At 68.2% G+C, this 230,686-nt stretch carries 211 protein-coding genes, 2 tRNA genes, 2 pseudogenes and 1 riboswitch (1 of these 216 only partly in view); of the genes and pseudogenes, 115 read left to right on the top strand and 100 right to left on the bottom strand.

Annotation, left to right across the window (positions count from 1 at the left end; all coding sequences use genetic code 11):
* The 9 genes from I1A62_RS15060 to I1A62_RS15020 form a co-directional block, all read left to right on the top strand.
* Window positions 1-2,330, top strand: the 3' portion of a protein-coding gene (locus I1A62_RS15060; protein ID WP_219459027.1) for a vWA domain-containing protein. The gene continues 382 nt to the left of window position 1, outside the view; only the last 2,330 of its 2,712 coding nucleotides appear in the window; its start codon lies off the left edge, out of view; the stop codon is at window positions 2,328-2,330.
* Between the two features lie 48 nt (window positions 2,331-2,378).
* The gene (locus I1A62_RS15055; protein ID WP_219459026.1) at window positions 2,379-5,954 is read left to right on the top strand and encodes a tubulin-like doman-containing protein; all 3,576 of its coding nucleotides are present in this window, start codon (window positions 2,379-2,381) and stop codon (window positions 5,952-5,954) included.
* Window position 5,955: 1 nt separating this feature from the next.
* Window positions 5,956-8,658 (top strand): magnesium transporter, encoded by a 2,703-nt coding sequence (locus tag I1A62_RS15050; protein WP_219459025.1) that lies wholly within the window; start codon window positions 5,956-5,958, stop codon window positions 8,656-8,658.
* 38 nt (window positions 8,659-8,696) lie between these two features.
* Entirely contained in the window at window positions 8,697-10,679 is a 1,983-nt protein-coding gene (locus I1A62_RS15045) for a hypothetical protein (protein WP_219459024.1), read from the top strand.
* A complete protein-coding gene (locus I1A62_RS15040) occupies window positions 10,676-13,420 on the top strand; it encodes a hypothetical protein (protein WP_219459023.1) in 2,745 nt (914 codons plus the stop codon). Before I1A62_RS15045 ends, I1A62_RS15040 begins: the two co-directional genes overlap by 4 nt.
* A 28-nt stretch (window positions 13,421-13,448) precedes the next feature.
* Window positions 13,449-14,459: a hypothetical protein gene (locus I1A62_RS15035; RefSeq protein ID WP_219459022.1), complete on the top strand. Its 1,011-nt coding sequence runs from the start codon at window positions 13,449-13,451 to the stop codon at window positions 14,457-14,459.
* Window positions 14,456-15,625 (top strand): hypothetical protein, encoded by a 1,170-nt coding sequence (locus I1A62_RS15030; RefSeq protein WP_219459021.1) that lies wholly within the window; start codon window positions 14,456-14,458, stop codon window positions 15,623-15,625. The genes I1A62_RS15035 and I1A62_RS15030 overlap by 4 nt, the downstream gene beginning before the upstream one ends.
* Before the next feature lie 142 nt (window positions 15,626-15,767).
* Window positions 15,768-16,715 (top strand): HNH endonuclease, encoded by a 948-nt coding sequence (locus tag I1A62_RS15025; RefSeq protein WP_225857889.1) that lies wholly within the window; start codon window positions 15,768-15,770, stop codon window positions 16,713-16,715.
* Entirely contained in the window at window positions 16,712-16,954 is a 243-nt protein-coding gene (locus I1A62_RS15020) for a hypothetical protein (protein WP_124389640.1), read from the top strand. Before I1A62_RS15025 ends, I1A62_RS15020 begins: the two co-directional genes overlap by 4 nt.
* Before the next feature lie 11 nt (window positions 16,955-16,965).
* On the opposite strand, the gene I1A62_RS15015 is transcribed toward I1A62_RS15020, so the two are convergent.
* From I1A62_RS15015 to I1A62_RS15000, 4 genes are all read right to left on the bottom strand, one after another.
* Window positions 16,966-17,766: an HNH endonuclease gene (locus I1A62_RS15015; protein WP_219459020.1), complete on the bottom strand. Its 801-nt coding sequence runs from the start codon at window positions 17,764-17,766 to the stop codon at window positions 16,966-16,968.
* 154 nt (window positions 17,767-17,920) lie between these two features.
* Window positions 17,921-19,798, bottom strand: coding sequence for a DUF2075 domain-containing protein (locus tag I1A62_RS15010; protein WP_029539427.1), 1,878 nt, complete (start codon window positions 19,796-19,798; stop codon window positions 17,921-17,923).
* Window positions 19,799-20,281: 483 nt separating this feature from the next.
* Window positions 20,282-20,641, bottom strand: a complete 360-nt coding sequence (locus I1A62_RS15005) for a nucleotide pyrophosphohydrolase (protein WP_124389638.1) — start codon at window positions 20,639-20,641, stop codon at window positions 20,282-20,284.
* 543 nt (window positions 20,642-21,184) lie between these two features.
* Window positions 21,185-22,225, bottom strand: a complete 1,041-nt coding sequence (locus tag I1A62_RS15000; RefSeq protein WP_219459019.1) for an HNH endonuclease — start codon at window positions 22,223-22,225, stop codon at window positions 21,185-21,187.
* Window positions 22,226-22,471: 246 nt separating this feature from the next.
* On the opposite strand from I1A62_RS15000, the gene I1A62_RS14995 reads away from it, so the two are divergent.
* Window positions 22,472-22,858, top strand: coding sequence for a TM2 domain-containing protein (locus I1A62_RS14995; protein ID WP_206010388.1), 387 nt, complete (start codon window positions 22,472-22,474; stop codon window positions 22,856-22,858).
* A gap of 6 nt (window positions 22,859-22,864) precedes the next feature.
* Here I1A62_RS14995 and ribB read toward each other — a convergent pair whose 3' ends face one another.
* The 3 genes from ribB to I1A62_RS14980 form a co-directional block, all read right to left on the bottom strand.
* On the bottom strand, window positions 22,865-24,085 hold the full coding sequence (gene ribB / locus I1A62_RS14990) for a 3,4-dihydroxy-2-butanone-4-phosphate synthase (protein ID WP_124389635.1): 1,221 nt from the start codon (window positions 24,083-24,085) through the stop codon (window positions 22,865-22,867).
* Window positions 24,082-24,612 (bottom strand): flavin reductase family protein, encoded by a 531-nt coding sequence (locus tag I1A62_RS14985; RefSeq protein ID WP_124389634.1) that lies wholly within the window; start codon window positions 24,610-24,612, stop codon window positions 24,082-24,084. The genes ribB and I1A62_RS14985 overlap by 4 nt, the downstream gene beginning before the upstream one ends.
* An 83-nt stretch (window positions 24,613-24,695) precedes the next feature.
* Window positions 24,696-25,091 carry a nuclear transport factor 2 family protein gene (locus I1A62_RS14980; RefSeq protein WP_124389633.1) on the bottom strand — a complete coding sequence of 132 codons (396 nt, stop codon included), beginning with the start codon at window positions 25,089-25,091 and terminating at the stop codon, window positions 24,696-24,698.
* A gap of 324 nt (window positions 25,092-25,415) precedes the next feature.
* Here I1A62_RS14980 and I1A62_RS14975 point away from each other — a divergent pair, with 324 nt between their 5' ends.
* Window positions 25,416-28,085, top strand: a complete 2,670-nt coding sequence (locus I1A62_RS14975; protein WP_124389632.1) for a LuxR C-terminal-related transcriptional regulator — start codon at window positions 25,416-25,418, stop codon at window positions 28,083-28,085.
* Window positions 28,086-28,119: 34 nt separating this feature from the next.
* On the opposite strand, the gene I1A62_RS14970 is transcribed toward I1A62_RS14975, so the two are convergent.
* Together I1A62_RS14970 and I1A62_RS14965 are read right to left on the bottom strand one after the other, a co-directional pair.
* Window positions 28,120-28,956, bottom strand: a complete 837-nt coding sequence (locus I1A62_RS14970; protein ID WP_124389631.1) for a mycofactocin-coupled SDR family oxidoreductase — start codon at window positions 28,954-28,956, stop codon at window positions 28,120-28,122.
* A 34-nt stretch (window positions 28,957-28,990) separates the two neighbouring features.
* A complete protein-coding gene (locus I1A62_RS14965) occupies window positions 28,991-30,187 on the bottom strand; it encodes an acyl-CoA dehydrogenase family protein (RefSeq protein WP_124389630.1) in 1,197 nt (398 codons plus the stop codon).
* Window positions 30,188-30,723: 536 nt separating this feature from the next.
* Between I1A62_RS14965 and I1A62_RS14960 the strand changes: the two genes are divergently transcribed.
* From I1A62_RS14960 to I1A62_RS14950, 3 genes are all read left to right on the top strand, one after another.
* Entirely contained in the window at window positions 30,724-31,350 is a 627-nt protein-coding gene (locus tag I1A62_RS14960; RefSeq protein WP_124389629.1) for a GIY-YIG nuclease family protein, read from the top strand.
* Window positions 31,351-31,494: 144 nt separating this feature from the next.
* Entirely contained in the window at window positions 31,495-32,040 is a 546-nt protein-coding gene (locus I1A62_RS14955; protein WP_124389628.1) for a hypothetical protein, read from the top strand.
* Window positions 32,037-32,459, top strand: coding sequence for a hypothetical protein (locus tag I1A62_RS14950; RefSeq protein ID WP_124389627.1), 423 nt, complete (start codon window positions 32,037-32,039; stop codon window positions 32,457-32,459). The genes I1A62_RS14955 and I1A62_RS14950 overlap by 4 nt, the downstream gene beginning before the upstream one ends.
* Before the next feature lie 269 nt (window positions 32,460-32,728).
* Here the strand turns inward: I1A62_RS14950 and I1A62_RS14945 are convergent, their stop codons facing one another.
* Window positions 32,729-33,769: an HNH endonuclease gene (locus I1A62_RS14945; protein ID WP_124389626.1), complete on the bottom strand. Its 1,041-nt coding sequence runs from the start codon at window positions 33,767-33,769 to the stop codon at window positions 32,729-32,731.
* 248 nt (window positions 33,770-34,017) lie between these two features.
* On the opposite strand from I1A62_RS14945, the gene I1A62_RS14940 reads away from it, so the two are divergent.
* A complete protein-coding gene (locus I1A62_RS14940) occupies window positions 34,018-34,485 on the top strand; it encodes a TM2 domain-containing protein (protein ID WP_257890804.1) in 468 nt (155 codons plus the stop codon).
* 78 nt (window positions 34,486-34,563) lie between these two features.
* Here I1A62_RS14940 and I1A62_RS14935 read toward each other — a convergent pair whose 3' ends face one another.
* Window positions 34,564-35,373 (bottom strand): HugZ family protein, encoded by an 810-nt coding sequence (locus tag I1A62_RS14935; RefSeq protein WP_124396321.1) that lies wholly within the window; start codon window positions 35,371-35,373, stop codon window positions 34,564-34,566.
* 139 nt (window positions 35,374-35,512) lie between these two features.
* On the opposite strand from I1A62_RS14935, the gene I1A62_RS14930 reads away from it, so the two are divergent.
* The 3 genes from I1A62_RS14930 (at window position 35,513) to I1A62_RS14920 (ending at window position 37,914) form a co-directional block, all read left to right on the top strand.
* The gene (locus tag I1A62_RS14930) at window positions 35,513-35,980 is read left to right on the top strand and encodes an NfeD family protein (RefSeq protein ID WP_124396322.1); all 468 of its coding nucleotides are present in this window, start codon (window positions 35,513-35,515) and stop codon (window positions 35,978-35,980) included.
* Complete coding sequence (locus tag I1A62_RS14925; protein ID WP_124396323.1) at window positions 35,977-36,849, top strand: slipin family protein; 873 nt, start codon at window positions 35,977-35,979, stop codon at window positions 36,847-36,849. Before I1A62_RS14930 ends, I1A62_RS14925 begins: the two co-directional genes overlap by 4 nt.
* Before the next feature lie 135 nt (window positions 36,850-36,984).
* Window positions 36,985-37,914 carry a phosphodiesterase gene (locus I1A62_RS14920; RefSeq protein WP_219459018.1) on the top strand — a complete coding sequence of 310 codons (930 nt, stop codon included), beginning with the start codon at window positions 36,985-36,987 and terminating at the stop codon, window positions 37,912-37,914.
* Here the strand turns inward: I1A62_RS14920 and I1A62_RS14915 are convergent, their stop codons facing one another.
* Entirely contained in the window at window positions 37,915-38,268 is a 354-nt protein-coding gene (locus tag I1A62_RS14915) for a helix-turn-helix domain-containing protein (protein ID WP_124396325.1), read from the bottom strand.
* Window positions 38,269-38,325: 57 nt separating this feature from the next.
* Here I1A62_RS14915 and ppk2 point away from each other — a divergent pair, with 57 nt between their 5' ends.
* Window positions 38,326-39,270 carry a polyphosphate kinase 2 gene (gene ppk2, locus I1A62_RS14910; protein WP_124396326.1) on the top strand — a complete coding sequence of 315 codons (945 nt, stop codon included), beginning with the start codon at window positions 38,326-38,328 and terminating at the stop codon, window positions 39,268-39,270.
* Here the strand turns inward: ppk2 and I1A62_RS14905 are convergent, their stop codons facing one another.
* The 11 genes from I1A62_RS14905 to I1A62_RS14855 form a co-directional block, all read right to left on the bottom strand.
* Window positions 39,271-40,767 carry a stealth family protein gene (locus I1A62_RS14905; RefSeq protein ID WP_374710837.1) on the bottom strand — a complete coding sequence of 499 codons (1,497 nt, stop codon included), beginning with the start codon at window positions 40,765-40,767 and terminating at the stop codon, window positions 39,271-39,273.
* A gap of 164 nt (window positions 40,768-40,931) precedes the next feature.
* Window positions 40,932-41,357 carry a hypothetical protein gene (locus I1A62_RS14900; protein ID WP_124396327.1) on the bottom strand — a complete coding sequence of 142 codons (426 nt, stop codon included), beginning with the start codon at window positions 41,355-41,357 and terminating at the stop codon, window positions 40,932-40,934.
* Window positions 41,358-41,419: 62 nt separating this feature from the next.
* Window positions 41,420-41,584, bottom strand: coding sequence for a hypothetical protein (locus tag I1A62_RS14895; protein WP_192582161.1), 165 nt, complete (start codon window positions 41,582-41,584; stop codon window positions 41,420-41,422).
* Between the two features lie 42 nt (window positions 41,585-41,626).
* Window positions 41,627-42,049 carry a hypothetical protein gene (locus tag I1A62_RS14890; RefSeq protein WP_124396328.1) on the bottom strand — a complete coding sequence of 141 codons (423 nt, stop codon included), beginning with the start codon at window positions 42,047-42,049 and terminating at the stop codon, window positions 41,627-41,629.
* A gap of 10 nt (window positions 42,050-42,059) precedes the next feature.
* A complete protein-coding gene (locus I1A62_RS14885; RefSeq protein ID WP_124396329.1) occupies window positions 42,060-43,253 on the bottom strand; it encodes a DUF3322 domain-containing protein in 1,194 nt (397 codons plus the stop codon).
* On the bottom strand, window positions 43,250-46,537 hold the full coding sequence (locus I1A62_RS14880) for an ATP-binding protein (protein WP_219459017.1): 3,288 nt from the start codon (window positions 46,535-46,537) through the stop codon (window positions 43,250-43,252). Before I1A62_RS14880 ends, I1A62_RS14885 begins: the two co-directional genes overlap by 4 nt.
* Window positions 46,534-47,139 carry a DUF4194 domain-containing protein gene (locus tag I1A62_RS14875; RefSeq protein WP_219459016.1) on the bottom strand — a complete coding sequence of 202 codons (606 nt, stop codon included), beginning with the start codon at window positions 47,137-47,139 and terminating at the stop codon, window positions 46,534-46,536. The genes I1A62_RS14880 and I1A62_RS14875 overlap by 4 nt, the downstream gene beginning before the upstream one ends.
* On the bottom strand, window positions 47,136-48,632 hold the full coding sequence (locus I1A62_RS14870; protein ID WP_219459015.1) for a DUF3375 domain-containing protein: 1,497 nt from the start codon (window positions 48,630-48,632) through the stop codon (window positions 47,136-47,138). The genes I1A62_RS14875 and I1A62_RS14870 overlap by 4 nt, the downstream gene beginning before the upstream one ends.
* A gap of 15 nt (window positions 48,633-48,647) precedes the next feature.
* The gene (locus I1A62_RS14865; RefSeq protein ID WP_219459014.1) at window positions 48,648-49,970 is read right to left on the bottom strand and encodes a DUF2786 domain-containing protein; all 1,323 of its coding nucleotides are present in this window, start codon (window positions 49,968-49,970) and stop codon (window positions 48,648-48,650) included.
* Between the two features lie 33 nt (window positions 49,971-50,003).
* Window positions 50,004-50,870, bottom strand: a complete 867-nt coding sequence (locus I1A62_RS14860; protein ID WP_219459013.1) for a hypothetical protein — start codon at window positions 50,868-50,870, stop codon at window positions 50,004-50,006.
* A gap of 34 nt (window positions 50,871-50,904) precedes the next feature.
* A complete protein-coding gene (locus I1A62_RS14855; RefSeq protein WP_219459012.1) occupies window positions 50,905-54,117 on the bottom strand; it encodes an SNF2-related protein in 3,213 nt (1,070 codons plus the stop codon).
* A gap of 134 nt (window positions 54,118-54,251) precedes the next feature.
* Here I1A62_RS14855 and mddA point away from each other — a divergent pair, with 134 nt between their 5' ends.
* Window positions 54,252-55,034 (top strand): methanethiol S-methyltransferase, encoded by a 783-nt coding sequence (gene mddA / locus I1A62_RS14850; protein ID WP_124396335.1) that lies wholly within the window; start codon window positions 54,252-54,254, stop codon window positions 55,032-55,034.
* On the opposite strand, the gene I1A62_RS14845 is transcribed toward mddA, so the two are convergent.
* From I1A62_RS14845 to I1A62_RS14835, 3 genes are all read right to left on the bottom strand, one after another.
* Window positions 55,035-55,763, bottom strand: a complete 729-nt coding sequence (locus I1A62_RS14845; RefSeq protein WP_219459011.1) for an SDR family NAD(P)-dependent oxidoreductase — start codon at window positions 55,761-55,763, stop codon at window positions 55,035-55,037.
* 27 nt (window positions 55,764-55,790) lie between these two features.
* On the bottom strand, window positions 55,791-56,279 hold the full coding sequence (locus I1A62_RS14840) for a hypothetical protein (protein WP_219459010.1): 489 nt from the start codon (window positions 56,277-56,279) through the stop codon (window positions 55,791-55,793).
* A 79-nt stretch (window positions 56,280-56,358) separates the two neighbouring features.
* Window positions 56,359-57,870 carry an ATP-dependent DNA ligase gene (locus I1A62_RS14835; RefSeq protein WP_219459009.1) on the bottom strand — a complete coding sequence of 504 codons (1,512 nt, stop codon included), beginning with the start codon at window positions 57,868-57,870 and terminating at the stop codon, window positions 56,359-56,361.
* Window positions 57,871-57,962: 92 nt separating this feature from the next.
* On the opposite strand from I1A62_RS14835, the gene I1A62_RS14830 reads away from it, so the two are divergent.
* Entirely contained in the window at window positions 57,963-59,258 is a 1,296-nt protein-coding gene (locus I1A62_RS14830) for an NtaA/DmoA family FMN-dependent monooxygenase (protein WP_219459008.1), read from the top strand.
* Here the strand turns inward: I1A62_RS14830 and I1A62_RS14825 are convergent.
* Both I1A62_RS14825 and I1A62_RS14820 read right to left on the bottom strand, forming a co-directional pair.
* Window positions 59,255-60,037 carry a DUF427 domain-containing protein gene (locus I1A62_RS14825; protein ID WP_219459007.1) on the bottom strand — a complete coding sequence of 261 codons (783 nt, stop codon included), beginning with the start codon at window positions 60,035-60,037 and terminating at the stop codon, window positions 59,255-59,257. The genes I1A62_RS14830 and I1A62_RS14825 overlap by 4 nt on opposite strands.
* Before the next feature lie 36 nt (window positions 60,038-60,073).
* Entirely contained in the window at window positions 60,074-60,739 is a 666-nt protein-coding gene (locus tag I1A62_RS14820) for a DUF998 domain-containing protein (RefSeq protein WP_219459006.1), read from the bottom strand.
* A 121-nt stretch (window positions 60,740-60,860) separates the two neighbouring features.
* Between I1A62_RS14820 and I1A62_RS14815 the strand changes: the two genes are divergently transcribed.
* The 5 genes from I1A62_RS14815 to I1A62_RS14795 all read left to right on the top strand — a co-directional run bounded on the left by I1A62_RS14815 (window position 60,861) and on the right by I1A62_RS14795 (window position 67,745).
* Complete coding sequence (locus I1A62_RS14815) at window positions 60,861-63,770, top strand: FAD-binding and (Fe-S)-binding domain-containing protein (RefSeq protein WP_219459005.1); 2,910 nt, start codon at window positions 60,861-60,863, stop codon at window positions 63,768-63,770.
* A 1-nt stretch (window position 63,771) separates the two neighbouring features.
* On the top strand, window positions 63,772-64,200 hold the full coding sequence (locus tag I1A62_RS14810) for a pyridoxamine 5'-phosphate oxidase family protein (RefSeq protein WP_219459004.1): 429 nt from the start codon (window positions 63,772-63,774) through the stop codon (window positions 64,198-64,200).
* 156 nt (window positions 64,201-64,356) lie between these two features.
* Window positions 64,357-65,952, top strand: a complete 1,596-nt coding sequence (locus I1A62_RS14805) for an FAD-dependent oxidoreductase (RefSeq protein ID WP_219459003.1) — start codon at window positions 64,357-64,359, stop codon at window positions 65,950-65,952.
* Window positions 65,949-66,287, top strand: coding sequence for a ferredoxin family protein (locus tag I1A62_RS14800; protein ID WP_124393564.1), 339 nt, complete (start codon window positions 65,949-65,951; stop codon window positions 66,285-66,287). Before I1A62_RS14805 ends, I1A62_RS14800 begins: the two co-directional genes overlap by 4 nt.
* A gap of 90 nt (window positions 66,288-66,377) precedes the next feature.
* Window positions 66,378-67,745, top strand: a complete 1,368-nt coding sequence (locus I1A62_RS14795) for a bifunctional lysylphosphatidylglycerol flippase/synthetase MprF (protein WP_219459002.1) — start codon at window positions 66,378-66,380, stop codon at window positions 67,743-67,745.
* A 9-nt stretch (window positions 67,746-67,754) separates the two neighbouring features.
* Here the strand turns inward: I1A62_RS14795 and I1A62_RS14790 are convergent, their stop codons facing one another.
* From I1A62_RS14790 to I1A62_RS14780, 3 genes are all read right to left on the bottom strand, one after another.
* Window positions 67,755-67,907, bottom strand: a complete 153-nt coding sequence (locus I1A62_RS14790; protein ID WP_192581947.1) for a hypothetical protein — start codon at window positions 67,905-67,907, stop codon at window positions 67,755-67,757.
* A 127-nt stretch (window positions 67,908-68,034) separates the two neighbouring features.
* On the bottom strand, window positions 68,035-68,439 hold the full coding sequence (locus I1A62_RS14785) for a nuclear transport factor 2 family protein (protein WP_219459001.1): 405 nt from the start codon (window positions 68,437-68,439) through the stop codon (window positions 68,035-68,037).
* Window positions 68,432-69,883: a cytosine permease gene (locus tag I1A62_RS14780; RefSeq protein ID WP_124393561.1), complete on the bottom strand. Its 1,452-nt coding sequence runs from the start codon at window positions 69,881-69,883 to the stop codon at window positions 68,432-68,434. Before I1A62_RS14780 ends, I1A62_RS14785 begins: the two co-directional genes overlap by 8 nt.
* Window positions 69,884-70,004: 121 nt before the next feature.
* Between I1A62_RS14780 and I1A62_RS14775 the strand changes: the two genes are divergently transcribed.
* Window positions 70,005-71,516, top strand: coding sequence for a PucR family transcriptional regulator (locus I1A62_RS14775; RefSeq protein WP_124393560.1), 1,512 nt, complete (start codon window positions 70,005-70,007; stop codon window positions 71,514-71,516).
* A 3-nt stretch (window positions 71,517-71,519) separates the two neighbouring features.
* On the opposite strand, the gene I1A62_RS14770 is transcribed toward I1A62_RS14775, so the two are convergent.
* A complete protein-coding gene (locus I1A62_RS14770) occupies window positions 71,520-72,575 on the bottom strand; it encodes a 2,3-butanediol dehydrogenase (protein ID WP_219459000.1) in 1,056 nt (351 codons plus the stop codon).
* A gap of 190 nt (window positions 72,576-72,765) precedes the next feature.
* On the opposite strand from I1A62_RS14770, the gene I1A62_RS14765 reads away from it, so the two are divergent.
* The gene (locus tag I1A62_RS14765) at window positions 72,766-73,407 is read left to right on the top strand and encodes a restriction endonuclease (protein WP_219458999.1); all 642 of its coding nucleotides are present in this window, start codon (window positions 72,766-72,768) and stop codon (window positions 73,405-73,407) included.
* A gap of 78 nt (window positions 73,408-73,485) precedes the next feature.
* Here I1A62_RS14765 and I1A62_RS14760 read toward each other — a convergent pair whose 3' ends face one another.
* Window positions 73,486-73,947 (bottom strand): 6,7-dimethyl-8-ribityllumazine synthase, encoded by a 462-nt coding sequence (locus I1A62_RS14760; protein ID WP_087557879.1) that lies wholly within the window; start codon window positions 73,945-73,947, stop codon window positions 73,486-73,488.
* Between the two features lie 23 nt (window positions 73,948-73,970).
* Window positions 73,971-74,483 (bottom strand): Lrp/AsnC family transcriptional regulator, encoded by a 513-nt coding sequence (locus tag I1A62_RS14755; RefSeq protein WP_072945874.1) that lies wholly within the window; start codon window positions 74,481-74,483, stop codon window positions 73,971-73,973.
* 137 nt (window positions 74,484-74,620) lie between these two features.
* Between I1A62_RS14755 and I1A62_RS14750 the strand changes: the two genes are divergently transcribed.
* The gene (locus I1A62_RS14750; RefSeq protein WP_219458998.1) at window positions 74,621-78,133 is read left to right on the top strand and encodes an indolepyruvate ferredoxin oxidoreductase family protein; all 3,513 of its coding nucleotides are present in this window, start codon (window positions 74,621-74,623) and stop codon (window positions 78,131-78,133) included.
* Between the two features lie 6 nt (window positions 78,134-78,139).
* Complete coding sequence (locus I1A62_RS14745) at window positions 78,140-79,234, top strand: Glu/Leu/Phe/Val dehydrogenase (protein WP_219458997.1); 1,095 nt, start codon at window positions 78,140-78,142, stop codon at window positions 79,232-79,234.
* Between the two features lie 68 nt (window positions 79,235-79,302).
* Here the strand turns inward: I1A62_RS14745 and I1A62_RS14740 are convergent, their stop codons facing one another.
* From I1A62_RS14740 to I1A62_RS14715, 6 genes are all read right to left on the bottom strand, one after another.
* Window positions 79,303-79,716: an ester cyclase gene (locus tag I1A62_RS14740; RefSeq protein ID WP_219458996.1), complete on the bottom strand. Its 414-nt coding sequence runs from the start codon at window positions 79,714-79,716 to the stop codon at window positions 79,303-79,305.
* 91 nt (window positions 79,717-79,807) lie between these two features.
* Window positions 79,808-80,272, bottom strand: a complete 465-nt coding sequence (locus tag I1A62_RS14735) for a helix-turn-helix domain-containing protein (RefSeq protein WP_124393554.1) — start codon at window positions 80,270-80,272, stop codon at window positions 79,808-79,810.
* A gap of 110 nt (window positions 80,273-80,382) precedes the next feature.
* Window positions 80,383-80,958, bottom strand: coding sequence for a TetR/AcrR family transcriptional regulator (locus tag I1A62_RS14730; RefSeq protein WP_206010438.1), 576 nt, complete (start codon window positions 80,956-80,958; stop codon window positions 80,383-80,385).
* 54 nt (window positions 80,959-81,012) lie between these two features.
* Window positions 81,013-82,239 carry an acetyl-CoA C-acyltransferase gene (locus I1A62_RS14725; RefSeq protein ID WP_219458995.1) on the bottom strand — a complete coding sequence of 409 codons (1,227 nt, stop codon included), beginning with the start codon at window positions 82,237-82,239 and terminating at the stop codon, window positions 81,013-81,015.
* Between the two features lie 70 nt (window positions 82,240-82,309).
* Window positions 82,310-83,497, bottom strand: a complete 1,188-nt coding sequence (locus I1A62_RS14720; protein WP_124393551.1) for an acyl-CoA dehydrogenase family protein — start codon at window positions 83,495-83,497, stop codon at window positions 82,310-82,312.
* Between the two features lie 43 nt (window positions 83,498-83,540).
* Window positions 83,541-84,284: an SDR family NAD(P)-dependent oxidoreductase gene (locus tag I1A62_RS14715; RefSeq protein WP_219458994.1), complete on the bottom strand. Its 744-nt coding sequence runs from the start codon at window positions 84,282-84,284 to the stop codon at window positions 83,541-83,543.
* Window positions 84,285-84,585: 301 nt separating this feature from the next.
* On the opposite strand from I1A62_RS14715, the gene I1A62_RS14710 reads away from it, so the two are divergent.
* The 3 genes from I1A62_RS14710 (at window position 84,586) to I1A62_RS14700 (ending at window position 88,703) form a co-directional block, all read left to right on the top strand.
* Window positions 84,586-85,875 carry an MFS transporter gene (locus tag I1A62_RS14710; RefSeq protein ID WP_124393549.1) on the top strand — a complete coding sequence of 430 codons (1,290 nt, stop codon included), beginning with the start codon at window positions 84,586-84,588 and terminating at the stop codon, window positions 85,873-85,875.
* Window positions 85,875-87,500 (top strand): AMP-binding protein, encoded by a 1,626-nt coding sequence (locus tag I1A62_RS14705; RefSeq protein ID WP_124393548.1) that lies wholly within the window; start codon window positions 85,875-85,877, stop codon window positions 87,498-87,500. The genes I1A62_RS14710 and I1A62_RS14705 overlap by 1 nt, the downstream gene beginning before the upstream one ends.
* An 81-nt stretch (window positions 87,501-87,581) precedes the next feature.
* A complete protein-coding gene (locus I1A62_RS14700) occupies window positions 87,582-88,703 on the top strand; it encodes a class I SAM-dependent methyltransferase (protein ID WP_219458993.1) in 1,122 nt (373 codons plus the stop codon).
* A 190-nt stretch (window positions 88,704-88,893) separates the two neighbouring features.
* Here the strand turns inward: I1A62_RS14700 and I1A62_RS14695 are convergent, their stop codons facing one another.
* The 6 genes from I1A62_RS14695 to I1A62_RS14675 all read right to left on the bottom strand — a co-directional run bounded on the left by I1A62_RS14695 (window position 88,894) and on the right by I1A62_RS14675 (window position 93,865).
* Window positions 88,894-89,184, bottom strand: coding sequence for a hypothetical protein (locus tag I1A62_RS14695; protein ID WP_219458992.1), 291 nt, complete (start codon window positions 89,182-89,184; stop codon window positions 88,894-88,896).
* A gap of 306 nt (window positions 89,185-89,490) precedes the next feature.
* Window positions 89,491-90,585 (bottom strand): IS630 family transposase, encoded by a 1,095-nt coding sequence (locus tag I1A62_RS14690; protein WP_219454317.1) that lies wholly within the window; start codon window positions 90,583-90,585, stop codon window positions 89,491-89,493.
* Between the two features lie 44 nt (window positions 90,586-90,629).
* On the bottom strand, window positions 90,630-90,764 hold the full coding sequence (locus I1A62_RS46350; protein WP_255315001.1) for a hypothetical protein: 135 nt from the start codon (window positions 90,762-90,764) through the stop codon (window positions 90,630-90,632).
* Between the two features lie 95 nt (window positions 90,765-90,859).
* Entirely contained in the window at window positions 90,860-92,218 is a 1,359-nt protein-coding gene (locus I1A62_RS14685) for a hypothetical protein (RefSeq protein WP_219458991.1), read from the bottom strand.
* A 70-nt stretch (window positions 92,219-92,288) separates the two neighbouring features.
* Window positions 92,289-92,951, bottom strand: a complete 663-nt coding sequence (locus I1A62_RS14680) for an ESX secretion-associated protein EspG (protein WP_124393543.1) — start codon at window positions 92,949-92,951, stop codon at window positions 92,289-92,291.
* Between the two features lie 14 nt (window positions 92,952-92,965).
* A complete protein-coding gene (locus tag I1A62_RS14675) occupies window positions 92,966-93,865 on the bottom strand; it encodes a WXG100 family type VII secretion target (RefSeq protein ID WP_219458990.1) in 900 nt (299 codons plus the stop codon).
* A gap of 123 nt (window positions 93,866-93,988) precedes the next feature.
* On the opposite strand from I1A62_RS14675, the gene I1A62_RS14670 reads away from it, so the two are divergent.
* A complete protein-coding gene (locus I1A62_RS14670) occupies window positions 93,989-95,200 on the top strand; it encodes an MFS transporter (protein WP_219458989.1) in 1,212 nt (403 codons plus the stop codon).
* A 3-nt stretch (window positions 95,201-95,203) separates the two neighbouring features.
* On the opposite strand, the gene I1A62_RS14665 is transcribed toward I1A62_RS14670, so the two are convergent.
* Window positions 95,204-95,755: a hypothetical protein gene (locus I1A62_RS14665; RefSeq protein ID WP_206010451.1), complete on the bottom strand. Its 552-nt coding sequence runs from the start codon at window positions 95,753-95,755 to the stop codon at window positions 95,204-95,206.
* A 303-nt stretch (window positions 95,756-96,058) separates the two neighbouring features.
* Here I1A62_RS14665 and I1A62_RS14660 point away from each other — a divergent pair, with 303 nt between their 5' ends.
* The 4 genes and pseudogenes from I1A62_RS14660 to I1A62_RS14645 all read left to right on the top strand — a co-directional run bounded on the left by I1A62_RS14660 (window position 96,059) and on the right by I1A62_RS14645 (window position 98,866).
* Window positions 96,059-96,190, top strand: a complete 132-nt coding sequence (locus tag I1A62_RS14660; RefSeq protein WP_374710775.1) for an FAD-dependent oxidoreductase — start codon at window positions 96,059-96,061, stop codon at window positions 96,188-96,190.
* Between the two features lie 225 nt (window positions 96,191-96,415).
* Complete coding sequence (locus I1A62_RS14655; protein ID WP_219458988.1) at window positions 96,416-97,558, top strand: RNA-guided endonuclease TnpB family protein; 1,143 nt, start codon at window positions 96,416-96,418, stop codon at window positions 97,556-97,558.
* A 91-nt stretch (window positions 97,559-97,649) separates the two neighbouring features.
* Window positions 97,650-98,525 (top strand): annotated as a pseudogene (locus I1A62_RS14650) (FAD-binding protein); the annotation flags it as partial.
* Entirely contained in the window at window positions 98,522-98,866 is a 345-nt protein-coding gene (locus I1A62_RS14645; protein ID WP_095865769.1) for a ferredoxin family protein, read from the top strand. The pseudogene I1A62_RS14650 and the gene I1A62_RS14645, both read left to right, overlap by 4 nt.
* A 10-nt stretch (window positions 98,867-98,876) precedes the next feature.
* Here I1A62_RS14645 and I1A62_RS14640 read toward each other — a convergent pair whose 3' ends face one another.
* On the bottom strand, window positions 98,877-99,866 hold the full coding sequence (locus I1A62_RS14640; RefSeq protein ID WP_124393537.1) for an alpha/beta hydrolase: 990 nt from the start codon (window positions 99,864-99,866) through the stop codon (window positions 98,877-98,879).
* Window positions 99,867-100,044: 178 nt separating this feature from the next.
* Between I1A62_RS14640 and I1A62_RS14635 the strand changes: the two genes are divergently transcribed.
* Window positions 100,045-101,403, top strand: a complete 1,359-nt coding sequence (locus I1A62_RS14635; RefSeq protein WP_219458987.1) for a wax ester/triacylglycerol synthase family O-acyltransferase — start codon at window positions 100,045-100,047, stop codon at window positions 101,401-101,403.
* A gap of 29 nt (window positions 101,404-101,432) precedes the next feature.
* On the opposite strand, the gene I1A62_RS14630 is transcribed toward I1A62_RS14635, so the two are convergent.
* The 5 genes from I1A62_RS14630 to I1A62_RS14610 all read right to left on the bottom strand — a co-directional run bounded on the left by I1A62_RS14630 (window position 101,433) and on the right by I1A62_RS14610 (window position 105,609).
* Window positions 101,433-102,245: an ABC transporter ATP-binding protein gene (locus I1A62_RS14630; RefSeq protein ID WP_124393535.1), complete on the bottom strand. Its 813-nt coding sequence runs from the start codon at window positions 102,243-102,245 to the stop codon at window positions 101,433-101,435.
* Complete coding sequence (locus I1A62_RS14625) at window positions 102,238-103,059, bottom strand: ABC transporter permease (RefSeq protein ID WP_219458986.1); 822 nt, start codon at window positions 103,057-103,059, stop codon at window positions 102,238-102,240. Before I1A62_RS14625 ends, I1A62_RS14630 begins: the two co-directional genes overlap by 8 nt.
* Window positions 103,037-104,077 (bottom strand): ABC transporter substrate-binding protein, encoded by a 1,041-nt coding sequence (locus I1A62_RS14620; protein ID WP_219458985.1) that lies wholly within the window; start codon window positions 104,075-104,077, stop codon window positions 103,037-103,039. The genes I1A62_RS14625 and I1A62_RS14620 overlap by 23 nt, the downstream gene beginning before the upstream one ends.
* Window positions 104,062-104,784 (bottom strand): TenA family protein, encoded by a 723-nt coding sequence (locus I1A62_RS14615; protein WP_219458984.1) that lies wholly within the window; start codon window positions 104,782-104,784, stop codon window positions 104,062-104,064. The genes I1A62_RS14620 and I1A62_RS14615 overlap by 16 nt, the downstream gene beginning before the upstream one ends.
* Window positions 104,778-104,873, bottom strand: a riboswitch (TPP riboswitch). It overlaps the preceding gene by 7 nt.
* A gap of 58 nt (window positions 104,874-104,931) precedes the next feature.
* A complete protein-coding gene (locus tag I1A62_RS14610) occupies window positions 104,932-105,609 on the bottom strand; it encodes an NUDIX hydrolase (RefSeq protein WP_219458983.1) in 678 nt (225 codons plus the stop codon).
* Between the two features lie 112 nt (window positions 105,610-105,721).
* Between I1A62_RS14610 and I1A62_RS14605 the strand changes: the two genes are divergently transcribed.
* A complete protein-coding gene (locus tag I1A62_RS14605) occupies window positions 105,722-107,275 on the top strand; it encodes a carboxylesterase/lipase family protein (RefSeq protein WP_219458982.1) in 1,554 nt (517 codons plus the stop codon).
* Here the strand turns inward: I1A62_RS14605 and I1A62_RS14600 are convergent.
* The 6 genes from I1A62_RS14600 to I1A62_RS14575 all read right to left on the bottom strand — a co-directional run bounded on the left by I1A62_RS14600 (window position 107,268) and on the right by I1A62_RS14575 (window position 112,642).
* Window positions 107,268-108,509, bottom strand: a complete 1,242-nt coding sequence (locus I1A62_RS14600) for an MFS transporter (RefSeq protein ID WP_124393529.1) — start codon at window positions 108,507-108,509, stop codon at window positions 107,268-107,270. The genes I1A62_RS14605 and I1A62_RS14600 overlap by 8 nt on opposite strands.
* 83 nt (window positions 108,510-108,592) lie before the next feature.
* Window positions 108,593-109,120 carry a DUF3558 domain-containing protein gene (locus tag I1A62_RS14595; protein WP_124393528.1) on the bottom strand — a complete coding sequence of 176 codons (528 nt, stop codon included), beginning with the start codon at window positions 109,118-109,120 and terminating at the stop codon, window positions 108,593-108,595.
* Window positions 109,117-109,644 (bottom strand): DUF3558 domain-containing protein, encoded by a 528-nt coding sequence (locus I1A62_RS14590; RefSeq protein WP_219458981.1) that lies wholly within the window; start codon window positions 109,642-109,644, stop codon window positions 109,117-109,119. The genes I1A62_RS14595 and I1A62_RS14590 overlap by 4 nt, the downstream gene beginning before the upstream one ends.
* Window positions 109,628-109,903, bottom strand: a complete 276-nt coding sequence (locus I1A62_RS14585; RefSeq protein WP_219458980.1) for a GNAT family N-acetyltransferase — start codon at window positions 109,901-109,903, stop codon at window positions 109,628-109,630. The genes I1A62_RS14590 and I1A62_RS14585 overlap by 17 nt, the downstream gene beginning before the upstream one ends.
* Window positions 109,904-109,967: 64 nt before the next feature.
* Entirely contained in the window at window positions 109,968-111,086 is a 1,119-nt protein-coding gene (locus tag I1A62_RS14580) for a DUF4185 domain-containing protein (RefSeq protein WP_225858225.1), read from the bottom strand.
* A 182-nt stretch (window positions 111,087-111,268) separates the two neighbouring features.
* A complete protein-coding gene (locus I1A62_RS14575) occupies window positions 111,269-112,642 on the bottom strand; it encodes an FAD-binding oxidoreductase (protein WP_219461203.1) in 1,374 nt (457 codons plus the stop codon).
* Between the two features lie 513 nt (window positions 112,643-113,155).
* On the opposite strand from I1A62_RS14575, the gene I1A62_RS14570 reads away from it, so the two are divergent.
* Window positions 113,156-113,485, top strand: coding sequence for a hypothetical protein (locus I1A62_RS14570; RefSeq protein WP_011594545.1), 330 nt, complete (start codon window positions 113,156-113,158; stop codon window positions 113,483-113,485).
* A 29-nt stretch (window positions 113,486-113,514) separates the two neighbouring features.
* Here the strand turns inward: I1A62_RS14570 and I1A62_RS14565 are convergent, their stop codons facing one another.
* Entirely contained in the window at window positions 113,515-114,198 is a 684-nt protein-coding gene (locus I1A62_RS14565; protein ID WP_219458979.1) for a Type 1 glutamine amidotransferase-like domain-containing protein, read from the bottom strand.
* 5 nt (window positions 114,199-114,203) lie between these two features.
* Window positions 114,204-115,022 carry a maleylpyruvate isomerase family mycothiol-dependent enzyme gene (locus tag I1A62_RS14560; RefSeq protein WP_206010463.1) on the bottom strand — a complete coding sequence of 273 codons (819 nt, stop codon included), beginning with the start codon at window positions 115,020-115,022 and terminating at the stop codon, window positions 114,204-114,206.
* A 167-nt stretch (window positions 115,023-115,189) separates the two neighbouring features.
* Here I1A62_RS14560 and I1A62_RS14555 point away from each other — a divergent pair, with 167 nt between their 5' ends.
* Window positions 115,190-116,731, top strand: a complete 1,542-nt coding sequence (locus I1A62_RS14555; protein ID WP_124393523.1) for an AMP-binding protein — start codon at window positions 115,190-115,192, stop codon at window positions 116,729-116,731.
* 11 nt (window positions 116,732-116,742) lie between these two features.
* On the opposite strand, the gene I1A62_RS14550 is transcribed toward I1A62_RS14555, so the two are convergent.
* Window positions 116,743-116,907, bottom strand: a complete 165-nt coding sequence (locus I1A62_RS14550) for a hypothetical protein (RefSeq protein ID WP_192581946.1) — start codon at window positions 116,905-116,907, stop codon at window positions 116,743-116,745.
* Window positions 116,904-117,305, bottom strand: coding sequence for a DUF488 domain-containing protein (locus I1A62_RS14545; RefSeq protein WP_072945947.1), 402 nt, complete (start codon window positions 117,303-117,305; stop codon window positions 116,904-116,906). The genes I1A62_RS14550 and I1A62_RS14545 overlap by 4 nt, the downstream gene beginning before the upstream one ends.
* A gap of 270 nt (window positions 117,306-117,575) precedes the next feature.
* Between I1A62_RS14545 and I1A62_RS14540 the strand changes: the two genes are divergently transcribed.
* The 3 genes from I1A62_RS14540 to I1A62_RS14530 are packed head-to-tail and all read left to right on the top strand — an operon-like array spanning window position 117,576 to window position 120,460.
* On the top strand, window positions 117,576-118,688 hold the full coding sequence (locus tag I1A62_RS14540; RefSeq protein ID WP_219458978.1) for a Re/Si-specific NAD(P)(+) transhydrogenase subunit alpha: 1,113 nt from the start codon (window positions 117,576-117,578) through the stop codon (window positions 118,686-118,688).
* Entirely contained in the window at window positions 118,689-119,036 is a 348-nt protein-coding gene (locus tag I1A62_RS14535) for an NAD(P) transhydrogenase subunit alpha (protein ID WP_219458977.1), read from the top strand.
* Window positions 119,036-120,460 carry an NAD(P)(+) transhydrogenase (Re/Si-specific) subunit beta gene (locus I1A62_RS14530; RefSeq protein WP_219458976.1) on the top strand — a complete coding sequence of 475 codons (1,425 nt, stop codon included), beginning with the start codon at window positions 119,036-119,038 and terminating at the stop codon, window positions 120,458-120,460. The genes I1A62_RS14535 and I1A62_RS14530 overlap by 1 nt, the downstream gene beginning before the upstream one ends.
* A gap of 68 nt (window positions 120,461-120,528) precedes the next feature.
* Here the strand turns inward: I1A62_RS14530 and I1A62_RS14525 are convergent, their stop codons facing one another.
* Window positions 120,529-121,146, bottom strand: a complete 618-nt coding sequence (locus tag I1A62_RS14525; RefSeq protein ID WP_124393519.1) for a hypothetical protein — start codon at window positions 121,144-121,146, stop codon at window positions 120,529-120,531.
* A gap of 183 nt (window positions 121,147-121,329) precedes the next feature.
* Between I1A62_RS14525 and I1A62_RS14520 the strand changes: the two genes are divergently transcribed.
* Complete coding sequence (locus I1A62_RS14520) at window positions 121,330-123,105, top strand: multicopper oxidase family protein (protein ID WP_219458975.1); 1,776 nt, start codon at window positions 121,330-121,332, stop codon at window positions 123,103-123,105.
* A 3-nt stretch (window positions 123,106-123,108) separates the two neighbouring features.
* On the opposite strand, the gene I1A62_RS14515 is transcribed toward I1A62_RS14520, so the two are convergent.
* The 5 genes from I1A62_RS14515 to I1A62_RS14495 form a co-directional block, all read right to left on the bottom strand.
* Complete coding sequence (locus tag I1A62_RS14515) at window positions 123,109-124,257, bottom strand: MFS transporter (protein ID WP_219461201.1); 1,149 nt, start codon at window positions 124,255-124,257, stop codon at window positions 123,109-123,111.
* 61 nt (window positions 124,258-124,318) lie between these two features.
* Window positions 124,319-125,563 carry a dihydrolipoamide acetyltransferase family protein gene (locus I1A62_RS14510; protein ID WP_219458974.1) on the bottom strand — a complete coding sequence of 415 codons (1,245 nt, stop codon included), beginning with the start codon at window positions 125,561-125,563 and terminating at the stop codon, window positions 124,319-124,321.
* 29 nt (window positions 125,564-125,592) lie between these two features.
* Window positions 125,593-126,576, bottom strand: coding sequence for an alpha-ketoacid dehydrogenase subunit beta (locus tag I1A62_RS14505; RefSeq protein ID WP_124393517.1), 984 nt, complete (start codon window positions 126,574-126,576; stop codon window positions 125,593-125,595).
* Window positions 126,573-127,670: a pyruvate dehydrogenase (acetyl-transferring) E1 component subunit alpha gene (gene pdhA / locus I1A62_RS14500; RefSeq protein ID WP_124393516.1), complete on the bottom strand. Its 1,098-nt coding sequence runs from the start codon at window positions 127,668-127,670 to the stop codon at window positions 126,573-126,575. Before pdhA ends, I1A62_RS14505 begins: the two co-directional genes overlap by 4 nt.
* Before the next feature lie 240 nt (window positions 127,671-127,910).
* On the bottom strand, window positions 127,911-128,279 hold the full coding sequence (locus I1A62_RS14495; protein ID WP_219458973.1) for a DoxX family protein: 369 nt from the start codon (window positions 128,277-128,279) through the stop codon (window positions 127,911-127,913).
* A gap of 115 nt (window positions 128,280-128,394) precedes the next feature.
* Between I1A62_RS14495 and I1A62_RS14490 the strand changes: the two genes are divergently transcribed.
* On the top strand, window positions 128,395-129,423 hold the full coding sequence (locus tag I1A62_RS14490) for a phosphotransferase family protein (protein WP_124393514.1): 1,029 nt from the start codon (window positions 128,395-128,397) through the stop codon (window positions 129,421-129,423).
* A 22-nt stretch (window positions 129,424-129,445) separates the two neighbouring features.
* Here the strand turns inward: I1A62_RS14490 and I1A62_RS14485 are convergent, their stop codons facing one another.
* Entirely contained in the window at window positions 129,446-129,883 is a 438-nt protein-coding gene (locus I1A62_RS14485; protein WP_219461198.1) for a thioesterase family protein, read from the bottom strand.
* A gap of 82 nt (window positions 129,884-129,965) precedes the next feature.
* Here I1A62_RS14485 and I1A62_RS14480 point away from each other — a divergent pair, with 82 nt between their 5' ends.
* Window positions 129,966-131,156 carry a benzoate/H(+) symporter BenE family transporter gene (locus I1A62_RS14480; protein ID WP_219458972.1) on the top strand — a complete coding sequence of 397 codons (1,191 nt, stop codon included), beginning with the start codon at window positions 129,966-129,968 and terminating at the stop codon, window positions 131,154-131,156.
* A 7-nt stretch (window positions 131,157-131,163) separates the two neighbouring features.
* Window positions 131,164-131,673: an O-acetyl-ADP-ribose deacetylase gene (locus I1A62_RS14475; RefSeq protein ID WP_124393512.1), complete on the top strand. Its 510-nt coding sequence runs from the start codon at window positions 131,164-131,166 to the stop codon at window positions 131,671-131,673.
* A 48-nt stretch (window positions 131,674-131,721) separates the two neighbouring features.
* On the opposite strand, the pseudogene I1A62_RS14470 reads toward I1A62_RS14475, so the two are convergent.
* From I1A62_RS14470 to I1A62_RS14440, 7 genes and pseudogenes are all read right to left on the bottom strand, one after another.
* A pseudogene (locus I1A62_RS14470) lies at window positions 131,722-132,000 on the bottom strand (LysR family transcriptional regulator); the annotation flags it as partial.
* Window positions 131,993-133,477, bottom strand: coding sequence for a nucleobase:cation symporter-2 family protein (locus I1A62_RS14465; RefSeq protein WP_257890800.1), 1,485 nt, complete (start codon window positions 133,475-133,477; stop codon window positions 131,993-131,995). The pseudogene I1A62_RS14470 and the gene I1A62_RS14465, both read right to left, overlap by 8 nt.
* Window positions 133,478-133,487: 10 nt before the next feature.
* Entirely contained in the window at window positions 133,488-134,381 is an 894-nt protein-coding gene (gene pucL, locus I1A62_RS14460; RefSeq protein WP_124393510.1) for a factor-independent urate hydroxylase, read from the bottom strand.
* A 2-nt stretch (window positions 134,382-134,383) separates the two neighbouring features.
* On the bottom strand, window positions 134,384-134,728 hold the full coding sequence (gene uraH, locus I1A62_RS14455; RefSeq protein ID WP_219458970.1) for a hydroxyisourate hydrolase: 345 nt from the start codon (window positions 134,726-134,728) through the stop codon (window positions 134,384-134,386).
* Entirely contained in the window at window positions 134,725-135,234 is a 510-nt protein-coding gene (gene uraD, locus I1A62_RS14450) for a 2-oxo-4-hydroxy-4-carboxy-5-ureidoimidazoline decarboxylase (protein ID WP_219458969.1), read from the bottom strand. The genes uraH and uraD overlap by 4 nt, the downstream gene beginning before the upstream one ends.
* A gap of 220 nt (window positions 135,235-135,454) precedes the next feature.
* Complete coding sequence (locus tag I1A62_RS14445) at window positions 135,455-135,922, bottom strand: DUF6328 family protein (RefSeq protein WP_124393507.1); 468 nt, start codon at window positions 135,920-135,922, stop codon at window positions 135,455-135,457.
* A 1-nt stretch (window position 135,923) separates the two neighbouring features.
* Complete coding sequence (locus I1A62_RS14440) at window positions 135,924-136,739, bottom strand: shikimate 5-dehydrogenase (protein WP_219458968.1); 816 nt, start codon at window positions 136,737-136,739, stop codon at window positions 135,924-135,926.
* 85 nt (window positions 136,740-136,824) lie between these two features.
* Here I1A62_RS14440 and I1A62_RS14435 point away from each other — a divergent pair, with 85 nt between their 5' ends.
* Window positions 136,825-138,399, top strand: a complete 1,575-nt coding sequence (locus I1A62_RS14435; protein ID WP_219458967.1) for a molybdopterin-dependent oxidoreductase — start codon at window positions 136,825-136,827, stop codon at window positions 138,397-138,399.
* An 11-nt stretch (window positions 138,400-138,410) separates the two neighbouring features.
* Here I1A62_RS14435 and I1A62_RS14430 read toward each other — a convergent pair whose 3' ends face one another.
* The 3 genes from I1A62_RS14430 to I1A62_RS14420 form a co-directional block, all read right to left on the bottom strand.
* The gene (locus tag I1A62_RS14430) at window positions 138,411-139,112 is read right to left on the bottom strand and encodes an HNH endonuclease family protein (RefSeq protein WP_219458966.1); all 702 of its coding nucleotides are present in this window, start codon (window positions 139,110-139,112) and stop codon (window positions 138,411-138,413) included.
* A 65-nt stretch (window positions 139,113-139,177) separates the two neighbouring features.
* Window positions 139,178-139,495, bottom strand: a complete 318-nt coding sequence (locus tag I1A62_RS14425) for a hypothetical protein (protein WP_087558530.1) — start codon at window positions 139,493-139,495, stop codon at window positions 139,178-139,180.
* A gap of 73 nt (window positions 139,496-139,568) precedes the next feature.
* The gene (locus I1A62_RS14420) at window positions 139,569-140,471 is read right to left on the bottom strand and encodes an NADP-dependent oxidoreductase (protein WP_124393574.1); all 903 of its coding nucleotides are present in this window, start codon (window positions 140,469-140,471) and stop codon (window positions 139,569-139,571) included.
* 373 nt (window positions 140,472-140,844) lie between these two features.
* Between I1A62_RS14420 and I1A62_RS14415 the strand changes: the two genes are divergently transcribed.
* From I1A62_RS14415 to I1A62_RS14390, 6 genes are all read left to right on the top strand, one after another.
* On the top strand, window positions 140,845-143,676 hold the full coding sequence (locus tag I1A62_RS14415; RefSeq protein WP_219458965.1) for a DEAD/DEAH box helicase: 2,832 nt from the start codon (window positions 140,845-140,847) through the stop codon (window positions 143,674-143,676).
* On the top strand, window positions 143,673-144,446 hold the full coding sequence (locus I1A62_RS14410) for an SWIM zinc finger family protein (RefSeq protein ID WP_124393502.1): 774 nt from the start codon (window positions 143,673-143,675) through the stop codon (window positions 144,444-144,446). Before I1A62_RS14415 ends, I1A62_RS14410 begins: the two co-directional genes overlap by 4 nt.
* Window positions 144,447-144,505: 59 nt before the next feature.
* Window positions 144,506-147,517: an AAA family ATPase gene (locus I1A62_RS14405; protein ID WP_219458964.1), complete on the top strand. Its 3,012-nt coding sequence runs from the start codon at window positions 144,506-144,508 to the stop codon at window positions 147,515-147,517.
* Between the two features lie 48 nt (window positions 147,518-147,565).
* Window positions 147,566-148,990: an FAD-binding oxidoreductase gene (locus tag I1A62_RS14400; protein WP_219458963.1), complete on the top strand. Its 1,425-nt coding sequence runs from the start codon at window positions 147,566-147,568 to the stop codon at window positions 148,988-148,990.
* 80 nt (window positions 148,991-149,070) lie between these two features.
* Window positions 149,071-149,550, top strand: coding sequence for a DUF1990 family protein (locus I1A62_RS14395; RefSeq protein ID WP_257890799.1), 480 nt, complete (start codon window positions 149,071-149,073; stop codon window positions 149,548-149,550).
* A 114-nt stretch (window positions 149,551-149,664) separates the two neighbouring features.
* Window positions 149,665-150,408, top strand: coding sequence for a GntR family transcriptional regulator (locus I1A62_RS14390; RefSeq protein ID WP_206010490.1), 744 nt, complete (start codon window positions 149,665-149,667; stop codon window positions 150,406-150,408).
* A 32-nt stretch (window positions 150,409-150,440) separates the two neighbouring features.
* On the opposite strand, the gene I1A62_RS14385 is transcribed toward I1A62_RS14390, so the two are convergent.
* Both I1A62_RS14385 and I1A62_RS14380 read right to left on the bottom strand, forming a co-directional pair.
* A complete protein-coding gene (locus I1A62_RS14385) occupies window positions 150,441-150,905 on the bottom strand; it encodes a PTS glucose transporter subunit IIA (protein ID WP_219458962.1) in 465 nt (154 codons plus the stop codon).
* Window positions 150,902-151,213 (bottom strand): PTS glucose/sucrose transporter subunit IIB, encoded by a 312-nt coding sequence (locus I1A62_RS14380; protein ID WP_275957313.1) that lies wholly within the window; start codon window positions 151,211-151,213, stop codon window positions 150,902-150,904. The genes I1A62_RS14385 and I1A62_RS14380 overlap by 4 nt, the downstream gene beginning before the upstream one ends.
* A 166-nt stretch (window positions 151,214-151,379) precedes the next feature.
* Here I1A62_RS14380 and I1A62_RS14375 point away from each other — a divergent pair, with 166 nt between their 5' ends.
* The 13 genes from I1A62_RS14375 (at window position 151,380) to I1A62_RS14315 (ending at window position 164,733) form a co-directional block, all read left to right on the top strand.
* Complete coding sequence (locus I1A62_RS14375; protein WP_124393497.1) at window positions 151,380-152,627, top strand: PTS transporter subunit EIIC; 1,248 nt, start codon at window positions 151,380-151,382, stop codon at window positions 152,625-152,627.
* Between the two features lie 2 nt (window positions 152,628-152,629).
* The gene (locus tag I1A62_RS14370) at window positions 152,630-152,899 is read left to right on the top strand and encodes an HPr family phosphocarrier protein (protein ID WP_219458961.1); all 270 of its coding nucleotides are present in this window, start codon (window positions 152,630-152,632) and stop codon (window positions 152,897-152,899) included.
* Complete coding sequence (gene ptsP, locus I1A62_RS14365) at window positions 152,899-154,578, top strand: phosphoenolpyruvate--protein phosphotransferase (RefSeq protein WP_219458960.1); 1,680 nt, start codon at window positions 152,899-152,901, stop codon at window positions 154,576-154,578. The genes I1A62_RS14370 and ptsP overlap by 1 nt, the downstream gene beginning before the upstream one ends.
* On the top strand, window positions 154,575-155,759 hold the full coding sequence (locus I1A62_RS14360) for an N-acetylglucosamine-6-phosphate deacetylase (protein ID WP_219458959.1): 1,185 nt from the start codon (window positions 154,575-154,577) through the stop codon (window positions 155,757-155,759). Before ptsP ends, I1A62_RS14360 begins: the two co-directional genes overlap by 4 nt.
* The gene (gene nagB, locus I1A62_RS14355; protein WP_219458958.1) at window positions 155,747-156,526 is read left to right on the top strand and encodes a glucosamine-6-phosphate deaminase; all 780 of its coding nucleotides are present in this window, start codon (window positions 155,747-155,749) and stop codon (window positions 156,524-156,526) included. Before I1A62_RS14360 ends, nagB begins: the two co-directional genes overlap by 13 nt.
* Window positions 156,527-157,240: a copper homeostasis protein CutC gene (locus tag I1A62_RS14350; RefSeq protein WP_124393492.1), complete on the top strand. Its 714-nt coding sequence runs from the start codon at window positions 156,527-156,529 to the stop codon at window positions 157,238-157,240.
* A 131-nt stretch (window positions 157,241-157,371) separates the two neighbouring features.
* Entirely contained in the window at window positions 157,372-158,583 is a 1,212-nt protein-coding gene (locus I1A62_RS14345; protein ID WP_219458957.1) for an HNH endonuclease signature motif containing protein, read from the top strand.
* A 36-nt stretch (window positions 158,584-158,619) separates the two neighbouring features.
* Entirely contained in the window at window positions 158,620-159,111 is a 492-nt protein-coding gene (locus I1A62_RS14340) for a pyridoxamine 5'-phosphate oxidase family protein (protein ID WP_124396007.1), read from the top strand.
* 173 nt (window positions 159,112-159,284) lie between these two features.
* The gene (locus I1A62_RS14335) at window positions 159,285-160,787 is read left to right on the top strand and encodes a CoA-acylating methylmalonate-semialdehyde dehydrogenase (protein ID WP_124396008.1); all 1,503 of its coding nucleotides are present in this window, start codon (window positions 159,285-159,287) and stop codon (window positions 160,785-160,787) included.
* A gap of 10 nt (window positions 160,788-160,797) precedes the next feature.
* Window positions 160,798-161,961, top strand: coding sequence for an isobutyryl-CoA dehydrogenase (locus I1A62_RS14330; protein WP_219458956.1), 1,164 nt, complete (start codon window positions 160,798-160,800; stop codon window positions 161,959-161,961).
* Window positions 161,958-163,028 (top strand): enoyl-CoA hydratase/isomerase family protein, encoded by a 1,071-nt coding sequence (locus I1A62_RS14325; RefSeq protein WP_219458955.1) that lies wholly within the window; start codon window positions 161,958-161,960, stop codon window positions 163,026-163,028. The genes I1A62_RS14330 and I1A62_RS14325 overlap by 4 nt, the downstream gene beginning before the upstream one ends.
* A 32-nt stretch (window positions 163,029-163,060) precedes the next feature.
* Window positions 163,061-163,960 (top strand): 3-hydroxyisobutyrate dehydrogenase, encoded by a 900-nt coding sequence (gene mmsB / locus I1A62_RS14320; RefSeq protein WP_087558285.1) that lies wholly within the window; start codon window positions 163,061-163,063, stop codon window positions 163,958-163,960.
* On the top strand, window positions 163,957-164,733 hold the full coding sequence (locus I1A62_RS14315; RefSeq protein WP_124395775.1) for an enoyl-CoA hydratase: 777 nt from the start codon (window positions 163,957-163,959) through the stop codon (window positions 164,731-164,733). The genes mmsB and I1A62_RS14315 overlap by 4 nt, the downstream gene beginning before the upstream one ends.
* Before the next feature lie 57 nt (window positions 164,734-164,790).
* On the opposite strand, the gene I1A62_RS14310 is transcribed toward I1A62_RS14315, so the two are convergent.
* Window positions 164,791-165,324 carry a MarR family winged helix-turn-helix transcriptional regulator gene (locus I1A62_RS14310; protein ID WP_012688462.1) on the bottom strand — a complete coding sequence of 178 codons (534 nt, stop codon included), beginning with the start codon at window positions 165,322-165,324 and terminating at the stop codon, window positions 164,791-164,793.
* Window positions 165,325-165,378: 54 nt separating this feature from the next.
* Entirely contained in the window at window positions 165,379-166,629 is a 1,251-nt protein-coding gene (locus I1A62_RS14305; RefSeq protein WP_124395776.1) for a multidrug effflux MFS transporter, read from the bottom strand.
* Between the two features lie 92 nt (window positions 166,630-166,721).
* On the opposite strand from I1A62_RS14305, the gene I1A62_RS14300 reads away from it, so the two are divergent.
* Window positions 166,722-166,793 (top strand) — tRNA-Cys (locus tag I1A62_RS14300).
* Between the two features lie 56 nt (window positions 166,794-166,849).
* On the opposite strand, the gene I1A62_RS14295 is transcribed toward I1A62_RS14300, so the two are convergent.
* Window positions 166,850-168,829 carry a glycosyltransferase family 39 protein gene (locus I1A62_RS14295; RefSeq protein WP_219458954.1) on the bottom strand — a complete coding sequence of 660 codons (1,980 nt, stop codon included), beginning with the start codon at window positions 168,827-168,829 and terminating at the stop codon, window positions 166,850-166,852.
* Window positions 168,830-168,934: 105 nt separating this feature from the next.
* On the bottom strand, window positions 168,935-169,543 hold the full coding sequence (locus I1A62_RS14290; protein ID WP_219458953.1) for a TetR/AcrR family transcriptional regulator: 609 nt from the start codon (window positions 169,541-169,543) through the stop codon (window positions 168,935-168,937).
* 99 nt (window positions 169,544-169,642) lie between these two features.
* Here I1A62_RS14290 and I1A62_RS14285 point away from each other — a divergent pair, with 99 nt between their 5' ends.
* Both I1A62_RS14285 and I1A62_RS14280 read left to right on the top strand, forming a co-directional pair.
* The gene (locus I1A62_RS14285) at window positions 169,643-171,430 is read left to right on the top strand and encodes an amidohydrolase family protein (RefSeq protein WP_219458952.1); all 1,788 of its coding nucleotides are present in this window, start codon (window positions 169,643-169,645) and stop codon (window positions 171,428-171,430) included.
* Window positions 171,427-172,275: an alpha/beta fold hydrolase gene (locus I1A62_RS14280; RefSeq protein ID WP_219458951.1), complete on the top strand. Its 849-nt coding sequence runs from the start codon at window positions 171,427-171,429 to the stop codon at window positions 172,273-172,275. The genes I1A62_RS14285 and I1A62_RS14280 overlap by 4 nt, the downstream gene beginning before the upstream one ends.
* On the opposite strand, the gene I1A62_RS14275 is transcribed toward I1A62_RS14280, so the two are convergent.
* Window positions 172,243-172,806 carry a TetR/AcrR family transcriptional regulator gene (locus I1A62_RS14275; RefSeq protein ID WP_219458950.1) on the bottom strand — a complete coding sequence of 188 codons (564 nt, stop codon included), beginning with the start codon at window positions 172,804-172,806 and terminating at the stop codon, window positions 172,243-172,245. The genes I1A62_RS14280 and I1A62_RS14275 overlap by 33 nt on opposite strands.
* A 40-nt stretch (window positions 172,807-172,846) precedes the next feature.
* On the opposite strand from I1A62_RS14275, the gene I1A62_RS14270 reads away from it, so the two are divergent.
* Both I1A62_RS14270 and I1A62_RS14265 read left to right on the top strand, forming a co-directional pair.
* Complete coding sequence (locus I1A62_RS14270; protein WP_219458949.1) at window positions 172,847-174,100, top strand: KasA/KasB family beta-ketoacyl-ACP synthase; 1,254 nt, start codon at window positions 172,847-172,849, stop codon at window positions 174,098-174,100.
* Between the two features lie 64 nt (window positions 174,101-174,164).
* Window positions 174,165-174,512, top strand: coding sequence for a helix-turn-helix domain-containing protein (locus I1A62_RS14265; protein WP_219458948.1), 348 nt, complete (start codon window positions 174,165-174,167; stop codon window positions 174,510-174,512).
* A 3-nt stretch (window positions 174,513-174,515) separates the two neighbouring features.
* Here the strand turns inward: I1A62_RS14265 and I1A62_RS14260 are convergent, their stop codons facing one another.
* Window positions 174,516-175,100 carry an ATP-dependent Clp protease proteolytic subunit gene (locus I1A62_RS14260; protein WP_124395783.1) on the bottom strand — a complete coding sequence of 195 codons (585 nt, stop codon included), beginning with the start codon at window positions 175,098-175,100 and terminating at the stop codon, window positions 174,516-174,518.
* A 4-nt stretch (window positions 175,101-175,104) separates the two neighbouring features.
* A complete protein-coding gene (locus tag I1A62_RS14255; protein ID WP_005568279.1) occupies window positions 175,105-175,713 on the bottom strand; it encodes a ClpP family protease in 609 nt (202 codons plus the stop codon).
* Window positions 175,714-175,921: 208 nt separating this feature from the next.
* Between I1A62_RS14255 and I1A62_RS14250 the strand changes: the two genes are divergently transcribed.
* Window positions 175,922-176,620 (top strand): low molecular weight phosphatase family protein, encoded by a 699-nt coding sequence (locus I1A62_RS14250; RefSeq protein ID WP_219458947.1) that lies wholly within the window; start codon window positions 175,922-175,924, stop codon window positions 176,618-176,620.
* Here I1A62_RS14250 and I1A62_RS14245 read toward each other — a convergent pair.
* From I1A62_RS14245 to I1A62_RS14235, 3 genes are read right to left on the bottom strand one after another with little or no spacing between them, the layout of a single operon-like run.
* Complete coding sequence (locus tag I1A62_RS14245) at window positions 176,610-177,767, bottom strand: sulfotransferase (RefSeq protein ID WP_219458946.1); 1,158 nt, start codon at window positions 177,765-177,767, stop codon at window positions 176,610-176,612. The genes I1A62_RS14250 and I1A62_RS14245 overlap by 11 nt on opposite strands.
* Before the next feature lie 19 nt (window positions 177,768-177,786).
* The gene (locus I1A62_RS14240; protein WP_124395786.1) at window positions 177,787-178,584 is read right to left on the bottom strand and encodes an SDR family oxidoreductase; all 798 of its coding nucleotides are present in this window, start codon (window positions 178,582-178,584) and stop codon (window positions 177,787-177,789) included.
* Window positions 178,581-179,747, bottom strand: a complete 1,167-nt coding sequence (locus tag I1A62_RS14235) for a hypothetical protein (RefSeq protein ID WP_219458945.1) — start codon at window positions 179,745-179,747, stop codon at window positions 178,581-178,583. The genes I1A62_RS14240 and I1A62_RS14235 overlap by 4 nt, the downstream gene beginning before the upstream one ends.
* A gap of 92 nt (window positions 179,748-179,839) precedes the next feature.
* On the opposite strand from I1A62_RS14235, the gene I1A62_RS14230 reads away from it, so the two are divergent.
* The 7 genes from I1A62_RS14230 (at window position 179,840) to I1A62_RS14200 (ending at window position 186,899) form a co-directional block, all read left to right on the top strand.
* Window positions 179,840-180,763, top strand: coding sequence for a helix-turn-helix domain-containing protein (locus tag I1A62_RS14230; protein ID WP_219458944.1), 924 nt, complete (start codon window positions 179,840-179,842; stop codon window positions 180,761-180,763).
* Window positions 180,764-180,888: 125 nt separating this feature from the next.
* Complete coding sequence (gene cysD / locus I1A62_RS14225) at window positions 180,889-181,806, top strand: sulfate adenylyltransferase subunit CysD (RefSeq protein WP_219458943.1); 918 nt, start codon at window positions 180,889-180,891, stop codon at window positions 181,804-181,806.
* Window positions 181,806-183,656 carry an adenylyl-sulfate kinase gene (gene cysC / locus I1A62_RS14220; RefSeq protein WP_124395790.1) on the top strand — a complete coding sequence of 617 codons (1,851 nt, stop codon included), beginning with the start codon at window positions 181,806-181,808 and terminating at the stop codon, window positions 183,654-183,656. Before cysD ends, cysC begins: the two co-directional genes overlap by 1 nt.
* Entirely contained in the window at window positions 183,646-184,776 is a 1,131-nt protein-coding gene (locus tag I1A62_RS14215; RefSeq protein WP_219458942.1) for a 3'(2'),5'-bisphosphate nucleotidase CysQ, read from the top strand. The genes cysC and I1A62_RS14215 overlap by 11 nt, the downstream gene beginning before the upstream one ends.
* On the top strand, window positions 184,773-185,174 hold the full coding sequence (locus tag I1A62_RS14210) for a limonene-1,2-epoxide hydrolase family protein (protein ID WP_206010522.1): 402 nt from the start codon (window positions 184,773-184,775) through the stop codon (window positions 185,172-185,174). The genes I1A62_RS14215 and I1A62_RS14210 overlap by 4 nt, the downstream gene beginning before the upstream one ends.
* Before the next feature lie 92 nt (window positions 185,175-185,266).
* Window positions 185,267-186,259 (top strand): phosphotriesterase, encoded by a 993-nt coding sequence (locus I1A62_RS14205; protein ID WP_219458941.1) that lies wholly within the window; start codon window positions 185,267-185,269, stop codon window positions 186,257-186,259.
* A gap of 1 nt (window position 186,260) precedes the next feature.
* Complete coding sequence (locus tag I1A62_RS14200; protein WP_219458940.1) at window positions 186,261-186,899, top strand: TetR/AcrR family transcriptional regulator; 639 nt, start codon at window positions 186,261-186,263, stop codon at window positions 186,897-186,899.
* A 75-nt stretch (window positions 186,900-186,974) separates the two neighbouring features.
* On the opposite strand, the gene I1A62_RS14195 is transcribed toward I1A62_RS14200, so the two are convergent.
* The 3 genes from I1A62_RS14195 to I1A62_RS14185 form a co-directional block, all read right to left on the bottom strand.
* The gene (locus tag I1A62_RS14195) at window positions 186,975-187,982 is read right to left on the bottom strand and encodes an NADP-dependent oxidoreductase (RefSeq protein ID WP_124395795.1); all 1,008 of its coding nucleotides are present in this window, start codon (window positions 187,980-187,982) and stop codon (window positions 186,975-186,977) included.
* A 5-nt stretch (window positions 187,983-187,987) separates the two neighbouring features.
* The gene (locus I1A62_RS14190; protein WP_225858478.1) at window positions 187,988-189,487 is read right to left on the bottom strand and encodes an AMP-binding protein; all 1,500 of its coding nucleotides are present in this window, start codon (window positions 189,485-189,487) and stop codon (window positions 187,988-187,990) included.
* A gap of 65 nt (window positions 189,488-189,552) precedes the next feature.
* Window positions 189,553-190,032 carry a MaoC family dehydratase gene (locus I1A62_RS14185; RefSeq protein ID WP_087558304.1) on the bottom strand — a complete coding sequence of 160 codons (480 nt, stop codon included), beginning with the start codon at window positions 190,030-190,032 and terminating at the stop codon, window positions 189,553-189,555.
* A 160-nt stretch (window positions 190,033-190,192) separates the two neighbouring features.
* On the opposite strand from I1A62_RS14185, the gene I1A62_RS14180 reads away from it, so the two are divergent.
* Genes I1A62_RS14180 through I1A62_RS14135 form a run of 10 tightly spaced genes read left to right on the top strand, consistent with a single transcriptional unit; the run spans window position 190,193 to window position 200,723 of the window.
* The gene (locus I1A62_RS14180) at window positions 190,193-191,011 is read left to right on the top strand and encodes an SDR family oxidoreductase (protein WP_124395797.1); all 819 of its coding nucleotides are present in this window, start codon (window positions 190,193-190,195) and stop codon (window positions 191,009-191,011) included.
* Window positions 191,008-191,820 (top strand): enoyl-CoA hydratase-related protein, encoded by an 813-nt coding sequence (locus I1A62_RS14175; protein ID WP_124395798.1) that lies wholly within the window; start codon window positions 191,008-191,010, stop codon window positions 191,818-191,820. Before I1A62_RS14180 ends, I1A62_RS14175 begins: the two co-directional genes overlap by 4 nt.
* The gene (locus I1A62_RS14170; RefSeq protein ID WP_219458939.1) at window positions 191,807-193,060 is read left to right on the top strand and encodes an acyl-CoA dehydrogenase family protein; all 1,254 of its coding nucleotides are present in this window, start codon (window positions 191,807-191,809) and stop codon (window positions 193,058-193,060) included. The genes I1A62_RS14175 and I1A62_RS14170 overlap by 14 nt, the downstream gene beginning before the upstream one ends.
* Window position 193,061: 1 nt before the next feature.
* Window positions 193,062-193,844 (top strand): SDR family oxidoreductase, encoded by a 783-nt coding sequence (locus tag I1A62_RS14165; protein WP_124395800.1) that lies wholly within the window; start codon window positions 193,062-193,064, stop codon window positions 193,842-193,844.
* On the top strand, window positions 193,837-194,871 hold the full coding sequence (locus I1A62_RS14160) for a phosphotransferase family protein (RefSeq protein WP_219458938.1): 1,035 nt from the start codon (window positions 193,837-193,839) through the stop codon (window positions 194,869-194,871). The genes I1A62_RS14165 and I1A62_RS14160 overlap by 8 nt, the downstream gene beginning before the upstream one ends.
* Window positions 194,872-194,888: 17 nt before the next feature.
* On the top strand, window positions 194,889-196,079 hold the full coding sequence (locus tag I1A62_RS14155) for an acyl-CoA dehydrogenase family protein (RefSeq protein ID WP_219458937.1): 1,191 nt from the start codon (window positions 194,889-194,891) through the stop codon (window positions 196,077-196,079).
* Window positions 196,076-197,176 (top strand): acyl-CoA dehydrogenase family protein, encoded by a 1,101-nt coding sequence (locus tag I1A62_RS14150; protein ID WP_219458936.1) that lies wholly within the window; start codon window positions 196,076-196,078, stop codon window positions 197,174-197,176. The genes I1A62_RS14155 and I1A62_RS14150 overlap by 4 nt, the downstream gene beginning before the upstream one ends.
* 35 nt (window positions 197,177-197,211) lie before the next feature.
* Window positions 197,212-198,195 (top strand): NADPH:quinone oxidoreductase family protein, encoded by a 984-nt coding sequence (locus I1A62_RS14145; protein WP_219458935.1) that lies wholly within the window; start codon window positions 197,212-197,214, stop codon window positions 198,193-198,195.
* A 26-nt stretch (window positions 198,196-198,221) separates the two neighbouring features.
* Window positions 198,222-199,010 (top strand): SDR family oxidoreductase, encoded by a 789-nt coding sequence (locus I1A62_RS14140; protein WP_219458934.1) that lies wholly within the window; start codon window positions 198,222-198,224, stop codon window positions 199,008-199,010.
* 54 nt (window positions 199,011-199,064) lie between these two features.
* On the top strand, window positions 199,065-200,723 hold the full coding sequence (locus I1A62_RS14135) for an AMP-binding protein (RefSeq protein WP_219458933.1): 1,659 nt from the start codon (window positions 199,065-199,067) through the stop codon (window positions 200,721-200,723).
* Between the two features lie 10 nt (window positions 200,724-200,733).
* Here the strand turns inward: I1A62_RS14135 and I1A62_RS14130 are convergent, their stop codons facing one another.
* Together I1A62_RS14130 and I1A62_RS14125 are read right to left on the bottom strand one after the other, a co-directional pair.
* A complete protein-coding gene (locus I1A62_RS14130; protein ID WP_124395807.1) occupies window positions 200,734-201,894 on the bottom strand; it encodes a N(5)-(carboxyethyl)ornithine synthase in 1,161 nt (386 codons plus the stop codon).
* A gap of 210 nt (window positions 201,895-202,104) precedes the next feature.
* Window positions 202,105-202,180: transfer RNA gene (locus tag I1A62_RS14125), tRNA-Arg, on the bottom strand.
* Window positions 202,181-202,345: 165 nt separating this feature from the next.
* Between I1A62_RS14125 and I1A62_RS14120 the strand changes: the two genes are divergently transcribed.
* Window positions 202,346-204,748 carry a phosphoketolase gene (locus tag I1A62_RS14120; RefSeq protein ID WP_219458932.1) on the top strand — a complete coding sequence of 801 codons (2,403 nt, stop codon included), beginning with the start codon at window positions 202,346-202,348 and terminating at the stop codon, window positions 204,746-204,748.
* Between the two features lie 9 nt (window positions 204,749-204,757).
* Here the strand turns inward: I1A62_RS14120 and I1A62_RS14115 are convergent, their stop codons facing one another.
* Window positions 204,758-205,492 carry a DUF305 domain-containing protein gene (locus tag I1A62_RS14115; protein WP_219458931.1) on the bottom strand — a complete coding sequence of 245 codons (735 nt, stop codon included), beginning with the start codon at window positions 205,490-205,492 and terminating at the stop codon, window positions 204,758-204,760.
* Window positions 205,485-206,405, bottom strand: coding sequence for a DUF3105 domain-containing protein (locus tag I1A62_RS14110; protein WP_124395810.1), 921 nt, complete (start codon window positions 206,403-206,405; stop codon window positions 205,485-205,487). The genes I1A62_RS14115 and I1A62_RS14110 overlap by 8 nt, the downstream gene beginning before the upstream one ends.
* Before the next feature lie 207 nt (window positions 206,406-206,612).
* Between I1A62_RS14110 and argS the strand changes: the two genes are divergently transcribed.
* The 21 genes from argS (at window position 206,613) to I1A62_RS14005 (ending at window position 228,293) form a co-directional block, all read left to right on the top strand.
* Window positions 206,613-208,265: an arginine--tRNA ligase gene (argS, locus tag I1A62_RS14105; protein WP_219458930.1), complete on the top strand. Its 1,653-nt coding sequence runs from the start codon at window positions 206,613-206,615 to the stop codon at window positions 208,263-208,265.
* The gene (lysA, locus tag I1A62_RS14100; protein ID WP_124395812.1) at window positions 208,262-209,683 is read left to right on the top strand and encodes a diaminopimelate decarboxylase; all 1,422 of its coding nucleotides are present in this window, start codon (window positions 208,262-208,264) and stop codon (window positions 209,681-209,683) included. The genes argS and lysA overlap by 4 nt, the downstream gene beginning before the upstream one ends.
* Entirely contained in the window at window positions 209,680-210,993 is a 1,314-nt protein-coding gene (locus I1A62_RS14095; RefSeq protein ID WP_219458929.1) for a homoserine dehydrogenase, read from the top strand. The genes lysA and I1A62_RS14095 overlap by 4 nt, the downstream gene beginning before the upstream one ends.
* The gene (thrC, locus tag I1A62_RS14090) at window positions 210,990-212,072 is read left to right on the top strand and encodes a threonine synthase (RefSeq protein ID WP_072946109.1); all 1,083 of its coding nucleotides are present in this window, start codon (window positions 210,990-210,992) and stop codon (window positions 212,070-212,072) included. Before I1A62_RS14095 ends, thrC begins: the two co-directional genes overlap by 4 nt.
* Window positions 212,073-212,116: 44 nt before the next feature.
* Entirely contained in the window at window positions 212,117-213,061 is a 945-nt protein-coding gene (gene thrB, locus I1A62_RS14085) for a homoserine kinase (protein WP_124395814.1), read from the top strand.
* A 328-nt stretch (window positions 213,062-213,389) separates the two neighbouring features.
* Complete coding sequence (gene rho / locus I1A62_RS14080; protein WP_219458928.1) at window positions 213,390-215,444, top strand: transcription termination factor Rho; 2,055 nt, start codon at window positions 213,390-213,392, stop codon at window positions 215,442-215,444.
* A 229-nt stretch (window positions 215,445-215,673) separates the two neighbouring features.
* The gene (rpmE, locus tag I1A62_RS14075; RefSeq protein ID WP_005252948.1) at window positions 215,674-215,916 is read left to right on the top strand and encodes a 50S ribosomal protein L31; all 243 of its coding nucleotides are present in this window, start codon (window positions 215,674-215,676) and stop codon (window positions 215,914-215,916) included.
* Between the two features lie 92 nt (window positions 215,917-216,008).
* Window positions 216,009-217,088 (top strand): peptide chain release factor 1, encoded by a 1,080-nt coding sequence (gene prfA / locus I1A62_RS14070; protein WP_124395816.1) that lies wholly within the window; start codon window positions 216,009-216,011, stop codon window positions 217,086-217,088.
* 54 nt (window positions 217,089-217,142) lie between these two features.
* Window positions 217,143-218,072 (top strand): peptide chain release factor N(5)-glutamine methyltransferase, encoded by a 930-nt coding sequence (prmC, locus tag I1A62_RS14065; protein WP_072946115.1) that lies wholly within the window; start codon window positions 217,143-217,145, stop codon window positions 218,070-218,072.
* Entirely contained in the window at window positions 218,069-218,725 is a 657-nt protein-coding gene (locus I1A62_RS14060; RefSeq protein WP_219458927.1) for an L-threonylcarbamoyladenylate synthase, read from the top strand. Before prmC ends, I1A62_RS14060 begins: the two co-directional genes overlap by 4 nt.
* Window positions 218,722-219,903 carry a glycosyltransferase family 4 protein gene (locus tag I1A62_RS14055; RefSeq protein ID WP_124395818.1) on the top strand — a complete coding sequence of 394 codons (1,182 nt, stop codon included), beginning with the start codon at window positions 218,722-218,724 and terminating at the stop codon, window positions 219,901-219,903. The genes I1A62_RS14060 and I1A62_RS14055 overlap by 4 nt, the downstream gene beginning before the upstream one ends.
* A gap of 38 nt (window positions 219,904-219,941) precedes the next feature.
* Entirely contained in the window at window positions 219,942-220,415 is a 474-nt protein-coding gene (locus I1A62_RS14050; protein WP_087558327.1) for a hypothetical protein, read from the top strand.
* A 321-nt stretch (window positions 220,416-220,736) separates the two neighbouring features.
* Window positions 220,737-221,522, top strand: a complete 786-nt coding sequence (atpB, locus tag I1A62_RS14045; protein ID WP_371851572.1) for a F0F1 ATP synthase subunit A — start codon at window positions 220,737-220,739, stop codon at window positions 221,520-221,522.
* 85 nt (window positions 221,523-221,607) lie between these two features.
* Window positions 221,608-221,856, top strand: a complete 249-nt coding sequence (locus I1A62_RS14040; RefSeq protein WP_012688412.1) for an ATP synthase F0 subunit C — start codon at window positions 221,608-221,610, stop codon at window positions 221,854-221,856.
* A 7-nt stretch (window positions 221,857-221,863) separates the two neighbouring features.
* A complete protein-coding gene (locus tag I1A62_RS14035; RefSeq protein ID WP_087558328.1) occupies window positions 221,864-222,424 on the top strand; it encodes a F0F1 ATP synthase subunit B in 561 nt (186 codons plus the stop codon).
* A gap of 5 nt (window positions 222,425-222,429) precedes the next feature.
* Window positions 222,430-223,257 carry a F0F1 ATP synthase subunit delta gene (locus I1A62_RS14030; protein WP_179220241.1) on the top strand — a complete coding sequence of 276 codons (828 nt, stop codon included), beginning with the start codon at window positions 222,430-222,432 and terminating at the stop codon, window positions 223,255-223,257.
* A 62-nt stretch (window positions 223,258-223,319) separates the two neighbouring features.
* Window positions 223,320-224,963, top strand: a complete 1,644-nt coding sequence (atpA, locus tag I1A62_RS14025; RefSeq protein WP_012688409.1) for a F0F1 ATP synthase subunit alpha — start codon at window positions 223,320-223,322, stop codon at window positions 224,961-224,963.
* A gap of 48 nt (window positions 224,964-225,011) precedes the next feature.
* Window positions 225,012-225,992, top strand: coding sequence for a F0F1 ATP synthase subunit gamma (locus I1A62_RS14020; RefSeq protein WP_087558330.1), 981 nt, complete (start codon window positions 225,012-225,014; stop codon window positions 225,990-225,992).
* A gap of 3 nt (window positions 225,993-225,995) precedes the next feature.
* Window positions 225,996-227,447, top strand: coding sequence for a F0F1 ATP synthase subunit beta (gene atpD, locus I1A62_RS14015; RefSeq protein WP_005252960.1), 1,452 nt, complete (start codon window positions 225,996-225,998; stop codon window positions 227,445-227,447).
* Between the two features lie 6 nt (window positions 227,448-227,453).
* Complete coding sequence (locus I1A62_RS14010) at window positions 227,454-227,822, top strand: F0F1 ATP synthase subunit epsilon (RefSeq protein ID WP_007300053.1); 369 nt, start codon at window positions 227,454-227,456, stop codon at window positions 227,820-227,822.
* Window positions 227,823-227,870: 48 nt separating this feature from the next.
* The gene (locus I1A62_RS14005) at window positions 227,871-228,293 is read left to right on the top strand and encodes a DUF2550 domain-containing protein (RefSeq protein WP_124395819.1); all 423 of its coding nucleotides are present in this window, start codon (window positions 227,871-227,873) and stop codon (window positions 228,291-228,293) included.
* Here the strand turns inward: I1A62_RS14005 and I1A62_RS14000 are convergent, their stop codons facing one another.
* Entirely contained in the window at window positions 228,294-228,869 is a 576-nt protein-coding gene (locus I1A62_RS14000) for a cob(I)yrinic acid a,c-diamide adenosyltransferase (RefSeq protein ID WP_124395820.1), read from the bottom strand.
* A gap of 54 nt (window positions 228,870-228,923) precedes the next feature.
* Between I1A62_RS14000 and murA the strand changes: the two genes are divergently transcribed.
* Window positions 228,924-230,198: a UDP-N-acetylglucosamine 1-carboxyvinyltransferase gene (gene murA, locus I1A62_RS13995; RefSeq protein ID WP_124395821.1), complete on the top strand. Its 1,275-nt coding sequence runs from the start codon at window positions 228,924-228,926 to the stop codon at window positions 230,196-230,198.
* Window positions 230,199-230,686: the final 488 nt, after the last annotated feature.

Here is a 230,686-nt window from a genome sequence, read left to right as displayed (position 1 = left end):
GCATCGACACCGACTACTGGAACGCGCTCGACGGTGCCCGCCGCACGCTCGCGGAACGCGACGGCCAATCGGAGGCCAACCGCTGCCAGGCGGTGGCGTGGTTCTCCGACGGAAAACTCGACTTCACCGTCCGTGATGCCGAGAAGCCCTACTCGCCGGGAGTTTCCCTCGGCAGCGATCAGGGCGTTCAACAGGTGGTCGCGGCCGCCCGGGAATCGATCTGTCGCCCCGCCGGCATCGCCGATCAGCTGCGCTCGTCGGGAATCGTCACGTTCGCGGTGGGGCTCGCCGCGGGCACCGCACAGCCCAGCGACTTCGACCTGATGCGGTCGATCGCCACCGGCGGCGACGGGGCGTGCGGAAAGGCCACGTCATCGTCGCCCGGCGACTTCTACCTTGCCCAGAACATCGACGACCTGTTGTTCGCGTTCGACGCGTTCAGCACACCCGGTCAGGCGCCGATCGAGGGCGAGACCGGTGTCTGTGTCGTGAGTGTGTGCGACGAGGCGCAGCACCGCTTCGTGCTCGACGACTCGATCAGCTCGGTCACCGTGCTCGGCTCGGCCGACGCGGAGGGACTGATCCCGACCCTGGTCGCTCCGAGCGGGGCGCAACTCCCACTCGACCGTGGCGGTGCCCCCACCACCGCAACACTGGACGGCGCCCAGGTGGCGTACCGGTGGATGTCGCCCCGATCGGTCAGCTTCACGATGACCAAGTCCGACGATTCCGCCCAGTGGCAGGGCATGTGGGCCCTCGTGTTCGTCGACCCGGACGGCTCCAGCCCGCTGGCCCGCTCGAAGACGAACATCCACATTTCGGGCAACCTGTTCCCGGCCTGGCTCGGCATGGACACGTCGGCCGTCCACAGCGGCGAGAAGACGTCCGCCATCCGTCTGGGCATCGTCGACTCCGACCGGAACGAGATCGACCCCTCCGACCTGTTGGGTAGTGCTGCCCTGTCGGTGTCGCTGACCGACGCGGGGAACGTCGATCATCCGTTGGTCGAGCGGATTGCCAAGGAGCACATCGGCGATCCCGTCGAACTCGATTTCACCCAGGTTCCGCCGGGAGCGGCGACGCTGCGGCTCACGCTCGATGTGACGACGGCGGACGCCCGGTCCGCGTCCGGTGACGTCATCGCCCCGGGCACGGCGTTGACGCCGCAGTTCGTCGATGTCCCGCTCACGGTGTCGCCGCCGATCGGCTACCCCGTCGTCTCGTCGACGGTCGATTTCGGCACCGTCGAGGGCGCGGGGCAGTTCGCTGCGAGCATCCCGATCACCGGTCCCGGTTGCGTGTGGTTCGACGGGGCCGCACCGATCGCGCTCGATTCCGTGCCCGACGGCGTCGGTGACGTCGGTGTCTCCGCCGGGTCGGCGCCGTCCGCCACGAACTGCCTCGAGATCGGTGAGGGCCAGCAGGCGAGTCTTCCCGTCGACCTGTCCGTTCCGGCCGCGGGCAACGGCTCCCTCAACGGGTCGATTCCGCTGATGATGTCCCCTCCTGGTGAGCCCGACCGCGCGCTGCCGATCAACGTCGCGTTCTCCGCCGAGCTGCAGAAGCCGCTCAACAGCGGGCGGTTCTGGCTCGTGTTCGTCCTGGTGCTCCTGTTCAGCGTTGCTGTGCCGCCGCTCCTGCTCTACGGGGTCAAGTGGTGGACCGCCCGCATCCCGGCGAAGACCCTCAAGGCGATGCGCGTCGGTGTCACGATCGAGGGCGGGCAGGTTCTGCGGGACGGTGCCGAGTTCGGCATCCGGGAGAGCGACCTGAGTCAGCTCGTGCGCGGCCTGAACAAACCCGCGCGCAGCCTGGACGTCGAGGGTGTGGAGTTGCGTACGCGGATCGGTCTGTCGCCGTTCGGGCCCGGGTACGTCGTCGCACAGCAACCCGGCCTCGTCGCGGCGTCCGGAGCCGAATCGTCGGTCGACCGGCGCACGGGTGGTGCGCGACTTCCGCTGGCCATCCACAACAACTGGGTGGTGCTGCACGATCCGGACGGGCCGGCGAACCTGGCGACCGTGCTGCTGCTCGTCGGCGCCGACGCGACGGACGACAGCAACCGCCGACTGGTCGCCGACCTGGTGCGCAAGGTGCCGGGCCGGGTGGCCGACCTGAGGGCCGCGCACCCCGGCGCGACCCCGTCCGCGACGCCACCGAGTGCACCACCGTCGTCGGACCCCTTCGGTGCTCCCGCCCCGACGTTCGGTGCGGCACCCTCCTGGGACGCGGCCCCGACGTTCGGCGGTACGGGACAGAGCGGCGCGGGTGCCCCGGCCCGCTCGTCCGCCGGCGACCCGTTCGATCCGTTCCGGCCACCCGGCTCCTGACCCGGATCGTTCTCGACTTCAAGCTCTCTCTTCTGTGAAAGGACCGTAATGAGGCGGTTTCTCGTAGTCGGTTGCGGTGGTTCCGGCGCTGTCACCCTCGCGTACATGATGGATCAGTTGCGCTCGGATCTCGCTGCCGTGGGCGTCGACCGGATCCCCGGCGGGTGGCAGTTCGTCAGCATCGACGTGCCGACGGCTCCCGAGGCGGGGCCGGACGGCCTCGACAACGTTCGCGATCAGGGCGGTTTCTACTTCGGCAGCGGCCCGCAGGGTGACTCGTACGCGGTGCTGGACAACGCGCTGACCAACCAGCTCACCGCGAAGCAGAGCCTCGACGAGATCGCCACGTGGGCGCCGCGCGACCCGTCGTCGGTGACGGTGCCGATCGGATCGGGTGCGGGCCAGTACCGCTCACTCGGCCGCATGATCACGCTGAGCAAGGCCGGCGGCATCCGCGACACCCTGCAGCGTGCGTGGGATCAGCTGTCGACGGTGGAGACGGCCAGCCAGATGTCTTCGCTCAACGTGCCCGGCGGCGGGTCCTTCGAGCAGGGGGAGTCGCCGATCGTGCTCGTGGTGTCGTCGATGGCCGGCGGCGCCGGTGCGTCCATGGCCCTCGACGTGTGCCGCCTGCTCACGCTCATCCCGGGACTCGACCCGCGGCTGATGGGCGTGTTCATGGTGGCGCCCGACATCTTCGACGGACTCGGCAAGAGCGCGACCACCGGTGTCCGCGCCAACGCGCTGGCGATGCTCGGTGAGATCGTCGCCAGCCAGCTCGGGTCGGCGCGCGAACACGACGTGGAGATCCTGCGGGCACTCGGCCAGCAGCACGGCGCGGGCGAGAAGGTTCCGTTCGCGCGGGTGTTCCCGGTGGGCCGCAAGGTCGGTGTGGAGGGTGCACCGTTCGGCGACGGATCCCAGAAGGCGATCTACCGCGGACTGGCTCGCGGCCTCGCCGGGATGATGATGAGCGGCGCGGCCACCCGTCAGTTCGTGCAGTACGACCTCACCAACGGTGCGGGATTGCCGGGCCAGCGGGAGAACATCGGGTGGGGCGGTCAGTGGGACAACCTGCCGTGGGGAACCTACGGCTTCTCGAGCCTGAGCATGGGCCGCGACCGTTACGCCGAGTACTCGGCGCAGCGGCTGGCTCGCAGTGCCGTCGACCGGCTCCTCGACGGCCACCGTTCGCCGGGCAGCCCGGTGTCGGACGAGGATCAGGTCAACTCGATTCTCGACGGTCAGTGGAACAGCCTGCTCGCGGCGATGGGACTCCCGATCGCGCACGCCGACGCGCGGGGCGCGCAGATGGGGGTGGGCGCCTGGCTCACGTCCGTGGTGCTGCCGTCCGCCGACGCCACCCGGATGGCCGGGCAGACGGTGGAACTCGAACTGCGCGGGCATCTTCCGTCGGGTTCCGGTCTGGTGGCGGGGCAGTGGGTTCCGGAGATCCGGCAGGCGCTGGGACGACGCAGGCAGGCGCTGACGAGTTCGGCCGAGCAGCACGCGGTCGCGCACGCGTACATGTGGCACAAGGGCCTGGTGGACCGGATCGAGGGGACGGTCGGCAGGTCGATCGCCCAGCTCGGTCTCCCGTACGCCACCGCACTGGTCAGCCGTCTGCTCACGTATTGCAAGGATTCCGTGCGGACGGGTGCCGAGGACCTGTCGCGGCGCGGACCGGAAGACATCACGGCGCAGACCGCGGATGCGACGCAGGTGCTGACCAACCTCAAGGGCAGCATCGAGAGTGACGCGGAGATCCTCGATCGGATCGTCGCCGACTGCCGTGACAACGTGTACCGCCAGCTCTATGCGTCGCTGTCCGGCAAGGTCGCCGAGGTGATCGCCGCGCTGGTGCCGGAGGTCCTGCAGCCGCTGCTCGACGCGTTGAACGAGGAGCAGACCGCGCTGCGCCGTGCCCGTAACAAGCCCGCCAGCGATGTCGGGCTCGCCCGGCTGGCGACGGACCAGTACGGCGCCTGGCCCGCCGACAAGGCCGATCGGGTGCCGAAGCGGTTCGCGGAAGCCAACAACGAGGTAATGCTCACTCCGTCGGCGGACTTCATGGATCAGTACCGCGGCGACCTTCCGCTCGCGGTGACGGCCTCCGAGACCGGGACGCCGCCGTTCGCCGCGGCGGTCGAGCAGGCCGTTGCGAGCGTCGTGACCGGACTGTGGACCACGGTCGACGGCACCCGGACGCCGGGGGAGGACCACTCCCTCGTCGAACGCACCGCGGCCTGGCGGTCGCGGGCGTTCCCGATCGACCCGAACACCCGTGAGGCCCTGGTGCCGTCCTCGGCGCGCTACGACGTGCACGTCCGTCCCGTTGAATTGCTCGATCGGGCGCGGAAGTTCGTCGGCCGCACCGGAGAATCGTTCGACCGGTTCTGCCGGGTGTCGCTCCGCGAGTACATCGAGGACCACACCGTGCCCGCGTATGCGATCGAGGAGCGGCGGGACCGCCTGCAGCGCAAGTTCACCGAGGCGCTCTCGCTCGCGCGGCCGCTGGCCAGCGTCAACCAGCAGGCGCTCGAGGCGCTGCACCCGGGACAGCAGGTGGAGTACCGCTACAAGTTCACGTCGGTGCCGTTCCTCAACCTGCCGGTCGCGGACACGCTCTCGCAGGTACTGCAGAAGGACCCGATGATCGATCACGAGACGGAGGGCGAGTTCGCGCGGCTGCTGTCCGACGAGGACCGGCTCACCCGCATCGACATCTTCGGCTCGTACCCCAACTACTCCCCGCTGGCGTACGACTCCGTGCTCGGGCCCGCTGCCAAGCAGTGGGCGGATTCGACGCCGGCGCAGCAGGAGTCGTTCTGGAGGTGGCGCCGGTCGCGTCCGCTGGCCGCCTCGCTGCCGATGCACCGCGACGAACGCCGCGCGATGACCGCCGGGTGGTTCCTCGGGCTGGCGATCGGGCAGGTGCGGTTGCCCGCTGCCCCCTACGACGAACCGGTCCGGGTGTGGGACGCCGGCATCGGCGACTGGGTGGACTTCCCGAACCCGCTGCTCACGCCGCCGTCCCGGTTCACGGTGAGCAACGACTGGCTTCCCGCGGTGCTCGAATCGGTGTTGCTCGCGATGGCGCAGTCGCACGAGCCGCCGGTCATGCATTCGATGCTGCCCTACCGGGCGCTGCGCGCGGTCTACGACTCGTCCGCGGAAGACCCGGTCAGCGGCATCCACGAGGTGTCGGCGAAGGCGCGGCTCACCGACTGGCTGCGCACGGGTGTGCCGGTCACCGGCTGGCAGTCGCAGGTGGACAACACCGGACCGGAATTCTCCGTCGCCGAGCGGGCCGGCAATGCCGTCGCGTGGCTGTCCAGGATCCGTGACCTCATCGGCGAGCACTACATGGAGCCCGGGCAGGACGGGGCGCCCGGCGGTGGCGCACTGTCGGTGGTCGGGTTGCGGGAGCATGCCTCGCAGACACCGATCTTCCGGGACATCGCACCGGACGTGTACTGGGCGACGGGCGAACTGATCGGCCTCGTCGAGGAGTGCAAGGTCCGTGCCGAGCGACCGGAGCAGCCGAACCACGCTCCGGTACTCGCCGCCGCACCGACCGCGATGGCGCACGCCCTCGTCCTCCCCGACGCCGGTCAGTTCTGACATGAGCGTGTTGACGGTGTTCCTGGCGGCGGACGGTCCGGCGCAGGGTGTGCGGGACGTGCTCCGAGACCTGTCCGCGGCCGGGCTGGTGTCGCCGTTCCTGTGGATCGACGACACCGCGGTGCTCGCCGACAGCACCCGCCTGCGCGCGGTGGAAACCACGGCGGGTACCGACACGGCGGTGGTGCTGCAGGACGTGCTGGCGTCGCGGCGCATCGACCGGGTGCGGATCTGCGTGCTGGTCGCCGGCACCGCGCAGGTCGATCCGGAGTCGGTGCGGTTCGTCTCCGAGCTGCTCACGTCCAATTCCGGCGGAGCGCGGTCCAGCCGGCTGCGACTGCTGGTGCGCCGCCCCGGGGCCGACGACGGGGGCGTCACCACGCTCGCCGGCTGGCACAACCTGCTCATCGCCCCCGAGGACTCGCGCGGCCCGGGAATGGGACACGAATCGCTGGCGCCGACGGCCGATCCCCTCGCCGTCGGACGGCACGCCGCCCCGGTGATCGCCGGTGTGACCGGGCTGTGGAACGACGCGCAGCACGCCCCGTTCGACGACGAACCCGTGCTCCCCGGCAACGCGCTGCGCGTGGTCCGGTCCTACTACCGGCGCCTGGACACCGCGCGCGCCGAGCACGACCTCCGCTCGGAGCTTCTCGACTTCGGCGGGCTGATGCCGTTACCGCACGACGCGGGCACCAACGTGCTGTATGCCGACGACGTCGCGGCGGCGACGTCGACGATGGCTCGCGCGTTGTGGCGCAAGCACAGTGCCCTGCTCAGCGGTGAACGCGCGGAGGCACCGGGTGCGGTCGAGCCGCGCACCATCCGGTTCGTGCAGGCCCTGCGGATGTTCTTCTCCTTCCTGTTCGCGGTGCTGCGGAACGCGCCGGCCCAGTGGGTCGCGCGGGTGGCCAACCGGGCGTCGGCGTCGGTGGCGTCGGCAACCCAGACCACCTTGTTCGGATCCACCCGGGGTGCCTACCGCGTCGTCGTCGGCGGTGTCGACGCGGACGGGCACAAGGTCGCGTGGACCGACTACGAGGCGGCGTCCAAGCAGATCGGCGCGATGCTCGACGCGGCCGGCGCCACCCCGCAACCGGTGACCCCGGACCTGTCGGCGCTGTGGCGCGACTACGCCCGCGCCGCCCTCACCCTGTCGGACGCCAGTGAGCGTTCCGCCGGTCTGCCGCCGGTGCAGGTGGGCGCTCACCGGGCGATCCTGCGGACGGCGTCGGACGTGGTTCCCGGCCCGGGCGACCGGTTCACGGACATTCCCGGAATGGTGTCGGCCACGCTGAGCCTGCACGCCGTGGAACCGGCGGACATTCTGGGGGTCACCGAAACCCGGGATCGTCTGCGGGAATTGGAGCAGGACCCGACCATCGGACTCGACGCCCGGCGGACGAGTTCCGCCCTCGGTGTGTGGTGGAGCCGGAAGCAGCGCAGTTTCGCGGTGTCGTTCGGGTCGATCCTGACGAGCCGCCTCGACGCGACCGTCAACGAGTCCCGGGTGCTGCTCGAGCGCCTCGACAACGCGGAGCAGCGCCAGAACCTCGCGGAGGCCTGCGCGGAGCAGCAGGCACACATGTTCCGTCGCGTGCGCATCGCGACCGTCGTCTTCCTCCTGCTCGCCGTCGCCGCCGGAGTGTTCGCGTGGCGCGAGATCATCTCCTGGTGGTGGGGCGGCCCGGCGATCGCCGTGTGCGTGCTGGCGTGGGCCGCGGTGGTGGCGATCGTGTGCCAGCGCACCCAGCAATTTCTCGAACGGCTGCTGGTCGAGCGTGACGCTGCCGCGCGGGCCGATGCCGCGGATCGGGCCAATCTGCGTGTCGCACTGCGGGAGATCGAGCACCTCACCGGGGCCTACCGGCAGTTCCTGTCGTGGAGCCGCGCGCTCGGTGCGTTCCTCGCCGAGCCGCTCGGTGCCAGTGAGCAGACTCGGACGACGTCCCGGACCGTGGGGTGGGGGTTGCCCCGGCACACCGCGATCGCGTCCGGGACGCCCAGCACCGGGCAGGTGGAGCGGGTGGCCGAGGCGTTGCGCCGTGACCTGTTCACGGTCGGCTGGCTGACCGACCCCTGGGACACGGTGCTCGGTTCGGCAGGTGCCGCGCTCGGCTCGGCGGGCCACGACATCGACCGGGACCCGGGGCTGCTGGCCGCGAAGCCCGGTGCCGGTTCCGGTTCGGCGCTGGACGAGTGGTCGCTTCGCTTCGATCAGGGCAAGATCCGCGCGACCGGTGCCGCCGTGCTGTGGCAGCGGGCACTCGCCGAATTGACGGGAACTCGAGAAGAACTCGCCCACGGCCTGCTCGAGACGGTCGAGTACTTCGACGAGGGAGCGCCAAGGCGGGTCGGGGTCGACGAGTTCGTCGCCGGCATCGGCACGAGCTCGGACGGGATCGGGTTCTTCGACCGGTCGATCTTCAGTGACACGGCGTCGACCAAGGGGCTCTCCGCGGTGTCGGGTGAGACGGTGACCCGCGTGCGCGTCGGCTGCGGGCTCGTGGCCGTCACGACCCAGTACACCGACGGACTGTCCGACGAAGATCTGCGTGCGACCCATGGGCGCCGCGCCGATCCGGTGGAGATGCAGCAGATCCCCGAGTTCGAATTGCGTCCGGCCAGGCAGACGTCGACCGCCCACGACAGTGCCGTGAGAACCGCATTCGTCGTCCCGGTCGTCGACGGCCTCAACTTCTGAAAGCGAGTGGAACCGTGACCGAGGTTGCCTCCCCAGCAGTGCCCGATGGTGCCCTCGCGGCATTGCAGCAGTGGCGACAGCAGCAGATCGTGGACGGCAGGCTGCGCCCCGGCGTCGTCAAGGACACGCATCTGCAGCAGATCCTCCGATCGAACCGGCGCACCGCCGAGGAGATCGAACCGATGCTGCCCCGGCAGGCGAAGCCGTTCGTCGACGACGTCGTCGCCGTGCTGACGTCGGCACCGGCCCCGGCGACCACCCGCGCATCCGAACCGGCCGCGCCCGCCGCACCGACGCCGGTCACCGAACCCGCACCGGGCAGCGAGCACGTGGTGTCGCTCCGCACCGAGGACTTCTGCGAATTCCTGCACGCCGACTCGGATCACCCCGTCGGGGCGGTGACGATCAGCACCGAACCCACCGGCGGGCACCTGCTCGAGTGGGAGCCGATGCAGGCGCAGGCGGGACAGACCGTGCTCTACCGGGTCGTATCCGGTGAGAACCATCGCGCCTACAAGCCGGAGGCGGGCCGGCTCGTCGGTGTCACCCGGGGCACACTCCTCGTCGACACCGAACCCCCGGCCGCCGCGGTGCGGCACCTGCAGGTCTGGTGCCACGTCGGACGCGACGAGCGGGACGCCGTCCGACGGCAACCCGTCCTGATCGCGGAGGGCCACATCCTCAGTCCGGTCACCGATGTCGTCGTGATGGAGGACGAGGGGACTGTCATCGGGCAGTGGAGTGCGTGGCCCACCGTCAGCACCGTGCGCGTGCTGCGCATCCCACTGGACGGAAGCGTCCGCGTCGACAACGACCAGCGGCACCGCATCCTCGCGGACCAGGCCAATCTCGGCGGGTTCGTCGATCGCGACGCCCGCCGCGGGCAGCGCTACCTCTACCGCGCGATCTGCGAGGTGGAGGTGGACGGGCACACCCGGCTGTCGGCGGTCGCGCAGGCCGAGATCGCGGTGTCGGCGGTGCTCGAAGAGGTCGAGGACCTGCACGTCACCACGCACGGCGACAGCGACAACCTGCGGTTCGATCTGCAGTGGACGCCACCCGGCATCGGCGCCGTGATGCTGTACCGCACGGAGTCGGCGCCGCGGGCCGGTCTCGACGGCGCGGTGCTCGCCGCGGACGCCCTCGAATTGTCGGGTGGACTGCCCGGTTCCGCGCGGCTGGTGCACCCGGCTGTCGCGGACGAGGACGGCACGCACCGGATGACGGATGTGTCGTGGCCGCGGGGCTGGGTGCGCGCGTACTTCACCCCGGTGACGGCGCTCGACGGGCAGGTTCAGGTGGGGCGCACGTTCATCGCGACGCGTCCGCTGCCGCCGCTGCGGGACGTCCGGATCGTCGAACGCTGCTCCGAGCAGGTGCTCACGTTCCCGTGGCCGGAGGGTGCGGCGTCGGTGTCCGTCTACCTCAGTGCGCCGGAGATTTCCGCCGAGCACGCCATCGAGCAGCGGCCGATGGCCGAGATCTCCCGCTCGACGTACGACCGGGACGGCGGACTGCATCTGCCCGAACCGCTGCCCCCGCGGGGATGTTCCGTCCACGTCGTCCCCGTCGCCTACACGGCGGGTGAACGAATCGTCGGGATCCCGGCCACCGTCGAGTACCCGGGACTGCTGCGCATCGAGTACCGGCTGGAGACCAAACGCTCGCCGACCGGGAACGCCGCCACCGCCGTCATCCGGCTCGCATCCGAACTGGAGTTGCCGACGGCACCGCCGTTCGTCGTCGTGTTCAACGCCGGGCGGTTGCCGCTCAGCGCCCGCGACGGCGAGCCGCTCGAGGTCCGCGGTGACGGCCAGACCACGGCCGGGGCCCGCAGTTTCCACCCGCGCGGTCTGCGCAAGGAATTCGGCCAGCCCTGGACGGCCGACGTTTCCGGCAGGGTGGGATTCCTGCGCGTCTTCGCCGATGTGCGGCCGGAGACCAACCGGACTCTCGCGCTGATCGATCCGCCGGTCGACCAGCTGCGCCTGCTCGACGTTCCGCCCGGACCGGTGGAATGAGCGCACCGCAGCAGACACCCGGACCTCCGCGGTTCGGTCAACTCACCTACACGTCGTTCGACGCCCCCGACCGGGGCCGGGCGGGCGGCGGCTGGCAGGTCAAGGACGTCAGCAACGGCGTCAGCGCTGCCGAACAGGAATTCATGCGCGCCGGCGTCGCGACCCGATTCGACTCCCCACAGGCACTCCCGCAGTTCCCGACACCGGCCGACATCGCGGCGCGACCGCGGCGCCTGGTGTACGCGCCGACCGAGACCGGCGGCTGCTACTGGCACACGGCGCCCGCCGGCGCCGACGCGTCGGGGCGGCCCGGCAACGTCTTCGCGCACGTCGTCGTCGACCGCGCCCCGGACACGTCCGTCCGGCCCGTCGAACGGTGGGGTTCACCCGACTGGCTCGCCCCGTACGGCGCGGACGCGGTCGCGGCCGCCGAACTCCCGGGCAGCGCGCCGGCGCCGGCCGGAATGATCGATCGCGCAGCAGTTCTCGACTTCCTGCTCGATCCCGGAACGTGGCGCGTCGGTGTGCTGGGTCTGCTGCTGGACGCGGTGGACCAGGCGATACACGGCGGCCCGCGTGTCGTGCTGGGATGCGCCGACGCGGAGAACGCGGCCCGGTGGATCGGCGCGGTCTCGCATTTCATGTCGCCCGGTGCGGCACAGACCTTCGGCTGGTCCACCTTCGACCGCAGCTCGACCGTCGTCGACACCCTGTCCCGGGGCGTGCATTTGGCCTGTGTGCCGGCGCGTGACGCCGTGGACGCTGTGGACGGCTGCGTCGTCCTCAATGAGACGGATACCCCCGACCTCGGCGAATGGGGCGGGGAACCGCACCGGACGGCGACGGGGCAGCTGGTGCCGGTCACGGCGTGGTCGGTGCTCGCGCAGACCGTGCTCGTCGATCCCGGCAGCGCCCGACGCGCACTCGACCACCAGGACACCCTGGCCGCCGCCGTGGGCGACCGCGACCTCGCCGGTGCCTGGCCGCTCGCGATGGCCGTGCTCACGAATCCCGCACTGCACGACGCCCTACCCGAGGCCACGGCCGTCGTGCTCGCGCAGTCGCCGGACACGCTGTCCGCGTTCCCCGACGAGCTGGCGGTCGTCGCGCACGTGGTGGACGAACACCTGCCCGGAAACATGGCCGAGGCGTGGCGGGTGGTCGCGGACTGGCAGCACGGCGGCCGACCGGCACCGGTGGTGTGGGATGTGGCCGGACGGGTTCTCACGTATCGGGCCCTCGCCGACCGTGATTGGATCCGAGCCTCCGGACCGGCCGAGTTCGCCCTGTTCGAGACGTGGCCTCATACGGAGGATCTCGAGCGGGCAGCCGAGAAGGCGCTGTCGGCGCTCGTGAGCAGCCGGGGGGCCGATCTCGCTGCCGCCGCGCACGATGCCGTGAATACACTCGACCTGCTCCTGCACGCACACCTTCTCGGCGACTCCGGGCACGACCTCGCCACCGACCTGCTCGACCGCGTCGTCGTCCCGGTGCTGTGCGATCACGAGGCGGGCCCCGCGCTGGTCGCCGGGCTCGGCGCCGTCGGAACCGACACCTGCCGTCTGCTGCAGTCGGCCGTGGTCGGTCATCCGGTGTTCGCCGGGCGCCCGCTCGGCACGCGGCTCGCGCCCGACGTTCTGCGCTGGCTCGTCGACGAGGTGCGCGTACCGACCGCCGAGGAACTGACCGCGGCGCCGTCACGCTGCGCCGAACCGCTGTGCGCCGTCGTCGCTGACGCGGTGTTCTCGGTGGTCAAGAGCGGCACCGCGGTGCACAAGAAGGCGTGGGAAGGCTATGCGCCGCTGGCCCTGTGGCGGTCGATCTACGAAGCGAGCGCCGGCGGCTGGGCGCCGAGCGATGTCGATGCGCTCGTCGACGCCTACGCCTGGACGGTCGCGCAGTGGTGCGAACTCGTCGGCGCGTTCCCCGATCACGTCGCACCGCGATTCCTGCTGCCGGTTCTCGTGCTCGAGCCGTGGGGCCGCGAGGTGGAGATGATTGTCAAGCACATCGACGCGAACCGCGGCGGCGCCCAGGCGGTCTGCGGTGCCGCGCACCCCGTCGACGCGTTGGCGGTGTCGTGGGCGCTCATCCGGGCGCAGGATCAGTGGGACCGGATCGACGATCCGAGGCTCCGGCGCGCGCTGGAACGGCACGGCTGGCCGGTACTCAAGGACTACGGCGAGGCCTGTCCGGCGCAGCTTCCGCCGGATCTCCTCGTCCGCCTCGCCGTGGTCGCGGTCGCCGGGTTCCAGTTCTTCCCGCCGCACAACGGCACCTACATGCCGACGATGCCCTCGAGTCACGTCGACGCGTTGGCCCGTGCGGTGGATCAGGACTCGGATTTCGCGGTCACCGCCCTGGTGGATCTGGTGCGCAGCGGTGCCCTCAACGAGCACTGGGTGATCCGGTCGGCGGTGCTCAGCTCGCCGGCGGCCCCGCACATCGAATCGGTGCTGAACCGCGACGACCTGCTCTGCCGACTCCAGGTCGGGCCGGCGCAGGCGCGGCGGTCGCTGCTCGAGCAGGTCGCGTCGATCGTCATGGGTGACGGTGACTACCGCGGTCCCGTCGGCACATTCGAGGTGTCTGCGTCGCTGCGCGCCGAGATGCGGGAACGCCACGACGTCGCCGATCGATTCCGCGCCGGGGACGCGTATGCGCGGTTCGCGTCCAGTTGGCTCGAGGACGTCGAATCAGGGTTCGTGCTGCTCGCTCACGAACGGTCGGGCCGGCGATGAGCGGGACGACAGTACGCATGCGCAACGCATGCAGGGGAAAGGGACTGAACTGATGTCGGGATATGTGCTGAACGGTGCGGGACGCGTCGAACTGCCCAACCGGCCGCTCGCGGTCACCGTGGCCGCGGCCACCACGGCCGTCGCCGTGCGCACCACGCTGCCCGACGGCAGGCCGGCGGAACCGGCGCTGTATCCGCGGGTCGGGCTGCTGATCCTGCCGCGGGTCGACACCGAGATCGTCGTCGTGGCCCGGCCGGACGGCGAGAGCGCCGCGTTCCCGAATGGGACGGTGCTGCAGGTGACGATCGGCGTCGACAGCAGTCGCGACCTCGACTCCGAGCGCGCCGAGCTGACCCCCGTCGACGTGTCGGGGCTGCACCAGGTGGAGTTGGCGACGATCGCCCCCGCGGGGCCGAGGCTCGCGATCACCGCCCGCCGCACCGCCGTGGACGTGTCGCTCACCGACGTGGGTTCCCGGGCCCGGTCGGCCGCGCGCAGCGCCCTCGCGCTCGACCGGCTGCCCGAACCGCGTCGCTTCGACGTGGAGGTCGACGTCGACACCACCATGTCGATGCTCGCGCGCATCGACGACGGCAGCATCCGCACGGTGATCGACGTCCTCTCCGGGGTCGCCGCGGTGGTGGGCGCCCGCGAAGAGCTGGCCGTCCGGCTGATCGGCCATGGGGTGACAACACTGCCCGTCACCGAACTGCGGGACGTCGCGAATCAGGTTCAGGCCGAGCTCGACTCGGCCGCCCTGGGGATGGGCTTCCGTTCGGCAGCGGTCGACCGGGGTGAGCGCGACACCCGCACCCTGGCGTTCACGGTGACCGACGCCGTGCCCGCCGACTGGGACGGTGCGTGCACCGACACCGTGATCCGCCACCTCGTGCTCGTCGGCGATACGGCCGAGGGTGGGCCCGGCGTCACCGCGGTGCCGTCGAGTGCGGCGCCCGAGCTGTCGAGTCTGTCTGTAGTGGTGACCTCGCTTTTGGCCGATGTGTCGGCGAGCTTGTTTGCGGAAGGCGTACGACGATGACGAAGTGCCCGCGGTGTTTCACTGCCCTGACCGGCGACCGGTTTGCGTGGACGGCTGTCGCCCCGACGGAGGTCGAGGTCGACGACGTCGCCACCAGGTACCACGGCAGCCCCGTGCGGTCGGGGAAGGTCTTCGAGCTTCAGCGCCCCGCCGACGCCGCCGACGACTGGGCCCCCGAGGACGACTACGCGACGGGCAAGGCCGGCGGTCCCGCCGTGGAGGTATGCCCGTACTGTCACTACCGGCTGCCCGTCGGCTGGCGTGAAGGGCGGGCTGCCTGCATCGCGATGGCCGGCGCGCGTGCCACCGGAAAGACCGTGTACATCGCGGCTCTGGTGAAGACGCTGCAGTTGCTGGGGGAGCGGCTGAACCGGGTGGTCGAGCCTGCCACCGGTGAGACCGAGGTGAACTTCCGCGAGCACTACGAGCGGCCGCTGTTCGAGGAGCGGGGCATTCTCGAGTCGACACCGGCCTCGCACACCGGCAATCCGTATCAGCGGGAGCCGCTGATCTTCAGCCTCGGCCCGGGCCTGCAGGACGACACCCGGCAGTACCTCGTGATCCGGGATGTGGCGGGGGAGGACCTCGAGAACCCGGGCAACGTGGATGCGACGCATATGCAGTTCTTTGCGCAGGCCGACGGTGTGGTGTTCATGTTCGATCCGCTGAAGGTCGAATCGGTGCGGCAACAGCTGCATGACCTGGTGCCGGCGCAGGAGCGGGTCGGCGGCGACCCGCGGTCGGTGCTGCGGACGGTGTTGTCGATCATCGGCGCAGGAACCCCGAACCTAGCCGTCGTGCTGTCGAAGTTCGATGCGCTGCAAGCACTCGAGCGTGTGGAGGGCAGCGACTGGAGCGAGATCATGTCGCAGCGGGGTGCGGCCTTCCTGCGTGACCCGAGCCTCCAGCGCGCGCCGTATCACGAGGTGGACGGGCAGCTGCTGCACGAAGAGGTGCGCAGCCTCCTCGACAAGCTCGAGGCGCGGTCGATGGTGATGTCGGTGGACCAGCCGGCCACCAGCAACGCCCTGCCGAGCCGGTTCTTCGCCGTCTCCGCGCTGGGCGAATCACCGGTCGGAGATCGACTCCACGACAGCGGGATCTCACCCTTCCGATGCCTCGACCCCGTGCGCTGGATCCTCGCGCAGCGGGGGGTGTGGGTGTAGGGCGGTGCTGCGACGGTTGAGGTCCTTGACGTGAGAGCATCGCGGTTGAGCGAATATCTCGACAGTAAGAACATGCAGTAGAGAGGCAGTTGCTTTGGCGCCGAGTGCTTTGTCGGAGTTCCTCGAGCCGACGGACAGATCGTTGGACGAGCAGTGGAAGGCTGTCCTCGCGCGAGGGGTCGTCCCTGCCGGCACTCGTCAGGTGAAGTTTGTTCCGTGCGAAGTTGTGTTGTCGCTGTGCGCATCGTTGTTGGTCGACCACCGCAAGTACGGCAGTACGAGCGCACACCGGGCCGAGTATCCCGTGCAGCACCTTTCCCGATTGTTCAAGCGACCGCCGTCCAGCTTCATTGCCAAGATGGCGAACTTGGACGGGAGTCGTAGCCACGGTGGTCGTCACGAGATGGAAGTCTCGACGCGTCTTCTGTCGGACAGCACGATGATGCAGGACGTCTACTTCCGCATTCTGCGGGCGGCACGCACGAACGGGATCGATCGGGAGCAGTTGCCGGACTTCCTCGACCTCGAGGACGGCGGCGCTCTGTGGTTGGTAGGTCAGGAAGAGCTGGTCGAGAGCGAGATCGAGAAGTCGCTCGAAAGCATTCTCGAGAAGCGAGCGCGCGAACAGGACGACGTTCCCCTGGAATTGACTCAGCGGCTACTGACCGCGACAGTCCGCATCGGCCAACATCGCTTTGCCCAGGGCGTACTCGCGAATCATCAGCATCGGTGCGTGTTCTGTGGATTGAGCGGCATCATCGCGGGAGAACGGCGTCCGCGGATGCTCACTGCCAGCCACATCAAGCCGTGGCGTGACAGCACAGGCAAGGAACGGCTCGACAACCGCAACGGATTCACCGCCTGCCCCACCCACGACGTCGCGTTCGACACGGGGCTGATCACAGTGGATTCCGATCTCAACGTGAAGTACTCGCCGGGAATCGAGCGTGACATGACGATCGAAGCTCCCCTTCGTGCGGCACTCGGCAAACCGCCATTGGCAGACAAACTGATACTCCCCGATGTGGCCGTGCGCCCTGACGTGGTGTACCTCGACTGGCACCGCACCCAGATATTCGTCGCATCGTGATCGGCAGAGTTTCCGGCTTGACGCCGGCGTGGATCAGGCTCATTGGCACTAAGATTAGGAAGGACGGTTCGGTTACGAACGATGTACCCGAGTCCGAGCAGTCGCTCGTTGACCTCGTTTTGGAGTTGGCGGACGCGGACGACCAGCTGTCGGAAGAAGTCGGCCTCATAGTCTCGGCTGCCTTGGAGTTGGAGGGCTCTCAGAGCGACGCTCTCGATTCCGAGACCGCGGCTGCGTAGTTGTATCCAGGTTACTGGTGATACCACTCGCAGCCTTTTCGATGCCGCCGTAGCGCATCGGAGTCCGGGCGGTAGGCAGGATGTAGGGGGACCGTTAGTGGTTTGTCGTGAAAGTTTCCGTATTCGCTGTCGCGAAGCCATGGTGCGAGCTGGACCGTCAGGTGCGATGACACTGTGATCAATCCGAGGTCGAAGAGTGCGTGAATATCCGATCGGAGAAGGAGTCCGTTTGCGACGCGGTTCGTGTGTGTGCCGAAATAGCGGTCGATGTGGGCGGCCTCGAGCACGGAGATGACCGCTGAATCGGTAACTGCCCACCGGCCACGATACGCGTCGATGAGTGAATTCCGGAAACGTGCCTGGCCGCGGCGGAGAGCGATCTGGCGTTCGGCCCTTTCTCGCATGTCCTCACCGATCTGGTACGCGACTGGGATTGTCGTGAATGTGATATCTGCTTGGTTGCCGAATAGAGATTTTACAAATGCGCTAGTCGCCGGTTCGTTGACAGGGTTTGCAGGCGCCGGGGGTGCATAGTTGCGCCCGGCCGCAACCTGCATCTCGCCCCAAGTTGCTGGTCTCGTGACGTCCTCACTGACCAGCTCGAATTCGAATCGGTGCGAGTACTGGTTGTGATCGTCGGTCCAGTGGGCCGGGCTCGCGCTTGGTCCGATCATGTACAAACTCGAAGTCGCACGCACCCAGGATCTGAAGCCAGTGCCCGAGAGCCAGAAGAAGACATCCTCGCCCGGAGCGATGTCTCGGAAAGGCCCGGGCTCGCGGACATCCCAGAAACCGTCGTCACGCGCGATCACCCAGTGTTGTGGAGTCGTCTTTCCGATCTTGACAATCCAACTCGTCAAAGCCCAATCGCCTATCCGGTATCGCACCGGGTGGAGGCATATCCTGAAGCGGAAGCCTGTCGGGCCGTGCTCGTGTGTTCGGTGTTCTATTCAGTAGTGCTGTGACTCAGTTGGTTTCGCTCACCAAAGCGCGGAGAGCGTCCTGTGTCTCTTCGTCCGTCGAGTAGATGACCGTGCCCACCATCCCGCGAGTGAGGAGCACCTTGTAGACGTTGCGTACGAGTTTGTTGAATCGCACATCATCGACCCTTTTCGTGTTCCGCATGTCGGGGTCGCGATTGGCGGAGCGAACCGTTTTGAACTGGCCGTCGCGCCAGACGAGATCGGGTCCGAGGATGACGCCATTCCAGTCGTACTCGAATCCCTGCGCGGTGTAGACGCAACCGACCTGGTCGAATCCACCATCCGCGGTAGCCCACAACGGTGCTGGTGGCGCGTCTCCGACGCGTCTGTCGCTCTTACTGTTCCAGGGCCGTGACCAATTGCCAATCTGGACATCGGCGGGTAGTGAACCGTCCTTGTTCGCGTCACTCCAAGGCCAGCAATAGCCAGCTGTCATTCGGGCGGTGTAGCCGCGCTCCTGCTGCTGAGAGAGGAGATGTTCCAGTTCTTGCGGTGTATCGGCAACGCGAACCGCGAACTGCGGATCGCCTCTCCACGGGTAGGGTCCGCCCTCGACAAGCCCGAGGAGGCGCTTGACCCAAAGCACGTACTCCTCGCTGCCACCGCAACGGAACTGTTCGCCGAGGTGGACGTGCTGCGTCTCTAGGCCGATCGTCTTGGCGTGACGCTGGATCTGTTCGAGTGAACCCATTTCGCCGGGACGAACCACCTGATGCTCATCCAGGAGAAACACCGGTACGCGTGCGGCGGCGATCAGCTCGTCGATCTGGGGGCGGTCGGTTCGCAGTTCCGCCTTGGTGTACCGGTCAACGGACGTTTCACGGATGCGGTGGGCCTCGTCGAGAACAAGCACGTCGAGCCCATTGCGGTCTGCGGTCATGAACTGGTTGAAGTACTTGAACATCTTCTGCACTCGAGGAGCGCGTGCGCCGGCCACCTTGCGGAGAGTCTGCGTGAATGATCGGGACCCGGTTGCGTGCAGGACCGTTCGCCCACGTCGGGCGAGCTCACCGACGAGTGACAACGCGATCACACTCTTGCCGCTTCCCGGCCCTCCTGTGACCACGATGATCCGTTTTCCGTCGTTGGCCCGCGCCTGCTCGACGGAATGCAAGACCAGGTCGACCGCGAGCTGTTGCTCGCCTAGCAGATGGAACTGTGGTCGGTCGCGAACTTCGGCGGCCGCAACTTTGAGGAGCTGTTGGGAGGGCGCAACCGCGGAGCGGATCAGAGTGTCGCCCGCAGTGTGGCCCGTCGTCGCGGACAAACGCGTCTTGAGAAACGTGAGCATGTCGCCCCGGTCCGCTGCGGTGAAGAGCCGCGCGGTGGTGGTTGCAGGAAAGGCTCTCAAATCCGCAACTGCACCCGGATCTGTGGCGTTGTGGAGGTACGCGATTCCTGCGAGCGCATCAGGCTGGTCGGCGAGGGTTTTTGCGAAGTCGGCGAGGTACTCACAGTAGGCCTTCACTTGCGCAACGGGGTGCAGCTTCGGCCCGCCAGGCATGCCGGGTACTTCGACGAGTTCCGCGCTGTTCTCGTAACGATAGGCTGTAGACCACTGTTTGAGTTCGACTACGACGTATGACGGCGCGCCTGTTTCCGGATGGGTGCCGGCAAGCACGACATCTGCTCGCTGCGATGTCAGCGGAAGGTGGTACTCGACAAGCATCTCCACGCCGCCCAGACCTGCGTCCGCCAGGTCGCGGGCCAAGACCGGAAGACTTCGGCTCCAGGACTTCTGCTCGGCTTCGCTGGCACGGTGGCCGGTCCTGAACAGCATCTGTTCCAGTAGCTGTTCAGCCAGGGACTCGGGATGAGCCATGCCGACAATTCGGTCGGCAGAGGTACGAAGCAAGGTCACAGTGGGGTCCCCCGGGCAGCACGAATCCAGTCGTGCGGGTGGGGGCATGTCCGTAGCTGCGAATCGCAGCGGAAGTCCGTCGGGCCGCAACACTCAGATTAGCCGAGTTGCATCGGCGGCTCGTGCAGCGGTGTGCCATGTCAGCCGAAGGACCCGCGAAGTCCAAGGAGTGGCTGCTTCCACCAATTGGCCGCCAACACGCCACGTTCGGACGAAAGTGTCCATCTCTGTCTCGGACGCGGCTCGCCGTGGACACAGACCCTGTGGTCAGGTGCGTTGGGACCGATACCGCAGGCGATTATCGGACACCGGGTGGGCTGCCTTTTGTGGGTGGCTCGGCGGTGACCAGTTCGACAACGCCATCGCTCGCACCCCCGGACGTTGCTGGTAACTGCCAGGCGGCAGTGGTTGGCGCCGCGGCCCGGACATAGCACCATGTCCGAGATTTCTCGCAGCCAGCAGGGTGCAGCGCGACGAGCGACATCAGCTTTCCCCCAGCTCTGTGTACTTCGTCGCCCTGCCCCGTGACTCCACTTCCGGGTACTTCTTGTCGTTCAGCTCGACCTTTTTCCTCACGACTTCGGCGAGGTCAATGTCCAGGATCTCAGCCAGCCGCAGCAGGTAGATGAAGACATCGGCGACCTCTTCCTCGACATGCGCACGCGTCTTCGCATCCTGACCGACTGCTCCGCTTTGCTCGGGAGTCAGCCACTGAAAGATCTCGGTGAGCTCGCCGACTTCGCCGCTGAGCGCCATCACAAGGTTCTTCGGGGTGTGGAATTGAGACCAGTCTCGGCGCTCGGAGAAGTTCGATACCAGTGACTGGAGATCTTCGATTCCCATGCCGAATTCTTATCACGCTCATCGGTTGAGCTCGACCGGGCACGGAAGCCGGATCTGGGGCATACCTCTTCAGGCGGTCCCCGCGAGCGAGACGTGAACCCGAAATCTGGGAGCTCCGATCGACAAGTGCACGTCGGCGGCGGACACGCGCGGCGGCCCTGCGAGCCAGTTGGTGTAGTGGGCGTTCCGATGGGTTCACCCACAGTCGGTTCGATCTGATTCACCGACGGTCAATGTGTTCCAAGTCACCAAGCGACGCGGAGTTGGCGACAAGGTGCAAGGCCGCCGGGGACACCAAAGGATGAGCGCTCTGCAGGGCCGAGGAGTGACACCGCAGCCACACAACTGACGTGGTCGCAGACCCGGCGCCCGTGTGGGTCGTCGACCAGCAGTTGCGACCGGATCGACAGCGCCGACGGGCGGACCTTTCGCCCGGGTGGTGATCGTCCCGTTGGTCTTCAGGGCGGTCGTCGACGTGGTGGCCGCTCTATTACGCCGCCGCATCCGCCTCCACGAATGCTGCAGGCGTTCCGCGGGGCCGGCTCAGGCCGTGTGCGGCTCGTAGTCGCGTACCCCGCGCCAGAGAATTGAGCCGACGGGCAAGGAGGCGAACAGTCCGTCGGCCGCGGATGACGTCCGTCGATACAGCAGCGGGAGCCGCGTTGTGCGTGCAATCTCGGTGAGGTGTGGTCGCTCGAGCGCTCGGTCGACATGGGCGCGAACCGGGATGCTCGCGGACTTGTCGAGGTTGCACCGGCTATCGGCCGCGACCAGGTTGGCGACACCGTCGATCGGGATCATCGACCACGCCACTACGTGATCGACATGGACATCGCCGGCCATCCGCCTGTCGCAGTAGAAGCAGAGGTCGTTTTGAAGGTCACGCAAGGGTTCCACCAGGGATCGCAACGCAGTGCGATCCGTGCCGAACAAGAAGCCGTCCAGGTCTTCCGCGTCGAGTTCAGCGCGGTTGAAGGCGACGACGTCGTGAGTCCATGCGGTCCGGATGAAGGCGCGAAGTAGCGCGGAGGTGCGGCGCAAGCCCTCCGGTATTCCGGGCCGCAGGGTGATCGTGCCGATGCGGTCGACCTCGCCCACCGTCATCTTCTTGTGGAAACCCGATGCGTCGAAGAGGAAGTCGTCACGAGTGTCACGATCGCGCACGTGGGGGACCGTTTGAAGATGAGTGAGCGGTTGTTGCGCGACAGTAAGTCGCAGTGACCGGATGAGTCGTACGTAGTCCGGGCGCTCCGCTTCGCGTGCGGCCTCGGCGGTTCTTAAACTTTCGGCGGCCAGCTTGATGCGAACGTCGGCGATCCGGTCTGGTATCGATCGGCCGCTCTTGTTCTGAGACAGTCGGCCATGATCGTTGAAGACGCGAACGTGAGGCCAGTAGTACGCCACGATTCGATGCGTGATCTCGTTGACGGGCACGATGAGACTGCCGTCCGGGGCGGTCGTGTTCTCCACGCAGATATCGACCAGCGCGAGCAACGTCGCCAACTTGTAGGTCGATTCACGACGCCCGGACTCGAGGAGCTGTACTACGCGACCGGCGACGTCGACTGGGTCGAGTGGTGTCACTCGCGCCACGTTACGTCAGCGATCTGAGTTATTGGACGGCGGTTGAATTCCGCACTGCTGATTCATGTGCTTGAGAGATACGGTCAGACAACCGATACCGCGGCCGCGGTATCGGTGTTATTGAATGTGCGGTGAACAATTGCGACGCGTTCGGTCGCAGCCGGGGGAATGTCGGTTCGGTCGGCTAAGCCCGTTCGCTTGCCCCACGTTCGGATCCGCACCCACTTCGTCGAAGGAACGTCTTCCATGACTCAGCCCCAGTACCCGTACGGCGACCAACCGCAGCAGCCGTATGGGCAGCAGCCCTCGGCGCACCCAGGTCAGAACTTCGGACCGGGGTCGGCGATGCAACAGCCGGCGGCGTACGGCTACCACCCCGTGACGGGATTGCCGTACTCGCACAAGACGAAGCTTGCTGCCGGGCTGCTCAGTATCTTCTTCGGGTACTTCGGTGCCGGGCGCTTCTACGCCGGCCACACGGGGCTGGGGTTCGCGATGCTGATCGTGAACATCGTGCTCACGGTCGTCAGCCTGGGAATGTGGCTCTTCGTCGCGTGGATTTGGCCCGTCATCGACGGCATCGTCCTCCTCGCGGGCGAGCCGAAGGACAAGAACGGACTTCCCCTGAGGTAATCCGTTTCACCCGACGATCTCAGGGGTGGCGGTCAGTCTCGTGCGGGCGAGCCTGTGGCCGAGTCGATCTCGCTTGGTCGTGAGGTACAGGCTGTTGTGGTCGTTCGGTGCGATTTCGACGGGTGTCGTGCCGGCGATCGTGATGCCGGCCGCGGTGAGGCCTGCCGCCTTGGCGGGATTGTCGCTGAGCAGGTTGATGCGGTCGATGCGCAGGTCCCGCAGGATTGCGGCCGCATAGTCGCGGACGTCGGCTGGCAACACGAGTTGCAGGTCGGCGTCGACGGTGTCCAGGCCCGGGTGGTCCTGGAGTTGGTAGGCGGCGATTTTCGCGGCCAGCCCGATGCCGCGGCCTTTATGCCCGCGAAAGTAGAGAACGACGCCGGCGCCTGCGTCGGCGATCCTCGCCAGCGCTCCGGACAGTTGGTCGCCGCAGTCGCAGCGCCGTGAGCCGAGGAAGTCGGCGGTGAGGCATTCGCTGTGGAGGTGGGTGAGGGCGGTGGTGCCGGCCGGGTCGCCGAAGACCAGGGCCAGGTGTTCGACTCCGCTGGTGGATCGGTAGGCGATGGCCCTGAAGGCCCCGTGGTCGGTGGGAATTTCGGCGTCGGCGCAGCGTTCGATGGCCGCGGTTCGGCGCCGGTAGTTCACCAGTTCTTCGATGGTGACGACGGGCAGGTTCTCGCGGACCGCGAACGCGCGCACGTCGTCGCCGCGGAGCATGTCGCGTTTGTCTGCGGTGGTGACCGCGCAGATCAGCCCGACGGGGGAGAGACCGGCCAGGGTGCACAGGTCGACGGCTGCTTCGGTGTGGCCGGGACGGACGAGGACTCCGCCGTCGCGGGCGCGCAGCGGGAGGACGTGGCCGGGCCTGGTGAGGTCGGTGTCGACGGTCTCGCGGTCGGCGAGGAGGCGGATGGTGCGGGAACGGTCGGCGGCGCTGATGCCGGTGGAGGTGCCGGTGGCGGCGTCGACGCTGACGGTGAACGCGGTGCCCAGCGGGCTCGTGGGATCCCCGACCATCAGGGGGAGACCGAGAGCGCGCGTTCGTTCGGCGGGCATCGCCACGCCGAAGAAGCCGGACGTGTGCCGGAGGAAGTACGCGGCGTCCTGGGTGGTGACGAACTGCGCGGCCATCACGAGATCGGCCTCGTTCTGACGATTTTTGTCGTCGAGGACGAGGATCGGTCTCCCGGCGCGCAGCTGCTCGAGGCACTGTTCGACGGTGTTCATGCGGGGCTCGCGGGTGTGAGCTGGTGGAAGGTGGAGGTGTAGAACAGCAGCGGGTCGGGGGTGTCGGTGGCGCCGAGTTCGACGACGCGGCCGACGACGAGGTCGTGGTCGCCGACAGCTTGGACGAGGTCGATGTGGCAGTCGACCCAGGCGTGCGCGCCGGTGAGGCGCGGTGATCCGGTGGTGGCGGGGGTCCAGTCGATTCCGTGGAATTTGTCGGTGCCGCTGCGGGCGAAGGCGCGGCCGAGTTCGTGTTGGTCGGCGGCGAGGATGTTGGCGCAGAAGCGGCCGGAGGCGGCGACCTTGGGGAAGGTGGTGGAGCCGCGGCCGACGAAGAACGCGACGAGGGCGGGGTCGAGGGAGACGGAGCTGAAGGAGCCGACGGTCAGTCCGATGGGGTTGCCGGTGTCGTCGAGTGCGGTGACGGCGACGACGCCGGTGCAGAACTTCCCGAGCACGGTGCGGTAGGCGTCCGCGATGTCGTCGGGGGTGGTGGCGGTGATGTGCGGTTCGGTGGTGGTTCGCATCGGTACCTACTTCAGGCGGTCGAAGTGATGGTGTGGGGGAGAGCTGCCAGCCGCCGCGCTGCCGCGGCGGCTGGAACGCAGAGCTACACCGACAGCCCTGTCTTGGCCCAGAACTCCTCGAACGTCGCCGAGCACATGTCGGTGCCGCGGGTGACCTTGCCGTCCTCGAAGCGGTGCGTCATCACGATCGTGGTGTCGAGTTCGAGTTCCCCGAGGCGGCGGTACGCCCGGACGTTGGCGGTCACCAGGTCGTCACCGACGACGTCGACGGAGACGACCTCGTTGCGGGATTCGTCGAGCTTCGCCAGGACGCCGAAGGCCTCGAGGAACTCGGCCTTGGTGTAGAGGCGGAGGGTTCCCTCGAGCGTGAAACCTGCCCACGTCATCTCGTCCGAGTACAGCTCCACGAGCGGAACCGGGTTCCCCTCGTCTGCGGCGGCGAAAGCTGCCTTCAGTGCTTCGGCATTGCTGTTGGTCATGCGGACTCCATCGTCGCTTCGGATATGTCGGCACCACGTGTCGTTCGTGTGGTGTGCATCACCCTGCCCGTGCGGGGAGCGCGGCGGAACCGTCCAGCTACGTGGTTCGCTACGGTCACACTTATCCGAACCCGGTTCTCTGAATCTGTGCAGGTAAATACCACTTTCTCGGCCCGAGTCCGGGTGTGAGTGCGTACGGCGCACGGTTGCGGTGACACATCTTGACCCCCGAAAGTTGACAGGAGGTGCAACCAGCGACCAAGGTGATCCAGATCTCAATTACCGGGAGGTCGACCGACCGGTTACGAGTCCAGAAGGGGTCTTGTGAACGCTGACGAGTGGGATGAGATTCGCCGACTCCACCGGCAAGGATCTCCCATCAAGCACATCGCGGTGCAGCTCGGAATGTCGCGCAACACGGTGCGCCGCGCGCTGACGCTCGACCACCCTCCCACCGATCACCGAAGCCGGCGCGGCTCCGTCGCCGACCCCGTCGATTCGGCCATTCGGGAGCTGATCGCCGACGACCCTGGCATCGCGATCGCGGAGATCGCGCGCAGGATCCAATGGGCCAAGTCGAGGACCACGCTGGCCCGCAGGGTCACGAGCATCCGTGCGGAACGGTCGACCGGCGAACCCCACGACACCCCCGCCGACACGGTGCCCGCGGCTCCGTCGGTTCCGGTCTACGGATCGAGTTTCGTGGGCCGTCGCACCGAACTGCTCGAACTGCGAAAACTGCTCGGTGACCACCGGCTGGTGACGATCACCGGCCCGGGCGGAATGGGCAAGACACGCTTCGCGATCCATGCCGCCGGCGAGTACCGCCGCGCGTTTCCGGACGGTGTGCGCGTGATCGAACTCGCCGCGCTGCGCAGCCCCGACCTCCTGACCCAGACCATCGTGGACGGGCTCGCCCTCGCCAACCGCGACATGCATGCCAGCCCGACGGAGAACACCATCATCGAGTATCTCCGGACTCGGCGGATGCTCCTGATCCTCGACAACTGCGAGCACCTCCTCGACGAATGTGCGCAACTGGTGTCGGTGCTGCTGCGCTCCACGACGGAACTACGCATCATCACCACCAGTCGCGAGATACTTTCGGTTCCAGACGAATTCGTGTTCCCGCTCTCCCCGTTGCCCACGGTCAACGGAACGGAGTCACCCTCGCCGGCCCGCGGGACGGGAAGCGCGGTGGAGCTGTTCGTGAACCGGGCCGCCTCCGTGCTGTCGAAGTTCGAGCTGACCGAGGAGAACCGCGACGCGGTGATGCGCGTCTGCGACCGCCTCGACGGCCTCCCTCTCGCCATCGAACTGGCCTGCGCGCGATTGCCGGTGCTGTCGGTGTATGAACTGGCGGATCGGCTCGATCACCGGCTCAATCTCCTCACCACCGGCAACCGCACCGGGCCGCAGCGGCATCGCAGCCTCCAGGCGACGATGGACTGGAGCTACGAACTCTGCACTCGCGAACAACAACTCCTCTGGTCGCGCGCCTCGGTGTTCGCGGGCGGATTCGACCTCGGCATGGCCGAAGAGGTGTGCAGCGACGACGACGTCCCGGCGGACACCGTGCTCGACGGCATCTCGGCGCTGGTCGGCAAATCGATCCTGCACCGCGAGGAAGGCGGCACCCACGTGCGGTTCCGGATGCTCGAGTCGATCCGCGAATACGGGAACAGCAAGCTGACCGCCTCGGAGATGGACACCCTGACACTGCGGCACCTGCGCTGGTGTACGCGGCTGGTGACCACGACGGCCGACAACTGGTTCAGCGCCGACCAACGCGCCGGAAGCGAGAAGCTGCGCCGCAACCATGCCAATATCCGGTCGGCACTGCACGCGGCACTGCTGGATTCGTCCGACGACGACGACGTGCGGATGGCCGCGGACATGGTCTCGCGCGCCTGGTTCCTCTGGTCGTGCGGGTTCTCGGTGCGCGAACACCGGATGTGGCTGAACCGCATCCTCGAACGGGAGACGGCGCCGACGGCCACCAGGGGGCGGATGCTCGTCAACCTCGGTCTCGTCCAGACCCTGCAGGGTGACCGCGAGTCCGCCGATTCGGCGCTGACCGAGGCCAGCGCCGTCAACCTGACCGCGGATGACGCCATCACCGGCGCGTTCACGGCGGACGTCATGGGACTGAAGGCCTTCTTCGCCGGCGATTTCGACGAGGCGGAGAGCCGGCTCACGGCGGCGCTGGAGATGTATGAACAGATCCCGGACCGTGAGGATCTCGCCCACACGCTGCGCGTCCACCTCGGGATGCTCTACTGCTTCACCGACGAGACGGCTCGTGCCGCAGAACTCTTCGAGACGGTGAACGAGCGTGCCATCGCGGTCGGGGAGTCGTGGCTCCGTTCCTACGCCGTCTACGGGCTCGGGCTGGTGGCATTGATGAACGAGGAATTCGAGGACGCACTCCGACTCGGCTCCGAAAGCCTGCGCCTGCGACGCGACTTCGACGACGTCGTCGGAACCACCCTGGTCACCGACCTTCTCGGGTGGGCCGAAGCCGAGGCGGGTTCGGCGGAACGGTCGGCCGTGCTCCTCGGCGCCGCCTCCTCGATGTGGGAGTCGTTCGGCATGCAGCTGTACGGCTCGAGCCACTGGGTCGAGCAACGCGCACGATTCGAGAAGCAGGCGCGAAAGTCTCTGGGAGACGATCAGTTCGAGAAGTGCCACACCAGCGGGGCCGCGATGTCGGTCTCCGAGATCACCGGATTCGTCCTGGGGGAGTCGGCACCGTCCGGTGATCCGGCTCCCGCGGGCGGCACCCGCCCGGAAGACGCTCTCTCCCCGAGGGAGCAGGAGGTGGCGACGCACGTCGCCGCCGGCATGACCAACAAGGAGATCGCCGCCAAACTGGTTCTGTCGCCGCGCACGGTGGAAGGGCACGTCGAGCACATTCTGGAAAAGCTGGGGATGACCAGGCGTCACGAGATCGCCGCAGCGTTTGCGCACGCGGAGCGGGGCACGCCGGGGTAGTTCCGCGTGCCCCGCACCCGCGGGGATGTGCTGGTCAGACCTTGTTGAGGGCACCCGCGTCGACGGGCATCGCGATGCCGGTGACGTAGCGTGCCGCATCCGACGCCAGCCACACCACGGCGTTGCTGACATCCACCGGCTCGATCCACGGAGTCGGCAGCACGTTCATCGCCGTCTCGCACGCCTCACGGAAATCCTCGTGCGTGGGCGTCTCCAGATCGGGACGGAACAGGCGGTACATGTCCTCGTTGTCGATCATGTCCGTCAGCACTGACGTGGGATGAATGGAGTTGCACCGAATCCGATGGGCGCCCAGCTCATTGGCGGCGGTCCGGGCGAGTCCGGTGACCCCGTGCTTCGCGGCGACATAGTGGGCGAAGTTGGGGAAGCCCTGCAAACCGCCGGTGGAGCTGATGAGGACGATCGACCCGCCCTCACCCTGCTCGATCAGGAAGGGAACGGTCGCCCGCATGGTCTTCCACACGCCCGACAGATTGATGTCGACCATTTCGTCCCACTGCTCCTCGGTGAGCTCGTGCAGCGGAGCGGACGAGAAGATGCCGGCGTTCGCCACCACGGTGTCGAGCCGTCCGAGTTTCGCGACACCCTCCGCGACCACGTCCTGGAGCTGACTCAGCGACCGCACGTCGGCGACCGCGACGTGCGCACGCTGCCCGAACTTCTCGATGTGCCGGGCCGTTTCCTGGAGTTCGTCCTCCGTCGCACCGCGGTACTTCGTCGTTGCCGGCTTGGCGCAGAGGTCGACGATGATGACGTCGGCGCCCTCTTCCGCGAGCCGGATGGCATGCGAGCGTCCCTGCCCGCGTGCAGCTCCCGTAACCAGCGCGACCTTGCCTTCAAGCTGTCCCATCAGGGGTCCTTCCGTTGTGAATGAACTGGGGTCTTCAGACGGCGTATGCGCGCATGATCGGTGTGGCGGCGTCGACGAGGGTGATCTGATCGACCAGCATGTGCTGCGTCGCGACGGCGGCGTCGCGCACACACCGGCCGAGCGCGCTGGGGTTACGGATCGACTGGCTGCCCGCCCAGCGGTGCGCGAAACCGACGATCTCACCCGCGACTTCCTGCGACCAGGTGATGACCTGACGCAACCGGGCGCGCTGCTCCTCGGTGATCTCCACACCGGCGCGCGCACTGGCCTCGGCGTCCTCGTGGGCGGCGTACACGTACAGGCGAGTCGCCTGGTAGAGAGCCTCGTATTTGCTGAATTCGCGGCGGAACAGTTCCGACTCGCCGACGACCGTGGCGTAACCGGGACGCGCCTTGTTCGCGACGATCCGGACGATCTCCTCGAGCGCCCGCTTCGCCAGCCCGAGCGCCACGGGAGCGTGCCCACCGACGCCGATGCCGAGCAGTCCCAGACGGTACACGGGCTCGGGGCGGACGGGGGTGGTCGAGAACGTCTCCATCGTGAACTTGTCGGGGATGAAGCGGTCGTGGACGGCGTAGTCGTAGCTGCCGGTGCCGACCAGGCCCATCACATTCCAGTTGCCGAGGAACTCGACGTCGGCCCGCGGGAGGAAGCCGACGCGGCAGTCGGGGGTACCGGCCTCGTCCACGATGGGGTTCCCGTCCTCGTCGTGGACGACGAATCCCGCACCGATCCATGTGGCGTGCGCGGATCCGCTCGCGAACTGGTAGCGGCCGGTGACGCGGTAGCCTCCCTCGACCCGGACGGCCTTCCCGGTCGGCATTATCATGCCGGCCGTGATTCCCCGGTCCGGCCCGCCGAACATCTCACGAGCGCCCTCGTCGTTCATGAATCCGGCGGCGATGCCGGTGCTGAAGGAGTTGGCCATCAGCGCCCAGCCCGTCGACGCGTCGGCCCGCGAGATCTCCTCGATCACCTCAAGTGCCTGCACGATGCCCAGCCCACCACCGCCGAACTCCGTCGGAACGAGGGTCCAGAACAGCTCCGCCTCGGCGAGGGCCTCGTACACCGGCCTGGTGATCGTCGCGTCACGCTCGATCGCATCCGCCTCCTGCTCGACGATGCGAGCGACCGCCTTCGCCCGGGCGAGGTAGTCGACAGGCTCCCGATCGGCGAGGGCGGACACTGATCGATCAACGGTTTGCGTCATGGAAATGACCTTCCTGGTATGCAACTCGGGTCGTCATCCACCGCACAATTCGGCGGGGACGCGATCGCGGTATGACCTGAATCACAATGGTCGGTTCGCGGGCTGCACACAGGCGGGGGACCACGTGGTCCGCTACGTGGTCACCCGGTCGGGTATTACGGCGAGCGAGAAGCTCGCCGGTCGACTGTCGTGGGTTGCCGCGGTTACACGGCTCGGCTTCGGTGGTGGTTGGCGCGTAGCGCGAACTGATCCGAGCACTCCGGGCGTAGCCCGATTCATCACCGACCCGAGGCTTGGATGTATGTGTGCCGTGCATTGGCAGTACGTGACGACCGGCGCGTCCGGTGCCACAGAGGTGGGTGCGGATTGGGCTACCTTCCCGTTCCGAAGCATGGCTTTGCGGACACTGGGTCAGGGGTTGTCGTTGGGTTGATATGAACTAGCTAGCGGCCATCAGCCGATCACGTGGCTACCGACTGTGGGCATGTGGACGGTTCCGTTGATCGCTGTCGCCCCGCTATGACAACATCCTCCGCATGAGTCCGATTGTCGCCGCGCAGGACGAATCTGCGCTCTACCTCGCTGCTTCACCGCACACCCGTGGGCAGGTGCTCGCCAGGTCGTGCCCCGTGCCGGCTACGGCGGGTGTCTACGGCTGGTGGTTTCGGAAGTTGCCGGCCGCGATCGATACCTCGGGGTGTGCGAAGCGGGACGGTCTCACGCTGCTCTACACCGGCATCAGCCCGAGCAAGCCGCCGAAGAATGGCAAAGCTCCTAGTACGCAGAACATCCGGAAGCGGATCAAGGCCCACTACACCGGTAATGCTGCCGGGTCGACGCTCCGCCTGACGCTCGGTTGCCTGGTCGCGAATGAGATCGGGATTGAGCTGCGTCGCGTCGGATCGGGCGAGCGGTACACCTTCCACGCGGGGGAGACGCTGCTGTCGAAGTGGATGGCCGAGAACGCCCTCGTTTCGTGGATCGCTCGTGAGGAGCCGTGGGAGCTTGAGGATCAGTTGATCGCGAGTCTCGATGTACCGCTCAACCTGGACGGCAACTCGCGCAACTCCTTCTATCTCCAGTTGAAAGCTGCACGTGCCGATGCGAAGCGTCGCGCGAAGGAACTGCCAGTTCTTCCCAATCCCGGCGTAGGCGGGCGATAGACCGTGCGATTCAACTGATCTTAGTCGGTTCCCCGTGCGACCATCGCAGCCATGCAACCGTTACCTCGTGAAGTCGAGCAGTTAGTCGCCCACATCTCGGCGGTAGGGCTATCCCCGAAGGAAGACGAGCGTTCGTGGGATCACATGGGTGCGCTCATTACGGACGCGGCGCTCCAACCGCGGACGAAGTACAGGACGATCGTGCACCCGCGCGCGAAGAAGGTGAGGGATGAGTGGCCTGACGCCAAGGTGCTAAGCGGTTTCGTCGCGCGACTCGATTCCGAGGACCTGGCGTCATTCCTTAGGTGGCGACCATCTTCTCCCAAGCTCACAAAGGTTCGCGATCTAGCGACTGCGTTAGATCAGATCAGCGTCGAGACAGTGCCGGAGTTGGCCGCACGATTCCGAGATGCCCGACTTGAGTCTGAAACTCGCGCTGCATTGGGGCGGGTGAAGCACGTTGGACCCAAGACACTCGACTACATCGCCATCCTCACTGGCTCGAACAATCATGTCGCAGTTGACCAGCACGTTGCCGGCTTTGTTCGCGAGGCCGGTGTCGACAGCATGGACTACGCGGGTGTCGCAGGCCTCGTCACATACACGGCTGGGTTCCTCAAATGCAGCCCCGGAGCGCTGGACGCGGCCATCTGGAACTACATGAGCGATCGTGCGAAGGGGGAGTCGTGAGCGAGAACGGTCAGACGCCGATTCCGCTGCTCAAGAAGGAGCAGCGGTTGTACGTCTGTAAGGGATCGCCATGGAAGGAAGCGGTGAAGACGTACTACTCCGTGCGGCGTCTAGGCAAGGTTTGGTACGTGCCAAGCACCTATCGCGCGGGTGACCTGATGCTAACGATCCTTGAGACCGACCCGCCCGTCGCCTTCTGCTTGGACGTGGCGACTGTCGACGGTGGCCGTGGGAAAGATATTCGGGTAGACGATAGTAAGACCGTTCTATTCGATCACGGGCTCTCGGTAGAACGGATTAAGAAGAAGCTGGGGTTCACTCCTCAGTCCCGCGGCTTCTATGAGGGCGAGAAGGCTAGGAAGATTCTCCAAGCATTGAGGGACGAACGTGCCGAGCAGAAGCCGTGGTTCGCTGTATAGGCGTGTGGCCTGTGGATAACCTCTAAGTATTCCTATTGCATACTTGCGTTGCATACTTGCGCTGTCGGTCACCCGGTGCAATTCGCCGATTGCGGGATGGTTTGGCCCAGAACGATGTTCGACGTCGCAGCCGACTCCAATGCTGCTCGGTGGTGGGAGTCACAACGATGGGCGTTCTGATCGACTCCCTGCAGTTCTCATCGAGCGGCTCTTGAGTGCTTTCTCGCGACGTGTAGTTCAGCCTGGCGGTAATCCCGTAAGACACGGCTTCAAGCGATGTGCGATTCGTAGTCCCGAACGCCTCGCCAGAGAAGTGATCCGGAGGGCAAGGACCCGAACACGCCGTCGGCCGCCGACGACGTTCGACGATGCAACAGCGGAACTCGCGTTGTGCGCGCGACCTCAGAGAGGTCGGATCGTTCGAGTGCGCGGTCGACGTGCACGCGCACGGGGATGCTCGCTGACTTGTCGAGGTTGCAGCGGCTGTCGGCCGCGACCAGGTTGGCGACACCGTCGATCGGAATCACGGACCACGCCATGACGTGATCGATGTGGACGTCGGACGCCATGCGCCTGCCGCAGTAGAAACAGAGATCGTCCTGGAGGTCACGCAACGGTTCCACCAGCGACCGCAGCGCGGTGCGATCCGTGCCGAACAGGAAGCCGTCCAGGTCTTCCGCGTCGAGTTCGGCGCGGTTGAAGGTGACGACGTCCTGGGTCCACGCGCTCCGGATGAAGGCTCGAAGAAGTGCGGATGTACGACGCAGGCCCTCCGGTATGCCGGGCCGCAGAGTGATCGTGCCAATGCGGTCGACCTGGTCCACTGTCATCTTCTTGTGGAAACGCGAAGCGTCGAAGAGGAAGTCGTCGCGCGTGCCACCGTTGCGCACGTGCGGGACCGTTTGCAGATGCGTGAGTGGTTGCTGCGCGACGGTGAGTCGCAAGGAGCGGATGAGTCGTACATAGGCCGGATGTTCGGCTTCCCGTGCGGCTTCAGCGGTCCGGACCCCTGCGGTGGCAAGCTGGATGCGGACTTCGGCGATTCGGTCCGGTACGGATCGGCCGCTCTTGTTCTGGGACAGTCGGCCATGATCGTTGAAGACACGAACCTGAGGCCAGTAGTAGGCGACGATCCGGTGCGTGATCTCGTTGATCGGCACCATCAGACTGCCGTCCGGTGCGGCCCTGTTCTCGACGCAAATGTCGACGAGCGCGAGCAACGTCGCCAGTTTGTACGTCGATTCACGACGCCCGGACTCGAGCAGTTGCACCACGCGACCGGCCACGTCGACTGGGTCGAGACTCGTCACCGGGTGAACACTACGCCCGGGGTCGGAGTGCTTGGGCGCCGGTCAGAATCCTCGAGGTTGATTCTTGTACCCGAAAGATACGGTCAGGCAACCGATACCGCGGCCGTGCGCTCGGTGTTACCAAGTGAGCGGTGAACGAACTGCGAAGTGTTCAGTCGTAGGGGAGGACGTCGATTCGGTCGGCTAAGCCCGTTCGCCTGCCCTTATCTTCGGCTCCGTACCCAAACATCGTCGAAGGACGGATTTTCATGACTCAGTCGCAGCACCCCTACGGCGACCAACCGCAGCAGCCGCACGGGCAGCAGCCCTTTGCGCATCCCGCCCAGAACTTCGGCCAGGGATCGGGACCGCAACAACCCGCGGCGTACGGGTATCACCCGGTGACGGGATTGCCGTACTCGCACAAGACGAAGCTCGCCGCCGGCTTGCTGAGCATCTTCTTCGGGTACTTCGGCGCCGGACGGTTCTATGCCGGCCACACCGGCCTCGGATTCGCGATGCTGATCGTGAACATCGTGCTCACCGTCGTTTCCCTCGGAATGTGGCTCTTCGTCGCGTGGATCTGGCCCGTCATCGACGGCATCGTCCTCCTCGCAGGCGAGCCGAAGGACAAGAACGGACTCCCCTTGAGGCAGCAGCGAAGTCGGCGGATCCCCAGGAAGTGGCTGTGCGACCGGAGGTTGCCTCGAGGCGTACATGGTCGCCCAGTCGGGTAATGCGCGAGAGCGGCGAGCACGAAGCTCGCCGCTCTCAGCCGGGCTGGCCGGTCGGGGAGGGAGTCACCCCAGGCGTTCTCAGCGCCCGGTCAGTGCCCGGGCCTGCTCTGTCAAAGCGACTGTCGCCGAGCGTAACTGGTCGACGGAATCGAGTGGCTCTGCGTATCCGACCCGGGTCACGGCCACGCCGCGGGGGGTGGTGACGCGCAGGTCCAACCCGTAGCGGTCGGCGCCCTCGCAGGTGACCGTCTTCGCGTCGGGGAAGCCGCCGAGCGCCTGGGCCATGGCGCGGAGGGCGTCGGCGTGGTCGGCGTTGAGGTGCTCGATCGCCGGGCCGGCGTGCGGGGTGACGGGGTCTGCTGTGGCGGCGGCGTAGGACTCTTCGGTCGCCGAGTCCATTCGCCCGTAGCCGCCGACCCACCGCACGCGCTGGACGCGCAGCACCCAGAGCGAGAAGTCGCTGAAGTCGATGTAGACGTGCGCCGCCGGGATGGCCGCCAGGTGTGCCTCCCGCGCGGCGGCGAGCTCGTCGCCTTCCGGGCGGTAGACGTACCCGGCGAGGGTGATGCGGGTGCTGGCCAGCGGATCGGCGGGCGGGTTCGGCGCGACGATCGCGATGCTGGCGCGGGGATCGTGCGCGAGGTTGCGGCCGTGCTCGGCCATCTGCGACACGCACAGCACGGGGGAACCGTCGAGCAGACCGTAGGTGACGAACGACGCCCACGGCTCGCCGTCCCTGGTCAGGCTGGCGAGGGTGCCCACGTTCGTCGTGGCCGCGACCGTCCGGGCCTCCTCGGCAGCGGACGGGCGGGCCGGGTTGGCGACCTCCTCCAGCGGCGGCGGCACGGTCGGGGCGTCGCCGGGATCTCCATGATCTGTGTTGGTCATTCGTTGAACGGTACCCCGCCGGAAATTGCCGGTGGCATTGCCGTCGACCTGCGCTTACCGTTGAACTGAGGGCTCGATCGCCGAGTGGCTATGCGAGCGCGACCGGGTCCTCGCGAAGCGTGATCGTGGGTGATGCGAGATGACCGCGTTGGGCGTGCTGGCGCTGGTGCTGGGTGTGCTGTTGATCGTCGTCGAGGCACACGCACCGACCGCGGGTGTCCTCGGCGGGCTCGGTGCACTGTTCGTCGGGGCCGGGGTATGGCTGCTGTTCACCTCCAGCGACACCGCGCAGATGATCGCCATCCCGGCGGCCGCGGGAGTCGCGGTGGTCGGCGTGGGCCTCGCCGTGGTGGGCGGCCGCAAGGCGCTCGCCGCCGGGCACGCGCCCGTGCGCACCGGAATGCAATCCCTCATCGGATCCGACGCCACCGTCCGCAACTGGAAGGGACGGCAGGGTCAGGTCGAGGCCGCCGGAAGCCTGTGGCGGGCGCAAACCCTGTTCGGGGACGACGAGACACCGACCGCGGGCGATTCCGTCGTCGTCGAGCAGATCCGCGGACTCACCCTCACCGTGCGCCGCCGCGAACCCTGGGAGCTGCCGCTATGACCACCATCATCGTCATCCTGTGCGTCGTCATCACCCTCCTCGCCGTCGTGGCGAGCAGCTCGATCCGGGTGCTGCGCGAGTACGAGCGGGCCGTGGTGTTCCGGCTCGGCCGGCTGGTCGACCTGAAGGGCCCGGGGCTCGTGCTGCTGATCCCGGCGATCGACCGGATGGAACGGGTCAGCCTGCGGACCGTGACCCTGAAGATCCCGGTTCAGGAAGTGATCACCCACGACAACGTGCCGGCCAAGGTCACCGCCGTCGCTTACTTCCGGGTGGTCGACGCCGACCGGGCGATCGTCGAGGTCGAAGACTTCCTCGCCGCCACCCTGCAGATCGCCCAGACCACCCTGCGCTCGATTCTCGGCAAGGCCGACCTCGACGCCCTCCTCGGCGAGCGGGAACGCCTCAACGAAGACCTGCAGAAGGTCATCGACCAGCAGACCGAACCGTGGGGAGTGAAGGTCACCACCGTCGAGATCAAGGACGTCGAGATCCCCGCCAACATGCAGCGGGCCATCGCCCGGCAGGCCGAGGCGGAACGCGAGCGCCGCGCCAAGATCATCAACGCCGAGGCCGAATTCCAGGCCTCCGCGAAACTCGTCGAGGCCGCGGATGTCATCAGCCGCAACCCCACCACCCTGCAGTTGCGCTACCTGCAGACCCTGAGCGCGATGGGCGGCGAGAACAATTCCACCGTCGTCTTCCCGATGCCCCTCGACCTGGTCCGCCCGTTCCTCGCCGCCGCCAAGGATGCGGCAGCGACGGACGACGGCGACGAGCGCGCCCGGTTCGCGGCCCAGGCCAACCTCGCCGCGATGATCCCGCCCGCCGGCCCGGAGACGCGCACCCCGCACCACGCACGAAACTGACGTGCCCCACCGTTCACCGTCCGGCCACCGCGCGTACCCCGGGCGGTGACCGCAGTGCGCTTGGCTAGGGTTGGACAACCAGCAGGAGTCCACCCGGGCACCTGCCCGTCGGGGCGAGCGGAAGCGAGAAGACCGATGAGCGGCACCGAGGCAGCCGACATACGGACGGCCGAGTATCCGCGACCGTCGCACTTCGTGCTGCACCTCAGCGACACCCATCTCGTCGACGACGACCTGCTGTACGGGGCCGTCGACAGCGAGGCCACGCTGCGGCAGATCTTCACCGAGATCGAGGCGTCGCACGCCCGACCGGACGCCCTGGTGTTCACCGGCGACCTCACCGACCGCGGCCAGCCCGGCGCCTACGAGAAGCTGCGGGGGATCGTCGAACCGGTGGCCGCGTCGCTCGGTGCGCAGGTGATCTGGGCGATGGGCAACCACGACGACCGCGGCAACTTCCGGACCGAACTGCTCGGGCAGGAACCGTCGTACGAGCCGATCGATGATGTCCACGACGTCGACGGGCTGCGTATCATCACTCTCGACACGACGGTCCCCGGGCGCCACCACGGGGAGATCTCCGAGAGCCAATTGATCTGGCTGGCACAGCAGCTCGCGGTTCCGGCGCCGCACGGGACCATCCTGGCGCTGCACCATCCGCCGGTGCCGTGCGTCCTCGACCTGGCGGTGCTGGTGGAACTGCGAGATCAGCCGCGCCTCGCCGACGTGCTCCGCGGCAGCGACGTCCGGTCGATCCTCGCGGGACACCTGCACTATTCGACGACGGCGACGTTCGCAGGCATCCCGGTTTCCGTCGCGTCGGCCACCTGCTACACCCAGGACCTCAACGTCCCGGCCGGGGCGCTGCGCGGACGCGACGGCGCCCAGGGCTACAACCTCGTGCACGTGTACCCGGAGACGGTCGTGCACTCGGTGGTCCCGATCGGCAGCTACGACACCGTCGGCGAATACGTCACCGCCGAGGAGACCGGGCAGCGGCTCGCGGCCCAGGGCGTGCGGATCCCCGACGCCGGTGAGCAGGCCGTCAAGCCCGTCCGGGTCTGATCAGCTGCTGCGGGGGAACTGCTCCCGGTAGGCCATGACGTCGGACAGGCGGAACCGGCGATGGGTGCCGCGCATCTCGATGGGCAGCGCGCCGGAGTCGGCGAGCCGGCGGACATAGGTGTCGGAGACGCCGAGGATCTCCGCGGCCTGCGACGTGGTGAGCAGGTCGGCCACCGCGCCGAGCGCCACGCTCTGACCGTCGGCGAGGAGAGTGAGCAGTTCGAGGACGGCGTCCCGCGCGGAGTCGGGCAGCACCATCCCGTCGAGGGTGACGACCGGCGACCCGTCGAGGGCGGTCCGAAGTTCGGCCGCGGCAATCGAGCCGAGCGCGGAAACGATGTGGTCGATGCTCATGTGGTCCACGATCTCATGAGACCCGCCGGCGAGCCCTGAGGGCGGTAGCCTTTGAGGATGGACGAGTTGCACCATCCCACTGCCTTCGAACTCGCGCGCGCCGACCAGATCGACGTGACACCGGAGATCGACGAAATCGGTGAATTGCTGCGCAAGTCCGGGCGCAAACACGCGGCCGACGAGGAGGACGAGCCCTGGCGGCACGGCTACCCCTACGACACGAAGATGACGCGGCGGCAGTACGAGAACCGCAAGCGGAAACTGCAGATCGAACTGCTCAAGTTCCAGGCGTGGGTGAAGGAGAACGGCGAGAAGGTCGTCATCATCTTCGAGGGCCGCGACGCCGCAGGCAAGGGCGGCGCGATCAAACGGTTCACCGAACACCTCAACCCTCGTGGCGCGCGGGTGGTGGCGCTGGAGAAGCCCACCGAACGCGAACGCACCCAGTGGTACTTCCAGCGGTACGTGCAGCACCTGCCCGCGGGCGGGGAGATCGTGATGATGGACCGCTCCTGGTACAACCGGGCCGGCGTCGAACGCGTCATGGGCTACTGCACCCCCAACGAGTACCTCGAGTTCACCCGGTCAGCGCCGGAGTTCGAGCGGATGCTGGTGCAGTCGGGCATCCACATCATCAAGTTCTGGTTCTCGGTGGGCAGGGAGGAGCAGCACGCCCGGTTCGTCTCCCGCAGCACCGACCCCGTCAAGCAGTGGAAACTCTCACCCACCGACCTCGCGAGCCTCGACAAGTGGGACGCCTACACCGAGGCGAAAGAGGCCATGCTGTTCTACACCGACACCCCGCACGCGCCGTGGACCGTCGTGAAATCGAACGACAAGAAACGGGCCCGGCTCGAGGCGATCCGCTGGATCCTGCACCGCTTCGATTACACCGGCAAGGACGCACGCCTCGTCGGCAAACCCGACTCGCTCCTCATCGGTTCTCCCGCAACGGTCTACGACGAGGGTGAGCGCCCGGCCGACGCGTTCCCCAACGTCTGATCAGCTCCCGGTCTCCCACGGCGCCGGGATCGGGAAGTAGTTCTCCAGGAACTGCGTCACCTTCCGGGTCCGCAACTCCAGGTCGATCTCGGGTGCGCTGCCGTCGTTGAGGCAGAAGAAGTCCATCGACCGTTTCGCGAGCAGCGAATCCATGTCGCGGAGCCCCGACTTCATGGTGGTGTCGACGTACTTCACCCGCGCCGCGGTCTGTACCACCGCGCGACCGCTCATCAGCGCGTAGTAGTGGTACAGCGAGTTGGTCACCGAAATGTTGGAGCTGGCCCGGAAAGTGCTTGCGGCGGTAGCGGCGAACTCGTCGGGGAACTCCTTCTCCATCTCCTCCATCACGGATTTGCGGAGCGGGGTGGCGGCGTGCTCGAGGTGCCGGGTGGTCATCAGCCCGAACCGGTCCTGCAGTAGCCGGCGGTTGACGCGGGCCGCGTTCTCGAAGCCGCTGCGCTCGTCGTCGTTGTGGCCCAGCCCGATTCGGGTGGTCGCCTCGATGAACATGGTGATGCCGCCGGGGGAGAAGAACATCTGCGGGCCCACCGAGCGGCCGAAGAACATGTCGTCGTTGGAATAGAGGAAATGCTCGGCGAGGCCGGGGATGTGGTGCAACTGGCTCTCGACGGCCTGCGAGTTGTGGGTGGGCAGCACCGACGGGTCGGCGAAGAACTCCTCGCTCGGCATGAACGTCACCCGCGGGTCGTCGGCCAGCCACGCGGGACGGTCGGAGTCGGTGGCCACGAAGATGCGGCGGACCCACGGCGCATACATGTGCACCGAGCGCAGCGCATACTTGAGTTCGTCGATCTGCCGGAACCGGGCGGCGGAATCGTCACCCTCACCGACCACGTAGTTCTGCATCCGCTTCGCGCGCTGCGCCTGGAACTCCGCCGACGAGCCGTCCACCCAGGAGAAGACCAGGTCGACATCGAAGTTGATGTCCGACGCGTGGTCGGCGAACATGTTCTCGATCGTCGGCCACACCCGCCCGAACCGCTCCACGGTGCCGCGGACCGCCTCCTCCGACCGCACCACGCGGCGGGTCAGTGAATTCTCCATCGGCAGCACGATCTCGTCGTCGCTGATCGACCACAGTTCGATCTGCACGCCCGTCGACGCCCCGTAACTCAGGCCGCTCGCCAGGTGCACGCGCGGCCGGAACAACCGGAAGATGCGGGCCTTCGACGTCGCGGACAGCCGGCCGTCGGAGACGAGCAACGCCGGACCCTTGGAGTCGACGGTCTTCGAATAGAACGGGCGGTCCTCACACGCGGCGACGAGAGCCGCGCGCAACGCCTTGCGCTGCGCCCAGTTGATCGCGATCACCGGACGTTCGTCGTTGCCCCGCACCAGCAGGTACTCGATGCCGGCCGCGTCGAGAACGTCGCGGACGAACAACAGGTCCTCGACCATCGCCTCGTGCGGCGTCGTATGCGTGATCGCCAGCGCGAACCGGCCCTTGAACCGCACCACGTCGGGACGGTCCCGCAACCGCGACGACGCGGCGGCGGAGGCATGCGCGACAGCGTCGGCGGTCTCCTGCTCCGGAGGAACCAGGTACACGTCGTGCGGAGCAGAAGAATGAGTAATGTCGGGCCTTCCGGTGACGGTCGCGAGTGCGAACAGTGCCAGTGTAGGCCCAGGTTGCGGGGCGGTCAGTCGAGGACCGTGAAGAACGAGTCGCCGTCCTCCGCCGACCCGTCGATCTGACCGCGGTCGGTGCGCGAGTCCTCCACAATCACACCCTCGACGACGGAGGCGTGCTTCGTGCCGAACACCGGAATGTCGATCTCCTCGTCGTCGATGACCCGGTCGACGTCCTCGGTCAACTCGTCGTCGGGCAGATCCCGCAACGACACCTCCTGCTGCTGCTCCAGCGGGGTATCGGGCTCCTCCTCGGACAATTTCTCGTCGAGCGACTCGCCCTCGCGCTCCTCACGCAGGGTGGTACCGAACCGGTCGGCTTCACTCCAGCCGTCGGGCGGATCGACGACGTCGTCGCCGTCGTTGTTGCGCACGTCGTCGGAGTCCAGGCTCTCGCTGGGGCTCAGCGTGTCACCGGGCCCGTCTTCGATACTCATAACGATCAAATGCCCAGATCAGGCCTGGTTGAAACTTCGATAGTCGAGGGCGCTGCGTGCTGTCACTGCCTGTCAGCGTCGGGGTCGCCGGTCGATTCGGATGCCAGTTCTGCGCGAGTGAAGCCGTACCGCTCGATCGCTGCATCAAGATCTGTGCGCCGACCGGTGTCGGTCGCTTCACGAGTGAGTACCAGTGCGAGGTCACGGAGGTCGCGCGGGCTCGTCATAGGAACACGATACCGATCTCTACGCAGTTCTACAGGCGCCAATCACGGCGTCTGAACAGCCAGTTCGCTCCGCAACGCCTCGAGCGCCGCGATCTGCGCCGGCGACCACGGCGCCGAGTTGACGCGACTCGAATCCAGTTGGACGAGTGTGGCGGTCACCTCGGCGGCCTGCACGCCGTCCTGCTCGATGGTGATCAGCAGGGTCAGCGACGTGGTGCCGATCCGATCCAGCGTGACGACGACGTCCGCGTCGCCGGTGAACAGTTCGCGCCCGAAGTTGCTGACGACGTTGACGACGGCGGTCTGCGTGACCGGGTCGAGCAGGTCGCCGCACGCCTCGACGAGCGCCCGCGTCCACGCCGCGGCCGCTGCCTCGTGCGCGCAGTAGAACGGCACATGGCGGCTCACGGACTCCGGGGCGTCCGGGCGGGGGTTGTTCCGCAGGGGGAGCGTGTAACGAGGCATGGATCGGACATTACTTGCTGCCCGGACGGGCGTCGCAGCCGGAGGACGGCGATGACAGGTCCCGACCGAAGGCGGCGTTCAGTTGCTCGAGCACGTACGGCCAGGGGATCCGCTCCTGCTCCAGTCGGAGATCACCCTCGCGCAAGCACTCCAGGGCGGCGGCTTCGGACCCGGTCAGGTGGGACACGTCGTTGAACGTCGGTGACTGCTCCCGGACCGCGAGTCCCCGCCACCGATCCAGGGTGGCCTGATCCATCAATAGGCTCCGCACGTGCGGAAGGTGCCGGCGCAGGCGGTCGAGGATGGCGAACCCGTGACTGTCGAGGTCGCCCCAGTACCAGACTTCCGAGTCGACCACCCACGGGATCGCGGCCAGTTCGTGGACCGTGTAGCCGCCGCCGTGCACCGCCACGGTGTCTGCCAGTGGCGGGAGCGCATACAGGCCCTCCTTGTTCTCCAGAATCAGGACCCGCGCTGGGTTCAGCGGCAACGTGGTGAGTTCCTCCAGCGAGGTGGCGAAGCGCCGCGGACTGCCGACCAGCAGACCGGGATCGCACAATGCGACGTCGCGCAGATGGGGAAGGCCCCGGATGCCGAGGTCGCGGCTGCCGCGGACGCCCTCGAGCAGTGTTTCCACCACACCGCGGTGACGCGCGAGCCATTTCGTGTCGACCCCCGGAACGGGAAGCTGACGAATGAAATACCCGGAGCTCGGGTGGTCGCTCAACCACCGCGCGATGGTTGTGAGCCTGCCGAAGTCGTCGTCGTCCAGGTCGAGCCACTTCGCCGCGGTCGCGGCAACCGCGGCCGACAACGCGGGGGTGCCGGGGCCGAGCCGGTCGACGAGTGTGTCACGGCGCATCACCAGGGCGCGCCATTCGGATCCGCGGCCACCCGCGGACGCGATCCGGCCGGCCCCGGCCAGCGTCAACCGCACCGGCACCTCCTGGGTGCCGAAGCTCGGCCAACGCCGCGTCGCCCACTCCACCCGGCCGTCGCCGGCGTAGCCGCGCCAGGCGCGTACCCACGCGACGACCGTGTCGGGGTCCTCGGCAATCTGCTGCTCGGACGGCGGATGCAGCGCCACCGTCAGCGAATCCTGATCGGCGAGTGCGGAGTCGGCCAGCCAGCGTCGTCGGCGACTGTTGTAGGCGGCCAGTGCCTTCGCAGCGGCTACGGGCGGCAGAACGCATCGTGTGCTCATGCACTACCCACGTCGTCGAATTCGATGAGGCTGAGTTCGGTGTGCATCCGGTCGCGGATACTCACGGTCACCGCACCGCCGATGTACTCCTCGAGTGTGCCGAGCAACTTGAGCGGCGTCGCCAGCACCATGTGGAAACCGAACTGCGCGAACACGTCCAACGCCCGGCGTGTGTACGCGGAGTCGGCGCGGTCGAACGCCTCGTCCAGGATGACCGTGCCGTAACGGGGAAGGTCGGCGCCGTCGGGTGCGAGCTGATACCGCAATGCCGCTGCCAGACAGAAGAACACGAGTTTCTGTGCCTGACCGCCGGACAGCCCGGAGCTCGAATCGTGGTAGTTGCGAGCCTCCCCGGCGCCGTCGATCTCGACGCCGATGAATCCCACGTGCAGGCGAGTATCCAGGACCTGCCGCTGCCAGCGCTGATCCGCTGGTTCTTTCGAGGCCAGACGCTCCAGCACCGCCGCCATCCGCTCGAATCGCTCCTCGGCCGCGGGGCGCTGCTCGACGTCCCAACCACCGCTCGTGATCCGGGTCAGGTCGTCCAGCAGGTCGGCCGCCGCCGGCGAACGTCGCTCGCGGACGTCGATGCGCAACCACCGGTCGGTGTCGAACGCGGAGCGGCGCAACGAGTCGTTCACCGGGTCGATCCGGGAACGGATCTCCGCCGGCGCCTTACGGATCGTGCGAGCGAGTTCGCCGATGTTGCGGTGTGACTGGTCGTGCAGCAGCTGGAAGAACCGATCTTCGTACCGGGGGAGACCGTCGGAGCGCAGCCGTTGGAGAATCGCCAGGGCGTCGTCGACGTATTCGGCGTCGACCCTCAACTCACCGCCGCGGGACTCCCACCGCGCCAGATACTGGGACAGGATCCGGACGATCGACGCGCCGGCGGCAGACACCGCGTTCTGCGCCTCACTCCTGTCCTTGCCGATGCCCTGGCCGACCTCGAACAGCGCCCTGTCGATATTGTCCGACGTGACCCGGCGCGCGAACTTCTGAAACCGCGCCTTGATCCGCGCGGCCACCGCATCGGGAGCCGTCTCGCCTGCATCGAGTTCGGCCTGCGCGATCCCCGCCTCGAGTTCCGTGAGCGCCGTCCGGTGCACCGTCAACGCTGTGTCCGCCTGACGCCGGGCCGCGTCGGCCTCGTTCTCCGCCTTCTTCGCGAGCTCGAGGGCAGCCGACACCGCGGAATGCTCCGGGTTGTCCTGCTGCCAGGAGTCGAGGCGGCCGTCCACTGCATCGACGGCGGCCTGTGCGGCGCTGACGTCGACATCAGCCCACTGCGCATCGAGGATCGTCTGCGCTGCGCGGTTCTGCCGGGCGATCCGCTGATCCTCACGGTCCAGCGCGTCGAGCCGGCTCGTGACGCCCGCGATCGTGACGTCGAGATCCGCGATTCGACGGCGAATGTCCTCCAGCTTGGTTTCGTTGTCGAATCCGAGAACCCACCTCCGTCGGTCGTCGATGCGGCTGCGGTCATCCTTCTCGTGCCGCTCCACGGAGTGCTTGACCTGCCCGGCGCGTGTCACGGCGCGGGTGTGATCCGCGAAGCCGGCCGCCGAGTCGACGCACGCATAGTCGTAACGGTCGGCGAGATGGTGGTGGATCCACGGGGCGAGCGGACCGTCGGTGACCTCTACTCGGCGCACCAGCGACAGCGCCCCGGTCTTCGGCACGGTCGTCGGCGTGGCGCCGACCCGCACCCGGCGATACACGAGCCGCGCGCCGAGGTGGGTGGCATCGACGGCCGCCGCGACCGCCGGATACACCTCCTCCGGGACCAGGAGGGTGCGCCCGAGGCCGCCGAGGACCCGCTCGATGGGGCCGGTCCACTCGGAGTGCTCGTCCCGGACCGCGATCAGCTCGCCGGCGAACGGCACGGCGTCGTCCGGCACACCCGCGGCGGAGCAGATAGACTCCCGGGCGCGCAGCAGTCCCGGATCGATGTTGGAGCGTCTGCGGGCGATGATCTCCCGATCGGTGATCAGCGCGGCACGCTCCTTCTGCGCGGTGCCGCGCTGTTCGGCGAGGGGATAGCGGTCACCGAACCGCTCCTCGTGGGTGGTGGACGCCTGCCGCAGCTGATCCTCGAGTTGCCCACGTAACCGCGCGAACTCTTCGGCGGTCTCGGGAACGGTTCCCTCCCAAGCCGACGCCGCCTCGGCGATCCGATCCCGCCTGGCACGCACCCGGGCCAACGTCTTCAGTTCTGAGTCGCGCTGCGCGTGGAGGGTGGCCAGCCGGCCGCCCCCGATGCCCTCGAGTTTCACGGTCAGATCGAGGGTCTCCTGGCGGGCGCGTTCGGCCGCCGCCGTGGCCTCCGCCGCGCCCGACTCCAGCAGGGGAGTCAGGGCGCGGCGTTCGGTGCGATCACCGCACAGCAGCGACAGCGTCATCTCGGCGTGAACCGCCCCGAGATGCGCGTTCTCCTCCTCCGTGTCCCGCAGGGCCTGAAGGCCGCGTCGCCGCGTGTCGGCAAGCTCGACGAGCGGTGCGAGCATCTCGACCTGAAGCCGTGCGTCGACGACGACGCGATGAGCCTCCTGCAGATCGTGGAACTGGTTGACCGCGCGCTCGGCCATCGCAAACGTGCTCGGGGTGTCGAGCATGTAGTCGCGGAACAACTGGTCGAGGCTGCCGAGGCTTTTCGCGGACAACGTGCGGTGCAGCAGTCGCTGCGCGCCTTCCGTCGAGATGCCCAGACGGGAGCGGAAACTGCGGGCAAACGGCGCATACGTCGGGTTGACGGCCGCCTCCGGCCACTGCTTACGGATTCCCCTCGTATCGATTCCGCGGGCCATGAACGCGCCGAAATCCGTCAGGTCGAGTTCGTGGTCGAGAATGAGATGGAGGTGGCTGACATCGCCCGCCGCGTTCTGCCCCCGCCCGAGCTGCATGAGCTTGACGAGGGTGATCGGCGGATCGTCGGTGTCCGTGCGGTAGGTGAGAGCGATGCCGCTCCACGTCGCGCCGGTCCGCAGGTACGAGGCGACCAGCCCTTCCGTGTCCGCGCCTGCCTCCCGCCGCCACGCACCCCGGATGTACGTGACGAAGTTGCGTCCCGAGTTCGTGGTCTCCTGCGCTGCCGCGTTGAACCGCAGCTGATTGCCCGGGACCAGCACCGCCGAGATGGCATCGATGAGCGTGGACTTGCCGGAGCCGGAATTGCCGGTGATCAGGAAACCCTTGCGGGCCACCGCGAGGTCGTGGTGGCCGTGCAACGTCCCCCAGTTGACGACCTGCACGCGCGCGAGACGGCGTTGACCGGGATGGATCACGGTGTGCCCTCCTCCAGAATCCGCCGGAACTCCGCCTCGACGAGCGCGACCTGTTCGGCGTCGAACAGCTGCCGCAACACCGGGGAGACCTCCATCCGGTCGTCGGTCGAGGTCTTCGTGAGCAGCGAATACTTGTCGAGTTTCTTCCACGACGCGTTGATGCGCTTCGCGTAGCCGGCGGGGTCGGTGTCGCTCGCCGCGCGATACATCTCGAGCTGTTCGCGCAGTTCGTCGAGATCGACGATCACCCGTTCGCCCGGCTGCGCGCGCAGCAGACGTTGGCGCAACGCCAGCAGCATGACCGTGTCCATGAAGGTCAGACGCTCGGTGCGCAGCACCGTGGGAGTGCTGGCGTCGCCGGTGTCGGCGGGGCGGGTGAACGCCAGCTCGTTCTCGTCGTCGATGACGAGAACGAGAAACACGTCGGCCAGCCGGGACCGGAGGAGGCGCTCGTCCCGGATCACCGCGCGCCACACCTCGGGATGCTTGGCCGCGGTGACGAGCGGGCCCTTGAGCAGCTGCACGAACGCGCGCCGCGTCTCCAAGTCCAGTTCGCCGGTGTCTCCTGGGTAGTGGCCGCGGGTGGTCGGCTCGTCGGTCATGTCGGGCTCCCCGTGGGTTCGACTGCCGGCCGGGCGGTGAACTCGTCGGCGGCCGGATCGAACAGGCGACGTCGGATCGTCGCCCGACGTGCAACGCCGGCTCCCGACACCCACTGAATGTCCTCGGTGCCGTCGATCGCGTGCCCGTGGTGAGTGGCAAGGACCATCAATCCCACCGCGCTCGCGAGTCCCTGAGTGGCGGGGTAGTCGCGCAGGACGTCACCGATCGTGGCGCGACCGTGCACTCGCAGAGTGGCCGCGACGTTGTCGGACAATTCGTCCATATCGATCTCCGATTCTCGGACGAGCCTTCGAAGTTCGTCGAGATCGACGGTGCCGGCGTCGTTGGTGAGCACCGGCTCCGTGACGAGGTTGTCGGCGGGATTGTGCAGGCGAAGGGCTGCGACGGATTCGAGGGTCATGCCCACGCGCACCAGGTCCAGATCGAGCAGGTCGTAGGGCCGACGACGTTTGGCCACGGCGACGGCACTCTGCTGCGCGCTGCGCAGCAACCGCTGCAGCCGGCGGTGTTCCTCGTAGTGACGCGACTGAACGAAATGACGCAACGACCGGGACAGCGAGGTCATCGTCGAATGCACCTCGGAGCCGGCCGTTTCCATCTCCGTCAGCAACGTCCGGAATCGCAATCTCTGATCGGTGGTCAGCATCGCGGCGAACGGCCGCTGCAGCACCGCGTCGATCCACTCGTCGATCTGCGACGACCGGGCCGGGTCGAGAATCATGTCGTAGAACGCGGTGAAGCTGCGGCCGGCATCGGAGTCACCGATCAGGTCGACGCCGCGGAACACATCTCCCAGGGTGTCGCCGCGGTCACCGTCGTCGTCGAGGATGCGCGCCCGCAGATCGCGGTTGAGTTCTTCCAGTTCGGCGCGGACCCGGGCGAAGTCCGCGGGGACCTCCGAGGCCAGCGCGAGAATCTCCGCGGAACGCTCGACGGCACGGTCGCCGTCGAGGACCGGGAAGACCCCCGACTCCACCGCCGCGATCTGCTGATCGATCGCTGCCCGTTCCGTCAGCAGCGCGGTGAGGCGAGTTTCCGTGCGGGGATCGGAATCCCGAGCCAGAGCCTGCAACTGGGTGGAGAGCGTGGTCAGGCGGGATTCGGTGGCCGAACTCGCCTGACTGGTGAAATTCGCGACGAACGCCATCGCGGCGAACGCGCCCTCGGTCGGTTCCAGAGTCTCTTCACGGGTACCGGCCGCCGCCCGGCGGAGCAGATAACCGGACCGCACCCACTCGGTGCAGTACGCCTGACCGGTGCGCGGGAAGTCGAGGCCCTCGTCGCGCATCGTCTGAAGGTCGGAGTCCAAGCGGGCGAACAGTTCCGGAGCCGGGAGGCGTCGGGTCCCGCGATCGAAGTGCCGGCCCAGCAGCGCCAGAATCGCCGGCGCCGTGTCGGCCCGCAGCAACGTCCACGCGGCGTGGTCCTGGCGCAGGCGAAGAAGCCGATGGACGTCGGCGGTGATGGACATCGGACTCCTCTCGGTTCAGCCGGTGATGCGTTCCCGGCCGCCGGTCAGATCGGCCAACTCGCCGGCCACGCGACCCGCCTGCCAGCCATGCGCGTTGGTGACCGAATGCGATGTCGTCACGACCGAAGGGAACTGCTTCTCGAACACCGATCCGACTGCTTCGGTCCGTTCGGCCATGATCGGCACCAGTTCCTTGCCGTACTGACTGGACGCGTCGCGGCCGGCCTGATCCCTGGCGATCGCCAGCCGTTCGCCCACCCGGGCCGCGAAGGCGAGCAGGAACGACCGACGGAAGCTGGGGGTTCGCTTCACCCGGTCGCCACCCGCCTCGCTGAGCGCATGTGACGCCTGAACCAGGAGTGAGGTGAACAGCATCTCGCAGAGATCGAGGTCGATCGGCATCCCGACCGTGCTGACGAGGCCGAATCGCTGATGCCAGATGACGCGGACGCTGTTGGTGTCAGCCACACAGTGCAAGAGCTGAACTTTCGCCTCGGGGTAGGGGTTGTCGACGAGCAGCCGGCGGGTGACGACCTGATCACGCAGTGAGGTGTGCTCGGCGGCGTCGACGACGGCGCTGTCGATGGCATAGCGAGTCATCAGATCCTGCGCCTTCGACGAGAGCGTTTCCGCCTCCTCTGCGTACGGAGTCGCTTCGGCCTTGGCCAGCAGGCCGCGGATGCGGGCCAGAATCTTGGGTTCGGGCCCCCGTGAAACAGACGACGCGGCGGCCATGCCCTCGCTCCAGTTCGCCGGGGTCGCAAGCAGCGGGGTCAGGGGTATCAGGTAACTGCAATAGCCGAGGAACGACAGGATCGCCGTCCACGTGTCGGCGGGGTCGGCGTTCTCCGAGGAACACCACGCGGACAGGTAGCCACGGGCGGGTGCGCTGTCCGGTGCGATACCCAGCTCGTCGAGCTGCTCCCGCCACTGCGCCGGCGCGACCTTGCGCGCCGACGTGCGGCTCGCATGCGCGCCGATCACGGTGACCGTCAGCCGAGCGGTGCGCGCACCGAATTCCCGGCGCACCGCGTGAACGAATTCCGTCGGCTGCCACCCCGTGCCGAACACGTGGTCCATCGACCCGTCGAGGATCCGAGACACCCAGTCGAGAACAGTGTCGGCCGACCGGGAACCGTCGAGATCGGCCAGCTGACGGACCGTCCGCTGCAGCGACTCGGGATCCGCCGAGGGCCCGTACGCGAACTCGATTCCGGCGAACACCAAGGATTCGGCACCCTCGATCTCGGGACGGGGTGGACGCTGCTCCCGGGCATTGCCACGGTGCTGCTTCTTGCGTTTGCGTGCGGCGCGGTTCTGCTGACTGTTTCGGCTCAACTCGCACTCCTCACTCGGGTGAGCTTTCTGACGTTATCGGGCTGCGCGACGGCTGTGTCTCGGGTGGGCTGATTGGCGCAGCTGGTCGGCGCGCTCGAGCAGCGCGACGACGGTACGGGGCTGCTGGTAGATACTTCGACCGGCATCGGCGGTCACGCGGGCGAGCTCGGTCCTCGCCACCGCGTGTTCACCCTCGGCGACGGCGAGCAGGATCTTGTTCTTCGTCGCTTCCGGGAGCTTCGCGATCTGCCTGCGCAATCCCGCGGTGGTCTGGGTCTTCGAGGGGAGGGGCGAACTCGCCTCGCGGGCCGCAGCCAGCAGATGGGTGTCGATCCGAAGGTAGTCGGTGAGTGCCCCCTGCGGCGCGGTGAGGGCATCGAGACCGGCGGGCACCGAGGGTTCGCGTTCGTGCTCCCACTCGTCGTATCCGTCGAGTTGCCGTGTCCCGATCGCTGCCAACCATCCGAGGTACAGCGGTCGCACGTCACCCATCATCATCTCGTCGCGGACCCGGGCGAGGGACGCCATCCATCCCTCGGCTGCGTCCGTGAAATCGGCTGAGTCGTCCTCATGGGTGAAGTCGAAGACGAGGTGCTTGGCGATCGACTCGACCTCGAGGTACGGCTCGACCGTGTAGTCGGCCGCATCTTCCGAGAACGTCTGAGCCGGCACCTTGACCATCAGGCGGCGGGTTCCCCAACTCGTGACATGGATGTGCAGGTCATAGCACTTGTGCACCATCTTGCGTGGATCGCCGCGGAAATCGCCGAAGTGATAGGTGTTCGTGAAGGTGGTCGGCGTGATGACGGCCCTGGTCGAGAGCTTGCGTACCTCCGACTGCATTCGCTTGCTCAGGGGAGTGTCGAGTGCGAGGAACTCGAAGTATTGGTACTCGCTCACGGGGTCTCCTCGGGTGATGATTCGATGGCCGGCACTACTCGAACAGGCTGCGGATGTCGTCGGCGTCGAGGCTGGAGCTGAGCAGGGTATCGGCGTCCATGACGCTCGCGAACAGCGCCGACTTCTTCGCCTTCAGCGCCATCACCTTGTCTTCGATGGTGTCCTTCGCGATCAGCCGGTACACCATCACGTTGCGGGTCTGCCCGATGCGGTGCGCGCGGTCGACGGCCTGGGCCTCGGTGGCCGGGTTCCACCACGGGTCGAGGATGAAGCAGTAATCGGCCTCGGTGAGGTTCAGCCCGAAGCCGCCGGCCTTGAGGCTGATCAGGAAGACCGGGGCGTCGCCCTCCTTGAAATCGCGGAGCACGTCGCCGCGGCGCCGGGTGCCGCCGTCGAGGTAGGCGTGCGCGATGCCCGCGTCGTCGAGACGGTCGCGGACCTTCCCGAGGAACCCGGTGAACTGGCTGAACACCAGCGCCCGGTGACCGCCGGCGACGACGTCCGCGAGCTGTTCGAGCAGCGCGTCCACCTTGGCGGACGGGACGTCCCGGTACTCGTCGTCGACCAGTCCGGCGTCGAGACTCAGCTGCCGGAGCAGGGTCAGCGACTGCAGGATCGTGAAGCGGTTCTTGTCGACGTCGGCGAGCAGGCCGAGGATCTTCTGCCGCTCACGCTGCAGGTGGGTGTCGTAGATCTTGCGGTGCTTCGGGTGCAGGTCGACGTCGAGCACCTGCTCCTGCTTGGCCGGAAGATCCTTCACCACTTGCTCTTTGGTGCGGCGCAACATCAGCGGTTTGACGCGGCGGCGCAGCTGCGCGAGGAGTTCGGCGTCGCCCTGCTTCTCGATCGGCTTGCGGTAGTAGTCGGTGAACCGGGCCGGGTTCGGGAACAGTCCCGGGGCGGTGATGGAAAGTAGTGACCACAACTCCATCAAATTGTTCTCCATCGGCGTGCCGGTGATCGCCAGCTTGAACGGTGCCTCGAGCCGGCGGACGCACTGGTAGATCTTGGACTGATGGTTCTTGGTGAACTGCGCCTCGTCGAGGATCAGTCCCGACCACGTGCACTCCGCGTAGGCCTCGAACTCCAAGCGGAACAGGGTGTACGACGTGACGACGATGTCGGCGCCCTGCACCAGTTCGTCCATCGGAACCTTGCGGCGTTTCAGGGTGTCGGCGATCGCGACAACATTCGCGTCCGGGGCGAAGCGCGCCGACTCGGACTCCCAGTTCGACACCACGCTGGTGGGGGCCACGATGAGGAACGGCGGCGCGGCCGGATTCGACTGCCGCGCATGGCAGATCATCGCCAGCGCCTGCAGGGTCTTGCCGAGCCCCATGTCGTCGGCGAGGATGCCGCCGAGCCCGTGCTCCCAGAGGAACGCCAGCCAGCGGAACCCCTCCACCTGATACGGGCGCAACTGCGCGTCGAGCGTCACCGGGACGTCGACCTCGTGGACGGTGCCCGGGGCCAGGAGGCCGTCCACCTGCTGCCGCCACGCCTTCGCCTGGCGCTCCACGGTGCCGAGGGATGCGAACTCTTCCCACAGGCTCGCCTGGAACCGGCTGATCCGCAGCGACCCGTCGGCGCGGTCGTGGAGGGCGCGGGCCTCGTCGATCAGCTTCCGCAGCGTGTGCAATTCCGGCTTGTCCAGGGAGAAGTAGGCGCCGTCGGGCAGCAGCAGTTCGGACTTTCCGGCGCTGAGCGCGGAGAAGACCTGGTCGAACGGGACGTCCCGGCCCTCGACGGTGAGGGTGACACCGAGGTCGAACCAGTCGGTGCTGTCGCTGGACGCGGCGGTGGACACCCCGATGGCGAGGGAATCGCCGGCCTCGCGGTAGTCGGCGCGGTCGCCGGAGACGTCGATGGACACGTCGGTCTTGCCGTCGAGCAGGGGCAGGACCTCGGTGGTGAAACGCATCGTGTCGAGTCCGCGCAGCGCCGTCGATTCCGGGCCGTCCGACCCCAATCCGTATCTGTTCCAGTCGATGTCGAGTTCGTCGAGCAGGGCACGTTCGCGGGCGTCGTCCCGGAACTCGTCACCGGACGTCCGGGCCGTGAGCGGCACACGGTGCTCGTCGTCCCCGACGGTGTACAACCATTCCCAGTCGACGGTGACGTCGTGGTCGGGCAGATACCTGGCCCGCAACGCCAGGGTGGGTGCGGAGATCGCAGGTGGGACGAACGAGCCGTCCGAGGAGATGACCGTGGCCAGATTGCGCAGCTTCGGCAGGAAGTCCGTCAGGAAACGGGACTGCTCGGCGGCGGGAACCTCGATGGGTGTGCGGCGGCGCACCAGGTCCTGCAGGGGAGCGGGGACGGTCGCGTCGAGCCGGGCGAGATGTATGCGGTCGTCCGCGTCGACGTAGAACAGGCCGTGGGCCCGGACGCCAATGAAGCCGACGGTCGCTGCGTCGACGGGTCGACCGTCGATCCGGACCACCGGCTGCACCACGAGAGAGCCCGTGGCCTCGTCGCGGGTGGCGTCGAGGCAGACCTCGGCCGTGCGGTAGGGGCCGAGCGCGCCCAGACGCGTGGAGGAGTGGATGAGCTCGACACCAACCCGGGCCGCCTCGTCGAGCAGCGACCACAGCTGGCGGCTGGCGAAGACCCCGAGATCGAGATCGGTGTAGTTCTGGCGGCGATAGGTCAGACCCCCGTCGGCCAGCAGGTGGATCTCGTGCAGCACCCGGATCTGCTCGGCGGGATGCTGGAACTGGCTGCCCAGCTTGTTCCACGCCAGCCCGCCGACGATCCAGCCCCTGCTGCCCGGCTGGACGGGCCGTACCAGCAACCGAGGTGCCGCGCCGGCAGCCGACGCCTGCACCCGGAACTGGATGGCGAGCGGCGAGCGTCCGCCGGAGTCGCCGAAAGGATCGGCGGTGAGGAGGGAACCGAGGGAGCGTTCCCACGTGGGCGCGACCGCCGCCTGGGCCTCGGACCTCGCCTGACGCATCGCCGTGATCAGGAGGGCGGCGACGTGCTTGCAGTTCATCCCGACCGGACACGTGCAGATTCCGTACCGGTACACCGTGCGGCCGGGAACGGATGCGACGAACGCCGACGCCGAGTACGGCTCCCTCGCCGTGCCCGCCACCTCACCCCACAGCTCCTTGGCCGCCGGATCCCACGACATCTGGATTACCGCGTGGTCGCGGGCGTACTGCTCGCCGCGGGTGTACGTGGTGGTTCCGAGGACCGCCTTGATCGACGACATGTCGATCTGGCGGAAATCCTCGGGAAGCATGGCCACAGAGTAGTCAACCGATCCGACAGGTCGCGGGGGTGCAGTGACCCTCACCCCAGGGTTACTGGTCGCGCCCGTCGCGCGGCCGGAGACTTCGGTGCGTCGGGGGAAACCCATGGATCGGAGAGAACATCATGGCCGAGATGGTCGAAGCACCGCAGAAGCACCGCCCCGGCGGCGTCGCGAGAACACTGATCACCGTGTACGGAACGGTCGTGTACGTCACGTTCCTGGTCGTGTTCCTCTACGCGATGGGATGGGTCGAGGGCCTCGTCGTGCCCCACACGATCAACGACGGTCCCGCCGCCCCTGTCGTGGTCGCGGTGGTCGTCGACGTGGCGCTACTCATGGTTTTCGCGATGCAGCATTCGGTGATGGCCAGGCCCTGGTTCAAGAAGCGCTGGACGAAGATCGTCCCCGAACCGATGGAGCGCTCGACCTACGTACTGCTCGCCACGGCCGCTTTGGCGCTGATGATGTGGCAATGGCGTCCGCTGCCCGACCAGATCTGGCACGTGGAGACGAGCTGGGTGCGCGTCGCGATCTTCGCCGTGTCGCTCGGCGGATGGGCCCTCGTGCTGGCCGCGACGTTCGCCATCGACCACTTCGATCTGTTCGGGGTGCGCCAAGTGCTGCGAAATCAGAGCGGGAAGTCGGCTCTGCCCAGCAGCTTTCGGACACCCGTGCTGTACCGGGTGATCCGGCACCCGCTGTACGCCGGTTTCATCATCGCGTTCTGGGTGGCGCCGACGATGACGTGGGGACGCCTGCTGTTCGCCGTGGGCACCACCGGCTTCATCCTGGTCGCGGTGCGGTTCGAGGAACACGACCTGATCGACACGTTCGGCGACGACTATCGCAACTACCGCAGGCGGGTGCCGATGCTCGTCCCGAGGTGCGGCGCAAATCCGCAGTAGTCACAGACCGCCGGCAACGGCGATGGTGGTGGCGGTGACGTAGGACGCCTGGTGGGACAGGGCCCACAGCACCGCCTCGGCGATCTCCTCGGGTGTCGCGACCCGGCCGAGGGGGATCCGACCGGCGACCCGTTCGGGTCGCCCCGGGTCGCCCGCGGCCGCGTGGATGTCGGTGTCGGTGGTGCCGGGAGCGACGCCGACGACCCGGATGTTCGCGCTCGCCAGTTCCCGCCCGAGCCCCGTCGTGAGACTGTCGACGGCCGCCTTCGAGGCCGCGTAGCCGATGTATTCGCCGGGTGCCCCGGTTCCGGCCGCAACCGAACTGAGGTTGACGATCACGCCGGGGCGCCCCTCCCGGACCCAGTGCTCGGCCGCCGCGCGGGCGTAATTGATCGTCCCGAAGACGTTGACGTCGAACACGTCCCGCAGCGACGCGTCCGTGGTGGTGAGGAAGGTGCCGAGCGGACCGGTGGTCCCCGCGTTGTTGACCACCGCGGTCAGTTGCCCGCGCTCGTCGGCCGTGCCCACCACGGCGGCGGCCAGCGCGGCGTCGCGCACATCGGCACGCACCGCGGTGGCGCGGATGCCGCACTGGTGCACGAGGTGTCCGGCGGCCTCGTCGTCGTTCTGGTAGGTGAACGTCACCTCATAGCCGCGATGGACGGCCAGACGCACGACAGCGGCGCCGATGCCGCGTGATCCACCGGTGACGAGGATGTGTTCGCTCACCATACGAGCGTATCCGGGTGGGCGCGGTCAGCGCGCGGGCCTGCCGAACGTGATGCTCGGCGCCGTCAACGTGATCGACGCGATGCGGACCGTGAGACCGGGGGCGGGCGGCGGTTCGGCGTCGATGACGGTGGGGTGATAGTCGACCTGCTCGGGCACCGGACGGGCCGGTGAGAAGACGCTCCGGACCACCCCGATCGGCGTGCGGGTGATCGCGTCGGCCGACTGCTGGATCTGCTCGAGAGTCCGGAACATCGTGTCGAAATTGTCGGACTGCCTGCCCGTGCTCACCGCCTCCACCACCGGCCGCATCGTCCGCAGCAGGAACACGACCTCTTCGAGCAGTTCCTCGGTGAGCCGGAGGATGTGGAACGACGTCTTTCCGACCTCGATCGGCACGGTGACCGTGCACACGGCGACGCGGACGGGACCCTCCGCCGCCTCGGCCGCCCTCCGGTACGCGTCCTCGACCACCGCGGCGACACACGACGGCACGAAGCGGGAAACGAATGTCACTGGTCGACCCCCTCGCGGCACGGCGACTTGTTGTGCCGGGGAGGCTACCGCCCCGGCGCGCGCCACGCAGGACGAGCGCTCACCCCGGCAGCAGGGCGCGGACGGCGTCGATGGTGTCGGCGTCGGCGGCCGCCTTGTCGGGGCGGTACCGCAGGACGCGCGCGAACCGCAGGGCGAGGCCGCCGGGGTAGCGGGAGCTGACCTGGACGCCGTCGAGTTCGATCTCCACGACGAGGTCGGGGTGCAGGTACACGGTGTGGTCGTCGCGGCGGCGTTCGTGGCGGGGGAACTCGTCCGTCTGCCACTGCAGCAGCGCGTCGGTGAGGCCCTTGAACGTCTTGCCCACCATGATCGGTGCGCCGCCGTCCGGGTCGCGCGCCCCGAGGTGCAGATTGGACAGGTATCCGGTGCGCCGCCCGTATCCCCACTCCGCGCCGAGCACCACCAGATCGAGGGTGTGCTCCGGTTTCACCTTCTGCCAGGCGCGGCCGCGTCGTCCCGCCGCGTACGGGGCGGCGAGCGACTTGACCATCACACCCTCGTGCCCGGCGGCCAGGGCGTCGTCGAAATGGGTTGCGGCCCGGTCGCTGTCGGGTCGGATCAGGCCGGGGATGCGGTGTTGCGGCGCGACCCGTTCCAGCGCGTCCAACCGCTGCTCGAGCGGAGCATCCAGCAGGTCGACGCCGTCGAGATGCAGGCAGTCGAAGAAGTACGGGTGCAGCAGCAGGTCGCGGGAGGACTCGGCGCCGAAGCGGCTCATCGTCTCCTGGAACGGCCGGGGCCTGCCGCTGTCGGTGAGCGCCAGCGTCTCCCCGTCGAACACCGCCGACGTGCAGGGCAGGTCGGCGACGAGTTCGACCAGTTCCGGCACACTGGCGGTGATCTCACGCAGCGTGCGGGTGAAGATTCGCACCTCGTCCCCGTTGCGGTGCACCTGGATGCGCGCGCCGTCGAGTTTGTATTCGACGCTGACGTCGCCGCCGAGTTCGGTCCACGCGTCGGCGAGGGATTCGGCGGGGGAGGCCAGCATCGGCCGCACCGGACGGCCCACCTCGAGCCGGAACGCGGTGAGCGCGTCGACCCCGCCGCCGAACGCCGCGACCGCGGTCGCGGGCAGCCGTCCCGACAACATGAATGCCCGGCGCACCGGTTCGACGGGAAGATCGGCGGCCGCCGCGATCGCGTCCGTCATCACCCCCTCCAGTGCGCCCTGGCGGAGGTCGCCGGTGACCAGCCGGATCAGGAAATCCCGCTCGTCGGTGGTGGTGCGGGAGAACAGGTCCGCGAGCAGTTCACGCCGGCGTGCCGTCGACCCGGAGCCGGTGACCGCTGCGACGGCGGAGATGGTCCCGTCGACCTCGGACACCGTGACGGACCCGGCGTCGACGGGCGTCGCCGGAATGTCCGCGACTGTCCGCCAGCCGATTCCGATCCGGCCCTGCCGCAGTTCCCCGGACAGCCACGCGACCACCGGTTCCACCTCGGGCGGCTCCAGCCGGGTGAGGACCTCACGGAGCGCCCCGACCTTCACCTTCCGCGACCGGGTGGCACCCACGTCCCGGGACGTCGCGACGATCTGCGAGAACAGCACACCCCGACGGTAGCGGGACGGTGTCGTGGGCGGTCAGAATCCGGCTGATCCGAACGCTGGGCCGACCGGCCCGCCGTTCCTAGGCTGGGCGAATGAGTACTGCGCGACGCCGCCCACTGAAGACGGTGACGGGAGTCAGCGGCGCCGTCAGCACCTATGCGGCGGCGATCGACCCGCAGCAGTCGACCGTTGCCTCCTCGATCGAGATCGCGAAGATCGCGGAGGCGAACAAGTTCGACGCGCTGTTCGCCGCCGACCTGCTGAGCTTCGGGGCGCAGGGCGCGATCGGCGCGCAGGAACCGCTGATCTTCCTGTCGGCGCTGAGCGCCGTGACCTCGCACGTCGGGCTGATCGCGACAGTGACCACCACGTTCCACCACCCATACAACCTCGCACGGCTGTTCGGCACCCTCGACCACGTGAGCAACGGACGCGCGGCCTGGAACGCCGTGACGTCGTCGCTGGGTGAGGAGAACTACAGCGACCGCGACCTCCCCAGCCCCGAGGAACGGTACGCCCGGGCAACGGAATCCCTCGAAGTCGTCAACGCACTGTTCGACAGCTGGCAGCCCGGGGCGCTCACGTCCGACGGTGCCGGAGGTACCAGGCTCGACGCCGGCCGGGTGCGGCCGATCGACCACACGGGCACCTATTTCACAGTCAAGGGTCCGCTCAACATCCCGCCGCTGCCGCAGCGCCGTCCCGTGCAGTTCCAGGCCGGCCAATCCGCGGCCGGCGTGGAACTGGGCGCCCGCTTCGCCGAGGTGGTGTTCACGTCGCTGCCCACCCTCGAGGACGCCGTTACCTACACCAAGAGCATCCGGGCACGCGCCGCCGAACTCGGCCGCGCCCACGGACTGCCCCTGGTCATGAGTTCGTTCCACGCCACCTACGGCGCGTCCGAGGCGGAAGTGCGACGGCTCGTCCGGGAACAGGAGGAGGCCACCGACCTCGAGGCAGGCCGGATCCGGCTGGAGGACATGTTCGGTGGCGACATCCACCTGTCCGGGCTGCCGCTCGACAAGCCGATCCCGGCGGACGTGCTGCCCGACGTCGGGTCGGTGAACCGCCGACGCGGCCGGGTCGAGATCTTCAGCCGGCTCGCCGCGTCCGGGCGGACGCTGCGTGAGCTGATCATCGCGTCCAAGGACACCGGGCACTGGGCGGTCGCCGGCACCCCCGATCAACTCGCCGACGCCGTCCAGGAACGCTACGACGCGGGTGTTCTCGACGTCATCTCCCTCGGCGGGCTCGCCGAGGACCGGACCCGCGACTTCGTCGTCAACGGGTTGCTGCCCGAACTGCGGCGACGCGGAATCGTCGGCGACGACTACGTCGGCGGCACGTTCCGGGACAACCTCGAACTGCCGCCGCTGCCGGCCCGCTAGTTCTCCACCGGGGTGCCGTCGACGACGATCCGCACACGGTCCGGGTAGAACGAGACGTGGTCGTCGATGCCCGACGCCTCCGCGGTGGTGAACGGGTAGAACCAGGCTGCGTCCTCCACCGGATCCGTGCCGTCGGTCCCGGTGAACGACAGATACGACGCCGTCCCCTTGTACGGGCAGGACGTCCGGGTGTCGGAGGCGGTGAAGAACTCGGACCGCACGTCGATGCGAGGAACGTAGTAGCGCACCGGCAGCGACGTCTCGAACAGCAGACGCGGACGGACCGTGTCGGCGACCAGGGTGTCGCCGACGAAGACCTCCACGTGCCGGGACGACGGCAGCACATCCACCCGGACGTACGGGTCGCGAGCATGGACGAAAACCTGCTGATCCTCCTCGTACCAGGCGTCCATCCGGTGCCAGTAGAACGCGACGTACGCGCTGAGGTCGAGGGAATCCGCGAGTTTCTCGTCGTAACCCCACACCGATTGCTCGGCGCGGCGGTCACCGACGACGAGATCCCAGTACCGCGCCTTGCCCTTCCACGGGCAGGTGGTGGACGCGTCGACGGGCGCGAGGAAGTCGAAGTTCACGTCGTCGCGGGGTATGTAATAGACGGGCAGGTGTCCCTTCTCGAACAGGTACACCGAACGGGTGGTGTCTGCGACCGGTTGACCGCCGAAGAACACCCGGATGCGCTTGTGATTGGGTTCGATCGAGATGCGGCCGTTCTCCGCGACCTGCTGGGTAGCGGCGGCATGCGTGAGGGCTGTGGACATCACTCCATGGTGGCACCTTCGGCGCCCCGTGCGTGGTTACGGAGTCTCTGGACTCGTTTCCCACGCACGGGCGCGAAGCGCACTGAACCCGGCGGTCACAACCCACACGATGAACGGGTAAAGCGCCAGGCGTTCGGTGATGCCGAACGGTGCGCCGGGAAGCAGGATCGCCGCCGTTCCGAGAACCCCGACGAGTCCGCAGAGACCGGTCCACAGTGCGAAGGCGCGCCAGCGTTCGTACAGCCCGACCGCGACGACGAGCATGGCGGCGTTGCGTGCGACGAACGTCGGGGTCGCGACGACCTGATGGAGGTGGGCGTCCACGTCGATCGGAACCAAACCGGTCAGGGCAGCGCTGACGGCGGCCACACCGAACAGGGCCAGCGCGACGCGTCGGAGGATGCCGGGCGGGAGGAAGCCGCGCAGACACACCGCGCCCACGAGGATGAGCATCCCGGTGAGCACGAACGCGCCGTTGATCACCGCGTGCAGCGGCGAGCAGAGCCTCGCGGCGGCAGATCCGTCGCAGCCCGTGACACCCAGATTGCTGATCGAATTCGTCCCCACCCGGTACGGCCGCGGCCAGGCGCGTGCGGTCACGACCTCCGCGACGAAATACAGCGCGATCAGCACCCACGCAGCGCCGCCCACCCGCACGGCCAGCTGTCGCCGGGCGGGTGCGGACGTTCGCGCGACGCTCACCCCTCCGTACCGTACCGGCTCACGGAGTGGATTGTTGACAATCTTCGGGGGCGGCTCGACGATGTAGCCATGGCCCCGCTGACGACGATTCCGGTTGCTGACTCCGAGGGCAGGGCTGCGCGTGGCTGAGCTGACGCGCCCCGCCGCCGACCTGCATGCCGAGCTCGCCGAGCTGGGCATCGACCTCGACACCGGAACGCGCCGGCGCGCCGAATACTCCTTCGACGCCTCCAATTACCGGGTGCCGCCGCTGGCCGTGGCGTTTCCGCACACGCCCGCCGACGTGGTGGCGATCGTGCGGGCCTGCACCGACCGCGGCATCCCCGTCACCAGCCGCGGCGGCGGCACCTCGCTCGCCGGCAACGCGATCGGCAGGGGCGTGGTGCTCGACTTCTCCCGGCACATGAACCGGGTGCGGGCCGTCGACGCGTCCGCCCGCACCGCCGTCGTCGAACCCGGCATCGTGCTGACGGACCTGCAGAAGGACGTGCAACTGGCGACGGACGGAGCGTTCACCTTCGCGCCCGACCCGTCCAGCAAGTCCCGCGCGACGGTCGGCGGCGCCATCGGCAACGACGCCTGCGGCAACCACTCCGTCCGCTACGGCCGCACGTCCGATCACGTCGTCGCGCTCGATCTGGTGACCGCGAGCGGGCACCGGCTGACCGCCACCCGCGACGGGCTGCGGGCCACCGATCCGGACGACGTGCCCGCGGTCGACGAGGCCGCGCGGATCGCCACCGGGCTCGACCTGCTGACGCAGGAACATCTCGGCGACTTCCGCCTCGAGCTCGGCCGCATCCCACGTCAGGTTTCCGGATTTCACCTGGCGAACCTGTTGCCCGAGAACGGTTTCGACGTTGCCCGTGCGCTGGTGGGCAGCGAGGGGACGTGCGCGGTGATCGTCGCCGCGACCGTCGCGCTGGTGCCGGTGCCGCCGGCGGCGATGCTGCTGTGCCTCGGATACCACGACCTGGTGGACGCGGCCCGCGACAACGCGATCATCCTCGACTATTCACCCGCCGCCATCGAGGGCATCGACTCGGCGATCGTCGACACCATGCGGCACCTCCGCGGCGCCGACTCCGTCGTCGGGCTGCCCGACGGTCAGGCCTGGCTGTACGTCGACCTGGACGGCGACGACCTCGCGGAGGTCGAACTCCGCGGGGCCGAACTGGTCTCGAAGCTGCGTGCCGCCGGACGCCTCGTCGACTCGCGCGTCGTCGGGGACCCGGCGGAACGCGCGTCGCTGTGGCGGGTGCGCGAGGACGGCGCCGGACTGTCCGCCCGGCTCGTCGAGGGCGGCGAATCCTGGACGGGCTGGGAGGATTCCGCCGTCGCACCCGACCAGCTGGCAGACTACCTCGTCGACATCAAGGCGCTGCTCGCCGAATTCGACCTCACCGGGGTGATGTACGGGCACTTCGGCGCCGGCTGCATGCACATCCGCATCAACTTCGACCAGCGCACCGACGAGGGCCGGGACGTGATGTCGCGGTTCATCCACCGTGCCGCCGAACTCTGTGTGCGGTTCGGCGGATCGATGTCGGGTGAGCACGGCGACGGCCGCGCCCGGTCGGCGCTGCTGCCGATCATGTACACCCCCACCATGATGGCGGCCTTCGCCACGTTCAAACGGCTGTGGGATCCGGCTGCCGTGCTGAACCCCGGCAGCATCGTCGAGCCCGAACCGCTGCTCGGCAACCTCGCGCTCGACGGCGTGAATCCGCGGGCGTGGCAGACCAGTTTCGACCTCACCCCCACCAGCGACGTCCCCGTCGCACCGTTCGTCCACGCCGTCCAGGGGTGCATCGGCGTGGGCCGCTGCCGCGCGTCGACCGGCGGGGTGATGTGCCCCAGCTACCGCGCCACCGGCGACGAGAAGGACTCCACCCGCGGCCGGGCCCGCGCCCTGCAGGAGATGGTGCGCAACTCGCCGACCGTCGCCGACGGCTGGCGGTCCGAGGACGTCAAGGAATCCCTCGACCTGTGCCTGTCCTGCAAGGCCTGCTCCACCGACTGCCCCGTCGGCGTCGACATGGCCACGTACAAGTCCGAGTTCCTCGACCACCACTACCGCGGCCGGGTGCGTCCGCTGTCGCACTACTCCCTCGGCTGGCTGCCGGTGTGGCTGAAGGTCGCGGAACGTTCGGCGCCCGTGGTGAATCGGCTGACCGCCGGCCGGCTCGCGAAGGTCGCGGCCAGGCTGGGTGGCCTCACCCCGCACCGGTCGATGCCGGAGTTCGCGTCCCGCAAGCAGATCCGCCGCGAGGTGGGGGAGACGTCGCGGGACGGCACCGCGGACGTCGTGGTGCTCGCCGACACGTTCACGCGCGGGTTCCGCCCCGAGGTGGTCGGGGCCGCGTCACGGGTGCTCGCCGACGCCGGCCTGAGCTCGCAGTGCCGGAGCGACGTGTGCTGCGGGCTCACCTGGATCTCCACCGGACAGCTGAAGCAGGCCACCAAGACCCTCACCAGGGCCGCCGAACTCCTCGACGACGGCACCGACCGGCCCATCGTCGTCCTCGAACCGAGCTGCGCCGCCGCATTCCGCAAGGACCTACCCGAACTCGTCCACACCGACGCCGCACGACGCGTCGCCGCCCGCATCCGCAGCTTCGCCGGCGCGGTGCTCGAACGCACCGAGGCCGGATGGAGCCCGAGCGTGCCCGTGCCCGAAGACGTCACCGTGCAGACCCACTGCCACGAATACGCGGTGTTCGGCGCGGCGGCCCAGCGGAAGGCACTGCAAGCGGTCGGGGTGCCGCGCGTACGGGAAGCCACCGGATGCTGCGGCGTCGCAGGAAACTTCGGATTCGAGGCCGACCACTACGACCTCAGCATGCAGGTCGCGGAGCAGGCACTCGCCCCCGCCCTGCGCGACAGTCCCGAAGATGCAGTAATACTGACGGACGGATTCAGCTGCCACATGCAGGTGCGGCAACTCGACCCGAACCGATCGTCGAAACACCTCGCCCAACTGCTCGACCCCGCACCACCATCGAAACCCGATCACCAGAGCGGAGACTGAAATGTCGCAGTTGTCGATGACCAGTGACGAACGTCAGAAGTTCCTCGCCGACGTGCACGTGGGGGTGATCGCCGTCAACCGCGACGGACGCGCCCCACTCGCCGTGCCCATCTGGTACGGCTACGAACCCGGCGGCCAACCGTTCGTCTGGACCGGGCGCGGCTCGATCAAGGAGCGGCTGATCCGCGCCGCAGGCCGCTTCAGCCTCGTCGCCCAGCACGAGAAGCCGCCGTACCGGTACGTCAGCGTCGAAGGTCCGGCGGAGTTCGACGAAGCACCCACCGCCGACATCGTCCGCGGACTCGCCGCTCGTTACCTCCCCGCCGACGAGGTCGACCCGTTCGTGGAGCAGGCGTACGACGACAACGCGATCATCATCCGCATGCGGCCGGAGCACTGGCTGAGCGTCGACTACGGTCAGGGCGCATAGCGCCCGTGCGTGGTTGACGAGTGCCTGGACTCGCTAACCACGCACGAGCGGCGGAGCCGCCTACGTTCGGTTCACGCTGATTCTGACGATGGCGGGGACGCCCGAAGTGCGGAAGCGTCGAAGGGCAGTTGTTCCGCCTCGACAGGAGCGCCCTTCATGACCGAACTTCTCGACCTGAGTACCGACGTCCTCGTCATCGGCGGCGGCCCCGCCGGAACGTGGGCGGCGCTGCGCGCACGCCAAGCCGGGGCGGACGTCGTCCTCGTCGACAAGGGGTACTGCGGAACCAGCGGTGCCACCGCGCCATCGGGCACCGGCGTCTGGTACGTCGACCCCGACCCGTCCGCGCGGGCGAAGGCCAAGGCCAGCCGCGAAGCACTCGGCGGCCACCTCGCCGACCACCACTGGATGGACCGCGTCCTTGACCAGACGTACGCGAACATGAACCTGCTCGCCGAGGAGGGCCGGTACCCGTTCCCGGTCGACCCCGGCACCGGCAGGCAGATCCGCACCGGACTCCAAGGGCCCGAATACATGCGACGCATGCGCGCGTGGGTCAAGAAGGCGGGTGTCCGGATTCTCGACCACTCACCGGCTCTGGAACTGCTCGTCGACACCGACGGCCGAGTGCGCGGCGCGGCGGGCTACCAGCGCCACGAAGACCGCGACTACCGGATCAGCGCGGGTGCCGTCGTGATCGCGAGCGGCGGTTGTGCATTCCTGTCCCGCGCACTCGGCACGAACGTCGACACCGGCGACGGCGCGCTGATGGCGGCCGAGGTGGGTGCCACGTTCTCCGGCATGGAATTCTCCAACGCCTACGCGATCGTCCCCGCCAACTCCACCATCACCAAGACCGCCTACTACGGCTATGCCACGTTTTTCCACGCCGACGGCAGCGTGCTCGAGGGGGCCGGCTCCACCAAGGGGCGGTCGGTGATCGCGAAAACGCTGCTGTCCGAACCGGTGTTCGCCCAGCTCGACCGCGCCGACGACGAGGTGCAGCGCCAGATGCGGCTCGGCCAGCCGAACTTCTTCCTGCAGTTCGACCGTCGCGGGATCAACCCGTTCACCGACCGCTTCGAGGTCAGCATGCTCGCCGAGGGCACGGTCCGCGGAACCGGTGGCATCGAGGTGGTCGACGACACCTGCGCCACCTCGGTGCCCGGACTGTTCGCCGCGGGGGACGCCGCCACCCGTGAACGGATCTGCGGCGGCTTCACCGGCGGCGGCAGCCACAACTCGGCGTGGGCGATGTCGTCCGGCAGTTGGGCCGGGACCGGGGCCGCTCGGTGTGCGCGAACCGAACGTCGAGTCGCGGCGGGCGAACTGCGCCCCGCCGGCCGGGCCGGGCTGCGTCCGACGGGGCGGCCGGGGCTGGAGGCGTCCGGCGTCGTCGCGGCCGCGCAGGCCGAACTCATCCCGTACGAGAAGAACTACCTGAGGGACGGGGCGCGCGTGCAGGGTGCGCTCGGCGAACTGGAGTCGCTGTGGACGGCATTGTCCGCCGGCCTCGGCGGCGACTCCGGCGACGACCGGGTCCGTGCCCGGCAGGCCGCCGCGATCACCGCGGTGGGCCGGTGGATGTACCACTCGACGCTGGCACGGACGGAGACCCGCGGAATGAGCAAGCGCGCCGACTATCCCGACCTCGACCCCACCCAGCACCACCACATCCTTACCGGCGGGCTCGACGACGTCTGGACCTCGACCGCCGCGGTGCACGGCGGGCTGTTGCGGGCGGCCTCGTGATCGAGGTGCTGCTGGCCGAGGCGTGCATCGGCTGCGACAAATGCGTCGACGCGTGCCCCACCAACGTGTTCGACCGCACCGATACCGGGATCCCCGTGATCGCGCGGCAATCGGACTGCCAGACGTGCTTCATGTGCGAGGCGTACTGCCCGGTCGACGCGCTGTACGTCGACCCGCAGTCCACCCCGCTCGTCGACGGTCAGCGCATCCCGGAGGACCACATCGGCCGGTACCGCGAGAAACTCGGCTGGGGGAAGGGGCGCGCCGCCGGCACGCTCACCGCGGTCGGGCCGTCCCTGCCGCACGGTGCGCCGCCGCCCAGGCTCCGCCCGTGAGTGCGTAACGAGTCCAGGGACTCCTTCCGCACTCACGGGCGGCGGAGCCGCTAGATTGGAGGTACGGAACAGTCGTTTCCGGGTGCAGGGGTGCGCGTGCAGAATTCGAAATCGACACCGACGACCGTGCCCGGGCTGCGGGTCTACCGGCCCGAATCGCCCGCGGCGCGGATGGCGCTCGTCGGCGCCACGGTCGTGGTCGGGTTCGTGCTCATGTGGATGGCCGGACGGTCGGGTCCCGTCCGCACCTGGATGGTGGCGGCCGGGATCGCCGTCCTGCTCATCGCCCGGGGACTGCACCTGGGACGGCCCGTCACCATGACGCATGCGGTCTCGGCGGTGCTGATCGTGGCCGCCGCGGATGTGGCGTATTCGAGCGCACATTCGACCCCGGGGTTCCTGCTCCTCGTGGCCACCGGACCCGTCCTGATGCTGCCGGTGCGCAGTGTGCCGCAGCCCGAGGACCGGGCCCGCGTCTTCACGCTGATCCAGCAGACCACCGGCGACCCGTTGTCGCCGTTCGCCCTCAATTCGGCGAAGTCGTACTACTTCAACGCGTCCGGCACCGCGGCGATCGCCTACCGGGCCCGCTCCGGGATCGCCGTCGTCTCCGGCGATCCCATCGGACACCCGCTCGAGTTCGGCGCGCTCCTCGACGAATTCGACGAGTTCGCGGCCGAACGCGGGTGGCGCGTCGCGGTGCTCGGCGCGGGGGAGCGGGTCACCCGGCTGTGGGAGATCGGCGGCGACACCCGAAAACCGTTGACGGCGGTCCCGATCGGCCGGGACGTGGTGATCGACGTCGGATCCTTCACCCTGCACGGCAGGAAGTTCCGCAACCTCCGGCAGGCGGTGCAGCGCACCCGCAACGCCGGGCTCACCACCGAGATCGTCCCCGAAGCCGCGCTCGACGAACCGACACGCCGGGAACTCACCGACATCGTCGACGACGCCCGCGCCGGACATCAGCGCCGCGGATTCTCGATGATCCTCGACCACCTGCTGGACGGCACGCTCCCCGGTGTTCTCCTCGTCGTCGCCCGCGACCGCACCGGTCGCGCCGTCGCCTTCCAGCGGTACGGCACCGCCGATTCCGCCCGCGAACTGAGCCTCGACGTTCCGTGGCGCGGTGACGGCGCACCGAACGGCACCGACGAACGCATGACCGTCGACGTCATCCGGTACGCCGAGCGGACCGGTGCACGCTCCGTCTCGCTGTCGTTCGCGGCGTTCCCCGAACTCCTCGACCCCGACGCACCCGGTGCCGGCGCCCGGCTCTTCCGCCGCGTCCTGCACCTGGGCGACGCACTGATCGCGCTGGAGTCGCTGTACCGGTACCTCGGCAAGTTCCATGCGACGGGGAACCGGCGCTACGTGCTCCTGCGTTTCCGCTACCTGCTGCCCGTGGCGTTCGCGTGCCTGACATTCGAATTCGTGCCGCACCGGGAACGGGACTGACGCGCGGGTTCAGAAGTCGAAGTTCTTCTCGTTCGTCGCCGTGAGCGCGTCGACGACGGCCGCGAGATCGGTCTTGGAGACGTCCGCGGTCTCGTCTTTCGGCGTCGATCGCGTCGCCTTGTCCGGTCGGGTCTGGTTCTTGGCGGGCCGTTCGTCCGTCATCTGTGCACCTTCGCGATAGGCCGTGCCGGGCAGGTTACTCACCAGTACACCGTCAGGAGCCTGCCTCCGCAACCCGGCGGGGTCCTGATGTGACGTGGTGCACGTCAAGCCAGCTATCTGTCAGCTATCAGGCTGTGTTCGACTGAGGCGACAAGTGCTCGTGGACGGCGATCCAGCCCGAGCCTTCGCGACGCCGGAACAGGATCGTCTCCCGCTCGTCGAGTTCGACCGTTCCCGTCGAATCCCGCACCGTGGTGCCGACCCGATGCGTCAGCACCGCGACATCCGGGGCCGGGAACGCGACGTTCTGCTCGCTGGAACGGCACGCCAGGACGCGGAACCCGGCCGACTCCCATTCGGTCCACAGGTCGCGGTAGGCGTCGCGACTCGGCAGCGGCACCGGGTGGGTGTAGAAGACGAACGTCGCGTCCGGGCTGAACGAGGAGAAGTAGGCGGTCGTGTCGTGTTCGCCGAACGCCCGGATCAGTGCGTCGATCGTGTGCTGGAGGTCGGCGGTGTTCGTGTCAGCCATGTGCGTGGGTCTCCTCGAGTGCCAGTGCGGCTTCGCTGTCTTCGATAAACCGTTCCTCGGTGCCGAGGTCGAGCGACCGGGACAGGACCCAGTACACGATCCCGGACACGGCGAGGCCGACCGCGAACGCGACGTCGACGTCACCGAGGGCCGCGGCGATCGGCCCGACGTAGAACGGCAGCACCATGAACGGAACGGACGCGACTATGCCGGCGAAGAAGGCGGTCATACCCCGCCACGACCACATGCCGTACAACCCGTCGGGCGTGAACAGGTCGGTGATGGCGTAGTGCCCGCGGCGCACGAAGAAGAAGTCGGTGAGGTTGACGGCGGTCCACGGCACGAGGAGGTACAGCATGATCAGCAGCGTCGTGTTCAGGACGGTCGTCGAATCGGTGAACAGCAGACTCAGCACCAGCCAGGCCGCCGCCAGCGCGAGGACGGTCACCACCCGGATCCGGCGGGAGGGGGTGACTTTCCGGAAGGAGTCGATGCCGGTGATCACGGTGAGCATGCCGCTGTACGCGTTCAGGCCCATGGTGGCCACCAGTACGAGCGTCGCGACGAGGGCGAGCACGCTACCGAGGAAGGGGACTACCGAGTTGCCGGCGTCGTGGATGCCGGCGAGCGCATCGGTGGCTCCGAGCCGGGTGGCCATCCACGCGCCCACCGGGATCAGCCAGACCGGCGACGCCGAGGCGCCGAGGAACACGGCCGACACGATCGCCGACGTCCGGGTGTTGCGCGGCAGGTACCGCGAGTAGTCCGACACGTACGGCGCGTACGTGATGTTGTAGGAGGCCGCGACGCTGAACTGCGCGATGAACGCCAGCAGGGTGAACCCGCCCGTCGCGGCGCCCGCGTCGCCGCCTGCGTGCCCGAACACGACACCCCACGTGAGGACGGCCCACAGCGGCAGCGACAGCCAGAACAGCACACGGAACGACAGGTGCAGCAGATCGTGGCCGAAGATCGCGAGCAGGGTCGCGACCGCGGTGATGACGACGGCGACGACGGCCGCGTTCCACCCGAAGATGCTGTGCAGTCCGGTCTTGATGATGACGACGTCGACGACGTTGAAGCCGACGTACGTGAACAACGTCCCGATCAGGGCGAGGACCACACCGCGGTATCCGAACTGCGCGCGCGACTGCACCATCTGGGGGAGTCCGAGGACGGGCCCCTGCGACGCGTGGAACGCCATGAACAGGGTGCCGAAGAAGATGCCGAGAATGCCCGCGACGACCGTCCAGCCCAGCGACAGGCCGAGGGCCGGGCCGACGAAGCCGATGGCCACCGTGAAGGGCTGGAAGTTTCCGACGAACCAGAAGGGGCCCTGGTCGCGGACCTTCCCGTGGCGTTCGTCCTCGGGGACGTAGTCGATCGAGCGGGTCTCGATGGTGCCACCGAGGGTCGCGGCGGTGTCGCCGGAGTGGTCTGTCACTGAAACTCCTAGGAGGTGCTGTGGCTCTGATCACTACTCTGCGCACTGTGCCCCGCCCGCACCAGAGGCGAGATGTACAGTTCGTCTATTACGGTTGGGCAATTCGTACAAGGGGATGCCGGTGATCACCGTCCAGGACGTGCTGTCCGCTCCGACGCTCCGGCTCACGTCGATGAGCGGCACGGCCGGGGTGAACAACCCCATCACCGCAGCGCACGTGTCCGAACTGACGCGCCCGCGGGACTGGCTGCAGGGCGGGGAGTTGCTGATGACCGTCGGTCTCATGCTTCCCATGACCGAGTCCGGGTGCCGCGACTACGTCCGGGACTGCGTCGCGGGCGGGGTCGCCGCACTGTGTCTGGGGCTGGGGCACGGGCTGCCCTATCAGGCACCACCGGCGCCGCTCGTCGAGGCGGCGCGGGAATTCGGCGTCCCGCTGCTCATCGCCCCCGATTCGGTGCCGTTCATCGCCATCACCAAATGGATCTTCTCCCGGATCGCCGAGGAGGAGAAGCGCGCGCTCGAGGACGCCATCGAACTCAGCTATCAGCTCACCGCGGTCGCGGCCGGACCGTCGCCGCTGAGCGGACTGCTCGGCACGTGGCGTTCCGTCAGCGGCTCACTCTGCGCGGTGCTCGACGCGTCCGGCGGGGTCGTCCAACTTTCCGACGGCGTCGATGCGGCGTTCCTGCAGGACGCTGAGGATCAGGTGGGTCGCTACACCACACGGGCCCGGGGCTGGACGGCGTTCGGCGGCGCCGGTCGGCGGGAACTCGAACTACACCCCGTCCGCATCGAGAACCCGCTCGCGTTCGTCGTGCTCGAGCGGTCGGCGGACAGCGCGCTGCGGCACGCGTCCAATGTTCTCGTCTCGCTCCTGTCGCTCGAACTCGAACGCCGTCACGTGGCCGGCGAACCCGAGCGGCAGCGGCGGGCGGCGGCGCTGGCGCAGTTGCTCCGGCCCGGACTCCGGCGGGAACGCGCGCATCAGATCGCGTCGGGCATCGGGCTGTCCCGCGACCCCCTGCAGATCGCCGTGGTGCGCTCCACTCCCGAGGCGGTGGCCGATCTGACCGTCCGGATCGGTTCGGCCCTCCCGGATGCGGTCCTGCGGCAGCGCAATTCGGACATCGAGATCGCGCACCCCGAGTCCGCCGGGCTCGCGGACCTGCTGTCGGGCGTCGCCGAGGGATGCGCGGTCGGGATCGGCGCGCTGGTTCCCGTGGACGCGCTGGCCGTGTCGGCGATGCAGGCGCGGTCCCTCGTCGCGGTCAGTGCCCGGCTGGGCCGCGCCGTCGATGCCAAGGAAGGGGAGACCGTCCAGTTGCTGCTGCGCCTCGGCTCGGCCGACGTGCTCAGCGGCTTCTCCACCGCCGTCCTCGCACCCCTCGATCAGCTCGAGCCGCGCGAACGCGTCGAACTCCAGAGAACCCTCGAGGAATGGCTGCGCGCCAACGGGGCATGGGACCCCGCGGCGGCCGCCCTCTCCGTGCACCGCAACACCGTCCGGAACCGGATCGACAAGGTCGCGGCGCTCACCGGACGGAACCTCGACCAGGCCGACGACCGCATGGAATTGTGGCTGGCACTCAAGGCCAGGGCGGTGACGCCGTCGACCGACGAACCCGACTGACGGTCACGCTCGGACCAGGATCTTCACCGCCGTGTCGTTGTGCTCGATCAACGTGGTGAGCCCCTCGGAGACCAAATTGTCGAGTTCGATCCGGCCCGTGATGAACGGGGCCAGGTCGATCACCCCGCTGCGAACCATCTCGATTACCGCCTCGTGGTCGCGGACGTAGGCGATGGTGCCGCGCAGGTCGATCTCCTTGAGGACGAGTTTCTGCATGTCGACCGTCGCGGGCTTGCCCCAGATCGACACGTTCACCACCACGGCCGCGGGTCGGACGGCGTCGAGGATGGTGTCGAGGACGGCGTTCACCCCCGCGCATTCGAACCCGAGGTCGGCGCCGACACCGCCGGTCAGCTCGAGCACCCGGGCCTTCACGTCCTCCGACGACGGGTCGACGACGTGATCGGCGACCCCGCTGGACAGCGCCTTCTGCTTCCGGGCGTCGCTGAGTTCGGTGACGATCGTGGTGACACCCAGACCCTTCAGGACCGCGGCAACCAGGAGCCCGATCGGCCCGGCACCGCCGACCAGCGCGACGTCGCCGGCCTCGGCCCCGCTGCGGACGACCGCATGATGCGCGACGCTGAGCGGTTCGATGAGGGCTGCCTCGTCGAGCGGGATGTCGCCGATCTTGTGCACCCACCGGCGGTCGACCACCACCTTCTCGCTGAGTCCGCCTCCGCCACCGGCCAATCCGATGAACCCCATCTTCGTACACAGGTGATAGTTGCCCGCCGTGCAGGACGCGCACTCGTTGCACACGAAGTACGGCTCCACCACCACGTTGTCGCCCACCTCGACATCGGTGACGCCCTCACCGACCTCCTCCACCGTCCCGGAGAACTCGTGGCCCATCGTCACCGGCGCGTTCTCGTGCGACAGCGGATGCGGATGTCCCGGCGGGGAGATGAAGATCGGGCCCTCCAAGTACTCGTGCAGGTCGGTGCCGCAGATGCCGCACCACCCGACCCGGAGTTTCACGGCGCCGGGCCGCAATTCCGGTTCGGGGATGTCGTCGATCCGGATGTCGCGTCGTCCGTGGAAGCGCGCTGCTCTCATGAATCCGCCCTCACCTCGTTGTGAACCTGCTGATGGGTCGAACGGTACGACGCCGGCACGCGACCGGGAAGGGTTGCAGTGCGTTGCAATCCGACGACGACTGTGTGACGTTCACCGGCGGATAGCTGGTTTGGCCGGATCCGCGGGTATCTTCGAAGGGAATGACTGGTTCGATCTGGGGGAGTGAGGCATGGCACGCATACGCACGGCGGCTGAAGCTGAAATCAATGCCGCCGAGCAGATGCAGAAGCTCGGTTACGGCGACGCGACAGCGCTACTCGGCGGCACGGACGGCGGCATCGACGTCTACTCGTCGCGCGCGTACGCGCAGGTGAAGTGGCGCGGGGGCAGCGCAGGCAAATCGGATCTCGAGAACCTCTACGGCACCCGCGGAACCAGCCACGCCCGGAAACTCCTGTACTTCTCCGGCCCCGGATACACCGACGAGGCCGTCGACTACGCGGACGCCGTGGGCATCGCCCTGTTCCGGTGCGAACCCGACGGCGAAACCCCGCCGCTCGGCGCCCACGCCCCGAAACTGGTGACCGCCGCGCGTAACTCGACGGTTGCGGTGGCCCCGTCCCCGCCGCCCCCGCCCGAGCCCGAGTCGCCGGCGCGCATCGTCGCCCGCAACGCGTGGGCGATGGTCGCGGGCTTCTTCGGCGCGCATTGGCAACTCCTCGGCGCCGTCGTCTGCACGATCGTCCTCATGATCGCCCCCTTCGGAGAAGGGAACGTCGGGCTGCGCGTGTTCGCGACGATCCTCGCCGTCGTCGGCGCACCGGTGTTCTGGCTCCTGTTCGTCCAGCACCGGCACACGAGAGCCAGATAATTCGGTGCCGTAAATGCGAGAACACCACCGTCGGTAAATACCGGCGGTGGTGTTCTCGTTGCGGATTCGGGAGGCGAGTCAGTTCGCGGTCGGCAGCGACTTCAGCGACGTGACGGTGGCGACGCAGGCCCGCGCGGCCTCGGCGCCCTTCTTGACGAAGTGCTCGCCGAAGTAGGTGAGGTGCTCGTCGTGCTCGTGGAAGTGGTGCGGGGTCAGCACAACCGAGAACACCGGCACATCGGTGTCGAGTTGCACCCGCATGAGGCCGTCGATGACCGCGGTCGCGACGAACTCGTGCCGGTAGATGCCGCCGTCGACGACGAGCGCGGCCGCTACGACGGCGTCGTAACGCCCCGTGAGGGCGAGGCGTCGTGCGTGCAGCGGGATCTCGAACGCGCCCGGCACCTCGAAGAAGTCCAGATCGTCCTTCGAATAGCCCAGCGTGGTCACCTCGTCGGTGAAGCCGTCGCGGGCGCGGTCGACGATGTTGCGGTGCCACGTGGCCTGGATGAACGCGATTCGTCCCTGACTCTCACTCATGGTCTGAAACTACTGCACCGGTCCTAGCGGTGTGAACGGGGCAGTGCCGTCGACCGGCCCCACCCGGAGTCGTCGGTGAGGTGCTCGAGCAGCGGCTGAATCCGGTACGGCAGCGGGCTCGTCAGCGCGATGGTCGTCGTCGAATGCGTGATGCCGGGCAGGTTTGCGATTTTCTCCAGCAACTTCTGCAGTTCCGCGTGCGTGGACGTGGCCACCCGCACCAGCAGGTCTTCCCGGCCGGTGGTCGCGTGGATCTCGATGACCTCCGGCAGGTCGACGAGACGGTTGCCGACGGCGGTCAGCTTGCCCTGTTCGAGTTCCAGCCCGACGAACGCCTGGATGGGAATGCCGACCTCCGCGAGGTCGAGGTTGGGGCGGAAGCCGGTGAGCAGTCCGCTGGTCTCCATGCGCTTCATCCGGGACTGGACGGTGTTGCGGGCGACGCCCAGCGAGTTGGCGAGTTCGGCCACGCTCATGCGTGAGTCCTGGCCGAGCAGTCCGAGCAACTGCACGTCGAGCTTGTCGATGCTGAGCACTTTGGGTACCTCCGGGAAGTGACCACCGTCACCTGTTGCGTGAACTGATCAGTTGATCCGATTTGCGTTGACCAAATCATAGAGCAGATACAGGATCAAGCTCACGAAATGCTCAACGCGACGGATCGGGAATCGCAATGACTCAGCTAGACGACGCTCGCACCAGTGCAGCATCCTTTGATCTCGCCGACCGATACCGGGCCGACTCGGGTCCGGTGTTGATGACCGGTGTCCAGGCCATCGCCCGCCAGCTGGTGGAGCAGCACGAACGCGACCGCCGCGCGGGCCTCAACGTCGCGACGTTCGTCTCCGGCTACCAGGGCAGCCCCCTCGCCGGCCTCGACCGCACCATCGCCGCCATCCCCACGCTGAGCACCGACCACGACGTGAAGTTCGTGCCCGGCATGAACGAGGAACTCGCCGCGACATCGGTCTGGGGCAGCCAGGTGGACCTCCCGCAGGGCGAGCGCACCCACGACGGCGTCGTCGGCGTCTGGTACGGCAAGGGTCCCGGCCTCGACCGCGCCAGCGACTCCATCCGGCACGCCGCGATGTACGGCGCCAACGCCCGCGGCGGCGTCCTCGTCCTCGTGGGCGACGACCCCAACGCCAAGTCCTCCACCATCCCCTGCGCCAGCGAACGGTCCATGGCCGCGATGGGCATGCCCGTGTTCTTCCCGCGCAACGCCGAAGAGGTCATCACATTCGGCCTCTACGGGGTGGCGCTGTCGCGGATCTCCGGCTGCTGGTCGGGCATGAAGATCGTCGCCGACGTCGCCGACGGACTGTGGACCCTCGACCGCGACTTCACCGGCCTCGACATCGTGCTCCCCGAGATCGAGTGGAACGGCAAGCCGTGGTCGTACCGGCAGCGCGTCCTCGCGTCCCCGCCCGACAGCGTCTACGCCGAGGCCGACCTCTACGGACCGCGCTGGGCGATGGTCGAGGCGTTCAACGCCGCCAACGACATCGACGCGATCGAGGTCAACCCGCGCACCGCGTGGCTGGGCATCGCCGCCGTCGGCACCGCGTACGACTCGCTGCGCCAGGCCCTGCTCGACCTCGGGCTCGGCGACTCCCAGCTCGAGGACGCCGGCATCCGCATCCTCCGGGTCGGCATGCCCTACCCGCTGGGCGCCGACAAGGTTCGCGAACTCGCCGACGGCGTCGAGCAGGTCCTCGTCGTCGAGGAGAAGATGCCGTTCGTCGAGTCCCAGCTCAAGGACATCCTGTACGGCGGCGCCAGTGCGCCCGCCGTGCTGGGTAAGAAGAACGCGCAGGGCAAGAGCCTGATCCCCGTCGACGGCGAACTGACCGCCGCCCGGCTCACCGGACCGCTGCGACGCGTCCTGAAGGACCGGGTCGCGCTGACCCCGGCCCCGCCGCCGCGCCTCGAACTGACCGTCCTCCCGACGTCGCGCACCCCGTACTTCTGCTCCGGGTGCCCGCACAACCGCTCCACCGCGGTGCCCGAGGGATCGATCGCGGGCGGCGGCATCGGCTGCCACACCCTGGTCACGATGTCCGGCCGCACCGACAGTGCCGTCACCATGCTCACCCAGATGGGTGGCGAGGGCGCGCAGTGGATCGGGCAGGCCCCGTTCAGCGACGTCAAGCACATGTTCCAGAACGTCGGCGACGGCACCTACTTCCACTCCGGCCAACTCGCCGTGCAGGCGTGCGTCGCGGCCGGCGTCAACATCACGTACAAGGTGCTCTACAACTCCGCGGTCGCGATGACCGGCGCCCAGGACGCCGAGGCCGGGCTGACCGTGCCGCAGCTGACCCACAAGCTGGCGTCCGAGGGCGTCAAGCAGATCATCGTCTGCGCCGAGGACCCGAAGCGGCACAAGGGCGCCCACTTCGCCGCCAACACGCTGCTGTGGGACCGCACCCGGCTCGACGAGGCGCAGCGCGTCCTGCGTGACATCGAGGGCGTCACCGTCCTCATCTTCGACCAGCAGTGCGCCGCCGAGGCCCGCCGCAAGCGCAAGCGCGGCAAGCTGCCCGCCCGCCGCACCCGCGTCGTCATCAACGAGGCCGTCTGCGAGGGCTGCGGCGACTGCGGCGTCAAGTCGAACTGCCTGTCCGTGCAGCCCGTCGACACCGAGTTCGGCCGCAAGACCAAGATCGACCAGACCAGCTGCAACACCGACTACTCCTGCCTCGAGGGCGACTGCCCGTCGTTCGTGACGGTCGAACTGCCCGAGGAAGGCGCGCCGAAGACGTTGCGCGAGATCCCGGTTCCGCCGGAGGTCGGCGACCCCGATCCCGCTGTGTGGACCGGAACCCACAACCTGTTCATGGCCGGTGTCGGTGGTACCGGCATCGTCACCGTCAACCAGGTGCTGGGCATGGCCGCGCTGCGCGCCGGGCTGCACGTCGAGGGACTCGACCAGACCGGACTCAGCCAGAAGGCCGGACCCGTCACGTCGCACCTGCGGCTCAGTGATCAGAAGACGCGGTCGGGAAGCTCGGCGCCGTCCAACCGGATCAGCCCCGCGACTGCCGACTGCGTCCTGGCGTTCGACCTGCTGACTGCCGCCGACGCCAAGTACGCCGGGTTCGGCAGCTCCGACCGCACCATCACGGTCGCGTCGACGAGCCAGACCCCGACCGGCGACATGGTCTACGACCCCGCCGTCCGCTACCCCGACGAGGACAAGCTGCTCGAGCGTCTCGACGTCTCGGCCCGCGAACTCACCGCGATCGACGGACTCGCCGCCGCCACCGCGCTGTTCGGCAGCACCGCCGCCGCCAACTTCCTGCTGGTCGGCGCCGCCTACCAGGCAGGCGGGCTGCCCGTCCCGGCCCGGTTCATCGAGGAAGCCCTCGAGATCAACGGCGTCGCCGTCGAGTCCAACAAGGCCGCATTCCACTGGGGACGCGTCGCCGTCGCCGACCGGGCCGCGTTCCTCGCCGCCACCAGTTCCGCCGCCGTGCCGCAGCGCAGCGACACCGTCGTCCCGGCCCACCTGTTCGCCGGGTCCACCCTGGGCGGCGCGACCCGCGAGCTCACCGAACGCCGGGCCGCGAATCTCGTCGCCTTCCAGGGTGACCGCGTCGCCGCCCGCTACATCGCCCTGGTGCAGCAGGCGTGGGACGCCGAGCGCGCACTGGGCAGCCGGACCGAGTTCAGCGAGGCCGTCGCCGCCGGGCTGCACAAGCTCACCGCCTACAAGGACGAGTACGAAGTGGCCCGGATGCTCACCGACCAGGCCTTCCTCGACGCCGCCGCCGGCGAGGTCCCCGGCGCCGGAAAGCTCACCTACAAACTGCACCCGCCGGTCCTCAAGGCCATGGGCCGCAAGACCAAGATCGGATTCGGACCCCGCTCCCACATCGCGCTCAAGACCCTCGCCAAGGCGAAGTTCCTGCGCGGCACCGCGCTCGACCCGTTCGGCTACGCCAAGGTCCGTCGCCTCGAGCGTCAGCTGCTCGCGCACTACGAGGCCACGGTCGCCGGCCTGATCGCCGACCTCACCGCCGACACCTACGACACCGCCACGCTGATCGCCGCGACTCCCGACCTCGTCCGGGGCTACGAGGACGTCAAGCTGCGCAACGTCACCGTCTACCTCCAGCGTCTCGCCGAACTCGGCGTCGACACCTCCACCATCACCATCGCCACCCCTTCGGAAAGGTCCTGAGAAGACATGACTCTCACCGCGGAACGTCACGCCACCGCACCGCTCCCGAACACCGGAGTGTTCGAACGGACCGATTTCCCCACCGACACCGCACACGAGCAGGTGACGTTCTTCCAGGACCCGGCCACCGGACTCAAGGCGATCGTCGCGATCCACGACACCACCCTCGGACCGGCGCTCGGCGGCACCCGGTTCTACCCCTACGCCGACGAGGCCGCCGCCCTCAAGGACGTCCTGCGGCTGTCGCGGGGCATGACCTACAAGTCCGCGATCGCCGGAGTCGACCTCGGCGGCGGCAAGGCCGTCATCATCGGCGACCCGGCCACCGCCAAGTCGGAGGCGCTGCTCGAGGCGTACGCCCGCTTCGTGCAGACGCTCGGCGGGCGGTACATCACCGCCGGTGACGTGGGCACCAACTCCGACGACCTCGACGTGATGGGCCGTGCCACCGACTACGTCGTCGGACGCAACACCGCCGCAGGCGGGTCCGGCGACAGCGCCCCGATGACAGCCCTCGGCGTCTTCCAGGGCATGCGCGCCGGCGCACAGGAGAAGTGGGGCACCCCGAGCCTCGCCGGACGCGTCGTCGGGGTCGAGGGCACCGGCAAGGTCGGCTACCAGCTGATCAAGCTGCTGCTCGCCGACGGCGCATCGGTGGTCGCCACCGACGTCAACGCCGCCGCACTCGACCGCGTGGCCACCGACTTCCCCGACGTCAAGATCGCGTCCAGCGTCATCGACCAGGAACTCGACGTCTACGCACCCTGCGCGATGGGCGCCACCCTCACCGACGAGTCCGTCGCCGCGATCACCGCCCAGGTGATCTGCGGGGCCGCGAACAACCAGCTCGCCCACCCGATCGTCGAGCACGATCTCGGTGACCGCGGCATCACGTGGGTCCCCGACTACGTCGCCAACGGCGGCGGACTCATCCAGGTCGCCGGTGAGCGGCTCGGCACGTCCGCCGACGACGTTCGCGCGCAGGTCGAGAAGATCTTCGCCACCGTCGTGCAGATCCTCGACGTCGCGAAGCGGGACGGCATCCTCGCCGGCGCCGCAGCCGACGCCGTCGCCGAGGCCCGGATCGCGGCAGCGAAGTAGGCGGCTCCGCCGCCCGTGAGTGGTTAACGAGTCTCTGCACTCGTTAACCACGCACGGGCGCGAAGCGCCTAGGCCGTCAGCCGCCGGTGCAGCTCCCAGGCATTGCGCTCCACGCGGTTGGATTCGAGCATCCCGTCGGCGCGCACGTTCCACACGGCGGTTCCGATGAGGTGGATAGGCTGCCCATCGGGTTCGGTGCCCATGAATCCGCGATTGCGGCCGGTCATCTCCCACAGCGACGCGACGCGGGAGCCGTCCTCGTTCTGGAACGTTTCGACGGGGATGAACTCCAGATCCTCGACGGTGGACTGGAACTTCAGCACCCATTCCTTGAAGTCGGCCCGGCCGCGGATCGTGTCTCCGCCGCTGACGATGACGAAATCGTCGATGACGAGCTCGTCGATCGCATGGGGGTCCTGGGGTGACTGCCACACCCGGGCCCAGAAATTCTCGACTGCGTGAACTCCGTGTTGATGGGACATGCGTTTTTGCCTCTCTCTGGCTTGGATTTTCCAAGTTAGCATGGGTATGGCGAGGTCGAACCGTTGTTTTCTCACGATGTGGCTGGCTGCGTCAGTCGCCCGCAGGCGCCGGTTCTCCGCGCTGCACGTGCAGAGTCGATGCGGACACGCGTCGACCGTCGTCGGTGACGAAGGACAGGGACACGGCCTCGCCGGTGGTCTCGTCCGAGTATTCGGGGGAGGTGCTCCCCGGACGCGGCAGGTGATCGCGACCGAACTGGCCCAGCGCCCCGATCACGACATGCAACTGCCGTCCCTTCTCGGTCAGCACGTACTCCTGGCGTTCCCGCGAGCCCGCCTGGCGATACGCGCGGCGCTCGAGTATGCCCTCGTCGACGAGCAACGCCAGCCGGGCGGTCAGCACATCGGACGCGACGCCGAGGCTGCGCGTGAACTCCGAGAATCGGCTGTGACCCCAGAACGCGTCACGGACGATGAGCAGCGTCCACCGGTCGCCCAGGACCTCGAGCGCACGCGCGATGGAACAGCGGGCAGGCGTGGCAGAGGACGCACTCATACGACGAGAATAGTCGCGTCAGGCTTGGCAGGTCCAAGTCTGCGGCTGCGCCGCCCGTGCGCGGCGAACGAGTGCAGGGACTCGTTAACCACGCACGGGTGCGGAGCGCGTCACGCCCGCATCCCGATGATGACGGCGTCGAGGAACTCGTCCGCGATCTCCTCGGGAGTCTCCGCGCCCCCGGGGGTGATCCACAGGTAGCTGTAGTTGAACATGCCCAGCAGGCCCTTCACCATCAACCGCGGGAGCACGCGGAAATGCCCGTCGCGAATGCCCTGTTCCACCGCGTTCCGCCAATGGGATTCGTAGCGTTCACGTTCGGCGATGATGCGATCACGACGCTCGTCCGTCAGCGCGTGGTACTCGCGGAAGAAGACCGTCCACTCCGCGCGGTGTTCGGCGATGTTGCGCATCAGCGCCCGGGCGAGGCCGCGCAGTCGTTTCTCCGGATCGGCCTCGGACAGCGCGAGTTCGTCGGCGACCGTGTTCATCTGGGCGAGTTGCCTGCTGCTGATCTCGTAGAGGATGGCCTCCTTGCTGCCGATGTAGTGGTACAGCGCCCCGCGGCCGAGCCCGACCGCCGTGCCCAGGTCGGCGATGCCGGTGCCGTGGTACCCCGACTTCGCGAACAATTCGGCGGCCACCTGCAGGACCCGGTCCCGGTTGGCGTCGTACTTGTCGCTCATCGAAGGGCCCCTTTGTCTCCCGGCGGTCGAAGGTGTGAGTCTAGACGGCCCGGATCACGGGTTCGGTGCGGCCGGGCCGGCGATCCCGGTGCGCGCGACGTGCACGATCAGGGCCTGCCCCTGGCCGCCGCCCCCGCACAGCGCGGCCGCGCCGATGCCGCCGCCGCGGCGTTGCAACTCGAGCGCGAGGTGCAGGACGATCCGCGCCCCGGACACGCCGATCGGGTGACCGAGCGCGATCGCGCCGCCGTTGACGTTCGCCCGGTCCGAGTGGATGCCGAGACGTTCGGACGCGACGAGCGTCACCGCGGCGAACGCCTCGTTGATCTCGACGAGATCGAGGTCGCCGGGCGTGATCCCCTCGCGCCTGCAGGCGGCCAGGATGGCGTTCGACGGTTGCTCGTGCAGACCCGAATCGGGCCCGGCGACCACCGCGCCCGATCTGATCTCGGCCAGCCACGGCAGGCCGAGGCGGACAGCCGTCGACTTCCGCGTGACCACGACGGCACAGGCACCGTCGGAGATCGGGGACGAGTTGCCCGCGGTGAGCGAACCGTCCGCAGCGAAAGCCGGACGCAATTCGGCGAGGTCCGCCGCCGACGTGTCGGCCCGGACGCCCTCGTCGTCGCGCACCTCGCTCGACTCACCCCGCCCGACCGTGACCGGGACGGGAACGATCTCGGCCGCGAAGACGCCGTCCTTGCGTGCCCGCGCGGCCGCCCGGTGCGAGCGTGCGGCCCAGGCGTCCTGAGCCTCCCGGGTGATGCCGTATCCGGGATTGCCGGCCTCGGTCAGCGCCCCCATCGACAACCCGGTGAAGGCATCGCGGAGTCCGTCGAACGCGAGGTGATCGATCAGGACCGCGTCGCCGTACTTGGACCCACGACGACTGTCCCGGAGCAGGTGCGGTGCGTTGCTCATCGATTCTTGACCGCCAGCCACCAGGATGTCCGCGTCGCCGGCCGCGATCATCCGGTGCGCCAGCGTAATCGCGTCGAGTCCCGACAGGCACATCCGGTTGATGTTCAGTGCCGGTGTCGTCAACGGGATTCCGGCATCCGCGGCCGCGACACGCGCCGGCAGCTGGCCGTTGCCTGCCGTGAGTACCTGGCCCATGACGACGTGGTCGACGGCGCGTGCGTCGACGCCGGCGGACCGCAGCGCACCGCGGATAGCGTGACCACCCAATTCCTGGGCGGTGAGACCCGACAGCGATCCCATGAAGCGTCCGAACGGGGTTCGTGCCCCCGCCACGAGGACGGTGGGGTCTGCGTTCGTCATTGTCATCTCCTTCGGGGGCGGGTGCCGACCCGCAGCCGAAGCTCGGCTGCAGGTCGGCGGATGGTGAGCGTCAGGGTCGATGCGAGATCTCGAACGCGTCGGAGAACGCGTACCCGTCGAGCAGTCGTCCCGCCGCCACCAGGTACTGGATCGTCGGCGTGCCCTCCTCGAGCCAGTTGAGGCGGGCGTCCCGGTACAGGCGCTCGATCGGATGCGCCCGCGTGTAGCCGATGCCGCCGTGGACGAGCAGCGCCCGGTCGGTCACCCGGCCGACGGCCTCGAGGCCGAACAGCTTGCACATACTGGCCTCGGCCGGAATCCGTTCGCCCGCATCCCACTTCCTCGCCGCGTCCGCCAGGATGCCGCGCAGGGCGTAGACGTCGGTGGCCATCTCCGCCAGGTAGCGCTGGACGGCCTGCCGCGTGCCGATCGGCTTGCCGAACGTGACGCGGCTCTTCGCGTGCGCGATCGACAGTTCGAGGGCGCGCTCGGACGTGCCGAGCGAACTTGCCGCGATGAAGACCCGGCTGATCTCCAGCGCGCGCTCGAGGTGCTCGTTGCCCTGCCCCTCGGCGCCGACGAGGGCGGCAGCGGGAACCCGGACGGCGTCGAGTGTGACGCGTCCGTGCTCGGTGCCCTTGCAGCCCATCGTCTCGGGCAGTGCCGCGATCGACAGGCCTTCGGTGTCGCGGGGAACGAGGAACGCGGACACCTCCCGGTCGGTGGTCTTCGCGAACACGATGAAATGAGACGCGATGTCCGAGTTGGTGATCAACCACTTCTCGCCGGTGATGACGTAGTCGTCGCCGTCCCGCACCGCGGTCGAACCGAGGTCGGCTCCGGTCCCGAATCCCGGCTCCGTGAGCGCGAACGCGACCGAATTCCGGCCCGTCGCCGCGCCCGGAAGCACAGCCGCCTTCTGCTGCTCGTTCCCGATTTCGGAGAGCGCGTGGGCGAACGAGTTGTGCACGTGCACGATGACCCGCAGGCCGCCCTGCACCTTGGCGAACTCGGCGATGATCGGCAGGTACTGGGCGATCGAGAGTCCGCTGCCGCCGTACTCGCGGGGGACCAGCAGGCCGAGCGCGCCGATCCGGGCGAGGATCGGCATGACGATGTCGTGCGGTACCTGCTCCTCGTCCTCGATCCGCCGTTCCAGCGGATCGAGTTCGGACCAGATCGCCTCGAAGATGCGGTCCCGGAGCGCCAGGTACTCCGACTCCGGAATTCCGACCGAATGCGTGAGTGTCGCGGTCATGGTGTTGCTTCCCTTCGTTGTGGGTCGTCACAGTCGTGGTGTGTCACAGCGCCCAGCCTCCGTCGACGGTGAGAACGGAGCCGGTGCAGAACGTGGCGTCTTCGCTGAGGAAGACTGCGGCCTTGGCGATTTCGTCGACGGTGCCGAATCGGCCCAGGACGGTGTCCTGTTCGATCCGCCTGCGCGCGGATGCGGGCACCGCGTCGGTCATGTCGGTGGCGACGAAGCCGGGGGCCAGGATGTTGACCCGGATGCCGTCACGGGCGACCTCCTTAGCGAGCGACCGTCCGAAACCGACCATCGCCGACTTCGCGCTCGCGTAGGCGGTGTCGCCAGGGTGACCGATCACGCCGACGACCGACGACACCAGAACGATGCTCGGTGACGTGCCGTTCGCGAGGTGGGGTAGCGCGGCCCGGGCGAGGGCGACGGTGCCGCGCAGGTTCGTCTCGATGACGCTCCACCAGGCGTCCGGTTCCGTCGCGGTGAGCCGCCCGCCCGACCACTGACCCGCGTTCAGGATCAGCGAATCGAGTCGTCCCCAGTGGGCGACGACGTGCTCGACCGCCGAGGCCGCCGTGGTGTCGTCGTGCAGGTCGAAGTGGATCGGGAGCACCTGTTCCGGGGCGTCCGCGGTGAGCTTCTCGGCCTCGTCACGGCCGGTTCGGTACGTGCACCCCACCCGGCAGCCGCGCTGGGTCAGGCCGATGGTGACGGCGGCCCCGATGCCGCGGGAGCCGCCGGACACCAGTGCGACGCGGAGATCCTCGTTGTCGTTCTCGTTCATGCTCAAAAATGTACTGATCGATCCAAAAATAGTCCAGAGTTGTCGAGAAAGGCCACATAAATCTGCCTACTACGTGAGTGATAGACGTGAAGTAATCTTGGATCGATCGGTACAAAAATGCTTGCGACCCACGCGGCGGCTGTGCTAAACCTGTGACTGCGGCCACACGGGGCGACGTCGCGGACACGAGGTCCGCTCGGCGCACTCCGGACGAGGCCCGACCGCTCGATCACAACCGCGGTGGCACCGGGCCGACACGGCAACCACACCGCCCCACATCAGCAGCGATGGGAGATTCGATATGAGAGTCATCGACGACCTGGAGGTCACCCGGGTCGAACCCCGGAAGGTCGCGTTCGCGTCCTTCGTCGGAACCGCGATCGAGTGGTACGACTTCTTCATCTTCGGGACCGCGGCCGCCCTGATCTTCGGCAAGGCGTTCTTCCCGTCGCTCAGTCCGCTGTCGGGAACGCTCGCCGCGTTCGCGACGTTCGGTGTCGCGTTCGTGTCCCGTCCCGCCGGCGCCATCGTCTTCGGGCACTTCGGAGACCGGATCGGCCGCAAGAAGATGCTGGTGTTCTCCCTGGTGCTGATGGGGTCGTCGACGGTCGCCATCGGCCTGATCCCCACGTACGGCGCGATCGGTCTCGCGGCGCCCGTGCTCCTCGTCCTCGCGCGCCTTGCCCAGGGCTTCGCGGTCGGCGGAGAATGGGGCGGCGCGGTACTGATGGCGGTCGAACATGCACCGCGCGAGAAACGCGCGTTCTACGGCAGCTGGCCGCAAGCCGGCGTTCCCGCCGGGCTCGTGCTCGCCACGCTCGCGTTTCTCCTGGTCGAGCAGCTTCCGGAGGATCAGGTGCAGGCGTGGGGTTGGCGGCTTCCGTTCCTGGCCAGCGCCGGGCTGGTCGCGGTCGGCATGTACGTGCGGCTGAAGGTCGTCGAATCGCCGGAGTTCGAGAACGTCAAGCGCGACAAGAAGATTGCCGACTTCCCGATCCTCGCGGTGCTGCGGGGCGAGAAGCGCGCACTCGGCGTCGGGATTCTCACCCAGGCCGCCTCGCTCGTGCCCTTCTACCTCGTCACCGTCTTCGTGCTGTCATACGGTCCGAAGGAACTCGGCATCTCCCGGCAGACGATTCTGCTCAGCATCCTCGTCGCCTGCGTCCTCGACATCGTGTCCGTGCCCTGCGCGTCGATGATCGCGGACCGGATCGGGACCCGGAAGATGCTGATCTACGGCTCCCTCTACATGGCCGCGATTGCGTACCCGTTCTTCTGGTTGCTGTCCACCGCCACGGGTGCCGCCGTGCTGCTGGCGATGATTCTGATCATCACCATCGGCCACGCCGTCACTTACTCCGCGGTCGCCGGATATGTCACCGGTCTGTTCCCTGCCGAGGTCCGGTACACGGGCGCGTCCGTCGCCTATCAGTTCGGCGGCGTCGTGTTCAGCGCGCCGGCGCCGTTCATCGCGGTGGCGATCGCGGCCGAGACGGACGGTGCGTGGGCACTGGCCGCGTACATCGCCGCGGCGTGCGCGATCACCGTCCTCGTTCTGACCCTGACGAAAACTGCAAAGGTGAACCACTGATGTCTGTCGACGGACCCGCACTCGCCGCTGCATGGCAGGACATCGAATCCCTGCTGGACCGCGACCCGTTCGGCGGCGACTTCAACACGGCACACGAGATCTGCACCCGCTACGCCGGAGACCCGAATCGGGTGGCGCTGACCGTCCGGCACGAAGACGGGTCGGCAGACCGCTGGACGTACTTCGAACTCGACAGGCTCGCCGCCAAGGCGGCACGGGTGTTCGCCCGAGCGGGCCTGAAGCGGGGAGACCGCGTCGGCGGACTGCTGTCCCGACAGGTCGAGAGTTGGATCACCGCGCTGGCGGTGTGGCGATCCGGGCTGGTGTACGTGCCGCTGTTCGGAGGTTTCGCCCCGGACGCGATCGGACTGCGCCTCGACGCGGCGGGAGTCCGCGCGATCGTCGTCGATCAGCGGTACCGGCCGGCGCTCGCGGAGGCGCAGATGACCCACGGACTCGACCCGGCCGTGTTCGTCGTCGGCGACGGCGCGGTCGGCGGGACCGACAAGTCGTTCTGGACCGAGGTCGATCTGGCGGCCGCCGACGGTCCCCTCGAGAAGACCGCACTGGGCGACACCGCCACCCTGCTGTTCACCAGCGGAACATCCGGAACACCGAAGGCGTGCAAAATGACCCACGCCACGTTCGTCTCGGTCATGCCCTACGTGAAGTCGGTTCTCGGGGCGACCCGCGACAGCGTCGTCTTCTCCACCTCGGACCCGGCGTGGGCGTTCGGGCTGTTCAGCACGGGCGCCGCCGTCATGGCGCTGGGCGTACCGCGGGTCATGTACTCGGGCAAATTCGTCCCCGAGGCCTGGCATCGCGTGATCCGGGAGGAGAAGGCGACGATCCTCACCACCGCGCCCGCCGCACTGCGGCGACTGACGGCGACATTCGCGCAGGAAGGGGTACCGCCGTCGCTCCGCACCGTCGCCGCTGCCGGCGAACCGCTGACCGCAGCGGTCGCCGCAGACTGGGCCCGCACCGGTGCCCCCGCCGTGCGTAACGGATACGGACTGTCCGAGGTCGGCATGCTGCTCGGCGACACCCAGGGCACCGAAACGCGGTCCGGTCCGGGCTGGATGTCCGCCGGGATCCCTGGGTTCGACACCTTCCTCGCCGACCGGGACGGACAGCCGGTGGCCGACGGCCTGCCGGGACTGATCGCGGTACGGCGGCCCCGCCACCAGATGTCCAGCGGGTACGAGAACGCCCCCGAACTGTGGGCCGACCGCTGGCGCGGCGACGTGTTCCTCACCGAGGACCGCGCCGTCACCGACCCGGACGGGCGGTGGCAGATCCTGGGCCGGGACGACGACATGATCATCGCGTCGGGGCACAACATCAGCCCGGTCGAGGTCGAGAACGCGCTGTTGCAGCACCCGGCGGTCGCGGACGCCGCGGCAGTCGCGTACGAAGATCCCGTCCGCGGCGGAGTGGTCCGGGCGGTCGTCGTCCGCGCGGACACCCCGGGTGACGACAGCGACCTCGTCACGCAACTGAAGCAACTCGTCGCGCAGCGCGTCGGGCCCTACGCGGCGCCGAAGGTCGTCGACTTCCGGCCCGACCTCCCACGCACCGAAGTCGGCAAGCTCCGCAGGGCCGCGGTCCGCGCACTCCCGTAAGGCGGCTCCGCCGCCCGTGCGTGGTTAAGGAGTCCCTGCACTCGTTAACCACTCACGGGCCGTAGGCCTAGGCTCTCCCTCATGGAAACCGAGTTCGTCCGCTGGACCGAGGACGGCACCGAGCATTCGGCGGTGTGGAGGTCCACCAGCGGGGCGGCGCCCCCGAAAAAGATCCGGGTGGTCGACGACTCGATGACCGCCGACGAGGCCTACCGCCTGGCGTGCGAGGGGACGGCGCTGCTGTGGCGCGGCGATTTCCACAACGCCCGCCAGCTCGGCACGGCCGTCGCCGCCCGCACCGACCGCAAGGCCCGCAAGACGTCCACGGATCCGGCCACCGCGTTCCATCTGCACCGGCAGACGCAGTCGCGGCGGGCGGGCATCCTCGGGATGCTGCTGGTGCCGTTCGACGCCGACCAGACCGTTCCCTTGCGCCGCGCCCCCGACGTGCGGCAGGCGGTGCTCGCGGCGTACGGACCGACGGACCAGCCGACGGTCACCACGCTGCGGGATCTGCTGGGCGCGATCGGCGCCCACGAGTGGCAGAAGAAGGGCGTCGAGATCCCCGCCCTCGGCGCGCGCATCCACCCCGGCTACGGGGTGTTCTCACCGATTCGCGGCGAATACGTCGACCTCGTCGCCGACACCCCGCTGCCGTCGCTCGCGACAGCGTTCGACATCGGCACCGGCACCGGTGTGCTGGCCGCCGTCCTCGCGCACCGCGGCGTCGAGAAGGTGATCGCGACCGAACTCGACGCGAACGCGCTGGCCTGCGCGCGAGCGAATCTGGACCGGCTCGGCTACGCCGATCGGGTGCAGGTGGTGGAAACGGATCTGTTCCCCGACGGCCGGGCGCCGCTCGTCGTGTGCAACCCGCCTTGGATCCCCGCCCGGCCCACCTCGCCCATCGAGTACGCGATCTACGACCCGGACAGCCGGATGCTCCGCGGATTCCTCGCCGGCCTGGCCGAGCACCTCGAACCCGAGGGAGAGGGCTGGCTCATCCTGTCCGACATCGCCGAGCACCTCGGACTGCGGACCCGCGAGGAATTGCTGACCCTGATCGACGACGCCGGCCTCACCGTTCTCGGGCGGCGGGACGTGGCGCCCCGGCACGGCAAGGTGGCCGACCGCTCGGATGCGCTGCACGCAGCCCGCAAGCGGGAAGTGACGTCGCTGTGGCGGCTCGGCGCTCAGAACTGACGACCGCGACTGCGTGGTGTGCTCGCCCCGACCGATCCGGTTCTGGCCGGTGATCGATTGGCGCGACATGGTATTCGGCGTCGCCCTGCAGATTACCTGTCGGGTGCACCTGTGGCCCTGGGGAACGACGATGGGCGCCTTGCGGATAGGGCGGCCATCGGTTGATGTCTCCAGTTCCCGAAGTGGCTCGTCAACGAACCCATTTCCAGGGCTTGTCCCAGAGTCCGGGCGGCGGCACGAACGGTAGCTGGCCCAACTGTCCCGGCGGTGGGAAGAACGGCAGTTGGCCCAACTGTCCCGGCGGTGGGAAGAATGGCTGCTTCGCCGGTTGTCCGGGCGGTGGACCCAAGTCGGGTACCGAGATGCCGGGTATCGGCGGTGGCAACGGATCAGCATGTGCCGGAACGGCGCCGAGTCCCAGCGTGGTGAAGCCCAGCGCACCGGCGACCAGGGCACGCGCCGCACTTGTTTTCAGATTCATCGTGACTCCTTCTGCGTCTGTCCGACCACTGGCTGTGGTGGGCAGACCACCGGTATGCACGCTTTTAGTGTGCGCCTGCGCGCATTTTTGTGGGTTACGCATGGGATTGTTGCGAAACGGCGGCACCACCGCGATTCAGGGGCCTCAGCCGAGCGCGAAACCGTCGACGGATGCCGCTGCCTAGGTCGGGGGTGCCGGTCACCGTGTCGACGATGTGCACGATGACGGTGAATCCGGCCGCGGCCGGTGGTGTTACCGCTTGTGCGCCTTTGTGGTTGCTGCAGCTACCAGAAAGGCGCACGGGCGCTAGTGTCCCGCGTCAGAAATTCGTGAGATATATTTAGCGAGGGAATCGAGGATCTCCTCGGCGGTCTTGTGCCAGACGAACGGCTTCGGGTCGTCGTTCCAGGTCTTGACCCAGTTGCGAACGTCTTTCTCCAGTGCCGCAACGCTTTTGTGTACACCACGGCGGAGCAGCTGATCGGTCAGGAATGCGAACCATCGCTCGACCTGATTGATCCACGAGGACCCGGTCGGGGTGAAGTGGACGTGAAAACGTGGGTGCTTGGCCAACCAGTCGCCCACCGCCGGCGTCTTGTGGGTGGCCAGGTTGTCGCAGACAAGATGCACGTCCAACTCCTCGGGGACGGCCTTGTCGATCGCGGTGAGAAACTTCTTGAACTCCACGGCCCGGTGACGTCGATGAAGCTCGGAGATCACCGTGCCGTCGGCGATGTTGAACGCCGCGAACAGGCTGGTGACGCCGCTGCGGACGTAGTCATGACTGCGCCGTTCCGGCATGCCGGGCATCATCGGCAGCACCGGCTGGGAACGGTTCAATGCCTGCATCTGACTCTTCTCGTCCACACACAGGACGACGGCACGCTCGGGCGGATTATGGTAGAGACCAACAACATCGACGACCTTGTCCACGAACTGCGGATCCGTGGAAAGCTTGAAACCGTCGGTCAGATGCGGTTTGAGTTCAAACTTGCGCCAGATCCGGCCGATCGTCGACGGTGACAGGCCGGTGCGTTTGGCCATCGAGGTACGCGACCAGTGCGTCGCATTGGCCGGGGAGGTTTCCAGTGTCGCGGTAACCACGTCTTCGACCCGGTCCAGCAAGATCGAGGGCGGACGACCCGGTCGAGGTTCGTCGACCAAGCCGTCGAGGCGTCGGTCGACGAAGCGCCCGCGCCATTTGTTGACCGTGTTGGCGGATATCCCTAGGTCTGCCGCGACTTGCTTGTTTGTCATCCCCGGCTCCGCGCAGGCCAACACGATCCGCGACCTCAGTGCCAACGATTGTGGGGTTTTCGCTCGCCGCGACCATCGAACGAGTTGTTCGCGTTCGTTATCGGTCAACATCAACTCCGCCTTCGGGCGTCCGGTTCGAGGCATGCCTCAGGATATCAAGTTAAAGCACGAATTTATGGCGTACGACACTAGCGCTTCTTGACGTGCGTGACGATTTCCGGATCGCTCTGTCCGTTCGTCTTCATCTTCTTGTCGGCGCGCTTCTCCTTCAGCGACTTGCCGGATTTCTTCGACATGGAATTGCGGGGCGATTTGTCAGCCATGGACCATCCCTGAATGCGGAACCTGGACGGCTCCGATAGAGCCGACAGTACGCCATATCCCGGGAAACCCGGACCGATCATCGAAACGGTCGCTTCTAGGACGACGGATCGTCGAACAGCGTCTGCTCCTCGGGGTTGTTGAACAGTCCCATCTGTTCGGGCCGCGGCTTGGTGTCGGGAGCGTTCTCAGGCGGCGGCAGTACGACGGTCCGGAGGGCGTTGCGCAGGGTGCGGACGACGCGCTCCCAGTGCTCCACCGACGCGTCGTCCGTGTCCCGCAACCGGGACACCCACGCGGTGCCGGTGTCGAGGAGGGCGAGGATCCGGTCGCGGTCGTGACCGCACACGTCGGCGACGACGGCCGGATCGGTGTCGCCACCGCACCCGGGATCGAGATGGAACAGCGTCTGGAGTTCCTTCGGCAGATCGGTCGTCGACGTCCCGTTCCCGGCGTGGGGTGCCGACACCGGTTCGGGTTCCTCGTCGGGGCCGGAGTCCCGGTTGAAGAACAGTTCGCCGCCGAACCGCGCCGCGAAGTCGCTGTCGACGGTGCGCAGGAAATCGGCGAAAGACTTGCAGCTGTCCGTCAGGTGCTGGGGGACGAACGGGTTGCCCGACACCTCCAGGAACGCCGACAAACGGTCGTCGACCAGCACGAACTTGATCCGAGACCAGGTGCGGTTGAGGTCGGCGGTGACCTCGGCCGCCCGGGTGCGGTCGCTGATGTCGTGCACCAGCGGCGCGAACAGTTGCACGTCGACGGTGTCGGCGAGCGGCCCGACGAACAGGATGGTGTTGCCCATCCGGATCGGGACGTCGCCGTCGGGGTCGCGTTCGGGCAGCAGCCCGAGCATCGGCACCAACGAGAGCGTGATCAGCTCGTGCAGGTGCTCGACGTCCCGCGGGACCACGGCGGCCGCGGGGTCGAGTTGCGCGACCAGCGGTGGCTGCACCGCAATCGGGTCGAACGTGGCCTCGGGATCGGTGCTCGACGTCTCGGTACTCAGGAACGCGGGATGCGTGATTCCCCAGACGTCGCGGAACGCTGCCACCGCCATCGCGGCCAGCTGATCCGACCACGACAGCTTCTTGTCCACGTAGAACGCGGGGGAGCCGTCGTCGGGTTCGTCGTCCGGGCCGCGGGTCGGACGGTTCCAGCCCAGCTCGGTGAGGTACGTCTGCTCGGCCTCGGACAGCGCGCGGTCGGGGTGCAGGTAATGGTTCGACGGCACCTCGCAGCGCACCGTGTCGCCGTCCCACACCACGAACTGGATGCACGGCATCAGCCCCCGGGATTCGTCGAGTTCCTCGAATCCCGATTCGAGCACCAGAAGGTCCTCGTCCTGCATCGCCGCCAGATAGTCCGCGAGGCGCCGCTGGAACTCCGCCCAGTCGCGGTTCACGCTCGAATCCAGATCGAAGTCCTGCATGTCTGCTCCGTCCGGGTCGGCCACGAGTCACCTACTTCCGCTGTATACGGTAGCGGCGAGCGCCGACACCGCCGCGCCGGAGGGGGTGCGGAGCTTAGACGGGGTGACCGGCCGCGATCCGTCCCGTCAGCCGGGTGACGGCGTCGAGGAGGTCCCACGACGTGCCCGGTTCCACCGCCACCGCGGTGTCGCCCCACACGAGATATCTGCCGTCGTCCTCGATGTCACGCCACGCCAGACCGCCGACGGGGCGCGGCGAGCGCCGCGCGCCGCGGACGACGGTGACGACGCCCTGACCCGTCGACGGCCGGTCGAGGATCCGGGCGACCGCCGCCTGCCGGTGCGCGGCAGCTGCCCGGTCGACCACGACGCCGCGACGCGTGCCCGCGTCGGTGTCGGGAAGCTGCGCGATCAGCTGCCTGCCGACGTCGTACGGTTCACAGCTGCGGATCACCACCTCGCCGCCCGGATGCTGCACCGCGGCGATCCCGTGCCCGCGCGCGAGCGCCCCGATCACGCGGATCGGGGTATCGCCCTCCGAACCGGAGATCTCGATCCGGAGGTCGGGTTCGGCGAGCACCAGCAGCGCCGACGCGAGCGGGTCGTGTTCGGGTCCGGAGAAGTCGGCGCGGATCCGGCGCTGCTCGGCCTCGTACTCGTCGGCGGTGGTCAGCGTGCTGGTGACCTTGAGCGGGTACGGAATGCGGTCCTGGCCGGTCCGCGCCCACGACGCCGAAAACTGCGGACCGCTCAACACCCAGTGCCCCACGCCTATTCGCCGATCACCGCGGGCGTGACGAGGGGCAGTTTCCCGACGAGTTCGCTTCCCTCGTCGATGCTTTCGAGGTAGGTCGGCGGCTCCTCCTCGTCCTCGTGCGCGGCGGGCTGGGCCGGACTGCCGGGCCGTTCGGGGGTCGGCACCCGGTGCGCAGCCACGACGCCGTGCGCATACTGCGCCACCCCGCCGCCGACGGCCCCGGCCAGCGCCGCACCGGCGATGGAGCCGGGATCGGCCTGTGGGTTCTGGGGCGGGACCTCGTCACTCCGGCGAGGCTCGGAGTCCGCGCCGGGTTCGGGTTCGGCCACCTGCTGATTGCTGGGTATGCCGTGCACGCCGTTCGGTCCGATGTCGAAGCCCACCGGCTGCCCGTGGGCCGTCGCCGCAGCGTGCGTCGCGGCGAGACCGTCAATGGGGAGCTGTTCGTCCGCAACCCGGTACGCCGACGCGTACAGGGTGTCCATGGCCGCCTTCGCATCCTGTTCCGCGGCGTCGGCGTCGGCTTCCGCGGTCCAGTTCCCCGGCAACACCCGGGTCCAGTCGGTCGGATGGTCCCCTGGCGGGCCGACCGCGCCGCGCACCGCTTCGGCCCCGGCGCTCGCGTGCCGTAGTGCGTCTCCCACGTCGGTGAACCGGTCGCCGACCTGCCCGGCCCGGGCGGCGTAGTCGTCGAGTGCCGACACCACCGCGGTCGCCGACTGTCCGCGCCATCCGGTGTCGACCGCGGCCCGGGTCGCGTCGTGGAACGCGGTGACCGACTCCTGAAATTTTCGTCCGAGGTCGTCCCAGGACGAGGCAACCGCTTCGGACTCGGCGGGTCTCAGCGCGTCGACAGCGCTGCTGATCGCGCGGTGATTCCACGCGCCCGAGTGAAAGTTTTCCCCGCCGTTCATCCCCGACCTCCGCTGCTGGACACTCTCGGTCCCGGAGTGGACCCCCCAATCCGGCGGGAAGCCACCTTACCGACTCCCGCCTCCGACTTGTCACCGCTCCTCGACTCCGAAAGGCTCGGGGCCATGCCCTCGTTCTCGCCCACAGCGTCCACGACGCGCACCGGCCGGTCACCCGCCCTCGCCATCGGCGCCACCGCGTTCGCGTTCCTCGTCACGATGATGGGAACGACGCTGCCGACCCCGCTCTACTCGATCTATGCGCAGGAACTGGCGTTCAGTCCGCTCACCGTCACGATCCTGTTCGCCGTGTACGCGGTCGGGGTCGTGGCCGCGCTCGCCGTGTTCGGGCGGCTTTCCGACGACGTCGGCAGGCGCCCGGTGCTCTTCCTCGCCGTCGCCCTCGCCGCGATCAGTGCCGTGCTGTTCCTGCTGCCGTCGACGCTTCCGGTGTTCGTGGTGGCCCGGGTGATCTCCGGTCTGTCCGCCGGCCTCATGACCGGCACGGGCACCGCCGCGGTGATCGACCTGTTCCCACCCGACCGAAAGGCGGCAGGCGGCATGCTCGCGGTCGCGGTAAACACCGGGGGCCTCGGACTGGGCACGCTCAGCGCGGGGGTGATCGCCGACGTCACGTCGAGTCCGCTGACCATTCCCTACGCGGTGAACCTCGCGCTCGCCGCCGTCGCCGCCGCCGGGCTGTGGATCTTCGCGCCTGCGCCGGCCACCCGACCGACGTGGCGCCTCCGGCCCCGCCGCCTGCAGGTCCCGGCGTCGATCCGCGGCGCCTTCGTCACCGCGGTGCTCGCCGCAGGAACGGCGTTCGCGGTGACCGGCGTGCTCACCGCCGTGTCGGCGCTGTTCCTGACGAGATACCTGGGGACGACGAGCCACACGATGGCCGGGCTCGTCGTGTTCCTGACCTTCCTGTTCATGGCCGCCGGCCAACTCCTCGCACGCCGGATGTCGACGGCCACCGCGATGCTCGCCGGGTGCCTCGGATTGGTCCCCGCCGCCGGGTTGCTGGCGCTCGCGCTGGCGAACACGGTCCTCGCGCCGCTGCTCGCGTCCGCGGTGGTGCTCGGCGTCGCCGGAGGCCTGTGCCTCAACGCGTCGCTCGCCACCACCGTCGAACGGGTCGACCCGCAACTCCGCGGCGGCCTGTCCTCGGCATTCTTCGCCGGGATCTACGTGATGCTGGCCGTTCCCGCGGTCGGTGTCGGTGTGCTCGCACGGTTCACCGACCTTCGGGCCGCCGGGATCGTCTTCAGCGCGCTGGTCGCCGCGCTGGGTGCCGGGGTGGCCGTCGCGCAACTGATCGGGCGCAGACGGGCCTGAGCGTCAGCCTCGCGGTCTGGTGGTGACCGGCGGGATCGTGATCACCGGACGCGTCGTCGTCGTGGTGGTGGTGGTCGGCGCCAGCGTCGGCGCCACGGCAGCCTGCGGCGGAACGGTTGCCTCGGTCGTCGTGACGACCGGGGGCCGGGTCACCGGCGTGGTGACCGGGGCGAGGCTGATCGTCGGCGGCGGCGGAGGCGGAGGCGGCGCGATCGTCGTCCGGACCGGCGGCGGGGGAGGCGGTGCGGGGGTCGTCGAGGGCGCGGGCGGCGGCGCGGTGGTCACCGGCGCCGGTTCGGTGGTGAGCGTGACGGCCCGCGGGGTGGTCAGCTCCGCCATCTGCCAGGTGGGGGTCGGCGGGACGAACACCTGGAACGTCGCCGGTTCGGCGCTGTGCGGCCCCGCGGCCTGCAGACCCTCCGACGACAGCGGTGGTGGCGCGACTGCCGGTCCGTGACTGCCGAACGCGCCGCCCGCGGCGCCGATCATCAGCCCGGAGACCGCTGAAACGGTGGCGATCGCAAGCGCCCCGATCGCTACAGTCCTGTCGTCCATGCTTTACCCGTCGTCGGCGTGCAAATGCGTCCACCATAGAGGGCGTTGCCCCCGGCTGGTGCACGTGTCGGCAGACGAGTCGCCCGGGAGGGGTTCGCTCGAAGGTTGCCAGGCGGCTGTCGGGGTTCGGCGCACGCTGACGAGAACCCTTGCCCGGATGAGGTCGCGAGCCGACGATCGAGCGGTGTCCATACCGCTCCGACCGGGGGTAACGATGTCTCTGCTCGACAGATTGTTCGGCCGCCGCCCGCTGTCCGAACGCGCCGGGGCAGCCGTCGCCGCGTCGGCGATGCTGTTCGCTTCGTGAGCGCACTCGAGATCGTCGCCGACGTCCTCGTCCTCGGCGGCGGACCCGCCGCCACCTGGGCGGCACTGTCCGCGGCCCGGGAGGGTGCCCAGGTGGTGCTCGCCGACGAGGGGTGCATCACCAGGTGACTGACCATCGCGGCCACGGCCCAGACATTCTCTAAACTAAACAGGAGTCCACGCCTACCGGCTGGCTCCAAGTTCCCGAACTAGGACACCGCTCGACCAGACACCGAGCCCGCAGGCGACCACTCAAAAAGCCAGGGATCACCCAGTGTCCCGGTCGGACGTTCGGCCCGCCTACGGACTCCCCGCCAAGGCTAAATGTCGGACTGTGTGGCTAGTGTCTGGGTCATGGTGGGGAGGGCGGTGAAGCGGGCGTTCAAGTACCGTTTCTATCCGACTGCGGTGCAGGCGGAACAGCTTGCTCGGACGTTCGGGTGCACCCGGTATGTCTACAACCGGGCGTTGGCCGAGCGCTCGCGGGCCTGGTCGCAGGAGGGGCGCCGAATCACCTACGCGGACACCTCGACGATGCTCACCGGATGGAAACGCGACGCCGAGACCGCGTGGTTGGCGGAGCCGTCGAAGGGGCCGCTGCAGGAATCGCTGCGACAATTGCAGGGCGCGTTCGAGAGGTTCTGGCGCAAACAATCCGGCTACCCGCAGTTCAAGAAGAAGGGGCGGTCGAAGGATTCGGCGACCTACTACTCGAACTGCTTCACCTACCGCGGCGGGCAGCTCCGGTTGGCCAAGCAGTCCGAACCCCTGGACATTCGGTGGTCGAGGCCGCTACCGGAGGGGGCCGTGCCGTCGCAGGTGACGGTCTCGCGTAACGCTCGCGGGCAGTATCACATCTCGATCCTCGTCGAGGACGTGATTCCCGAACTCGAACCGACTGATCGGGTGGTCGGGCTCGACGCCGGGATCACCAGCCTGTACACGCTCTCGACGGGGGAGAAGATCACCAACCCGCGCCACGAGCGCGCGGACCGTGCGCGGCTGGCGAAGGCGCAACGGATGCTGGCCAAGAAGGAGAAAGGGTCCCGGAACCGGGCCAAGGCCCGACTGAAGGTCGCGAAAATCTATGGCCGGATCGCCGATCGGCGTCGCGATTATCTGCACACACTTTCCACTCGTTTGGTGCGCGAAAACCAAGTGATCGCCATCGAGGATCTGAGTGTGCGGAACATGGTGAAGAATCGGTCGTTGTCGCGGGCGATCTCGGATGCGGGGTGGTCGGAGTTCCGGTCGATGCTCGAGTACAAGGCCGACTGGTACGGGCGGCGGGTGGTGGCGGTCGACCGGTTCTTTCCGTCGTCGAAGACCTGCTCGGTGTGCGGGGAGGTCGCCTCGACGATGCCGCTGAACGTGCGGGAGTGGACGTGCCGGTGCGGCGCCGTCCACGATCGGGATGTGAATGCGGCAAGGAATATTTTGGCCGTCGGACTGACGGTGGCAGCCTGCGGAGACGGTGTGAGACCACCCCGCACATAACGTGCGGGGAGGCGACTGTCGGTGAAACAGGAACCTCGGGACGTGAGTCCCGCGGGGAATCTCGGTCGTTCACGGCCGAGAGGAAGTCAAGATGCAGTTCGCCTACTACGACGCGGACGGCGGGCCGCTCGGGGACGGCGGCTTCTCCGCGCGCGGCGCCGCGATGGCGCACCTCGCCACCGGCCGCCCGGTGTATGCGCGGCTGGACCGGGCCCGGCCCGATATCCGCGCGGCCATGCGCACGTCGCAACCGAATTACTTTCTGCCGCTGGACAAGGCGGGCATCGACCCGTTCGCCCAGAAATATCCCGTGCGGGCGGTGCTGGAGGGAACGGTGCGCGGGACCGGAGGCATCCGGATCACCGGCACCGACTGCGCCAGTGACGTTCCCGGCCTGTTCGCAGCCGGCGATGCCGCCACCCGCGAGTTGATCACCGGCGGTCGCAGCGGCGGCGGCAGCCACAACGGGGCCTGGGCGATCTCGTCGGGAACGTGGGCGGGCGCCGGGGCAGCCCGGTTCGCGCGGGGACGTCCCGTCCCCGACGGAGTACGCGGCGCGGGAGCGGCCGGGCTGCGCGGCCCATCCGCCCGGCGGCAGGCGTCGCGCGCCATCGTCGGACTGGTCCAGGAGCACACCCTGCCGCTGCGGCGCAGTTACCGGCGCAGCGCGGCGAGCCTGCAGGACAGCGTGACCGCCCTCGACGAAGCCTGGTCGGGTGCCGCCGATCTGCTCGGCGGCGCCGAACGAGAACTGCTGCAGGCACGCTCGGCCGCCGCGATGCTCGCCGCGGCCCGGTGGGCGACCCACTCCGCGCTGGCGCGGACCGAGACCCGGGGCATGCACGTGCGCACCGACCTGCCCGACACCGATCCGGCGCAGACCCATCGCCTGCTGTCGGGCGGACTGGGCGAAGTGTGGGTGCGGCCGGAACACGGCGCCGCCGAGACCAGGACGGTGGCGTCGTGATCGAGGTAGTCCTCGCCGACCGGTGCGTGCAGTGCGACATCTGCATCAAGGTCTGCCCGACGGACGTCTTCCGCCGCGGCGAGGACGGGGTTCCCGTCGTCGCGCACCAGGAGGACTGTCAGACGTGCTTCATGTGTGAGGCGAACTGTCCCACCGACGCGCTGTACGTCGCGCCGTTCGACACCCCGGTTCCCGAGGACTCGACCCACACTGACGCCGACGCGCTGGCGGAGTCCGGGGCGCTCGGCGCCTACCGCGCCGTGATCGGGTGGGGTGGCGGTCGCACGCCGGGTTCCACGCTCGACCGGAACCATCTGTTCGCACCCGTGAGTACTTCCTAACCGCCGGCGGTTAACAAGTACTCACGGGGGTGGCCCTGCGGATGAACCGGCCGATCTCACGGATGGCACGGGTGCCCTCGGGGAGCAGTCCGGCGGCGGCCTGGAAGACGTGTACCTGCCGCTCCCACACCTGCAGTTCGCACGGCACCCCGGCCTGGGACAGCCGCTCGGACATCAGTTCCGCGTCGACGTACACCATTTCCTGCGAGCCGGTCTGGATCAGTGCCGGCGGCATGGAGGCGAGGGAGCCGTCCACGGGGGACGTGGACGGCTCGTGCCCGCCCCGGGTGTCCAGGCGTTCGATCAGCCTGGACAGGGCACCGACCGCGCGTTTGGGGAAGACGGCGCAGAGGTCGGCGTTGGGATGGGCCAGCTTGTTCACCGGGTCGAGGTCGGTGAGCGGCGACAGTGCGACGTCGGCGGCGGGGCGCGGCAGCCCCTGACGCAGCGCTTCGAGCGTCACCATGAACGTCAGGAATCCGCCCGCCGAGTCGCCGGCGACGACGATGCGGTCCGCGGTGTAGCCGTGCGCGAGCAGCCACCGGTACCCGTCGACGCCGTCCTCGACGGCCGCCCGGATGGGGTTCCGCGGGATCATCCGGTACGCGACGTTCAGCGTCGACGCCTGGGACTCCGCCGAGATCCGGGACACCATCTGGCGGTGCGAGTTGATCCCGCAGCACAGGAACGCCCCGCCGTGGAGGTAGAGGATCGCCCGGTCGCCGAGCTCACCCGGCGGCCGGATCCATTCGGCGCGGCAGTGCGGCAGCCGGACGGGCCGGCGCTGGGTTCCGCGGATGGGGCCGAGCGAGTACCCGAACAGGTCGACGACTCCGGTGGGCCACGGCAGTTCGGGGTAGCGTGCCCACCCGTCGAGGAACGGCCGGACTGTGCGGCGGAGGGTGTGTGCGAGGGCCGCCGACTGCAGGCTGGTTCCGGCGAACTCCCGCCGCGTCACCGGGAGCGGTGACGGGCAGAATTCGTAAGTCGCAGTGCTCATTGTCTGCCTCCGTTCCGGCCTCGGTGCCCTTCGACGTGCTGCCTTCAGGTTTGCCACCTCGTTGCGCCGTACGGTCTACATCGAAGTAGGTCGCACGGACGCTACGCCCGACGTAGCATCCAGGCGGAAGTCGTAATGGGATAGTGACCGAGCGGGGGTGAACGTCCAGGTGGGGATCATGCCGGTTACCGATTCGATATTCCTTCTCGGAGAATCGCGAGAGCATCCGATGCATGTCGGATCGCTCGAATTGTTCACACCGCCGGAGGGTGCCGGACCGGACTACGTGAAGTCGATGCACGAAACAATGCTGAAGCACACGGACGTCGACGCCACGTTCCGCAAGAAGCCGGCGGGCCCGGTCGGGAGTCTCGGGAACCTGTGGTGGGCCGACGAGTCGGACGTCGATCTCGAATACCACGTGCGTCATTCGGCCCTGCCTGCGCCGTACCGGGTCCGGGAATTGCTGACGCTGACGTCCCGGTTGCACGGCACGCTCCTGGACCGTCATCGCCCGCTGTGGGAGATGTATCTGATCGAGGGACTCTCCGACGGCCGGTTCGCGATCTACACCAAGCTGCACCACTCGCTGATGGACGGGGTGTCCGGGCTGCGGCTGCTGATGCGGACGCTGTCGACGGACCCGGACGTGCGCGACGCCCCGCCGCCGTGGAACCTGCCGCGCTCGGCGTCGGCGAACGGAGCCGCCGCCCCCGACCTCTGGTCGGTGGTGAACGGGGTCCGCCGGACAGTCGGCGATGTGGCCGGTCTCGCGCCGGCGTCGTTTCGGATCGCCCGCACCGCGATGGGTCAGCACGACATGAGGTTTCCGTACGAGGCGCCGCGCACCATGCTCAACGTTCCGATCGGTGGCGCGCGCCGGTTCGCCGCGCAATCGTGGCCGCTCGACCGGATCCATGCCGTGCGGAAGGCGGCCGGCGCCAGTGTCAACGACGTCGTGATGGCCATGTGCGCCGGGGGGCTGCGCGGTTACCTCGAGGAACAGAACGCGCTGCCCGACGAACCGCTGATCGCGATGGTTCCGGTGTCGCTGCGCGACGAGCAGAAGGCCGACGCCGGCGGCAACGCGGTGGGGGTGACGCTGTGCAACCTGGCGACGGACGTCGACGACCCGGCCGAGCGTCTGACGGCGATCTCCGCGTCCATGTCGCAGGGGAAGGAATTGTTCGGCAGCCTCACCTCGTTGCAGGCGCTGGCGTGGTCCGCGGTCAACATGTCGCCGATCGCCCTGACGCCGGTGCCGGGGTTCGTCCGCTTCACGCCGCCGCCGTTCAACGTGATCATCTCCAACGTCCCGGGACCGCGGAAGACCATGTACTGGAACGGCTCCCGACTGGACGGTATCTACCCGACGTCGGTGGTGCTGGACGGGCAGGCGCTGAACATCACGCTCACCAACAACGGCGACAACCTCGATTTCGGTGTCATCGGGTGCCGCCGCTCGGTGCCGAGCCTGCAACGCATCCTCCACTACCTGGAGGCCGCGCTCGGCGAACTGGAAGCCGCTCTGCTCTGACGCGGCACTGCTCGGAGACGCCGCGGGTGTCAGCGTCTGCCCGACTCCTGCTCGACGAGGGCCCGCCGCGATTCCTCGTGCAGCACGCCGAGCAGTTCGTGTTCGACGTCCGCGAATTCGGGTGACGTCATCATCGACAGTTCGCGTGGGCGGGGCAGGCCCACCGTCACCTCGCGGCGCACGGTGGCGGGCCGGGCGGACAGCACGACCACCCGGTCCGACAGGTAGACGGCTTCCCGGATGTCGTGGGTGATCATCAGGACGGTCCACCGGTAGCGCTGCCACACGTCCTGCAACCAGGTCTGCATCTCGGTACGGGTCAACGAATCCAGGGCGCCGAACGGCTCGTCGAGCAGCAGCACGGGACGGTCCTGGACGACGGTCCGCAGCATCGCGGCGCGCTGCCGCATCCCGCCGGACAGCTGGCTGGGGCGGGCGTCCTCGAACCCGCCGAGACCGAAGACGGAGAACAGTTCCCGGGCCTTGTCCCGCGCCTGTTTCCGGGGCACGCCCTGCACCTCGAGTCCGAGGGTGGTGTTGTCGAGGACGCTGCGCCACGGGAACAGCAGGTCCTTCTGCGGCATGTATGCGCATTTCGACGGGCCACTGCCCGCGGGGCGCACGGGTTCGCCGCCGATCGTGACGGTGCCGGTGTCCGGTTGGTCGAGTCCGGCGAGCATGGCGAACGCGGTGCTCTTCCCGCATCCGCTGGGACCGATCACCGACACGAATTCGCCCGGTTCGACGGTGAACGAGACGTTGTCGAGGACGGGACGGATGCCGCCGCGGACCGGGAATCCCTTGCTCAGTCCGGACAGTGCGACGCGCGCGGTGTCACTCATGCCGGGCCCTTTCGTTCTTGATCCAGGGGGCGACGACGCGTTCGACTGCGAACGTGAGCAGGTAGAGGCTGACGCTGATCACGGCGGTCACGAGGACGGCCGCCAGCACGAGGTCGGTGCGGAAGGAGTTCTTCTGCGTCGCCATGTAGATGCCGAGACCGGATGTGGCCCCCACGTATTCGGCGAACACGGCACCCACGACGGCGTACGTGATGCCGATGCGCAGGGCGGTGAAGAACCGGGGGATCGCCGAGGGCAGCCGCACGTAACGGAATTCCTGCCACCGGGAGGCGCCCATGCTGCGCAACAGCGCACCCGCCTCCCGGTCGGCAGCGGCGAAACCCTCGATCAGGCCGATCGTCATGGGGAAGAACGTGGCGAGGGCGATCACGAGGACTTTCGGCAGCAGACCGAATCCGAACCAAATGATCATCAGTGGAGCGATCGCGATGATCGGCAGTGTCTGCGACACGACGAACAGCGGAACGAACGCGCGTCGCAGCCACGGCGAGAAGTCCACGAGTACGGCGAGGGCCCACGCGAAGAGCAGGGACACGGAGAACCCGATCAGCGTCACCTGCAGTGTCGCGGTCGCGTGACCGGAGATGGCGTCCCGCGCCTTCCAGCCCTGCTGGACGACCCGAAGCGGCGACGGCAGCACCTGCGGCCGGATACCGCTGACCGTCACGTACACCTGCCACGCGATCACCAGCAGTGCCACGACCACGACCGCGGGCAGCACCCGCCGCAGCAGCGGGGACGTGCCCGGGGCCGGGGTCCGGAGGGTCGGGTCAGGGCTGAGCGAGGTACTCATTGGTGAAATAGGTCGACCAGTCGGGTTCCGTGGTCAGCGGTGCCCCGTCGGGGTCGGTGAGCAGGCCGTGCTGGAACAGGAAACCGGAGTACCCCGCCCACTGCTCGGCAGTCTGAGTTCCGACCTTTCCGGAAGCGTCCTTCATGTACTGGGAGGACAGCATCTGCTGGCTCTCCCGCACGAGGGACTCGTCCGTGAACGCGCCGGGATTGGCGTCGATCAACATCTGCGCGGCCTCGTCCGGCCGATCGGCGGCGAACTGGTAGCCGCGCTGCAGGGCCTGGACGAACTTGCGGGCCTGCTCGGGATGCTCGTCCATCCACTGCTCGTTGCCCTCGATGACGAGTGCGTACGCGTCCGGGAAGCCGTAGTCGGTGTAGTGGAAGTAGCGCATCGGGGTGCCCCGGTGCTCTGCCTCGATGCCCTCCCAGCCGAAGAACGACACGGTGAAGTCGGCGGTGCCGGAGTACACGGCCTCGTAGGCCGACGTGCCGAGCGTGACGGTGGTGAATTCGCCCTTGCCGCCGTCGTTCCGGATGATCTGCTTCAGGGTCTCCTCGCCGTCCGGGTCCGCGAAACCGGCGTAGATCTTGCCGTCGAGATCCCGGGGGCGGGTGATGTCGGGGCGATCCGCCTTGACCGCGATGCCGGTGGCCCAGTGCTGCAGCGGGGCCATGACCGACGTGGTCTGGGCGCCCGCGGCCTTCGAGAACGTCGAGGAACTCTGGAAGCTCACGCCGAACTCGGCGTTACCGGCGTCGACGAGGGTGTCGGGCGAGGTGTCGTTGTACGGCAGCACCTGCACGTCGAGTCCGGCGTCGGCGAACCAGCCCTCCTGCTGGGCGACGAACAGACCGGTGTGGTTGGTGTTCGGCGTCCAGTCGAGTGCGAACCGGATGGTGTCGTCGGACTGCGAGTCGCCGGCGCAGCCGGTGAGCATCGACAGGGCCGAGACGAGGATGACGGCTGCGGTGGCAGCGCGCTTGGTACGGGAGAAAAGTGTCACGACGCCGGCCATTCCTGCTTGTTGAGTGCGGTGTCCCAGAACATGAGTTCGTAGCGGCTGGCGATCGTGAACGCCTCCACCATCGCCTCGCGCTGGGTGTCGGTCGCGGCCTCCGCGGCGGCGTCCACGAGTTCGCGGGCCTTCGCGACGGCGGCGTGGAACTCCTCCGCGTCGTACGTGGTCACCCACTGTGCGTACGGGTGCGACAAGTCGGCGGACAGCACGTCCCGGGCGCTCGCCGCCAGCCGGCGTCCCACGTCCGCGTAGATCCAGAAGCACGGCAGCACCGCGGCGGCGGACACCGCGTACGGCTCGGTGGCGGCGACCGCCGTCAGGTAGGAGATGTACCCGAGGCAGGCCTGCGAATGCTGCGGTTCGACATCCGACGCGGGGAGTCGTCCGCTGGTCAGCAGATTCTGGTGCAACGTCGCCTCGACCGTCGCGGCCTCGGCCGCCGAGCCGGCCCAGAAGCCGGCCTCGACGGGACCCGGCGCGTGCGCGGCGACCAGGGACAGGGCCTTCGCGTACCCGGTCAGGTACAGGAAATCCTGCTCGATGTACGTGCGGAACACGTCCAGCGGCAGTGTTCCGTCGCCGAGGCGGCGCAGAAACTCGAGTTCGTCGATCGCCTCGCGCAGCACCTTGGTCCGGTCCCACAAGTGGTCCGTGAATCGGGCGTGCTGGCCTGCGCCCGCAGCACCTTGGACAGAGCTATTCACAACGTTGACATCCCTTCGTCAGCATTACCTGAGCAGGTTCCCGGGTGTGTTCTCAGCCCCGCCCGTGCGGAGCACCCCGTGTCAGAACAAGCCGACCCTAGCACCGGCCGTGCCACGAACGGAAAGGCCCCGGGTGGGTGGACGGGCTCAGCCGGCGAGGAACGCGGCCGCGCCCGGCGGGAGGGCCGCGGGGCCGCGCGTGTAGATCTCGGCGGGCCTGCCGGTCCCGACGACGGCCATGTCGCCGGTGTGCGCGAGCGCGGGCAGCATGTGCCGGCGGAACGAGTCCTTCGGGAGCGGGCGGCCGAACACCACCTCGTATACCCGGCGCAGTTCGAGCACCGTGAACGTGTCGCCGGCCAGGCCCGACGGGTCGACGGACCGCGCGTACCGCTCGCGCAGGTCGTCGACAGCGAGGGTGACGACGTCCGCGTGGTCGAACGCGAGGTCCTGCGTCACGCGGTCGCCGTCGACGGGGATCAGCAGGGCGTCGCGGGGGAGTGCCATGCGCGGCAGCGCCGCCCCGTGCGTCATCGACAGCACCCACCCGCGGTCGTCGCGGCCGGGGTCGTCGAACATCGCCAGCTGGTGGAACTCGGCACCCGCCAGTCCGGCCTTGATCCGCAGGCACCGCTCGGCGGCGTCCCGCAGCCGCTCGCCTTCGTGGAGGAAGGTGCCGGGAAGCGCGAGCCGGCCCGAACGGTGCGGGACCACAAGCACTTTCAGATCGGCGCCGTCGACGGTGAGGACGGCGACGTCGACCGCCACGGACGGCCGCGGGTAGTCGAGGAGGCTCTTGCCGTCGGGATCGGTCGATGCGGCCACGGAGCACATGTTAGCGCGCGGTTGATCTATATCGCGTTCGAACGGTCCTGCCTGCGCATCGTTGGTAGTTTGGCGGGAGATTCCCGTACGCGCTGCGTGAGGAGATTCGGCCGTGGATGTCGAGAAGTCAGGCGACACACTCGTCGTCCGCGCCCGGGACGGCGACGTGCGCGGCTATCCCGAAGGCGACGTCTACGCGTGGAAGGGCATCCCGTTCGCCGCCGCCCCCGTCGGCGATCTGCGGTTCCGGGCGCCGGCCCCGCCCGCCCCGTGGGACGGCGTGCGCGACTGCGTCGACTTCGGCCCGATGGCCCCGCAGGGTCACGGCACCGCCGTCCCGATCGACGCCGGACTCGAGATGGACGAGGACTGCCTGTCGGTCAACGTGTGGGCGCCCCGGCCCGACGGCACCCCGCGGCCGGTGATGGTGTGGATCCACGGCGGCGCCTACTGCCTGGGAACCGCAGCTCAGGGCATCTACAACGGTCGGATCCTGTCCACTCTCGGCGACGTGGTGCTGGTCTCGTTCAACTACCGGGTGGGGGCGCTCGGCTTCCTCGACCTGTCGTCGTTCTCGACGGCGGCGCGGGTGTTCGAGACCAACTGCGGGCTACGCGACCAGGTCGCCGCCCTCGAATGGGTGCGCGAGAACATCGCGTCGTTCGGCGGCGACCCGGACGAAGTGACGGTGTTCGGGGAGTCGTCGGGAGCCGGGTCGATCACCACGCTGATGACGTGCCCGAGCGCGGACGGGTTGTTCCACCGCGCGATCGCCCAGAGCCCACCCGCCACGTCGGTGTACGGCAGCGAGCGCGCGGCCACCGTCGCGAAGCAGTTCCTCGACATCCTCGACGTGGAACCCGCCAGCATCGACACATTGCTGCGCCTCCCGTATCGCACGGTCATCGAGGCCAGCGACACCCTCGTCAACGAGGTGCCGACGAAGATCCCGGGCACACTCGCCATGGCGCCCGTGGTGGACCGCGACTTCCTGCCCCGTTACCCGGTGGCCGCGTTCCAGAAGGGCTACTCCCACCGGATCCCCCTCATCATCGGTTCCAACAAGGACGAGTCGTCGATCTTCAAGTTCATGAAATCGCCTCTGCTGCCGGTCACTTCGGATTCGGTGCAGGAGATGCTGCGGGCGATCGCGACCGATCACCCGGAATTGCCCGCGGCCCGTCTCGCCGACATCCTGTCGGCGTACCCGGACCGCGGGAAACCGAAGGGCGCGCTCGCGATGTCCCGCGACGCCGCGTTCCGGATGCCCGCCCTGTGGGTGGCCGATGCCCACAGCAGGCACTCGCCGACGTGGATGTACCGGTTCGACCAGGCCACCCCGATGCTCAAGGCCGCGCGCATCGGAGCCGGGCACGCCACCGAACTCCCGTACGTCTTCGGCAATTTCGACACCCTCAACATCGACCCGACGTTCTGGCTCGGCGGCCGGAAGACGGCACTCGAGGTGTCGGGCCGCATCCAGCGCCGGTGGCTCGCGTTCGCGCGGCACGGTGTCCCCGCCGCCCTGGACGCGTCCAAGCACTGGGCCCCCTACGACGAGGAGGACCGCGCCACGTTGCTGATCGACGGCGCGGACACGCTGGTGAAGGACCCGGACCACGAGATGCGGGTCGCCTGGGGCAACGACGTCATGGGGTTCAACTGACCGGCACCTTCTCGTCCAGTTCCTTCAGCACGGGCAGCGCGAAGCACGCCAGCCCGATGATCAGGACCGGGATCGCGAGCACGAAGAACGTCGGCTGGATACCCCACTTGTCGAGGATCGGACCGGCCAGCAGGTAGCCCAGCGGACCCGCCGCATACGCCGTGGACGTCATGACCCCGGTGACCCGGCCGCGCATGTGCTCCGGACTGCGAGTCTGCATGGCGTAGTTGGCGATCGGGCCGACCGGACCGAACACCAGACCCTGCAGGAGAGCCAGCGCCAGGATCGCCCACAGCGGCGGCAGGAACGCCATCGCGACCATCGCCGCGCCCAGCACCGTCACCGCCACCACCATCAGCATCCGGCGCGACACGAACGGCGCGAGCGGTCCGTACGCGAGGGCGCCCACCACGCCGCCGATGCTGAGCGCCATCAGCACCGAACCGAGTTGCGCAGGTTTGTCGAGTTCGGTGAAGTACACCGGGAACACCACCGATTCGACCGGCATGTAGAGCGCGACCACCGCCATGTCCACGAGAGCGATGGTGCGCAGGAGCCGGTTGTGCCACACGAACTTCAATCCCTCGAGCGTGCCGTGCCAGATGGACGTCGGACGCGTCGCAGTGTCCGGTCTGCCGGCGTTCTCGAGACGCAGGAACGCGATCGTCGCCACGGACAGCAGGAATCCGGCGGCGGCGACCCACAACGTGTTCACCGCACCGACGGTCGCGATGAGGACGCCACCGATACCCGGCCCGACGAGATACGCCACGTTGTAATTGGCCTCGTAGAGGCTGTTCATCCGGTCGAGTGACCATCCCGCGGACTTCGTGGCGGCGGGCAGCATCGACTCCCGCGCCGCGATGCCGGCCGGATCGAACGCGGCGCCGATGGCGGCGAGGACGGCGATCACCGTGACGGTGAGGCCCGCCGTGGTCGCGATCACCGGGATGGCCGCCACGGACAGGGCCGACAGGCAGTCGGAGATCAGTGACGTGCGGCGTCGTCCGAACAGGTCGACGAACGTGCCCGCGAACAGGCTCGACAGCAACAACGGGAGGGTGGCCGCGCCCGCGACGATCGCGGCGTCGGACGCGCGACCGGTCTGCTCGAGCACGAGCCACGGCAGCACGACGATCACGATGCCGTTGCCCGTGGAGGAGAACAGCGTCGCGACGTTCAGCAGGATCAGGGGCCCGAACCGTCGAGTCACAGCCGTCTCGGTGGCGGTCACGGCAGGGGTCCTCTGGTCGGCTCGGTCGGTGGTCCTTCGACGCTAACAGCGAGGTCGTGGCCACCGCGAGCGAATTTCGGCCGCTACTGGTTGCGTTGCAGGGTCAACTCGGCGAGCGTGCGCGCGCCGTCGCACGGGTCGCCCGTCCCGGACCGCTGCTGCACCCACCACGTGATGACACCGGAGTAGGCGGCGGTGATCCCGCACGCCGCCGAATCACCCGGCCGCCGGGCGCTGAACGCCGACGTGCCCGCGATCGATGTGGCCTCCACCTGATAGCCCAGCTGGTCGGCCACCGCCCGCTCCCGCTGCAGCGAGTTGTTCTCGAACCAGCCGAACGTGACGTCGATCGATCCGGCGGCGGACGACACCGTCCACATGCACACCGCACCGTAGAAGTACTGGTCGATGCCTGCGCCGTGCAGTGTCTCCGCGATCTTGTCGTCGGGGACGGCGTCGCATTCGCGCAGGAGCTTGTCGAACTGCGGCGAGCCGCCGTCGTCGGAGGACCCGGCGCCCTCGGGCAGGGGAGTGCCCGTGACAGATGTGCCGCATCCGGCCAGCACCATCGCCGACGCCACCGCCGCGGCGAGTCGCCGGGCGCCGCTCATTTGGCCTTCTCCAGCGTCAGCCGGCCGAGCGTAGTCGGGGCCTCGCACGGATCGGCGGGTGCACTGCCGGCGCCGTAGCGGACCAGCCAGTGCACGAAATCGGAACCGGTGCCGAGCGCGACTTCGCAGAACCCGACGTTCTGCGAAGAGAATCCGCGATGCCCGGCGATCTCGAGGTCGTGGACCTCGTGACCGATGCCCTTGGCCACCGCCCGCTCCCGGTCGATGGGGCTGCCGCGGTACCAGGTGAACATCACGTACCGTTCGCCGCCGTCCGCTTCCCACCGGCACTTGATGCCGTTCCGCGACACCGGGGTGAGCCCGGCGATCCCCGCCCGCTCGTACACCTCGGCGTCGGTCAGCGAGCCGCATTCACCCACGAACGGGCCGGGCTGCGCGGCCACCGAGGTGGTCGGCGCGGACGCCGGACCGGTGTCGGAACCGCAGCCGGCCAGCACTACCGTCGCGGCGAGAAGACAACTTGCACGGACGGCGGGCCGGAGCGGATCAGACGAGCTCCGCATAGCTCGGATTCTCGGCGATGTACTTCTCCACGTACGAGCACGACGGGATCACGGAGAGTCCGCTGGACTTCGTGTCGTCGAGGGCGGCCTTCACCACCACCGCCGCCAGGCCCTGCCCGCGAAACTGCGGGTACGTCACGGTGTGGTGGAAGTCGCGGGCGCCGTTCCGCTCGAAGTAGTCGGCGTATCCGGCCAGCTGGCCGTCGAAGTAGATCTCGAACCGGGATTCCGACACGTCGTGTTCCACCGTGGCCGCCACAGATCGCTCCTCTGCTCGTGTGGCGTGCGCGCTGTCCCGCGCACGCTGTCACTCGCAGATTACGTCAGTCCGCGAGGTTGGTGCGCAGCAGCATGACGTTGTAGTCCGACCAGGTGGTGGCCAGGAAATACAGGTCGGATCCCTTCGACCACGGGTGCATGTACGCGCCGTACAGCTCGGGCACGTCCCGGCTGCTCACGAGCACTTCGGGTTCGCTCCAGCCGGATTCGAGGTGGTCGGATCGGCGCATGACCACCGAGTTGCCGGCATCGGTGTACATCGCCACGAACTGACCCAGGTATTCGTTGTACTGCACCGACAACTCGCTGACCGGTCCGGGGATCACCGGTGCGGCGACGGTCGCGTTGGCCTTCACCCACGCCTTGCCGTCCCAGTACTCGTACAGCGAGAGGTTCCGGATGTCCGCCTCCTTCACCCGCGACAACCGGGCGTCGCCGGACCGCCCCGACGGGGTGCCGAACGCGTAGACGAATCCGTCGTGCTTGACGTACGAGCCCATCTGGAAGTTCTCGGCGCCCGTGCCCGGCACGTTGGGCCGCAGCGTCAGGGGATCGGTGACCCAGTTCTCGCCGTTGTCCACGGAGTACGCGATGCCGGACGCGTTGGTGTCCCACTCGCCCGGGGCGCCCCAGCTGCGCACCGACATGTAATTGATGTACTGCGTCGCGGCCGGGCCCGCGCCGACCGAGATGCCGGTGGTGGGGATGACGGTCTGCTCCACACCGGGGATCTTCTGGCTCTGGATGATCTCCTTGGAGTGGTTCGGCAGATCGACCGGGGAATTGTCGATGCCCATCCCGTCGGTGAGGTCCTTGTCGGAGCTGCGCAGCAGGATGTTGCTGCGCCAGTCGCCGACCAGACCGCACAGCGGGTTGTCGCTCAGCCCGACGGTGTCGCCGAACGCGGTGAGGATCTCACCTCCGCCGTTGTCCCACATGATGCCGAGGTCGGTGCCGAGTACCCGGAACCTGCCGATCGTGTCGTTGGGGCTGCGCGGGCCGGTGATGTGTGCGATTGCCTGAGTTTTGCCACGCAGCTCGGGAAGGCGGCCGTCGCTGCCGTTGAGCCAGGGGATGGGGTTGATGCCCTGGCCCGAGCCGCTCGATCCGAGGCTGCCGGTTCCGCCGAGGCACGGCGCCGCCGTCGCAACAGGGGGTGCCATCGTGAAAAACGTGCAGGTGGAAGCGAGTAAGGCGGGCATCGCCAGGGAGGCGACACGGCGGAGTCTGGTCACGAGCGCACCTCTCTGCGACGAGTCGAGTTCGGTCCGGTCACGCTAGCAATACCTCACCTGTCACACCAGTCCCTTGGGTAACCATTGGGTATCGCACCCGCCCTGGGTAGCTACAGGATCGCTCCGGGGTTGAGTATCCCCAGCGGGTCGAGCGCCGTCTTGATCCGCTGCGTCAATTCCATGACGTCCGGGCCCAACTGGTCGGGCAGCCAGGCCTTCTTCAAGCGGCCGACACCGTGCTCGCCGGTGATCGTGCCGCCGAGAGCGATTGCGAGGTCCATGATCTCGCCGAAAGCGAGGTGGGCGCGCTCGGCCATCGCGGCGTCGTCGGGGTCGAACACGATGAGCGGGTGCGTGTTTCCGTCGCCGGCATGGGCGATCACCGCGACCATCACGTCACGCTCGCGGGAGATGGCCGCGATTCCCTCCACCAGCGCAGGCAGTTTCGGCAGCGGGACCCCGACGTCCTCGAGGAGCAGGGTGCCCAGTCTCTCGACCGCGGGGATCGCGAATCGTCTTGCCGCGGCGAACGCTTCGCCCTCGTCGGGGTCGTCGGTGGTGAAGACCTCGGTCGCGCCGCTTGCCGTGCAGGCGTCCGCCATGACGGAAATCTCTTCGGCCGCAATCGAACCGGGGGCGTCCGACCGGGCGATGAGCATCGCCTCCGCCGTCCGGTCCAGGCCCATCTTCAGTGCGTCCTCGACGGCGCCGATCGAGGCGCGGTCCATGAACTCGAGCATCGACGGTCGCAGCGTGCGGGTGATGGCCAGCACGGTGTCGGCGGCCGCCTGCACGGAGGCGAACGACGCGACGAGGGTGCTCGCAGGCGGCTGGGCCGGGATCAGCCGCAGCGTCGCCTCCGTGACGATGCCGAGCGTTCCCTCGCTCCCGACGAACAACTTGGTCAGCGACAGGCCGGCCACGTCCTTCAGGCGCGGGCCGCCGAGGCGCACGTCCGTCCCGTCCGCGAGAACCACCCGCAGCGCGAGGACGTAGTCGGTGGTGACGCCGTACTTGACGCAGCACAGCCCGCCCGCGTTGGTCGCGACGTTGCCGCCGATCGAGCACATCTCGAACGACGACGGATCGGGCGGGTACCAGAGGCCGTGTTCGGCGGCCGCGGCCTTGACCTCGGCGTTGAGCAGCCCCGGTTCGACGACGGCGATCCGCGTCACCGGGTCCACCTCGATCCGGCGCATGCGCTCGGTGCTGACCACCACGCTGCCCGCCACGGCGGTGGCGCCGCCACTGAGCCCGGAGCCGGCGCCGCGCGGGATCACGGGGACGCGGTGCTCGGTCGCCCAGCGCATCACCACCTGAACTTCCTCGGTGGTCGTGGGGCGGGCGACGGCGAGGGGGAGGACGGCGTCGGGATCGCGCGCCCAGTCCTGGCGGTAGGACGCCAGGACGTCCGGATCGGTGACGAGGCAGCCCCGGGGGAGCGCGCTCGTGAGCGCTGCGAGTGCGTCGTCGGTGACCGTCATCGTGACTCCTGGAATGCGGGTGTCGGGGACCCCGACGGTAGCCCGGCGGACGACGAGTGTCCCCGAATTGGTCATGTGTCCAACTGAACCGATTCCGACCGTGTTTCCCGGATATCGCTCCAACCTGGACGTTCGGTGCAGAAGCGACCCCCCAATAGCCCATCTGTTAGTTACTTACGCGTAGGAGTCTCACGATGTGGGATCAGGGGGGTGAATTTTTTCAGGGGGTCCACCGGTGGGGTATGCACCCGTGCCCGGAGGGGAAAATGCTGGTAGGGGCGTCCCGCCAGCCGGGTGGACCCGGACAAATCGGGTGTAACACAGGTCACAATCGTCACTCTGTTACCGGATCGTATCGACCAGGCAATGCAAAAACCCACTTCTACGGGTTAGCGTCTTGCATCGTCAAACACCGGCGAGGCGTTACACCCAAACGGAGATTCTCACGAAATGTGAGCCAGAACACCGTTGGGGCCGGGTTTTGCCGCACCGACCCTGGAAGGACCCGCACCGATGAATGCACTCCACCGAGATCCCAGCAGCTACATCTCCGCGATGTTCTCGTACGAGTTCCTCGATGGTGGAATCGACTACGACTCCATCGAGCAGATCCACCGTGGCGAGTTCGACGAATGGATCTTCGCACTCGCCGGTTCGGGACTGTTCACCAACGAGGAAGTCCGGTCGATGGTCCAGGAATGGCGCCTGAACCCGAAGACCCTCCTGAACACGCTCCTCGCCGACGCGGACGAAGTCACCGCCAAGCGCTGCGAGGTCACCTGGGCCGCACTCGACCGCGTCGCCCCCTTCACCCCGTCCGTGCCGGTCGCCGTCTTCGGCTGAAGGCCTCCCCGCCGCAGGGCTCGCCGTCGTCAGACGAGTTCGGTTCGATCTCCGTTCACGACGATCGCCTGATCGTCCGTCAAGGTGCGGTACTCGATGCCGGCGAGCCTCAGAGCGTCGACCGTGCGCCGAACGGCGGCCGCGTCCTCCAAGGGCACCGCGTTCCCGGCCCCTGGAAGCTCCGCAGGCGGGTAATGCGGCACGATCGCGAAGCCCACCATCCCCAGTCCGTCCCAGCGCGGCTCCACGCCACACGTCGCGACCACCTCCGCCGGGTCATCGGAGGAGTCGAGACCCTGCAGCGTCGGAGTCATCACACACGCCCCCGCGCTGTAGCCGGCGTACACCAGCGAATCGCTCGCCAACATTTCCGGGATCACCCGGTCCGCCCCACTCCGGGCCATCTGCGCGCGCAACACGAACGTGTTCCCGCCGCGCACCCACACCATGCCGAACCCGTCGAGCCGCTGCCTCAGCGCGGCCGCACGCGGCTGCCCGTCGTCGCCGACGTAGTCGCGTAGATCCACCTCCTCCGCGGTGAAGCCCAGGCGCGTCAGCGGCATCACGTCACTCACGACCGCGGACGTCCGCGCCGTCCGCGGCCACGCGTCCGCTGCCGCCGCGATCACCCCGACGCGCCCCGGACGGCCGACGAGCGACAGCAGCGGCGCGGGATCCGCGCCGAACCGGTACGAGGACAGGAACAGGCGCACCGCGGTCAGATCGTGAACGCGAGGTTGTCGACGATCCGCTTGCCCGCGTCGGTGTCGCCGCTCAACGCGATCTCGTCGCGGTGGTCCGCGGCCGTCGTCCTGCCACCCGCCAGCCGGGTGAACAGCCGGGAGTCGAGAGTCACCGTCGTGGTGGCCTCCGACGGCAGTTCGTCGACCACCGCGGCCCGGCCATCGACGGCGATGTGGATGTTCCGCGCCAGCGGTCCCGTCAGCTCGAGCGTGATCCTCGACCCGTCCGGGGCCTTGCCGCGCTTGCCGACGAGGAACGCGACGGCGCCTGCGATCTCCGCGAACGCCGTCTCCCCGCGCAGGCCGCCCTCGTCGCCGGGCATCCCGAGCGCGTCCCGCAGGTCGAGCTCGTGCATCCAGCAGTCGAACACGCGGATGCGCATGAAACGGAGATAGGGTGCCGGCCCGACCGGTGTGGTTGTCTCGGCCGCGAACATCTCGTCGGTCATCTCGCCCAGCTCCGACCGCCTGCGGGCGACGATCATCCGGAAACGTTCGAGCATTTCGGGGCCCGAGCACCCCCGCAGTCCCTCCACCCACTCTTCGTTGAACGCACCGATCTCGTTGCGCACGTGGGCGAGGCCGCGGACGTCGATGGTGGTGTGCGGCGCGGAGATTCCGGCGAGCAGAGACTCTGTGCCGATCAGATGCGCGGTCACGTCGTGTACCGTCCACCCCGGCAGCGCGGTGGGCGTGAACCACGCGTCGCCGGACAACGAGGACAGCACGTCGTCGAGTACGTCCCACTCCTCGAACAACGCGTCGAGGATCGGTTCCTTCTGCAGGGCATTCACGGGTCGTACGCCTCCTTTTGCCTCAACTCTAGGACCTTCCGCCGGACAGTCCGAGTATTTTCGCCGCGGGCGGGCGAATGCGCCGGTGAGAGCGTCGAAGGCCTCCCCGTCCGGGGTTCGGTGTGGTAGACCGATGGTGAGAATCTCCATTAACAAAAGGAGTGCGGATGTTCCCTGGAAACTTCGTGGCGACCACCCCGGACAAGCCCGCCGTCATACGTCCTTCGACGGGGGAGCGGCTGACCTACCGGGAGCTGGACGAGAGGTCCACCCGCCTCGCGCGGCACCTGCGCTCGCTCGGCCTGAAGGTCGGCGACCACCTGGCGCTCGTGTCGAGCAACGACCTCCGGGTCCTCGAGGTGTACTGGGCTGCGCTGCGATCCGGGCTGTACATCACCGTGGTGAACTGGCACCTCACCCCGGAGGAAGCCGGTTACGTCGTCGACGACTGCGGAGCCGAGGTGCTCATCGTGTCCGCCGACGCGGGCGGCGCCGTACCCCGCGACCCGCATCAGCTGCCCCGCGTCCGTCACCGGCTCGTCTACGGCGGTGCGCTCGACGGTTTCGACAGCTACGAGGACGCCGTGGCGGCGCAGTCGGCCGAACCGCTCGATTCGCAGCCCCGCGGACAGGACATGCTGTACTCGTCGGGCACCACCGGCAGGCCCAAGGGGATCAAACCCGCACTCCCCGAAGGCGAAGTGAACACGACGACGGACCCGTACACCGCGGTGTTCGCCCCGATGTACGGATTCGATTCCGACACCGTCTATCTGTGCCCGGCACCCTTGTACCACGCCGCGCCGCTGCGCTTCTGCGGCACCATCACCTCCGTCGGCGGCACCATCGTGCTGATGGACCGTTTCGACGCCGAGGAATCGCTGCGGCTCATCGAGGAGTACCGCGTCACCCACAGTCAGTGGGTTCCGACGATGTTCGTCCGGATGCTCAAGCTGCCGAAGGACGTTCGCGACAAGTTCGACGTGTCGAGCCTGAAGGTGGCGATCCACGCGGCGGCGCCGTGCCCGCCCGACGTGAAGCGGTCGATGATCGACTGGTGGGGTCCTGTCATTCACGAGTACTACGCCTCCACGGAGGGCGCCGGTGCCACGTTCATCGACAGTGCTCAGTCGCTCGCCAAGCCCGGGTCGGTGGGCCACGACGGGGTGATGGGCATCGTTCACATCTGCGACGACACCGGCGCGGACGTCCCCGTCGGCGACGTCGGAACCGTCTACTGGGAACGGGAGGAGCGGCCGTTCGAATACCACAACGACCCCGCGAAGACCGACTCCGCGACGCACCCCGACCACCCGACGTGGACCACGAGCGGCGACATCGGGTACATCGACTCCGACCGCTTCCTCTACCTCACGGACCGTGCCGCGTTCATGATCATCTCGGGCGGAGTGAACATCTACCCGCAGGAGTCGGAGAACGTTCTCACCATGCATCCCAAGGTGTTCGACGTCGCGGTGATCGGCGTGCCCGACGAGGAGATGGGGGAACAGGTCAAAGCCGTCGTGCAACTCGTCGACGGGGTGGAGCCGTCGGACGCCGTCGCCCGCGAGCTACTCGACTACGTGCGGGACCGGGTGAGTCACTACAAGGCGCCGCGCAGCATCGACTTCTCCGACGACCTGCCGCGCACCCCCACCGGCAAACTCGTCAAGCACAAACTCCGCGCGCGGTACCTGAACGCCGGCTGAACCCCCGACCGTCACCTGTCCCGCGCCGCACCACAGCGCGGGCAGGTGCTCGCGGTGCGGTCGGTGAGGAACAACCCGCAGTCGGGGCACACGCGGTCCAGCCAGCAGACCGGGTCGCCGCCGAGGTCGTCGTCCGGCTCGGCGATGGGCACGGCCTCGTCGCCGGGAGACGTCACAACCGATCCAGCATGTATTCGGCGAGCACCTCGGCATGGCTGTGACTGACGTCCTTCGTCGCGGTGAGCAGAACGATCGGCCGCCCCTGCGCCAGTTCCTGCACCCGTGCGACCGCCTTCCGGCCGGTCGGCGAATCGAGCTCGTGGACGTACCGCTCGCGGAACTCACTGAACGCGGCGACGTCGTGCGAGTACCAATGACGCAACTCCGTCGACGGAGCCAGGTCCTTGGCCCAGTCGTCGAAATGGAACGCGTCCTTGCGCAGGCCCCGCGGCCACAGCCGGTCCACGAACAGTCGCAGTCCGTCGCCCTCGGTCGGATGGTCGTAGACCCGCTCGACGATCACCGGCGGATCCGCGGTGACGTCCTCCGCGCTCCGTTCCTTCGGTTTGCTCATGGCCGAACCTCCGCTTCCTTGCGGCTGTCTACCGTCAGACTACGACGAATCGCCCTGTGATCGGGTTCACAAACGAGCAGAAAGATCTCTGAGAACGACTGTTCGGACTCGATTCAGACGCGTACGCACGGCGTTCTCTGTTCCCTACGTCACGCGTTCTCTGGCTACTATCAGCTAACTCAGTCGAATCGGGGGAATTTTTTTCCGCTCATCATCGGTTGATCGCCGCTCGTCGCGGCACACACACCATCTACCGCAGGAAGTCGATACATGGATACATCGCAGAGCGCGTCCACTGCGCGCCCGACGATCGGTGTCGTTCGGGAGTCGAACGACGGTGAGCGTCGGGTGGCGTTGGTGCCGAAGATCGTGGCGTCGTTGATCGCCAAGGGCGTCGACGTGGTGGTCGAGTCGGGTGCCGGGTTGGGCGCGCTGATTCCGGACGAGTTGTACACCGGGGCGGGGGCGAAGATCGCCGACCCGTGGTCGGCGGACGTGATCGTGAAGGTCGCGCCGCCGTCGGACGAGGAAGTGGGCCGGTTGCATGCCGGGCAGACCCTGATCGGGTTCCTCGCCCCCCGCAATCAGGACAACCAGGTCGCCGCGCTGAAGGCGGCCGGGGTGCAGGCGTTCGCCGTCGAGGCGATCCCGCGGATCTCCCGCGCCCAGGTAATGGACGCGCTGTCGTCGCAGGCCAACGTCTCCGGCTACAAGTCGGTGCTGCTCGCGGCGTCGGAGTCGACCCGGTTCTTCCCGATGCTCACCACCGCCGCCGGCACCGTCAAGCCGGCCACGGTGCTGGTCCTCGGGGTCGGTGTCGCCGGCCTGCAGGCCCTCGCCACGGCGAAGCGGCTCGGCGGCCGGGCCACCGGCTACGACGTGCGCCCCGAGGTCGCCGACCAGGTCCGCTCGGTCGGCGCCCAGTGGCTCGATCTCGGGATCGACGCCGCCGGTGAGGGCGGCTACGCCCGCGAGCTCACCGAGGCGGAGCGGGCGCAGCAGCAGCAGGCGCTCGAGGACGCGATCAAGGGCTTCGACGTGGTCATCACCACCGCCCTGGTCCCGGGCCGCCCGGCACCCCGCCTGGTGACCGCCGCCGCGGTGGAGGGCATGAAACCCGGCTCCGTGGTGGTCGACCTGGCCGGCGAGACCGGCGGCAACTGCGAGCTCACCGAACCCGGTCAGACCGTCGTCAAGCACGGGGTGACGATCTGCTCGCCGCTGAACCTGCCCGCCAGCATGCCCGAGCACGCCTCCGAGCTGTACTCGAAGAACATCTCCGCGCTGCTCGAGCTGATGCTCGTCGACGGCGCGCTGGCCCCCGATTTCTCGGACGAGGTCCTCGCCGCGTCCTGCGTCACCCGTGAGGAGGGTGTGTCCTAGATGTATACCGAATTGTTGGCGAACATCGCGATCCTGGTGCTGTCCGGGTTCGTGGGGTTCGCGGTGATCTCCAAGGTCCCGAACACGTTGCACACCCCGCTGATGTCGGGCACGAACGCCATCCACGGCATCGTCGTGCTCGGCGCCCTGGTGGTGCTCGGCAAGGTCGACAACCCGCCGTGGGGGCTGCAGGTGATCCTGTTCGTGGCGCTGGTGTTCGGAACGATCAACGTGGTCGGTGGTTTCGTGGTGACCGACCGGATGCTGGCGATGTTCAAGTCCAAGCCCACCCCCGCTGCCCCCGCGGTTTCTGATGTCACTGCTGCTGAGAAGGGTGGGGACCGGTAATGGAGTACCTCGTCAACGTGCTCTACATCGTGGCGTTCTCGATGTTCATCTACGGTCTGATGGGTCTGACCGGCCCGAAGACCGCGGTCCGCGGTAACCAGATCGCCGCGGTCGGCATGGGTGTGGCCGTGGTGGCCACCCTGATCTCGATCCGGGACACCTCCAACTGGGTGCTGATCGTGTCCGGTCTGGTGATCGGTGTCGTCCTGGGTGTGCCGCCGGCGCTCAAGACGAAGATGACCGCGATGCCGCAGCTGGTGGCGTTGTTCAACGGTGTCGGTGGCGGCACCGTCGCCCTCATCGCCTATGCGGAGTTCCTCGACTCGGACGGGTTCACCGCCTTCTCCCACGGTGAGTCGCCGACGGTGCACATCGTGATCGCGTCGCTGTTCGCGGCGATCATCGGGTCGATCTCCTTCTGGGGTTCGGTGATCGCGTTCCTCAAGCTGCAGGAAACCCTCCCCGGCAGGCCGATCGGCATCGGCAAGCTGCAGCAACCGCTCAATGCGGTGCTGCTGATCGGGGCGGTCGCGTTGGCGGTGGCAATCGGGATCAAGGCGATCGACCCGACCGGTCCGACGTCGCAGTGGTGGATCGTCGGGGTGCTGGTGCTGGCCGCGGTGCTCGGGTTGATGGTGGTGCTGCCGATCGGCGGCGCCGACATGCCCGTCGTGATCTCCCTGCTCAACGCGCTCACCGGTCTGTCCGCCGCCGCGGCGGGTCTGGCCTTGAACAATCAGGCGATGATCGTGGCCGGCATGATCGTCGGTGCGTCGGGTTCGATCCTGACGAATCTGATGGCGAAGGCGATGAACCGGTCCATCCCGGCGATCGTGGCCGGCGGGTTCGGTGGCGGCGGCGCCGCCGCGGCGGTCGGGGACGGCACCGCGAAGACGGCGAAGGCCACCTCGGCGGCGGACGCGGCGATCCAGATGGCGTACGCCAACCAGGTCATCGTGGTCCCCGGGTACGGGTTGGCGGTGGCGCAGGCCCAGCACGCGGTCAAGGACATGGCCAAGCTGCTCGAGTCGAAGGGTGTCGAGGTCAAGTACGCCATTCACCCGGTCGCGGGCCGGATGCCCGGGCACATGAACGTGCTCCTCGCCGAGGCGGACGTCGAGTACGACGCGATGAAGGAAATGGACGACATCAACGACGAGTTCTCGCGGACCGATGTCACCCTGGTGATCGGCGCGAACGATGTCACCAACCCGGCCGCCCGCAATGATCCGTCGTCGCCGATCCACGGGATGCCGATCCTGAACGTGGATCAGTCGAAGTCGGTGATCGTGCTGAAGCGGTCGATGAACTCCGGGTTCGCCGGCATCGACAACCCGCTGTTCTTCGCGGACACCACCTCGATGCTGTTCGGGGACGCGAAGAAGTCGGTCTCCGAGGTCACCGAGGAACTCAAGGCCCTGTAGGCCCTCCGGGCCCGTGCGTGGTTGACGAGTGCAGAGACTCGCTAACCACGCACGGGCGGCGGAGCCGCCTACAGGTGCCGGGAGAAGGCGATGGCCGCGGTGTCGGGCCGCCGCTCTTCGCGCTCGGCCGCGACGGGGGAGTACAGCATCAGGGTGGACGCCAGCGCCCACCAGATCGCGAAGATGATCAGACTGGCCGCGAGGCCGAAGATGCCGGTGGACTCGACGAGCGCAGCAGCGCCCGAGACACCGAGGACGACGGCGAAACCCAGGCCCGCGATGACGGGCCGGAACCGGGGCGCCGACACCAGCAGCGCCGAACCGTACAGGGCGGTGACGGCGACGACGTGCCCGCTCGGCAGCAGCACGGACGGCGCATCCGATTCCCAGGCCCGCACGGCGGCACTGGTGAGATTCGCGCCGATACAGAGCAGCAGTACCGCACCCATGCCGTACGAGAGTTTGCGCATCGCTGCGACGATGGCGAGGACGACGGCCGCTGCGAGGACCGTCGTGACGTCGATCGCCTGGATCACGGGTTCGGCGACGGGTCGGAGTGCCTCCGGGAGGACGAGACCCGACGATTCGGGGCGGATGAGGTACAGCGCGCACAGTGCCACCACACCCGCCGCGGCGAAGGCGAGGCGACGAACACTGTGACGAAGCCTGCTAGTCGATTCGGTCACGACACACAGTGTGCCAACCGACGCTGAGTGATCCATGAGCGGCCGCTGTGAGGTCGGTGAACGGTCGTCGTCGTGCGACGAGCGCGCGTCCGGATCTCGGGTAGGTGCCGCACCCGTCGGAGTAACGTCGTCGTGGACCGATCTCGAATCGTCTTTCCGCGTGACACGCACGAAGTGACCGATATGAGTGGACGGATCTCGCGCCGATCGTTCCTGCGGGCGGTGGCGCTGGGCGGTGGGCTGGGTGCGGTGTCGGCCGGTTCGGCGAGCGCGTTCCCCTTGGACATCGATCCGCTGCGACCGTTGATGTTCTCGTCGCCGCCGATCGAGCCGTATCGTGATCGGCTGCCGATCCTGCCGACGATGTCCGGGACACGCATCGATGTGCAGGCGAGCAGCACGATGCATTCGTTCCACGCCGACCTGGCGCCCTCGCCGGCGCTGGCGTACAGCGGCGCGGACTATCTCGGCGCGACGATCGAGGCGCACGTCGATCAGCCGACGACGATGGCGTTCCGGAACGCCGTCACCGTCCACCCGTTCGCGGTCGACGTCGACACGTCGCTGCACGGGCTGAGCGAACGGGACCGCACCCAGGTGCCCACGGCGACGCATCTGCACGGCGGGGTGAACCCGCCCCAGTTCGACGGGCACCCGGAGCTGGTGTTCCGGCCTGGCGAGGAGTACCTGCACCAACTTCTGAACCGGCAGGACGCGGCCGGACTCTGGTACCACGACCACGCCATGGGGGTGACGAGGCTCAACATCTACGCGGGCCTGGTCGGGCTGTACCTGCTGCGGGACGACTTCGACACCGGACGCGCCGACAACCCGCTGGGTCTGCCTGCGGGGGAGTTCGAGGTGCCGCTCGTGTTGCAGGAGAAGATGTTCACCGCCGACGGCAGGCAGCGGATCCGTTCGACGCCCACCGTGCCGCAGGGGAGTTGGGAAGGGGGCGCGGTCGGCGACGTCGGGGTCGTGAACGGCAAGGTGTGGCCGGAACTCGACGTGGCCCGCGGCCTGTACCGGCTGCGACTCGTCAACGCGGGTTCGCTGAGCGTGTGGAATCTGTATTTCGGCAACCGCATGCGGTTCTGGGTCATCGGCGGCGACAGTGGGTTGCTCGACGCCCCGGTCGCGGTGACGCGGGTGCGGTTGAGCCCGGCCGAGCGGGTCGACCTGCTCGTCGACTTCGGCGCGCTGGAACCGGGGTCGACGGTGGAACTCTGCAACGACGAGCCACCGCCGTTCCAGGCCGCGCTGATCGGCGAGCGCACGATGCCGCGGTTCTGCCGGTTCCGGGTGGGCACCGCCCGCGGCTTCACCGGTGCGCCGCCTTCGACGTTGCGCGGGGGTCCCGGGCAGCCGGACTTGCTGCCGCCGATTCCGCGACCCCAGGTCTTCCGGGACGTCACCCTCAGCCAGCCGAGCGACGTGCGCCTGCCGCCGTCGATCATGTCCCTGAACAATCTCCGCTATTCGACCGAGGACATCGAGTTGCCGCGCCAGGGGACGGTGGAGCAGTGGAACATCATCAACGCGACCAATGATCCGCATCCCGTGCACCTTCATCTCGCGAACTTCCGGGTGCTGGGGCGTCAGGTCATCGAGACGCTTCGGTTCGCGCTCGCCACCCCGCAGCCGCCGCTCGGAATCCGGTGGACGCCGTCGGCCGACGCGTTCACCATCTCGCCGCTCGCGCCCGCGGAACCGTGGGAGCGGGGATTCAAGGACACGGTCCTGGCGAACGCGAACTCCATCACCAGGATCATCGTCCGGTTCCCGACCGCGGAGTCGCTGGGCTTCGATCCCGACGCGGTGTTCGGGCACGGATCACACGACGCCCACGGTCACGGTGCCGGCGGTGGTCCGCGATCACTGCAGGGTTACGTGTGGCACTGTCACATCCTCGACCACGAGGATCACGACATGATGCTGAGGTACCGCACCGTCGCGTGAGGTTCAGGTGCGCCGGACCGCCCCAGCGAACGTGGCGGCCACCAGCACACAGACCAGTGGCACCACCATCGCGACGGTGAGCGGAACCACCTGGGTGATCCAGCCGATGGTGGCCGGTCCGGCGAGAAATCCGACATACCCCAGCCCGACCACGCGGGACATGTTGGTGCCGGCGGAACCCGCGCCGAGGTTGCCCGCGGCAGTGAAGATCTGCGGCACGCAACCCGACAGTCCCAGGCCGAACAGCGCCCAGCCGAGGATCGTGAGCGGGAGCAGTCCCGAGACGAGGACGAGCAGCATGCCGAGCGCCGCGATCAGGGTGCCGTAGCGGACGACGGCGACGGGGCCGAGCGCGGCGCTCACGCGGTCCGCCGTGAACCGGCCCACCGTCATCATCACCGAGAAGGCGCCGAACGCGAGGGCGGCGACGGAATCCGACGTTCCGAGGTGTTCCTTGACCTGCAGGGTGCTCCAGTCGTTCGCGACACCCTCCGACAGCATGAGGACGAAGGCGATGCCGCCGAGCGCGAGCACCCGCGCGGACAGTCGTCCGTGGGCCTTCTCGGCGTGCGCGGGGTCGTGCCGCGAGCGGGGACGGTCCGCCATCAGCCGGCGGGAGCACGCGGCGACGGTGACGACCCCGATGCAGCCGGCGACCAGCAGCGCCGTCAGTGGTGCCCATCCGGCGGCGAGCGTCGCCGCGCCGAGCAGGGACCCCGCTACCCCGCCGACGGAGAACAGGGCATGGAACGCCGACATGATCGGCCGTCGATACCGCTGCTCGACTTCGACGGCCTGGGAGTTCATCGACACGTCCAGTGCGCCGTTGGCGAATCCGAACACGAGCAGGGCGAGACCGAGTTGCCAGGCAGTGGACGCCAGGCCTGGACCCAGGGTGGCGACTGACAGCGCGAGTCCGGCGACGATCACCATCCGCCTGCTGCCGAACCGGTCGGCCAGGGGGCCGCTGACCTGCATGCCGCCGATCGCACCGACCGCCATCAGGAGCAGCAGCGAACCCAGCGTGGAGTGGCTGATGCCGGTCCGGTCCTCGATCGCCGGGATGTGCACGACCCACATGCCCAGCAGGAACCCGTTGATCCCGAAGATCCCGAACGTTCCCGCCCTGGCCCGGCGGAGCGGCTCGGCCACCGGCACACGCTTGTCGACCGGGGACGCTCGGGAAGTGCTCACCGACCAAACGTACCGAGGATCAGAGGTGCGCGAGCAGTGAGGCGGGATCGTGCAGCATGGCAGCGACGGACGACAGGAACCTCGACCCCTGCTCGCCGTCGACCACCCGGTGGTCGAACGACACGCTCAACGTGGTGACCCATCGCACCGCGAGTTCGCCCTCGTGCACCCACGGTCTCTTGCCGACGCTGCCGAGGCACAGGATGGCTGCCTCGCCGGGGTTGAGGATGGGCGTGCCCGCGTCGACACCGAACACCCCGACGTTGGTGATCGACACCGTGCCGCCGGTCAGCTGTGCCGGTTCGGCCTTGCCGCTGCGCGCGGTCGCGGTCAGTTCGGTGATCGCGCGGCACAATTCGACCAGGCTCAGCGACTGCGCCTCCTTGATGTTGGGGACCATCAGACCGCGGGGTGTGGCCGCGGCGATACCGAGATTGACGTAGTGCTTGGTGACGATCTCCTGGTTCTCCTCGTCCCACGAGGCGTTGAGGCTCGGGTTCGCCCGCAGCGCGACGATCATCGTCTTCGCGACCAGGCTCAGTGGGGTCACCGACAGTCCTTCGAATTCGGGGAGGTCCCGCAGACGGTCGAGCAGTTCCACCGAGCGCGTCACGTCGACGGTCACGAATTCGGTGACGTGCGGGGCCGTGAACGCGCTGCGGACCATCGCCGCCGCCGTCTGCTTGCGGACGCCGCGAATCGGGGTGCGGGTCTCGCGCGGCAGCGACTCGGAAGGCTCCGGCGAGACTGCCGGCTCAGTCGATCCCGCATAGGATTCCACGTCGTTCCTGGTGACGGCGCCGGACGGTCCCGTTCCCGTGACGACCGCGAGGTCGATCCCGCGTTCACGGGCCGAGAGCCGGGCGGCCGGCGACGCGTCGGGGCGCCTTCGGTCCGTGCGTGCAGACTCCGCGCGGGCAGTCTCCGGGCCGACGGATCGCCGCCGGGCGCGCTTGCTCTCGGCGGCGGCTTCGGGCCCGTACCCCACCAGGACGGGTGTGCGCGCGGGAGGCTCCGGGGTGGCCGCATCCGTCGCGATCCGGATGATCGGTGTCCCCACCGGCACTGTCGCGCCCGGGTCGACCAGCAGTTCCTCCACGACACCCGGATACGGCGAGGGCAACTCGACGAGCGCCTTCGCCGTCTCGACTTCGCCGATCACCTGATTGAGTTCGATCGTCTGGCCCACCTGGACGGCCCAGGAGACCAGTTCGGCCTCCGTCAGTCCCTCACCGAGATCGGGTAGGCGGAATTCCTGTGCCAACGGACAACTCCTTCCTCCGGTGAGTGCGATCAGGCCGCGAGACTGCGATCGACGGCGTCGAGCAGGCGGTCGGCGTCCGGCAGATGATGCCGTTCCAGCTTCGACGGGGGATACGGGACGTCGAATCCGCCGACCCGCAGGACCGGAGCGTCCAGCTGGTAGAAGCACCGCTCGGAGATGCGGGCCGCGATCTCCGCACCCAGCCCGAGGAACGTCGACGCCTCGTGCGCGATGACGAGTCTCCCGGTCTTGCGAACCGATGCCTCGACGGTGTCGAAGTCGATCGGGGAGAGGGAGCGCAGGTCGATCACCTCGAGGGAGTGCCCCTCGTCGGCGGCGATCGCCGCGGCCGACAGGGCCGTCGGCACGACGGAACCGTACGCGACGATGGTCGCATCCGTGCCCTCCCTGGCCACCCGGGCCCGGTGCAGCGGCAGATCCGGTTCGGCATCCACGTCGAACTCGGCCTTGTCCCAGTACCGCCGCTTCGGTTCGAAGAACACCACCGGATCGTCCGCCGCGACGGACTGCTGAATCATGTGGAACGCGTCCGCCGGGTTGCTGGGGGTGACGACGCGGAGTCCGGCGGTGTGGACGAAGTACGCCTCCGGCGACTCCGAATGGTGTTCGACCGCGCCGATGCCGCCGCCGAACGGGATCCGGATCGTCAGTGGCGCGGTGACCCGGCCCTGTGTGCGGTAGTGAATCTTGGCGACCTGCGACACGATCTGGTCGAACGCGGGGTAGACGAATCCGTCGAACTGGATCTCGCAGACGGGCCGGTAGCCGCGCAGCGCCATCCCGAACGCGGCGCCGACGATTCCCGATTCGGCGAGCGGGGTGTCGATGACCCGGTTGTCGCCGAAGTCCTTCTGCAGGGTGTCGGTGACGCGGAAGACTCCGCCGAGGCGTCCGACGTCCTCGCCCATGATCACGACCTTCCGGTCGTGTTCGAGAGCGCGCCGCAGGCCTGCGTTGAGTGCGCCGCCGAGCGACAGCGTGGTGGTGGTCATGACAGTGCCTCCTCGATGCCGGCGAAGCCTGCGAGGTACGCGGCGTACTGCTCGCGTTCCTCGTCGATGAGCGGGTGGTCGGTGGAATAGACGTGGTCGAACAGATCGAGCGGCGCGGGGTCGGGCGCCTCGACGGTTCCCGAGCGCAGTCGCGCGGCGACGGCGTCGGCGGTGGCCTGCACCCGGGCGAGGAATTCGTCGCCCAGCAGTCCCTCCCTCTCGAGGAGTCGCCTCATCCGGTCGATGGGGTCGCGGGCCTTCCACATCTCCGTCTCGGCCGCCGCCCGGTACCGGGTGGGATCGTCCGACGTGGTGTGGGGACCCATCCGGTATGTGACGGCCTCGATGAACGTCGGTCCGCTGCCTTCGCGGGCCCGCTGGGTGGCCTGGCGGGTGACGGCCAGGACCGCGAGAACGTCGTTGCCGTCCACCCGGAGGGCGGGCATGCCGTAACCGGCGGCGCGCTGTGCGATGGGGACGGGACTCTGCAGGCGGACCGGTTCGCTGATCGCGAACTGGTTGTTCTGGCAGAAGAATACGACCGGCGCGTTGAAACTCATCGAGAAGCCGAGGGCCTCCGCGAGGTCGCCCTGACTGGTGGCGCCGTCGCCGAAGTAGGCGATCGTCGCGATCTCCGCACCGTCGAGGTGGGCGCCCATGGCGTACCCGGTGGCGTGCAGCCCCTGCGAGCCGACGACGATCGCCGGATTCGTCACGTTCACGGAACTCGGATCCCAGGCGGAATGCGCGCATCCCCGCCACATGCGGGTCATCACGCCCGGGTCCACGCCCCGGCAGTAGGCGACGGCATGTTCGCGGTAGCTGATGAACGCGTAATCGTCGGGACGGAGGGCGCGGGCGGAGCCGACCTGGGCGGCTTCCTGACCGAGCAGCGGGGCCCAGAGTCCCAGTTCACCCTGGCGTTGCAGAGCGACCGCCTCGACATCCATCCGACGCGCGACGACGAGGTCCTCGTACAGGTCGCGCAGTTGGTCGGGTCCGATGTCGCGGACGAGGCTCGTGTAGTCGGGTCTGAAGACCCGTCGGCCGTCCGGCTGGATGAGCTGGACCGGATAGGCAATCTTGTCGACCATCGGGGTCACCTCGTGTTGTCGAGTCCGTGAACCTTGTGGGTTCGTCGGAGACGGGTACTGCGGTAGGACGGGTGTGTCCTACTTCACAGCATCCACGGGAACGCGAAGTGCGCAAGTGGCGCCGCCGACGTCGAGCAGAATGCCCAGTTTCGGGGGTGCGATGGGTGTCATGCTGCGTCTAATGACCAATGCAAACGCCACCGACGCTGGTTGTCGCTGCAATTGCCCGAAACGTCCGGATCACCCCGCGAACACGAACCCGATCGAGGCGAGGACGGCGAGCACCGCGAGGTAGACCGGGGGCATCGCGACGGCCCGGGTATCGGGATTGCCGTAATCGCCGTGTCTGGCGTGAAACGCGATAGCGCACAGGAGGAGAATAAGCAGCGCCACCGTCGCGACCACGCCCAGCGGAGTCCAGTAGAGGCCGACGAGAACGCCGATACCGCCGGCGAGTTCCGCCATGCCGATCAGCCGCACCTGCTGCCCGCTCAGGCCCCGGGCCTCCAACCCCGTCCACGCCGTTCCCTTCAGTCTCAGCCTGGGAATGCTCACGGCGACGGCGCTCACGGCGAGGAGCACGCCACACACGATGAGGAAAACTTCCACGTCCGTCCCTCCAGTTCCGGCCGATTCGGCCTCACTGTTGCCACCCTAGGGCCGCGACCTGCGGTGCGGACCGGTTCCCTCCGCATCGGGCTTCCGAGCGGTTAGCATCGAGCGCGTGAATGCTGTGGGGCTGAACGAAGATGCCGTTTCTGCGTGGATTGCCGGACTCGGTGTGGGAGCGATCGCGCCGCTGAGCTTCGAGAGGATCGGGAACGGTCAGTCGAATCTCACGTACGCGGTCAGCGACGCGGGTGGCGGACGGTGGGTGCTGCGGCGACCACCGCTCGGACATCTGCTCGCGTCGGCGCACGACGTGGTCCGCGAACACCGGATTCTGTCCTCTCTGCAGGGATCCGACGTTCCGGTGCCGAAGATCCTCGGGCTCACCGAAGATCCGGAGGTCACGGATGCGCCGCTCGTGCTGATGAGTTACGTCGCGGGGGTGGTGATCGACAGTGTCGGCGTGGCGAAGAAGCTGACACCCGAGCAGCGGGGTGCCGTCGGGCTGGCGATGCCGAAGGCGCTCGCGAAGATCCACGCGGTCGATCTCCGGGACGCCGGGCTGGAGGACCTGGCCAGCCACAAACCTTACGCGGCAAGGCAGTTGAAGCGCTGGACGGATCAGTGGGAGAAGTCCCGCACCCGCGAGGTCCCGGCCATCGAGGATCTGGCCGGGATCCTCGAGCGCAACATGCCGGAACAGGCCGAACTGTCGTTGGTGCACGGTGATTTTCACCTGAGCAACGTCATCACCTCGCCGGAGGAGGGCGAGGTGGTCGCGGTGGTCGATTGGGAACTGTGCACGCTGGGCGACCCCCTCGCCGACGTGGGCGCGCTGCTGGCTTACTGGCCCGAGGCAGGCGACGAGGACGCGGGACCGTTCCCCGCCTCCACTCTCGAGGGTTTCCCCACCCGGGCCGAACTCGTGGAGGCGTATGTCCACCACACCAAACGTGATGTCACGCACGTCGGGTACTGGCACGTGCTGGCGTTGTGGAAACTGGCGATCATCGCCGAAGGCGTGCTGCGCCGCGTGATCGACGACCCCCGGAACAAGGCCGAGACCGGTGCGCCGACGGTCGCGCTGATCGACGGGATCATCGCCCGGGCGGTGGCCACCGCCGAGATCGAGGGCCTGCACTGAACCACCCGGTGGTGCCGGACCCTCAGGGCGTGTCCGGTGCTACCAGAATGGTTACGGCGCTGCGAATTTCGTCGGGAATCGGAACGGGCTTGCGGGTCTTCGCGTCCACGTACACGTGGACGAAGCGGCCGAGAGCGGCGAGGTCGAGTGCGTCGCCGTTCTCGCGGAAGATCGCGAGCGCGTACACGATGCTCCGGGTGCCCAGCTTCTCGACGGACAACCCCACCTGCAGGCGGTCCGGGAACGTCAGCTCGCTGACGTACCTGCAGGACGTCTCCGCGACCACGCCGATGGCGGGCAGATCCCGGATGTCGCTGCCCGTCGTCGCGATCAGCCAGCCGTTGACGGCCGTGTCGAAATACGAGTAGTACGTGACGTTGTTGACGTGCCCGTAGTGGTCGTTGTCCGCCCAGCGGGTCGGCACCGGCCACAGGGCGGGGAAGTCGGCGGCGGTCGGCATCGCGGGGGCGTCGTCGTGTTTCACCGTCCCGACCCTAATGCCACGGATCGTCCGCACCACGCGTCGGGCAGAATCGCGTCCTATGTCTGTGCCCGACAGTGATGTGCGTTCACCGGATTCCGCCGCCCAGCCGATCAGCGCCGGAATCGTCACCGCCCTGGTGGGCTTCACCAGTTCGTTCGCCGTCGTACTCACCGGGCTGACGGCGGTGGGCGCGAACTCCGCCCAGGCCGCATCGGGACTGCTGGCGCTGTGTGTGACGCAGGCCCTGGGGATGCTGTGGATGTCGCGGCACTACCGCATGCCGATCACCCTCGCGTGGTCGACGCCGGGAGCGGCGCTCCTCGCCGGGGCGGGGACGGTGAGCGGCGGGTGGCCGGCCGCGGTCGGCGCGTTCGCGGTCGTGGGGGCGGCGGTGATCCTGACGGGGCTGTGGCCGCGGCTGGGACGGCTGATCGCGGCCATCCCCCCGGCGCTCGCACAGGCGATGCTCGCCGGGGTGCTGCTGCCGCTGTGCCTGGCACCGGTGCTGGCGCTGCGTGATGCACCGCTCGCCGTCGCGCCCGTCGTCCTCGTGTGGCTGGTTCTGCAGCGGTATTCGCCGCGATGGGCGGTCCCGGCCGCATTCGCGGCCGCCGCGGTCGTGATCGCGGTCGGTCTCGTCTCCGGCAGCGACACCCTCGACACGAGCGCGCTCCTGCCGAGGCTCGACGTCACGGCGCCGGCGTGGACGTGGCAGGCGATGATCGGGATCGCGATCCCGCTGTACATCGTGACGATGGCGTCCCAGAACATTCCCGGCACCGCCGTCATGAATTCCTTCGGTTACCGGGTGCCGTGGCGGCCGGCCATGCTGGTGACCGGTGTCGGGACCCTCGTCGGCGCCCCCGCGGGTGGGCACGCCATCAATCTCGCCGCCATCAGTGCCGCCCTCGCGGCCGCGCCGTCCGCGCATCCCGACCCGCGGAAACGCTGGGTCGCGGCGTTCACGGCTGGCTGGGCGTACCTGCTGCTCGCAGCGTGTTCGGCCGCGGTCGCCACCCTCATCGCCGCGGCGCCGGAGGGCGTCGTGGAGGCCGTCGCCGGACTGGCCCTCCTCGGCACCCTCGGCGGGGCGCTGGCCTCCGCCCTCGACGACGTCCGCGAACGGGAAGGCGCCGTCGTCACGTTCCTGATCGCCGCCTCGGGGGTGAGCATCCTCGGCATCGGGTCCGCGTTCTGGGCGCTGGTCGCCGGACTGATCGTGCGGGTCGCGGTGGGCTCGCGACGATAATGGGCACATGACCACCATCGAGGTAGTGCAGGGGGACATCACGACGGTCGAGGTCGACGCGATCGTCAACGCCGCCAACTCCGGACTGCTCGGCGGCGGTGGCGTGGACGGCGCCATCCACCGGGCCGGCGGTCCCGAGATCCTCGCCGAATGCCGGCAACTGCGGGCCACCACGCTGCAGGACGGACTGCCTGCGGGACAGGCGGTCGCGACGACGGCGGGCCGGTTGCCCGCCCGATGGGTGATCCACACGGTCGGCCCCGTCTACTCTGCGTCGGACGATCGGTCGGCCACCCTGCGCAGCGCCTACACCACCAGCCTGGCGGTGGCCGCCGACCTCGGCGCGCAGTCCGTCGCGTTCCCTCTGATCTCGTCCGGGGTGTACGGCTGGCCCCCGGACGACGCCGTCCGGCAGGCGGTCGGCGCCGTCCGCGACTCGGACTCCGGGATTCCGCGGGTGCTGTTCGTGGCGTTCGACGCGCGGATGGCGTCGCTGCTGCGGGCCGAGGTGGGTTGAGGACGCCTGCTCGCGTCCCCACCCTCACCGGGTCCGGACCCGGCGCGACGCCATAGCGGTGGCCGAGGCCACGAACTCCTCGGTGGCGTCGAGGGTGCGCTGGGCGTACGGAAGCAGTCGCCCGCCGGCCGCCGTCAGGATCGTCCGGCGACTGCTCCGCTCGATCAGGGTGACGCCGAGCCCGGTCTCGAGAGCAGCCAGCGCCCGCGAGAGGGTGGGCTGGCTGATCCCGAGATCCGATGCCGCTGTGCCGAAATGCAGGTGGGCGGCGACGGCGGCGAACGCGCGGAGTTGCGTCAGCGTCGGCTGATACGGCTGATCACTCATTGCGCACGGCGGAGGTGCGCGCCGTATCTGCCCGTTGCTCGTTATCCGGCAGCTCGGTGTCCGCCGGTAACCCGGTGTCGGCCGGGTGCTCCGGGTCTTCGGCGCGGTGGACGGCGACGGGAGGCGCCGCCGACACCACCGATGGCGTCGGCCGGTTGCCTGCCTTGATCTCGTTGAACAGGATGTTCAGCAGCACCGCGACGATGCTCGCCGCGCTGATTCCCGAGTCGAAGACGATGTGCACCCACTCCGGGAAGGCCGAGTAGAACTCCGGCACCGCGATCGGGATGACGCCGAATCCGAGGGCCACCGCGACGATCACCAGGTTCAGGTTGCCGTCGTACGACACCTTGGACAGGGTGCGGATTCCGCTCGCGGCCACCGAACCGAAGAGCACGATCCCGGCACCGCCGAGGACGGGCAGCGGCACGGAGGCCACCAGCCGACCCAGAATGGGGAACAGTCCGAGAGCGAACAGGACCGAACCGCCGGCCGCGACGACGTACCGGCTCTTGATCCCGGTGATCGCGACGAGCCCGACGTTCTGGGCGAAGGCGCTGGCCGGGAACGTCCCGAACACCGGCGCCACGGTGGTGGCGAGCATGTCGGCGCGGAGTCCGTCGCCGACCCGGCGAGCGTCCACCTTCGTCTCCACGATCTCGCCGACCGCGAGGATGTCGGCCGTCGTCTCGGTCATGATCACCAGGATCACTACCGTCATCGAGATGATCGCGCCGATCTGGAACAGCGGGGTGCCGAACGCGAACACCTGCGGCAGTTCGAAGATCGCACCCTTCCCGACGGCACTGAAGTCGGCCTTGCCGATCAGGGCGGCGAACAGCGTGCCCACCACGATGCCGATCAGGATGGACAACCGCGACAGGGTGCCCTGGACCAGTCGGCTCACCAGTAACACGACGAACAGGCTGAACCCGGCGAGTCCGATGTTCGACATCGACCCCCAGTCCGGGGCCTTGGCGTTGCCGCCCATCGCCCACCGCACCGCGACCGGCAGGAGGGAGATGCCGATGACCGTGATGATCGACCCGGTGACGACGGGTGGGAAGTAACGCACGATCTTGCAGAAGAAGGGGCTGATCAACAATCCGATCACGCCTGCGACCATGATGGCCCCGAACACGGAGCGCAGCCCGCCCGGACCGGCGGCCACCGCCACCATCGTCGACACCGAGGCGAAGGAAATGCCCTGCACCAGGGGGAGTCTGGCGCCGAAGAAGGGAACGCCGAGGGTCTGCAGCAGGGTGGCGGCGCCGCTGACGAACAGGGCCGCCGACACCAGCAGGCCGATCTCGACGCCGGTCAGTCCGGCGGCGCCGCCGACGATCAGGGGAGGCGCGATCACGCCGCCGTACATGGTCAGGATGTGCTGCAACCCGTAGATGTACGATTTTCCGAGCGGCAATCGCTCGTCTTCGGGTCCGGTCGTTCCGGCGACCCGATGTCCGATCCGCTTCATCGCCGCGCTCCTAGCAGAATCCGGGAACGGAATCCCAGGCGCGGCCGGCGTCGGGCGCGTCCTCACGCTCGACGGTCGCCTCGATCAACCCGTAGGGGCGGTCGGCCGCGAAGAACACCTCGCCGGGGTTGTCGAGTCCGAACGGTTCCAGGTCGACCAGGAAGTGGTGTTTGTTCGGCATCGAGAACTTCACCTCGGCGATCTCGGGGTGCGCCTCGAGGACTGCCGAACCCATCTGGAACAGCGACTGCTGCAGCGCGAGCGAATGGGTGGTGGCAAAGGCCTCCAACATGATTGCGCGCACGTTCTCGAACGTCTTGTCGAAGTCGACGTCGGTGGTGAGGTACCGCCATCGGGCGCTCACCGACGTCGCGAGGATCCGGTCGGACGTCTCCTGCAGGGTGGTGTACTTGTCCTTCGGGTATCCGCGGAACTCCGAACCCGTCGACTTCAACACGACCATGTTGCTGAGACCGGACACGATCCACGTCCGATCGCCGTCGATGGTGACCACGGTGTTCCGCCGTTCGTCACTGGATCGGACGAAGGAATGGTCGTGGCCCTCGCCGTCGACCGGGATCCGCGCCCACGAGTACTGCTCGATCTCCCAGCGGCCGCCCGTGATCCACTCGAACTCGCCGGTGAAGTGGTTCCCGAGACGCATCGCGAACGTCTCGATCGCGCCGACGCCGTCGCGAGCGAACGCGTACACCGTGTTCTTCTGGGTGTCCGTGGCCACGACGTGCCCGTTGTCGCCTTCGGTGTGTACCGCGTCGAGGTCTCCGCGCAGTTGCGAAGTCACGCTGACGTCTTCGATCTCATGTCGCTTGGTGTCCCGGGTGATCTTGACCAACCGGACTTCCGCCTTGCCGTACTGGTTCTGGCCGAGCACGATCTTGCTCATGATTAGCTCCCTCGGTAGGTCGAGTATGCGAATGGGCTGAGGAGGACAGGTACGTGGTAGTGCTGTTCGCTGTCGGTGAGGGCGAACGTGATGGTGACGTCGGGGTAGAACGTCGGACGTCCCTTTGCGGCGAAGTAGGGTCCGGTGTCGAACACGATCCGGTAGGTGCCCGGCTCGAGACGGGCGGGTCCCAAGGTGGTGACGCGCCCGTCGTCGTCGGTGACAGCGTCGGCGACGGTGATCCATTCGGACTCTCGCCGGACCGCCAGCGTGACCGGCACCTCCCGCGCGGGCACGCCTTCGGCTGCGTCCAGCACGTGGGTGGTGACCTGGCTGACGCCGCTCATGCGTCCAGCATCCCGGCGAGCCGGAGGGCGGCGATGTCGCGCAGTTCCTCTGCGACAACGGCCAATTCGCTGTCTTCGTCGTTGGCCAGCCTGCGGTCGAGCGCGGTGAGGACGTCGGACGTGCTGCGCCCGGCGGCGCGGATCAGGAAGACCCGCCCGAACTTGTCCTCGTAGGCACGGTTGCCGTCGGTGAGCCGCTTCTTCGCCGCCGCGTCGGACGAATCGACGTTCGACTGTTCCGAGCGGGCCAGGTGCGCCTCGGCGTCGTCGCCGCCCGGGGGTTCACCGATTCGGGGGTGGCGGGCGAGGGCCAGTTCTATCTCCTCCGCGGAGAGCGGGCCGGCCCCCGTCCTGGCCGCGGTGAGCAACGAGGCGCGATCGGGGTACGGCCGGGCGGAGACGAGTTCGTCTGCCCACCGGGGGATGTCCAGGCAGATTCGTGCCCATTCCGTCGCCTCGGACTGTGACGCCTCGTTGAATCGTCGGAGTCCTGCATCGAAAACCATGCGACCCTTCTTCCACAATGCGAAATAATGATTCCGTATAGAGAATCGTGACAGGGGTCACAATTCGTGTCAAGACCCAAAATTGAATTAATCCAGATTCGGACATGGGGGAGGTTCGCGGCCGGGCGGAGGCGCGACGGGGCCCGGGGTGGGAGCGAGGGAGTGCCCGGTGGGAAAGGCGTTGTCGGGCAACAGCTCACGGACAACGGGACGGCGTGACCTAGTCCTCGCTGTCGGCGTGGTGATTGAAAAGCCGGGGCAGCGCGAACCACAGCGTCGCGAACATCAGCGCGGCCACCACGCCGATGACGATCGCGACCGGACCGCCCACTGCCACTTCGGCAATCAGGATCACGGTGCCGGTCATGGCGGCGGCCAGAAATCCGACACCCCACAGCGCGAACAGGTTGGCCTTGCGCAGGATGTCGGCCCGGCGGCCCTGACGGAACAGCACGCGATGCCAGACCGCCGGGGCGATGAGGAGCGCCGAGGACACCGTCGCCAGGAGCACCGTGACGAGATGCAGCATGCGGAGGCCGAACGGCTGCTCCTCGTACGCCTCGGTGAAGGCGACCGCGAGGAGGAAGGCGAACAGGATCTGCACACCCGCCTGCGCGACACGGAGTTCCTGCAGCAGCTCGCTGAAATTGCGTGCGAGCCGCTGCGCGGGTGTCTCGGCGGTGCTCACCTCACGACCGTGAATACTCGGAGGCCCTGCGGATCTCTTCGGGGGACGGGCGCACACCCGTGTAGAGGACGAACTGTTCCGCGGCCTGCAGTGCGATCACCTCGGCGCCCGTGATGACGGTCTTGTGGCGTTCGGCCGCCGCCCGGATCAGCGGCGTCGCGGCGGGCATCGCGACCACGTCGAACACGGCGTCCGCCGCGTCGATCGCGTCGAGCTCGAATGCCAGATCCTCGGCCTCGGGGCCGCCCGCCATTCCGATGGGGGTGGCATTGATCAGCAGACCGGGCCGCGCCGCGCCCAGTTCGGGTTGCCAGTCGAATCCGTACTGCTTCGCGACGGCGCCGCCCGTCTTCTCGTTGCGGGCGATCACGGTGACGTCGATGAACCCGTAGTCGCGCACGGCGGCCACGACGGCCTTGGCCATGCCACCGCTCCCGGCCACCGCCACCGACAGCGAGTGGGGCAACGCGTTGTCGCGCAACAGGTTCGCGATGGCCTGGTAGTCGGTGTTGTAAGCGTGCAACACCCCGTCCTCGTTGACGACCGTGTTGACGGACTCGATGACCGACGCCGACTCGTGCATCACGTCGACGTAGTCGATGATCTGCTCCTTGAACGGCATGGAGATACCGGCGCCGCGGATCCCCAGCGCCCGGATGCCGCCGACCGCAGCCTGGAGGTCGTTGGTGGTGAAGGCTTTGTACACGAAATTGAGGCCCAGCTCGCCGTACAGATAATTGTGAAACCGGGTGCCGATGTTGCTCGGACGACCGGAGAGCGAGATGCAGAGAAGAGTGTCTTTGTCGAGCTGGTTCATCCGGTAAATACTAGTGGTGGGCTCCCATCCGTGCGCGTTCTCAGCTCCGAATACACGGTGACGACGGCAAAGGAGCAAGGCTGCGATGACTACCACGATCGGTGACCGGCACGAGGCGGCGCGGACGCCACGGAGACGGCGGCACCTGTTCTCGCGCGCGCTCGCCGGAGTGATCGCCGCGGGCATGGTACTCGGAGTGGGTGAACTGCTGGCGGCTCTGATCGACCCGAACTCGTCGCCGTTCTACGCGGTCGGATCGACGACGGTGGACCGCAGCCCCGCCTGGGCCCGTGAGTTCGCGATACACACGTTCGGCACCAACGACAAACCCGCGTTGTTCGTGGGCATGACGATCCTCATCGTGCTCCTCGCCGCGATCGCGGGAATCGTCGAGCGCCCCCGCGCCCCGTTCGGCAGCGCGATCCTCGCGGTGCTCGGGCTGGTGGGAATCGTGGCCGCCACCCAGCGTCCCGGCGCCACCTGGATGTATGCGCTGCCGACCGTGGTGGGGGTCGTCGCCGGTATCGCGGTCCTGCGGGTACTGACGGCCACCGCGCGGGCACCCGAGAATTCGGATTCCGAAGATTCGTGGTTGCCGCGCCGCACTTTTCTCCTGTTGGCAGCCGGGGCAGCCGCGACGGCCGCGGCCGCGGGAGCCGCGGGCCGGTATCTCGGGCAGCAGGTCGCGGGTGCCGTGGACAACCGCCGCGCCTTCGCGATTCCCGGGGTCACGGACCGGGCGGCCGCGATCGCCCCGGGCACCGACATCGGCGTGCCGGGCGGCACCCCGTTCGTCACGTCGAACGAGGACTTCTACCGGATCGACACCGCCCTGCGGGTGCCGCGGCTGACCACGGACGACTGGCAACTGCGCATCCACGGCATGGTGAACCGCGAACTCACTCTCTCGTGGGACGACCTGATCGCGCGGACGCCCGTGGAACGGCTGATCACGTTGACGTGCGTGTCCAACGAGGTCGGCGGAAACCTCGCAGGCAACGCCACGTGGATCGGCTACCCCATCAAGGACATCCTCGACGAGGCAGGCGTGCACACCGACGCCGACATGCTGCTGTCCACGAGCAGCGACCACTTCACGGCCGGAACCCCCGTCGCGGCACTGCGGGACGGACGCGACGCGATCCTCGCGGTGGCGATGAACGGTCAGCCGCTGCCGTTCGAACACGGTTACCCGGTGCGGCAGGTCGTCCCCGGTCTCTACGGCTACGTGTCGGCCACCAAATGGGTGGTGGATTGGGAACTCACACGATTCGACAAGGCCGAGGCCTACTGGACGAAGCGCGGATGGTCCGCGGAGGGTCCGATCAAGACCGCGTCCCGGATCGACGTGCCCGCCGCGTTCGCACCCACCGCGCCCGGACCGGTACTCGTCGCCGGCACCGCCTGGGCGCAGCACCGCGGCATCGAGAAGGTGGAGGTGCGGGTCGACAACGGCGCTTGGCAGACCGCGACCCTCGCCCCGCAGTACAGCATCGACACCTGGCGGCAGTGGACGTGGGAGTGGCAGGCCGCGGCCGGCCTGCACACCCTCCAGGTGCGCGCCACCGATCTGGACGGCAATGTGCAGGTGGAGGAGCGGACGCCGCCGATCCCCGGTGGCGCCACCGGCTGGCACACCCGGTCGTTCACCGTGGCCTGAGGCGCCGAGGATCACGGGCACCGCTCCGCCACCTCGGCGAGCGCGTCGCGGTCCGCCAGTGTCACCGGAAGTCCGTACTCCACCGCCACCGAGAGGTACTTGCCCGCGTAGAAGCAGCGGTACGCCGGATTCGGCGGCAGCCAGTCCTGCGGGGTCTGGTCGCCCTTGTCCTGATTGTCCGCACCGTTGACGGCCAGCAGGTTGAACGTGACGTCGTTGGCGAACCGGAGCCGGCGCTCGGGCGGCCACGTCGACGCGCCCATGTCCCACGCCGCCGCCAGCGGGTAGACGTGGTCGATCTGGACGGCTTTCGCGTCCGCCCTGTCGAACGGAAGCACCTCACCGGAGTACGGATCGGCGAGGACCCCGCTCAGCACCACGCAGTCGCGGGTGCCGTCGCGGAACACCACCGACCGGAGATCGATCGCCAGAACGTTGTTGCGGGTGTCGCACCCGTCGTGGCCGCCGACGGCGTCCTGGTCGTCGGTCCAGGCCGGTCCGAAGACGCACAGTTCCCGGCCGGAACACCCGCGTTGGTATCCGCCCGGGTGCGGGCGGGATTCGACCGTGGCGACCTGCCCGAGCAGTTCCTCGATGTGCGCGCGGGGCGGGCTGCCCGGTGCGGGGCTGTCGCCCAGGTCGAGCAGCGACACCCCGCAGCCGCCGGCCGACAGGATCACGGCCAGCCACGCCGTCACGTACAGAAGTCTCATGCGTCCCCCGGCGCTCGAAAAATCTCCCCCTACCGTCCAGGAGTATGCACCGGGCCCCCGACATGTCAGCTGAAGGGCAGTCGCACCGCGGCGATCGACGACACGTGCATGCCGTCGTGGCCGATGACCCAGGAACCGCCGCTCTGCCGGCATTCGGCGAGCAGGTCGAGCGTGCGCAGGAGGAAGAAGATCGCCTCGCTGGCGACGGGGGTGACCGCAAGCCGGTGTGCCTCACCATGTTTCATTCCGTCGAGCCACACACCCGACTGCCCGTCCAGGCGAATGGTGACGATGTGCGTGGCATCGACGAAGGCGTACTTCCGTTGCTCCCACGGGGTGGTGAGCGCGTACCCCTGTTCGAGAACCTGGATCAGGATGCTCATGACCGACTCCCGAGATTTTCCGGCAGCTACGTCTCTCCAGCATCTACCTCGGACCGGGTGAAAGCCAGACCCGCTAACCGAACTCGATCACGACCTTGCCGCTCGTGTGTCCGGACTCGACCGTCGCGAGCGCGTCACCGGCGTGCGCGAACGGGAACCGGTGGGCGACCCGCGGGTCGAGGGTTCCGTCGGCCACCAGCGCGGCCACCTCCGCGAACACCGCGGATGTGCGGCGCCGGTCCACTCCCGAGCCGCCGAGGTCCCGTGCCGCGAGGGGGTCGCCGACACTGATGATCGCCGCCGGATCCGTCACCACCCGCGCCGCCTCGGCCAGCGCGGCACCGCCGACCAGGTCGAAGACGGCGTCCACCGGGCCCGGCACGCGTTCGGCGAGTCCGTCCCCGGACGCCACCCACGTGGCGCCGAGCGATTCGACGACCTCCCGCTTGCCCTCACTCGCGACCCCGATCACCGTGACGTCCCGGGCCGCGGCCAACTGCAGTGCCGCCACCCCCACGCCACCGCCCGCGCCGACGACGAGCAGTCGGCTGCCGGGAGCCAGGTCCAGTGTGGTCAGCGCGTCGTACGCGGTCCCCGCCGCGACGGGCAGGGTGGCCGCGTCGGCGAAGGAGACCGCGTCCGGCTTGTGTGCCGCAGCGGCCGTGTTGACCAGGGTGTACTCGGTGTAGCCGCCGAATCCGGTGGCGGTCGCCCCGAACACGGCGTCCCCGACCGCGAACTCGGTCACCCGGGGTCCGACGTCGGCGACCACACCGGCGACCTCCCGGCCGAGAACCGCGGGAAGGGTGACCGGGACAGTGTCCTTACGCGTTCCCGCCCGCACCTTCCAATCGGCGGGATTCACGCCCGCCGCGTGGACGGCGACCAGCAACTGTCCGGGGCCGGGGGAGGGAACGGGGACGTCGAAGAACTGCTGCGTCTCGGGGCCGCCGTATTCGCTGAAGCCGTATGCCATGCTCACGCCCACAGTCCTATCACGAACCGGGGGCCGGATCCGGGCACGAAGAAGGCCCGCCGAACCGGAGCCGGCGGGCCTTCTTCGTGAGAACTCAGGAGCCGAACAGGCTACCCAGGGAGCCTGTGCCTCCACCGCCTCCGCCGCCGCCCATCAACGGTCCGAGGAGCTGAACGAGCTGAACGAGAACTTGCAACATCTGTGTAGGGTCCATTTGTCTTCCTCCGATCACTGCGATCTACGAACGGCAGCGATCCCGGTCGATTCCGGCGTGGACAGCCGCCACCTCGTTCATCGGTGGAATGTCGTCGAGGGTTACAGTCCCCGAGCAGGGACTTCTCCCGCTGTCGGTCGGGCCTGATTGGATGGGTGCATGCTGCACGGCCTCTGGACACCGGGTTCGGGTCTCATGCTGTGGGTCGAGGACCGCAATCCGGCCGCAGTGGAGCCGACCGACGCGGTCGGGCGGGTGCTCGCCCGGAAGTTCCGCCATCACGTGAAGGTGCCGATGCCGACCCCGTCGGGTCCGGAGATGCTGGAGTGGGCGGCGGTCGCCCTCGCGCCGCCGGACGCGACCGATTTCCTGCTGGCGGTGTCGGCCCGCGACCCCCGGATCGCCGGGGATCTGCGTTACCTCGCCCACGTGGCGCGCGGCGTCGAGCGGTGGGTGCGTGCGGGACGCGTGGTTCCGGAGGTGCACCGGGCGGAGGGTGGCTGGTGGCCGCGCTGGCGGCTCCTCGGCGGCGAACGGCAGCGTGCGTGGCTCACGGAACTGTCGGTGGCGATGCCCCCGGTGCAGCGCCACGGAACTACCCCGCGGGCGGTGCTCGACGACATGGTGACCGAGTTGACCGACCCCGTCGCCCGGCGGGTCCTGGGCGGCGGGCACCCCGACGATTCCGGCACGGCACCGGAGCACCCGCTGATCGACGCGCTGGTTCGGGGTGAGGACTTCGCCGACGGCACCGCCCAGCTGGCGGGTTCGCTCGACGGGTGGCGCGACAGCCTGAAGGTGGACGAGCCCGAACTGGTGCTGCGACTGCTCGAGCCGGAAGACGTGGACGTGGAGGGCGATTGGGACCCGGACACAGTGCTGTGGCGGCTGCAGGTGTGCCTGCGGCCGGAAGGTGAAGCGCCGGTGCCGATTCCGCTTCACCGTACGGAGGCGAGCCGACTGCAGACCGGTGTTCGCAAACTGACCGAGGCCGTCGCCGCCTACCCACGACTGCAGGACGTCCCGAGTGATCCCGACAGTCTCGACCTGATGCTGCCCACCGCGGTGGTCATCGACCTCGTCGGGCACGGCGCGGTGGCGTTGAAGGAGAAGGGGATCAGTCTGCTGCTGCCGCGGGCGTGGAGTGTGGCGTCGCCGTCGATGAGACTGCGGGTGAGCTCGCCGGGCACCCCGGCCAGCGCGGAGAACCGGTCCGTCGGCAAAGACCAATTGGTGCAGTACAACTGGGAACTTGCCCTCGGCGACACGGTGCTCACCGCCGCGGAGATGAACCGGCTGGTCAATGCAAAGAGCGATCTCGTGCGGCTGCGCGGTGAGTGGGTCCGGGCCGATCAGGAGGTGCTCTCCCGCGCCGCGCGGTACGTCGCGGAGCGGCACGGCAGCGGCGACCGCGCCATCGTGGACCTGCTGAAAGACCTGATCGCGGACGATCTGTCCGACCTCCCCGTCGAGGAGGTCACCGCCACCGGCTGGGCGGCGGCGCTGCTCGACGGCGACACGGAGCCGCAGGACGTGCCGACCCCGGACGGGTTGGACGCCACGCTGCGGCCGTACCAGAAGCGGGGGCTCGACTGGCTGGTGTTCATGAGCCGCCTCGGGCTCGGGGCGGTCCTGGCCGACGACATGGGTCTCGGCAAGACGCTGCAGTTGCTTGCGCTGCTGGCGCACGAGAACGCCGCCACGCCCACGCTGCTGGTGTGCCCGATGTCGGTGGTCGGCAACTGGCAGCGGGAGGCGGCCCGCTTCGTTCCCTCGCTTCGGGTGCTCGTCCACCACGGTCCGCAGCGGCTGAGCGGGGACGACCTCACCGCCGCCGTGACGCAGAGCGACCTGGTGATCACCACGTACGCGCTGCTCGCCCGCGACGTCGCGCAGCTGAAGGAGCAGGACTGGCGGCGAGTGGTGCTCGACGAGGCGCAGCACATCAAGAACGCGAAGACCGGGCAGGCGCGCGCGGCCCGCAGCATTCCGGCGGAGCACCGCGTCGCGCTGACGGGCACTCCGGTCGAGAACCGGCTGGACGAACTGCGCTCGATCCTCGATTTCGCGAACTCGGGCATCCTGGGTTCGGAGGCGATGTTCCGCAAGCGTTTCGTGGTGCCGATCGAGCGGGAGCAGGACGAGACGGCCGTCGCCCGGCTCCGCGCCGTCACGTCCCCGTTCGTGCTGCGCCGCGTCAAGACCGATCCCGCGGTCATCGCGGATCTTCCGGACAAGTTCGAGATGACGGTCCGCGCCAATCTCACCGCCGAGCAGGCCGCGCTGTACCGGGCGGTGGTCGATGACATGATGGCGCAGATCAAGGACAAGAAGGGGATGAAGCGCAAGGGCGCCGTCCTCGCCGCCCTGACGAAGCTCAAGCAGGTGTGCAACCATCCGGCGCATTTCCTGCGCGACGGGTCGGCGGTGATGCGGCGCGGACAGCATCGGTCCGGCAAGCTGGGGCTCGTCGAGGACATCCTCGATTCCGTTGTCGCGGAGGGCGAGAAGGCGTTGCTGTTCACCCAGTTCCGTGAATTCGGTGATCTCGTCACCCCGTACCTCGCCGAACGTTTCGGTACCCCCGTACCGTTCCTGCACGGGGGTGTTTCGAAGCAGAAACGCGACGACATGGTGGCCTCGTTCCAGGGCGACGACGGGCCACCGATCATGATGCTGTCGCTGAAGGCCGGCGGAACCGGGCTGAACCTCACCGCGGCCAATCACGTCGTGCACCTCGACCGGTGGTGGAACCCGGCGGTCGAGAACCAGGCCACGGACCGGGCGTTCCGGATCGGCCAGCGGCGCGACGTGCAGGTGCGCAAGCTCGTGTGCGTCGGCACGCTGGAGGAGCGGATCGACGCGATGATCGCCACCAAACAGGAGTTGGCGGATCTCGCTGTCGGGACGGGCGAGAACTGGGTGACGGAGATGAGCACCGAACAGCTGGGCGAACTGCTGCGGCTCGGCGACGAGGCGGTGGGCGAATGACGAATCGGCGCCCCGGACCGTACTTCGGTCAGTACGGCCGGCGACGACCGGTGACGGGCGGGCTGGAGGCGCGGTCGCAGCGGGGATCGTTCGGGCGTACCTGGTGGGGCCGCGAATTCGTCGACATCATCGAGTTCGTCGCCGACAAGGGCCGGATGAGCCGCGGGCGGAGTTACGCGCGCAGCGGTCAGGTGATCTCGCTCGAGATCGCGGGCGGAACGGTGACGGGGGAGGTCCAGGGCAGTCAGCTCCAGCCGTTCGTCGCGACCGTGTCGATCGATCGCCTCGACGACTCGGAGGTCGCCGAACTGGTCGCGCTGGTGCGTAGGCAACCGGGCAGTCTGGCGATGCTGGCGGGTGGCGGGGTTCCGGAGGCGCTCGGCCCCCTGTTGCTGCCTGCCGGGGCGTCCGCGCTGAACTACGACTGCACCTGCCCGGACGACGGGTGGCCGTGCAAGCATGCGGCGGCGGTCGCGTACCTCACCACCGAACGCATCGACGAGAACCCCCTCGAGATCCTGACGCTGCGCGGCGTCGATCTGGACATGCTGATCGAGGGCGTCGGGGGCGACTCCTCCGAAGCCGAGGTCGACGACTGGTTCGGTGACGAGTCCTCGCTGCCCGGACTGCCCGACGCCGACTTCCGGGCGGCGATCGACGACCTCGACCCCCTCCTGTTGCGGAAGGCGATCCGCTCGGTCAGTGAGGACGAGCGCGCGGTGGACGCCGCGATCCGGGAGCTGAAAGCGCTGTACCAGCACTTCCGCTGACCATGGGATGATGAGGACGCGGAAGCTCGCCTCGTTTCGCGACCGGGAGCTGGTCAGTCATGGTGACGGTCTACCTGCTCGGCGAGCAGCGCGTGTCGGACCCGGAGGACGTCAAGGCAGGCACCGTCTCGTCACGGGCGATCGCGCTGCTGGCCTATCTCGTGCTGCACGCCGGTCTCGCCCAGTCCCGGACCCGTCTCGCCGGGCTGTTCTGGCCCGAATCGAGCGAGCAGCAGGCCCGCACCAATCTGCGGCGGGAACTGCACAACCTCCGCGGCCTTCTGGGATCGGACGGTGCGCCGACCGCAGACGGGCCGACGCTGACGTGGACCGACTCGCCGTCGTGCCGGGTGGACGTCGACACCTTCCGCAACGAGCGGGCGGCAGCCCTCGCCGCCCTCGCCGATTCCGACACCCAGGCATTTCTCGAACACGCGGACCGCGCGATCGACACCTATCGCGGTGATCTCATGCCCGGGGCGTACGAGGACTGGGTCCTCGACCACCGGGACGTGCTGCGCCGCGAGTGCGTCGAACTCTGCGAGGCGACGGTGCGGGTGCTGCGGGAGTCGGGTGAGGTGGAGACGGCGACGGCGTGCGCACGCCGTCGCATCCAGCTCGACCCGCTGGCGGAGGTCGGGTACCGGACACTGATGGACTTGCAGGCCGCATCGGGCGACCGGGCGGCCGCGATGACCACGTATCACCGGTGCGCGGCCGTGCTCGAGACCGAACTCGGGGTCGCGCCGGGCGCCGCGACCACCCGGCTGTTCGACAACCTGCTGGGCGAGCAACCCGCCGCGGCTCCCCGGCACGAACGCGTCCGGGCGGCGGTGCCCGTCCTGATCGGGCGGGAGCGTGAACGCGGGGAATTGCAGCGGCGGTGGCGGCAGACCCTCGACGGCAGCCAGGGGCTGGTGCTCGTCTCGGGTGATGCGGGGGTCGGCAAGACCCGGTTGACCACCGAACTCGCGGAGATCGCGCGCGCCGACGGGGCAGTGGTTGCGACCGCGCGGTGTTTCGGACTGCCGGGCCGCGTCGCGCTCGCCCCCGTCGCCGAGTGGCTGCGCGGCCCGGAGTTTCGGTCGGCGATCGGGTCGCTGGACCCGTTGTGGAGGGCCGAGGTCGAACGCCTGGTCCCGAGCGCCGAGTCCGCGCCGCGACCGGCGACGTCCCGGGCAATGGTCGACGCGTGGCAGCGGCACCGCTTCTTCGAGGGGACGGCGCGCGCGGTGCTCTCGCCCGGCCGCCCGGTGCTGCTCGTCCTCGACGATCTCCAGTGGTGCGACGCGGAGACTACGGCGTGGCTGGCCTTCCTGCTGTCCCTTGACGCCCACCAGCGGGTACTGGTCGCGGCGACCGCCCGCACGGACGAGGCGCAGTCCCGCCGCGACGTGAACGACGCGCTGCGGGCCCTCCGGTCGGCGCGACTGGTCACGGACGTCGAGGTGGACCCGCTGACCGCGGACGGGACCGCCGAACTGGCGAGGTCCCTCGGGGGCCCGGTGCTGGATCCTGCGGAGGAGGCGGTTCTGTACGCCGCGACCGCGGGTTACCCGCTGTACGTCGTGGAGGCCGCCAGGATGGTGCCGGGCGCGGATGCGACCGGGCGCGGCGGGGGCGGCGGCGACCTCGGCGAGGTGCTGGCCCGGCGACTCGAACAGTGCTCGGAACCGGCCCGGGACGTCGCAGGCCTCGCCGCGGCCCTCGGCACGGATTTCGATCTGGACCTGCTCAGCGAGGCGAGCGACCTGGACACCGATTCCCTCGTGCAGGCGGTGGACGAACTGTGGCGGCGCAGGATCGTCCGGCCTGCGGGCACCGGGTACGACTTCGTGCACGACCTGGTCCGGGAGGCCGCGTACCGCTCGGTCGGTCCGCCGCGACGCTGGCTCCTGCATCGGCGTCTGGCGCAGGGACTCGAACTTCTCCACACCGGCCGCACCGACGACGTGGCCGCGCAACTCGCCGAGCAGTACCGGCGCGGCGGCCGCCCCGACCGCGCGCTCCACTATCTGCAGCGCGCCGCCGAGGTGGCGGCAGGCGTGTTCGCGAACGCCGACGCCCTGCGGCTCTTCCGGGACTGCCTCGACCTTCTCGAGGTGATGCCGGTGGGCCGCAACCGGGACGCTCACGAGGTGGACGTGCGCCTGGGCATGTCGGCGCCGCTGACCACCCTGTACGGATACTCCGCCCCGCCGCTCGAGCGGACGCTGGACCGCACCATGGAGTTGGGGCAACGGCTCCGCAGGCCGAAGGTGGTGCTCGGTGCGCTGATCGGATTGTTCGCGGTCCACTTCGTGCAGGGGCACACCGCGCAGGCCCACGGACTCGGATTGCGTGCCCTCGAACTGTCGGCGGCGGATCCGGAATTCGAGGGCCAGGCGCACTTCGCGGTGGCGGGTGGCGCCCTCGGTCTCGGCAGGCCGAGGGAGGCGATCGAGCATTTCGACATCGCGCAGCGATCGTACTCGGACGACTATTCGTTCATCCTCGGAACGCGGCTCGAGGTGCATTGCCACGCGTGGGAGTCGCACGCGTACTGGATGATCGGCGACGCGCAGGCGGCCGAGCAGGCGTGCGTGGATGCCCTCGCGCTGGGCAGGACCTGCGGTCATCCGTACAGTCTCGCGGTGGCGCTGGGATACGCGTCGGTGCTGCACCAGGTGCGGGGCGACGACTCCGCGCTGCTCGCCTCGCTGACGGAGTTGCGGCAGCTGTGCGAGCGTTACCACTTCGCCTACTACAGCCAGTGGTCGCAGATCCTCGAAGGCCGGCTTCTCGGCGGCGAACCGGGGATCGCGAAGATCCGCGACGGGCTCGCCGCGTTGCGACGGCAGCGGGCCTTCGCGCGGATGCCGTACTGGCTCTCGCTGCTGGCGGAGGTCCAGATCGACATCGGGTCGACGGCCGCCGCCCGCGCCACCCTCGATGCCGCCTTGATTGCCGCCGAGCAACACGACGACCGCTGGTGGTTGCCGCAGGTCCTGAAACTTCGCGCGGAAGCCGGGCCGTTCGCGGGCGGGGTGTCGGCGCGAACGGTGCGCGAACGCCCGATTCCTACGGTGTGAATTACCGGGAACTACCCGTTCCGGGGCCGCCGATCCGAGGAGAAGGTCATGAGCACCACCACCAGTTCGACACCGACGACGACACCGCCTTTCACGGAACTGGCCGCGTCGCTGCGCGGAGAGTTGATCACGCCCGGCGACGCCGGCTACGACGACGCGCGCGCGGTGTACAACGCCATGATCGACCGCCGGCCCGCGGCCATCGCGCGGTGCGCCAACGCCGCGGACGTCGTCGCGTGCGTGCGGTTCGCGCGGGAGAAGCACGTCGAACTCGCGGTTCGTGGAGGGGGACACAACGCGGGCGGCCTCGGCGTGTGGGACGACGCCCTCGTGATCGATCTGTCGGGGATGCGCGGGACCACGGTTTCGCCCGCCGACCGGACCGTCCGGGTCGACGGTGGATGCACGTGGAGCGATGTCGACCATGCCACCGTGCCGTTCGGCATGGCCACCCCGTCCGGGTTCATCGCCTCCACCGGTGTCGGCGGGCTGACATTGGGCGGCGGGATCGGCTACCTGACGCGCCGTTTCGGTCTCACGGTGGACAACCTGCTCTCCGCCGACGTCGTCCTCGCCGACGGCACACTGGTGACGGCGAGCGAACGCTCGCATCCGGACCTGTTCTGGGCGCTGCGTGGCGGCGGCGGAAACTTCGGTGTGGTCACGTCGTTCCAATTCGCGTGTCACGAGATCGGCGACCACGGCACCGTCGTCGGCGGGCCGGTGCTGTACGACCTGGAGGACACCCCCGACGTGATGCGGTGGTACCGCGAACTCCTGCCGTCGCTGCCCGAGGAACTCAACGGCTGGATCGGCTTGCTGACCATCCCGCCGGCGCCGGCGTTCCCCGAGGAACTGTGGGGCCGCAAGGCGTGCGGCATCATCTGGTGCTACACCGGTGATCCGGCCAAGGCCGACGCGGTGCTCGAACCGATCCGCGCATTCGGTAACCCACTGCTGGTGGGGGTCGGCGAAATGCCCTTCACGGCATTGCAATCGGCCTTCGACGCACTGTACCCGGCGGGATTGCAGTGGTACTGGCGCGCAGACTTCGTCCGGGAGATCTCCGACGAGGCCGTCGACATCCACCTGGAGTTCGGCCGTCGGCTGCCCACCGGCCACTCGACGATGCACATGTATCCGATCGACGGCGCGGCGACGCGGGTGGCCGAGGACGGCACGGCGTTCGCGTACCGGGACGGCGGCTGGGCGGGCGTGATCGTCGGTGTCGACTCGGATCCGGCGAATGCCGAGGTCATCACGGACTGGGCCAAGCAGTACTGGGAGGCCCTCCACCCGACGACCGCGGGCGGGGCGTACGTCAACTTCATGATGTCCGAGGGCGAGGACCGGGTGCGTGCCTCCTACCTCGGCAACTACGACCGGCTGGCGCAGGTGAAGGCGAAGTACGATCCGGACAACCTCTTCCATGTGAACCAGAACATCCGTCCCGCGGCCCGGTCGGAGCAGTAGGCTGGGCGACCCCCCGACCGAGAGGATCGACCGCCATCAGTACCTCTGGAGACGACCTGCCCGCGTTCACATACCCGGAGGTGGGTGCGAGCCGCGACGTTCCGTTCCCGGCGGGTTACCACCATCTGCGTGAGCAGAAGGTGATCGGTTACGGGGCTGACGCATTCGATGCGGCCGCCATCCACCTGGGTTCCTGGGGAATGCACCGCGGCGCCGGGCTCGACGTGCGGGCCGAGACTCCGACCGCCGTGCCCGGCTCGTCGGTCGACCTGCGCTGGGGGGTCGGTCCACTCCGGCTGGCGTTCTCCTGCCGGGTCGTCTACGTGCTCGACGACCTGCATCGCAGGGGATTCGCGTACGGCACGCTGCCGGGTCACCCCGAGAGCGGCGAGGAGAGCTTCGTCGTCGAACAGCGGCCGGACGGCGCCGTCGTCGCGACCGTGTCGGCGTTCTCGAAACCGGGGCGGTGGTTCACCCGGATCGGCGGGCCCGCGGGCCGGGTCGTGCAGAAGGTGATGACGCGCAGGTACCTCGAGGCACTGGCCGCCGCGGCACGGTAGGCCCGAGCGCTCGGATCACGTATTCTCGGTGTTGGACCGGACCGGACGGGACCTTTGCAGTCCGACTGCCTGATCCGATGTGTCCGACCCCTGAACAGAGCTGGAGCCGCCGGCATGATGCCCGTACATCTACGCGACAGCGTGATTCCGAAGCACGAGCAACTCCGTGCCATCCTGCTGCACAAGTGCACCAAGGAACTTCAGCCCGGCGACCTCATGACCAGTGAACGAAAACTGATGCAGGACTACGGCGTCAGTCGCATCACCGTTCGCGAGGCGATCGGGCAGCTCGTCAACGAGGGCCACCTGGTGCGGGTCCGCGGCAAGGGCACGTTCGTGGCGCATCGTCCGGTGCAGTCGAAGCTCCACCTGGCCTCGTTCACGGAGGAAATGCGGGCGCAGGGGCACAAGCCGACGACGGTGGTGCTCCAGAGCGAGGAGGACGCGGCGCCCGAGGCTACCGCGAAGGCGCTGCGGATCGCACCGGACACCAGCGCCTATCACGTCAAACGGCTGCGACTGGCCGACGGCGAACCGGTCAGCGTCGACGACGGCTGGTTCAACGCCGCGCTGCTTCCCGGCCTGCTGGACCTCGACCTCACCGGGTCGATCTACCGGGCCACCGCCGACCGGTACGACATGCCGATCGACCGGGCGGAGCAGACCGTCAGCGCCGACGGGGCGAGCCAGGAGATCGCGACCCTGCTCGGCATCAAGAAGGGCGCCCCGGTGATGTACTTCGACCGGGTGTCCTTCAGCGGGCCCACGCCCGTCGAGCACACCCGCAGCTGGTACCGGTCCGATCGCTACCAACTGCAGATGGAAGTGCAGGGGGAGCGGACTCAGCGCAGCGTCTGAGTCCGGCAGCCCTGGCTTCTGCTGCTCTATTTCTATTGCGCCGTCCAGTCGAACAGGACGTCGCCGGTCGTCACGTCGGACCCGATGGTGCCGGTGGACACCGAGTCCGGCTTGGAATCCATCACCACGATCGGGCAGACGGCGGAGAACCCGGTGCCGTCGATCTCGGTCGGATCGAATCGCACCACGGGGTCGCCGGCGTCGACCTCCTCGCCCTCCGCCGCGAGCAGGGTGAACCCCTCGCCCTGCAGCTTCACGGTGTCGATTCCCAGGTGCACCAGCACGCCGCCGCCTGCCGAGCCCAGGATGACGAACGCGTGCGGGTGGAGTTTGAGGATCTTGCCGGAGATGGGCGCGAGCACGTCGAGGGCGCCGCGGTCGCGCGCCGGTTCGATCGCGACTCCGGAGCCCACCATCTGTCCGGCGAACACGGGGTCGGGGACGTCGGCGAGGGCGAGTACCCGGCCGGGCAGTGGTGCCTGCACGGACAGTCTCACAGGATGTCCTCGATGTCCTCGGCCAGGGTGTCCGCCTCGGGGCCGACGATGACCTGCACGACGCTGCCCGCCTTCAACACCCCGTGGGCGCCTGCGGCCTTCAGCGCGGCCTCGTCGACCTTGGCACCGTCCTTGACCTCGGTGCGCAGCCGGGTGATGCAGGCCTCGATCTCGACGATGTTGTCGGCACCGCCGAGGCCGCTGATGATTGCGTCCGCTTTGGACATCGGTTCTCCCTCGTAGTTCGTGTTTGCGCTGCAGGTGAAGGTGCGAAATGAGTTAGCTGGATCACATTTGCCTGTTGACATCCTGTGCTCACCTGGTCAAACTAGCAACTGGTTATGACCGGACAGTACCCGTTGGGGGTGCTGGTCCACAATAGTTTTCCCGAAGCCGTACGACGCGCTCGCCGCCACCGGTTTCGGGAGTCACCAGACGCCGATTCGGCGACCGAAGCGCACAGAGAAGGCCGATATGACTGTCGTAGACAGCCCGAAAAAGGAATCAGCGGTGTTTGCCGGGTTACAGCGCCTCGGGCGCAGCCTGATGCTGCCGATCGCGGTACTCCCCGCGGCAGGCATCTTGCTCCGGCTCGGCCAGGACGACCTCCTCGGACGATTCGACTCGATGCACACCGCCGCGTCCGTCATCTCCGCGGCGGGCCAGGCCGTGTTCACCTGGCTGCCCCTCATCTTCGCGGTGGGCATCGCCATCGGCTGGGCCAAGAAGGCGGACGGGTCCACCGCCCTGGCCGCCGTGGTCGGATACATGGTCGTCAACGGCGTGTTCGAGGCCATGTCACCGGTCGTCCTGGAAGGCAAGACCGATCCGAACGGCGACCAGGCGCTGATCAATTACGGGGTCCTCGCAGGCATCGTGATGGGTCTGCTGTCCGCCATCCTGTGGCAGCGGTTCTACCGCACCAAACTGCCCGACTACCTCGGATTCTTCAACGGGCGCAGGCTCGTTCCCATCCTCACCGCCGTCACCGGTCTCGTCGTCGGCGTCCTCATGGCGTTCCTGTATCCGGCGTTCAACTCCGCCCTGACGTGGGTGGGTGAGACCGTCGCCGAGAACTCGGTGATCGGTGGCGGCGTCTACGGCATGGCCAATCGCCTGCTCATCCCGACCGGACTGCACCACATCCTGAACTCCACCGTGTGGTTCCTCGTCGGCGACTACCAGAACGCGAGCGGAGAACTCGTCCGCGGCGACCTCAACCGGTTCTTCGCCGGCGACCCGAGCGCCGGCATCTTCATGACCGGCTTCTTCCCGATCATGATGTTCGCCCTTCCCGCTGCCGCACTGGCGATCTGGCGGAACGCCCGGCCGTCGCAGAAGAAGGTCGTGGGCGGCATCATGCTCTCCACCGCGCTGACGGCGTTCCTCACCGGAATCACCGAGCCCCTCGAATTCGCGTTCATGTTCGTCGCCTGGCCGCTGTACCTGATCCACGCGTTCCTCACCGGCACCTCGATGGCCCTGGTCAACGCGCTCGGCATCCACGACGGATTCACGTTCTCCGCAGGCTTCTTCGACTATGTCCTCAACTTCGGCAAGGCCACCAACGCATGGATGCTCATCCCCATCGGGCTCGGGTACGCGGTGATCTATTACGTCCTGTTCAGCTTCGTCATCAAGAAATGGAACCTGCGCACCCCCGGCCGGGAGGACGACGCGGACACCAGCACCGACACCGACACGGAAAAGGCAGGTCAGTGATCATGGCTTCACGAACGGTCCTCATCGGTTCGAAGGTGGGTCTGCACGCCCGCCCCGCCGCGAAGTTCACCCAGGCCGCCGCGTCCGTGCAAGTCCCGGTGCAGATCGCGGTCGGCGAGTCCGCGCCGGTGGACGCGGGCAGCATGCTCGCGGTCATGACACTCGGCGCCACATTCGGTACCGAGGTGACGATCACCGCGGACGGGGAGGGCAGCGAGGAGGCCCTCGACCGCCTCGCCGATCTGCTCGCCTCCGACCTCGACGCCGCCTGATGCCGACGACCACGGAACAGGTAGTGCACGGACTCGGGGTGAGCCCGGGGCTGGTCTGCGCGCCCTGGCTCGCGTTCGGGACGCCGGTCGAGACGTCCGCCGAAGACCCTGTCGGCGAATCGGTCCCAGCGGAGATCGCCCGGGTGCGGGACGCCCTCGCGACGGTGTCCGGCGACCTCGAGGCCCGCGCCGCCCAGGTGGACGGCGTCGCGTCCGAGATCCTGCTCGTGTCGGCGGCGATGGCCCGCGACCCGGGAATCGTGTCCGCCGCCGAGGAGAACCTTCGCGGCGGCATGCCGACGGCACACGCCGTGAGCGTCGCGTTCGAGGGTTACTGCACCAAACTCGAGGCCCTCGGCGGGTATCTCGCCGAGCGCGTCGCGGACCTGCGGGACCTCGGACATCGCGCGGTCGCGGTGCTGCTGGGAGTGCCGATGCCCGGAATCCCCGACCCCGGATACCCGTTCGTTCTCGTCGCCCGGGACCTGTCGCCCGCGGACACCGCGATGCTCGGCGGCAGCGACGTGGTGGGCCTGCTCACCGCGGAGGGCGGGCCCACGAGTCACACTGCGATACTGGCGAAATCGCTCGGCCTGCCCGCAATCGTGAACTGCGCCGACCTCGACCGATTGATCGAGGGGAGACCGGTGGTGCTCGACGGCACCACGGGTGAGGTCGTCGTCGACCCCGGCGAACACCGACGGTCGGAGGTGTCGGCGCGGATCGCCGAGGACCGGGCGCGGGTCGCGGCCACGACTGGTCCGGGCCGCACCCGGGACGGCGCACCTGTCGGGCTGCTCGTCAACATCGGCACCGTCGACGACGCCGTGCGCGCCGCCGCCGCGGATTCGGAGGGCGTCGGACTGTTCCGCACCGAGTTCCTCTACCTCGGCAGGCAGACGGCGCCCACCCTCGACGAGCAGATCGCCACGTACACCGCCGTGCTGGAGAAGTTCGCCGGACGGAAGGTGGTGGTCCGGACACTCGATTCCGGGTCCGACAAACCACTGCCGTTCCTCGACCTGGGCGCCGAGGAGAACCCGGCCCTCGGCGTGCGCGGGTTGCGGGTGGGCTCCATTTACCCGGACGTCCTGGCCACCCAGCTGGAAGCCCTCGGCGTCGCGGCCTCCGCCACCGGCGCGGACCTGTGGGTGATGGCCCCGATGGTCGCCACGGCGGACGAGGCGGAGGGCTTCGCCGCGCTCGCCCGGTCCCGCGGCATCGCGAAGGTCGGGGCGATGATCGAGATCCCCTCGGCGGCACTGCGCGCCCGCGACCTGCTCGAACACCTCGATTTCGTCAGTATCGGAACCAACGACCTGAGCCAGTACACGTGCGCTGCAGACCGGATGGCCGGTGGCCTCGCCGCACTGCTCGACCCGTGGCAGCCCGCGGTCCTGGACCTGATCGGCCTGGTCGGTGCGGCCGGAGCGGAAGCAGGCGCACCCGTCGGGGTGTGCGGGGAGGCTGCGTCCGATCCCGTGCTGGCGCCGGTGCTCGTCGGGCTGGGCGTCACGAGCCTGTCCATGGTGGCGCCGTCCCTGGGCGCCGTCCGGGCACGCCTGGCCGCCACCGACCTCGACCGGTGCCGGGAGATGGCCGTCGCCGCGCGCAGCGCACAGTCCCCGCAGGCCGCACGGTCGGCAGTCGCCGCTCTCGCGTCCGGGGCACGCCGATGATCCTGCGGGGCAGGGCCGTCGTGGAGGACGGCGTCCTCGCCGACGGCGTGGTCGTCACCGACGGCGACCGAATCTCCTGGGTCGGTTCCGCGTCGCAGTACCGCGGGCAGGTGCCGCTGCCGGACCCGAGTTCGTCGATACTGCTGCCGGGCCTGATCGACCTGCACTGCCACGGCGGCGCAGGCGCAGGCTTTCCGAACGCCGACGCCGACGGGGCGAGGCTGGCCGCGAACCATCACCGCGGGCACGGCACCACCGGACTGCTCGGGAGCCTGGTCTCGGCGGGGGAGCGGGACCTGCTCCGGCAGGCCGGATTCCTCGCCGACCTGGTGGAACGCGGTGACCTCCTCGGGATCCACCTGGAGGGCCCGTTCATCTCCGGTGCCCGCTGCGGTGCGCAGGATCCCGCGTCCGTGGTGCCCGGCGACCCCGGACTGTTCGAGCGGATCTGCGATGCCGCGCGTGGCACCGTCCGGTCGATGACGCTCGCACCGGAGACCGCGCACTTCGGCGAGCTTCTCACCGCGATGCGCCGGCGCGGTGTGTTACCGAGCCTCGGCCACACCGACACCGACGCAGCGACGACGTCCGCACGGATCGCCGACGCCGCCGGCGGGCCGCTGACCGCCACACACCTGTTCAACGCGATGCCGCCGCTGCACCACCGCGCGCCGGGGCCGGTGGCCGCGTTTCTCGCCGCAGCCGGTCGCGGCGACATCGTCGTCGAATTGATTGCGGACGGAGTGCATCTCGCGCCCGAGACCGTGTCGATGGTGTTCGACGCCGTCGGACCCGACCAGATCGTCCTCGTCAGCGACGCCATGGCCGCCGCCGGTGTCTCGGACGGCGACTACCAACTCGGGCCACTGGACGTGCGCGTCTCGCACGGGGTGGCCCGGCTCGCGACCGCCGACGGATCCGAGGGAGCCATTGCAGGCGGCACCGCACGACTGCTGGACGTCGTGCGCACCACCGTGTTCGACAGCGGCGTCGGACTCGTCGATGCTGTCGTGTCCGCCACCAGGACCCCGGCCCGGCTGCTCGGCCTGGAAACCGAACGCGGCACCCTGGCCCCGGGCCTCCGCGCCGACATCGTCGTGACCGATCACCAACTGCGCCCGCGTGGCGTGTATTCCGGCGGAATGCCCGCCGGAACGGAAGGACTCGCATGGAAATCGTAATCCGGCAGACGCCGTCGGAGGTCAGCACGACCGTCGCGGACATCGTCGAGAGGTACGTCCGACGCGGTCCGACGACCCTGGGCCTCGCCACCGGGTCGTCCCCCCTCGGGAGCTACCGCGAACTCGCGCGACGGCACCGCGAGTCCGGACTGGACTTCACGGACGCGCGGGCCTTCCTCCTCGACGAGTACGTCGGGCTGCCGAAAAGTCACGACCAGTCGTACTTCTCGGTGATCCGCTCGGAGTTCGTCGATCACGTCAACCTCGACCCCGACCGGGTGCTCAGCCCGAACGGCGAATCGCCCGACATCGCCGAGGAGGGTGCACGGTACGACGCGGCCATCGCCGAGGCGGGTGGCGTCGACGTGCAACTGCTCGGCATCGGAACCGACGGCCACATCGGGTTCAACGAGCCGGGTTCCGCGCTGACGTCACGCACCCGCGTCAAAACTCTCACCGAGCAGACCCGACTCGACAACGCGCGGTTCTTCGACAGCGTGGACGACGTCCCGCACCACGTCCTCACCCAGGGGCTGGGCACCATCAGCGAAGCCCGGCACCTGGTGATGATCGCGTTCGGCAAGGGCAAGGCAGAGGCGATCGCCGCCGCCGCGGAGGGACCGCTCTCCGCGTTCTGCCCGGCCTCGGTGATGCAACTGCACCCGCACGTCACGGTCGTCATCGACGAAGCCGCGGCGAGCAAGCTGCAACTCGCCGACTACTACCGGTACGCACTGGAACACAAGCCGTCCTGGCAGTCGTTCTAGATGGCGCCCGTACTCGAACTGGCGGTCCAGGACGTCGCGGGTGCCCGGATCGCACGGCGCGCCGGTGCCTCGCGGGTCGAGTTGTGCACCGCACTCGGCGCGACCGGCGGGCTGACGCCGAGCATCGGCATGATCGAAGCCGTTGTGGCCCAGGAGATCGCGGTGCATCCGCTGATCCGGTCCCGGCCCGGCGGATTCGTCTACGACGCCGACGAGATCGAGGTCATGGCCCGCGACATCCGGGCTGCGGTGGGCGCGGGCGCCTCCGGAGTCGTCGTCGGTGCGCTCACGCCCGGCATGGCCGTCGACGGCGACGCTGTGGCCCGCCTGCTCGACGGCATCGACCCGTACGCGGTGGAGGTGACGTTCCATCGCGCGATGGACGTCGTCGACGACAGGGCGACGGCCCTCGATGCGCTCGCGCGGTCGGGCATCATCCGCGTCCTCACCTCCGGCGGAACGCCCCGCTGCATCGACGGCCTCGGCGCCCTGTCGGCCATGGTCGCCCACGCACACGGGCGGATCCAGGTGATGGCCGGCGGTGGGATCCGCGTCGACGACATCGCCGCGGTCGCAGGCACCGGTGTCGACGCCATACACCTCTCCGCCCGCCGCACCGTCGCCGACAGCGGCGGCCCCGGCGGTGGGTCCGGCGGCTACGACGCGGTCGACGAATCCCTCGCCCTCGCAGCCGCTGCGGCACTGGGGATCTGAACTTTCGGCCATTGCCTGTGGTCCGGTTGGACTGCTAGAGTCGAACAAAGTTTCGAACAACCTCGGGGGAGGCTGATCGTGGGGGAAGTGGTGGCACCGGATCTGGACGAGTTGCGGGCGTTCACGGCGCGGTGGAGTCCTTGAAGTCGGTGGGGTGCGCGGTGCAGGCGGTCGTCACCGATGATGTCGCCACCTGCATGCGGGAGGACCGCAAGGCGCGGGGGTTGCCGCGGGCGGAGTGGGGCCGTGGTATCGCCTCGCAGATCGCGTTGGCGCGCAGGGAGTCCCCGAATCGCGGTGGCCGGCATCTGGGGTTCGCTCAGGCGGTGGTGCACGAGATGCCGCACACGTTGGCGTTGCTGCGGTCGGGTCGGTTGAACGAATGGCGCGCCACCCTGCTTGTGCGGGAAACGGCATGCCTGTCGGCGGCGGATCGTGCGGTGGTGGATCGCCGGTTGTGTTCGGACCCGGACGTTCTCGACGGCGTCGGTGACCGCGGCCTGGTCGCGAAGGCGAAGGCCCTCGCGGTGGAACTCGACGCCGCCGCGGTGGTGGCCCGGTACCGCAAGGCGGTGTCGGAGCGGCGGGTGACGACGCGGCCGGCGCCGGATTCGATGGCGTACCTCAGTGTCCTGCTGCCGATGGAACAGGCGGTGTGCCTGCAGGCGACGTTGGGTCGGGACGCGGACAGTCTCATCGCCACCGGGGACAGCGGCGGCCGCACCCGGAATCAGTTGATGGCGGATTTGTTGTTCGACCGCGGCACCGGGGCCTCGGTGGCCGATGGGGTTCCGGTGGCGGTGAACTTGGTGATCTCCGACGAGGCGTTGCTGGCGGGTGAGAACGAGGCGGCGGATGTGGCGGGGTTCGGTCCGGTGCCGGCGGGGATCGCCCGGCAGCTGGTGGCGGCTGCCCTGGATGGTGATACCGCGGTGACCTTACGAAACGTGTACTCGTGTCCGTTGTCGGGGGCGTTGACGGCGATGGAGTCGCAGTCGCGGACGTTCCCGAAAGGCTTGCGGAAGTTGATCGATCTGCGGGACCGGACGTGCCGGACGCCGTGGTGTGATGCGCCGATCCGCCATCACGATCACATCCTGTCCCGCCGCAACAAGGGTGCCACCACGGCCCAGAACGGGGCGGGTTTGTGCGCGGCCTGCAACTACGCGAAGGAAGGCGACGGGTGGACCGCCCGCCCGGTGCGCAGGCACGGCCGTACGCATCTTTTCGACCTCGGCACCCCGACGGGACACCACTACCGGTCCGCGGCCCCGCGGCTCCCGTCCGCGGCACGACGGTCGGAAATCGAAGCGATTCTGATCGCGCATTTGCGTGCGTCTTGACTGTGCGGTCAAGGGAATCGTCGTAGGGTCGTGTGCATGGCCAGCTGGAACGAGTTCGCCGAAGCTGCTCCGCGGATTGCCGCCATTTTCTCCCGCAGGCACGCGGCGACCAAGAACCTGTGCATGCTCGGCACGCTGCGCTCCGACGGATTTCCGCGGATCAGCCCGGTCGAGCCGAGATTCTTCGAGAACCAGTTGTGGATCGCCGGTATGCCGAACACGACGAAGTTCCAGGATCTCGCTCGCGATCCGCGTTTCTGCCTGCACACGGCGACCGTCGACAGCGAGGTGAAGGAAGGTGACGCAAAACTGTGGGGTGTCGTCGACGACGTCCAGGACAAGTCGCTGCATCAGCGTTTCGCGCAGGCGCTGTTCGACGAGACGGGTTTCGACATCCGGGGGCAGGAGTTCGACCACTGCTACCGAGCCGACCTGACCGGCGGCTCGGCGGTGGAGGTCGGCGACGGTCACATGGACATCACCATCTGGAAGCCGGGAGAGCCCGAGCAGGTCGTGCGAAAACACTGACCGCTCATTCCTCCGGCCACGACAGCACCGTCAGGTGGGGCCATTCCTTCTGCCACCGTGCCGCTCGGACCGCACCGTGACAGCCCGAGTTCTGGACATACATGGACATCCAACTATAGGATGAGCACATATTCGGAACTCCCTCATCATCGAGCAAGGAACGGGTTCTCACAATGGTTCAAGAGCTATCCCACTTCGTCGGCGGCAAGCGCGTCCCCGGTGCCTCCAACAAGTTCGGCGACGTCTACGACCCCAACACCGGTGAGGTGCAGTCGCGTGTGCCTCTCGCCGACAAGGCCGAGACGGAGGCGATCATCGCGAACGCGGTGGAAGCTCAGCGCGAATGGGCGCTGTTCAACCCGCAGAAGCGGGCACGCGTCCTGATGAAGTTCCTCCAGCTCGTGCAGGAGGAGATGGATTCGCTGGCGCGCCTCCTGTCCTCCGAGCACGGCAAGACGATCCCCGACGCGAAGGGCGACATCCAGCGCGGCCTCGAGGTTATCGAGTTCGCACTCGGCGCACCGCACCTGCTCAAGGGCGAGTACACGGAATCCGCCGGAACCGGGATCGACGTGTACTCCATGCGTCAGCCGCTCGGTGTCGTCGCCGGCATCACGCCCTTCAACTTCCCGGCCATGATTCCGCTGTGGAAGGCCGGTCCCGCGCTGGCCGCCGGCAATGCCTTCATCCTCAAGCCGTCCGAGCGCGACCCCTCGGTGCCGCTGCGTCTGGCCGAACTGTTCCTCGAGGCCGGTCTGCCCGCAGGCGTGTTCAACGTGGTCAACGGTGACAAGGAAGTGGTGGACGTCCTGCTCACCGACGACCGCGTCAAGGCTGTCGGGTTCGTCGGTTCCACCCCGATCGCGCAGTACATCTACGAGACCGCCGCGGCCCACGGCAAGCGCGCACAGTGCTTCGGTGGCGCGAAGAACCACGCGATCATCATGCCCGACGCCGACCTCGACGAGGTGGCAGACGCCCTCATCGGTGCTGGTTACGGCTCCGCGGGTGAGCGGTGTATGGCCATTTCCGTCGCGGTCCCGGTGGGCGAGGAGACTGCGGATGCGCTGGTCGCCAAGCTGACCGAACGGGTCGGCAAGCTCACGATCGGCCGCAGCGACGACGAGTCCGCCGACTTCGGACCGCTCGTCAGCAAGGACGCCCTCGAGCGGGTGAACAACTACATCCAGATCGGCATCGACGAGGGCGCGGAGGCCGTGATCGACGGCCGCGGCTTCACCCTCGAAGGCCACGAGAACGGCTTCTTCGCAGGCGCGACCCTGTTCGACAAGGTCACCACCGACATGCGCGTCTACAAGGAAGAGATCTTCGGACCCGTCCTGCTCGTCGCCCGTGCCGCGGACTATGAGGAAGCGCTCCGCCTGCCCACCGAGCACGAGTACGGCAACGGCGTCGCGATCTTCACCCGTGACGGCGACACCGCCCGCGACTTCACGAACCGCGTGAACGTCGGCATGGTCGGCGTCAACGTGCCGATCCCCGTGCCGATCGCCTACCACACGTTCGGCGGCTGGAAGCGCTCCGGCTTCGGCGACCTGAACCAGCACGGTCCCGACTCGTTCCGCTTCTACACCAAGACCAAGACCGTGACGCAGCGTTGGCCTTCCGGCAAGAAAGAAGAGACCAACCACTTCGTCATCCCCACCATGAACTGAACGGATCTCCATGTTCACCTTGACCGATGACGAGCGGGCGATCAGTGACACGGCCCGTGATTTCGCGGCCGAGCATCTGGCGCCGCATGCTGTGGAGTGGGATCAGACCAAGCATTTCCCGGTCGATGTGCTGCGGAAGGCGGCCTCGCTGGGGATGGGCGGGATCTACATCCGCGAGGACGTGGGCGGCTCCGAGCTGACCCGGGTGGATGCGGCCCGCATCTTCGAGCAGCTCGCGAAGGGCTGCCCGTCGATCGCCGCCTACATCTCCATCCACAACATGGTCACCTGGATGATCGACAAGTTCGGCACCGACGAGCAGCGGCACGCCTGGGTGCCGGGACTGTGTGCGATGGATCAGCTGGGCAGCTACTGCCTCACCGAACCCGGCGCGGGCTCGGATGCGGCGGCGTTGAGCACCAAGGCGGTCCGCGACGGCGACGACTACGTTTTGAATGGGGTCAAGCAGTTCATCTCCGGGGCCGGGACGTCGGAGGTGTATGTGGTGATGGCCCGCACCGGCGAGAGCGGGCCGCGCGGGATTTCGGGGTTCATCGTCCCGAAGGATTCGGCGGGGCTGTCGTTCGGGCCGAACGAGGTGAAGATGGGCTGGAACGCCCAACCGACCCGGCAGGTGATCTTCGAGGACGTGCGGGTGCCGGCGGGCAACCTCCTCGGCACCGAGGGCGGCGGGTTCCGGATCGCGATGGCCGGCCTGAACGGGGGCCGGTTGAACATCGCCGCCTGCTCGGTCGGCGGCGCGCAGACCGCGCTGGAGCGGGCCGTCGCGTATCTGGCGGACCGCAAGGCGTTCGGGTCGTCGTTGCTCGAGTCGCAGGCGTTGCAGTTCCAGCTCGCGGACATGCGCACCGAACTCGAGGCCGCCCGGACCCTGTTGTGGCGGGCCGCGGCCGCGCTGGAGGAGGGGGCCCCGGACGTGGTGGAGTTGTGTGCGATGGCGAAGCGGTTCGCCACCGACACCGGCTTCGAGGTCGCGAACAAGGCGCTGCAGCTGCACGGCGGGTACGGCTATCTTGCCGAGTACGGGATCGAGAAGATCGTCCGCGACCTGCGGGTGCATCAGATCCTCGAGGGCAGCAACGAGATCATGCGGGTGGTCATCGCCCGCAGCGTCATCGCGGGCGCGGGACACGGGAAGCAGGGAGCGGCATGACAGACGCGGCAACAGCAGAGCCGGAGGTTCTGATCGGCAAGCACGGTGGTGTGGGCCGGATCGTGTTGAACCGGCCGAGGGCGATCAACGCCCTCAACCACGCCATGGTGGCGCGGATCGCCCCGGCACTGGAGTCGTGGGCGGGGGACGACGAGGTGCGGGCGGTGCTGATCACCGGCGCCGGGGAACGCGGCCTGTGCGCGGGCGGGGACATCGTCTCGATCTACCACGACGCCAAGGACGGGGGCACCGGGTCGCGGGAGTTCTGGCGGGACGAGTACATCCTCAACGCCGCCATCGCGAACTACCCGAAGCCGTATGTGGCGATCATGGACGGCATCGTGATGGGCGGCGGGGTCGGGGTGTCGGCGCACGGCAGTGTGCGGATCGTGACCGAGCGGTCGATGATCGGGATGCCCGAGACCGGGATCGGGTTCGTCCCCGACGTCGGCGGCACCTACCTGCTGGCCCGTACCCCGGGGGAGCTGGGCACCCACATCGCGCTCACCACGGCACGGCTGAGTGCCGGGGATGCGATCGCGTGCGGGTTCGCCGACCACTTCATCCCCTCCGCCAAGATCGACGCGTTCGTCGAGGCGCTGTCGACTTCGTCGGTGGAGGAGGCGTTGGCGGAGTTCACCGAACCGGCCCCCGACTCGGATCTGCTGGCGCAGCAGGGTTGGATCGATGCCGCGTACTCGGCGGACAGTGTTGCGGAGATCGTGGCCCGGCTGCAGGCCAGCGGGGTGCCGGAGGCGGCGAAGGCGGCCGGGCAGGTGCTGTCGAAGTCGCCGACCGCGTGCGCGGTCACCCTCACCTCGCTGCGCCGGGCCCGGGTCGCGGGCAGCCTCGAGGAGGTCCTCAACGAGGAATTCCGGGTGTCCGTCGCCTGTTTGGGTTCGGCCGATCTGGTCGAGGGGATCCGGGCGCAGGTCGTCGACAAGGACCGCAACCCACACTGGTCACCCGCGACGATCGACGAGGTGACCGACGCCGCCGTCGCCACATTCTTCGCACCCCTCGGCGACCTCGAACTCGGCCTCACGGCCCCGCGACCGCAACGCTGACCACCAGCCACAAGCGTCCAGGAGGGACTGATATGAGCACTACCGTCGGATTTCTGGGACTCGGTCACATGGGTGGCCCCATGGCGGCCAACCTCGTCAAGGCGGGACACACGGTGGTCGGATTCGACCTCGCGCCCGCCGCACTCGAGCAGGCGGTGAAAGACGGTGTCACCGTCGCCGATTCGGCCGTCGAGGCCGTACGTGAGGTGGACGTCGTGATCACGATGCTGCCGAGCGGCAAGCACGTTCTCGGGCTCTACGCGGAGATCCTGCCCGCCGCGAAGCCGGGCACCCTGTTCATCGACTCGTCCACCATCGACGTTGCGGACGCCCGGGCGGCGCACGACGAGGCCGTCCAGGCCGGACACCGTTCGGTGGACGCACCCGTCTCCGGTGGCGTCGTCGGCGCGACTGCGGGAACTCTCGCGTTCATGGTCGGCGGCACGGCGGACGACTTCGAGTCCGCGAAGCCGCTGCTCGACGTGATGGGCAAGAAGGTCGTCCACTGCGGCGACCCGGGCAACGGTCAGGCTGCGAAGATCTGCAACAACATGATCCTCGGGGTGTCGATGATCGCCGTCAGCGAGGCCTTCGTCCTCGGCGAGAAGTTGGGCCTGAGCAACCAGGCCCTGTTCGACGTCGCCTCCAACGCGTCGGGTCAGTGCTGGGCGCTCACCACCAACTGTCCTGTGCCCGGACCGGTTCCGACGAGCCCGGCCAACAACGACTACCAGCCGGGGTTCGCGGCCGCACTGATGGACAAGGATCTCGGTCTCGCCGCGAATGCGCTGAAGACCAACGGCGTCGAGGCCGAACTCGGGCTCCGCGCTGCCGAACTGTACAGCCGGTTCCACGCCGCCGGCGGTGGTGGCCAGGACTTCTCGGCCATCATCAACGACATCCGCGAACGTTCCACCGAGGGAGAGCAGTGACCGACTTCGAGACCATCCTCCTGGAGCGCAAGGGCCGGGTCGGGATCATTACCCTCAACCGTCCGAAAGCGCTCAACGCACTGAATTCCGAGCTGATGCGCGAGGTCGTGTCGGCGGTGGAGGAGTTGGAGAAGGATTCGGAGATCGGTGCCATCCTGATCACCGGTTCCGACCGGGCCTTCGCGGCGGGCGCCGACATCAAGGAGATGCAGCCCAAGTCGTACATGGACGTCTACCTGGACGACTTCTTCGCTGCGTGGGATCGCCTCGCCGCGGCCCGCAAGCCCACCATCGCTGCTGTCGCGGGCTACGCCCTCGGCGGCGGATGCGAACTGGCGATGCTCTGCGACATCCTGATCGCCGCCGACACCGCGAAGTTCGGTCAGCCGGAGATCAAGCTCGGTGTCATCCCCGGCATCGGCGGCTCGCAGCGGCTGACGCGCGCGGTGGGCAAGGCCAAGGCCATGGAACTGTGCCTGACCGGCCGGAACATGGACGCCGAGGAAGCCGAACGCGCCGGGCTGGTGTCGCGGATCGTGCCCGCCGCCGACCTCCTGGACGAGGCGCTGCAGACGGCGACCACCATCGCCGAGATGTCGCTTCCGGTCGCGATGATGGCGAAGGAGGCGGTGAACCGCTCCTTCGAGACCACGCTCACCGAGGGTGTCCGGTTCGAGCGCCGGGTGTTCCACTCGACGTTCGCCACCGAGGATCAGAAGGAAGGGATGGCGGCGTTTGTCGAGAAGCGTCCGCCCGTCTTCAAGCACCGCTAGACGCCCTGACCCGACTGTCGCCCCGCACCGGATCCGAAGCGGGGCGACAGCCGTGTCTCACCACTTGGTGGGCGCGTCTCCGGTGTCGAAATCGCCTGCCTCGCGGCGCAGTTCGGCGAGGATGGCGACCAGCTGTTCCAGCTTGTCGCCGGACACGCCGGGGCTCGAGAACACCTGGGCGTTGAGCCGCTCGGTGGACTCGACTGCCAGTTTCCTTCCCGCGTCGGTGATTTCGATCAGCGTTGCGCGGCGGTCGCTCGGATGCGGAACACGCCGCACGAGATTCGCCGTCTCGAGCCGGTCGACGGCGTTGGTGACGCTCGTCGGGTGAACCTGAAGACGCGCGCTGGCCTTCGCCATCGGGAGTGCGCCCGTGCGTGTGAACGTCAGCAGTGTCAGCAATTCGTACCGGGCGAAGGTGAGCCCCGACGGTTTGAGCACCTCTTCCACCCGCGCGATCATGATCTGATGGGCGCGCATCACCGAGGTCACCGCGGCCATGCCGTCGGCAACGTCACCCCAGCCGTGCTTGGTCCACTGCCGGTGGGCCTCTTCGATGGGGTCGAGATGAAGTGGTGACGGTGGTGGCATGCGTCGATCATCCCATGTCGGGTGATGGGCCGTGAAAGTCTGCCGAGCGTGTCGTCAGTGGGCTTCCGCCTTCGCTGCGGCGGCCAGCGCCACCAACCCGAGTCCCGTGCACGCGGTCATCGTGACTGCGAGTGCGACGCCGGTGTTGCCGAGTACGCCGACCAGGGGAGCGATCAGGGCGCCGACACCGAATTGCAGGGCGCCGAGCAGCGCAGCGGCCGTGCCCGCGGCCTCCCCGTGCCTGCCGAGGGCCAGCGCCGGGGCATTGGGCAGGACGAATCCGACACCGCCGAGGAGGAACCACAGGGGGACGACGAACCCGACGAGCCCGCCGAACTCGAAATGCGCGGTAGTGATCAGCGCCAGCCCGGCCACCGTCGCGAAGCCGAGGGCAGACACCGTGATCTGCAGCGGTGACCAGCGCCCGAGGGCGCGGACGTTGAGTTGCGAGGCCCCGATCAGAGCGATCGCGCCGGAGCTGAACAGCAGCGCGAACTGCTGCTCGTCCAGGCCGTACTGGTCCTGGAACACGAACGACGCACCGGAGACGTACGAGAACAGCGATCCCATCGCCACGCTCGACACGAGGGCGAGCACCATGAACGCGCGGTCCCCGAGCAGTCCCTTGTAGGTGCCCAGCACGGCGAGGAGATTGCTCTTGCGGCGGCGCTCGGGCGGCAGCGTCTCCGTCAGACCAAACGCGCCGATCAACGCCGTCAGCGTGCCGATCACGGCGAGAACGACGAAGATCCCGCGCCAGTCGAGGGCGATGAGGAGCGCCCCGCCGATACTCGGGGCGAGCACGGGTGCGACGCCGAGGACGAGCATCAGCCGCGACATCACGACGGCGACGGTGTTCCCCGAGAACAGGTCGCGGACCACGGCGAGCGCGACCACCGCTGCGGCGGCGGCGCCGATGCCCTGGAAGACGCGGAGCACCCCCAGCACTGCCACGGTCGGCGCGAACACCGCGAGCACGGACGCTACGACGTGCACACCGATACCGGCGATGAGGGGGCGCCTGCGCCCCAGGCTGTCCGCCAGCGGTCCGACGATCAACTGCCCCAGCGCGAGGCCGAGCAGGGTTCCGGTGATGGTCAGCTGGACCGCGGACGAGGACGCGCCGAGGTCCGTTCCGATGTCCGGTAGCGCCGGCAGATACATGTCGATGGTGAAGGGGCCGAGGGCCACCATCGCGCCGAGTACGAGGATCACCCGAAGGCTGGGCCGGGTGGTTGTCCGCTCGCCGATCGGGGCGGCGCGTTCTTCGGTGTCGGTCATGAAGCAACACAGCAACGAGGGCACACGGTTTGTTCCCGCCCCGGCGTGTCGGTTCAGAATCACCGTGAGCACAACTCTCGCGCCGGGGGCGTCGGCCGGGCACAGTGGTCATCGATGCGGGTGTGACTGAGTGGTTGAGGTACCGGCCTGCAAAGCCGTTCACACGGGTTCGAATCCCGTCACTCGCTCGGGTGAGAACCGGCAGGTGATGCACCTGCCGGTTCTCCGCGTGCCTACCGGTGACCTATCCGGTGAGGTCGTACACGGTCGTGCCGCCCACCGTGACGGCGGTGAAGTTCGCGGCCACCCACTCCTGGATCGCGCCGGACGTGCTGTCGCCGCCGCGACCACCGCCGCCACCACCTGAGATGTAGTAGTGCACCTGGCCGTTCTCGACGTAGGAGATGAACTGGTCGAGCGTCGGCGTGGGGTCGGAACTCCATCCGCCGATCGCCATCACCGCGGTGTCGGCGGCCAGTTCGTACGTGGCCGCGCTCTGCGAACCGTTGGTCGCGGCAGACCACGTGGTGCCTGCCTCGGCGAGCAACGTCGTGAGCTCGGAACTCGTCCCACCCTCGCTGCCACCCATGCCACCGCCGCCCATGCCACCGCCGGGCGTCTGGCCGCCGGCCATGTCACCGCCGGGTGCCTGGCCGCCGGCCATGTCACCGCCGGGTGCCCGGCCGCCGCCGCCTCCCATTCCGGTATCGGTGACAGCCCCGGACGGGCCGGCCGTGGGGATCGATCCGTTGTGTGCGGTGGCCGCGGTGGCGATCGCGTAGGCCGCGGAGCCTCCGATTCCGGCGAGCGAGCCCAGCAGCAGGCCGGTGACGGCGAGTTTCCGGACGCGGTTCCCGTCGCCGAGCGCGATCAGGGCGGCGCCGAGAACGGTGCCGGCGAGCAGGACCCACTTCAGGGCGGGCATCCACTCGGTGTTGCGGTGCAACAGGACCCAGCTCCACGCACCTGCGGCCACCATCATGAAGGCGAGGCCGGACCGTCCGAGAATGCTGTCGCGCTTCTGCCACAGGGCGTACCCGCCGGTGCCGATCATCCCGGCGATCGCGGGGGCGAGCGCCACCGTGTAGTAGGGGTGGATGGTGCCGGACATGTAGCTGAAGATCAGTCCCGTGACGAGGAACCATCCGCCCCACACGATCAGGGAGGCTCGCACGCGGTCCGTCCGCGGAGCGCGTCCGCGGGCGAGCAACCCGAAGACCAGGGCGACCAGTGCCGCCGGGATCAGCCACGAGATCTCGATGCCCATCTCGCTGCCGAACAGGCGATCCAGCCCGGTGCTCCCACCGAAGCTCGATCCCGCACTGCCGCCGGACATTCCTCCGCCGCCACCGCCGGTGTTTCCGAAGATCCGGCCGAGTCCGTTGTAGCCGAGCACCAGATCCATGACGCTGTTGTCGGTGGAACCACCGATGTACGGGCGCGAGTCCGCGGGCCACAGCCACACGGCGAGAACCCACCATCCGGCCGCGGCGACGACGGCGGCGACGCCCCCGGCCAGGTGCAGCAGCCGAACCCGCAATCGGGCATGCCCGGCAACCAGATACGCCAGACCGAACGCGGGCAGCACCATCAGGCCCTGCAACATCTTGGTGAGGAACGCGAAGCCGAGCGCGACCCCGGTGAGGGCGATCCACATCGCGGCGCGCCGGCCGGTCTCCGTCTCGATCGCGCGGACCACGAAGTATCCGGCCGCGGTCATCAGGAGCACCAGCAGCGCGTCGGGGTTGTCGAAGCGAAACATCAAGGCAGCCGCGGGAGTTGCGGCCAGGACGGCGCCGGCGATCAGCCCGGCGCCCCTGTTCGTGACGCGGGTGACGGCCGCGTAGACGAGGGCGACCGAACCGACCCCCATCAGGGCCTGGGGGACGAGGAGGCTGGCGCTGGAGAACCCGAAGATCCGCCCGGACAGTCCCATCACCCACAGCGACGCGGGCGGTTTGTCGACCGTGATGAAATTCGAGGTGTCGAGTGAGCCGAAGAACCACGCCTTCCAGCTCTGCGAACCGGCCTGCGCGGCCGCGGCGTAGAAGCTGTTGGCGTAGCCGCTGGAGGTGAGATCCCACAGGTACAGCGCCGCGGTGGCGGCGAGGAGTGCGGTGAGGGCGAGTGCGGAACCGCGTCGGCGGATCCACGAGTCCGACTCGGCGCGGTGGCCGGGCGGTCCTGTTCTCCGTGGCGGAGCCGGAGTGAGAACGGCAGTCATCAGGTGGTCCCTTCGCGAGTTGCTGTCCCGACAACGTTCTCGCGCGGGGGCGTCACCCGGCTGGGAGGCGGCTGGAAGGTTCCTGTGAACCCGGACCCCTCCGGTTCAGCGTGTCGAGTCGAGTGCGTCGACGTCGACACCTGCTGCGGGAAGCAGGTGATAGAAGGCGCGTTCACAGAGGTCGATCATCTCGGTGCGTTCCATGGTCGGCTCGTCGAGCCAGGACAGCACGATCTCCTCCATGAACGCCTGCCAGCCCGAGATCGCGGCCTCGAGCGCGGGCGTCGTCGGCACGCCGAACTCGGCCAGCGACGCGCCGATCCACCGGGTGAACGTTCGCCGCATGCCGCGGTATATCTGCCGCATCCTCTCGTCGCCGCTACCGAACATCCGCATGACCGCGAGGTAGATGGTGGGGTGCTGGATCACCGCGTCTGCAAACGTTTCGACGCCCGCCCGGAGTTGCCCGCACACCGGGAGCGTCGCATCGGGTGTCATCCGCCGCTGCAGTTCGGAGGCCGAAGCTTCGAGGACGGCGTTGCGAAAGCCCTGCTTGTTCTTGAAGTAGTGGAACAGCAGTGGCGCGGAGACGCCTGCCTCGGCCGCCACCTGGTCGATCGACAGGTCGTCGAACGGCACCGTCTCGAGGAGTCGGACGGCGACGTCGAGGATCTGCGCGCGCCGATCTTCGGGAGAGCGGGGTGCGGCGGCCACCCCTGCACTCTATTGAGGATCGCTCGAGCCGTCCATTGACTTTTACTCAACCGCATACGTAACCTCGGGTAACACATACCGAGTGTGAGGAGTGCAACAATGCCGGATTTCGATGTGGTCGTCAATGGTGGGCTGTGGTTCGACGGAACCGGATCCGCGCCGTTGCGACGCAATCTCGGCATCCGCGACGGCGTCGTGGTCCGGGCATCGACTCGTCCGCTGTCCATCGGACCGGACACCGAGGTCATCGACGCCGCAGGCAAGTGGGTGCTTCCCGGGTTCGTCGACGTGCACACCCACTACGACGCGGAAGTGCTCGTCAGCCCCGGACTGCCGGAGTCGGTACGACACGGCGTAACCACCGTCGTCCTCGGAAACTGCTCCCTCTCCACCGTGTATTCGACGCCGCGCGAGTGCGCCGACCTGTTCAGCAGGGTCGAGGCCGTGCCGCACGACTCCGTGCTCGGGATCCTGGAGGAAAACAAGATCTGGCAGAGCCCGGCGGAGTACGTCGAGGCACTCGAGTCGTTGCCGCTCGGCCCCAACGTCGCCGGGTTCATCGGGCACTCCGACATCCGCACCCACGTCCTCGGTCTCGGCCGCGGCACCGACAAGCGGATCGAGCCGACTGCTCGCGAACTCGAGCAGATGGGTGCGATGCTCACCGACGCCGTCGATGCCGGCTTCCTCGGCCTCTCCTCGATGACGAACGCACTCGACAAGATCGACGGCGACGAATACCGTTCGCGCTCATTGCCGTCCACGTACGCGCGGTGGAAGGAGTTCCGCTTCCTCAATCGCATCCTGCGCGAGCGCGGCAAGATCCTGCAGAGCGCACCGACAATCAACCTGCATCCGAACATCGCCGGATTCTTCGCGGAGAGTTCGGGCCTCGGGCGGCGCAAGCCCCTCAAGACGTCGCTGCTGTCGGCCGCGGACTCGAAGGCGTATCCGCCGATCGTCTACTTCATGCTCGCCGCGGCGCCCCTGCTGAACCGCTTCGCCAAGACCGATTTCAAGTGGCAGCACCTGCCGGTGCCGTTCACCGTCTACGCGGATGGGATCGACCTCGTGGTGTTCGAAGAGTTCGGCGCCGGCGCGGCGGCGCTGCACCTCGAGGACCAGGTGGAGCGAAACGCCCTGCTGCAGGACGAGTCCTACCGACGCCGGTTCCGCAAGGACTACGACAACAAGTTCAGCCCCCGCATCTGGCACCGGAACTTCTACGACGCGGTGATCGTCGGGTGCCCCGACGAGACGCTGATCGGCAAGACATTCGGCGCCGTCGGCGACCTCCGCGGTGTGCACCCGGTCGACGCGTACCTCGATCTCGTCGTCGAGTACGGCACCGACCTGCGGTGGCGGACCACCATCGCCAACCATCGCCCCAGGTTCGCGAAGAAACTCGCCGCGAGTTCCGGGGTGCAGATGGGATTCGGCGACGCCGGTGCCCACCTGCGCAACATGGCGTTCTACAACTACCCGATCCGGCTGCTGAAGAAGGTCAAGGACGCGCAGTCCGACCGCAAGCCGTTCCTGACCGTCGAGCGGGCGGTTCACCGGCTGACAGGCGAGCTGGCCGACTGGTACGGCATCGACGCCGGTCACCTCCGCGAAGGTGACCGCGCCGATCTGGTCGTCGTCGACCCGGCGGGTCTCGACGCCACGGTGGACGGATTGTTCGAGGCGGAGGTCCCCGAATACGGCGGGTTGCGGCGGATGGTGAACCGCAGCGACGGCGCCGCGGTCGCGACGGTGATCAACGGCAGGCTCGTCTACCGCGACGGCGAATTCACCGGCGGATTCGGGGTCTCCAAGACGGGACGCTTCCTCCGCGCCGGAGAGTCGGCCGCAGACCGCAGCGAGCGCGAGACGATCGTCGGATGAGTCGCACGGAGCGGATCGGCACGTTCACCCGCGACGGACTGGTGTTCGACGTCCGCGACGAGGGCCCGATCGACGGCGCACCGGTGTTGCTGTTGCACGGGTTTCCGCAGGACTCGCGGTCGTGGGACGCGCTGGCGCCGCTGCTGCACCAGCGCGGTTTCCGCACCCTCGCCCCGGACCAGCGCGGCTATTCGCCCGGTGCCAGGCCTCGCGCCCGCCGGGCGTACCGCAGCACGGAACTGATCGCGGACGTCGTCGCGCTCATCGACCGGGCTGGCCTCGGCCCGGCGCACGTGATCGGACACGATTGGGGCGCGGCGGTGGCCTGGGGCGTCGCAGCCGAACGCCCGGACCGGGTCCGCACGCTCACGGCGCTGTCGGTGCCGCACCCGGCGGCGTTCGTGCGGGCGATGCTCACCAGCCGTCAGATCCTGAAGTCCTGGTACATGTTCGCGTTCCAGTTGCCCTGGATCCCGGAGCGGGTGCTCACCCCGGACGGCTTGGGCTACCGGGCCCTGCTCGCCAGCGGCCAGTCGCCGGACGACGCGAAGCGCGACCTCGGGCCCATGCGCGACCGGACGCGCGCCCGGGGCGCCCTGAACTGGTATCGCGCGATGCCGTTCATCTCGCCCCGATCGGCGTCCCGGAAGGTCCGGGTGCCCACACTTTTCGTATGGAGCGACGGCGACACCGCGATCGGCCCGGTCGGCCCGGGGTTGACCGCCCGATTCGTCGACGCCCCGTACACGTTCGAGGTGCTCCGCGGCGTGAGCCACTGGATCCCGGACGAGGCCGCCGAACGCGTCGACGAACTACTCGGCAACCACCTGCTCGATCAGTCGTGACGCCGATCGATCCGTCCGCGCCGCGTCGCCGGTGACCAAGCGGTCGAGAAGGATTCCCCGTAGCCCGGACACCGCGACCGTCGCACTGTCGCGAGAATGGCGAGTGGAGATCCCGCATCGGACCATCGCGTCGGCGACGGCGTCGATCAGCGTGTGAATGGCCGAGGTGGCGAAATCAGCAAACGGGCCGCGCTGTACGCTCGCCACCCCCATCACCTGCAACAGGATCTTCGTGCTGACCGAGGACTCGCCTCGCGTGGTCGATGTCCACAGCTCCTCGAGGCCGGCACGCAGCCCGTCCCGGTCCGAGATTCCGGAGAACAGCGACGAGAAGCCGGGATGCTGCGTCGCCAGCGCCTGGACCAGCAGTTCCTCCTTGGTGCCGAAGTAGTAGATGAGCATGCGTGAACTCGTGCCCAGCTCCGCGGCGAGTGGCCGGAGCGACAGGTCCGCGAGTCCGTGTTCGGCGATGTAGCCGACGACGTCGGCGAGAAGCTTTGTGCGCTTGGCATGGTCGAGGGGGCGGGCCATGCGTTTGACTGTAACGGACGCTACAGGTATTCATGGAAGCATGACTGTAACGATCGCTTCAGGAATTCGGAGCGCCGCACGTCCGGTGGTGGTCACGGCGTTCGCCGCCGCCACCTCGATAGCCGACGACATCGACGGCACCTGGGAGGGGCTGTTGCGCAACCGGACCGGCATCGGTGTGCTCGAGGCGTCGTTCGTCGACGAGTACGGCCTCCCCGTCCGGATCGGCGGAAAGCTCACGGCGCACCCGGCCGAGCACCTGACGCGGGTAGAGCAGCGCCGGCTGTCCTTCGTCGAGCAGAGCGCGCTGGTCCTCGGTCGGCGGGCCTGGGCGAACGCGGGCTCACCGTCGGTCGACGGCGAGCGGCTCGCCGTTGCGATCGGCACCGGACTCGGCGGCGGGGACGCACTCGTCGGGGCCGTCGACGCGATGCGCGCGAACGGGTACCGCAAGGTGTCGCCGATGTGCGTGCCCATGGTCATGCCGAACGGTCCCGCCGCCACCGTTGGTCTGGAGATCGGGGCGAAGGCGGGTGTGTTCGCGCCCGTGTCCGCGTGTTCGTCCGGTTCCGAGGCCATCGCGCACGCCTGGCGGCTGATCGCCACCGGCGAGGCCGACGTGGTGGTGGCCGGCGGGGTCGAGGGGCAGATCGATGCGGTGCCCATCGCGAGCTTCGCGATGATGCGTGCGATGAGTACCCGCAACGACGAGCCCGAGCGGGCGTCGCGGCCGTTCGACCGCGACCGGGACGGCTTCGTGTTCGGTGAGGCCGGCGCGGTGCTCGTGCTCGAATCCGAGGAGCACGCCCGGTGTCGCGGCGCGGACATCCACGGCAGAATCCTGGGCGCCGGAATCACCTCGGACGCTTACCATATCGTCGCCCCCGACCCGCAGGGCGCCGGAATTGCGCGCGCCATGCGGAAGGCGCTCGACACCGCCGGACTGAGCGGTGCGGACGTGGATCACGTCAACGCCCACGCCACCTCGACGTCCGTCGGCGACGCGTCCGAGGCCGCCGCGATCGCCGCCGTCGCCGGACAGGCGTCGGTATACGCCCCGAAATCGGCGCTCGGGCACTCCATCGGAGCGGTCGGAGCCCTCGAGGCGATTCTCACCGTCCTGACGGTGCGCGAACAGATCGTTCCACCGACCCTCAACCTCGACAACCAGGACCCCGCCGTCGACCTGGACGTCGTCGCCGGATCGCCGCGCCGTCAGCGCATCGACTACGCGCTGAGCAATTCGATCGGTTTCGGCGGGCACAACGTCGCGCTCGCCGTCGGGCGGTACTGATCGGCTGTCCGCTGTCGGTGAACGCCGCGGCGTCCGGGTGCGTCGTCTGGAAGACTCCGGAGGTATGGAAGCTCAGCGCAGACTGACGCTGGTCACGGCCGCCCCCGAGCGTTCGCGGGAGGAGCCGCTGGTGCGCGAGCTCTACGGGCGGGTGCTCCGCGAGGCGCGCCGGGACCAGGACCGGAGTCTCGAGGACGTCGCCGCCGCCGTCGGGATGTCCAAGCAGTACCTCTCCGAAATCGAACGCGGGAAGAAGGAGCCGTCCTCCGAAATGCTGCGTGCAGTGTGCGGCGCCCTCGGTCTCCCGGTCGAACACCTGCTGTTCCGGTCCGGGCGCCGGCTCGGCGCGGCCAACCGGAACTCCGCGACCGCGACCCCGAACCGGCAGGTGCCGACCCTGCTCGCCGCCTAGCCGTCACTCCGTGACGAGCGTGTCGGCCAGCCCGTAGTCGATGGCGTCCTGAGCTGTGAAGATGCGGTCCCGGTCGGTGTCCCGGCGTAGGCGTTCGACGGTCTGCCCGGTGTGTTTGCTCAGAATCGCCTCGGTCTGCGAGCGGACCCGCATGATCTCGGCGGCCTGCAGCGCCAGGTCGGAGATCGTGCCGTTGCCCTGCGTCGACGGCTGGTGCAGCAGCACCCGGGAATGCGCCAGGACGTGCCGGTGTCCCTTGGTTCCCGCCGCCAGGAGCACCGCCGCGGCGGAGGCGGCCTGCCCCATGCAGTAGGTGGCGATGGTCGGGCGCAGGAACTGCATCGTGTCGTAGATGGCGAGCATCGCGGTCGTGGAGCCGCCGGGGGAGTTGATGTACAGACCGATTTCCTGATCGGAACTGTCCGCCTGCAGATGGAGCAGCTGTGCCATCACGACATTGGCGACGCCGTCGTCGATCTCAGTGCCCAGGAAGACGATCCGCTCGTTCAGCAGCCGGCTGAAGATGTCGAACGACCGCTCGCCTGCCGGGGTGCGTTCGATGACGTGGGGAATGGTGTACTGGGACATGGCTTCACAATCCAATTCTCGGGGCGGTGGTGTGCGGGGCGATCTCCGCGAACGAGGACACGACGCGGTCGACGATGCCGTAGTCGCGGGCCTCGTCCGCGGTGAACCACCGATCCCGGTCGCTGTCCTCGGCGATCTGCTCGACCGGATGCCCCGTCTCCGCGGCGAGGATCTCCTGCGACTGTCGTTTCATCCGTTCGAGGCTCTCGGCCTGGATGGCGATGTCGACGGCTGTGCCGCCGATGCCCGCCGAGGGCTGGTGCATCATGATGCGGCTGTGCGCCAGGCTGATCCGCTTGCCGTGAGTCCCCGAGCACAGCAGCACCTGCCCCATGCTGGCGGCGAAACCCATGGCCACGGTCACCACGTCGTTGGGGACGAGTTTCATCGTGTCGTAGATGGCCAGGCCTGCGAAGACGGAACCGCCCGGCGAATTGATGTAGAGCACGATGTCGCGTTTGGGGTCGGCGGCCGCGAGCAGCACCAGTTCGGAGCAGGCGCGTTCGGCCATGGCGTCGTCCACCTCACCGGTGAGGAGGATCGTGCGCTGGCGAAACAATCTGTCCGCCAACAGGTCGCGGTAGTTCAGGTCGGGTAGTGCGGCTGTGGTCATGTCTTCATTACTACCGCCGCGCCAGTGCCGGACCGGCAATTGTCTGCTGTGGGCAGACGACGGGGAGCCGGGTGTTCGCGAATCGACGTGACCGTGAGGAGTCCAGCAGATGAACGACCCACCACCGGTGGGTGAACTGTAAGAACAGACCGCTCGGACAGTGGAATCGGGCTCGCATGTGGGCGAAGTCGCTGGTTAGGGTTCCCTCATGCACGTTCTGTTCGTCTGTAGCGGGAACGTCTGCCGCTCGCCGATCGCAGAGCGGCTGACACACGCGTACGCACTGGCCCGCGATCTGCCGCACCTGACCGCGGAGAGCGCCGGCGTCCGTGCCCTCGTGGGCTTTCCGATCGAACCCGTCGCCGCCCGCGTCGTCGAGGGCCTCGGCGCCAGCGCCGACGGCTTCCGGGCGCGCCGCCTGCGGCCTGAGATGATCAAACGCGCCGACCTCGTCCTCGCGATGACCGAGCAGATCCGGGACCGTTCGATGGAACTGCTCCTCGGGACGAGCCACTGCACGTTCACCCTGCGGGAAGCACGCAGGATCGCCGCCGAAACGGGGGCCCGCACCGTCGCCGAACTCGCCGTCGCCCGCCGCGACTACGGGACGGTCGACGAGCCGAACATCAGCGACCCGGTGGGTCTGGCCGAGTCGGCATTCACCGAGGTGGGCGACCGGATCGCCGCCGAGTTGATACCGCTGCTCGACGCCCTCGACCTCGACAGCGGTACGACGTGGTCACCGGAGCCGGAGCCGGAGCCGGAACCCGAATCGGATCCCCGACCCGAGCCCGAGCCCGGCTACGAACCGCCGCCGCCCCCGGTCGTCCACCTGCCGCTGTCGCCCAGGCCGCTGATCGCGGCGCGTGCGGCGTCGTCGATCCTCGACTATCCGGTCAGCTGGTAGCGCTGAACTGGTAGTCGGCGAATCGCTCGTCCACCTGCTCGGCCGTCAGCCCGAACTCCTCGAGTGTGTACTTGTGCGAGGGACGGCGGTCGCCGCTGCGGCTCTCGGCGTGCATCGCCTCCATCGCCGACTGGGCGGACGAGCCGAGATCGAGTCCGAAGTGCGTGTAGACCCCTTCGACCGTGCCGAGCGGATCGGCCACGAAGTCCCGGTAGTCGACGTCGACGAACTGGGCGGGGTCGTGCCGGGCGCGGGATGCGGTGAACTGTTCGAGTCCCCGCGCCCACAGCTCGAGCTGGCTCTCCCCGATGACGCTGCCGCGGAACTTCTCGGACCACCCGTCGGTCGCCTGTTCCGCCAGGCTGCACACCGACGGGACGATCGTGCGCGGCGGCCGGTGGGTCTGGACGATCAGCGCGTCCGGGTAGACCGCGAGCAGTTCGTCGAGCGCGAACAGGTGGCTGGGGTTCTTGAGCACCCACCGGCGATCCCGGTCGGGAAGCCCGATCAGCTGCAGGTTCTTCTTGTGCCGCTGATACGCGTTGGTCCAGTCCTGGCCCGCGAGCCAGCGGGAGTACGTCGGCAGAGACGCCAGGCACTCGTAGGAGATCGACTTGAACGTCTGCCGCAGCAGTTGCCAGCACTCCTCGACCTCGCTCGCGGACATGTAGTGCACACCCATGAATTCGGGGCGTTCGATGTGGTGACGGCTGAAGCCCTCCTCGATCTTCTGGAACACCGGATTCGATTCCCAGGTCTCGCGCGGCGGCCGGGGTTGCGGCATCTCGGTCAGCCACATCTCCAGGCCCTGATGCGATGGGTCCGCGGTGAGCAGCCGGTGCAGCGCGGTCGTGCCTGTGCGGGGAAGACCGGTCACGAAGATGGGCCGCTCGATCCGCACGTCCGCGTGCTCGGGGTTCTGTTTCCACGCCGCCTCGCTCAGCAGCCGGGCCACCAGGGCGCCGCGGAGGAACACCCGGGACACCTTGCTGCCGAGCGGTGTCAGCCGCTCGTCGGTGTGATACGAATCCAGCAGGACGTCGAGGGCTTCGGTGTAGTCGTCCACACCGAAGTCGGTGAGACCGGTCAGCCGGGTGGCCGAGGCGTGCAGGTCTTCGACGGTGCCGACCGTGGTGCGCTCGCTCATGATGCTCCGGTTCTGTTCGCTAGTGGTGGAATTCGCCGCAGTTGACGTCGAGGCACTGCCCGGTGACGGCGCTCGCCAACGGGGAGGCCAGGAAGATCACGGCGTCGGCGACCTCCTCGGTCGTGGGGAGCCGCTTCAGATCGGTGTTCGCGGCGGTGTGCTCGTAGATCTGCTCGACGGTCGTCCCGTACTTCTCGGCCTGGTGCGTGAAATACTGTTTCAACGTGTCTCCCCAGATATAGCCGGGAGCAACGGAATTGACGCGGATACCCTGCGGTCCCAGTTCCGTGGCGAGCGACTGCGACGTCGCGAGCAGGGCGGATTTGGCCATCTTGTAGCTGCCGTACCGCTCCTGGGAGTGCCGGAGCACCATCGAGTTGATGTTCACCACCGCGCCGTTCGCCTCGGCGAGTGCCGGAGTGAACAGCTGGGTCAGCCGCAATGCCCCGAGCACGGTCAGCTCGAAACTGCTGCGGATGTGGTCGAACTCGGTGCGGGCCAGCGGTTTCATCGACGGAACCGAGAACGCGTTGTTGATCAGCACGTCGACCTTGCCGTACGCGTCGACGGCCGCGGACACCAGGTTCTCGGCCGAGGCCTGGTCGGTGATGTCGGTCGGGACGGTCACCGCGCGCCGGCCGGCCGCGACGATCTCCTTGGCCACCTCGTCGAGGCGCGACGCGGTCCGGGCGGCCAGCACCACGTCGGCGCCTGCGGTAGCGCAGCGGACGGCGAGGGTGCGGCCCAGGGCCGGTCCGACGCCGGAGATGACGACGACCTTGTCCTGCAGGAGTTGTGGAGTAGTCATGGCGGTCATCCCAGCATCCGGTCGGCCACCGCGGCCTGGCGTGCGGCGATGCGTGCGGCGAAGTCCTCGGGCGAGATCTTGTTGGAGTCGTAGTACGGCAGTGTTCGATGGATCTCGTCGAATTTCACGACCTCGATCCGGGGACCGTCGTCCGGGGTGAGTTCGCGGGAGACGCGCTGCCAGCGGAATTGCAGGTAGCCGCGGAGGTGCCCGACGGTGGCGATCCAGTTGGCGACGCCGGGATTGCGTTCGCACACGACGAGCCGGATGTGGTCGTCGGGATCCACCTGCGACTGCGCGACGTTCAGTGACGTCTGGTGGTTGACGTAGTCGAGGGAGATGTACCACATGCTGCCGAGCTGAAAGCCCTGGTAGGGCACGTCGGCCTTCGGGACGGTGATGACGACGGCCTCGTCCTCGGCGAGTTCGTAGTGCCCGACGGACGAGTACTGGGTGGCGAGGCCGCCCGGAGTGAGCCGCGGTTCGGTCATCGTGTTCACCGGCAGGTTCAGGTAGAACCACTCCGGGAACTGCAGCCACGTCTTCACCCGCGCGACGAGGGCCTTGCCCGCGCGCGCGTACCGCTTCTCCACGGTTTCGCGGGTGAGCGGGCCCGGGGCGGTACCGACCGCATCCGCCCTGGCGATGCGAATGGTGCCGCGCCGCTGACTCCAGTCGCTGTACACCTCCCGGACCACCAGCTGCGACGAACCCGGCGCGAGGGTGAAGTAGTTGCGCCTGCCCGCGCTGTCGCCGGGGCCGAACCGCACCTCGAACGAGCCGTCGGGCGCGATGTCGATCTCGCGGTCGTCGAATGCGGTGACGCTGCCGGGAACGTGTGCGGCCGTGTAGTTTCCGCTCAGCACCTGGAAACTCAGGTCCGCGGTGGTGCCGCGTCGCCCCGTCACCACGTATTCGACGTCGTCGTCGATCCGCGCGCCGAAGTAGAGGGTGTCCGGGTTGTCGAGGCCCATCTTCATGTACGGGCCGGTGCCCGAGATGAACGTCGGGTGCGACCGTTCGGTGGCCCAGGCCGCGTGCGTCGTGGCGAGGATTCCGCCTGCGAGGTACTGGTAGCCCTCCAGCAGATCCTGTTCGGTGCGGATGTGGGGGGCGCTCTCGATCAGTTTCTCGGCCTCGGCCATGGCGTCGGCGAATGGGTCGGTCAGCACACCGTGCTCCTCACAAGGGGGTGGTACAAATATGTACCTGCGTGGTAGAACATTGATGAACCGACAATAGAACGTGTTCTAAGGAGTGGTCAATGGGGCGCGACAACGAGATGCCCGACCGGGCGCAGGGCCGGCGGTCGCCGCCGACCGAACGGGTGGTGCAGGTGCTCGACTTCCTGGTGGCCCGCAAGGAACACCGATTCGGGCTGTCCGAGTTGGCCCGGCAACTCGACATCAGCAAGCCGACGTGCCTGGGGATCCTCACCGAACTGGCCCGCGGCGGCTACCTCGTCCGGGATCCGGCGACGAAGACGTACGGCCTCGGACCCGCGCTCATCGCGGCGGGCCGCGCGGCCCAGCAGGGGTTCGCGGCCGGGCCCGTGGCGCGCAGGCATCTCGCCGTGCTCAGTGACGAGTTCCGGACCACGTGCACGGCGTCGGCAGTGGTCGGCGACCGCATCGCCGTCCTCGAACTGACCAGTCCGCCGGGGATGCGGGCGGCCGCCAAGGTGGGGGAGATGTACCCGTTCGCGCCGCCCGTCGGGTTGATGTACGTGCTGTGGGACGGCGACGACGCGCTGCAGTCATGGCTGCGGCGGGAGCCGACGCTGCCGGTGCGCCTCGACCGGGACCGGTTACGCACGGTGGTCGAGGAGTGCTCCCGCACCGGATACCTCGTCGAGACGCTCACTCCGGTCGGGCAGCGCCTGCACACGCTCATGGCGGGCGTCGCTGCGCACGATCTGCCGCCGGAGTTGCGCGACGTGCTCGGCGAGATGGTGTCCAGTCTGGGGGAGCGGGTGTATCTGGACGCCGAACATGCAGACCCCGCTTCGCCCCACCCCGTCAGCCTCATCGCGGCGCCGACGTACGACGCCGAGGGGCACCAGGCCATGGTCCTCACCCTCTATGTGGGGGCCGAACTCGCGCCGTCCGACATCGCGCGACGGGGCAAGGCCCTCGCGGCGGCGGCGGACGCGATCACGACGGAGGTGGGTGGCCGCCGGCCCAGGTGACCGACGGCCGGGGCATTGACCAAGATCTGAAACACGTTCTATTCTCGGAGGTGCATTCATTTTCGACCGGGCTGGTCCAAATATGAACCAGTGACCGGTAAGGCACTCGCGACGAGGAGTCGCCCATGACCGCACCGCCCGTGTACGAGTTGTCCCACCTCGGCGCGCTCGAAGCCGAAGCCGTGCACATCTTCCGAGAAGTGGCCGCGACGTTCGAGCGTCCGGTGCTGTTGTTTTCCGGCGGCAAGGACTCGGTGGTGATGCTCCACGTGGCCGCCAAGGCGTTCTGGCCGGCGCCGCTTCCGTTCGCCGTCATGCACGTCGACACCGGCCACAACTTCGACGAGGTCATCGAGTTCCGGGACCGGACCGTCGACCGCCTCGACCTGCGGATGGTGGTGTCGCGCGTGCAGGACGACATCGATGCAGGCCGGGTCAGCGAGGAGCCGGGGCCGCGGGCCAGCCGCAACCGGCTCCAGACCACAGCCCTGCTGCGCGGCATCCGCGACAACGGGTTCGACGCCATCTTCGGCGGCGCCCGCCGAGACGAGGAGAAGGCCCGCGCGAAGGAGCGGGTCTTCAGCTTCCGGGACGAGTTCGGGCAGTGGGATCCGCGCGCGCAGCGTCCGGAACTGTGGAGCCTGTACAACGGCAGGCACCGCAAAGGGGAGCACATCCGGGTGTTCCCGCTGTCCAACTGGACCGAACTCGACATCTGGCAGTACATCAGCGAGGAGAAGATCGCACTGCCGCCGCTGTACTACGCGCACCGCAGGGAGGTCGTGCCCCGCGACGGAATGCTGTTGGCGCACACCCGGTTCCTCACCCTTCTTCCCGGTGACGAGCCGTACGAGGCCCTCGTCCGATTCCGGACCGTCGGCGACGCCACGTGCACGGGCTGCGTCGAATCGTCGGCGACCAGCCCCGAGGCCGTCGTCACCGAGGTCGCCGCGAGCAGGGTGACCGAGCGCGGGGCCACCAGGGCGGACGACCGGATCTCCGAGGCGGGCATGGAAGATCGCAAGAAGGAAGGGTACTTCTGATGCCGCAGTTACTCCGGGTCGCGACCGCGGGCAGCGTCGACGACGGCAAGTCCACCCTCATCGGCAGGCTGCTGTACGACTCCAAGGCGATCTTCGAGGACCAACTCGAGGCGGTCGAACGCACCAGCCGCGAACGGGGCGACGAACACGCCAACCTGGCCCTGCTCACCGACGGCCTGCGCGCCGAACGCGAGCAGGGCATCACCATCGACGTCGCGCACCGCTATTTCGCCACACCGCACCGCAAGTTCATCATCGCCGACACACCGGGGCACGAGCAGTACACGCGGAACATGGTGACCGGCGCGTCGACGGCCGACCTGGCCCTGATCCTCGTCGACGCCCGCAAGGGGATCCTGGAGCAGACACGTCGGCACGCCTTCATCGCCAGCCTCCTCGGAATTCCGCACCTCGTGCTGTGCGTCAACAAGATGGATCTCGTCGGGTGGTCCGAGGAACGGTTCGAGGAGATCAAGGAGGAATTCCGGCAGTTCGCGATCAAACTCGAGGTCCACGACCTCACGTTCATCCCGGTGTCGGCACTGCGCGGCGACAACATCGCGCAACGCACCGCCAACATGCCCTGGTACGAGGGGGCGTCGCTGCTGCACTACCTCGAGCAGGTGCACGTGGCGTCCGACCGCAACCTGATCGACGCACGGTTCCCGGTGCAGTACGTGGTCCGGCCGCAACGCCAGACCGATTCGGTGTTGCACGATTTCCGCGGGTACGCGGGGACGGTCGCCAGTGGGGTGTTCAAGCCGGGCGACGAGGTGGTGGCACTGCCGTCGGGATTCACCTCCACCGTCACCGCCATCTGGGGTCCCGGCGGAACCCGCCTCGACGAGGCGTTCGCACCGTCGGCGGTGTGCGTGCAACTCGCCGACCAACTGGACGTGAGCCGCGGGGACGTGCTGTGCCGTCCCAACAACCGTCCGCTCGTCGGGCAGGAACTCGACGCGATGGTCTGCTGGTTCAGCGAACAGTCCGCGCTGACACCGGATGCCCGGTACACGCTGCTGCACACCACCCGCGCCACCAGGGCGTCGATCGCGCGGCTCGACTACCGGCTGGACGTGAACACCCTGCACCGCGACGAGTCCGCACAGTCGCTGTCGCTCAACGAGATCGGCCGCGTCCAGCTGAGAACGTCGCAGCCGCTGATGTTCGACCCGTACCGCCGCAACCACGTGACGGGCAGTTTCATCCTCGTCGACGAGTCGACCCACAACACGGTCGCCGCCGGCATGATCACCGGGCCGACGCTGTCGCGGTCGAAGGTGGTGTGGCACGCCGCGGCCGTGTCGCGGGACGAGCGGGCGACGCGCGGTCGCACCGTGTGGCTGACCGGACTGTCGGCGTCGGGAAAGTCGACCGTGGCGGTGGAACTCGAGCGCCGCCTGGTCGCGTCCGGGGTGCCCGCCTACCGACTCGACGGCGACAACCTGCGGCACGGTCTCAACGCCGACCTCGGGTTCAGTGCGCAGGACCGCGCCGAGAACGTGCGCCGCGTCGGCGCCGTCGCGCAACTGCTCGCCGACTCCGGGGTGGTCGCGATCGCATCGCTGATCAGCCCGTACCGCGAGGACCGGGACCGGGTCCGGGAACAGCATCGGGCTGCCGGGCTCGACTTCGTCGAGGTGTTCGTCGACACGCCGGTCGACCAGTGCGAGGCACGTGATCCCAAGGGCATGTACGCGAAGGCCCGCGCCGGGGAGATCACGGGATTCACCGGGGTCGACGACCCGTATGAGGCCCCCGAGAACGCCGAACTCGTGCTGCGGCCCGAGGACGGCACGCCGACCGAACAAGCCGCGAGAATTATGGAATTGTTGACACGTGATCACTGACGCACGACTCGCGGCCGACATCGCCTCCGGTGCCGGCGCCCTGCTGCTGGACATCCGCACCGCGGGACTGGGATCGGCCGACGGGCGTGAACTCGGCAGGCGCGGCGACATCGCCGCCGATGCGTTCATCCTCGGCAAACTCGCCGCGGAGCGACCCGAAGACGCGATCCTCTCCGAGGAGTCGGCCGACGACCGGTCCCGGCTGGAGCGGTCACGGGTGTGGATCATCGACCCGCTCGACGGTTCCAAGGAGTACGGACTGCCCGGGCACTCGGACTGGGCGGTGCACGTCGCGCTGTGGGAACGCGGTCGCGGCATCACGGCGGCCGCGGTCGCGCAACCGGCACTGGGCGCCGTGTACGCCAGCGACGACGACAGCCACGCGGTCCATGCCGAACAGCTGCCTGCCCGCCCGCGGATCGTGGTGTCGGCCAGCAGACCGCCTGCGTTCGTCGACGCCGTCGCGACGGACATCGGTGCCGAGGTCACCACCATGGGCTCGGCGGGCGCGAAGGCGATGGCAGTGCTCCGCGGAGACGTCGACGCCTACATCCACGCGGGCGGGCAGTGGGAATGGGACTCCGCGGCCCCCGTCGGCGTCGCCGTGGCCGCGGGCCTGCACTGTTCGAGGATCGACGGAACCCCGTTGGACTACAACGAATCCCACCCCTACCTCCCCGACCTGCTGATCTGCCGGCCGGAACTGGCCGCGCCCCTGCTCGCGGCGATCGCGAAACACGCCACCGACACGGCCGACACCGGACGTGTCGCGATGGCCAGGGCCTACATCGACGCACTGGTCAGTCACGACGCCACCAAGGTGCGTCTCGCGGACAACGCGTGGCGGGTGGAGAACGGGCAGCACACGGGCGAATCGGGAGCGTTCATCCGGGACGAACTCGAGAACGGACTGCAGTACCAGGCCATCCAGGCCGTGCGCGACCTCTCCTTCCACGAATGGGGCGACAACGTGGTGGCCCGCTTCGTGCTCGACCTCGGGGCCACACCCACCGAGGTGACGTCGGTCCGGATCACGGAGCATTTCGACATCCCGGCCGGGGCGATCCAGTCCGTCATGGCCATCATCGAACCGTTCGCGATCGAGAGGGAGGACCGATGACCCCGGACCAGCTGGTTACCCAATTCTGTGCCGAGTGGATCGAGCCCGATCCGGCGAAGATCGCCGAATACTTCGCGGACGACGCCGTTTACCACAACATTCCGATGGAACCCGTCATCGGGCGCGACGCGATCCGCGAGTTCATCGCCGGCTTCATCGTGGCCTTCGGCGGCATCGACTTCCGGGTGCACCGGCAGGTCACCGACGGCGGTCAGAGCCCCAACGCCGAGGAGTCGAGCGGGGTGGTGATGAACGAGCGGATCGACGTGTTCACGCTGAACGGCATCGTCGTCGAACTGCCCGTCGTCGGCGTCTTCGAGATCACCGACGGCAAGATCACCACGTGGCGCGACTACTTCGACATGGCGCCGATCCAGGCGGCGGCCGGCGGTGGGTGACTCGCTACAGTAAATGTTGACGTCAGGTTCAAGTTAGTTCTACGCTGAGCCCGGGGGTATGACGACGGTCACACCCGGAGAGGCGAATCTGCATGAGTCAGGTCAACACGGTCCGCGGACCGATCGACAGCGCCGAACTCGGACGCACGTACATGCACGAGCACGTGTTCGTGGTGACACCCGACGTGCAGCAGAACTACCCGGACGAGTGGGGGAGCGAGGACGAGCGGGTCGCCGACGCCGTCACCAAGCTGCGTGCGCTGGCGGAGCAGGGGGTCCGGACCATCGTCGACCCCACAGTCGTCGGCCTCGGCCGGTACATTCCGCGCATCCAGCGGGTGGCCGAACAGCTTCCCGAGTTGAACATCGTTGCGGCGACAGGGCTGTACACCTACGACGACGTGCCGTTCTTCTTCCATTACCGCGGTCCCGCGCTGGACGCGATGGTGGGGGCCGAGGTGCCCGACCCGATGGTGGACATGTTCGTCAAGGACATCGAAGAGGGGATCGCCGACACCGGGGTGCGCGCCGGCCTGCTCAAGTGCGCGATCGACCACCAGGGGCCGACACCGGGTGTCGAGCGGGTGATGCGGGCCGTCGCGAAGGCGCATCGGCGCACCGGAGTGCCGATCACCGTGCACACCCACCCCGGCAGCGAGGCCGGTCTGCACGTCCAACGCGTGATGTGCGACGAGGAGGGCGTGCGGCCCGACCGGATCGTGCTCGGGCACAGCGGAGACAGCACCGACGTCGACCACCTGACCAGCCTCGCCGAGGCCGGTTTCATTCTGGGGATGGACCGGTTCGGGATCAACCTCGAGACCAGGTTCGAAGCGCGCGCCGACACGCTCGTGGAGATGTGCCGGCGCGGCTTCGCGGGGCAGATGGTCCTGTCGCAGGACGCGTCCTGCTACATCGACTGGATCGACCCGAACCTGATGGCGACCCTGCCGCAGTGGCACTACCTGCACATCGAGAACGACGTGCTGCCCTACGTCCACGAGCGAGGCGTCACCGAGAAGATGATCACCGAGATGCTCGTCGACGTGCCCCGCCGGTACTTCGAGAACGTGGACCCGTACTGACATGTCGCGCCCGCGAACCGCACCCACACCACCGGTCACGGCCCGGGGCGTCCGCACCCGCGATCGCCTCGTCGCCGCGGCCCGGGTGGTGTTCGAGCGTGAGGGGTACCTCGACGCCCGCCTCGTCGACATCAGCAAGGAGGCCGGACTCTCGACCGGTTCCTTCTACACCTACTTCGCCGGCAAGGAGGAAGTGTTCGCGGCGGTCGTGGAGGTGACGCAGAACGACCTCCTGCATCCCGGGATGGGGCGGGTCGAGGACGAGGACGACGTCCACGCGGTCGTCGAGGCAAGTATCCGGGCATACCTGCACGCGTGCCGCCGGAATGCGCGTCTGCTGGCCCTGCTCGAGCAGGTCGCGCACGTCGACCCTGCGTTTCGTGAACTGGAGCGCTCGCGGGACGAGACGTTCTACCTGCGCAACGCGCGGGCGATCGCCGATCTGCAGGACCGCGGTCTCGCCGACGCGTCGCTCGACCCGATGCTGACGTCGAAGGCGTTGTCCGCCATGGTCGGGAGGATGGCGTACGGCTATTTCGTCGGACCTCCCAGCGAGCGGCGATCGCTCTCGTTCGACGAACTGACCGCCGGGCTCGCGCGGATGTGGACGAACGGGCTGCGCATCCCGGACCGCGTATGAGGGCGCGACGGTAGCGGGGGCGTGGACGATGCCCACCGCCGGATCTCGGCGGTGGGCATCGTCGTCACCTCGTGCTCAGCTGATCTTGAGCACGAGCTTGCCGGTGTTGGCGCCGTCGAACAGCAGGTTGAGGGTGCGGCCGAACGCCTCGACGCCCCCGGTCTCGACCTGCTCGCGGGTCACGATCTCTCCGGCGCGGATCCACTCCGCCATCGCTTCCATGCCCTCGGGGAACCGGTCGAGGTAGTCGAACACGATGAACCCCGTCATCGACGCACGGTTGACCAGCAGCGACAGGTACCGGGACGGCCCGGGCTGCGGGTCGGTGGCGTTGTATCCGGAGATCGCGCCGCACAACGCGACCCGGGCGTTCTTGCGGAGCCGGGCCAGTGCGGCGTCGAGGATCTCGCCGCCGACGTTGTCGAAGTAGATGTCGATCCCGTCCGGTGCGGCGGCGCGCAGCGCCTTGCCGACCGATTCGGACTTGTAGTCGATCGCCGCGTCGAAGCCCAGTTCCTCGGTCAGCCACGCGCACTTCTCGGGGCCACCGGCGACGCCGATCACCGTGGCGCCCTTCAGCTTGGCGATCTGCCCGGCGATGCTCCCGACCGCTCCCGCCGCGCCCGAGATGAGCACGGTGTCGCCCTTCTGCAGCCTGCCGACGTCGGTGAGACCGAAATAGGCGGTCATGCCGGGGAATCCGAGCGCGCCGAGCCATGTCGGCGCCGGGGCGAGCGACTCGTCGACGGCGAGCGCGCCGCGGCCGTCGGAGAGCGCGTACTCCTGCACGCCGAACTGTCCGGACACGAGTTGGCCCTCGGGGAACTTCGCGTTCTTCGACGCCACCACCCGGCCGACGGCGTGGGTGCGCATCACCTCGCCGATCGCGACCGGCGGCACGTACGACTTCACGTCGTCGAGCCACCCGCGCATCGCCGGGTCGAGAGACACGTAGTCCACCTTGACGGTGAATTCGCCGTCCGAGGGTTCGGGTATCGGTTCCGACGTGATCTCCCACGTGGAGTCGTCGGGACGGCCGACCGGACGCTTCGCCAGTCGGATCTGCCTGTTCACGGTTGTCACGGTGTTCACCTTTCGGGTACTTCTGCGGTCAGTGCGTCTTTTCTCAGTGCGGTTCTGTCGATCGACCGTTTGAGGATCTTGCCGGTCGACCCCTTCGGGAGGGAGTCGACGATCGAGACGATCCGGGGAATCTTGTATGCGGACAGTCGTTCCCGGGCCCAGCCGGTCAGCTGGTCGCCGTCCAGCCCGGAACCGGGGACGGTGGCCACGACCGCGGCCACCTCCTCGCCGTAGTGATCGTCGGGGACGCCCACGACGGCGGCCTCGAGGATGTCTGGGTGCGTGTACAGGACCTCCTCGATCTCACTCGGGTACACGTTGTAGCCGCCCCGGATGATGAGATCCTTCACCCGGTCGACGATGCGCAGATCCCCGTCCGCATCGATCTCGCCCAGGTCCCCGGTGCGCAGCCAGCCGTCCGGGCCCAGGACGGCGGCGGTGTCGGACGGCCGGTTCCAATAGCCCTTCATCACCGTCGCACCCTTCACGTACACCTCGCCGACGGTCCCGGGCGGGCAGGCGAGCCCGTCGTGGTCCCGCACCTCGACCGCAAGCCGGGGCACCGCGCGACCCGTGTAGCCGATCTTCCCGCCGCGATCGATGTCGTTGAACGTGCCGAACGCGGTGGTCTCGGTGAGCCCGTAGCCCTCGAGGATGGTGCATCCGAAGCGGGACTCGAATTCGCGGGCCACTTCACCCGGAAGTGATGCGCCCCCGGAGATGGCGATGCGCAGTTGCGTGAAGTCCGGCGAGTCGGTGCCGTCCGCGGCATGCAGCATGGCGTTCCACATCGTCGGTACACCGGCCATGATCGTCAGGCGGTCGCGGCGGAGCAGGGCGAGCATCGCCGCCGGATCGAATCGGGCCAGCAGCGTCAGCGACCCACCGCCGGTGAACGTCGCCATCATGACCGACGCCTGGCCGAACACGTGGAACAGCGGAAGTCCGGTGCCCGTCCGATCGTCGCTCGAACCGCGACTGCATTCGGCGCCGATCTCGCCGCCGGACAGCAGGTTCCCCACCGTCAGCTCCGCGCCCTTCGGCCGCCCGGTGGTGCCGGACGTGTAGAGGATGGCGGCGGTGTCGTCGCGGTCCCGCTCGGCGACGGGAACCGGCTCGGTGTCCGGCGACGCACTGTCGGGGGTGAGCGTCCAGACCGGGATGTCCAGTGCGGCGGCCGCGTCGGCGATCGCGGGCCCGAGTTCGTGCCACACGATGGCGAGTGCGGCGCCGGCATCGGTGAGGACGTACGCGCTCTCGGGCCGGGTCGACATCGTGTTCACCGGCACCACGACGCACCCCGCCGCCTGAATGCCGAGGTACGCGACCACGAACTCGGGCACCGAGGGTGCGGCCAGCAGGATTCGGTCGCCGGGGGACAGGCCCGCTTCCACGATCGCTCCGGCGTATCGGGTGCTCGCGGCCCGCAACTGTCCGTAGGTCAGGGTGCTGTCCGCACCTCGCAGCGCGATGTTGCCGGGAGTGGCGTCGGCGTGGCGGGACACCGGGTCGAGCACATTCGCCCGTGAGTAATTGTCAACCGCAAGCGGTTCACAAGTGCTCACGGCTGCTAGCCGGCCTCGACGACGCGGGCGACGGACTCGGACACGACCACCGGTTTGTCGGAGCCCTCGCGCTCGACGACCTGGGACATGGTCACCTGGATGCCGCCCCCGACCTGTTCCGCGGATTGGATGGTGGCACGCATCCGGATGCGCGAACCCACCGGCACCGGCGCGGGGAAACGGACCTTGTTGTAGCCGTAGTTCAGGCTGTGCGCGAAGCCGTCGAAGCGCAGCAGGGTCGCCGACAGGGCCGGTCCGAGGGACAGGCTGTAGAGGCCGTGCGCGATGGTGCCGCCGAGCGGGCTTGCGGCGGCGCGCTCGGGATCGATGTGGATCCACTGGTGGTCGCCGGTGGCGTCCGCGAAGGCGTTGACGCGTTCCTGGGTGACGTCGTGCCAGTCGGTGGGGCCCAGCTCCTTGCCGATCAGCGCCGTGAGCTCGTCGAAGCTCGCGGGGCGAACGGGCAGTGCGGTGGTGTCGGTCATCTGTCTCCCTCGATTCCGGGTGGTGCAGGGCCTGGATGTGTCACGTTGGCTGTATCGGAAGTCGTGTGTTGCCGACCCCAGACACTTGAACTTGACGACGGATTCAACTATACAAAAGAGAGACGCGAGTCACAACGCACGGCGAAGGAGAGGACACCTCGTGAAGGTTGCACAGAAGGTCGCCATCGTGACCGGCGGTGGAGGCGGAATCGGCGGGGCGATCGCGGACCGTCTCGCCGCGCAGGGCGCCAAGGTGCTGGTCGCCGATCTCGACCCGGACGCAGCCGTCGCCGTCGCGGACGGCATCAACGCCCGCCACCCGGGATCCGCCGTCGCCGAAGGTGGCGACGTCGCGGACGCCGATCAGATCCGGCGCATCATCGACCGCGCGGAGACCCAGTTCGGGCCGGTCGATCTCTACTTCGCCAACGCCGGCATCGCGGGAGCGCCCGGCCTCGACGCCGGCGACGCCGACTGGGACGTCGCGTTCGACGTCAACGTCCGCGCCCACATCCGCGCCGCCCAGCAGCTCGTGCCGAAGTGGATCGCTCGCGGCGAGGGCTATTTCGTGTCGACCGCCTCCGCGGCCGGCCTCCTCACCCAGATCGGCTCGGCGACCTACGCGGTCACCAAACACGCGGCCGTCTCGTTCGCCGAATGGCTGTCGGTCACCTACGGGGACGACGGGGTTCGCGTCAGCTGCCTCTGCCCGATGGGAGTCGAGACGAAGTTGATGCGCTCCGGCGAGAACTCGGGCGATCCCCTCGGCGTCGCTGCCACGAAGGCCGTCGTCTCGGCGGGGGAGGTGCTGCAGCCCGGGCAGGTCGCCGACATCGTCCTCGACGCCGTGGACCGGGAGACGTTCCTGATCCTGCCCCACGAGAGCGTCCTCACCATGTACCGGCAGAAGGGGTCCGACTACGACCGCTGGCTGCGCGGGATGCGCCGCTACCAGAGTGCGCTGCTGGAGCACGCGTGACCGGCGAGCCCGCAGACCTGGTCCTCGCCGAGCGGCGCGGACCGGTCCTGGTGCTGACGTTCAACCGGCCCGGCAAGCTGAACGCCTGGACCGACGACCTCGAGGACCGCTACTTCTCGCTGCTCGTCGACGCCGAGGACGACCCGGACGTACGCGCGATCGTCGTGACCGGCGCCGGGCGCGGGTTCTGCGCCGGCGCCGACCTCGGCCGCCTGCAGACCGTCGGTGACGTGTCCGACGCGGACCTCCTCCGCCCACGCCCCCGCGACCTTCCCGCGACGCTGAGGAAACCGCTCGTCGGGGCGATCAACGGGGTCGCGGCCGGTCTCGGGATGGTGGAGGCCCTCTACTGCGACGTCCGGTTCGCGTCGGCATCGGCTCGGTTCACGACCGCGTTCGCCAAGCGCGGCCTGATCGCCGAATACGGCATCTCCTGGCTGCTGCCCCGGCTCGTCGGACGCAGCCGGGCCACCGACCTGCTGCTGTCGAGCCGCATGGTGGACGCCGAGGAGGCGCTGCGCATCGGACTCGTCGACCACCTCGTGCCGGACGGTGCGGTCGTCGACGCCGCGGTCGCCTATGCCGCGGACCTGGCGGCGCACTGCTCGCCGACGTCGATGGCCGTCATCAAGACCCAATTGCAGAACGACGCGGACGGCACGTACGCCGACTCCGTGGCGCGAGCGGAAGGCCTGATGTTGCAGGCGTTCCGCGGGGCCGATCTCGTCGAGGGCGTCCAGAGTCACCTCGACAAGCGCACACCCGTGTTTCCCTCACTACCCGTCAGGAGTTCTCATGTCCCTGTTTGACATTTCCGAACGCGCCCAGCAGTTGCAGGTCGATCTGCGGGGGTTCATGGATTCGCACGTGTATCCGGCGGAGGCGGTGTACGAGGAGCAGATGCGCGAGTCGGGGGATCCGCATTTCCAGCCGCCGGTCCTGGAGGAGCTGAAGGCGGAGGCGCGGCGCCGGGGGTTGTGGAATCTGTTCCATCCGCACCCGGGCACGGGCGCCGGGTTGACCAACCTCGAGTACGCGCCGTTGGCGGAGATCATGGGGCGCAGCCACATTGCGTCGGAGGCGTGCAACTGCAACGCGCCGGACACGGGCAACATGGAGGTGCTGGAACTGTTCGGCACGGCCGAGCACAAGGAGAAGTACCTGAAGCCGCTTCTCGACGGGACGATGGCGTCGGCGTTCGCGATGACCGAGCCCGCGGTGGCGAGTTCGGACGCCACGAACGTGGAGTTGTCGATGGTGCGTGACGGCGACGAGTACGTGCTGAACGGCCGCAAGTGGTTCGCGTCGAACGCGTTGCACCGCAACTGCAGGGTGCTGATCGTGATGGGCAAGACGGATCCGTCGGCGGCGCCGCACCGGCAGCAGTCGATGATGGTGGTGCCGATCGATGCGCCCGGTGTGACGGTGATGCGGGGGCTGCCGGTGTTCGGGTACCAGGACCGCGAGGGGCACGCAGAGATCGATTTCGCCGATGTGCGGGTGCCGGTGACGGACGTGCTGAAGGGTGAGGGCGAGGGATTCGCGATTTCCCAGGCCCGGCTGGGTCCGGGCCGGATCCACCACTGCATGCGGGCGATCGGAATGGCGGAGCGGGCACTCGAATTGATGTGCCGCCGGGCCTCGTCGCGGGTGACGTTCGGGAAACCGGTCAGTGAGAACGCGAACATCCAGGATTGGATCGCGGAGGCGCGCATCGACATCGAGATGATCCGCCTGCTGACGCTGAAGGCGGCGTATCTGATGGACACGGTGGGGAACAAGGAGGCGCGGACGGAGATCGCGGCGATCAAGGTGGCGGCGCCGAACATCGCGCTGAAGATCGTGGACCGGGCCATCCAGGTGCACGGCGGCGCGGGCGTCACCGACGACTTCCCCCTCGCCATGGCCTGGGCGCACCTGCGCACCTTGCGCCTGGCCGACGGTCCCGACGAGGTCCACAAGCGCGCCATCGCGCGGCAGGAACTGCGGCAGTACCGCGACGCCGCCGCGGGCGCCTCCTCCAACGGGCACAAGGTTGCGGTGAGCTGACATGGCCGGACTCGACCTGACCGGACGCAGCGCGATCGTCACCGGCGCCTCGCGGGGCATCGGCCTGGCCGTCGCCCGGGCCCTCGCGGCGGCCGGCGCGAACGTGGTGCTCACCTCGCGGTCCCAGGAATCGGCGGACGCCGCCGCGGCGCAGGTCGGGGGCACCGCGATCGGCGTCGCCGCGCACGCCGTCGACGAGGAGGCCGCCCGGCGCTGCGTCGACACCACCGTCGAACGCTTCGGCAGCCTGGACATCCTGGTCAACAACGCGGGCACCAACCCCGCATTCGGGCCGGTCATCGACCAGGACCACGCACGATTCGCCAAGACCTTCGACGTGAACCTGTGGGCGCCGGTGCTGTGGACCGGCCTCGCCACGAAGGCGTGGATGGGCGAGCACGGCGGCGCCGTGGTGAACACCGCGTCCATCGGCGGCATGGCGTTCGAGGCGAACATCGGCCTGTACAACGCGTCGAAGGCCGCGCTGATCCACCTCACCAAGCAACTGGCACTGGAACTCTCACCGAAGGTTCGGGTCAACGCCGTCGCCCCCGGTGTGGTGCGGACCAAGCTGGCCGAGGCGCTGTGGAAGGACCACGAGCAGGCCGTGTCGGCGTCTACGGCGCTGGGACGGATCGGCGAACCCGAGGACATCGCGTCCGCGGTCGCGTTCCTCGTATCCGATGCCGCGAGCTGGATCACCGGCGAAACCATCGCGATCGACGGCGGGCAACTGCTCGGCGACGCAATCCCGTTCCGGCAGGGGGCTCAGCTCGGTGTCTAGCGTGGACGTCGTCGGCATCGACACCGAGGCCGTGAGCCGCTGGATCGGCACACTCGGTATCGACACTGCCGGACCGCTGACCTTCGACCGGATCGGCCTCGGCCAGTCGAACCTCACCTACCTGGTCCAGGATCGGGTAGGTGGCAGATGGGTGCTCCGGCGCCCACCCCTCGGGCACCTGCTCGCGTCGGCCCACGACGTCGCCCGCGAGGCGCGGATCCTCTCCGCCCTCGAGGACACCGCGGTACCCACCCCGCGGGTGTTCGGGCTCACCGACGACCCGGAGGTGACCGAGGTACCGCTGCTGCTGATGGAGTTCGTCGACGGACAGGTCGTCGATCGCATGTCGATCGCGGAGTCCCTGACCCCGGAACGTCGCCGGGCGATCGGCCTGTCGCTGCCGCGGACGCTGGCGAAGATCCATGCGGTGGACCTCGAGAGCACCGGTTTGACCGACCTGGCCAGCCACAAGCCGTACGCGCAGCGTCAGCTCAAGCGGTGGTCGGGTCAGTGGGAGAAGTCGAAAACCCGCGAGCTGCCCGCCCTCGACGACCTGACCGGACGGCTCACCGACTCGGTGCCGGAACAGCGGGAACTGACCCTCGTGCACGGCGACTTCCACCTGCGCAACGTCATCACCTCCCACGCGACCGGGGAGGTGACCGCCGCCCTGGACTGGGAGTTGTGCACGCTCGGCGACCCGCTCGCCGACGTCGGCAGCCTGCTCGCGTACTGGTCGGAGCTGGGCGAGACCACCGGCGGCGACTTCCCGGCGTCCACCCTCGACGGTTTCCCGGACCGGGTGGAGATCGCCGGGGTGTACCTCGACGAGACCGGACGCGACCCGAAGGCCCTGGCGTTCTGGCACGTCCTCGGCCTGTGGAAAGTGGCGGTCATAGCGGAGGGCGTCATGCGCCGCGCCCGGGACGAACCGCAGAACAAGGCGGCCGCGGGTACCCCGACCGTCGAGCGCATCGACGACCTCGTGGCCAAGGCGTGCGACGTCGCCGCCCGGGCCGGAATCTGACCGAAGGACTGAGGACGATGACCACTGACGAACAGGCGATCGCACGCGACCTGAGCGGCCGCATCGCGACCCTCCTGGAACAGAACGCCCTGTCGGATCCGGCCCGGTTCCTCGGGGCCCGATTCGACGCAGGCCTCGCGTGGGTCCACTTCCCGCCCGGGCGCGGCGGTCTGGGTCTGCCGCAGAGCTTCCAGGCGCAGGTCGACGCCGAACTCGAGGCCGCAGGGGCGCCCGGCCCGGCGAAGAGCCGCAACGGGATCGGACTGGGCATGGCCGCGCCGACCATCGCCGCGTTCGGCACCGACGAACAGCAGCAGAAGTACCTTCGGCCGATCTTCACCAGCGAGCACATCTACTGCCAGTTGTTCAGCGAACCGGGGGCAGGGTCCGACCTCGCCGCCGTCGCGACGCGAGCCGTCCGTGAAGGTGACGGCTGGACGGTCAACGGGCAGAAGGTGTGGACGTCGGGCGCGCAGAACGCGCAGAGGGCCATCCTCGTGGCCCGCACGGATCCGTCGGTGCCCAAGCACGCCGGCCTCACCTATTTCCTGTGCGACATGAGCGATCCCGGAATCGACGTCCGGCCGCTGCGGCAGATCACCGGCGAGGCCGAATTCAACGAAGTGTTCCTCACCGACGTCCACATTCCGGATTCCGATCGGCTCGGCGCCGAGGGACAGGGCTGGAAGGTGGCCACCGCGACCCTCAACAACGAGCGGGTCGCGATCGGCGGTTCCGCGGCCGCCCGCGAGAGCGGCATGATCGGACCGGTCGCCCGCGCCTGGCGCGAACAACCCGAACTCCGCGACCCCGCAATGCACGACGAACTGCTCCGGCTGTGGGTCGAAGCGGAAGTCGCCCGGCTGACCGGCGAACGGCTGCGGCAGCAACTCGAGGCCGGGCAGCCCGGCCCCGAGGGATCCGGCCTGAAGCTGGCCTTCGCCCGGCTCGCGCAGACCATCTCGGGTTTCGACATCGAACTCCACGGTGAGGCCGGGCTGCGTTACGACGACTGGACCATGCGCCGCCCGGACAAGGTCGACTTCATCGGCCGCGAACCCGGATACCGGTACCTGCGCGCGAAAGGCAACTCGATCGAGGGCGGCACGTCCGAGATCCTCCGCAACGTCATCGCGGAACGCGTCCTCGGCCTCCCGCCGGAGCACCGCGTCGACAAGGACATCGCCTGGAAGGACCTGCCCCGATGAACACCGCAGATCTGCTGTACTCCGACACGGAAGACGCCCTGCGCGACAGCGTCCGCCGGCTGCTCGCCGACCGCTGCCCGCCCGAACTGGTCGGCGGGGCGTACGACGGGACGCCCGCCGACTTCTCCGGCGTGTGGAAATCCCTCGCCGTCGACCTCGGCCTCGCCGGACTGCTCGTCCCCGAGGAAGTGGGCGGCGCCGGGGCGAGCGCACGCGAGGCCGCGGTGGTCATGGAGGAGATCGGGCGCGCCGTCGCACCCGTCCCGTACCTGTCCAGCTCCGTACTCGCGACCGTCGCCTTGCTGAAGGCGGGCGACAACGAGACGGTCGGCGCACTCGCCGACGGCACCACCACCGGTGCGCTCACGGTCGGTCTCGCGACCGCACCCGGCCGGTTCACCCCGACCGTGCGCCGGGAGGGCGACGTTCTGACCGGCACCGTGACCGGTGTCGCGGGCGCCGCGGAGGCCGACATCCTGATCATGCCGGTCGAGGGTCCGGGGGGACTCGAACTGCACACGGTGCCCGCCGGCACCGCCGGTGTCACGGTCACGCCCGTGCTCGCGCTCGACATGACCCGGCCACTGTCGGACGTCGCGTTCGACGCCGCCGCCGCCACCCGCATCGACCACGGCAACGCCGCGGACGCGGTCCGGGAGGCCCTCGTTCTCGGCGCCGCACTGCTCGCCTCCGAGCAACTCGGGCTCGCGCAGTGGTGCTTCGAGACGACGCTGGCGTACGTCAAGGACCGAACCCAGTTCGGCCGGGCCGTCGGGTCGTTCCAGGCGATCAAGCACCGCCTCGCCGACCTGTGGCTCGAAGTGACGTCCGCGGCCGCCGCCGCCCGCTACGCCGCGGACACCGCCGCCCGGGGCGACGCCGACGCCGAGGTCGCGGCCGCCGTCGCGCAGGCGTACTGCAGCGGGGTCGCGGTCCACGCCGCGGAGGAGTGCGTTCAGTTGCACGGCGGGATCGGCATGACCTGGGAATACCCCGCCCACCTGTATCTGAAGAGGGCGAAGAGCGACCAGTTGGCATTCGGCACCGCCTACCGTCACCGCGCGCACCTCGCCAGCCTGATCGACCTGCCCGCGTAACCCGGGCCCCACCACCGACAGTCAGGAAGCAATCCATGAAGGCATGGCGTGTCCACGAACTCGGCGAGCCGCGCACCGCGCTGCACCTCGAGGAGGTCCCGGACTCCACGGCAGGCCCCGGGCAGGTGCTGGTCCGGGTCCTCGCCGCCCCGGCGAACTTCCCCGACGTGCTGCTGTGCCGCGGCGAATACCAGATCAAGCCGCCGCTGCCGTTCACACCCGGAATCGAGTTGTGCGGCGAGGTGGTCGCGGTCGGGGACGGTGTCACCCGCTTCGCCGTGGGCGACCGGGTGATCGGCAACCCGAACCTGCCCGGCGGCGGATTCGCGGAGATGGCCGTGATGGACGAGGTCAATACGTTCGCGGCCCCGCCGGGGCTCGACGACGCCGAGGCGTCGGCGCTGAGCATCGGCTACCAGACGAGTTGGTTCGCACTGCACCGGCGCACGCAACTGAAGCCGGGGGAGACGCTGCTCGTGCATGCCGCCGCGGGCGGGGTGGGCAGCGCCGCGGTGCAACTGGGCAAGGCCGCGGGAGCGAAGGTCATCGGCGTCGTCGGAGGCGCCGACAAGGCCGACTACTGCCGGCGGCTGGGCGCGGATCTGGTGATCGACCGGCGCACCGAAGACTTCGTCCCGCTGGTCAAGGAATTCACCGGCGGACGCGGAGCGGACGTCGTCTACGACCCGGTCGGCGGCGACGCCTACGCGAAGTCCACCAAGTGCATCGCGTTCGAGGGCCGGATCCTGATCATCGGGTTCGCCGGCGGCACCATCCCGGCGCCCGGCCTCAATCACGCCCTGATCAAGAACTACTCCATCATCGGGCTGCACTGGGGCCTGTACAAGCAGTACAACCAGCAGGCGATCGCCGACTGCCACGAGGAGTTGACCCGCCTCGCGGAGTCCGGGGCGATCAAGCCGCTCATCAGCGAGCGGCTCTCGCTCGCGGACGTCGCCGACGGTATCGGCCGGCTCGGGGACGGCAGCACCGTCGGCCGCCTCGTCTTCCAACCCTGAGTCTTCCAACCCTGAAGGGAACGCACATGGATGCAGGTTCGCTGTTCGACGTCGCAGGCAAGACCGTGGTGGTCACCGGAGGTTCGCGGGGTATCGGCCGGATGATCGCGCAGGGATTCGTCCAGGCCGGGGCGACCGTCGTGATTTCCGCCCGCAAGGCGGAGGCGTGCGAGAAGGCCGCCGCCGAACTGTCCGCCCTCGGCCCGGGCACGTGTCACGCCCACCCCGCCGACCTGTCCACCGACGAGGGGATCGCGGGTCTGGTCGTGCGGGTCGCCGACCTCTCGCCCCGACTGGACGTCCTGGTGAACAACGCCGGTGCGACGTGGGGTGCGCCGATCGACGAGTTCCCCGCCGCCGGATTCGACAAGATCTTCGACATCAACGTCAAGGGCGTGTTCATGCTGACCCAGGCGCTGCTGCCGAGTCTGCGGGCCGCGGCGACGGACACCGACCCCGCCCGGGTGATCAACGTCGGATCGATCGACGGACTCGTCGTGTCGGGCACCGACAACTTCTCGTACGGGGCCAGCAAGGCCGCGGTCCACATGCTCACCCGCAAGCTCGCAGCGACGCTGGCCGCCGAGCGGATCACCGTCAATGCCATTGCGCCCGGACCGTTTCCGAGCAAGATGATGGCATTCATCCTGGACGATCCCGAGCAGAAGACGGCGGTCGAGGGGTCGGTGCCGCTCGGCCGGGTCGGCACACTGGAGGACGTCGCGGGCACCGCGATCTTCCTCTCCTCACGCGCCGGGGCCTACGTCACCGGCACCGTCGTCCCCGTGGACGGCGGAATGTCGGGCACGCGCTGAAGCAGCAGGTCACAAGGTCGGAACACGGAACGAGCGAGAGGCGGCACGGCGGCGATGAGCTGGTACGACGACAGGCCCTGGATGGACCGGTACGACGAGAACACACGTTCCGTGGGGGAGATCCCCGCCCGGACAGCGCTCGACATGTTCTCGGCCGCGGTCGCGTCCGCCCCGGACGGGCCCGCCGTCCGGTACCTCGGCGGCACCCTGAGCTATCGCGAGGTCGACGAACTCAGCGACGGTGTGGCCGCGTACCTCGCGGAGAACGGGTTCGGGAAGGGCGATCGGCTCGCGATCTATCTGCAGAACGTCCCGCAGTTCGTGCTGGCGTTGATCGGCACGTGGAAGGCCGGCGGGGTCGTCGTCCCGCTGAACCCGATGTACCGGGACGAGCTCGCCCACATCCTCACCGACGCCGGAGTCACCGCGATCGTGTGCAGCGAGAACGCGTGGGCCGATCGGGTGGGGGAGCGCGCGTCCGCCGCCGGTGTGCGGATCGCGCTGACCGCCAGCGAACTCGACATCCAGACGTCGGGCGACGCGCGCGTATTCGGGGGAGTGACCCGGGTGCGCGCCGACGGCGTGCCCGACCTGCTCGAGGTGGCCCGGGCACGCGCGGGTGCCGACCTGCCGGACCCCGGACTGATTCCGGACGACATCGCGCTGGTGTCCTACACATCCGGAACGAGTGGAGTCCCCAAGGGCGCCACCAACACGCACCGGAACCTCACCGTCAACAGTTCCATCCTGCGCCTGTACGAGAGCAAGCCCGCCGGGTCGCCGATCTTCGCGCTCGCCCCGCTGTTCCACATCACCGGCATGGTGTGCCAGTTGCTCACGGCGATCGACCTGGCGTCGCCCCTGATCCTCGCGTACCGGTTCGACGCCGGCGTGGTGCTCGACGCCCTCGAGCGGGAACGGCCGGTGTTCATGGTCGGCCCGTCCACCGCCTACATGGCGCTGATGGCGCACCCCGACTTCTCCGGTGAGCGCTTCGCCTCGCTGGAGGCCGTGATGTCCGGTGGCGCCCCGCTGCCACCCGCCATCGTCGAACGGTTCCGGGAGCTGACCGGCAAGTACATCCGCAACGGGTACGGGCTCACCGAGACCAGCGCGCCGTGCGTCGTCGTCCCGCCGAATCTGGAGGCGCCCGTCGATCCGTCGTCGGGCACGCTGGCGATCGGCCTGCCGCTGCCGTCCGCCGTGATCCGGATCGTCGGGGAGGACGGCGCCGACCTCGACCCACTCGAAGTCGGGGAGATCGCCGTCGACGGGCCCATGGTCGTGCCCGCGTACTGGAACAAGCCGGACGCCACGGCGCAGTCGCTGCCCGGCGGCCGGTTGCTCACCGGCGACGTGGGATTCATGGACGCCCAGGGCTGGGTGTACGTCGTCGACCGCAAGAAGGACATGATCAACGCGTCCGGTTTCAAGGTCTGGCCGCGCGAAGTCGAGGACGTCCTCTACCGGCATCCCGCAGTCCGGGAGGCGGCCGTCGTCGGCGAACCGGACAGCTACCGCGGCGAGACCGTCGCCGCATTCGTCAGCCTCCGCCCCGGGCAGACGGTGGAGACGGACGACCTCGTCGAGTACTGCCGGGAGCGGCTCGCGAGCTACAAGGCACCGCGGCGGGTCGAGATCGTCGATGAACTGCCCAAGACGGCCAGCGGGAAGATCCTCCGACGCGAGATGCGCCGCAGCACCCCCGCCTGAGCCCGGTCGATCAGGCGACGACCGGGTGCGGGTACTCCGCCGCGCGGTGCTGGAACGACAGGATCCTGGGGTTCTGCACCACTCCGTCCCGGATCTCGACGGCCCGCCGGATCGTGTCGCTGCGGTCCCAGGCGGCGGGTCCGTCGAGGACCGTCCCCAGGTGGGGAAGCAGGGCCTCGCTGATCTCCCAGGTCGCCGAATTCCACAGGTGGGACGGGCTGTGATCGACCGCGTAGTAGCGGACGTTCTCACCGATCACGAACGTCGGATCGGCGAACGACGTGGGCCGGGCCCAGCTGAAGCCCATTCCCTCGTCGCAGGACACGTCGACGACGAGGCTGCCGGGCAGGAGGGTCTCGACGTCCGAATCGATCAGGAACGTCAGCGGCGACTCCGTGTCCTGCAGGACGCAGTTGACGATGATGTCGTGCCGGGCGAGGAACCCGGCGAGCGGCATCCGGCCCTCATCCGTGGTGACGTGGCTGCGGCGCGGATCGGCGTCGTCGTGATCGAACTGCACGATCTCCGCGGAGTGGATCGGCGAGCTCACGGCGGTGACCCCGCGCTGGGTGACGACATGGACGTCGTGGATGCCCAGGGCGTTCAGTGCGGTCACGGCGCCGCGGGCGGTGGCACCGAAGCCGAGGACCACCGCGCGGAGGCGGCGACCGTAGTCGCCGGTCGAACCCGCGATCGACAGCGCGTGCAACACCGAGCTGTATCCGGCGAGTTCGTTGTTCTTGTGGAAGACATGAAGCTGGAACGACCCCTCGGCGCTCCAGTGGTTCATGGCTTCGAACGCGATCAACGTGAGGTGGCGATCGACGGCCACCTGGGTGAGCTCGGTGTCCTGGACGCAGTGCGGCCACCCCCACAGGATCTGGCCGTCTCGCAGGTCCGCCAGATCCTTCGCGAGAGGTTTGGGCAGCAGGAGGACATCGGAGTGCTCGATCAGCTGCTCCCGGGTGCGCAGCCCTCCCACCGACAGGGCCAGCTGTTCGTCGGACACGCCGAAGGGCTCGCCGTAGCCGTACTCGAGATGGATGCGCCCACGGAGGTCGGCGTCGATCCGGTCGAAGTGGAGCGGATGGATCGGGAGCCGGCGTTCGTCGGTCTTACTCGAACGCGCGACGACGCCGAGGGTGAGTGGATGAGAGCGGTGTTGCTGCACAGGGGTGTCCCTTGGTCGACACTGCCGGAGAGAGTCTTCGGCAGAGAGTTGTTGCCGCGGAACCTGCAATGAAGGAGGCCAGCGTTCGATCGATGTGCGCGGCATGTGCCGGCGCGGCTGCAGCTCTCGACAAGGCCCGAGGAGATCACTCGGGGAAGACTGGTAGCACCAGAGAAAAACTGCGCCGCGGCAATGCGGCGCAGTGTCTCGTGGTGCCCCCGGCAGGATTCGAACCTGCGACCTTTCGCTCCGGAGGCGAACGCTCTATCCCCTGAGCTACGGGGGCGCACCGGAAAACCGGTGTGCCGATTGGGCTGGCCAATGGTAGCGCATAGGTAGGGGGATCGACCAAATCGGTCCCCTACTTCGTGGACTCGCCCCGGTAGAGGCCCGAACACGCCTAGTGTCGGGAGGACGTGGACGCTCGCGAACTCTCGGGGAGGGGTCGAGAATGACCGATGTACGGCAGCCGGGATCGCAGGATTCCGACGGGCACTATTCCGATGCCGACCTCGAGTCGGACCTGCGGTGGTGGGCGGCGGCCAACTACCTGACGGTCGCGCAGATCTACCTGCAGGACAACACGCTTCTACGGGAGCCGCTGCGCCCGGAACACATCAAACCCCGGCTGCTCGGGCACTGGGGAACGAGTCCGGGGCTGTCGATGATCTACGCCCTGCTGAACCGTCTCATCCGCCGGACCGACACCGACTGCCTCTACGTGACCGGTCCCGGTCACGGTGGTCCGGCGCTCGTCGCCGCCACGTACCTGGAGGGGACGTACTCGGAGGTGTATCCGGGCGTGTCCCGCGACGCCGCCGGTATCCAGCGGCTGTGCAGGCAGTTCTCGACGCCGGGCGGCATCCCGAGTCACGTCAGTGTGCAGACTCCGGGCAGCATCCACGAGGGCGGCGAACTCGGCTACGCGCTTGCGCACGCCGCCGGGGCGGCGTTCGACCACCCGAATCTGTTGGTGGCGTGCGTGATCGGAGACGGAGAGGCGGAGACGGGACCGCTGTCCGCGTCGTGGAAACTGCCCGCATTCCTCAATCCGGAACGCGACGGGGCGGTGGTGCCGATCCTGCACGTCAACGGTGCGAAGATCGCCGGGCCCACCGTGTACGGCCGTAGCAGCGACGCCGACGTCGAGGATTTTCTCGGCGGTCAGGGCTGGGCGCCGGTCGTCGTCTCCGGCGACGACCCACGGCAGGTGTTCCCCGCGCTGTATCGCGCCCTGACCGACGCGCACACCACGATCTCCGACCTCCGGCGGGAGGCGCGGGCGGGCCGTCGCAGCGCCGCCAAGTGGCCGGCGATCGTGCTGCGGACCCCCAAGGGCTGGACCGGCCCGCACACCGTCGACGGCGTGCTCGTCGAGGGCACCCACCGGGCGCACCAGGTTCCGCTGTCGGGGGTCCGGACCGACGAGGCGCACCTGCGTCAACTCGAGGAGTGGCTGCGGTCGTACCGCCCGGACGAACTGTTCGACTCCTCCGGCGCACTCGTGCCCGACCTCGTGCGGCTGGCGCCGCAAGGCGACAAGAGGATGGGTTCGTCGCCGTACGCGAACGGCGGCCGCCTGCGCGCGGATCTTCCGGTGCCGCCCCTGGAGAAGTACGCGCTCCCCATCGACAAACCGGGCACCACCCATCACGAGACCACCCGGGTGCTCGGGGAATTGCTCCGCGACCTCTACGCCGCCACCACCACGCCCGACGGCGGTGGATACTTCCGGCTGTTCTGCCCGGACGAAACGTCCAGCAACCGGTTGGGCGCCGTCTTCGAGGTGACCGACCGGTGCTGGCAGCTGCCGGTCACCGACTACGACGACGGACTGTCGGCCCGTGGCCGGGTGATGGAGGTGCTCAGCGAGCACCTCTGCGAGGGCTGGCTGGAGGGGTACCTGCTGTCGGGGCGGCACGGGCTGTTCGCCAGCTACGAGGCCTTCGCGATGGTGAGCGTGTCGATGCTGATCCAGCACACCAAGTGGCTGCAGCATGCGGTGGATCTGCCGTGGCGGGCGCCGGTGGCGTCGCTGAACGTCCTGCTCACCAGCACCTGCTGGCGCAACGACCACAACGGGTTCAGCCACCAGGGGCCGGGCATGATCGATGCCGTCGTCCCGCTCGCACCGGACGTGGTCCGAGTGTGGCTTCCACCGGACTCGAACACCCTGCTCTCGATCGCCGACCACTGCCTCCGCAGCACCGATCACGTCAACCTCATCGTGGTCGACAAGCAGCCGCACCTGCAGTACCTGACCCTCGCGGAGGCGCACGCGCACTGCGCGGCCGGGGCGTCGGTGTGGGAGTGGGCGGGAACGGAGTCTTCTGCGGGCGCCGAACCGGACGTCGTGCTCGCCGCCGCCGGGGACGTCCCGACCCAGGAAATTCTCGCCGCCGCGCAGTTGCTGCGCGAACACACCCCGGAACTGGTCACCCGGGTGGTCAACGTCGTCGACCTGATGGGGCTGCTCACACCCACCGAGCACCCGCACGGATTCGACGCGCGCACGTTCCTCGACCTCTTCACCGCGGACACGCACGTGGTGTTCGCGTTCCACGGGTACTCGCGCGCCGTCCACGAGTTGCTGCACGGACGTCCCGCACCGGACCGCTTCCATGTCCGCGGATTCAGCGAACAGGGCACCACGACCACACCGTTCGACATGGTCGTGCTCAACCGGATGAGCCGCTACCACCTCGCGCTCGCCGCGCTGCGCCGCACCAGGCGGGAACCGGCCGGTGCCACGGAGTTGGCCGACTTCTGCCTGCGGCAACTCGAACGGCACGGCGAATACGTCGTCGCGCACCTCGAGGACATGCCCGAGGTGCGCGAGTGGACGTGGTCGTAACTCCGGACGTCAGTTCATCGGCAGGGGAGCGGCGCCCTTCGCGGTGAGCATGTTCGTCATCACCGTCGCTTCGCTCTGCTGGGTGTCCACCATCGTCTGCGCGAGGCCGCGGACTGCGTCTTCCGACGCGTGCTGGGCCGCGTACTCCATCATCGGGAGCCCGCCCTGGTGGTGCCGCAGCATCAGCTGGAGGTACAGGACGTCGACGGCCGGGCCGGTGGCCTGACGCAACGCGGCCATGTCCTCAGACGACGCCATGCCGGGCATCTTCGACATCGACCCCATGTGCGTGTTCTCGGCGGTCCCGTGGGTGTGACCGTCCGAGTGCTCCGATTCCATCCAGCCCATGTAGCCGCCGGACGGCAGCGCCGGCTGATCCCACAGCGCGAGCCAGCCCTGCATCTGTCCGAGCTGGTTCTGCTGGGTGGTGAGGATGTCGTACGCGAGGCTGCGGACCGCCGGGTCGGTGGCACCCGCCAGCGCGATCGCCGACATCTCCACCGCCTGGCTGTGATGCACGCTCATGTCCTGCGCGAATCCGACATCGACGGAACCGGCCTCGGGAACCGGGGTACCGGAGTCCTCGAGCGGAAGCCGGGCGAGGAACCCCAGTGCGAATCCGAGGGCGATGGCGCCGATCAGCCCGATGACCAGGAGCGCTGTGCGCTGGCTGGGCCGGGCCGGGGCCGCCTCGTCGACGGAATCGGTCTCGGGTCCGTGCCCGGTGTCGGCGGAACTAGCCATTGCCGCCCTCGGCCGGGGCCTGCTGCAGATCGGACGGCAGCTGCAGGTCGGACGGGAGCTGCATGCCGCTCGGCAGCTGCGCTCCCGCGCCGCCGGATTCCGACTGGTCGGGGTTGATACCGCCACCGTCCATCGGCACCGCGTCCGCGCCCGGCGTGGACGGGTCGAACGGCGGCGGGTTGTCCGGGTCGAAACCGGAGCCCGGGATGGACGAGCAGCTCGCGCCGACCTCCGGGTAGGTGTTCTTGTTGATCCGCAGCGCGGTGATGAACTGGTCGATGCGCTCGTCGTCGACGCTGTCCACCTTCAACTGGTGGCCCCACGACTGCAGGGAGACGGGGCTGTCGAGGCCCGGGTACGGCGACATCAGCGTGTACGTCTCGCCGTCCACCTTGTCCTTCAGCGTCTCGACCTGGTCGGCGGACAGCTCGTCCGGGTTGTAGGCGATCCACACGGCGCCGTGCTCGAGCGAGTGCACCGCGTTCTCGGTGCGGATCGCGTTCGGGTAGACCGTGCCGGTGCACGTCGCCCAGATGGCGTCGTGCGGGCCGCCGAACGGCGGCGACTGGTCGTACGCGACGCGCTGCGTCGGCTGGATGTGGATGCCTGCCGGGTAGTCGACCTTCAGGACGCCGTCGATGTTGACCGACGGGTCGGGGTTCTCGGCGCTCGGCGCGTACTTCGCGGCCTCTTCCTTGGCCTGATACTTGGGAATCAGGTTGATCGCGAGGACCGCCACGAGCGCGAGAACGGCCGCTCCGGCGCCGATCGTCAGCCAGGGGATGTTCCGGGGAGCGGACGCGCCGCCCTTGATTTTCGTGCCGCCGCTCTTCTTCTTGGCGGCCTTGATGGCCTTCGCCGACTTCGCGCCCGAGTTCTTATCGGGACCGCGACTTTCCGAACCGCTTGGCATCGATTGTGATCTTTCGGTGTGTGGGTTACGGGCGCTCGACCCCCGGTGACCGGGAGCTGAGAGCCGGGACTCAGGGCGATCCCACTCTACTTACCCACCCTGAGCGCAACCTGGGAGAGTGGCCGGGCCCACGCTCGCCTGCGGTCGCCGGGACTCGCGGGAAGCCGGATCACCGCTCGGGACGCGTTGGCCATAGGATAGATACCTGTGACTCCAGCTGACCTTGCCGAACTGCTCCGCGGAACCGCCGCGAAAGTGCTCGCCGAACGCGGACTCGACGTGTCCGTGCTTCCCGAAACTCTCACGGTCGAGCGTCCGCGCAATCCCGAGCACGGCGATTACGCCACCAACGTCGCGATGCAGGTGGCCAAGAAGGTCGGTACCAACCCGCGTGAGCTGGCCGGCTGGCTCGCCGACGCGCTGACCGCGGCCGAGGGCATCGACAGCGCCGACATCGCGGGCCCGGGCTTCCTCAACATCCGCCTGGCCGCCGACGCACAGGGTGCGATCGTCGCGAAGATCCTCGAGGCGGGTACGGCGTTCGGGTCCGGCCACACGCTGGACGGCAAGAAGATCAACCTCGAGTTCGTCTCCGCGAACCCCACCGGCCCCATCCACCTCGGCGGAACCCGCTGGGCCGCCGTCGGCGACGCGCTCGGGCGGATCCTGTCCACCCAGGGCGCGGCGGTCACGCGTGAGTACTACTTCAACGACCACGGCGCCCAGATCGACCGGTTCTCCCGTTCGCTGATCGCGGCCGCCAAGGGCGAACCCGCCCCCGAGGACGGATACGCGGGCGCCTACATCGCCGACATCGCCGCCGACGTGCAGCAACAGCGCCCCGACGTGCTGGACCTGCCCGCGGGGGAGCAGCAGGAGGTCTTCCGCGCCATCGGCGTCGACCTGATGTTCGCGCACATCAAGCGCACCCTGCACGAGTTCGGCGTCGACTTCGATGTCTACTTCCACGAGAACTCGCTGTTCGAGTCCGGCGCGGTGGAGAAGGCCGTCCAGACGCTGAAGGACTCCGGCAACCTCTTCCCGGAGGACGGCGCCTGGTGGCTCAAGAGCACCGACTTCGGCGACGACAAGGACCGGGTGGTCATCAAGAGCGACGGCAACGCGGCGTACATCGCCGGCGACATCGCCTACTTCCAGGACAAGCGCTCCCGCGGCTTCGACCTGTGCATCTACATGCTCGGTGCGGACCACCACGGGTACATCGGCCGGCTGAAGGCGGCCGCGGCCGCCTTCGGTGACGACCCCGACACGGTCGAGGTGCTCATCGGCCAGATGGTGAACCTGGTCCGAGAAGGCGTGGCCGTGAAGATGAGCAAGCGCGCCGGCACCGTCATCACCCTGGACGATCTGGTCGAGGCGATCGGCGTCGACGCGTCGCGGTACGCGATGATCCGGTCGTCGGTGGATTCGAGCATCGACATCGACCTCGAACTGTGGACGAGCACCGGCAACGAGAACCCGGTGTACTACGTGCAGTACGCGCACGCCCGGCTGTCGGCCATCGCCCGCAACGCCGCCGACCTCGGTATCGCCGTCACGGATCCCGACCTCTCACTGCTGGTCTCGGAGCAGGAGGGCGATCTGATCCGCACCCTCGGCGAGTACCCGCGGGTCGTGACCAGCGCCGCGAATCTGCGTGAGCCGCACCGTATCGCGCGGTATCTCGAGGAACTGGCCGGCGCCTACCACCGGTTCTACGGTGCCTGCCGCATCCTGCCCCAGGGCGACGAAGAGGTCGGCCCGCTGCACATCGCGCGACTGGCGCTGTGCGACGCGTCCCGTCAGGTCCTGGCCAACGGACTCGCCCTGCTCGGCGTCAGCGCACCGGAGCAGATGTGAGCGCGCACCCCGCCGGTCCCAAGCACGCCGAGCAACTGCACGCGCCCGGTCTGCCCGAACGTCCCGCCGACGCGGCAGCATTCGCCGCACTCTCCCCCGAGGTGTGGCCGCGCAACGCGCGCCGCGCCGCGGACGGGGTAGTCAGCCTCGCGGGCATCCCGGTCACCGAACTGGCCGAGAAGTACGGCACCCCACTGTTCGTCGTCGACGAGGACGACTTCCGGTCCCGCTGCCGCGACATGGCCCGCGCCTTCGGGCCGACGGCCAAGGTGCACTACGCGTCGAAGGCGTTCCTGTGCGGCGAGATCGCCCGCTGGGTCGCCGACGAGGGCCTGTCCCTGGACGTCGCTTCGGGCGGCGAACTCGCGGTCGCACTGCACGCCGGATTCCCGGCGGAGCGAATTGCCATGCACGGCAACAACAAATCGGTCACCGAGCTGACCGCCGCGGTGAAGGCCCGGGTCGGGCACATCGTGCTCGACTCCGCCACGGAGATCGACCGCCTCGACAAGGTGGCCGCCGAAGCCGGTGTGGTGCAGGACGTTCTGATCCGCGTGACCGTCGGAGTCGAGGCGCACACCCACGAGTTCATCTCCACCGCCCACGAGGACCAGAAGTTCGGGTTCTCGCTCGCCGGCGGAAAGGCGATCGACGCGGTCCGGCGGGTCTTCGCCGCCGACAACCTGCGACTGGTGGGCCTCCACAGCCACATCGGTTCGCAGATATTCGACGTCGACGGCTTCGAGTTGGCCGCGCACCGCGTGATCGGCCTCCTGCGGGACGTCGTCGCGGAGTTCGGCGTCGAGAAGACCGCTCAGATCTCGATCATCGACCTCGGCGGCGGCATGGGCATCTCCTACGTCCCCTCCGACGACCCGCCGCCGGTCGACCAGCTCGCCGCCAAACTCGGCGACATCGTGCGCCACGAATCGGCGCTCGCCGGACTGCCGGAGCCGACGCTGGCCGTCGAACCCGGCCGCGCGATCGCCGGACCCGGCACGGTGACGCTGTACGAGGTCGGCACCATCAAGGACGTCACCGTCGGAAGCAATCTCACCCGGCGGTACGTCAGCGTCGACGGCGGAATGAGCGACAACATCCGCACCGCGCTGTACCAGGCGGAGTACGAGGCCAAACTGGTCTCGCGGGTCAGCGACGCGGCGCCGGTGGTGTCCCGCGTCGTCGGCAAGCACTGCGAGTCCGGTGACATCGTTATCCGCGACACCTGGATGCCCGAGGACATCGACGCCGGCGATTTGCTCGCCGTCGCGGCCACCGGTGCATACTGCTATTCGATGTCGAGCAGGTACAACCTGCTCGCCCGCCCTGCCGTGGTGGCTGTGCGCGACGGACAGTCGCGCGTGATCCTCCGGAGGGAAACCGTGGAAGACCTGTTGAGCTTGGAGGTACAAGAGTGACGAGCGAATCGGCGCATCGCGCTATCGGTGTGGCCGTCCTCGGTCTCGGAAACGTCGGGAGCGAGGTCGTGCGCATCCTGCGGGAGCACAGCGAAGACCTCGAGGCTCGCGTCGGCGCCCCGCTGGAACTGCGTGGAGTGGCCGTCCGCCGCCCCGGCAAGGACCGCGGAATTCCCGAGGAGTTGCAGACCACCGACGCGGAGGCTCTCGTGGCCCGCGACGACGTCGACCTGGTCGTCGAGGTGATCGGCGGCATGGATCTGCCCCGCAAGCTGATTCTCTCGGCGCTGAACTCCGGCAAGTCCGTCGTCACCGCCAACAAGGCGCTCCTCGCCGATCACACCGGTGAACTGGCCGAGGCCGCGGAACTGCACAACGTCGACCTCTACTTCGAGGCCGCCGTGGCCGGCGCGATCCCCGTGATCCGCCCGCTCATCCAGTCGCTCGCCGGCGACCGGGTGAACAAGGTCGCCGGAATCGTGAACGGGACCACCAACTTCATCCTGTCGGCGATGGACGAGACCGGCGCGGACTACGCCGCGACCCTCGCCGAGGCCGGACGCCTGGGATATGCCGAGGCCGATCCGACCGCCGACGTGGAGGGCTACGACGCCGCGGCCAAGGCCGCCATCCTCGCGTCGATCGCGTTCCACACCCGCGTCACCGCCGCCGACGTGTACCGCGAGGGGATCTCCAAGATCACCGCGGCCGACCTGACGTCGGCTCGCGCGCTCAACTGCACGATCAAGCTGCTGTCCATCTGCGAGCGGATCACCACCGCCGAGGGCAAGGAACGGATCTCCGCTCGGGTCTACCCGGCTCTCGTGCCGCTGGAGCACCCGCTGGCTTCGGTCAACGGTGCGTTCAACGCTGTCGTCGTCGAGGCGGAGAACGCCGGACGCCTGATGTTCTACGGTCAGGGCGCCGGCGGCGCCCCCACCGCGTCGGCCGTGATGGGCGACCTGGTCATGGCCGCGCGCAACAAGGTGAACGGTGGCCGCGGACCCCGCGAGTCCAAGTACGCCAAGCTGAAGATCGCGCCGATCGGCGACATCCCCACCCGCTACTACGTCAACATGCAGGTAGCGGACAAGGCCGGGGTCCTGTCGGCGGTGGCTGCCGAATTCTCGCAGCACGGCGTCAGCATCTCCACCGTGCGGCAGGAAGGTGCCGGCGACGGCGCCCGCCTCGTCGTCGTGACCCACGTCGCGACGGATTCTGCCCTGTCGGAAACCGTTGAGGCCCTGAGCAAACTCGAATTCGTCACCGCTGTGACCAGCGTGCTGCGACTGGAAGGCACCGAACAATGACCGGCACCCGTAACCCCGTTCACACCCCCTGGCCGGGGCTGATCGAGGCTTACCGCGACCGCCTCGCCATCGGACCGAACTGGAAGACGGTCACCCTGCGCGAGGGCGGCACCCCGCTGCTGCCCGCCGGGCACCTCTCGGAGATCACCGGTTGCGACGTCTACCTGAAGGTCGAGGGGCTCAACCCCACCGGTTCGTTCAAGGACCGCGGCATGACGATGGCCGTCACCGATGCGCTGGCCCGGGGTCAGCAGGCCGTCCTGTGCGCGTCGACGGGTAACACGTCCGCCTCCGCCGCCGCGTACGCCGCGAAGGCGAAGATGACCTGCGCCGTGCTGGTGCCGCAGGGCAAGATCGCGATGGGCAAGCTCGCGCAGGCCGTCATGCACGGTGCGCGGATCATCCAGGTGCAGGGCAACTTCGACGACTGCCTCGAACTGGCCCGCAAGACCACCGCGGAATTCCCCACGATCGGGCTCGTGAACTCGGTCAACCCGGTCCGCATCGAGGGTCAGAAGACCGCGGCGTTCGAGATCTGCGACGCCCTCGGCAAGGCCCCCGACGTGCACGCCCTCCCGGTCGGCAACGCCGGCAACATCACCGCCTACTGGCGCGGGTACTCCGAGTACTACGCGGACGGGCTCACCAGTGTGAAGCCCCGCATGCTCGGCGTGCAGGCCGCGGGCGCGGCGCCGCTCGTCCACGGTGCGCCGGTGAAGGACCCGGAGACCATCGCGACCGCGATCCGCATCGGCTCCCCGGCCTCCTGGAACGGTGCGGTCACCGCCAAGGAAGAGTCGCACGGCGCCTTCCGGGCCGCCACCGACGACGAGATCCTCGAGGCGTACCGGCTGATCGCCCGGACCGAAGGGGTCTTCGTCGAACCGGCCTCCGCCGCGAGCGTTGCGGGCCTGCTCGCCGCCCGCAAGGAGGGCTGGCTGGACTCCGGGCTGACCGTCGTCTGCACGGTCACCGGCAACGGCCTCAAGGACCCCGACACGGCGTTGGCGGGTATGCCTGAGGTCCAACCGATCCCGGTTGACCCTGTCGCTGTCGCCTCGGCCCTCGAGCTGGCGTAGTGGGGGCGCCCACGCCCACCACGCCGCAGGACCAGACCGCCGCCATGACACAGACCCTCCCCGCGGGCCTCACCGTGACCGCCCGCGTTCCTGCGTCGAGCGCCAACCTCGGCCCGGGTTTCGACACGCTGGGCATCGCGCTCGGACTGTACGACGAGATCACCGTGACGACCACGGCTTCGGGGCTGAACATCCGGGTCGAGGGTGAGGGCGCCGACGACGTGCCGTGGGGTCCGTCCCATCTGGTGGTCCGGGCGATCGAACGCGGCCTGGAATCGGCGGGTGTGTGGGCCGACGGCCTGGATGTGGTGTGCCGCAACGTGATACCCCATTCGCGGGGTCTCGGATCCTCCGCCTCCGCCGTCGTCGGGGGACTGGCGGCCGCCAACGGCCTGGCGATCAAGCTCGACCCCGAACTCGGGCTGTCGCCCGATCAGCTCGTCCAGCTGTCGTCCGAATTCGAAGGGCACCCCGACAACGCGTCGGCGAGCGTGCTCGGCGGCGCCGTCGTGTCGTGGAGCTGCGCGGGTGAGCAGGCCGACGGAGCCCCCGCGGCCACCGACATCTACTCGGCCGTCGCGCTGAAGGTGCACCCCGCGATCCGGGTCGTCGCACTGGTTCCGGGGGAGCGTTCGTCGACGGCCCACACGCGGGGTCTGTTGCCGGAGACGGTTCCCCACCGGGACGCCGCATTCAACGTCAGTCGTGGGGCCCTCGCTGTGGTGGCGCTCACAGAGCGTCCCGACCTTCTCATGGCCGCCACCGAGGACCGGCTGCATCAGACGCAGCGCGCTCCGGCCCTTCCGCTGACGACGCGATGGATCGCCGTCCTCCGTAAGGCGGGTATCGCCGCCACCGTCTCCGGAGCCGGACCGACCGTCCTCGCATTGACCACGGACCCTTTCCCCGTGGAACTTCGAGCACAGGCCGAGGCCGAGGGTTTGCAGGTTCTCGAACTGGACGTAGCCGACGGCGTCCGGACCAGCTGACACGCCGTAGGGGCGTCTCCTTGCCCCTACGGGCGTTCACAGCTATCCTGGGCAATGTCCGTACATCGTGCGCATCAGACGCCGGTGCTTCACCAGGGCAATTACTCCAGGTCAATCGGGGTTGACGGCTCCTGGCACGATCCTCCGCACTATCTGTCGTGTAGGGATTGCGAGTACGCGCCTGTTTCAAGGGTGATGTGATGGCGGGCAAGCCGGCAGTTCTTCACATGCAACTACGTACGGCACATCCGAATTCGGTATTCGAAACCGAATTACGGGACGAACCCTCGACTCTGCGCAGCGCGAGTGAGGGAAGGAAAGGACCTCCGTGACCGATACGGACCTCATCGCCGCTCCTGTGCGCGCCTCCTCGGTGGATACCGTTGGCGCGCAGGCAGGCGACTCTTCACAGGCGTCATCAGTGACGGCCTCCACAAAGCGCGCCGACGCGCGCCGAGGTGCCGGGCTGTCCGGAATGGTGCTCACCGAGCTCCGCTCTCTCGCAGGTGAGCTGGGCATCAAGGGCATTTCGGGGATGCGCAAGGGCGACCTGATCGCCGCGATCAAGGAGCGTCAGGGCGGCTCTGCAGCCCCGGCCGCTGCCGCGACCGAAACCGCTCCCCGGACCCGGGCGACGCGCGCAAAGCGCGAACAGTCCGCTCAGACCGAACTCGAAGTGACTCCGCAGGCGGAGCCCGCCGAGAAGGCCGCCGAGCCCAAGACGGCCGAACCCACGACGGCCGACGGCGCAGCCGGCGACACCGACACCGCCGAAGGCGGACGTCGTGGCCGCCAGCGCCGCGGATCCGCGCGTCGGGCAGGCGCTCCCGAGCAGGGTGACCAGGGCGGCAACGCTCAGGACACCGCCTCGGCGACTGCCACCGACACGCAGCAGGCCGAGCGCAAACAGGCCGAAGACCGTCAGGATACCGCCGAGAAGCCCGCCAAGCAGGACGGCTCCGGCGAGCAGGGCGGCGACCGCAACCGACGTGAGCGTGGCGGCGACCGCGGTGATCGCGGCGAGACCCGCGGTGACCGGGGCGAACGTGGCGATCGCGACAACCGCGGCGACCGCAGCCAGGGCGGCAACGGCCCGCGCACCAACGACAACCGCCCCGGCGACGACGAGGAAGGCGGTCGCGGACGCCGCGGACGTCGCTTCCGTGAACGTCGTCGTGGACGCGACCGCGGCGAAGGCGGCGGCGGCGACGTCCGCGAGACCGAGATCCGCGAGGACGACGTCCTGCAGCCGGTCGCGGGCATCCTGGACGTTCTCGACAACTACGCGTTCGTGCGGACCTCCGGCTACCTGGCCGGTCCGAACGACGTCTACGTGTCGATGAACCTGATCCGCAAGAACGGTCTCCGTCGTGGTGACGCCATCACCGGCGCCGTCCGGGTGGGACGCGAGGGCGATCAGGCCAACCAGCGGCAGAAGTTCAACCCGCTGGTCCGCATCGACACCGTCAACGGCGGCGACATCGAAGCGGCCAAGAAGCGCCCCGAGTTCGGCAAGCTCACGCCGCTGTACCCGAATCAGCGGCTGCGGCTGGAGACGACGCCGAACATCCTGACGACGCGTGTCATCGACCTGGTGATGCCGATCGGCAAGGGACAGCGTGCGCTGATCGTGAGCCCGCCGAAGGCCGGTAAGACCAGCGTTCTGCAGGCCATCGCGAACGCCATCGCGACCAACAACCCCGAGTGCTACCTCATGGTCGTGCTGGTCGACGAGCGTCCCGAAGAGGTCACCGACATGCAGCGTTCGGTGAAGGGCGAGGTCATCTCCTCGACCTTCGACCGCCCGCCGGGAGACCACACCTCGGTCGCCGAGCTCGCCATCGAGCGTGCGAAGCGCCTGGTGGAGGCGGGTAAGGACGTCGTCGTCCTCCTCGACTCGATCACCCGCCTCGGCCGTGCGTACAACAACTCGTCGCCGGCGTCGGGACGCATCCTCTCCGGTGGTGTCGACTCGACCGCGCTGTACCCGCCGAAGCGTTTCCTCGGTGCTGCGCGCAACATCGAGAACGGCGGTTCGCTCACGATCATCGCGACGGCCATGGTCGAGACCGGTTCCACCGGCGACACCGTGATCTTCGAGGAGTTCAAGGGCACCGGCAACGCCGAGCTGAAGCTCGACCGCAAGATCGCGGAACGTCGTGTGTTCCCGGCCGTGGACGTGAACCCCTCGGGCACACGTAAGGACGAGCTGCTGCTCAGCCCGGACGAGGCGGCGGTGCTGCACAAGCTCCGGCGCGTGCTCTCCGGACTCGATTCGCATCAGGCCATCGATCTGCTGATCGACCGGCTCAAGAAGAGCAAGAGCAACCTCGAATTCCTCATGCAGGTGTCGAAGACTGCTCCGGGCGCGATCGACGACTGATCATCGACCCGAAGCGGGGCCCGGCGACTTTCGGGCGCCGGGCCCCGCTGTTTTCCCCTCCGGAATTACCGTGGAACAAAACGCGAACCACCCGCGTTGACCACACCGCAAGCAGAAAATGCCGATTGGGATCGCGAACCTGCGATCTGGCATACTGAGCGGCTGAGTCCGGTTCCGGTTCACGTCTTCGAACGGCGAAGGCGACCCGGCGACCATTGAAAGGGACACCATGAAGTCAGGCATTCACCCCAATTACGTGGCCACCACCGTGGTCTGTGGTTGCGGCAACACCTTCGAGACCCACAGCACCAAGGAGACCGGGCGTATCAACGTCGAGGTCTGCTCGCAGTGCCACCCGTTCTACACCGGCAAGCAGAAGATCCTCGACACCGGTGGACGTGTCGCGCGCTTCGAGGCTCGCTACGGCAAGCGTGCCGGCAAGGGCGCAGCCAAGGAATCTGCAGAGTCCTAGCTGTTCCGCCGACGCCCGTCCTGCGATAATTGCAGGCCGGGCGTCGGCTTTTTTGTGCCTACTTCCCGAACGAACGCAGAGCGGAGCGAATCATGGCAGGGACCACCCAGCCTTCGGCCATCGACGACATCCTGGCCGAACATGCCGGCCTGGAGCAGCAGTTGGCGGACCCGGCCCTGCACAACGACGCTTCCGCCGCCCGCAAGGCGGGCAAGCGATTCGCCGAACTCGCGCCGATCATGGCGACGTACGGCAGGCTCAAGTCGGCGCAGGACGATCTGGACGCGGCGCGCGAACTCGCCGCCGACGACTCCAGCTTCGCCGCCGAGGTGCCCGCACTCGAGGAGCAGGTCCTCGAACTGGACAAGGCCCTCACCGATCTGCTGGCCCCCCGCGACCCGCACGACGGTGACGACGTGGTGCTCGAGGTGAAGTCGGGGGAGGGCGGCGAGGAATCCGCGCTGTTCGCCTCCGACCTGGCCCGCATGTACGTCCGGTACGCCGAGCGTCACGGTTGGCGCGTCGAGATCCTCGACGCGACCGTCTCCGACCTCGGTGGATACAAGGACGCGACCCTGTCGATCAAGTCGAAGGGCGATGTGCGTGACGGGGTCTGGGCGCGGCTGAAGTTCGAGGGCGGCGTCCACCGCGTGCAGCGCGTGCCAGTGACGGAATCGCAGGGCCGCGTCCACACGTCCGCCGCCGGTGTCCTCATCTACCCGGAACCGGAAGAGGTCGAGGAGGTGCAGATCGATGAAACCGATCTGCGTATCGACGTCTACCGCTCCTCGGGCAAGGGCGGTCAGGGTGTCAACACCACCGACTCCGCGGTCCGGATCACGCACCTGCCCACGGGCATCGTCGTGACCTGTCAGAACGAACGCTCGCAGTTGCAGAACAAGGCCCGCGCCATGCAGGTGCTCGCCGCCCGGCTGCAGGCTGCAGCGGAGGAGGCCGCGGACGCGGAGGCGTCGGCGGGCAGGCAGAGCCAGGTGCGCACCGTCGACCGTTCGGAGCGAATCCGCACGTACAACTTCCCGGAGAACCGCATCACCGATCACCGGATCGGGTTCAAGTCCCACAACCTGGATGCGGTCCTGGACGGCGAACTCGACGCCCTGCTCGACGCGCTCGGCAAGTCGGACCGTGAGGCGAGGCTCGCCGCGGAGTAACCGCGAAGCCGGGACCGCACCACCGGACGGTGGGCCGCGTGGCAGTCTGTACCTGTGAGTCGCCTTCCTCTTCGCCTGGCCCTGATCGACGCAACCGCGCAACTCGACGAGGCCGGGGTGCGTAGCTCCCGTGCGGACGCCGAACTGCTCGCCGCACACCTGCTGGGGGTGGAGCGGACCCGGCTCGGGCTCGTCCCGCTCGTCGACGAGTCGGTGATCGACGCCTACAAGAAGATGGTCGACCAGAGGGCCAAGCGGATTCCGTTGCAGTACATCCTCGGTACGGCCGCCATGGGAGACATCGACATCGAGGTCGGCCCCGGCGTTTTCGTGCCTCGCCCGGAGACGGAACTGCTGCTCGGGTGGGCGCTCGCGTTCCTCGGAAGCTGCGATCAGCATCCGCCGGTGGTCCTCGACCTGTGCACCGGGTCGGGCGCGCTCGCGCTGGCGATCGCCAACGCCCGCCCCGACGCCGTCGTGCACGCCGTCGAATTGGAACCGCATGCTCTTGCGTGGGCTCGGCGCAATGCCGACGCCCGTGAACAGGCAGGTGACGCGCCGATCCGTCTGTATCAGGGCGACGTGACCGACCGGACGTTGCTCGCCGGGCTCGAGGGCGGGGTCGACCTGATCGTCGCGAATCCGCCGTACATCCCGGAGGGTGTCGAACTCGAACCTGAGGTGGCCGACCACGATCCGCACAGCGCTCTGTTCGCCGGACCGGACGGTCTGTCCGTCATCAAGCCGATGATCTCGAACGTCGCGCGCTGGCTGCGGATCGGGGGAGCGGTCGGCATCGAGCACGACGACTCGAACGGCTCCGACGTGGCGGCGCTGTTCGCGTCCCGCCGGGTGTTCGGCGAGGTCGCGGAGCACCCGGACCTGGCCGGGAAGCCGCGCTTCGTCGTGGCCCGGCGCGTCGCAACGGATATCGAGGCGCAGCGTGCAGGGGCCGACGCCGAGGGTGAAAGAATGAACCGGTGAGTACCGTTTACGACTGTGGCCTTCCCGATTCACGCGCCGCCGGACTGAGTGCGGCCAAGAATGCGCTGAAGGCCGGACGACTCGTCGTGCTCCCCACGGACACGCTGTACGGAATCGGCGCGGACGCCTTCGACGGCGAGGCCGTCGCCGCCCTCCTGCGGGCCAAGGGTCGCGGCCGCGACATGCCGGTGCCCGTGCTCGTCGGCTCGTGGAACACGATCGACGGCCTGGTGTACAGCGTGCGCCCGCAGGCGCGCGACCTCATCCGGGCGTTCTGGCCCGGCGGGCTGAGTCTCGTTGTGGAACAAGCACCTTCGCTGGCGTGGGATCTCGGCGACACCCGGGGCACGGTCATGCTGCGCATGCCGCTGCACCCGGTCGCACTCGAACTGCTGCGTGAGGTCGGACCGCTCGCGGTGTCGAGTGCCAACGTCTCCGGGCGCCCGCCCGCGACGACGGTGGAGGAGGCCCGCGAGCAACTCGGCTTATCGGCGAGCGTGTACCTCGACGGCGGCCGGGCGGAACAGGGGCAGGCGTCGACCATCGTCGACCTTACCGGCGCCACCCCGCGGATCCTGCGTGAAGGCGCGGTGCCCACCGGCGATGTCGCCGACGTGCTCGGAGTGACGGCGGAGAGTCTGTCCGCCCAGTGAGTGCTGCCGAATCGGCCGGCACGGTGCTGGCCCAAGCAGGTGGGGGCGCGGGTGTCCCGCTGCGTGAACTCCTGCTCGTCCTCTTCACGGCCGCGGTGGTGACCTACCTCGCGACCGGGGCCGTGCGGCTGTTCGCACTGCGGTTCGGGGCGGTGGCGGTGCCGCGGGACCGGGACGTCCACGTCACGCCGACGCCCCGCCTCGGCGGGGTCGGCATGTATCTCGGCATGCTCGTCGCGTTGTTGTTCGCGCAACAGTTACCCGCGCTCACCAGGGGATTCGAGTTCACTTCCGACATTCCCGCGGCCGTGGTGTCGGGGTTCGTGATCGTGCTGGTGGGCGTGGTCGACGACCGCTGGGGCCTGGACGCGCTCACCAAGTTCGTCGGCCAGGTCACGGCGGCCGGGATCCTCGTCGTGATGGGCGTGAGCTGGTTCATCGTCTACATGCCGTTCGGGGACGGCAGCACGGTCATCCTCGACCAGTTGCAGGCCGGTCTCGTCACCGTGGGCGTCGCGGTGGTGATGGTGAACGCCATGAACTTCGTCGACGGGCTCGACGGCCTCGCAGCGGGCCTCGGCCTGATCTCCTCGCTCGCGATCTGCGTGTTCTCGGTGGGACTTCTTCACGATCAGGGCGGCGACGTCAGCGCTTATCCGCCCGCACTGATCGCCGCCGCGCTGGCAGGTGCGTGTCTCGGTTTCCTTCCGCACAACTTCCAGCCCGCCAAGATCTTCATGGGCGACTCCGGTTCCATGCTGATCGGGCTGATGCTCGCGGCCATCTCCACCAGCGCGTCCGGTCGCATCCCGTTGACCGCGTACGGCACCCGTGACCTGCTCGGTCTGCTCTCGCCGCTGCTGCTGGTCGGCGCGGTCATGTTCATTCCGATCCTCGACCTGTTGCTGGCCATCGTCCGGCGCACCCGCGCCGGAGTCAGCCCGTTCAGCCCCGACAAGATGCACCTCCATCACCGCCTCCTGCAGATCGGGCACTCGCACCGCCGTGTCGTGCTGCTTATCTACTTGTGGGTCGGTGTGCTGGCGTTCGGCGCGGTCGGTTCGGCCCTGTTCGACCGTCGCGTCGTCGTGCTCCTGGTGGCGGGCGGCCTCGTCTTTGCGCTGGTCGTCACGGCTGTCCCGTCGATTCGGGGACAGCAGCACGACCGTCGGGGCTGACGGGAGGGTTGCCGCGGACCGGTGAGGATCCACTACCCTTGGCGACCGTGACGTTCACCCCTGCCTCTGCCCCTGATCACACCGCGTCGTTGCGGGCTGCCGTCCGCTACGGAGTTCTCGGTCTGATCGTGCTGGCAGTGGTCGGTTCGATCATCGCTTTTCTCGTCGCGGGCAAGCCCGGCCTGTACGGGGCACTTCTCGGTGCGGCCGTCGGGGGAGGGTTCATCCTGTGCACCGCACTCGGTGTGCTGTTCACCGCGAAGCTTCCGGCCCTGACGGCGGGAGCGGTACTGCTCGGTACGTGGTTGCTGAAGATGATCCTCGCGATCACGGTCCTCGCGATCCTCAAACCGCTCGACTTCTACGACAAAACGGCATTGGTGCTGGTCATGGTGCTTTCGCTGGTCATCGTGCTGGGGGCGGAAACGTTCGGAGTGCTCGGGACCAAGGCGCCGTACGTCGAACCCACACCGTCGGACGACACAGGATCGTCCGATTCGGACGATAAGTAGTACTACGAGATGTAGTAAAATTGAATCGACCCCGACCCCGTCTACACAACGTCGTAGATGACTTGCTAAGGTCTGGGTCAAGCGAGAGCAATGAGAGTGCGAGTCAGTTACTCGCCGGTATTGCATGCTTGTAGGTGGCCGCACATCCAGGGCCGCCGAGTCGACGAGAGTCGCCGACACCGACAGACGCTGGACTCGAACAGTCCTCAGCAGCTGACGAATACGCGAGTCGAGCTTGTCGACTTGTTTGATCGTCAATGTCCGATCGAACCGCAGTCAACCAAGGCTGCGGACCGACTACGGGAGAGAACGCTGAGCGTCATCAACGTGGCCGCGGAAGAATTCCACGCGCCTTCCCTGAACGACTTCTTCCCGCCCGCGGTCCTGTTCGAAGGGACTCCGTTCGAACTCGACCGCCTGATGCTGGTTCGCATCCTGCTGTCCGCGCTGATGATGCTCTTCTTCGTCATCGCGATGCGCAGCCCGAAGATCATTCCTCGCGGTGTCCAGAACATCGGTGAGATCGCGCTCGACTTCGTCCGGATCAACATCGCGGAAGAGATTCTCGGCAAGGAGCAGGGCAAGCGCTTCCTGCCGGTCATCACGACCATCTTCTTCCTGGTGCTCGCCAGCAACCTCGGCAGCATCATCCCCTTCATCAACATCTCGCCGAACGCGCGAATCGGCATGCCGCTCGTGCTCGCTGCCCTGGCGTACATCGTGTTCAACTACGTCGGCATCAAGAAGTACGGCTTCTTCAAGTACGTGAAGAGCAGCATCGTGGTTCCGGGTGTGCCGCTTCCGCTGCACTTCCTGCTCGTGCCGATCGAGTTCATCTCGACGTTCGTCCTCCGGCCGTTCACGCTCATGGTTCGTCTCATGGCCAACATGCTGGCCGGCCACATCCTGTTGGTGCTGTTCTTCAGCGCCACTCAGTATTTCTTCTTCGTCTCCGGTGGGTTCCAGGCCGTGTTCGGTGTGGCCTCGCTTGCCGCCGGCATTGCATTCACCTTCTTCGAACTGCTGGTGATCTTCCTGCAGGCCTACGTCTTCGCGCTGCTCACGTCGGTGTACATCGACCTGGCACTGCACGCGGATTCGCACTGAGCACCACCAAGCTTCACGACCAGCTACACCAAGAACTGAGCCTCGCCGAACACGGTGGAGGTCAACAGAAAGGGAACGAAACACCATGAGCCTCGCGTACCTGGCACAGGAAGCGGTCGAGACCACCACCACGGCGAAGGGCTTCGGAGCCATCGGCTACGGCCTCGCCGCGATCGGCCCCGGCATCGGCGTGGGTATCGTCGTCGGTAAGGCAATCGAGGGCATGGTTCGCCAGCCCGAGATGGCCGGACAGGTTCGTACCACGATGTTCCTCGGTATCGCCTTCACCGAAGCCCTCGCGCTGATCGGCCTCGTCGCCGGCTTCATTTTCTAAGACCGTCATGGCAGCCAACATCGCATTGCTCGCGGCAGAGGAAGAGAGCCACAACCCTCTCCTCCCCGCGACGTATGACATCGTTTGGTCGATCGTCTGCCTGGTCATCGTTGGTTTCGTCTTCTGGAAGTACGTCCTTCCGATGTTCCAGAAGGTCCTTGCCGAGCGAACCGAGCAGATCGACGGCGGCATCAAGCGGGCCGAAGAGGCCCAGGCCGAAGCGAAAGCGGCGCTCGAGCAGTACCGCGCCCAGCTGGCCGAAGCTCGCACCGAGGCTGCGCAGATCCGTGAGGACGCGCGCACCCAGGGGCAGCAGATCATCGCCGAAATGAAGGCACAGGCTCAGGAAGAAAGCGACCGCATCGTGGCCGCCGGCAACAACCAGTTGGTTGCCCAGCGTCAGCAGATCGTTGCCGAACTGCGCGGCGATCTCGGCCGCACCGCCGTCGACCTCGCTGAGAAGCTCATCGGTGAGTCCCTCGCCGATGACGTGAAGCGGGCAGGCACGGTCGATCGATTCCTGAACGAGCTCGACTCCATCGGCGCAAATTCCGCAGCAGGGAAGTGAGCACCATGTACGCAGCGAGCCGTGAGGCCTTGACGCAGACCCGTGCTGCGTTGTCTTCGGCCTTGGGATCCGTCTCTGCCGGAGCAGCCACAGCGGCCGCGGCCCAGATCGGGGCCGAGCTGTTCTCGGTCGTCGAGATCCTGGACGAGCAGCGCACTCTCCGGAGCGCGCTGTCGGACACCTCGACGACCGGGAGCGTTCGCGAAGGTCTGGCCCAGCAGGTGTTCGGCGGCAAGGTCTCGGCCGAGACCCTGGCCGTCCTGAAGGCGGCGGTGGGCCAGGACTGGTCCGCCACCTCCGACCTGCTCAACTCGCTGGTGCTCCTCGGTCGGGAATCGCTGCTGAAGGCAGCGGCCGATCAGGGACAGCTCGACGCCGTCGAGGACGAGCTCTTCCGTCTCGGCCGCATCGTTGCCGGTGACCCGAAGCTCGAGCAGTCACTGTCCGACCGTTCCGTACCGGCGAAGGGCAAGCGTGACCTGCTCTCCAAGCTGCTGTACGGCAAGGTCACCGCGGTCTCCGAGGCATTGGCGACCCAGGCAGTGGGCCGGTTGAAGAACTCCGCACCCGCGGACGCCTTCGACGCACTGTCGAATCTGGCAGCAGCACAGCGGAAGGCCGTTGTCGCCAAGGTGCGCAGCGCTGCTCCGCTGTCCAGTGAGCAGTCGGATCGGCTGACCGCCACCCTCACCCGTACCTACGGGAAGCCGGTGACGGTTCACGTGGAGGTCGATCCTGAACTCCTCAGCGGCTTGGTCGTCCGGGTGGGCGACGAGGTGATCGACGGCAGCGGAGCGGGACGTCTCGCAGCGTTGCGAAAGTCCCTCAAGTAGTCCGCAACCGAACCCCATACCCCAGATCTTTTCGAAGACCAGACACCGAGAGCAGGAAAAACATGGCGGAGCTGACGATCTCCTCCGACGAGATCCGTAGCGCGATCGAGAACTACACCGCGAGCTACTCCCCGGAGGCCTCCCGCGAAGAGGTCGGCGTCGTGACCGACACCAGCGACGGCATCGCGCACGTCAGTGGCCTGCCTTCGGCGATGGCCAACGAATTGCTGGAGTTCCCCGGCGGAATTCTGGGCGTCGCGCTCAACCTGGATGCCACCGAGATCGGTGCCGTCATCCTGGGCGATTACGAGAACATCCAGGAAGGCCAGGAAGTCAAGCGGACCGGCGACGTGCTGTCGGTACCCGTCGGCGACGCCTTCCTCGGCCGCGTCATCAACCCGCTCGGCCAGCCGATCGACGGCCTGGGCGAGATCGCGAGCGACGAGACCCGCGCCCTCGAGCTGCAGGCTGCCTCGGTGCTCGAGCGTCAGCCCGTCGAGGAGCCGCTGCAGACCGGCATCAAGGCCATCGACGCGATGACCCCGATCGGCCGCGGACAGCGTCAGCTCGTCATCGGCGACCGTAAGACGGGCAAGACCGCCGTCTGCATCGACGCGATCCTGAACCAGAAGGCCAACTGGGAGACCGGCGACGAGAAGCAGCAGGTTCGCTGCATCTACGTCGCGATCGGCCAGAAGGGCTCCACCATCGCGGGCGTCAAGGCTGCCCTCGAGGAGCAGGGCGCGATGGAGTACACCACCATCGTCGCGGCCCCGGCCTCCGACTCCGCCGGTTTCAAGTGGCTCGCCCCCTACACCGGCTCCGCCATCGGTCAGCACTGGATGTACCAGGGCAAGCACGTCCTGGTCGTGTTCGACGACCTGACCAAGCAGGCCGAGGCGTACCGCGCCATCTCGCTGCTGCTGCGTCGCCCGCCGGGACGTGAGGCATACCCCGGTGACGTCTTCTACCTGCACTCCCGCCTGCTGGAGCGTTCGGCCAAGCTGTCCGACGCCCTGGGTGGAGGTTCGCTGACCGCGCTGCCGATCATCGAGACCAAGGCCAACGACGTCTCGGCCTACATCCCGACCAACGTCATCTCCATCACCGACGGTCAGGTGTTCCTCGAGTCGGACCTGTTCAACAAGGGTGTCCGTCCCGCCATCAACGTCGGCATCTCGGTGTCCCGTGTCGGTGGCGCCGCGCAGACCAAGGGCATGAAGAAGGTGTCCGGCTCGCTGCGTCTGGAGCTGGCCCAGTTCCGTGAGCTCGAGGCGTTCTCCGCCTTCGCCTCCGACCTGGACGCCGCCTCGAAGGCACAGCTCGAGCGTGGTGCCCGCCTGGTGGAGCTGCTGAAGCAGGATCAGTACAGCCCGATCCCCGTCGAGGACCAGATCGTGTCGATCTACCTCGCCGGTGAAGGTGTCTTCGACAGCGTGCCCGTCGGCGACGTCCGTCGCTTCGAGGCCGAACTGCTCGACGAGCTGCACCGCACCGCCTCCGGCGTGTACGAGAGCATCAAGGGCGGCAAGGCCCTCGACGCCGACAACGCCAAGGCGCTGGTCGAGGCGACCGACAAGTTCAAGGAAACCTTCCTCGCGTCCGACGGAAGCCGGGTCGTGAACGAGGCCGAGGCTGAAGCTCTGGACGCCGGCGAGGTCGGCCACGAGCAGATCAACGTCAAGCGCACCACCGTCAGCAAGTGAGCGGCCTGCCCATGATGCTGCGAAACATGAAGGGAGAGTGATCGATCGATGGCAAGCATTCTCGAACTGAGGTCTCGCATCAAGTCGGTCAACTCGACCAAGAAGATCACCAAGGCCCAGGAACTGATCGCGACCTCGCGGATCACGAAGGCACAGTCGCGCGTCGCCGCGGCGAAGCCGTACGCCGAGGAGATCACGAAGGTTCTCTCGGAGCTGGCGAGCGCGTCCGCTTCGCTGGACCACCCGTTGCTCAACGAGCGCACCGATCCCAAGCGTGCCGCGGTCCTGGTCGTCACCAGCGACCGCGGTATGTGCGGCGGATACAACTCCAACGTCCTCAAGGAGGCCGAGGAGCTGTTCCAGCTGCTGCGCAGCGAGGGCAAGGATCCGGTCATCTACGTGCTCGGATCCAAGGGTCTGGGGTACTACACGTTCCGTGGCCGCGATCTGGGGGGTGCGTGGACCGGATTCTCCCAGGATCCGGGCTACTCCGACGCTGCCAAGGCGAGCCGGCACCTGGTCGACCTGTTCATGGCCGGATCCGGCTCCGAGGTTCCCGCGCCCAACGGCGAGGGCACCATCGAAGGCGTCGACGAGCTGCACATCGTCTACACCCGTTTCGTGTCGATGCTGACCCAGTCTCCCGAGGTTCGCCGGATGGCTCCCCTCGAGGTGATGGTCTCCGAGGAGCACGTCGAACTCGGCGAAGACATGCTGACGAACGGTCACGGGTCCAGCAACTCGGAACCGGTCGCCGGATACAACTTCGAGCCGGAACCCGACAAGCTGCTCGGTGCCCTGCTGCCGAAGTACATCAGCACCCGCATCTACTCCTCGCTGCTGGATGCTGCGGCGTCGGAGTCGGCTGCCCGTCGTACGGCCATGAAGGCCGCGACGGACAACGCAAACGAACTGGTGAACACGTTGAGCCGTCAGGCAAACCAGGCTCGCCAGGCCCAGATCACCCAGGAAATCAGCGAGATCGTCGGCGGCGCGAATGCGCTCGCCTCGAGCGCAGGAAGTGACTAAGCAATGACCGCAGCAGTAACCGAAAACAACGGGGCAGGCTCGGGTTCGTCCGTCGCCGGCCGCGTCGTGCGGGTCATCGGTCCCGTCGTGGACGTTGAATTCCCGCGTGGCGCCATTCCTGAACTGTTCAACGCCCTGCACGCCGAGATCACGCTCCCCTCGGTCGCCAAGACGCTGACCCTCGAGGTCGCACAGCACCTCGGCGACAACCTGGTGCGCACCGTCTCGATGCAGCCCACCGACGGTCTGATCCGCGGCACCTCGGTGTCCGACACGGGCAAGCCGATCTCGGTTCCCGTCGGCGACGTCGTCAAGGGCCACGTCTTCAACGCGCTGGGCGACTGCCTCGACGCTCCCGGCACGGGTCGCGACGGCGAGCAGTGGGGCATCCACCGCAAGCCACCGGCCTTCGACCAGCTCGAGGGCAAGACCGAGATCCTCGAGACCGGTATCAAGGTCATCGACCTCCTCACCCCGTACGTCAAGGGTGGAAAGATCGGTCTGTTCGGTGGTGCCGGTGTCGGCAAGACCGTTCTGATCCAGGAAATGATCACCCGTATCGCCCGCGAGTTCTCCGGAACCTCGGTGTTCGCAGGTGTCGGTGAGCGCACCCGTGAGGGCACCGACCTTCACCTCGAGATGGAAGAGATGGGCGTCCTCCAGGACACCGCCCTTGTCTTCGGCCAGATGGACGAGCCGCCGGGAACGCGTATGCGCGTCGCCCTGTCCGCGCTGACCATGGCGGAGTACTTCCGCGATGTCCAGGGCCAGGACGTGCTGCTGTTCATCGACAACATCTTCCGTTTCACCCAGGCCGGTTCCGAGGTGTCGACCCTGCTCGGTCGTATGCCTTCGGCCGTGGGTTACCAGCCGACCCTGGCTGACGAGATGGGTGAGCTGCAGGAACGCATCACCTCGACGCGAGGCCGCTCCATCACCTCGCTGCAGGCGATCTACGTGCCCGCCGACGACTACACCGACCCGGCGCCGGCCACGACGTTCGCGCACCTCGATGCCACCACCGAGCTGTCGCGTCCGATCTCGCAGATGGGTATCTACCCCGCTGTGGACCCGCTGACCTCCACCTCCCGCATCCTGGAGCCCGGCATCGTCGGTGCCGAGCACTTCCGGGTCGCCAACGAGGTCAAGCGCATCCTGCAGAAGTACAAGGAACTGCAGGACATCATCGCCATCCTCGGTATGGACGAGCTGCAGGAAGAGGACAAGGTGCTCGTCGGCCGTGCCCGTCGCCTGCAGAAGTTCCTCGGCCAGAACTTCATCGTCGCCGAGAAGTTCACCGGTGAGCCCGGCTCCGTGGTGCCGCTCCGCGACACCATCGAGGCGTTCGACCGCATCTGCAAGGGCGAGTTCGATCACCTGCCCGAGCAGGCGTTCAACAGCTGTGGTGGACTCGACGACGTCGAGGCTGCAGCCAAGAAGATCGCCGGGAAGTAGTCGACGATGGCTGAGATGACCGTGGAACTCGTCGCCGTGGAGCGACGGTTGTGGTCTGGTTCGGCGACTCTCGTCAGCGCACAGACGACCGAGGGCGAGATCGGTGTCATGCCTGGGCATGAGCCAGTTCTCGGACAGCTGGTCGAGGGCGGAGTGGTTGCGATCACGACGGCCGACGGTGAGCGTATCGTCGCTGCTGTGCACGGCGGATTCCTGTCCGTGACCGCGAAGACAGTCACGATCCTCGCCGAGTCAGCCGACTTGGCCGAGGACATCGATGTGGAAGCGGCCAAGGCCGTGCTTGCAGAGAGTGGAGACGACCTCGAGGCGATTGCTGTCGCCAAGGGTCGGGTCCGCGCTGTAGAGCGCGCCTAGGCTGCACGAGAAAGACCGCGACGGAGCCGACGAACAGTGACAATCGGAATGACTGTGTTGATCATTCTGGTTGTGCTGCTCGCGGCCTTCGTCGCGGTCTTTTTGTATCGGCTTGCAGTATTGCGCCGCGGGGGCACCGCGGCGATCCTCCGGGTGACGCCTGCCCCGGGAGACACCGGGTGGCGCCACGGCGTCATCCGCTACGGCGAGGGTTCCCTCGTCTTCTTCAAACTGTCGAGTCTGCGACCCGGTCCCGATTCGCGCATCGAGCGCCAGGGCATCGAGGTCGCAGGGCGTCGCAGCCCCGAGGGCTCCGAATTCGACATCATGTCCGAGGAGATCATCATCCTGTCGGTCAAGGACCGCGGGAGCTCGTACGAGATCGCCTTGGACGGGGGAGCGTTGACCGCGTTCCTGTCCTGGGTCGAATCGCGACCGTCCGGCCGATCGGTTCGCGGTCGCCGACTCTGATCAGGACTTCCCGGCTCCCGGCTTCCAGAGTACGTCGCCCTCGGGGTTCGCGAGCCTGCTGACGATGAACAGCAGATCCGACAGCCGGTTGAGGTACTTCGCCGGAAGAGCGTTGGTGGTCGCCGGGTTCGCGTCGACGGCGGCCCACGCGGACCGTTCGGCGCGACGAGTCACCGTCCGAGCTACGTGCAGCAGCGCTCCCAGCGCCGTCCCGCCCGGGAGAATGAAGGAGTTCAGCGGCTCCAGGCGTTCGTTCAATTCGTCGCACCAGCCTTCGAGGCGATCGACGTACTCGCCGGTGATGCGCAGCGGCGGGTATTTCGGTTCGGCCTCCACCGGGGTGGAGAGGTCGGCGCCGGCATCGAACAGGTCGTTCTGGATCTGCCGCAGTATCGACCGGATCTCCTCCGGCGGGTCGCCCAGCGCGACCGCAACCCCGATCGAGGCGTTCGCCTCGTCGCAGTCGGCGTACGCGATCAGCCGCGGATCGTTCTTCGACACACGGGAGAAATCGCTGAGTCCGGTGGTCCCGTCGTCGCCGGTCCGGGTATAGATCTTGGTGAGGTGTACGGCCATAGCGTTACGGTACCGGCCTCCGGTGTCGGCATCCCTGGCTCTAGGCTGTGTTCTGTGAGCGAACGCTTCCTTGTCACCGGCGGTAACCGCCTCGTAGGTGAAGTGTCTGTCGGGGGCGCGAAGAACAGCGTTCTCAAGCTGATGGCGGCAGCGCTGTTGGCTGAGGGCACCACAACTGTCACCAATTGTCCGGACATCCTGGATGTTCCCTTGATGGCCGACGTCCTGCGCGGCCTCGGCTGCGAGGTGGACCTCGACGATTCCGTCGTCCGGATCACGACACCCGCCGAACCTAAACATCACGCCGATTTCGCGGCGGTACGTCAGTTCCGCGCGTCCGTGTGTGTTCTCGGACCGCTCGTCGCGCGCTGCCGTCGCGCCGTGGTCGCGCTGCCCGGTGGCGACGCCATCGGTTCGCGGCCCCTCGACATGCATCAGTCGGGGCTGCGGTTGCTGGGTGCGCACAGCACGATCGAGCACGGCTGCGTGGTCGCACAGGCCGAGGACCTGCACGGTGCGAATATCCGGCTCGCATTCCCGTCGGTCGGGGCGACCGAGAACATCCTGATGGCCGCCGTCCTCGCCAAGGGCGAGACGGTGATCGACAACGCGGCCCGCGAACCCGAGATCGTCGACCTGTGCAACATGCTGATCCAGATGGGCGCGAAGATCCTCGGTGCCGGCACGTCCACACTGACCATCCAGGGCGTCCCCAAGCTCGAGCCGACCACGCACCGCGTCATCGGTGACCGGATCGTTGCGGCGACGTGGGGGATCGCCGCGTCGATGACCCGCGGCGATGTGCGCGTGCGCGGGGTCAACCCGAAGCACCTCGGCCTGGTGCTCGACAAACTGCGGGTGGCCGGCGCCGAGGTCACGGCCGAGGCCGACGGATTCCGAGTGGTCCAGGAAGCGCGGCCGACGGCCGTCAACTTTGCGACCCTGCCCTATCCGGGTTTCCCCACCGACCTGCAGCCGATGGCCATCGGGCTCGCGGCGGTCGCGGAGGGAACGTCGATGATCACGGAGAACGTCTTCGAGGCGCGGTTCCGCTTCGTCGAAGAGATGATCCGGTTGGGCGCCGATGCCCGGACCGACGGTCATCACGCCGTGATCCGGGGAATCGCCCAGCTGTCGAGTGCGCCGGTGTGGTCCTCGGATATCCGGGCAGGCGCCGGCCTCGTGCTTGCGGGTCTCGTCGCCGACGGGGTGACCGAAGTGCACGACGTCTTTCACATCGACCGCGGCTATCCCCGCTTCGTCGAGATCCTCCAGGAACTCGGTGGCCTCATCGAACGAGTCGACGCGGAACCCGGTTCTGCACGGTGAGTCCGGCGTCACAGCGGCCGGTATGAGCGGCAAAGCCCCGGATCCGTAGGGGCACACCAGCTCTGACCAGCGGAATCCCTAACTGTAAACACCGTGACCTGGCGATTTGGCAAGCAGTTTCCCTTCGCGTAACTTATTCCAGGTCAGAGCGACACGGACACCGACCCCGGCCGGAAGGCGGGGGACACGAGGTTGGACGAAGGCGCCTGGTAAATCGGAAGTTCACTGCCGTGTATGGTGGTGCTTCAATCCCGGTTTGATCTTGATCAGCGTCACGGCTTGCGCCGGTGAAGCTGGTAGGATAAGATGGAACGGTTGCCTCGGAGCGGCCGAAGTTGATACTTCGGTGGTGATGGTGTGCGCGTGTTCTTTGAGAACTCAACAGTGTGTCGATGAATGTCAGTGCCAAATGTTTTTGGTACTCCGCATCACGAGTGTTCAACCGCCTCTTGGGGTTTGGTTGATGTTGTGGTGTGGGTATTTGCTGG

It is taken from the genome of Rhodococcus sp. USK10 (genome assembly GCF_019378875.1).
Classification (GTDB): Bacteria; Actinomycetota; Actinomycetes; order Mycobacteriales; family Mycobacteriaceae; genus Rhodococcus_F; species Rhodococcus_F pseudokoreensis.
This window is presented reverse-complemented; position numbering and strand designations above follow the sequence as displayed.

Coding starts and splice junctions, on each gene's coding strand:
- I1A62_RS14250 (WP_219458947.1), top strand. CDS start 175,922: ATGCACGTTCTGTTCGTCTGTAGCGGGAACGTCTGCCGCTCGCCGATC.
- I1A62_RS14705 (WP_124393548.1), top strand. CDS start 85,875: ATGTCTGTCGACGGACCCGCACTCGCCGCTGCATGGCAGGACATCGAA.
- I1A62_RS14380 (WP_275957313.1), bottom strand. CDS start 151,213: ATGTCAACAGGCAAATGTGATCCAGCTAACTCATTTCGCACCTTCACC.
- I1A62_RS14930 (WP_124396322.1), top strand. CDS start 35,513: ATGACCGCGTTGGGCGTGCTGGCGCTGGTGCTGGGTGTGCTGTTGATC.
- I1A62_RS14265 (WP_219458948.1), top strand. CDS start 174,165: ATGGAAGCTCAGCGCAGACTGACGCTGGTCACGGCCGCCCCCGAGCGT.
- I1A62_RS14240 (WP_124395786.1), bottom strand. CDS start 178,584: ATGACCGCCATGACTACTCCACAACTCCTGCAGGACAAGGTCGTCGTC.
- I1A62_RS14115 (WP_219458931.1), bottom strand. CDS start 205,492: ATGGCTAGTTCCGCCGACACCGGGCACGGACCCGAGACCGATTCCGTC.
- I1A62_RS14890 (WP_124396328.1), bottom strand. CDS start 42,049: ATGCCTCGTTACACGCTCCCCCTGCGGAACAACCCCCGCCCGGACGCC.
- I1A62_RS14995 (WP_206010388.1), top strand. CDS start 22,472: ATGACTCAGCCCCAGTACCCGTACGGCGACCAACCGCAGCAGCCGTAT.
- I1A62_RS14620 (WP_219458985.1), bottom strand. CDS start 104,077: ATGGCCGGCGTCGTGACACTTTTCTCCCGTACCAAGCGCGCTGCCACC.
- I1A62_RS14285 (WP_219458952.1), top strand. CDS start 169,643: ATGCCGGATTTCGATGTGGTCGTCAATGGTGGGCTGTGGTTCGACGGA.
- I1A62_RS14410 (WP_124393502.1), top strand. CDS start 143,673: ATGACGAATCGGCGCCCCGGACCGTACTTCGGTCAGTACGGCCGGCGA.
- I1A62_RS14140 (WP_219458934.1), top strand. CDS start 198,222: ATGGATGCAGGTTCGCTGTTCGACGTCGCAGGCAAGACCGTGGTGGTC.
- I1A62_RS14255 (WP_005568279.1), bottom strand. CDS start 175,713: ATGACCACAGCCGCACTACCCGACCTGAACTACCGCGACCTGTTGGCG.
- I1A62_RS14760 (WP_087557879.1), bottom strand. CDS start 73,947: ATGAGTGAGAGTCAGGGACGAATCGCGTTCATCCAGGCCACGTGGCAC.
- I1A62_RS15035 (WP_219459022.1), top strand. CDS start 13,449: ATGCAGGGGAAAGGGACTGAACTGATGTCGGGATATGTGCTGAACGGT.
- I1A62_RS14520 (WP_219458975.1), top strand. CDS start 121,330: ATGAGTGGACGGATCTCGCGCCGATCGTTCCTGCGGGCGGTGGCGCTG.
- I1A62_RS14155 (WP_219458937.1), top strand. CDS start 194,889: ATGACCACTGACGAACAGGCGATCGCACGCGACCTGAGCGGCCGCATC.
- I1A62_RS14270 (WP_219458949.1), top strand. CDS start 172,847: ATGACTGTAACGATCGCTTCAGGAATTCGGAGCGCCGCACGTCCGGTG.
- pucL (WP_124393510.1), bottom strand. CDS start 134,381: ATGAGCAAGATCGTGCTCGGCCAGAACCAGTACGGCAAGGCGGAAGTC.
- I1A62_RS14360 (WP_219458959.1), top strand. CDS start 154,575: ATGATCCTGCGGGGCAGGGCCGTCGTGGAGGACGGCGTCCTCGCCGAC.
- I1A62_RS14165 (WP_124395800.1), top strand. CDS start 193,062: ATGGCCGGACTCGACCTGACCGGACGCAGCGCGATCGTCACCGGCGCC.
- I1A62_RS46350 (WP_255315001.1), bottom strand. CDS start 90,764: ATGGCTGACAAATCGCCCCGCAATTCCATGTCGAAGAAATCCGGCAAG.
- nagB (WP_219458958.1), top strand. CDS start 155,747: ATGGAAATCGTAATCCGGCAGACGCCGTCGGAGGTCAGCACGACCGTC.
- atpA (WP_012688409.1), top strand. CDS start 223,320: ATGGCGGAGCTGACGATCTCCTCCGACGAGATCCGTAGCGCGATCGAG.
- I1A62_RS14435 (WP_219458967.1), top strand. CDS start 136,825: ATGACTACCACGATCGGTGACCGGCACGAGGCGGCGCGGACGCCACGG.
- I1A62_RS14555 (WP_124393523.1), top strand. CDS start 115,190: ATGTTCCCTGGAAACTTCGTGGCGACCACCCCGGACAAGCCCGCCGTC.
- I1A62_RS14370 (WP_219458961.1), top strand. CDS start 152,630: ATGGCTTCACGAACGGTCCTCATCGGTTCGAAGGTGGGTCTGCACGCC.
- uraH (WP_219458970.1), bottom strand. CDS start 134,728: ATGAGCGGCGTCAGCCAGGTCACCACCCACGTGCTGGACGCAGCCGAA.
- mddA (WP_124396335.1), top strand. CDS start 54,252: ATGGCCGAGATGGTCGAAGCACCGCAGAAGCACCGCCCCGGCGGCGTC.
- I1A62_RS14625 (WP_219458986.1), bottom strand. CDS start 103,059: ATGAGTACCTCGCTCAGCCCTGACCCGACCCTCCGGACCCCGGCCCCG.
- mmsB (WP_087558285.1), top strand. CDS start 163,061: ATGAGCACTACCGTCGGATTTCTGGGACTCGGTCACATGGGTGGCCCC.
- I1A62_RS14700 (WP_219458993.1), top strand. CDS start 87,582: ATGGAAACCGAGTTCGTCCGCTGGACCGAGGACGGCACCGAGCATTCG.
- I1A62_RS14710 (WP_124393549.1), top strand. CDS start 84,586: ATGAGAGTCATCGACGACCTGGAGGTCACCCGGGTCGAACCCCGGAAG.
- I1A62_RS14425 (WP_087558530.1), bottom strand. CDS start 139,495: ATGAGCATCCTGATCCAGGTTCTCGAACAGGGGTACGCGCTCACCACC.
- I1A62_RS14170 (WP_219458939.1), top strand. CDS start 191,807: ATGTCCCTGTTTGACATTTCCGAACGCGCCCAGCAGTTGCAGGTCGAT.
- I1A62_RS14855 (WP_219459012.1), bottom strand. CDS start 54,117: ATGCTTCCCGAGGATTTCCGCCAGATCGACATGTCGTCGATCAAGGCG.
- I1A62_RS14875 (WP_219459016.1), bottom strand. CDS start 47,139: ATGACCGACGAGCCGACCACCCGCGGCCACTACCCAGGAGACACCGGC.
- I1A62_RS14665 (WP_206010451.1), bottom strand. CDS start 95,755: ATGGACGACAGGACTGTAGCGATCGGGGCGCTTGCGATCGCCACCGTT.
- I1A62_RS14485 (WP_219461198.1), bottom strand. CDS start 129,883: ATGCCGACCGCCGCCGACTTCCCCGCCCTGTGGCCGGTGCCGACCCGC.
- I1A62_RS14000 (WP_124395820.1), bottom strand. CDS start 228,869: ATGGCCGTACACCTCACCAAGATCTATACCCGGACCGGCGACGACGGG.
- I1A62_RS14260 (WP_124395783.1), bottom strand. CDS start 175,100: ATGTCCCAGTACACCATTCCCCACGTCATCGAACGCACCCCGGCAGGC.
- cysC (WP_124395790.1), top strand. CDS start 181,806: ATGCCGCAGTTACTCCGGGTCGCGACCGCGGGCAGCGTCGACGACGGC.
- rpmE (WP_005252948.1), top strand. CDS start 215,674: ATGAAGTCAGGCATTCACCCCAATTACGTGGCCACCACCGTGGTCTGT.
- I1A62_RS14690 (WP_219454317.1), bottom strand. CDS start 90,585: ATGCCTCGAACCGGACGCCCGAAGGCGGAGTTGATGTTGACCGATAAC.
- I1A62_RS14040 (WP_012688412.1), top strand. CDS start 221,608: ATGAGCCTCGCGTACCTGGCACAGGAAGCGGTCGAGACCACCACCACG.
- I1A62_RS14415 (WP_219458965.1), top strand. CDS start 140,845: ATGCTGCACGGCCTCTGGACACCGGGTTCGGGTCTCATGCTGTGGGTC.
- thrC (WP_072946109.1), top strand. CDS start 210,990: ATGACCGGCACCCGTAACCCCGTTCACACCCCCTGGCCGGGGCTGATC.
- I1A62_RS14570 (WP_011594545.1), top strand. CDS start 113,156: ATGAATGCACTCCACCGAGATCCCAGCAGCTACATCTCCGCGATGTTC.
- I1A62_RS14440 (WP_219458968.1), bottom strand. CDS start 136,739: ATGAACCAGCTCGACAAAGACACTCTTCTCTGCATCTCGCTCTCCGGT.
- I1A62_RS14970 (WP_124389631.1), bottom strand. CDS start 28,956: ATGGGACAGCTTGAAGGCAAGGTCGCGCTGGTTACGGGAGCTGCACGC.
- I1A62_RS14940 (WP_257890804.1), top strand. CDS start 34,018: ATGACTCAGTCGCAGCACCCCTACGGCGACCAACCGCAGCAGCCGCAC.
- I1A62_RS14955 (WP_124389628.1), top strand. CDS start 31,495: ATGGGTGCGCTCATTACGGACGCGGCGCTCCAACCGCGGACGAAGTAC.
- I1A62_RS14745 (WP_219458997.1), top strand. CDS start 78,140: ATGACTCTCACCGCGGAACGTCACGCCACCGCACCGCTCCCGAACACC.
- I1A62_RS14540 (WP_219458978.1), top strand. CDS start 117,576: ATGGATACATCGCAGAGCGCGTCCACTGCGCGCCCGACGATCGGTGTC.
- I1A62_RS14340 (WP_124396007.1), top strand. CDS start 158,620: ATGGCCAGCTGGAACGAGTTCGCCGAAGCTGCTCCGCGGATTGCCGCC.
- I1A62_RS14310 (WP_012688462.1), bottom strand. CDS start 165,324: ATGCCACCACCGTCACCACTTCATCTCGACCCCATCGAAGAGGCCCAC.
- I1A62_RS14230 (WP_219458944.1), top strand. CDS start 179,840: ATGGGGCGCGACAACGAGATGCCCGACCGGGCGCAGGGCCGGCGGTCG.
- I1A62_RS14925 (WP_124396323.1), top strand. CDS start 35,977: ATGACCACCATCATCGTCATCCTGTGCGTCGTCATCACCCTCCTCGCC.
- I1A62_RS14200 (WP_219458940.1), top strand. CDS start 186,261: ATGTCGCGCCCGCGAACCGCACCCACACCACCGGTCACGGCCCGGGGC.
- I1A62_RS14020 (WP_087558330.1), top strand. CDS start 225,012: ATGGCAAGCATTCTCGAACTGAGGTCTCGCATCAAGTCGGTCAACTCG.
- I1A62_RS14725 (WP_219458995.1), bottom strand. CDS start 82,239: ATGACGAACGCAGACCCCACCGTCCTCGTGGCGGGGGCACGAACCCCG.
- I1A62_RS14895 (WP_192582161.1), bottom strand. CDS start 41,584: ATGACGAGCCCGCGCGACCTCCGTGACCTCGCACTGGTACTCACTCGT.
- I1A62_RS15005 (WP_124389638.1), bottom strand. CDS start 20,641: ATGGGAATCGAAGATCTCCAGTCACTGGTATCGAACTTCTCCGAGCGC.
- I1A62_RS14635 (WP_219458987.1), top strand. CDS start 100,045: ATGCCGGTTACCGATTCGATATTCCTTCTCGGAGAATCGCGAGAGCAT.
- I1A62_RS14825 (WP_219459007.1), bottom strand. CDS start 60,037: ATGTCCACAGCCCTCACGCATGCCGCCGCTACCCAGCAGGTCGCGGAG.
- I1A62_RS14145 (WP_219458935.1), top strand. CDS start 197,212: ATGAAGGCATGGCGTGTCCACGAACTCGGCGAGCCGCGCACCGCGCTG.
- I1A62_RS14275 (WP_219458950.1), bottom strand. CDS start 172,806: ATGGCCCGCCCCCTCGACCATGCCAAGCGCACAAAGCTTCTCGCCGAC.
- I1A62_RS14030 (WP_179220241.1), top strand. CDS start 222,430: ATGTACGCAGCGAGCCGTGAGGCCTTGACGCAGACCCGTGCTGCGTTG.
- I1A62_RS14035 (WP_087558328.1), top strand. CDS start 221,864: ATGGCAGCCAACATCGCATTGCTCGCGGCAGAGGAAGAGAGCCACAAC.
- I1A62_RS14920 (WP_219459018.1), top strand. CDS start 36,985: ATGAGCGGCACCGAGGCAGCCGACATACGGACGGCCGAGTATCCGCGA.
- I1A62_RS14785 (WP_219459001.1), bottom strand. CDS start 68,439: ATGGCTGACACGAACACCGCCGACCTCCAGCACACGATCGACGCACTG.
- I1A62_RS14630 (WP_124393535.1), bottom strand. CDS start 102,245: ATGAGTGACACCGCGCGCGTCGCACTGTCCGGACTGAGCAAGGGATTC.
- I1A62_RS14765 (WP_219458999.1), top strand. CDS start 72,766: ATGGCACGCATACGCACGGCGGCTGAAGCTGAAATCAATGCCGCCGAG.
- I1A62_RS14465 (WP_257890800.1), bottom strand. CDS start 133,477: ATGAAGCGGATCGGACATCGGGTCGCCGGAACGACCGGACCCGAAGAC.
- I1A62_RS14805 (WP_219459003.1), top strand. CDS start 64,357: ATGACCGAACTTCTCGACCTGAGTACCGACGTCCTCGTCATCGGCGGC.
- I1A62_RS14580 (WP_225858225.1), bottom strand. CDS start 111,086: ATGGCACCCCCTGTTGCGACGGCGGCGCCGTGCCTCGGCGGAACCGGC.
- I1A62_RS14390 (WP_206010490.1), top strand. CDS start 149,665: ATGATGCCCGTACATCTACGCGACAGCGTGATTCCGAAGCACGAGCAA.
- I1A62_RS14475 (WP_124393512.1), top strand. CDS start 131,164: ATGACCACCATCGAGGTAGTGCAGGGGGACATCACGACGGTCGAGGTC.
- I1A62_RS14535 (WP_219458977.1), top strand. CDS start 118,689: ATGTATACCGAATTGTTGGCGAACATCGCGATCCTGGTGCTGTCCGGG.
- I1A62_RS14935 (WP_124396321.1), bottom strand. CDS start 35,373: ATGACCAACACAGATCATGGAGATCCCGGCGACGCCCCGACCGTGCCG.
- I1A62_RS14505 (WP_124393517.1), bottom strand. CDS start 126,576: ATGACCACCACCACGCTGTCGCTCGGCGGCGCACTCAACGCAGGCCTG.
- I1A62_RS14655 (WP_219458988.1), top strand. CDS start 96,416: ATGGTGGGGAGGGCGGTGAAGCGGGCGTTCAAGTACCGTTTCTATCCG.
- I1A62_RS14010 (WP_007300053.1), top strand. CDS start 227,454: ATGGCTGAGATGACCGTGGAACTCGTCGCCGTGGAGCGACGGTTGTGG.
- I1A62_RS14985 (WP_124389634.1), bottom strand. CDS start 24,612: ATGCGAACCACCACCGAACCGCACATCACCGCCACCACCCCCGACGAC.
- I1A62_RS14720 (WP_124393551.1), bottom strand. CDS start 83,497: ATGACCGCGACACTCACGCATTCGGTCGGAATTCCGGAGTCGGAGTAC.
- I1A62_RS15040 (WP_219459023.1), top strand. CDS start 10,676: ATGAGCGCACCGCAGCAGACACCCGGACCTCCGCGGTTCGGTCAACTC.
- I1A62_RS14205 (WP_219458941.1), top strand. CDS start 185,267: ATGAGTCAGGTCAACACGGTCCGCGGACCGATCGACAGCGCCGAACTC.
- I1A62_RS14735 (WP_124393554.1), bottom strand. CDS start 80,272: ATGAGTGCGTCCTCTGCCACGCCTGCCCGCTGTTCCATCGCGCGTGCG.
- I1A62_RS14545 (WP_072945947.1), bottom strand. CDS start 117,305: ATGAGCAAACCGAAGGAACGGAGCGCGGAGGACGTCACCGCGGATCCG.
- cysD (WP_219458943.1), top strand. CDS start 180,889: ATGACCGCACCGCCCGTGTACGAGTTGTCCCACCTCGGCGCGCTCGAA.
- I1A62_RS14770 (WP_219459000.1), bottom strand. CDS start 72,575: ATGAGAGCAGCGCGCTTCCACGGACGACGCGACATCCGGATCGACGAC.
- I1A62_RS14960 (WP_124389629.1), top strand. CDS start 30,724: ATGAGTCCGATTGTCGCCGCGCAGGACGAATCTGCGCTCTACCTCGCT.
- I1A62_RS14870 (WP_219459015.1), bottom strand. CDS start 48,632: ATGTCCATCACCGCCGACGTCCATCGGCTTCTTCGCCTGCGCCAGGAC.
- I1A62_RS14325 (WP_219458955.1), top strand. CDS start 161,958: ATGACAGACGCGGCAACAGCAGAGCCGGAGGTTCTGATCGGCAAGCAC.
- I1A62_RS14400 (WP_219458963.1), top strand. CDS start 147,566: ATGAGCACCACCACCAGTTCGACACCGACGACGACACCGCCTTTCACG.
- I1A62_RS14965 (WP_124389630.1), bottom strand. CDS start 30,187: ATGACGCAAACCGTTGATCGATCAGTGTCCGCCCTCGCCGATCGGGAG.
- I1A62_RS14110 (WP_124395810.1), bottom strand. CDS start 206,405: ATGCCAAGCGGTTCGGAAAGTCGCGGTCCCGATAAGAACTCGGGCGCG.
- I1A62_RS14885 (WP_124396329.1), bottom strand. CDS start 43,253: ATGAGCACACGATGCGTTCTGCCGCCCGTAGCCGCTGCGAAGGCACTG.
- I1A62_RS14480 (WP_219458972.1), top strand. CDS start 129,966: ATGTCTGTGCCCGACAGTGATGTGCGTTCACCGGATTCCGCCGCCCAG.
- I1A62_RS14915 (WP_124396325.1), bottom strand. CDS start 38,268: ATGAGCATCGACCACATCGTTTCCGCGCTCGGCTCGATTGCCGCGGCC.
- I1A62_RS14575 (WP_219461203.1), bottom strand. CDS start 112,642: ATGACGGTCACCGACGACGCACTCGCAGCGCTCACGAGCGCGCTCCCC.
- I1A62_RS14210 (WP_206010522.1), top strand. CDS start 184,773: ATGACCCCGGACCAGCTGGTTACCCAATTCTGTGCCGAGTGGATCGAG.
- I1A62_RS14980 (WP_124389633.1), bottom strand. CDS start 25,091: ATGACCAACAGCAATGCCGAAGCACTGAAGGCAGCTTTCGCCGCCGCA.
- I1A62_RS14335 (WP_124396008.1), top strand. CDS start 159,285: ATGGTTCAAGAGCTATCCCACTTCGTCGGCGGCAAGCGCGTCCCCGGT.
- I1A62_RS14530 (WP_219458976.1), top strand. CDS start 119,036: ATGGAGTACCTCGTCAACGTGCTCTACATCGTGGCGTTCTCGATGTTC.
- I1A62_RS14280 (WP_219458951.1), top strand. CDS start 171,427: ATGAGTCGCACGGAGCGGATCGGCACGTTCACCCGCGACGGACTGGTG.
- ptsP (WP_219458960.1), top strand. CDS start 152,899: ATGCCGACGACCACGGAACAGGTAGTGCACGGACTCGGGGTGAGCCCG.
- I1A62_RS14120 (WP_219458932.1), top strand. CDS start 202,346: ATGACCGATGTACGGCAGCCGGGATCGCAGGATTCCGACGGGCACTAT.
- I1A62_RS14375 (WP_124393497.1), top strand. CDS start 151,380: ATGACTGTCGTAGACAGCCCGAAAAAGGAATCAGCGGTGTTTGCCGGG.
- I1A62_RS14595 (WP_124393528.1), bottom strand. CDS start 109,120: ATGAGCGGCGCCCGGCGACTCGCCGCGGCGGTGGCGTCGGCGATGGTG.
- uraD (WP_219458969.1), bottom strand. CDS start 135,234: ATGGTTTTCGATGCAGGACTCCGACGATTCAACGAGGCGTCACAGTCC.
- I1A62_RS14590 (WP_219458981.1), bottom strand. CDS start 109,644: ATGCGGAGCTCGTCTGATCCGCTCCGGCCCGCCGTCCGTGCAAGTTGT.
- I1A62_RS14295 (WP_219458954.1), bottom strand. CDS start 168,829: ATGACTGCCGTTCTCACTCCGGCTCCGCCACGGAGAACAGGACCGCCC.
- I1A62_RS14810 (WP_219459004.1), top strand. CDS start 63,772: ATGTCGCAGTTGTCGATGACCAGTGACGAACGTCAGAAGTTCCTCGCC.
- I1A62_RS14640 (WP_124393537.1), bottom strand. CDS start 99,866: ATGAGCACTGCGACTTACGAATTCTGCCCGTCACCGCTCCCGGTGACG.
- thrB (WP_124395814.1), top strand. CDS start 212,117: ATGACACAGACCCTCCCCGCGGGCCTCACCGTGACCGCCCGCGTTCCT.
- I1A62_RS14245 (WP_219458946.1), bottom strand. CDS start 177,767: ATGAGCGAGCGCACCACGGTCGGCACCGTCGAAGACCTGCACGCCTCG.
- I1A62_RS14675 (WP_219458990.1), bottom strand. CDS start 93,865: ATGAACGGCGGGGAAAACTTTCACTCGGGCGCGTGGAATCACCGCGCG.
- I1A62_RS14740 (WP_219458996.1), bottom strand. CDS start 79,716: ATGTCCCATCAACACGGAGTTCACGCAGTCGAGAATTTCTGGGCCCGG.
- prfA (WP_124395816.1), top strand. CDS start 216,009: ATGGCAGGGACCACCCAGCCTTCGGCCATCGACGACATCCTGGCCGAA.
- I1A62_RS14695 (WP_219458992.1), bottom strand. CDS start 89,184: ATGAATCTGAAAACAAGTGCGGCGCGTGCCCTGGTCGCCGGTGCGCTG.
- I1A62_RS14420 (WP_124393574.1), bottom strand. CDS start 140,471: ATGGCATACGGCTTCAGCGAATACGGCGGCCCCGAGACGCAGCAGTTC.
- I1A62_RS14900 (WP_124396327.1), bottom strand. CDS start 41,357: ATGAGTATCGAAGACGGGCCCGGTGACACGCTGAGCCCCAGCGAGAGC.
- ppk2 (WP_124396326.1), top strand. CDS start 38,326: ATGGACGAGTTGCACCATCCCACTGCCTTCGAACTCGCGCGCGCCGAC.
- I1A62_RS14790 (WP_192581947.1), bottom strand. CDS start 67,907: ATGACGGACGAACGGCCCGCCAAGAACCAGACCCGACCGGACAAGGCG.
- I1A62_RS14150 (WP_219458936.1), top strand. CDS start 196,076: ATGAACACCGCAGATCTGCTGTACTCCGACACGGAAGACGCCCTGCGC.
- I1A62_RS14750 (WP_219458998.1), top strand. CDS start 74,621: ATGACTCAGCTAGACGACGCTCGCACCAGTGCAGCATCCTTTGATCTC.
- I1A62_RS14005 (WP_124395819.1), top strand. CDS start 227,871: ATGACTGTGTTGATCATTCTGGTTGTGCTGCTCGCGGCCTTCGTCGCG.
- I1A62_RS15050 (WP_219459025.1), top strand. CDS start 5,956: ATGAGCGTGTTGACGGTGTTCCTGGCGGCGGACGGTCCGGCGCAGGGT.
- atpD (WP_005252960.1), top strand. CDS start 225,996: ATGACCGCAGCAGTAACCGAAAACAACGGGGCAGGCTCGGGTTCGTCC.
- I1A62_RS14330 (WP_219458956.1), top strand. CDS start 160,798: ATGTTCACCTTGACCGATGACGAGCGGGCGATCAGTGACACGGCCCGT.
- I1A62_RS14350 (WP_124393492.1), top strand. CDS start 156,527: ATGGCGCCCGTACTCGAACTGGCGGTCCAGGACGTCGCGGGTGCCCGG.
- I1A62_RS14715 (WP_219458994.1), bottom strand. CDS start 84,284: ATGAACGAGAACGACAACGAGGATCTCCGCGTCGCACTGGTGTCCGGC.
- I1A62_RS14185 (WP_087558304.1), bottom strand. CDS start 190,032: ATGACCGACACCACCGCACTGCCCGTTCGCCCCGCGAGCTTCGACGAG.
- I1A62_RS14670 (WP_219458989.1), top strand. CDS start 93,989: ATGCCCTCGTTCTCGCCCACAGCGTCCACGACGCGCACCGGCCGGTCA.
- I1A62_RS14830 (WP_219459008.1), top strand. CDS start 57,963: ATGAGTACTGCGCGACGCCGCCCACTGAAGACGGTGACGGGAGTCAGC.
- I1A62_RS14405 (WP_219458964.1), top strand. CDS start 144,506: ATGGTGACGGTCTACCTGCTCGGCGAGCAGCGCGTGTCGGACCCGGAG.
- I1A62_RS15055 (WP_219459026.1), top strand. CDS start 2,379: ATGAGGCGGTTTCTCGTAGTCGGTTGCGGTGGTTCCGGCGCTGTCACC.
- I1A62_RS15030 (WP_219459021.1), top strand. CDS start 14,456: ATGACGAAGTGCCCGCGGTGTTTCACTGCCCTGACCGGCGACCGGTTT.
- I1A62_RS14730 (WP_206010438.1), bottom strand. CDS start 80,958: ATGAGCGACAAGTACGACGCCAACCGGGACCGGGTCCTGCAGGTGGCC.
- I1A62_RS14135 (WP_219458933.1), top strand. CDS start 199,065: ATGAGCTGGTACGACGACAGGCCCTGGATGGACCGGTACGACGAGAAC.
- pdhA (WP_124393516.1), bottom strand. CDS start 127,670: ATGGTCGACAAGATTGCCTATCCGGTCCAGCTCATCCAGCCGGACGGC.
- I1A62_RS14430 (WP_219458966.1), bottom strand. CDS start 139,112: ATGAGACTTCTGTACGTGACGGCGTGGCTGGCCGTGATCCTGTCGGCC.
- ribB (WP_124389635.1), bottom strand. CDS start 24,085: ATGAACACCGTCGAACAGTGCCTCGAGCAGCTGCGCGCCGGGAGACCG.